Origin of the sequence: Streptomyces sp. NPDC049585 (genome assembly GCF_040675615.1) — a bacterium.
In the GTDB taxonomy this organism is placed as follows: Bacteria; Actinomycetota; Actinomycetes; order Streptomycetales; family Streptomycetaceae; genus Streptomyces; species Streptomyces luteosporeus.
The window spans coordinates 1-225,818 of the sequence record NZ_JBFAPE010000005.1 but is presented as its reverse complement, the minus strand read 5'-3'; the positions used below and the strand labels follow the sequence as shown (position 1 = coordinate 225,818).

The window sequence follows — 225,818 nt, the reverse complement described above, 5'->3', positions numbered from 1 at the left end:
TATCGCGTAGACCTTGAGTCCGAGATCGGGAGCCATCGCGTTGGTGTCCTGCGGCGGTGGCGGGACCAGGGCCCCCTTGACCAGTCCTGGCACGTACCAGCCGTTGTCCGACAGGAAGACGCCGTTCCACCACGATCGGCCCCCCAGGATGCGTTGGAGCGTCACGCAGGTGTGTTCCAGGTGCAGGCTCATGGGCATGGAGTCCGAGGCCGTCAGGTCGGCGACGGCCGTGGTGTCGTCCGGTGCATCCGCTGTCTGCTCCGGAGGGGTTTGGTCGGCTTCCGGCGCGGGGTCACCGGCCGGGGATGTCTCGGCGTTCGAGTCGCCGCGCAACTGCCACAGTGTCGTGTCGACCTTCGGCAGGGCATCGGCTGTTGTCGAGTCGGGGCTGGGGGCGGCGCTGTCCGGGCCGGGTTGCCCGTCCTCCTGCCCGGGTACTCCGTCCTCCTGGCCGGGCTCCCCGTCTTCCTGCCCGGTCGGGGAGACGGTCGAGTCGAAGACTGTCCAGTACTCGGTTCTCTCGGGCAGCGGCCAGTCGTCGGGCTGGCAGACGATCGGTTTGTCGCCGCCGGGCGGTCCGTAGGCGTCCTGAGCGGCGGAGATCTCACCGGCGATGCGTTGCCACGCATCGCTGTGCATCTGTGCCAGGGGCTTGGCCCACTGGACGACTTCTGCATAGATGTCCGAAGCGTTCCTGCTGCTCACCGAGTCGATCGTGGCCGTTGCGGGGCTGATGAGAAGCGGGTTGTCGAAGCCAGAGCGCAGCCAGGCGGCCAGCTGGGTGACGTTGACCTGCCCCTGCTGGACGATGCCCGAGGGGACGGGCAGGTCGCCCGGCAGGAAGGCCAGCGACGTACTGGATGTCGAACCGCCCCCGTAGCTGCCCACCAGCGTCGCCGTGAGCTGCTCGGCGATGGCGCCGAGCTGGTCGGAGTCGCTCATCTCGGTTCCTCATGGCGCCGGTGCCGCCGGCGGCTGCTGGGGCTGGGCGTCGGTCACCGGCGGTGCGTCGACTTTGGGGGATGCGGGCTGGATCTCGCCCACCCAGCCGACGATCTGCGAACCGGTCAGCGTGAGCGTGCCGCCGTTCCCGCTGCGCTTGAAGCTCCACCCGGTCCTGCTGGAACTGTCCGCGTCGGAGCCGCCACTGGCCTGCTGCTCGTCGTGCTGGAGGGAGGCGTTGGCGCACAGGTACGACACCGATGCCCCGAAGGAGTCGGAACTGCTCTGGCCGCCACCGCTCGCCTGGTCCTGGGCCTGGTCGAACGCGTCGGCAGCCGTGCCCCAGTCGTTCGCCTCGATGGTGACGTTGCGCATGATGACGAAGCCCTTGGGGAGCAGCGGCAGGATCTTGCTGTCGTCCTTGAGCTGGCCTTCGACGGTGCCGTCGCTGATGCTGTTCTTCGGGTGGCCGACCAGGTACCAGCCGTCCATGTGCAGAAGATCCCCGAGCAGCCAGGGGCGTTCGATGCTCGCGAGGAAGAATTCACAGTGGACCGTGGCGCTGGTCGCCATGTCCTGGTGGCAGTTCCACCCGGAACTGCCGCTCTGGGCAGAGAAGGCATTGCTCGCATCGCTGTGACTGGCCCCGGCGCTTCCGCCCCACAATCCCACGCTGACGCCCACGCTGCCGCTGGTCGACGACGACTGCTCGTTCCACCAGTTGTTCGAGTAGCTTGACGCGCCCGAACCACCGGCTGACGAATAGCGTTCAGTGCTCGCATCGATCTCCTGGATGCCGAAGGAGTCGTCCGTGTGGTCCCACCAGGAGATCGGGCTGATGTACGACCACGGGACGCCGACCGCGATCTGGCCCCCGAGCTGGATCTTGTAGGCGTCGTAGAGCTGATGGGCCTGGTCCACCAGAGCGGCGATGGCGTTCTCGCCGACCGTCGCGATCGTGTGCAGGGCGTCCTCGATCTCCCGCCGGCCACAGGTGTCGAAGTCGTTCTTCGCCTGTGTCACGTCGTTGGCGAGACTCGCCGACGCCACGGGCCACGCCTGCCCTTTGACCGGGTCGGCCATCGCCTCCGCGTTCTCTTTCGCATAATTGCCGACGGCGTCCTGCCACGCCTTCTGGTACTTGCGGTACTGCGCATAGAGCGGGGTGTAGCCCATCGGGTTTCCCTTGGCGTCCTGCAGGAACAGAATCTTCTGCGCAGCCGCGACCGCATCCAGGACCTTCTTGTCCGGCTGGCCCACCATCACCGGCTGCATTCCCTCCAGGATGGTGAAGTACTCGACACTGACGCGGTGCTCCGGCCACGCGGAGGCGACGCCGTTCTTGGTGATTTCCAGCATGTTGTCGACAAGATTCGCCGTAAACATGGCGTTCTGGATCGAGTTCTGCAGGACCGGATCCGGGCCCACCACCTTGGGCGGCGGATAGACCGCCCCGGTCGGAGCCGCCCCTCCGGCAGCAGGCGTGCCGCCGGCGGCCGGCGTGCCGACGAAATTTCCGTCGGCGTCGAACTGGGCGGAGGAATCGCCCCCGCCAGGGGTCCACGGGTTGGAGAACATCTTGGGGTCGACGGGGTAGCCCATGGGCATGTGCATATAGACCGCAGTGCTCGACGGGTTCCCGTCGGGCCCGACCTGGGAGGCAGCCACGTAGTTCTGGACCTGGTCCAGCGCATTGAGCAGTGCTTTGGTGATGCCGCCGACCGTGTCGAGGCTCTGTTGCATCGTCTCGGTCATCGTGCACCCCTTTCTCAACTTGTCTGGGATATCAATGTCACCGTCACGGTCTGCATGGGGGAAACCACCTCGTGCGCAGGCGGGTTCTGTGCGGCGATGACGCCTGTGTCCTGTGCATCCTGCGGCACCGACAGTGACAAGGAGGATGCACTCATGGTGCTCTTCGCCGCTGCCACGGTCATTCCCACCAGGTCGGGGACCGGGATCTGGGGTCCACCGTTCAAGGCGGTCAGAAGGTCCTTGCGAGCGGCTTCACTGTTACGTGAGGAGAAGTAGAAGGCGACAACGGCCGAGGCGAGTGTCGCAACCGCTCCCAGAAGCAGTGTCTGTCGCTCCGGATTCGCTCCGTCGAAGTGGACGACAGCCGCCAACAAGGCCAGTGAAGTGATCAGGACGAGTGCCAATGCGCTGCGGACGATGCCGCGATCGCTCCGGTTCAGCGCGTTCAGCGCTATCTTGGCACCCAGGGACACCGCCGACATGGCGATGGCGAACCAGAATATTGCCCAAATGAAACCGCTGGACGCTGCCGCCGCGTTCACCGTGGCATGCGCGTGGAGGAGGTCCGGCGGAACTTGAAGCGGGGTCAATTGAATGGAGGACATTCCCACACCTCCGCACCTCTTGGTCCATGTTATTCAGTGCTCGGGTCGTGCCGCAAACGCGGCCGCGTGCATCATGTTTGACGTGGGGTCGAGGAAGGGGCCGGCAAATCGGTCGGGATCGGCTCGTGCGCCGTAATGCTCGCGACTCTGGACCGTCTTCGGCTCGGGCACCGTATGGGACGACAAGAAGGAACCGGCGGGCGTATCTTGGGGAGAGTCACCGTTCCAAGAGACGGAGGTTCTCTTCCCCGAGGGAGGTTGCCGTGATGGCGCCGCCCGCGGGGTCGGCCACGATGCCGGATGCGGCGCGGGCCGGCAGGGTCCCGGTGACCACGCCGTTGGTGACCAAGCCGACGACCCGTCCGCGCCCGGCGGGAGGGGCCGGTGACGCCGCGAAGGCCACCAGCGTCTGCGCCGTCTGCGGTCCACCACGTTGCCCAGCGGTAGGAGGAAGAAGAGTCCGGGCTCATGGCGAGGTCGTGGCCCATGGTCACCGGGAGCGGCCGGAGGTGGACGTTTGCCACCACGGCCCCGCAGGCGACGGCGAAGAGGACGCCGGCGGGCGACGGCTGGACCCCGAGGACACCACCGTCCACACGGTGTCCACCCGGTGACCTGAGCCGGGCGCGTCCTGCACACGACTTTCGTTCAGACGTCCTTCGTGCGCGCCAGGAACAGGCTCGTCACCACCCGGAGGGTCACCGTACGGTCGCCCACCAGGCGGGACACGTCGTCCAGGAGAGGCTCCCGGCGGGCCTTGTCGATCAGCCGGTAGCCGGAGTTGGAGGCCAGCAGGCCCACGATGCCGGCCGCCGTGCGGGGGTGGTGGGTGGTGTAGAGGCGGTGGTCGATGGCGGTGAAGCCGCCGTTCGCCTCCATCTCGCGCCACTGCCGGGCCTCGGGGCCGTGGTGGGCCGGGCGGGGGCGGGGGTCGAGGAGGGTGTTCTCGGGGATGTCCAGGCCGTGCCGTTCGTGGGCCGCGGTCAGCTCGCCTGCCAGGTGCTCGTCCTGAAGGAACCAGTGGTTCCAGAAGAGGGCGACGGCGCCGTTCGGCCGCAGCGCGGCCCGTGCCCGGGCCCAGCGTGCGGCCGGGTCGACCCAGTGCCAGGCCTGGGCGCTGTACAGCAGGCCGTAGCGCCGGTTGCCCGGTCGCCAGGCCTCGAAGTCGGCCACCTCCACGGTGACCTGCGGCAATCCGGCGCAGCGCAGGCGCAGTACCTGCGCCATTCGCTCGTCCGGTTCGACGCACGTGACGGGCAGGCCCCGGCGTGCGAAGGCGAGTGTCGCCTTGCCGGTGCCGGCGCCGACCTCCAGGGCGGGGGCCGCGGCCGCAGCGCCCGCGAAGTCCAGGACGTCGTCGACGAGTTGTTCCGGATAGCCGAGCCGGCCGGCGTCGTACTGCTCGGCGTCGTCACCGAAGGCATGGCGGCGTTCCCGGGGCCCGTCGTCCGTCATGGGGCCCACGATACGCCGGTCCTCAGCCGGCCAGTGCGGTGACGACCTCCGCGTGCGGCAGCCGCGCCAGCAGGGCGCCGGGCAGGATCAGCTTGCTGCGGCGCAGGCCGCTGCCGATCAGGACGTACGGCGCGGCGGCCACGGCCGCGTCGACGAGCAGCGGCCAGCCCTGCGGCAGTCCGACGGGGGTGATCCCGCCGTACTCCATGCCGGTGTGCGCCACGGCCGCATCCATCGGCGCGAACGACGCCTTGCGGGCGCCGAGGCGTTTGCGCACCACGGAGTTGACGTCGACGCGGGTGGTCGCCAGGGCGACGCACGCCGCGTACGTCACGTCCTGGCCGCGCCTGGCGGCGATGACGACGCAGTTCGCCGAGACGTCCAGGGGCACGTCGTACGCCGCGCTGAAGTCCGCGGTGTCCGCGACCTCGGGATCGGTGTCGACGACGAGGACGGAGTCGGGCGTCGCGGCGTCGTCCCACTGCCGGAGTGCGGCGGCGACGGGCGCGGCGAGCAGGTCGGTACGGTCCGTGGCCGGCCAGGCCTTCTCGAAGCGGCCGAACGGCGTGGTCGGGGAAGGACGGATCACGCCGTCATCGTAGGGGGCGGCCGGCCGGCGCCCGCAAGGGTGGAGGGTGTTGTCCCGTGTGTCGCAGGGAATGCCGTAGGCACCGTCCGTGCGACGGGCCCGGCCCGTCCGCGGCCGTGCCGACCGTCCGAGGGGAGAGCCAGCATGACCGGTGGCCGGCCCGCCGACTTCGTCGGCTACGCGGAGGTCGTCCTCGGGGCGCTGGCGCGCAGCCCCGCCCGGCCCGTGCTGACCGCTGCCGACGGCCGCGGGATCACCGCGGGGGAGTTGTGCGACGGTACGTACCGGCTGGCCCGGGAGCTGGCCGCGCGCGGCATCGGCCCGGGGGCGACCGCCGGCCTGCTCACCGGCAACACCCCCGAGGCGCTGAGCGCCCGTTACGCCGCGCACCTCGCCGGTGCCCGCGTCGTCCACCTCTACGACGGGATGGCCCCGGAGGTGCTCGCCCGCATCGCGGCGAGCGTGGAGACGACGGTGCTGCTCGTGGACTCCACCCGGCACGCGGCGGCGAAGGAGCTGCTGCCCCTGGCCGGGCGCCCGGCCGTGCTGGGGCTGGGGCCCGGGCCGTTCGGCGAGGACGTCCTGGCCGCCGCCGCCCGTCGCCGCAGCGATCCGCTGCGCTCCCCGGCCGGGCCGGACGACGACCTGGCCATCCAGCACACGGGCGGGACCACCGGCATCCCCAAGGGCATCCGCACCACCCACGGCCCCTACCGCCGCGGCCTGGACTTCGCGCTCGCCGACGCCGGCGACCCGCCCCGCTACCTCGCCTGCACCCCGCTCGCCCGCCTCTCCGGCCCGCTCACCGACAAGACCTTGCTGCAGGGCGGCTCGGTCGTGCTCCAGCTCTCCTTCGACCCCGGTGCCGTCCTCGCCGCGATCGCCCGCGAGCGCATCACCCACCTCTGGCTCCTGCCGCCGCTGCTGCACCGGCTGCTCGACCACCCGGACCTGGACCGGACCGACCTGTCGAGCCTCACGCGCATCACCTACGGCGGCTGCCCCGCCTCCGCCGCGCGCCTGCGCCGGGCCGCCGAGGTCTTCGGGCCGGTCCTGTACGGCTGGTACGGGCAGTCGGAAGTGCCGGGGATCGCCGAGGTCCGCCCGCACGAGCACGGCATCACCGGGCCCGGCGGCCGGATCACCGCCGGCCGCCCGCTGCCCGGCGTCGAGGTCACCATCCGGGACGACGCCGGCCGGACCCTGCCGGCGGGGGAGGTGGGCGAGATCCGGGTACGGGCGCCGGGCACCATGGCCGGCTACTGGAGACGGCCCGATCTCACCGCCGAGGTGCTGCAGGACGGCTGGGTGCGCACGGGGGATGCCGGCTGCCTCGACGAGGACGGCTACCTCTTCGTCGTCGACCGCCTGAAAGACGTGATCATCGTGGTGGGCGGGCACGTCCACCCGACCGAAGTGGAGGAACTCCTCCTGACCCACCCGGCCGTCGCGCAGTGCGCCGTCTTCGGCACGCGCGACGCGGACGCGACCGAACACGTCCACGCGGCCGTCGTCCCCGCTCCCGGCCACCACCCGAACCGCGAGGAGATCGCCGCCTTCGTCACCGCCCGCAAGGGGGCCCTGTACGCGCCGGAGACGCTGCACCTGGTGCCGGAGCTGCCGCTGACCTCGGCGGGCAAGCCCGACAAGGCGCTGCTGCGCCGGACGCTGGGCGGCGGCGCGTAGGGATCAGGGCCGGACAGCCGCGAGGAGGGTGCCGGCCGCGGCCCGGGCGTGCCGGGCGGCGGACGGGTCGCCGCTGAGCGAGGCCGTCGTGATGGCGCCGTCCATCAGGAGCATCATCTGCGCGGTCAGCAGTTCCGGCTCGGCGGGGTGCAGCTCGCCGACGAGGCCGGCCATGTACGCCCGTACCGCGTCCTTGTGCTCGCGCGTCGTGACGGCCACCGCGTCGGAGGTGGCGCCCAGTTCGCCATAGGCGTTGATGAACGCGCAGCCCCGGAAGCCGGGTTCGGCGAACCACGCGTACAGCCAGTCGAAGAACGCCAGCAGCCTCTCGCGCGGGGTGGCCCCGTGCCGGGACGCGTAGTCGGCGAGGTCGGAGCGCCAGCGCTCGTCGCGGCGCCGCAAATACCCCTCCACGAGGTGCGACTTGGAGGGGAAGTACTGGTAGAGCCGCTTGAGCGGCACGGCGGAGGCGGTACGGATCTCGTCCATGCCCACGGCCTGGATGCCGCGCTCGTAGAACAGCCGCTCGGCGGCGTCGAGCAGCCGCGAGCGGGCCTCGTCGTGGTCCACGGAATCTCCCCCTGGCGTTGAGAACGATCGTTCTCTAGGGGAGCGGACAGCGGGAGAACGGCCGTTCTCCCGCTGTCTTCGAGCAGCGAGGAGCCACGCCATGGCCGCACGCCCTCCGTTCCCGCCCTTCGACGAGGAGAACGCACGATGCAAGGTCCAGGCGGCCGAGGACGCCTGGAACACCCGCGACCCCGAGCGCGTCGCGCTCGCCTACACCGAGGACTCGCTCTGGCGCAACCGCGACCGGTTCGTCACCGGCCGGGGCGAGATCGTGGCCTTCCTGCGCGAGAAGTGGTCCCGCGAACGCGACTACGCCCTGCGCAAGGAGCTGTGGTCCTTCACCGACGACCGCATCGCCGTGCGCTTCCAGTACGAGTGCCGCGACGCCACCGGCCAGTGGTGGCGCAGCTACGGCAACGAACTGTGGGAGTTCACCGAGGACGGCCTGATGCGCCGCCGCGAGGCGAGCATCGACGACGTCCCCATTACCGAAGCCGAGCGTCGTATCTTCGGCCCCCGCCCGGAGGCGGAGCGAGGCGTCCCCTTCCCGCTGCGCTGAGGCCCCGTTCCGCCCCGTGCCTCACCACACGGCGAGGCGCCGGGTGCTGTCGAGGGCGGCGGGGTGGTGGGGGCCCAGGACGCGGCGGCGGTCCTGGGCCACGATCGCCAGCAGGCGGGCGGCCCGGGCCCGTTCGCCGGCGTTGTGGAGAAGGCGGGCGTGGCCGTGCCGCAGGGCCAGGACCTCCGGGTGCAGGGGGCCGTACGCGCGGTCGGCCTCGGCGGCCTCGATCACCACGGCCATCTCGGCCGCCGCCTCGGCGGCCGGGCGGCTGCGGCGGACGGGTGCGGCCCCGTCGTGCGACGACTGCAGCGGTTCGAGGGTGACGCGCACGCTCGTGAGGGTGCGGTAGACCGCGAGGGCGTCGGCGGGGCGGTCGTCGGGGTGTTCGGCGAGCAGCTGCCTGATCAGCTCCTGCAGGGGCTCGGGCGTGGCTTTCAGGAGCGGATCCGCCCGCCTGCCGCGCCACCGCCGGCGGCCCGTCAGGAGCTCCTGCAGCAGGCAGCCCAGGGAGTACAGGTCGCTGCGGCCGTCCACGTCGTCGTTGTCCAGCTGCTCGGGGGAGGCGTACACGGGGGTGAGCGGCGGGTATTCGTGGGTCGTCACCACGGTCGGGGCGTGCGTGAGCGCGTCGCTCATGAAGCACGCGATGCCGAAGTCGACGACCTTCACCGCGGCGTCGGTGCCCTCGCCCACGAGCATGATGTTCGACGGCTTGATGTCGCGGTGCACGATGCCCTCGCGGTGCGTGTGGTGCAGGCCGGCGGCGATCTGCCGGCCCCAGTCCACGGCGAGCCGCGCCGGCACCGGCGAACCGCCGACGATCGCGTCGGCCAGCGTCCTGCCGATGCACAGCTCCATGACCAGCACGGGCACCGACACCCCGCCCACGACCTGGTGGCCGAAGTGGCGGGCCTCGACGACGTGCGGCGTGCCCGCCACCTTGACCAGGGCCCTGGCCTCCCGCACGAAGCGCGCGACGTTCTTGGGGTTCGCCGCGACCTTGCGATCCAGCAGCTTGATCGCCACGTCCTCGCCCGTCCTGGTGTCACGGCCGCGGTAGACCGCCCCGAACCCCCCACCGCCGAGCCGTACATCGCTCAGCTCGTACCGATTGCCCAACAGCACGACAGCTCCCCCGTATCCCCCGTACGCCGAGCCCGGCCCCCGAAACCCCCCGGACTGCTGGGCCCAATCCTTCCCGGAAACCCCGCGAAAACACACGGGGAGTCATGCCATGGCATGAATTGCGAGGAGATAATCCGGATTACCGAGAATTCTGAGGCGCCGGTGACGGGAGAGGCGACACGGCCCACAACGGGCCGCATACGGGCACCAGCCCTGCCGGCGTGATCAGCTGGGAGCAGCACGAGGCGCAAGGAGACGGCGTGACGGGCAGCGACCGACCCGACGACAGCGACCGACCCGACGAGAGGCCCGACAAAAGCCTCAACGAGAGCCCCGACGAGAGGCCCGGCGGCAGCGGCGACGGCAGCGGCGACATCGACCGGCAGGACATCCGGCTGGCCGTCGTGATGAACGGTGGCATCAGCCTCGCCGTGTGGATCGGCGGGGTCGCCGTCGAGCTGCACCGTCTCGCCACGGCCCGCGGCCGGGAGGGGGCGGCCCACGGCTACGGGCCGTTGCTCGACCTGCTGCAGGCCGATGCCCGCGTGGACGTCATCGCCGGGACCTCCGCCGGCGGCCTGAACGGCGCCTTCCTCGCCCTGGGCCTCGTCCGCGAACGGGACATCACCTCCCTGTCCGGTCTGTGGCGGGACAAGGGCGCCCTGTCGCAGCTGCTGCAGAACCCGCTGCGCCGCCGGCCGCCCTCCGTCCTCAAGGGCGACTACTTCCTCGACGAGCTCGGCAACGCCCTCCGCGATGTCCTCGCCTCCCCCTCCCGTCCCGGCGCCGCCGGGGAGCGGCCCGTGGAGCTCATCCTCACCGGCACCCTGTGGCGGGGCCGACAGAGCTCCTTCTGCGACGACGCAGGGGTCCACATCACAGAGGTCGACCACGACGCCCGCTTCCGCTTCGTCTCCCGCGACCTCCACGACGACACCGTGGTCGACAAGCTCGCCGTGGCCGCCCGCTGCAGCTCCTCCTTCCCCGCCGCCTTCGCGCCGCAGTGGGTGGAGGTGACCGCGGACACCGATGCGGCCGGCGACGTGTGGCCCTCGACGGCCGGGTGGGCGAACTTCCGTACCTCGCAGCACGTCGTCGACGGCGGCATCCTGCTCAACAAGCCCATCCGCCCCGCGCTGGAGGCCGTCTACCGGCAGACCGCGCAACTGCAGGTGCGCCGGCTGCTCACGTACGTCGTCCCCGACCCCTCCGAGGCCCCGCCGCCCCCCGCCCCGGTCCCGGCACCGGCAGGGACCCGGGCCGCCGAGCCCTCCCCGCGTGCCGCCGACGTCGTCCTCGGCGTCCTGACGCGGCTGCGCTCGACCGACTCCGTCTCCCGGGAACTCGCCGAGATCCAGGGCCGCAACGAGGACGTCCGGCAGCGGCGCCGGGCCCGGGCCCGCTTCGCGTCCGCCCTGACCGCCGCCGCGGAACGCCTCCCCGAGGCGGCCTGGCAGGGATACCTGGAGACGCGGACCGAGTACGCCGCCGGGACCATCGCCCGGTGGGCGGCCACCGGGCAGCTCCCCGCGGCCGTGGGCCGGTGGAGCGAACGCGAGATCGCCGACTGCCTGCGCACCCTGCTGCGCGACCGGCGCGCGCGCCCGGAGACGTTCATCCCCCGCGGGGACTCCGTCGCCGAGGCCGTCGCCCGCACCGGCGCCGCCTGGGACTGGGGACAGACCACCGTCCAACGGCTGCGTGACATCACCGTCGACGTCCTCAGACGCGCGGTCTGGCTGGCACCCGCGAGCTCGCCGCAACGCCGCGCCGTCATCGCCGCGCGCGAGCGCGCGAGCGCCGTCTTCGAGGAGATCCAGGCGGACGCGGAACTGCTGGAGGCCCACTGGTCGCGCACCGGCGCCGCCCTGCCGGCGGCCGAGTACGACGACCACGGCAGGGCCACGGGCGCCGCCGTGCGGCGCCTGGAGGAACGGCTGCGCGAAGCCCTCGCCCGGTGGGACGGCTCGGCCGATCCCGCCTCCGCGGGCTTCGCCGCACGCCGCCTGCGCCGCTACGGCCAGGCCACCGCCCTCGCCGGGTGCCTGGAGGGATGCGCGGACGCCCTGCGCGACCTCGCCGCCGGCACCGTACGCAGCGTCGTCGACCCCGACGGAAGCGAACGCGGGCAGCTCAAGGCGCTCACCGACCACCTGCTCGCCCCCGGGGCCGCCGTCCTGGAACGCATGCTGTGCCTGGAGGTCGTCCAGGAGTCGTACGGCGGCGTGCAGCGCGCCGTGGAACAGGAAGTCGAACTCGTCCAGGTCTCCTCCCGCAGCCCCCGCCTGCTCACCGGCAGGCAACTGCACCATTTCGGCGCCTTCTACCGGGCGTCCTGGCGCGTCAACGACTGGATCCACGGACGCATGGACGCCGCCGCCCACCTGACGCGCACCCTGCTGTCCGCCGAGCGGCTGCGGCAGGTCTGGGCGGGCGCCGACCCCGCACCCGCCGCCGACCGGCTCGCCGCGGCACTGCAGCGGTGCGCCGTCGACGCCCGCGACCCGGACGACCGGGCGTGGCTGGAGCAGATCTGGCAGGAGCAGTACGCCACCGCCTGCCGCGCCTTCCTGGCCGAACGGATCGTCCCCCTCGACCCCGTGCCGGCCGCGGACGGCCGCGGCCCGCACGACGACCCCCGGTGGGGCCTGTGCGCGCAGGCCATCACCCACGCCGTGCAGACCGGCATCCTCAGAGAAGAACTGCACCTCCTCGCTGACGCGGTCCGGGCGGAGGGCGACGACCGGCCCGAGGACAGCACCCGCTGGCTCGCCCAGTACGACGCGGCCACGGCGGCCGCCGCCGGACGAGCCGTCCCCGCGCCGACACTGTGGCGCCTGTGGACGGCGGCCGGCGCCATCGGCGGCCAGCACATCGCGCAGGAAGCCGGCGGCGACCTCTTCGCCGAGACCGCGGCCCGCACCGCCGCCGTCACGGCGAGCGCCGTCGACGTACCGCGCGTGAAGGCCGTCGGCGCGATCCTCGGCGCCCTGCGCGGCTACACCCTCGCCGTGTGGGCCATGGTCCACTTCCTCACCCGCCCCGGACGCTTCGGCACCAGGGCCGTGCAGCTCGTGGTGGCCACCGGAGCCGTCCTGCTGGCCGTCTCGCTCTTCGTGCCGGGCCTGCCCGTCGGCTTCACGCTCGCCGGCGTGCTCCTGCTGCTCGCCGGCTGGTCGGCCGCCGCGCTGCTCACCCCGGACGTACGCCGCCTCGGCGTCCGGCTGGCCGCCGTCACCCTGCTGGTGGCCGCGGCCGCCGCCTGGTACTTCTACGCCCACCGGCACGACCCCGACCTCAGCCGGACGCTGTGGGGCCTGGCCGTCAAGGCGGGCGCCGGCCTGCTCGTGGTCCTGCTGGGCCTCCTCCTCGCCCGCACCCGCGAACCGCGCACCCGCGAACCGCGCACCGGCGCACCACGTACCCGCCGCCGAGCCTGACAACCGATCTCTTCACCTGGACGACATTCTTCCGTCGCTCGTCCGTCCTTCCGCCCTGCTGACCTTGTTGATCGTCAAGTGGTCAAGCGGTCAAGTGGTCAACGGAAGGACCCGGGTTGATGTCCGACGGACGTTTCCGCAGAAAGCACCTGCGCCTCGCTCCGCTCGCCGCGCTGGCGGCGCTCTCGCTGCCGGCCGTGTCGCTGGGCGGCGCCGGCACGGCGCAGGCCGCCGGGGTGCCCGGCTACGGGACGTGGCAGGCGGATGTGCAGCAGGCCGTGGCGCCCGCCATACCGTGGCTGCGCGACCACGCCACCGCGTCCGCCGCGTCCGGCTCGTCCGCCACGTCCGGCTCGTCCGGGAAGGGGAAGCCGGCCATCGTGCTCGACATCGATAACACGGCACTGGAGACGTACTACCACGAGGGCCGCGCCAACAAGCCGGTCCTCGACGTGGCGCAGTGGGCGCACGCGCACCACATCGCCGTGCTGTTCGTCACGGCCCGCACCTCTTCCTCGTCCGCCCGGCAGCAGCTGCGCGACGCCGGCTACCCGGTGGACGCCCTGTGCACGCGCGAGCACGGCGAGGACAAGGGGGACGGCAAGGCCCGCTGCCGCGAGGACCTCACCGAGGACGGCTACTGGATCACCGCCAACATCGGCAACCGCTCCACCGACTTCGAGGGCGGCTTCTACGAGAAGGGCTTCAAGCTGCCCGACTACGGCGGCCGCCTCTCCTGAGCCCCCGCCACCGGCTGCGGTAGCGTGGCCGGATCCAGGGCGAGCGGAAGGGACGGCGGTGACGGGAACAGGACGGCATCCGGTCCCCGACGTCGTCGCGTACCTCGGCGGACGGTGGACCGTCACCCGCACCCTGGAAGACCTGACGACGGGGCAGACCGGCGTCTTCCGCGGCACGGCCCGGTTCCACGCCTCCGACGACGGCACCTGTGTGCTGCACACCGAGGACGGCGAGCTGACCTGGGGCGGTACGGCCAACCGCGCGGGCCGCACCCTGCGCCTGCTGCCGCGCCCGGACGGCACCGCCGAGGTGACCTTCGCCGACGGCCGTCCCTTCCACGACCTGGACCTGCGCACCGGCCGCTGGACGGTGCGCCACCCCTGCTCCCGCGACCGCTACGACGGCACCTTCACCGTCGTCTCGTCCGACGAGTGGCACGTCCTGTGGCGCACGACGGGGCCCACCAAGGATCATGTGCAGCGATCGGTGTATCAGCGCACGGACAACTGAACCGGAAGGGACGGCAGGCGTGGCGAACAGCGCTCTCCTCGTGATGGACATCCAGCGGTCCGTCGTCGAACTCGCCGACGACGGCTCCGGATACCTGACGCGGCTGCGCCGGGCGATCGGCGCCGCCCGGGCGGCCGGCATTCCCGTGGTGTACGTGGTCATGGGCCTGCGCCCGGACGACCGGGACGTCAGCCCCCGCAACAGGCTGGTCTCCGCCGTCGCGCGGACCGGAATCTTCACCGAGGGCACCCCGGCCGTCGAGATCCCGGCCGAGGTCGCGCCGCAGCCGGGCGACGTCGTGGTCACCAAGCGGCGCGGCAGCGCGTTCTCGGGCAGCGACCTCGACCTCGTCCTGCGGGCCCGCGACATCGACGGCCTCGTCCTCGCCGGCATCGCCACGAGCGGCGTCGTGCTGTCCACCGTCTGCCAGGCCACCGACCTGGACCTGCGCCTGACCGTCCTGGAGGACGCCTGCCTCGACCTCGATCCCGAGGTGCACCGCTTCCTCGTCGAGAAGCTCTTCCCGCGTCAGGCCGACGTCCTCTCCGTCGCCGACTGGTCCGCCGCCGTCGCCCCCTGAAAACGGCCCTCTGGCCGCCCTGAAGTCGGCCCTCTGGCCGCGGGCACGGTCGTACGTGAGGATGACGGGCGTCAGTTCGGATCTTTGCCCGCCTCCGCGCGGGACGGCCCGGGAGGTTCGTCGATCGTGACCCATAGACCGTTACGCACCCTGTTGTGCGGCCTGCTGGCGGCCGTCGCCCTCGCCGCCGGGGGAGTGGTGGCCGGCGGCGGGGAGGCGGCCCGGGCGGCGACCGCCTGCGCGGCCGACGCCGCCGCCCCGGGCCACCGCGGCCGGCCCTCGGGGGACCCGGTGCCCGTCCGGCGCGCCGACGGGCGCGTGGAGCAGTTCCAGCTCTTCTACGACGACCCGGGCCCCGGCTCGTACCTGCCGTTCGTCTGGCACCGGGCGCAGGAGGAACCCGGCGGCGCGTACGGGGAGTGGGAGCGCGTCAGCGCCACGCCCGTCGGCCCCAAGCTCTACCAGGTGACCGCGGTCGAGAACGCCCTCGGCCGGATGGAGGTCCTCTTCCCCTCGCTGGGCGTCTTCTGCCACACGGCCGAGAACGCGGGGACGGACGGCTGGGGCCCCACGGAGGGCTTCGGGCTCGCCCCGTCCCCCTACCACGGCGGCATCGTCCTGTTCCGGGAGGCCGACGGCCGGCTGGACGCCTTCGCGTCGGCGGGCGGCACCGACGCGATGCACACGCGCACCGAGGATCCGGCCACCGGGCGCTGGGGACCGGTCGCGGGCCTGGGCGCGCTGCCCGACCCCTTCGCCGGCCTGAGCCAGCCCTCCTCGGTCACCCAACTGCCCGACGGCCGCCTGCACCTCGTCGTCCGCGAATGGAACCGCGACCGCTTCTGGCAGGCCACCGAGCGCGCACACCTGGAGTCCTGGGAGCCCTGGCAGCTGTGCGCGGACTCCGGGTGCGCGTGAGGCCGATCAGGCTCCTCGGCGGGCGGCGCGTCGCCGCGCGGTGAACAGCAGCGCACCGCCGCCCAGCGCCAGCGCTCCCGCGCCGCCCGCCACCAGGGCGGTCGTGGCGCCGTCGCCCCCGGTCTCGGCGAGCGCGCCGCCCTGGGGCGCCGGCGCGTTGCCGGCCTTCGCCACCACCGCCTGCGCCCCGGGCGTCTCGCCGCCGTGCCCGCCGTGTTCGTCGCCGCCGTGTCCGCCGTGGGCCACGGTCGACCTGCCCGCCGCCTCGGCCAGTTGCTGCTCGCTGGGCGCGGACGCCGCCGGGGCGGCCTGTGCGGCCGCGGCGCCGGGTGCCCGGCCGAAGTCCACGTCGGAGCAGGTGTAGAACGCCTCCGGGCTGTCCGAGCGCTGCCAGATGCTGTAGACGAGGTGGCGCCCGGACCGCTTCGGCACCGTGCCGTCGAAGACGTAGCTGCCGTTGCGCAGCGGCGGGTCGGTGACCTTGGCGAACGGCTTCGCTTCGAGGTCGGACCACTTCAGCGGCTTCTTCGGGTCGTACCCGTCCTTGGTGAGGTACAGCTCGAAGGTGCCGCGGTGCGGGGCGGTCGTGCGGTAGCGGAAGGTGTGGGCCCCGGGGGCGAGCCGGGTGCCCGGCCAGTCGGCGCGCGGCAGGTCCAGGCCCTTGTACTTCGCGCGGCCGGCGCTGCACAGCTTGCCGTCGGGGATGATACGGCGGTGACGCCCGGCGGCGTCCCCGATGTTGACCTCGTTCCAGTCGTACAGCGGCTGCGTACCGCCGGCCGCGACCATGGCCTTGCAGGCGGCCGAACGGGGGTGCTCCGGGCCCTCTGCGAAACACGCGGACACCCGGCTGACCGGGTCGGTCAGGGAGCCGTGGGCGGCGGCGGGAGCGGTGGACAGCACCGCGAGCGAGAGCGTCAGCACGCCGGAGGCGGTCGTCGTCGCAGCGGTCGTCCTTAAGGCGGTACGGGGACGGATGCGCATGGGGTCTCTCCTGGTCGTACACCTGTGGGGGTGCCCCGCACGCACGGCGGTGATGTGGGGGGTGGGGTGCCGTGCGTGCGGGGCGGTGGGGGGTGGGGAAATGGTCCGGGGACCTCGGTACGTGCGGCACGCTAGCGGCCACGAACCGGACGAAACGGCCGATCGGGCTCCCGGGCCGGCTTCTTATGGTGGCGTTAAGGAACCCATCGGCGGCCGTTAATGCCGCACCCGGCCCCGCCCGGCCAGGCGCCGCACCCGGCGCCGCATCCGCCGGCGGCGGTCGCTGCGCCGGGTCCCGCCACCGGCCAGCGACAGCCACACGCGCACCTCCGCACCGCCCAGCACCGAGCGCCCGATGCGCACGTCGCCGCCGGTCGACTCCGCGACGCGCCGCACGATGTCCAGGCCCAGGCCGGTGGAGCCGGTGCCCCCCGCCCCGTGGCCGCGGCGCAGCGCACCGTCGGGGTCGGTGATGCCGGGCCCTGCGTCGGAGACGAGCACGATCAGGGCCTCCTCGCTGCGGTGCACGTCCACCGCGAACGCGGTGCCCTCGGGGGTGTGCCGGAAGACGTTGCCGAGCAGGGCGTCCAGGGCGGCGGCGAGTTCGGTGCGGGCGACGGGGACGCGCACGGTGGCCTCGACGCCCGCGAGCCGTACCGTGCGGCCCTCGTCCTCGGCGAGCGCGGACCAGAAGGCCATCCGCTCCCGGACCACCTCGCAGGCGTCGCAGCCGAGCACGGGCCGGTCCTTGTGCCGGCCGTCCTCGCGCGCGGTGCGGATCAGCTGGTCCACCTCGCGCTCCAGCTGGGCGACGGCCGCGCGGGTCTGCTCGGCGGCCGGCCCGTCGCCGAGCGAGGCGGCGTTCAGGCGCAGCACGGTCAGGGGCGTGCGCAGCCGGTGCGAGAGGTCGGCGGCCAGCTCGCGCTCGCCGGCCAGGAGGCGGACGATGTCGTCGGCCATCGAGTTGAACGCGACGGCCGCGGCCCGCAGTTCGGCCGGGCCGTCCTCGCGCACGCGCACGCCCAGCCTGCCCTCGCCCAGCTCGGCCGCCGCCCGGGCGAGCCGCTCGGCCGGGCGCACCAGGCGCTGCCCGAGCCGGTCGGCGGTGGCGACCGACCCGGCGACCAGGGCGAGACCCACCCCGGCGAGGATCAGCCAGGAGGTGGTGACGCCGTTGCCGACCGCGCGGTGCGGCACGTACACCTCGACCACCGCGAACTCGCCGGCGCCCAGGGCGGTCGGCTGGAGCAGCGCGTAGCCCCCGGGCACGGCGGTGATCAGGGAGCGGCCGCGGCGGGCGGTCTCCACCGCGCGCGGCCCGGTGCGGGCGCGCCCGATGACGTACGCCGTGCGGGCCCCGGTCCCCTCCCGGGCGCCGTCGGTGCGCGGCACGTGCACCGCCAGCCGGCCGACCTCGCCGGCCTGCGAGCTGGCCACCGCCCGCTCCAGCCGGTCGCGGTCGGTGGTGATGGCCAGCGCCGGGCGGATCTGGGCGGCCTGCCGCTCGGCGTCGGCGAAGGCGCGGTCGCGGGCGAGCTCACGGACGACCAGGGCGAGCGGCACGGCGAAGGCCAGCACGACCATCACGGTGACGGCCAGGCACACCTTGACCAGGGCCCACCTCACGCCTGCTCCGGCGCCCGCGGTGCCTGGAGGGTGACGCCGACGCCGCGCAGGGTGCGCAGGTAGCGCGGCCGGGCGGCACTCTCGCCCAGCTTGCGGCGCAGCCACGACAGATGCACGTCGATGGTCTGGTCGTCGCCGTACGCCTGCTGCCAGACCTCCGCCAAAAGCTCCTTGCGCGGCACCACGATGCCGGGACGGGCGGCCAGATAGGCCAGAAGGTCGAACTCGCGCCGGGTCAGGTCCAGGGGCACACCGTCGAGTTCGGCCTGCCGGCGCAGCGGGTCCACCGACAGCCCGCCCACCCGCAGCACCCGCTCCTGCGCCGGCTCCCCGGCCGGGACGGCGGTGCCCGCGCGGCGCAGCACCGCGGTGATACGGGCCGTCAGGTGCGCGGCGGAGAAGGGCTTGACGAGGTAGTCGTCGGCGCCGTCGGTGAGCAGCCGTACGATCTCCGCCTCGTCGTCCCGCGCGGTGGCCACGATCACGGGCACGTCCGTGATGCCGCGCAGCATCTTCAGCGCCTGTGCGCCGTCCAGATCCGGCAGGCCCAGGTCCAGGACCACCGCGTCGAAGCCGGTCTGGGCCACTTCGCGCAGCGCCTCCAGCGCGGTGCCGACGCTGCGGACGACGTGGGAGGCCTCGGACAGCTGCCGTATCAGGGCGGAGCGGACGAACGGATCGTCCTCGACGACGAGCAGTTTTGCCATGGGCCGCACCGTACGCCATACGGATGAGGCACCATGAGCCGGATGAGACGAGGCGTGATACAGGCCCTGGCCTGGGCGGCGGCGACCTGCGCCGCCACGGCGGTGTCCTGGTACGGGGTGCGTACGGTCCTGGCGGGCACGGCCTACGAGCCGCCGCGCGCCCTGCCCCTGACCCGTACCGACACCCGTACCGACACCCCGTCATCCGCCGCGCCGCCCCCGCTCGTTCCGGCCGTCCAGGCGCCGGACCCCGGCCCTTCCGTGCCGCCCACCCCACCCGGCACACCGTCGGCACGGCCCGCGGCACCGGAGCCGTCCGCGGCCGCCGGGGTTCGCAGCTTCCCCGTCAAGGGCGGCCGGGTCGTCTTCGACCTCGGCACGTCCTCGGCCACCCTCGTCTCGGCGACGCCCGACGAGGGCCGGCGGATGCGGGTGTGGACGCAGGACGCCTGGATCCGCGTCGACTTCGTCGCGGGCACGGCGACGACGTCGGTGTTCGTCACCTGGAACGGCCATCCCCCACAGGTACGGACCGTGGAGAACTGACCGGGCCGACCTGCCGCGACACGGTCGTACGTGCCCCGCCGGCACCCGTGCCGTGCGCGATGCTGGAGCCCCGGGTAGCCGGCCCGGGCCGAGGAAAGGCGCGCACCCCCATGACCAGCGGCCCCAGCGACCCGGGCACGGCCCCCGGCGCCGGCCTGTTGTGCCTGGTCACCGGCGCGACCGGGTACATCGGCGGCCGCCTCGTCCCCGAACTCCTCGCCGCCGGCCATCGCGTGCGCTGCCTGGCCCGCACCCCCGACAAGCTCCGCGACCACCCGTGGGCCGGCGAGGCCGAGGTGGTGCGGGGCGACGTCACCGACCCCGCATCGGTCGCCGCCGCCATGGAGGGGGTCGACGTCGCCTACTACCTCGTCCACGCCCTCGGCACCGGCCGCGACTTCGAGGCCACCGACCGGCGCGCCGCCCGGGTCTTCGCCGAGAGCGCCGAGGCCGCCGGGGTGCGCCGCCTGGTCTACCTCGGCGGCCTCCTCCCGGCCGGCGTGCCCGAGCGCGACCTCTCGCCCCACCTGCGCTCGCGCGCCGAGGTCGGCCGGATCCTGCTGGCCTCGCGCGTGCCCACCGCCGTCCTGCGTGCCGCGGTCGTCATCGGCTCCGGCTCGGCCTCCTTCGAGATGCTGCGCTACCTGACCGAACGCCTGCCGATCATGGTCACCCCCAGCTGGATCCGCACCCGCATCCAGCCGATCGCCGTCCGCGACGTGCTGCGCTACCTCGTCGGAGCGGCCGGCCTGCCGCCCGGCGTCGACCGGGTCTTCGACATCGGCGGCCCCGACGTCGTCACCTACCGCGACATGATGCGCTGCTACGCGCAGGTCGCCCGGCTGCCCAGGCGCCTGATCCTCTCGGTGCCCGTGCTCACCCCGCGGCTCTCCAGTTACTGGGTCGGCCTCGTCACCCCCGTCCCCGCCGGCATCGCCCGGCCGCTGACGGAGTCCCTGCGCCACGAGGTGGTCTGCCGCGACCACGACATCGCCCGCTACGTCCCCGACCCGCCCGGCCATCCCTACGGTCTGGCCGAGGCGATCGGGCTGGCCCTGCGCCGGGTCCAGGAGGCGCAGGTCGCCACGCGCTGGTCGTCCGCCGCCGTGCCCGGCGCCCCCAGCGACCCGCTGCCCACCGACCCCGGGTGGGCGGGCGGCAGCCTCTACACGGACGAGCGGCGCATCGCCGTGCCTGCCTCGCGCGCGGCGCTGTGGCAGGTCGTCGAGGGCATCGGCGGGGTCAACGGCTGGTACTCCATGCCGCTCGCCTGGGCCGCGCGCGGCTGGCTGGACCGCTTCGCCGGCGGCGTCGGGCTCGGCCGGGGCCGCCGCGACGACCGTTACCTGAGGGTCGGCGACTCCCTCGACTTCTGGCGCGTCGAGGCCCTCGAACGCGGCCGCCTGCTGCGGCTGCGCGCCGAGATGCGGATGCCCGGCCTCGGCTGGCTGGAAATGTACGCCGAGGACGCCCCGGAGGACAGCCCCGAGGACGACCCGCAGGACGCCCCCGGGGCCCGCTCCTGCTACCGCCAGCGCGCCGTGTACCACCCCCACGGGCTGCTCGGCCACCTCTACTGGTGGGCCGTCAGCCCCTTCCACGCCGCGGTCTTCGGCGGCATGGCCCGCAACATCGCCCGGGCCGCCGCCCGGCAGCCCGAGCCGGAGTCCGAGTCCGCTCCCGCGGCCCCGCGCGGGAGCGCCGCCCCATGACCGTCGCCGTCGTGCTGTTCACCCGTGACCTGCGGCTGCACGACAACCCCGCGCTGCGCGCCGCCCTCGCCTCCGCCGACGCCGTCGTCCCCCTCTTCGTACGGGACGACGCCATCGCCGCAACCGGGTACGCCGTGCCCAACCGGCAGGCCTTCCTCGCCGACTGCCTCACCGACCTCGACCGGCAGCTGCGGACACGCGGCGGACGCCTCGTCGTGCGCAGCGGCGACGTCGTCGAGCAGGTCGGCAGGGTGCTCCACGAGGCGGGCGCCACGGACGTGCACATGGCCGCCGACGTCAGCGCCTACGCCCAGGCCCGCGAGGACCGCCTGCGCCGGGCCCTCGAGGCCGGCCGGCGGCGCCTGCACGTGCACGACCGGTCCGTCACCGTCGTCGCCCCCGGCGACATCACGCCGGCGGGCAAGGACCACATGGCGGTGTTCACCCCCTACTTCCGCCGCTGGGTCACGGCCCCGCCGCGCGAGGTCCGCTCCGCGCCCCGCCGCGTCCGCGTCCCCGCCGCCGTACGGTCCGAGCCCGTGCCCTCCCGCGAGGACGTGCGCGGCGCCGCCCCCGGCGTCGCCCGGGGCGGGGAGAGCGCGGGCCGCGCACGTCTTGCCGCCTGGACGCGCAGCGGCATGGACGCCTACGCCGAGCGCCACGACGACCTCGCCGCCGACGCCACCTCGCGCCTGTCCGCCCACCTGCACTTCGGTACGCTCTCGCCCGTCGAACTCGTCGCGCGGGCCCGCCTGCGGGGCGGCCCCGGCGCCGAGGCGTTCGTCCGGCAGCTCGCCTGGCGGGACTTCCACCACCAGGTCCTCGCCGCCCGGCCCGCCGCCTCCCGCGCCGACTACCGCCCCCGGGGCGACCGCTGGCGCACCGAGGAGCAGGCCGGCGAGGAGATCGAGGCGTGGCAGCAGGGCCGCACCGGCTACCCGGTCGTCGACGCCGCGATGCGCCAGCTGCTGCACGAGGGCTGGATGCACAACCGCGGCCGGCTGCTGACCGCGAGCTTCCTGACCAAGACCTGCTACGTCGACTGGCGCATCGGCGCCCGCCACTTTTTGTCCCTGCTCGTCGACGGCGACGTCGCCAACAACCAGCTCAACTGGCAGTGGACGGCCGGCACCGGCACCGACACCCGCCCCAACCGCGTCCTCAACCCCCTCGCACAAGCCGCCAGGTACGACCCGGACGGCGCCTATGTGCGGCGCTGGGTGCCCGAGCTGGAGGGCATCGCGGGCCGCGCGGTCCACGCACCGTGGAAGCTCCACGGCACCGACCGCGCGACGCCCGGCTACCCCGCCCCCCTCGTCGGCCTCACCGACGGACTCACCCGCTTCCGCCGGGCCCGGGGCGGATGACGTCGCGGTGTCCCGCTGCCTTCAGTCCTTGAGGAAGCACTGGATGTAGGCGTCGCCGCTCGTGCCGTACGTGTACGCGGTGCTCTCGTACGCCACGTACGGGTGGCGCTCGACGCGGATGCGGCGGAAGTGCGGGGTGTACTGCCAGCGCAGCTCCGGCCTGGTGCTGAAGAAGGGGATGAACACCCCTCCCGGGCGCAGCACCCGCACCACCTCCGGCATGGTCCGCGCCCACAGCTCCTTGTCCGTCCACACCTCCATGTCCAGGGCCGGGTCGAAGAACATGCCGTCGACGCTCTGCGAGGGCAGCTCGAAGACCCGCCGGAAGAAGTCGCCGCGCTCGATGGCCAGGGTGTCCGGCAGGTCGGGGTGGCGGGCCCGGAAGAGGTCCTCGACCTCGCCGAAGAGTTCGAGGACGGTGTGGCTGCGGGTGGCGGGGTTGGCCGCGATGCGCAGGGCGGACAGGCCGAGGCCCAGGCCCACCTCGTAGAAGTCGTGGCCGTACTCGCACAGCATGTCGGCGCTCGCCCACATCAGGTCGCGCTCCCAGGCCTGCATGGCCTGTTCGCCGCCGATGCTCAGCGTCACCTCGCCGTCGTGTTCGACGAGCTCGATCTCGGGTGGGGGCTGGTTCTGCATGGCATCCGTCCTTACGTCGCGTCCGATCGGATGGTGAGGATGGTGAGGATGCTGCGGCTCGGTGTTCACCGGCGGCGCGGCACGACCCCGAAGTGCCGTCGGGCGGTGGAGACGGCGAGGTCCTGCACGGCGAAGACCGTGAAGTAGTACGCCTGCGGTGCCGTCCCGGGCGCGCAGCGCACCCGGAAGGCGACGTCGCGCGGCCGGGTGTCGCCGGCGCGCACCCTGACCGTGCGCGGCTCGACGACGGTGTCCTCGCGCAGGTACGTCGGGACGAACAGCCCGAGCCGCACGGGCCCGGGCCGCGCCGCGGTCAGCTCGGCGCGCACGACGAGCTCCCCGCCCTGCTCGACCCCGTCCGCGGCGTACGCCCACAGGGCGGGGGCGCCGGGCACCCGGAAGGTGACGTCGCCGCAGCGCAGGCACACGGCGCAGGTCGTGTCCAGGACGTGGGGGAGCAGGCCGCGCCGGGTGAACTCCTGGGCGGGGCGCCCGCAGTGGCAGGGCACCTCCCGCACCTGCGGATCCAGGCGGCTGCGGTCGCCGAAGTGCGCCGGGTAGTTCATCACCTCGTCCTCGGGGTTCTCCGCGATCCGCTCGGCGAGCGCGTGGTCGAGCGACTGCAGGTCGGCGGCGAGGGAGGAGCGGATCTCCTCGGGCGAGGCGTCGGCGAGGTGGGTGGGCCTGGCCACCCACTGGTCCACCTTGCGGGCGAGCCGGGTCAACCGGGGGCGCAGGCCATGCTGCGGTGCGAGCAGCCCGGAGGCCAGCAGTGCGGTGAGCCGGTGACCCACGGTCAGCAGCAGTGGATCCGGCCGGTGGTCGGCCGGCGCGGGCGCCGGCGGCGTCTGCTCGGGCGCGCCGGGCATGCCGAAGCGCAGGAACGCCGGGTACGGGTGGCAACCGGCGAGGCTGGCGTTGAGGGTGTCCACGGAGTCCGCGCCCGTGCGGGCGGCGTGCATCCACGCCACGTTCTCGGGACGGTCGGAGTCGTGCACGGACACCGCGGCCACCACCGTCCGGGCGGGGCCGTCCAGGGCGCTCAGCAGCAGCTGGTACTTCGGGTCGTACAGGGCGAGGTCCGCCAGCGGCCCGCTGTTGCAGGCGCTGAGCACCACCTCCACGGCGCCGACCCGGTGCAGGGGCACCAGCTTGTCCTCGGGCTTGTAGCAGGGCAGCCCGTAGGCGCAGCGCGGGCCCAGCAGGCCCGCTGCGGCGGGCACGGTCGCATTGCGGCCACAGATGGTGAACGCGCCGAGGTTGATGCTGTCGTCCTTGCCGTGGCCCTGGAAGACCACCCTGCGCCAATGGGTGCCCAGGATCTCGCCCTGGACGTCGGCGCGCTCGAAGTCGCGGTCGTCGAAGACGCGCACACCCGGTGCGTGCGGCGGCCGGTCGGTGTCGGTGAACAGGCCCAGCGCGCTCACGTCCGCCGCCGGCACCGCGTACTGCTTGGCCACCGTCCAGGCGACCGAGGCGTTGTCGCGCCCGCTGAGCAGGGTCAGCGCGCGCTGCGCGCCCCGGGGGCCGGCCAGCAGGATCTCCCGCACGGGGGAGAGGGTGAGCCGGTCGTAGCGGCCGACGACCAGGAGCGTGCCCGGGTGTCGCTCGCGCAGGCCGGCGGCGTCCTGGAGCTCCTTCTCGTCGATCCACCGGCGCGCCAGCGGCCGGGCCAGCTCCGCGACGGCGGGCGGCAGGTCACCGGCCCCCAGGACCACGCCCACGTCCAGCGGCGCGGGGGCGCGCACGTCCGCGTACAGGGCGTTCGCCGCGCTCACGCTCTGCGCGAGGTCGGCGCGGCCGGACACCGGTACGGGAACGGGCGACCGGGCTTCGCAGGCCAGGAACCGCGCGACGGCACCCGGATAGGCACCGAGCGCGACGGGAGCGAAGACGTCGCGGTCCGGCGCGGCGGTGGGCCGGTCGTGGCCCTGGTCGCTGACGGCAGGGTTCATGGAAGGGCACCTCGGTGGGGCGGGCAGGAAGGGACGGGGGAAGAGCGGGGCAAGGGGTGGGGGCCGGGCGGCGGCAGGGTGCGTCACGGTGTGCGTCACGGTGTGCGTCACGGCGTGTGCTCCGGCGACTGCGCCGGCTCCGCGGCGACGGCCGGGCGGCGGCCCAGCAGTCCCCGGCCCGCGAACGCCAGCCCCGCCCCCGCCGCGGCCACCACCGCCGCCACCGCGAACACCCCGTGCGGACCCACCGGGTCCATCAGCAGCCCGCCCGCCTGCTGGCCCGCCGCGTCGCCCACCACCGTCGCCAGCGAGGCCCACGTGAACGCCTCCGCCAGGAACCGGCCGTCGGCCACCTTGCTGACCAGCGTCATCTCACTGGCCGCCACCAGGGCGATGGGCACACTGCCCACCGCCAGCGCCACCCCCAGCGTCAGCTGGGAGACCGCCAGCAGCGGCAGGGCCGTCCCGGCCGCGTAGGCCGCCATCAGCCGGGGGAAGCGCCGGTGCACCGCCACCTGCGACTGCGCCCGCCCCAGCCACAGCGCCCCGACCGCGCTGCCCACGCCCCAGCAGGCGTACACCACGCCGGTGCCGCCCGGCGAGCCGTGCCGGGCGACGAACGCCGGGATGGCCAGCGTCATCAGCCCGATGGGCACCGAGCACACCGCCATGATCCCCGCGAGCATCAGCATCGCGGGCTCCTTCAGCGGCCCCAGCGGATGCCGCGGCCCCTCCTGCGGCGCACTGCCCGTGCCCTCTGCCGCGGGGGTCCGCGCCAGCGCCAGCCCCAGTGCCCCCGCGCCGCCGGCGGCCGCCACCGTCGTCAGCGCGAGCCCCGCGGAGCCCGGCAGCATCAACGCGGCCAGCAGCAGCGGCGCACCGATCACCAGGACCTCGGTCAGCAGCGCCTCCCACAGGTAGGCGACCTCGCGCTCGTCCTCCTGCAGCGGCAGCCGCGCCCACAGCGAGCGCATGCAGGCGTTGGCCGGCGGCAGGGCGATGCCGGCCACCACCGCCGTGACCGGCTGCGCCCAGCCGCCCGGCCGGGTCGCCCACACCAGCAGGGCCAGCGCCGCCGGGTGGACGAGCCCGGTGGCCAGCAGCACCGGCCGCCGGCCGTGCCGGTCCACCGTGCGCGCGACGAGCGGGCCGCCCACCGCCATGCCGGCGGTGTACAGGGCGGCCACCGTGCCGGCCCGCGCGTAACTGCCGCCCTGCTCGCGGACCACCAGCACCATGGCCAGCGACATCAGGTACACCGGCATCCTGGCCACCACGCTCCACCCGGCCGCCCCGGCCACGTGATGCCGCGTCAGCAGGTCCCGGAACCGCCGGGCCGCCCCGTTCCTCACGTCTGTCGCGTCTCCGTTCGCCGGCCCGCGGCGACGGGGCCGGGCAGGTGCGCCGCGGGCGCCACGTCGATGACGAAGACGTCCAGGACCTCGCGCATGCGCCGCTCCACCTCGCCGATCGTCGCGCCCGTCACATGGACGTACCCCGACGCGTTGTGCGAGGCGCGCCGGGCGGCCACCGGATCGCCGGGGGCCACCCTGAGAACGGCGTCGACGACCCCGGGGATGCGCAGCAGCTCCTCCCGGGGGGTGACGGAGCGCACCACCCCCGAGCCCGGCAGCGGCAGCAGCAGGTCCCCCGCGCAGCGGCGCCGGCCGTAGCGCAGGGCGGGGCGGCGGCCGAGGTAGACGTCCAGCGTGGCGCCGAAGACGTCGAAGCCGTAGGCGTGCCCGTGGTTGGCGGTGATCTCGCAGCCCGCCAGGCGCACGCCGATCTCGCCCGCGAACACCTCCCCGTCGATCAGGAAGAACTCCATGTGCAGATAGCCGTGGTCGATGCCCATGCCGGTGACGATCCGCTGCAGCAGTGCCTGCAGGTCCACCGGTGGGCCCTCGGCGGTGGCGACGGAGATGTTGGCGTTCATGGCACCGTCGACGATGTCCAGAGGGCGGCACGGCATGGCACTGGGCCAGGCGTCCAGGACCTGCCCGTCGTGCACGATGCCGCACACCTCCCACTCGGTGCCGCCCAGGTGCTCCTCCACCATCCACTCCCGCGCGCCGAAGCGGACCTGGGCCAGGGAGGGCGGCCCGGTCAGCCGGAAGGTGTCCACACAGGCGGAGGAGTCCACGGGCTTGAGCACCAGCGGCCAGCCGCACCGCGCCGCGAACCGCTCGACGTCGGCCGCGCAGGCGATGCGCGTATGGCGTGCGGTGCGCAGCCCCAGCTCGCGGAACTTCTCCTTCATGGCGTGCTTGTCCCGCACCCACGTCACCTGCTGCCGCGTCAGGTGCGGCAGTCCGGCGAGCTCGGCGAAGCGCTGGGCCACCGCCTGCCGCGGCTCGGAGGGGTTGCAGAAGCGGTCGGCAGGCGCGGGCAGCGCGGCCGCCGCCCACTCCTCGTAGCGCCGGACCTCCACCTCCAGCGGCACGCCCTCGCGCACCCAGAACGCCGGCAGGTGCGCGGTCTCGCGCAAGTACTTGTCGCACATTTCCCTGCGGACCGCGGCGAAGCGCAGCAGCGCCAGCCGTCCGGGCAGGGCCCGCACCGCGTACCGCGTGAAGGACGTGGGCCGGTCGTCCGCCAGCAGCAGCACCGGCCCGCCGCCGCTCGCACCGTCGCTGCTCGCACCGCCTCCGCTCACACCGCCTCCAGGACCTGCCGCAGGGCCTTGGCCGCCAGGACCTGCTCCTGCTCGCCCAACTCCGGTGACAGCGGTACGCACAAGGTGCGCTCCAGCAGGTCGCGGGTGCGGGCGAAGCCGTCGCGGCTGAGCATCAGCGGGCCGTCCGGCGCCAGGCTCCAGGGGAATCCGTCGGCGTACAGCGACCGCCGCCCGGTGAGCACCGGGTGCTGCGGCAACAAGTACTTGCCGAGGGTCCAGCTGGCGATGCCGCGCGCGGTCAGCGCGGCGACGGCGGCGTCCCGCAGCGCGCGGCTCTCCCAGCGCAAGCGCACGCTCGTCTTCACGTCGCCGGCGGCACGCGGCAGGACGCACAGGTCGCTGCGGGCCGGCAGGTTCTCCAGGGCGACGGCATAGTGCCGCTCCAGGCCGGCCAGCACCTCGTCGAGGTGACGGAACTGCTGGCACTGGACGGCCGCGACACCCTCGCTGGTGACGAAGTTCTCCCCGTAATGGGCGTCGGCGTTCCACGTCGGATAGCAGCCGGGCACCCGGGCGGAGCCGTGGTCGTGGTAGCAGCGCATGGTCGCCCACGCGGCCGCGTCCCGGGTGACGACGAGTCCGCCCTCGCCAGAGGAGAGCACCTTGTTGTGGTGGAAGCTGAACGTCCCGGCGTATCCGGCCGTCCCCGCGTGCCGCCCGTCGGGCAGCACCGCCCCCAGGGACTGGGCGCAGTCCTCGATGAGATACGGCACCCCCTGCGGCAGCGGGGCCACCGTGCCGTCCATGTGGGCGACGATCACCCGCTCGGCGCCGGACGGCAGCAACGTGGGGTCCAGCGAGAGGGACTCGTCCACGTCGACGAGCACCGGCACCAGCCCACTGGCCAGCACTGCGCCGGCCACCGCCACGAAGGTGACCGCCGGGATGTGCACCGGATCGCCGGTGCGCGGCCGCGTGGAGATCAGCGCCAGCCGCAGGGCCTCGGTGCCGTTGTGCACGGCCAGGACGTGCCGGGCGCCCAGGCGGTGGGCCACCGTGCGCTCCAGCCGGGAGGCGACGGACTCGCCCTCGGTCTGGTAGCGGAACAGCACGCCGTGTCCGATCGCCTCGCGCAACTCGTGCATGTCCGACCAGTCGAGGTAGTTGGCCCCGTAGGGCAGGAAGCGCTGTCCGAGGCGCTTGTCCATGCTCATGGTGCGTCAGCCTCCGGGGCCGGGTCCGTCAGGGGGTACGCGGCCGCGTCGACGACCAACTCCTCGCCGCGGTGGTTGCGCAGCAGCAGGCCCTCGTCGGTGGGCGTGACGTACGGCCGGGCGAGCGGGATCTTGCCGATCATCGTGGTCAGGACGTACTGCGGCACCGCGAACCCGGTGATGTGTCCCTGCAGGCCCTCCATGATCTCCCAGCCCTTCTCCACGGAGGTCATGAAGTGCGAGACGCCGGTGACGTTGTCGCAGTGGTACAGGTAATAGGGGCGCACCCGGATGCGCAGCAGCTCCGTCATCAGCGTGCGCATCGTGGCGACGTCGTCGTTGACCCCGCGCAGCAGCACGGTCTGGTTGCCGACCGGGATGCCGTGGCGCAGCAGGCGGTCCACGGCCGCCGCGGACTCCGCCGTGATCTCCTTGGGGTGGTTGAAGTGGGTGTTCAGCCACACCGGGTGGTAGCGCTGGAGCATCGCGCACAGGTCGTCGGTGATGCGCTGCGGCAGCAGCACCGGGAACCGGCTGCCGATGCGGATGATCTCCACGCCGGGAATCGCCCGCAGCCCGGACACCAGCTCCTCCAGCTTGCCGTCCGGGTACGACAGCGGGTCGCCGCCCGTCAGCAGCACGTCGCGGATCTCGGGGTGCTCGGCGATGTAGCGCAGGTCCTCCTCGAAGGAGCCGCCCTCGTCGTCCCGGAAGTAGGTGCCGGACAGGTCGGTGGTGTGGAACTTGCGGGTGCAGTGCCGGCAGTAGACCGGGCAGGCCTCGGTGACCAGCAGGATCACCCGGTCCGGGTACTTGTGCACCACACGGTTGGTGCGGCGGTAGTACATGTCCCCGACCGGGTCGACGTCCGAGCCGGGGAACTCCGTCAGCTCCGCCGGCGCGGGCACCGCCTGCAGCCGGACCGGGCAGGAGGGGTCGTCGGGATCCATCAGCGAGGCGTAGTAAGGGGTGACGCTCCAGCGGTACTTGCCCGCCGAGCCCGCAATGGCCCTCTCCTCCTCGGGCGTCAGACGGATCCAGCGCCGGGCCTTGTCGGTGGTGTTGATGCGTTTGCGCAGGTGCCAGCGCCAGTCGTTCCACTGCGCCGCGGGAATGCGGGGCCGGAAACCGGCGGGCTCTGCGGTCGCGTCGGGTGCGCCGGCTGTGCCGGACATGGCGGCTCCAGGGTCGACAGACGAGCGGGACGGCGGGCGGGACGACGGATGGGGCGACGGGCGGGACGACGGATGGGACGACGGGTGGGCCGACGGACGGGACGGCGCCGCGCGGCCGCCGGACGAGGACGGCCCGGTCACGGGGGTGCCAGGGCCAGCTGGCGGACGCTGCGGGCGACGCGCTGCGCCCCTCTGAGGTCCTCCACCGCCACCCCCGGCGCCCGCCACGGGTCCTCCTGCGGCGGCTGCCACACCCGCGCCCGGTCCGGGCCGCCGGCCACCGGGACGGGCACCACACGCCGTACGCGCGCTGCCAGGTCCTCCTGGGCCCCGCCCAGCGGGGGCAGGAAGACCAGCGGCGCCCGGCGCGCCTGGGCGAGCCCCAGCACGCCCAGCGTGGGCGAGGCCAGCAGCACCGCCCGGCCGGCGTGCAGGCCGTCGACGTCCACGGTGGCGGCGCGCAGCACCTGGACCGGCCCGCACCGCCCCGCCAGCGCGCCGCGCACCAGGCCGAGGCCGGTGTCGCACACCACCTCGCACCGGCCGGTGCGCTCGGCCGCCGCCCGCACCAGGGCCGGCAGGACCCCCTCGGCGAACGCCCGTGCCGTCGCCTCCGCCACGCCGTACAGCGACAGCAGGACCAGCGTCCCGCCGCGCAAGCGGTCCCCGGCCGTACGGGCCGGGGCGAGCAGACCCGTCGTACGGATCCCGGGCGGTTGCGGCCCCGGGCCGGGCAGCCAGGCCGGCCGGTGCTGCCGCAGCAGTGCCCCCGCCGCCGCCCCGGGCGCACCGGAAGCGGTGCGGTGCCCGGAGCACAGGTGCACCACCGGCACGCCCGCGGCCACCAGACGGCCTGTCGCCGCCTCGTCGTCGCAGACCAGGGCGGCGTCGGGCGGCGGCCCGGCGGTGCACGCGCCGCCGACCGCGGCGAGCCCGCCCAGGTGCGCGGCGATGCGGCGGCGCGCGAGCAGGGAGTCGAGCTCCTCGTCGCGGGAGACCAGGTGCACGCGCAGGCGCGGCGGCGCGCCCGCCCGGTTCAGTAGCGCCACGGCGGCACCGCCCCCAGCCGGGCGACGTCGTCGCTGTAGCCCGCGGCCGTCGTGGAACACCCCGCGCACAGCTGCGGACCCCGCTCGCGGAAGAAGTCGGCGTGCGCCCGGAAGACGGGCGTGTCCAGCACGACCGTGCCGTTCTCCCGCAGCGGGGCCCCGCCGGCCGGGCCGTCGCCGCCGTCGCGGTGGGGCAGGCAACTGCAGGCGTACACGCGCCCGAGGCGGCCGTCGACGTAGAGGACGTCGTCCACGACGTGGCACAGCGGCCGCGAGGCGCGCGGCGTCACGGACCGGGCGAAGTACCGCTCCTGCTCCTGCGGGGTGTCCCCGTAGAACCGCTTGCCCAGCGGTACGAGCAGCGAGCGCGGGTCGGCGTCGTAGACCGGGTCGCACACCTGCCGCACGTGGCCGGGGTCGGGGTAGGTGATGGACCGGTCCAGCTTCAGCGCGGACAGCTCCCACTGCTGCGCCCCCGCGTCGGTCAGAACCTGCTGCAGGCGGGGCACCTCCGCGTAGTTGTGCGGGCCCACCACCGTGTTGACCCTCGGCAGGACGCCCAGCTCGGCGGCCGCGCGCAGCCCCTGCAGACCGTTGTCGAACATGCCGGGGGAGCGGCGGTAGACGTCGTGGGTCGCCGCCGAGGCGCCGTCCAGGCTGACGATCACCTGGGCCAGGCCCGCCCCGGCGAGCCGCCCCACCAGGCGCGGCAGCAGCATCCCGTTCGTGATGAGGGACATCCTCATGCCCGCCGCCGCACCCGTGCGCACCAGCTCCACGACGTCCCGGTGCATCAGCGGCTCGCCGCCGGTGAAGCGCACGTATCGCACCCCGGCCGCACGGGCCTTCGGCAGCAGCTCCTCGAAGTCCTCGACGGAGAAGCGGTAGGTGTCACGCGAGAGCGCGAACTCGCACATGAAACAGTCGGCATTGCAGGCTTCCAGGATCCGGATGAAGAGATAGCGGTGACGCTCACGCATCGGGGCGCGACCTTTCGCATGGTTCAACTGACCTGACGGCAGGACTGGTTCAGCGCGCGGACCCGCGCCGCAGTATCTCCAGCAGCGCACCGGCGACCTGGGCCGCGCCACCGGTGCCGACGGCGGTGGCCAGGGCACCCCAGTCCACGACCTCGCCCGCCCGCTCCAGCGCCGCCCCGACGGCGCCGGCGAGTTCCGCCCGCAGTGGCGTGCCCGCGCGGGCCGCCGCGCCGGCGATCCCGCCGTAGATCAGTTCCAGGGCGTGCTCCTCGCCCTTCGCGCGCAGCGCCAGCGCCTCGTCCTCCTGGAAGACCTCCGCGGGCCACGGCGTGCGGACGTCCACGCCGACCGCGCGGCAGTGGAAGCGGGCGTTGAAGATCTGGCTGAGGTTCTGCGGCGGCAGGCACACCGCCGGCACCGCGAGCGTGCCGGCCTCCAGCAGGGTCGTCAGGCCCGGCGAGGCCAGGAGCACGTCGGCGGCGGCCAGTTCGGCGAGGAAGGCCTCGTGCGGCAGGGCCCCGGCCGTCACCCGCAGCGACGCCGGGGCGCCGGCGAGGAGCCGCACGAGGAGGTCGTCGGGAAGGTTGCCGGCCAGGTGGGCCTCGCGCACGCCGTGGGCGGCGAGCGCCCGCAGGGCCGCGGGCACCACCAGGTGCGGGTAGGCCGTCCAGTCGGCGAGCCCGGGCGCCCGCAGGCCGCCGAGGCTGACCAGTGCCCTGTGCCACGGCCGGGTGCCGTACCTGCCCGGGCGGGTGTCCGGCGCGGTGGCGACCACCGCCTCGACCCAGCGCAGCGAACGGACGGAGGCGAGGATCCCGGTGCACTCGGGCGGCAGTTCGATGCACTGCTGGGCGCAGTAGCAGCTCGCGTCCAGGGGCAGGGACGGGCGGTCGCCCTCGGTCCACAGGAAGGGCAGGCTGTCGACGAAGACGGTGGGGACGCCGGCCGCCTCCAGCGCCTTTGCCAGCCGTCCGTCCAGCACGACGAGCGCGGCCCGTACCCGCCGCACCCGGACGATCTCCGTGACGGCGGCGCGCAGGCCCTCGGCGGAGGCCGGCAGGTCGTACCAGGCGTCCACGGCGTGCTCCGCGAGCAGGGGCCGGCCGAGTCCGGAGCCCAGACCGACGAACTCCAGCGCGTCGCAGGGACCTTGTCGCAGGGCGGACAGGACGGCGCCGAGCTTGCCCGAACTGCCCCAGCCGAACTCCACCCCGGCGAGGGCGACGGTGACCGGCTCCCGGGTCGGGGCGCAGACGCGGCGCATCGGCATCGGTGTCCTTCTCGGCCGCAGGGCAGACAGGTGCGCCGGACAACGGTCATCGATGCGGCCCTCCCGGCACAAGGGCGGTATCGGAGGATTCCAGCCACGCCGGGATGTCACGTTCGATATCAGATAAATACGCTAAGTCAAGCTTTAGCAGGGCATGGGGGAACGGCCGGAAAACCCTGGGGCGTCAGCGGTCCACGGAGACCTGTGGAGCACCCGGCGGCCCGGCGTGCACGGGGCGCAGGGACCGGGCGCGCGGAACGGGCATTCCACCGGCCCAGATTTAATCAGTCCGAATCCGCACGCATCGTCGCTAGGCTCGCGGCATGGGTTATCTCGAAGCCGGCGCCCTGGCCCACACCCTGGCCGACGGGCGCGAGCTGTTCCGCGACGTGTCCTTCCGGCTGACCGGCGGCCAGACCGTCGCCCTCATCGGCGACAACGGCGCCGGCAAGTCCACCCTGCTGCGCATGCTCGCCGGCACGCTGCCCGTCCAGGAGGGCAGCGTGCGCCGCCAGGGGAGCATCGCCGTGATGCCCCAGTTCATCGGCAGCGTCCGCGACGACCGCACGGTGCGCGACCTGCTGCTGACGGTCGCCCCCGAGCCCGTGCGCCGGGCCGCGGCCGCCGTCGACGCGGCCGAGCTCGCCCTCATGGAGAACGACGAGGAGGCCGCCCAGCTGCGCTACGCCGGCGCCCTGACCGCCTGGGGCGAGGCCGGCGGCTACGAGTACGAGGTGCTCTGGGACACCGTCACCGTCGCGGCCCTCGCCCTGCCGTTCTCCACCGCCCAGTACCGCGACGTCTCCACCCTCTCCGGCGGGGAGCAAAAACGCCTGGTCCTGGAGGCCCTGCTGCGCGGCCCGGCCGACATGCTCCTGCTCGACGAGCCCGACAACTACCTCGACGTCCCCGGCAAGCGCTGGCTGGAGGAGCAGCTTCTGGCCACCCGCAAGGGCGTCCTGCTCATCACCCACGACCGCGAGGTGCTCAGCCGCACCGCCACCCAGGTCGTCACCCTCGAAGGGGGCTCGACCTGGACGCACGGAGGCGGCTTCGCCACCTGGCACGCCGCCCGCGAGGCCCGCTGGGAGCGCATCGCCGAGCTGCGGCGGCGCTGGAACGAGAAGCACGATCAGCTCAAGGAGCTGGTGCGCACCCTGCGCCAGCAGGCGTCGATCAGCGAGGACATGGCCTCCCGCTACCACGCCGCACAGACCCGCCTCGCGAAGTTCGAGGAGGCCGGCCCGCCGCCGGCCCCGCCGCGCACGCAGCGCGTCGCCCCCGCCCTGCGCGGCGGCCGCACCGGCCTGCGGGCGATCACCTGCCGCACGCTCGAACTGACCGGCTTGATGCGCCCCTTCGACCTGGAGGTGTTCTTCGGCGACCGCGTCTGCGTCCTGGGCTCCAACGGCTCGGGAAAGAGCCACTTCCTGCGCCTGCTGGACGAGTCCGGCGGCGAGGGGCCCTTCACCGTCGAGCACTCCGGCACCTGCCGCCTCGGGGCCCGCGTGCGGCCCGGGCTGTTCGCCCAGACCCACCGGCACCCGGAATGGACGGGCCGCACCCCGGCCGACATCCTCGGCCGCGGCGAGGGCGACCGGCCGGGCCTGGGCCTGCAGGACGCCATGTCCGCCCTCAGCCGCTACGGCCTGGCCGGCGCCGGCCGGCAGCCCTTCGAGACACTCTCCGGCGGGCAGCAGGCCCGCTTCCAGATCCTGCTGCTGGAACTGGCCGGCGCCACCCTGTTGCTGCTGGACGAGCCCACCGACAACCTCGACCTGATCTCCGCCGAGGCCCTGGAGGCGGCTCTTGCCGCCTTCACCGGCACGGTCGTGGCCGTCACCCACGACCGCTGGTTCGCCCGGGCCTTCACCCGCTACCTCGTCTTCCGCGAGGACGGGCGCGTCGTGGAGAGCGACGAGCCGGTCTGGGACGAGGGCCGCGTCGTACGGGCCCGGGGGTGAGGCGTTGTTGGCGCGGAAGGCACTGTCGGTGATCGGCACCGGTGCACTTGGCTGACTGCCGCCCGCCACCTCGCCGCGCGTCACCTCGCCGCAAGTCAGGAGCAGTCATGCACCCCATCGTCGTGGACACCGTCGAGTTCCCGCTGAACGACAGACGGGAGGCCTGGGCGGAGACCATGGCGCTGGCCCAGGTCACCCAGCGCGTGAAGTTCCTCGACACGGCACGGTTCGGGGCGCGCATCGAGGTGATGCCGCTGGGCGTGGGGCAGGTCTCCGTCCTGTCCTACGCCTCGCTCGTCGCCCAGCGCACCCCGAAGCTGGTGCGGCAGTCCGACCCGGAGATGTACCACGTGGCGGTGGCCACGGCCGGGGAGATCGGCATCGAGCAGAACCGGCAGTCCTCGCTGCTCGAGCGGGGCACCATGGGCTTCTTCGACAGTTCCCGCTCGTTCGACACCTTCGCCGGCGACACCCCGGGCCGCACGGTCCTCTTCCAGTTCCCCAAGCAGCTGCTGCGGCTGCCGCACGAGCACTTCACCCGGCTGTGCGGGCTGTCCCTGCCGTGGACGGACGGCGTCGCCCGGCTGTTCGCCCAGTTCCTGGTCTCCCTGGCCGAGGAGTACCCCCACTGCACGCCCCAGGACGCCACCCGCCTGGGCGGCACCGCCCTCGACCTGCTGACGACCGTGCTGGCCCACCACGCCGACCGGGCAACGGGCACCGCAGCGGGGACGTCCGGACAGCACGCGCTGTTCCTGCGGATCGGCGCCTTCGTCATCGAGCACCTGCGGGACCCCGACCTGGGCCCCGAGGCGATCGCCTGCGCCCACGGCATCTCCCTGCGCTACCTCCACCGCCTCTTCCAGCAGAACGGCACCACGCCCCGGGCGTTCATCCGGCAGCAGCGCCTGGACCGCTGCCGCAGGGACCTGGCCGACCCCGCCCTGGACCACCTCACCATCCACACCATCGCCGCCCGCTGGGGCTACCCCCAGCCGGACGGCTTCTCGCGCGCCTTCCGTACGGCCACGGGCATGTCCCCCAGCGAGTACCGCGCCTCGGTGCGGGCCGGCGGCGCCCCGTAAGGGGCGCCCAGGGCGTGTCCGGCGGATCAGACAGTGCCCCGTAAGGGGCGCGGGGCGTTGTCGATCTGCAGCTGCCGCCGCGTGGGCGCGATCGGCCGGCGACGGCCCGCAGTCGACGTGCCACCCTGGCACCCCCTCTGCGGGCGCATCGTGGCTTGTCGCGCCCCCGCGGCGGCAGCCGCAGATCGAACGCTGCCCCGCGCCCCTTACGGGGCGCCGTGGTCGCGCGGGCCGATCACCTCGCCGTCGGCCGTCACCGTGATGGCACCCACCGGGCAGGAGTCGGCGGCGTCGAGGACCGCCTCGTCGGGGGCGATGCGGCCGGCGCGCGGCCGGGAGTGCTCGTCGGCCATGGCGAAATGGCCCGCGGCCAGGGCCGTGCAGATGCCCGAGCCCAGGCAGCGGGCGCGGTCCACGCTCACCTCCCAGGCCATGCTCACCACCCCACCGGCAGCGCGCGCGGGCCGCGCACCAGCATCTGCGTCTTCCAGACGACGTCCCCGGCCACGTGCAGCCCCGGCAGGCGCAGCACCAGGGCCCGCAGGGCCTCCTGGAGCTCGACGCGGGCCAGCGGCGCGCCCAGGCAGTGGTGCACGCCGTGCCCGAAGCCCAGGTGCTGGTTGCCCTCCCGGCCCACGTCGAGCACGCCGGCGGCCGCGAAGCGCTCCTCGTCGCGGTTGGCGGCGCCCACCGACACCAGCACGGGCTCGCCCCTGCGCACCAGCGTGCCGCCCACCTCGACGTCCTCGGTGGCGTAGCGCGGCGAGGCGGCGGCCATGCCGAGGGGGACGAAGCGCAGCAGCTCCTCGACGGCCGCGGGGATCAGCGAGGGATCCTCGCGCAGGCGGGCCAGCTCGCCGGGGTGCTCCAGCAGCGTGCACACGAAGTTGGGGATCTGGGTGGCCGTCGTCTCGTGGCCCGCGACCAGGACGGCCACGCACAGGTCGATCAGCTCGGGCTCGGAGAGCCGGTCCTCCTTGTCGCGGGCCTCGATCAGGGCCGTCATCAGGTCGTCCGCCGGCCGGGCCCGGCGTGCGGCGACCAGCCCCGCCATGTAGGCGCGCAGCTCCTGGCGGCTGGTCTCCGCCTCCTCGGCCGTCAGCGAGCTGGTCGACAGCGCGTCGTCGCTCCACTTGCGGAACAGCGGGCGGTCCTCCTCCGGCACACCCAGCAGGCGGCAGATCACCGAGACCGGCAGCGGCAGCGCGAAGGCGTCGACGAGGTCGGCGGGCGGGCCGGCGGCCACCATCTCGTCCAGCAGGCTGTCGGCCAGGGCCCGGATGTCCGGGCGCAGTCGCTCCACCCGCTGCACGGTGAACGCCTTGGTCACCAGTCGGCGCAGGCGGGTGTGGTCCGGCGGGTCCATGGCCAGGATGCCGCTGGTGACCTGGCCGGGGGACTGCCGCGGCTCGTCGTGCACGGTGGCCTCGGCGCGGCTGAACCTGCGGTCGCCCAGCACGAGGCGGGCGTCCGCGTAGCGCGTGACGAGCCAGGCCGGCTCGCCGTAGGGCAGCCGCACCCGCCGCAGACCCTGCGCGTCGCGCACTTCCTCGTACTGCTCGGACAGGGCCAGGCCGACGGCTTCGTTGAAGGGGTAGGTCATGGGCTCGCCGTGGGTGGTGGACATCCGAAACCCTTGTTCCTTCGTGTAGGCAGTAAGGTCTCGCGCCGGTGCAGGAACGTGATGTAAGCACCTGCTTACAAAAACGGTAGGCCGGTGCACCGGGGGCGTCAACGGGCCCGCGGTCACCGGCGCTTGAGGAGGAACGGGATGAGCCAGGACAAGCAGGTGCGCCGACGCGACGCGGAGGCAACGCGCCGCTGCCTCGTCGAGGCGGCGGCCGAGCTGTTCGCCGAACGCGGCTACGACCGCACCACCGTGCGCGCCATTGCCGACCGCGCCGGCGTCAACCAGGCTCTGCTCTTCCGCTACTTCGGCTCGAAGACGGCGCTCTTCGGCGAGGTCGTGGCCAGGGACGGCCGCCGGAAGCTGCGCGAGAGCCCGCCCGAGCAGCTGCTGGAAGGGGCCCTGCGCGACCTGCTGACCCCGGCGGGGATCGAGCCCGGCGACCGCTCCCTGGAGGTGTTCTTGCGCTCGGTCGGCAGCGACGACGAGGCGGCCCGCACGAACCGGCGGCTGACACAGGAGTACACCGACGCCCTGGCCGCGCTCAGCGACGCCCCCGACGCCGAACTGCGCGCGGCCCTGGTCCTGGCCTGGCTGCTGGGTATAGGGCTCACCCGCGTCGTCGTACGCCAGGAACCGCTGGCCGGGGCGGACGCCGACCAGGTCTGTGCCCTGATGCTGGACGCGGCCCGCACGCTGCTGGAGAAGCTGCCCTAGGCCGTGTCCGGCGGATCGTGCAGCGCCCCTACGGGGCGCCCTGGTGCCGCATGACGTAGATCCGCCGATACGCCCTAGGAGGGCTGCTTCCATACCGTGAGCAGGCCGGAGTAGCCCGGAGGGCTGTAGGGCTGCCCCGTCGGGGTCACCTCCGTGATCTTGAGCATGGCCAGATTGCCCTTCGAGGTGACCGTGCACAGCACGTCGTCCTTGGCCAGGACACCCTGGTCGATCAGGGCGGCATCGCCGAGTTCGGCCGGCAGCGGGGCCGCGTCGACGGCCCGGCGGCACTCCTCGGGCGTGCTCCCGCTGCTCTTGGCGGTCGCCGTCTTGAAGTGCATCCACTGCGACATGTACGTCAGCTCGGCGTCGTGGTCCGAGACGTCGCCCTGCGGGGAGACCTTCGGAGCGTCGAGATCCACGGTGATGAGCGTGCCGGTGCCCGGCGGCGCGATGGCCAGGGGACGGTCGGTGAAGACCGCCTCGTACGTACGCGCGGGCGCCTTGGACGCACCGCCGCTCGGCCCGCCCGTGCCCTGCGACGCCTGCTTGCTGTCGGAGTGCGCCGGCGTGGCACTGGCCGACGCGTCGGCCGCCTTGGCGCCCGAGCCGCCGTCACCGCCGGACAGCGCCCACGCCGCACCGGCCACCACGGTCAGCGCGACGGCGACCCCCGCGGCCAGCGGCGCCCGGCGCCGCCACGGCGGGGTGGCGCCCGCCGGGGCGAGGGGGGCCGCCGGCGGGGCGGTCGCGGCCTGCGTCGGCGCGGCGTGCACGGAACCGCCGGGTGCCTGGGTGGGCACGTACGTCGCGGGGTGCGCCGGCGTCGCAGCGGCCGCCGCCGGCTGCGCGGCCTGCGGCGCTCCCGCCACCAACTGCCGTACGTGCTCGGCGCGGGCGGCGATCGCGGTCGCCACCGGAGCGGGGAGCCAGCCGTCGAAGGCCCGCGGCGCCCGGCCCGAGGCCTTCTCGCACAGCTCGGCCACCTCGGCCGCGGTGGGCCGGGCGGCCGGGTCCGCGGCGAGGCAGCGCTCCAGTACGGGGCGCAGACCCTCCGGGTAGCCGGACAGGTCCGGCGGCCGCTGCGCGGTGTTGGCGATCTGCGTGGCGACGGTCAGCGCGGCCCCGTCGCCGTACGGGTGGCGGCCGGTGGCCGCGACGGCCGCGATCAGGCCGAGCGAGAACACGTCGGAGGCGGTGGTCGGTTCGGCGCCCGTGCCCTGCTCCGGTGACATGAACTGCGGGGTGCCGACGAAGCCGCCCGTGCGCGTGAGCCGGGTCGCCTCGGCGGCGCGCGCGATGCCGAAGTCGATGACCCAGGGGCCGTCGGCACCCAGCAGGATGTTGCCCGGCTTGAGGTCCCGGTGCACCACCGCGGCGGCGTGCACGGCATCCAGGGCCCGGGCCACGCAGCCGGTCAGCTGCAGGGCGGCCGGCAGCGGCAGCGGGCCGTGCACGGCGAGCACCTCGTCCAGCGGCAGCCCCGGCACGTACGCCGTGGCCAGCCAGGGCTGCTCGCCCTCGGCGTCGTGGTCCACCACCGGGACGAGGTGGTAGCCGCGTACCTGCTTCGCGGCGCGGACCTCCTGCTGGAACCGGCGCCGGAACTCCGCGTCGCCCGCGTACTCCCGGCGGATCACCTTCAGGGCGACGGGCTGGTTCCCCCGGGTGCGGGAGAGGTAGACCGAGCCCATGCCGCCCTCGCCGATGCGGGCCAGCAGCCGGTAGCCGGCGATCTCGTGCAGTTCGTCCGCCCGCAGCGGGCGCAGCGCGCCGCCGTCGTCGTGCCCAGTGATGGATCCCACCCCCGTTGATCAGGACATGTCGAGGGCTGAATCTATGTCATGGAGCAGGGGTGCAGCACATCCACGGCCCCCGGTCGCCCATCGGGCCCGGGCGGCGACGACTGCCGAACGGTCACAAAAAGCACCAGGCCAGGACGCCGGGGAGGGCGAGCAGGCCGCAGATGGAGAAGTTGACCAGCTTGTGGTCGAGGAAGACGGCCACGAACTCGCGGATCGTCGCGCTCGGCCAGAAGTACGCGGCCGTCGGCGAGCCCACGACCTGCCCGTTGACGCCGGCCTTGCGCGCGGTCAGGGCCGCGCGGAAGGCGTGGAAGTTGTTGGTGACGATCACGCATGAGTAGCCGGGCCGGGCTTCCGACATGATCGCCGCGCTGTAGGTGAGGTTCTCCTCGGTGGTGCGCGAGGCGTCCTCGCGCAGGATGTGCTCCGCGGGCACGCCGCGCTCGACGAGGTGGTCGGCCATGGCGTGCGCCTCGGGCAGGTCCTCGTCCGGGCCCCGGCCGCCGGAGGTGACGATCATGGGCGCCCTGCCGCGGGCGGCCTGCGCCGCGTACAGCCGGCGCCCGCGCTCCAGCCGGCTCGCCAGGAGCGGCGGCACCCGGTTGCCGCCGACCAGACCGGAGCCGAGCACCACCACGAAGTCGACGCTGCGGCGCGGGCGCAGCCATCCGTAGACGAAGGCGTAGGTGATGAAGCAGAAGAAGAGGAACGCGATGTAGCCGGTTATCAGCAGCAGGGTGCCGGTGACGATGGTCAGTTCGCGGGAGCGGCTGACGGCGGAGGCGATCGTGAGGCCCATCAGGCCGACGATGGCCAGACCGGTGAGGAAGGACAGCAGGTTCCCCGGGCTCCGCCCCTCCTTGCGGATCATCTTGACGCCGTTGGTCAGCAGGAACACCGGCAGGACCAGCGCGCCGAGGAAGGGGATCAGCAGGACGGCCGCCGCGAACCACTCCAGGGCGTGATGGCCGTGGCCGCCGCTGCGACCGGCCACCCACACCAGGCCGAGCACCAGGCAGGTACAGGCGAGTCCGAGGTGGACGGCGTTGCTGAAGCGACGCCGGTCGCGCAGGACACCGATGCCGAAGAGCAGCAGAAAGAAGGCGGCGGGAGCATAGGCGAGCACGGCTGCATGGTACGTGAATTGACGGTACGTCGGGACGGGCCGGACTTGCGCCGACTTGGCCGGAATACTTCCCGTTCGGTCCTCCTGTTGTCGCCCCGCGGCATATGTGCCAGCCTGAAAGGAGGAAGATCGGCGGGGAGCAGTGCAGGCAAGTGCAGGCAGTGCAGACAAGTGCAGGGAGCAGCGCCATGACGTCTTCCTTCCACGATCTCCACGGGCCCGGGCTCCACGGGCCGGGGGAGCCCTACGGAAACCTCGTGGGCCTGGCGCACGCCGGCTGGCAGGCGCTGCTGGGCGCGGGCATCGCCTCGACGGCCGTGGGAGCCGCCGTCCTGGCCTGGCCCCAGGCCTCGCTCCAGGTCGTCGGGGTCCTCTTCGGCCTGTACCTGCTGCTGATCGGTGCCCTGCAGCTGGCGGGCGCCTTCGCCGCGCACATCCCCGGCGCCCTGCGCGTCCTGGGGTTCGTCAGCGGCGGGCTGTGCGTCCTGCTGGGGCTGGTGTGCTTCCGCGGGCCCGCGCAGTCGATCCTCCTGCTGGCCCTGTGGATCGGCTTCGGCTGGCTGCTGCGCGGGGTGATGCTGGCCGGAGTCGCCCTGTCGGTCAAGGAGTTGCCGGCCCGGGGCTGGCAGGTGTTCGTCGGCTTCCTCAACGTCGTCGCCGGCATCCTGATGATCGATCTGCCCTTCCACTCCATCGCCGTCCTGACGGTGGTGACGGGGATCTTCCTGGTGGTGATGGGCGTGTCCGAGGTGTTCCACGCCGTCCGGTTGCGCAGCCACGTCAGGAAGGCTGTGACCTGAGTAAGGCTGTGACCTGAGTCGGTCGTGGAGACACAGGGTAGGGCCTGGCTGAAAACATGCCCCCGGCATTCACTCGTTGGTGGCGGCCGGGTGGGGCGGCCTCCTGAGCGGGCAGGGTCGGACGGGGCCCGGGAGGCGGGGTCCGGCGAGGGGGGGGCAGGGCCATGAGCGATCCCGCGGTGCCGGCGGAGGTGCAGGACTTCGTGGAGTTCTGTGTGCCGCTCACCGGCTTCACCGCCTTCGATCTGTATGCGACCGACATGGCGGGGACGTATCTGGACACCGCGCGCCGGCAGGTGGGCCCGGAGCACTTCGAGGAATTCCGGACGGCGTGGAAACAGGCGGCCGCCGACGGCGGATCCCCGCAGGACCTGTCGCCCACGCACCGGGAGGTGGCCCGCGCGCTGGTCTACCTCTGGTACACCGGCGCCTGGCCCCGGCTGGCCCCCGCGGCCCATGCCGCCCTGCGGCGCGAGGTGGCGAACACGGAGTTCGTCGTGGCCCCCGAGGCCTACGTGGAGGGGCTGGTGTGGCGGACGTTCCACGGTCACCCCGCAGGCGCCAAACCGCCCGGCTTCGGCACCTGGTCGGTCCGCCCGCCCGCACCGCCCGGGCTGCCGGAGCTGCGCGCCGCACTCGGCCTGCGCACCGGTCCGGACGCCGGGGCGGCAGCCGAGGACGTCCCCGCCCACCTGCTGCCCGGCTTCCGCGCCGGGCGGCACGTCGCGCCGTCCGAGGTCCCTGCGGCCACCGCGCCCGGCACGGGCGAGGAGGCGCGGCCATGACGCAGCACGTGACCGCCCGCGACGCGGCCCGCCGCCGCTACGACGTCGTCATCGTCGGCGCAGGCTGGGCCGGCAGCGCGCTCGCCCGGCGGCTCGGCGACAGGGGCTGGGACGTCCTCGTCCTGGAGGCCGGCAACGGCGGCACCGACACCTGGCCCGGCTTCCTGGACACCCTGGACACCTTCCACTCCGCCGTCGCGAAGGTCCCCAACTCCGCCTACCGGCCCAACGCCGCCGCGCCCTCCCCGGACGTCCTGGACCTGGCACCGGTGCGCAATCCGCGCCCCGGTCGGCCGGAGTTCACCGCCGGCGGCTACTTCGTCCAGAACGGCCCGCTGCCGTACGGCACCGACTACCTGCGTGCCCTCGGCGGCACCGCCATGCACTGGCTGGGCGCCGTCCCCCGCATGCGCGACGAGGACTTCGAGACCCGCACGCGCTACGGGTACGGACGGAACTGGCCGCTCGGCGCCGCGGAGCTCCAGCCCTGGTACGCCGAGGCCGAACGGCTCCTGGGTGTCGCCGGGAACGGGCCGGAGCAGTACGACCTCGGCGTCGTCCACGATCCCGGCCACGAGTACCCGATGCAGGAGATCCCACGCAGCTACATCGACCACTACTGCAAGGGGGCGGTGGAGGGCGAGACCATCACCGACCCGGTGGCCGGGCAGGACTACAAGCTGACCCTCTACGGCCTGCCGCAGGCCCGCAACTCCACGCCCAACCCCCGCTACCGCCACGATCCGGCCTTCCGCGTCCAGGGCGCGGTCGGCCTGCCGAACTTCGGCGAGCGCTGCGTCGGCAACGCCAGCTGCGTGCCGATCTGCCCCGTCCAGGCCAAGTCCCTTCCGCTGCGCCTGCAGGCGGCCTTCCCGCCCTCCGTCACCGTGGCGAACCGCTGCGTGGTCACCCGCGTGCACCGGGCGGGCGAGCGCGGGGTGCGGGGAGTGGAGTACCGCACGTACACCGATCCGGCCTCGCCGGTCGGCCGGTCGTACGTCGTCGACGCCGACGTGGTGGTGCTCGCCGCCCACGCCATCGAGAACGCCCGGCTGCTGCTCTGCTCGGAGCTGGCCAACGGAAGCGACCAGGTGGGCCGGAACCTGATGGACCACCCCACCGTCCTCAGCTGGGCCCTCGGGGCGCAGAGCAGGGGGCCGGTCGGGCCGTTCCGCGGGCCCGGGCACACCTCCGGCTGGGAGGCGTTCCGTTTCGGTGCCGGACGCCGCCGTCGGGCCCCCTTCCGCATCGAGATCGGCAACTGGGGCTGGGGCTGGGCCACGGGAGCGCCCATGAGCAACGTCGCCACCGCCGTGGGGCTCGGCGGCGACGAGCAGGGCGAGGTGCGCCCGGGCGGCGTCTTCGGCCCGGAGCTGCGCCGGCTGCTGGGCTGCGCCATCGGCCGCCAGCTGCAACTGCAGGTCGCCGTGGAACAGTCCGCCGATCCCGGCAACCGGGTCACCATCGACGCACGCCACCGCGACGCCATGGGAAACCCGCGCCCCGTCCTCACCTACGACCTCGACCGGCACGTCCGTGACGGCGCACTGGCCGCCCGGGCGGTGGCCGGGGAGATCTTCCGCCGCATGGGAGCCGACGACTGCACCGACCACGCGCCGCGCAACGGTCTCCCGCCGCTCGGACACTTCGTCCACGAGGGCGTGCACCTGGCCTACAGCGGGGCCGGCCACGGCGCCGGCACCCACATCATGGGCGACGACCCGGCGACGTCCGTGGTCGACGTGGACCAGAAGACCCACGAGCTCGACAACCTCTACGCCGTGGGCTGCGGCAGCATGCCCTCCATCGGCACCAGCAACCCCACACTCACCATGATGGCCCTGGCGCTGCGCAGTGCCGAGCGGATCCACGACCGCCTGGTGGCCGGCCGGCGCCCGGTCGTCGTGCGCACCACCGGCACAGCGGGGGAGGCGACGACGTGATCACCGCGACGGCACTGCACGACCGGGGCTTCCACATCCCGCGGGACCTCGGCGAACTGCGCACCTTCCTGCAGGCCGCCATGGAGGTCGAGCACCTGACCATCCCGCTCTACATGACCGGGCTGTACACCATCCGCCCCGGCACCAACCGCACCGCGTACTTCGCCATCCGCAGCGTCCTGATGGAGGAGATGCTGCACATGACGCTGGCCGCCAACCTCCTCAACGCGGTCGGCGGCCGGCCCCGGGTGGGCCGCAAGGAGTTCGTCGGCAGGTACCCGGCCCGGCTCCCCTTCAGCGACGACGACGTGCCCCCGGTGTCCTTGCAGCACTTCTCGCCCGGGGCACTGAGGACGTTCCTGCGCATCGAGCAGCCCCGCTCGCTGACGCCCCCGCCGCAGGAGGGCGCCGGCTGGACGTCCATCGGCCAGTTCTACGACGCGCTGCGGCAGGGCCTGCTGCGGATCGTGGAGCGAGAAGGGGAGGCCGTGGTCTTCCCCCGCGGCCGCGAGCACCTCCAGGTCGGCCCGGACGACTTCTACAACTCCGGCGGCGAGGTCTTCGCCGTCCACGACACCGCCTCCGCCCTGCTGGCCCTGCGCGTCGTCGCCGAGCAGGGCGAAGGCGTGGGCGACACCATCTGGGACAGCAACGACCTGATCTTCCGGGAGGAGCGGACGCTCGCCCACTACTTCCGCTTCCACGAGATCTACTCCGGCCGCAGCTACGGCCCGCACGACCGGCCCAAGGACCCGCCCAGCGGACCGCTCGTCGACGTCGGCTGGCAGGACGCTCACCCCATCCACGGCGACTCGACGATCGCCGCCTACGAGCGCTTCGCCGCGACCAGCGAGGTCCACGCGCGGGCCGTGGAGTTCAACTCCCGGTACGCCGCCCTGCTCACCTGCCTGGACCGGGCGTTCAACGGAAGACCCCGCGTCATGGCCCTCGCCGTGCCCCTCATGCTGGAGCTGCGCGACCGGGCCGGACAGCTCCACCACAACCCCCATCCCGACCCGGCCCTGGCACGGCTCGGCATCTTCGCGAGTCCCACCTTCGAGCTCGGCGACCCCGAGTTCGCGGCCGCCGCCCAGGCGGTCGACAAGGACATCGCCCTGGCCGGCCTGCGGGCCGGCGAGCCCGTCGACCTGTCCGCCGTTTCCCCCGCCACCGGCGAGTCGTTCGCCTGAGAGCCAGGCCGGCCCCAGCCCGTCCCGAAGGCCCGGGATTTCCGGCCAATAGGGCCCTCGGCATTCTCAGGCCCGCGGACCGCGGCCAGACTCCCGGCATGAGAAGACTCGTGAGAGTGTGCGCCGCGGCAGCCCTCCTGGCCGGGGCGCTGCAGGCGGCTCCCGCTGCTGCGGCCGACACCACGACGATCGCTGCCGGCCCCAGCCTGCGCATGGGACGGCTCTACATGCACACGCCCAGGGGCCTGCAGGCCTGTACGGCCACCCTGGTGGCGAGCCCGCGGCACAACGTGGTCGTCACGGCGGGCCACTGTCTGCACTCGGGCCTCGGCGGTGCGTACTACACGGGCTTCCAGTTCATCCCCGGGTACCAGAAGGGCAAGCCGGCTCCGCTCGGGGTGTTCGACGGTGCGACGCCCCTGGTCAACGGTGGCTACGTGGGTAAGAAGGACGGGGACGGGGAGTACGACTACGGGTTCCTCGTCCTGAAGCCCAACAAGGAGGGGAAGCAGGCCGGGGAACTGGCCGGCGAGAACCCCATCGCCTTCGGGCAGCCCGTCATCGCGTCCCGGACGGTATGGGCCTACCTGCTCAACGACAGGACCGCCGAGTGCTTCGGGGAGACGCAGGCGTACCTCTTCCCCTACGACAGCCGGGTGAGGATCGACTGTAAGTTCGAGCCCTCCTCCAGTGGCGGCCCCTGGTACGCCGACTACAACGCCACCACGCAAAAGGGCACCGTCAACGGCGTCATCAGTGGCCCGATGCCCGGGCACGAGAGCGAGGCCGTCGTGCTCTCACCGTACTTCGGCATCTATGCCCAGGTGCTCTACCAGCAGGCGGAGGCCGAATCATGACCAGCGGCGCGGCCGGCGTTCACCTGCCCTGAGCCCACCTGCGCTCCTGGTGTTTCCCCGAAGGCAACCGCACAATCGAGCAGCGTGATGCGGCGCGGTGCGGGAACATGCCACGGGGGTGGAGTGTGATGGCGCGGACGGTGGGGGCCACGGTCGGCGAGGGGCCCGGCCAGGTACGGATCGGGCGCTCGCGTGCTCACCGAGCGGTTCCGGCGCTGTTCGCGGTGCCGTCGGCCGCTGCCCTGGCGGCGAGTTGCCGGCTCCTCGCCGTCACCGCCGACCACGGCCCCGCCCCGTGGCGGGCCTGCGCCACGGCGGCCGTGGCCGTGTGGGCGGTGGTCCTCGCGTGGCTGCTGTGGGAGGTGTGCGCCCCCGCGGCCCTGACGGTGGCCGCCGACGGCCTCGCACTGCGCGGCGGCCTGCGGCGCGTACACCTGACCTGGGGCGACATCGAGTGCGCGTTCCTGGCGCCCCTGCCGCGCATCACGCCGAACGCGTCCACATCGGCCTTCCAGGGGCTGCTCGTGCTCCGCCCGTACCACGGCTGCCCGCCGGGGGTCACGGACCGGGGCCGGCTGCGGTGGTCGGCGGCCTGGCAGGCCGTCGTGTTCGACCTGCGGCCTTTGGACGCACAGCACACGCGCCTGCACCAGATCGTCGCCCCCCGCGTGCAGGAGCGCTGGCACGGCGCCGCCGATCTGCCCACCGACCGTACGGGCGCGGTGAGCGTGCCGGGCGAGCTGCTGCCGGTGCACGCCCGCGCCGTGCTGCTCCTGCGGGCACCGCTCGCGCTGGCCGGCGTCCTGGGCCTGGGGGCCGCCTCGACCGGCCACGGGTTCGGCTTCTGGCCGGTGGCCGCCACCATGGGCGCCTGGGCGGTGGTGTGCTTCCTCGGCGGCTCCCGGCTCGCCGGACGACTGGCCCGGGAATGCCGCCTGCGCATCGACGCCCAGGGCCTGCGCATGGCCGTCGCCGGCGCCGAACGGCTCCTGCCGCGCGCCGCCGTGCACACCGCCGAGGTCACCACGGCACCGGCCGGCAGCACCGTCGTCGTCCGCCTCGCACCCGGTGCCCTACCGCCCGCCGCGTTGCCCCGCCACCGCTTCGCCCACCGCGAGGCGCAGCGGACCGCCGAGCTGTTTCCGCTGCTCTCGCGGCGCCACGGGCACCGGCACGGTCTCGCCGCCTTCCCCGAACAGCTCTCCCACGCGCTCGCATGCCTCGGATACGACGAGCCGCCCGCGCAGCCGGTGCCGGCCGAGCCGCTCGCGGTGGGGGAGCCGGTGACGCTGCGCGTGGCCCCCGGGCCCGGATCCGCCCATCCCACCATCGCCTCGGCCCTGCGGGCGGCGCCCACAGGACGGCCGTTACGCATACTGATCGGGCCCGGCCACTACGAGGAGGCCCTCGAGCTGTCCGGGACGGTCGAACTGCGCGCGGCCCAGGGGCAGGGCACGGTCGTCCTCGAGGCCGTGGCGGACGCGGTCGCCGACTGCACCGGCCACGTCACGCTCGACGCACTGCGGATCACCGGCCGCGGCCCGGCCGCCGTACGCGTCACCGGCCGGGGGCGCCTCACGGCGCGGCACTGCACGATCGAGGGGACGGGCGAGTACGCCGTCCAGGCACTGCGCGGCGCGGAGGTCGTGCTGGAGGAGTGCGAGGTGCGGGCGGGCCGCACGGAGCTGGCCGGGGCGCAGGGCACCCTGCGCGGCAGCCGCTTCCTCGCCGCCAAGGGCGAAGCGGTCCTCGTCACCGGCGGCGCCGACGCCCGTATCACCGGCTGCACCGTCGAGGACGCCCGCGGCCACGGCATCCAGATCTCCGGCGCGACGGCCCGCATCGAGGACTGCGAGCTGCGCGGCACCGGCCGGGCGTCCCTCGCCGTGGGCGACCACGCCCAGGCCGACATCGTGGGCTGCCGGGTGCACGAGGCGCACCGTACGGGCGTCTCCTACTACGACCACGCGCGCGGCACCCTGCGCGACACCACCGTCCACGGGGCCCAGGACGGCCTGTACATCGCCCGGGGCGCCGACCCCGCCGTCCACGGATGCCGGTTCGAGGACTGCCGCCGCACCGGGATCAGCGTGGAGGAACAGGGGCTCGGGCGCCTGGAGGACTGCACCGTGCGCACCGCGGGCGAGACCGGCATCGCCGTGCTCAGCGGTGGCGCTCCCCGGATCCACGGCTGCCGGGTCGCCGACGGCCGCAACGGAGTGGTGGTGCGCGAGGCCCGCGGCACCTTCACCGGTCTCCAGGTCCACGGCCAGACCGCCAACGCCGTGCTCGTGCGCGACGAAGCCTCCGTACAGCTGCGCGATGTGCGCCTGGAGTCGTGCGAGAGCGGTCTGTTCGCCAGGGGCGAGGGCGTCACCGTCGAGCTCGCCGACGCGACCGTCACCGACATGGCCAGCTCCGGCGTCGCCCTGCAGGACAGCGCGCGGGCGACCGTGGAGCGGGCCACGCTGCAGCGAACGTCCCTGTTCGGCTTCAACTGCCGCGGCGACAGCCACCTGACGGCCCGCCAGTGCACGGTCGACGAGCCCGGTGAGGCGGGCGTCCTTGCCGTCGGGTCCGCCACCGTCGTCGCCGACCTGCTGACGGTCACCCGCTCCCGCGACTGCGGCGTCCTGGCCCGCGACAACAGCCGACTGGACATCACGCGCGCCCGGCTGTGCGACGGCGCCGGCGACGGCATCCGCCTGGACCCCTCGGTGTTCGGGCGGTTCGCGGACTGCGAGGTCACCGGGTGCGCGGGCGAGGCCGTCGCGGGCAACGACCGGGTGGTGATGGACGACGTCCGCACCGGGGCCACGGCCGAGGACGCCCGGCAACCGGAGGCCGGTCCGCTCGCCGAACTGCAGGGCATGATCGGGCTGGCGGCGGCCAAGCGGCAGGTCGCCGTGCAGACCGATCTGATCCGGCTCGCCCGCTGGCGCGCCGACGCAGGCCTGCCGGACCCGCCCATGTCGCACCACCTGGTCTTCTCCGGCCCGCCCGGCACCGGCAAGACCACCGTCGCCCGGCTCTACGGGCAGATCCTCGCCGCCCTGGGAGCGCTGAAGAAGGGCCACCTCGTCGAGGTCGCGCGCGGTGACCTGGTGGGGGAGTACCTCGGGCACACCGCGCAGAAGACCCAGAGGGTCTTCGCCCGCGCCCGCGGAGGCGTGCTGTTCATCGACGAGGCCTACAGCCTGGCCCGCAGGTTCGGCGCCGGCACGGACCTGGGGCAGGAGGCCATCGACGTCCTGACCAAGCTGATGGAGGACCACCGCGACGAGGTCGTGGTGATCGCGGCGGGCTACACCGAGGAGATGCACACCTTCCTGGAGTCGAACCCGGGCCTGCGCTCGCGCTTCTCGCGCGTGCTGGAGTTCGGCGCCTACGAGCCCGCCGAACTGACCGAGATCGTCAGCCGGCAGGCCGGCAAACACGCCTTCCGCCTGGCACCCGACGTCGGCCCCCTGCTCACCGAGCGCTTCGAGCGCCGGCGCCTGCGCGGCGACGCCGCCAACGCCCGGGACGCGCGCACCCTCCTGGAGGCCATGGTCGAGCGCCAGGCCGCCCGCCTCGCCGGCCGGACGGCGCCCACCCGGGAGGAGCTCGTCCTGCTGCTGGCCAAGGACATCCCCGACGCCACGGGGACGTCCTACGGCGAAGGGACGATCCGGTGACCGCGGACGAGGCGGCGGAGCGCATCCTGCAGCAGGCACAGCGGGCCGAGGCCGACCCCGGCGCCCTGCCCTGGTTCCTCGGCCCGGAGGCCGCCGCCGCTGCCGCCGCCGTCCGCGCCGAAATCCTGCTGCCCGACGGCAGCTTCGACGCGAAAGGCTTTCACGCACTCGCCTTCGGCGAGTGGTTCCGCTACCTCGCCAGCGGCGGCACCGACCGGGCAGCCCTCGGCGCAGCCGTGCTCGCCTTCACCGACCTGACGGGCCACGGCCTCGTCCTGCCCCCCGTCCTGCAGACGCTCTGCGCCACGGTCACCGGCCTCCCCGAAGGAGCCGGCACCGAACCCGCCCACGCCTACGAGGCGGGCATCGGAGCCCTGGCGCTGTACCAGCAGGGCCACCACCCCGCCGCCCTGGCCGCCGCCGAGCGGCTGCTGCGGCACGCCCTCGCCGGCTTCCCGGCCGGCAGCGTGGAAGCAGGAACCTGCCTGTCCGACCTCGCCCTGGTGTTCCTCTACCGCCACGCGGCCGGTGCCGGACACCGGGCCCTCACAGAAGGGACCGAGCTCGCCCGCGCCGCGCTGGCGGCCGCCCCCGGCGACCGCGACGAACAGGCCCGCCGACACGGCAACCTGGGCTACGCCCTCAAACTCGGCGCCGAGGCGACCGGGGAGGCCGGCGCCCTGCACGAGAGCGCCGGCGAACTGCGGCAGGCCGTGCGGCTGAGCACACCGCAGGACCCCCACCGACCGGTGCACCTCGCCTCGCTCGGCGCGGTGCTCCGGCACACCGCCGCCGAGTGCGACGACCCCGCACTGCTGACCGAGGCCGTCGCCCTGCTGCGCGAAGCAGTCGCCGAAGCGGATCCGGCCCTGCCGCAGCGCGCGGCGCACCTGGCCGACCTGGGCATCGCACTGATCATGCAGGCCATGCAGGACGGCGACCGCGCGGAGCTCTACGACGAAGGCATCGCGACCTGCCGCCGGGCCGCCGAGAGCGCACCCAACGCGGTCGAACGCACCGGCTACCTCACCCAGCTCGCCCTCGCCCTCAAGGGCCGGGCCGTGCGCGCCGACGCCACCCGCCTCCTGGACGACGCACTCGCCGCCGGCCGCGACGCCGTCGAGGGCGCGCCCCCGGGACACCCGGTGCTCGCCCAGGCGCGCTTCGTCCTCGCCGGCGTCCTGCGCTCCCGGAACGTGGCGGGCGGCGACATCGCCGACATGGACGAGGCCGTCGCCCTCGCCCGCCAGGCCCTGGCGGACACCCCGGCGGAGGACCTGCGCCGGCGCGTGATGCGCGGCACGCAGTTCGCCGACCTGGCCCGGCTGCGCGCGCACATGACCGAGGCCCCCGCCGACCTCGCCGAGCCGATCGCCCTGCTGCGCGACCTCGCCCGGCAGGTGCCCGAGCGCTCCGAGCAGCGGGCCGAGGTCCTGCTCGAGCTGGCCGGCTGCCTGCTGGCCTCCGGCCGCAGCACCGGCGCCGTCGCGGCAGCAGGCGAGAGCGTCCCGGTCGGTGCCGACACCGACGAGGCGATCGCGTGCTTCCGCGCCTGCCTCGCCCTGCCGTCCCCCGGCCGCGCCTTCGAGGCCCGGGCACGCTTCGCCCTCGGCCGGGCCCTCGCCGAGAGCGCCGGCCCGGACGACGAGGCCGCCTGGCAGGAGGGGGAGCAGCAGATGCGCCGGGGGCTCTCCCTGCTCCCGGCGGACGACCTCCGCCGCTCCGAGTACCTCTCGGACCTCGCCAGCGTCCACTTGCGGCGTGGTGGTCTCACGGGCCGGCACGACCTGTACGGGGAGGCGGTCCGCCTCATGCGCCGGGCACTGGCCGCCGCGCCGCGCACCAGCCCCTCCGAGCGGGCCGCGCGCCACTCCAACCTCGGCGCCGCCCTCGCCACGTCCGGCCGGTACGCCGGGGACGCCGGCCTGCTGGCCGAGGCCGTGGACGAACACCGCCGGGCCGTCGCCCTGACCCCGCCGGACGACCACTTCCGCGTCCACCGGCTGGGCAATCTGGGCGACGCCCTGCAGAGCCTCGCCGAGAACCGCTCGGATGCGGCCCTGATCCGGGAAGCCGTCGGGGTGCTGCAGGAGGCGGCGGACACGGCCGGGCCGGGCACGCCCGCCCGGGCCGCCGCCCTCGGCCGCCTCGGCAAGGCCCTGCGCTCCCTCACCCGCTTCACCGGCGACCCCGAGCCCCTGCGGCAGGCCCTCCACCGGCATCGCGAGGAGATCGCCGCGCATCCCGGACCGCCCCCGCCGGGCGCGCTGCTCGGCCTGGCCAACGCGCTGATGGACCACTACCGCCAGGTGCGGGACGAACACGTGCGCGACGAAGCCCTGGAGCACTACCGCGCCGCCCTGGCCGCCACCTCCGCCTCGTCCGGCGAGCGGTTCGTCGTCCTCACCAGCTGGGGGCACGCCGAGTGGGACCGCGCCGCCGACACCGGCGACGAGACGCTCATGGACGCGGCCGTCGACAAGCTCCGCGAGGCCACCGCCACCGTGCCGAGGGGACACCTGGGCCACGGCAACGTCCTGACGAACCTGGGCGTCGCCCTGATGCAACGCGCCGGGACCAGCGGCGACCGCACCTGGCAGGCGGAGGCGATCGCCGTGCTGCGCCGCGCCCTGCAGGAGAGCGCCCCCCGGGCCTTCGACCGGGCCGGGCTGCTGAGCAACCTCGCGGAGGCGCTGCGCGGTTGGTACGAGTTCACCGGCGACGAGGCCGCCGCCGACGAGGCCGAGGCGCTGCTGCGCGAGGCGGCGGCCCACCACGACGGCGACCGGCGCGCCCGGGAGCTGGCCGTGATCAACCTCGGCGTGCTGCTGCACAGCCGGGCCCTCGCCGATGGCGCCGACGCCACCCGCGCGACCGGCGAGGCCCGGCGGGTCCTGGAGGAAGCCGTGGCCTCGCTGGGCGAGGACCACCCCATGCGCCCCTTCGCGCTGGCCAACCTCGCGGGCGTGTGCCTGATCTCCGGACAGCTCGCCGCGGACAGCCGGGAGTCAACGACCCGGCAGATGCTGCACCGCGCGGTCACCGCCGCCCGGGAATGCCTCGCCCACGTCCCCGACGGCCACCCCGACCAGGCCCGTTGCCAATGGCTCCTCGCCGCGGCCCAGGTGCGCCGGGCCGTCGCCGGCGAACGGGTGGACCTGGCCGAGGCGGCCCGCCTGGCACGGCAGTCCGCGCACCATGCGGCCTCGCCCCTGCTGACCCGCCTGCAGGCCGCCCGCACCTGGGGCGAGGCCGCCGCCAAGGCCGGCCGCAGCGCCGACGCGCTCGACGGCTACGCCTACGCCGTCGGCCTGCTGCCCCGCCTCGCGCCGCGCAGCCTCGCCCGCGCCGACCAGGAGGAGCGGCTGCGCGCCAGCACCGGCCTGGCCGGCGACGCCGCGGCACTCGCCCTGCGGGCCGGCGATCCCGGCCGCGCCCTGGCCCTGCTGGAGCAGGGCAGGGGCGTGCTGCTCGCCCAGGGCCTGGACAACCGCGCCGACACCTCACGGCTGCGCGAGACCGCCCCCGGCCTCGCGGCGGAGTTCGAGCGCCTGCGCGAACAGCTGAGCACGCCGTCCGAGCGCCCCCCGGCGCTGATCACCCCGACCGGCGCCCCGGAGCTGCCCGACGCCGCACAGCACGCCGCGGGCCTGGCCGCCGAGGCCCGGCACGCCCTGGCCCGGCGCTGGGACGAACTCCTCGACCGCATCCGGCAGCTGCCCGGCTTCGAGGACTTCCTGCGCCCGCCCGCGCTGCCGCAGCTGCTGGCCGCCGCCACCGGCGGCCCGGTGGTCGTCGTCAACGTCAGCCAGTACGGCTCGCACGCCGTTCTCCTCACCGCCGGGTCGGGCATCGAGGTGCTCCCGCTGCCGGGGCTCACCCCCCAGGACGCCATGATGCTCACCGCCGCGTTCATCGGTGCCGTCGAGGACGCCTACGGCAAGGAGGGGCCGCAGCGCGCGGTGGCCGCGACGCACATGCTGACGGGGATCCTGCGCCGGCTGTGGGACACGGTGGCCGCACCCGTGCTCCACCGGCTCGGCCTGCGCACCGTACCGGCCGACGGCGAGCCCTGGCCCCGGCTGTGGTGGTGCCCCACGGGCTGGCTGTCCTTCCTGCCGCTGCACGCGGCCGGGCACGGCGCGCCCGGCTCCGGCACCTGGGTCCTGGACCGCGCCGTCTCCTCGTACACGCCCACGCTGCGCGCCCTGGCCCGGGCGCGCGGCCGCGCCGGCGGCGGGGGCCGGACGCGCCCGGCCCCGCTGGTCGTCGCCCTCGCCGAGACCCCCGGCGCGGCGCCGCTGCCGGGTGCCTCCCGCGAAGCGCAGCTGCTGGGCGCGCTGTTCCCCGAAGCCCGCCTGCTGGAAGGCCCGGCCGCCACGGTGCGGGCGGTGGGCCGGGCGCTGCCCGCCCACCCGTGGGTCCACTTCAGCTGTCACGGCATCAGCGAGCTGCTGAGCCCGTCGGAGAGCGGCCTGATCCTGCACGACGGCAGGCTCACCGTGGCCGCCGCGGCCGCCCAGCGGCCGCGGAGCCCCGAGCTGGCCGTGCTGTCGGCGTGCTCCACCTCCCGGGGCGGCATCGACCTGGCCGACGAAGCGGTGCAGCTGGCCTCCGCCTTCCAACTGGCCGGCTACCGGCACGTGATCGGCACCCTGTGGCCCGTCTCCGACGCCCTGTCGACCCGGCTGACCGGCGAGTTCTACACCGCCCTCGCCGAGGACGCCGCCGCGGGCCGTGCCCTGGACGCAGCCCTCGCCCTGCACCATCCGGTGCGGCGCCTGCGGGACCGCTACCCGCGGGCGCCGCACCTGTGGGCGGCACACATCCACACCGGCGCCTGACACCGACGCGCGTCCGTCAGCACGCGTCCGTCAGCACGCGTCCGTCAGCGCGTGTCCCTCAGCGCGCGTCCGTCTCCCCGTCGCCCGGGTCCTGCCCGGCACCCGCGCCGGAGGCCGTGGTCTGCGCCGTGGTCGTGCCCGAGGGCGCCTGCGGCACGGCACCGGGTTCCGCCACGCCGTCCGTGGGCCGGTAGGTCCTGGTGTCGGAGAACTCCGCAAGGAGCTCCTCCAACGCGCTGTCCTCGTCGCGCTCATGTCGTTCCGTCATCACGTTCGCCTTCCCTCGCTTCCGCAACCGGCGGGTGCAGAAGTTCCAGCACGTCCACGTCGGCCGCCCGTACGTACACCCCCGCCGTCCCCGGCACCCGTTCCAGGAAGCGGCCGTCCGGCCCCATCCGGTACTGCGCCTGCAGGTACAGGTCGCCCTGCTGCGGGTAGGCCGAGACCGCCGACCGTGAGCCGAGCCAGCCGCCCACCCACAGCCCGTTCTTGAGCCGCACGCGCACGAAGCACGAGCCGCGGTCGTGGAAGAGGGCGTCCCAGGCGGTCGGCGTGGGTTCGTAGCGGGCCCGCGCCCGGCGCCGGCGCCAGGCGGCCTCGGCCCAGGCGGCGGCGGACGGCACGGCGACGACCAGCACCAACGCGGCCAGTCCCGCCCGGCGCGGGTGGCGCAGCGCCCCGGCCAGCGGCCCGTCGCCGTTCCCCGACAACAGCTCCACCAGCCAGGGACCGGCGGCCACCGCGTACAGGGCGTCGAGCAGGGCGCCGGCGGCGAGGGCGCGCAGCAGCCGGTTCTGCGGCTCCTGCTCGGAGGCGATGGTGCCGCGCAGCCGCTCCCGTACGGCCTGGTGGAAGACGCCGGGCAGGACCAGGACCAGCAGGATGGCCAGTTGCGCCACCGTTCCCGGAACCATCGAGCCCCCGCCCCGTGTTCGGCCCCGCCGGCCGCACCCCTGGCCCCAGCATGACGCAGGCCCGCCGTCCGCGCGACGGCCTTCTCACAACGCGTCGATGCGGGGGAACGCGGCCTCCTCCAGCACGATGCCGATGCCGGCCGCCACGGGCAGGGCGATGAGCGCGCCCACCACGCCCAGCAGGGCGCCGCCGATCACGACCGCGACGACCGTGACGAGCGGGGGCAGGGCCAGGGCGTAGCTCATCGCCTTCGGCATGATCAGGTAGTCCTCGGCCAGCCGGAAACCGATGTAGAAGCCGGCCGTGCCGAGCGCGACGGGGAAGGACACCGACAGCGCCACCAGGCTGACCACCACGCCCCCGACGGTGGAGCCGACCACCGGCACCATGTCCAGCAGCGCGACCAGGACGCCGAGCGCCGCCGCGTACGGCACGTCCAGCACGATGCACCACAGGAAGGTGGCCAGGCCCGCGATGGCGGAGGTGACGACGTTTCCGAGCATGTAGCGCCCCACCCGCCACAGGATTTCCTCCGTCAGACCGACCACGGTGGCCCTCCGGGTCTGTGGCACGAAGCGGTAGGCGAAGCGCTTCAACTGCGCCATGCCCGCCATGAAGTAGACGGTCAGGACGACGACCAGCACCGTCCCGGTCAGCGCGCTCAGCACGACGTGCCCGGCGCCGAGCAGCCCACCGAGGACCGCCGCGCCGCCGCCGAGCTGTTCGCGCGTCCTGGTGATCAGGTGGTAGCGGTCCTCCAGGCGGCCGAGGGTGGAGTGGTGGTCGTGGAGCTCCTGCAGCCACTTGGGCACGGCGTCGACGAGGGCGGCGACCTCGCGGGAGACCGGGGGGATGACCAGGGCGAGGAAGCCCGCGACCACGGCCAGCAGGCCCAGGACGACCACGGCCACCGCCCGGCCCCGGCCGAGCCGGCGGCCGGCCAGCCACGCCACCACCGGCTCCAGGCTGATCGCCACGAACAGGGCGAGCAGCAGGAGGGTGAGCAGGCCGCTGATGTGCAGGACGGTCTGCAGCGCGGTGGAGGCGAGGGTGAGGCCCAGACCGACGCCGAAGCCGGCGCTGAACCACGACGCGGTGGGGCGTACGCGGATGCCGGGCTCTGCGTGCGGCACCCGCGGGCCGTCCCCGGGCCCGGGGTCGCCGTACGCCCCGCCGCCCGGCTCGCCACCGCCCGCGCCACCGTGTCCTGCTGTCAGCGTCCGCCACCTCTCCAGCGTCCGGGTCCGGTGCACCGATACCCCCGCCGCGGCGACACGCCCCGGTGCGACGGTCAAGACCACCTGCAGGGACGAACGTTTGGTTGTACGATTGAAATCGTTACAGAAATACAACTACCCAGGGGCGTACACCCGCCCGCTCCCCGCTCCCACCCCGGAGGGGTTCTCGTGCCCGAGCTTTCGCGCCGCCGCCGGTTGCTGGTGCTGGCCATCTGCTGCATCAGCCTGCTGATGGTCAGCCTCGACAACACCATCCTCAACGTCGCGCTGCCGTCCATGCAGCGGGAACTGCACGCCTCCGTCTCCGGCCTGCAGTGGACCATCGACGCCTACACCCTGGTCCTGGCCTCGCTGCTGATGCTCGCCGGCTCCACCGCCGACCGGTTCGGCCGGCGGCGCGTCTTCAAGACCGGTCTCGTCCTGTTCACCGCCGGCTCCGTGCTGTGCAGCCTCGCACCCGGCCTGGGCTGGCTGGTCGCCTTCCGCATGGTGCAGGCCGTCGGCGGCTCCATGCTCAACCCGGTCGCCATGTCCATCATCACCAACACCTTCACCGACCCCCGCGAGCGCGCCCGCGCCATAGGCGTGTGGGGCGGCGTCGTCGGCATCAGCATGGCGGCCGGACCCGTCATCGGCGGCACGCTCGTCGAGACGACCGGCTGGCGCGCCATCTTCTGGATCAACCTCCCCGTCGGCCTCGCGGCCCTCGCCCTGACCGCCCGCTACGTACCCGAGTCCCGCGCCCCGCGGCCGCGCCGCCCCGACCCCGCCGGCCAGCTGCTGGTCATCGCCCTGCTCGGCAGCCTCACCTACGGCATCATCGAGGGCCCCGCCGCCGGCTGGACCTCCGCGCCCATCCTCGGCTGCTTCGCCCTCGCGGCCGGCGCGCTCGCCGCGCTCGTCCCGTACGAGCGGCGGCGTGCCGACGCCCTCATCGAGCCGCAGCTCTTCCGCAGCGCGCCCTTCAGCGGAGCCGTCGCCATCGCGGTGTGCGCCTTCGCCGCCCTCAGCGGTTTCCTCTTCCTCAACACCCTCTACCTGCAGAACCAGCGCGGCCTGCCCGCCCTCCAGGCCGGCCTGTACATGCTGCCCATGGCCGTGATGTGCCTGGTCTTCGCCCCGCTGTCCGGCCGCCTGGTGGGCGCCCGCGGCCCCCGCCTGCCGCTGGTCCTCGCCGGCATCGCGATGACCGCGAGCGGCGTGATGTTCGCAGCCCTCGACGCGGGCTCCTCCGACGCCCTGCTCCTGCCCGCCTTCGTCGTCTTCGGCATCGGCTTCGGGCTCGTCAACGCGCCCATCACCAACACCGCCGTCTCCGGCATGCCACGCGCCCGGGCCGGGGTCGCCGCCGCCGTCGCCTCGACCAGCCGGCAGGTCGGCGCCTCCCTCGGCGTCGCCGTCATCGGCGCGGCCGCCGCCACGGGCGCGCAGCGCACCGGCTGGTGGATCATCGCCGGGTGCGGGCTCGCCGTCCTCGTCGTCGGTACGATCACCACCGGCCGCTGGGCCGCCGGGACGGCCGAGCGCTCCGCGGCCCGCCTCGCATCATCCGAACGGAACAGGATCCCGGTGAACACGTCATGACGACCGTCCACGCGCACGAGGCGAACGACGCCCACGAGGCCGCTGCAGCCCACGAGGCCGAGGCCCAGCAGGCCTGGAGCAACCTGCGCGCGATCGTCCTGGGCGGCAACGAACGCCGCAAGGAGGTCGTCGACGCGCTCGGCATGAGCTTCTTCCGCATCAAGGCGCTGCGCCGCATCGCCAAGGGCCCCCTCACCCTGCGCCGGCTGGCCGAGGAACTGCTGACCGACCGGCCCTACACCACGCTCGTCGTCGACGACCTCGCCGGGCGCGGCCTCGTCGAACGCTCCCCGAACCCCGCCGACCGCCGCTCCAAGATCGTCTCCGTCACCCCGGCCGGCCGTGACGCGGCCCTGCACGCCGAACGGATCCTCGGCACGCCGCCCCCCGCCCTGCTCGGCCTCCCCCCGGAGGACCTGCGGACCCTCGCGCGCATCACCGCCCGGCTGGCCGCCGGCCCGGTCGGCGGGAACCGCCCGGAAGAGGACCACCCGGAACCGGACGCCGGCTGACCCCGCGGCGTCCGCTGCGGGGCCCGAGGGCACACTGGGGCGCACGAGAACCCTGCGATCACCAAGGAGCGAAGATGTCCTTCCACGACGTCGAGATCGGCGCCCTCACCGGCGGCCCCGCCGACCTGTCCCAGTACCGCGGCAAGGCCGTCCTGGTCGTCAACGTCGCCTCCCGCTGCGGGCTGACCCCCCAGTACGCGGCGCTGGAGAAACTGCACGCGCACTACGCCCCGCGCGGCTTCACCGTCCTCGGTGTGCCGTGCAACCAGTTCATGGGCCAGGAGCCCGGCACCGCCGAGGAGATCGCCGCCTTCTGCTCGGCGACGTACGGCGTCACCTTCCCCTTGACGGAGAAGACCGACGTCAACGGCGAGCACCGGCACCCCCTGTACGCGGGGCTCGTCGGCACCGCCGACGCCGAGGGCCACACCGGCGACATCCGCTGGAACTTCGAGAAGTTCCTCATCGCCCCCGACGGCACGGTCACCGCCCGCTTCAGCCCCCGCACCGAGCCCGACGCCCCCGAGGTCACCGCCGCCATCGAGGCGGTCCTGCCCTCCTGACCCCGCGCCGGCCGGGGGCGCGGTGCGCGCCCCCGGCCGAAGCGGATGCGTCCTACCAGCTGCCGCCCCACACGGCCCGCGTGCCGGCCGGGCAGGTCAGCCGGAAGTCCCACTGCCCGGAGAAGACCTGCGGGAACAGGTGGCGGCCGTCCGTGCAGTCCACGTACACGTGGTACGAGGTGCCGTTGCACGTCATGAAGAAGTTGCGGCCCCCGTCCGTGCGGCCGTTCCAGCACGTCGCGGCCAGCTCGCGCTCGGTGGAGCTCGATGCGCGCTGAACCGCGGTGTTCGGCGAGATGGGCGATACCGCGGCGGTGTCGGTCTTGCTCTGCCCGTCCGTGCTGGTCGCCTGGGCTTCGGCGGTGTCGGGCGCCGGGGCGGCACTGGCCGGTCCGGCAAGGCCGGCGAACGCCGTCAGGGCGATCGCAGCGGCAGCTGCGGCGTTCCTCAGGAACGTCACGTTTCCTCCGAGTGATGGATGTCGGGATACGGACGGGGTGTTTCCCGTCCTTTCGGCGCCATCCTGGACGATTTCGGACTTCCCATGGGGTTGGCGACACTCCGGGGGAGCGCGGGAAGAAACGTCCCCAACAGGACGTGCGGGACGGTGACATGACGATGCGCTCCCGCGAACGAGTGGTCAGCGCAGGCACGTTGCCCATCCACGTGGGTGTACGGCCCGGCCCGTGCGGGACCGTTGGCGGGTGCACGTAAGGTCGGTGGGGACCACGTCGTCCCACCCTCGGGAGGAAAACGCAATGAAGAAGCTCTTCTTCGTCGCCATGACCACCGCGCTCGCCGTCCTCGGAACCGCCCTGGTCGTCCTGGCGTTCCAGCTGCGGTCACAGGGCTACGAGCAGTACGTCGAGCAAGTGACCTTCCTGGCGGGCACGGTGTACTTCACCGCGGGCATGACCGTGGTGACCTGGTTCCGCGCCCGCCGGACGCCCCTGAGCTGAGGCCCGGCCCCCGGTTGCCCCCGGCCACCCGGCCGGGGGCAACCGTGCGCTCCACGCCAACAAGTGTGCGCCGGGCGCCAACGACGCCAGGGCGGTGACTCCGACACCATCTGTGCCGCACGACCACCGGTGATCACACCGGTGCCCGCCGGCAGGGGGAGGAGCGAGATGGTGTCGACCCGTGGGCGCGCCCGGGCGAGGGCCCTGGGGGCGCTCGTCCTGGTGCTGGGGGTGCTGCTCGGCGCGGCACAGCCCGGCATGGCCGCCGGTTCCGGAGCGTCCTGGCCGGCGGCGCGGGCCGGGGATCCGCGAGGGGACAAGATCGAGGACTGGCTCCACAGCGCCGTCGGCCGACTCTCGTACCAGGAGCGGAAACGACTCGGTGTCGAGCGCGACGCCAACCGGAACCTCGCCATGGGCTTCGTGGACATCACCGGGTTGTCGGGCCTGAAACTCGAACCGCACCAAGCCGTGCTCGTGCCGGACGAGCTCAAGAAGAGCAACCCCGCGCTCTACGACGAGCTGGGCCTCAAGGACCGTCCGCATATCAAGAAGTTCGTCGTCGCCACCGCCGCCAACCGCCAGTCGAGCACGACCACCGGAGCCCACTCCGAAATCGTCGTGCTCACCAGCGAGTTGACCTACATGGGGGTCACGGACGAGTCGAAGGTCTTCGTCATGTACTCGGACCGCTCGCCCTGCGAGGACAGGCCGAATTACTGCGCCTTCACGATTCCCCGCAGCACCGACGTGTTGTACGCGGTGAAGTACAACAGCCGGGCGAAGGCGGCGCTGGAGAAGCTTCTCACCTCCGCCGCAGCTGCCGAAAGCGACGCCAAGAGATCGCCCGAAGACGTCAAACGCAGCCAGGAGAAGGCCGAGGCCGCCCGCAAGAAGGCAGCCGAGAAGAAGGCCCGGGAGAAGGAACGGAGCATGAACCTGTTCCAGAGCCCGAAGAAGACGCAGAAGGAGAAGGAGAAAGCGGCGAGCCAAGGGCCGGAGATCTGCAAGAACCAGGCCCTTGCCGCAGGCCCCGTAGCGGTCGCCGGCACTCTCCCCGCGCGGCGGACCGCGCTGCTGGCCGCGCCCTGCGGCGAGCAGGAGGACGACGGCGCCCGTCCGGGCGGTCTGGCGCAGGCCCTGACCGAGGACCCGGGTGGCATCGACTTCTCCTCGCTCCAGCTGAGGTACCTTTCCGACCCCGGGGACGGCAGCGGACTGCAGTACTCCTTCCGGGCCCCGGACACCACGGGCGGCGACCAGAACCCCCGTACCGGCGAGAGCGCCGCCGTGCAGACCTCCGACGCCTTCTTCGTCTGGCTCGCCCTCAACCCCTCCGCGTTCTGGGTGAACCTCAACCCCAACGAGCCCCACCGCATCGTGGACGCCAAGCTGGGGCGCACGGACGCCGGCCGCATCATGCTCGAAGCCGATCTGCAGATGAAGAAGAGCGTCGGGAAGCTCCTTCACCCCGACACGGAACTCGGCCGTAAGTTCTGGGACAGCATCTCCGGCTCCTGCATGTCGCAGCGCGTGTGGATCCTTCCCGCTCCCGCCACCGTGCGGCAGGACGGGGACAAGCTGTACATCATCGACGCGCCCCTCGACGTCCGCATGGAGACGCAGTACCTCGCCCAGAAGGGGCGGGCCGCCGCGGTGTCCTGCGCGCAGCAGGACAAGGCGGCCGAGAAGCACAACGAGGAGCTGTTCCGCAGCCTGATCCTGCCCAAGCTGAAAGAGGCGATCAACACCGGGCCCGAGTACGCCGACGTGCGGCGCGTCTATCTCGCGCGGGTCGCCGCCGAGTGGTACCGGGATCTCAGCCGCACCAAGCACACCACCTACGGCGACCTCATCGGCAAGGGGGACATCGACAACTGGCGGACGAAGACGGACTGGAAACCCACCGACACCTTCGAGAAGTTCGTCGACTCCTACACCAAGGGCGAGTTCAAGGTCACCCACAACACCACCAGCGGTGACACCACCTACGTCCACACCTACACCTACGGCGGCGTCGACCTCACGCGGATCCCGTTCACGAAGGTCTCGGACGACCGTTTCCGCAAGGAACACGCGTCCCTGTCCAAGGACATCGACAAGTCGCTGACGTCGCCCGCCGCGGGCGCGGGGGACCGGGCCGTCTGGCTCGGCGCGCCCACACCGCTGCAGGCGTCCGGGGGCGTTCCCGACGAGGGACCGTCGGCCCGGCAGATGGCGCTGCGCCTGCTGCCCGCCCTGCTGGTGCCCATCGCCGCCCTGCTGTGGTGGCGCCGCCGTCGCCTGAGCACCTCGGCCACCGCCAGCCCCTTGCGCCGAGCAGCCGCACCGCACCGCCAGAACCAGCAGAAGCATCAGGACCAGCAGAACCAGCAGAACAAGTAGGACCAGCAGAACCAGCAGAACAAGTAGGACCAGCAGGACCAGCAGGACCAGCAGAGCCACCAGAACCGACACGACTTCCGGAGCCCGTCATGACCTCCCCCGCACAGCCGCCCGGCAGCGGCGCACCGCTGCCGCCGCCTCCCCCGGAACCGGGGGAGGCCCCGCCGCGGCCCCGGCCCTACGTGCGGCTGATGACCGCGACCGGCGGGCTCGGTGTGATTGCTGCGCTGATCGCCACGGTCGTCGGCCTCACGACCGATCCGGCCTTCCCGCTGCCGAAGACGATGCCGACCATGCCTTCGCTGCCGGGCATGCCCAGCGGCTACCCCACGGGCCTGCCGACGGACATGCCGACCGACGTGCCCACCGAGCTCCCGACCGCCTTTCCGACGGACCTGCCGACCAGCTGGCCGACCAACCTCCCCACGAGCTTCCCCACGCACTTCCCCACGGCCTGGCCCACGCTTCCGTCGTCCCGGCCGATGCCGTCGCTTCCGCCCCTGCCGCCGGTGCCCCGGCCCGGAGCCACGCCATGACGACCGCCCACGAACCGCTCGGACCGCCCCCGCCCCTCCCCCCGGGACCGCCCCCGCTGCCGCGGACCCCGCGGCGCGCGATGCCCGCCGCGATCGGTGTGGTGCTCGTGCTGCCGGCGGCCTTCGTCGTCGGTCAGGTCCTCTTCTGGACGGCGCCCGAGATCACCTCGCCCCTGCCGTGGATGCGGGTGTTCCTGCTGCCGGAACCGGACGCCTTCAAGCTGACGCGGACGCTCCTGTACGCCGGCTGGGCCCTCGCCGCCCTCCTCGGCGCACTGCTCCTGGCCGGTCGCCGCACGGCTCCCGCCCGGGTCGTCCGTGCCCTGCAGGCCGGCATCCTGGCCGCCCTGCTGCTGCCGTTCGCCGTCATGTCGCTGGACGTCCTGCGCCGTGCCCCGCTCACGCTGCTGCTGTGCCTGCCCACCACGGGCGCCGCCCTGCTGTGCGTGCACCGGATGCAGCTCTTCCGCCGGATGCCGGGCCGGCTGCTGCTGTCCGGCTTCGCGTGGGGCATGGTCTTCGGCGCCGGCTTCGGCACCGTCATGATCACCTGGTTCACCCGGTACGCGCCGGGCTACCTGCTCGACTGGCAGCACCCCCGGGACGCGATCCGCACGCTCTACACGCTCTTCGCCCTCAACGCGGGGATCGTCGCGGAGCTCGGCAAGGCCGCCGGTGTCGCCGTGCTCTTCCTCCTCTTCCGGCGGCACATCGACGGGGTGGTCTCCGGCGTCGTCCTCGGCGCCGCCGTGGGCCTCGGCTTCAACCTCACCGAGACCGTCGGCTTCATGAGCACGATCGAACACGGCCAGCAGTCCGCGCAGTTCTGGATACGGCAGGTGGTCGCTCTGATGGCGGCCCACGTGGCGTTCACCGCGGTCGCCGGCGCCGGGTTCGGCGCCGCACGCCGGCTGCCCGAGCTGCGCGACCGGCTGCTGGTCGTGGGCGGCGGCGTACTGGCCGCCGCCGGCGGGCACTTCGCCACCGACTCGGTGATGCCGCAGCTCGGCAAGGTGCGGGAGGAACTGTTCGACCACGACCAGACGCTCGGCCTGCTCCTGGGCATGCCGCTCATCACGGCCGTCACGTCCGGGCCGTTCGTCGTCCTGTACGTGCTCGTCCTGCGGCGCGGACTGAAGGCCCAGGCCGCCGGCCTGGCCGAGGCCCTGCGGGCGGAAGTCGCCTCGGGCGCCGGCGCGGTCACCGCACCGGAGGCGGACCTGCTGCTCGCCCCGCGCCGCCGCCTCCTGCTGGAGCTGCGGGTCTGGCGCCGCGACGGCACCGCCGGCCTGCGCCACCTGCTGCGCCTGCACCAGGCGCAGCTCGACCTGGCCACCCAGCGCTGGCACCGCACCGGCCCCGGCGCGGACTCCTGCATCCCCGACGAGGGGCCCCTGCGCGAGCGCGTGCTGGCGCTCAAGCACCTCCCGGCGGCCCCCGCCGGCCCCGCTCTCCCCACGGCACAGGAGGCGCTGTCATGACACCTTCCCGATGGGCCCGGACGTCCGCGCTGGCCGTCGCCACCGCCCTGCTGGTCCTCGGCGCGCCGGCGTCCGCCTCGGCGCAGTGCGCGGACCCCAACTACCGCGGCACGCGCACCTTTCCGGGCGGCAGCTGCCCCACGACGGTGGCGCAGACGGCGTCGGCGGGCGTGTGGGCCGTCCTCGTCCTGGCCGCCGCCCTCGGGCTCGCCCACCTGCTGAGCCGCTCCCGCTCCACGACGGATGCCGATCTGGCGATGCTCGACGCCGTCTTCAGCCCCTCCGAGGAGCCCGGAGCCCCCGGGCAGCAGGCGCCGGTCAGCCGCCCCGAGTAGGCCGTCCGGCGCGGGTCCCGTCCACACCTGACGTACGCCTCGCGGTCGTTCCCGGCGGCCGCGGGTCGTGCGGTGGTGTGATTGTCGGCCTGACGGCTTTCTTCCGCACAGGTCCCGATGAGAGCCTCGATGGGCAATCGAGCGCTTTTGCGGTGACTTGGGGGACGCGAAGGCGCCGACGGGGGAAAGCGAGTCGTACGGTGTCCGAGCCGACCGGTGCCACCACCGAGCCACGCACGGACGGGCAGGGGTGCCCCCTGCTGTCGTCCGCATCCATCGCCGCGACCTTCCTCGCGCACGGGTCGCCGCAGCTGTATCCCGTGCTGAAGGGCATGCGCGACAGCGCGCCGGTGTTCTTCAGCGAGGACCTGGGACTGTGGATCGTCACGCGGTACGCGGACGTGTCCACCGCCTTGAAGGACGCCCGGCGCTTCCCGGCGTCCACACGCTCCGTCATCATGGCCAGTTACCCGCCCGACGTCCGCGACGTGCTGCGGCGGACCGCCACGTTCACGGCGGCCAACATGGGCTTCGACGGGCCGCCGGACCACGACCGGCTGCGCAGGCCCGTCGCCCAGTACTTCTCCGTCCGCGGGGCGCAGCGACTCGAGCCGCGCATACGGCGCACGGTGCGCCGCGTCGTCGCCGGCCTGCCGGACCGGCCGCCCACCGACCTGGCCCGGGACTTCGCCCGCCCCGTCGCCGAGCACGTCGTCGCCGAGCTCACCGGTCTGCCCGCCGAGGACCACGACCTCGTCGTCCGCCACCACCGGGCGGTCGACGCGTTCTTCTTCGGCCGCCCGCCCGCCGAGCTCCAGCTGTCCTACGCACACGACGTGCTCGAGTGGGAGGAGTACCTGGCCGGCATCGTCGCCCGGCGCCGCGCCCGGCCCCGGGACGACCTGATCAGCCTGCTCACCCGCAAGACGGCCGAGGGCCACGCGCGCTACTCCGACCCGGAGCTGATCAGCCTCCTCAGCTTCGACGTGGTCACCGCCGGCTTCCGGCCGACCGGCTTCGCCCTCGTGGCACTGCTGCATGCGCTGCTGGCCGAGCCCGGGCGCTGGGACGGGCTGCGGGCGGACTTCGCCTCCTTCGACGCCGTCTTCCACGAGATCCTGCGGCACTCCGGACCCGCCCTCGGCGTCTTCCGCACGACGGCCGAGGACACCGAGCTGGGCGGTGTGCGCCTCCCCGCCGGCGCGTCCCTGTGGCTGATGACGGCCTCCGCCAACCGCGACGAGCGCCGCTTCGCCGAGCCGGACGTCCACGACCCCGGCCGCGCCCACCTGACGAGCAGTCTGCACTTCTCCCAGGGCCTGCACCGCTGCCTGGGCGCCAACCTGGCGCGCACGGTGGCGCGGGAGGCCCTCGCGGCCCTCCTGCGGCACCGCCCGGGCCTGCGGCTGGTCCCCGGCCAGAGGTGGGAGTACGAGCCGAGCATCAACGTCGTCGCGCCGACCCGCCTGCTCGCCACCTGGTGACCGACCGCCATCCGCACGGGGGAGAGACCATGACCACGCACACGAGCGTCCTGGGTCTGGGCCGCACCGGAGAGGCCGTGGCCCGCGGCCTGCTGGCCGCGGGCCACCGCGTGACCGTCTGGAACCGCACACCCGCCAAGGCCGCCGCCCTCGTCCGCGACGGCGCGGCGCAGGCGGCGACGGCCGGCGAGGCCGTCCGGGCGGGCGACCCGGTGGTGGTGTGCCTGTCCGGGTACGAGGTCGTGAATGCCGTCCTCGAACCGGTGACCGGCGACCTCGCCGGCCGTACCCTGCTCAACCTCACCCCCGGATCGCCCCGGCAGGCACCGGCGACGGCCCGGTGGGCGCACGGACGCGGGGCCCGCTACCTCGACGGCGTCGCCCTGCCGGACCCGACCGGCACCGGCCCCGGCCTGCTGGTGTGCGCCGGGCCCCGGGACGCCTTCGAGGCGCACGAGGCGGTGCTGGCCGCCATCGGCCGCCCCTGTCACGTCGGCGAGGACCCCGCCCTGCCCTCCGTCTACGACTGCGCCCTGCTGGCGCTGACGTGGGCCACGCTGGCGGGCTGGCTGCACGGGGTGGCCCTGACCGGAGCCGAGGGCCCCGGGGGCGACGTCACGGCGAGCGCGTACACGGAGGTCGCCGAGCAGTGGCTCGCCACCGTCCGCGCCTGCCTGGCCGGTTACGCCCGGCAGATCGACACCGGCAGCCACCCGGGCGGGGCCTGGCCCCTGCACCGCAGCATCGAACCCCTGGACATCCTCGTCCACGCCGGCGAACTGCGGGGCGTGCGCCCCGCGCTGCCGGAACTGCTGCGCGACCTGACCCGCAACGCCGTCGCCGCCGGTCACGGCGACGACAGCTGCGCGAGCCTTCTCGCTTTCCTGCGCACCGGGCCTCGGAAGTCGGCCGAGATGCCGAAGGACTAGAGAATTTCTATGGAATTCACCTTCGGCGGACGGTTCGGGAAGGTGATGACGTGCCACCGCTCGATTTTCACGGAATCGCCGTTGGCGTCGTAGTAGATGAGGTCGTTGTTCCCCGTGGAGATCTTGTCGACCCACCACCCGCCGAAGTTGGTCCTGCCGCGGTTGGCGTAGCAGTCCACGCTCTGCCGTCCGCCGTTGTGCGACCAGATCTTCAGGAAGTCCTCCCCGCCCCGGCATTCGACGTGGTCGATGGCGTAGGCGTTGCCGGTCGGCATGGTCACGGTGAACGCGGCAGCCGTGGCCAATGCCACTGCCGCGGACCGCACGACTTTCTTCGTTTTCGAGATCACGAGTTCTCCTTTATTCGATGTCGAATCCGGAGCTCACTTTCGACGACAACGATCCAACGAGGTTGCTGTACCTAGCAACTGTTGAACGGTCTACGGCTGGAACGCGGTGCCTGGATGTCCGGATCGACCGCGACGAGGGGAGGGGGAACCGGCCAGGGCGGCGCGGATCCCCACGGGCGCAGTGCGCCGGGCGGGAGCCGAACGGCGTGATTCGGTGCGGACAGCAGCGGCCGGTGTGGGGCAACGTGAGGGCCGTCGTGTCCGGCGTTCTACGGAGGTTGCATGACCGCGCGATCCGTACTCCTGCGTGCCCTGACGGTTCTGCCGCTCGCCGCCGCCCTGGCCCTCGCCCCGGTGGCCGCCACCCCGGCCGGCGCGGCCGGCCACGGCCCCGCGGCCCACCGGCAGCTGTCCCTGCCCCAGCTCATCGAGCGGGCCACGGCCAAGGTCCGCTCCATGTACCCGCAAGCGGTGCTGATGGTGGCCGAGGGGGACGCGCCCGACGGGCCCACCCGGGACATGGCGAAGGTCTCCCACTGGAGGTTCGTCCTCAACAACAGCGACAACTCCTCCGCCGAGATCAGCGGCAACCTCGACGGCACGCTGGGCCCGGTGCTGCGGCACGGCTCCCGCTGGGTCGGCGTGCTCGCCATCGACGAGCCCCTGACCATGACCCCGGCCGCGGCCTACGAGCGGCTCGCGGCCGCGGGCCACGGGACCGCCTACCGCTACGTGTCCCTGGTCAAGCCGCTGGGCACGCCGCCGTGGCGGCTGCAGTACCACTTCTCCGGGCACCCGGGCGGCTGCGACGGCTACGCCGTCTTCGTCGCCTCCGGGGGCGTCGCGCCCATCTGCGGTCCGTCGCTCAGCGCTTGATCCTGCCCCGGACGGAGAGCACCGCCAGCCCGAGCAGGACGGGCTCGGTCATGCGGGAGGCGATGTCGATGTAGTTGCCGGTGACGGTGAGGTCCTGGCCGGGCGCGCGGAAGACCGCCGCGTTCAGGGCGACGGGCACCGACCGCGCCAGCCGGCGGGCCGTCAGCCGGTCGCGCAGGGGGCCCGTGGGGTCGGCCGGGGGAGCGGAGGTCAGGGTGAAGTTGCCCGGCACCCCGCCGCCCCGGGCCACGGCGGTGGGGGCCGTGCCGGGAAGCCCCCACAGGGCCGTGGTGAGGACGGTCGCGGTCATGGCCAGGACCAGCCACAGCAGGGTGCGCCGTAGGCGCAGCGCGTACCCGCTGACCGCCCAGTACGCCATCAGCAGGGCGCGGTCCTTCAGGGGCCGGGTCGCATCGCGGCGCCGCATCTCCATCTCGCCGTAGCGGAAGTCGGCCGCGTCGGGATGGTTCCTGCCGTCCTCCAGCGACTTGCGCAGGGCCAGGTAGAGCGGGGAGATGACGGCGGGGGGCTGCACGGCCACCCCGGCCGGCGCCGGGCTCCAGCCCCGCTCGCCCTGTTGCGCGCGCCAGTGGTGCTCCTCGGCCAGCACCTGGCGCCCGGAGCGGCGGCCGCGCGCGCGGGCGAAGGAGGGCCGGCCCTCCAGGCCGAGCCGGTCCAGATGCAGGGCACCGGTGAACAGGCAGCCCGACAGGTCCGTCCCGGTCAGGGCGAGGTGGGCGGCGTCGGCGCCGTGCATCGAGCGGATGCGCACGCCCGGGTCCGCCCCGCCCAGGACGGACTCGTCGCGGCGCCGGTCCTCCTTGCGGCGCTCTTCGTCCGGGGGCAGCAGCGGGACCGGATGCGCGCCGATGCTCAGCGGGCGCTCGGCGACGACGTCGGAGAGGTCGACGGTGGCGTAGCGCAGCCGCAGCGTGGCGGCAGAGGCCCAGTACGTCTTCGCCAGCACGAGCTCGCGCGCGGCGATCTCCAGGGCGACGGGGGCGAGGAAGCGGGCTGCGGTGAGGTCCACGCTCCCGGCGGCGACCAGGGGGCCGAGCGCGGGCGCCGCGTGGAAGACGGCGCCGGCGAAGACGGCCGGGCCGCCGAGGACCGCCGCGCCGAAGAGGGTGTCGCCCCGGAAGGCGGCCTCGCGGAAGCACGCCTCACCGGAGAACCAGGCGGCCCCGAAGTGGGCGCTCGCCGCGAACGCCGCCTCCGTGAACCCGGCGCTGCCGTGGAAGTCCGTACGGCTGAAACCGGCGTCCTTGGCGAACTGCGCGGAACCGAAGACGGCTCCGTCGGCGAAGACCGCGTCGGGGAACGAGGCGTCGGCGAGGAAGACCGCTCTGTGGAACGAGCAGCTGCCCCGGAACGTGGCGTGGGTGAAGTCGGCCAACCCCATGAACGTCGCCCCGGTGAAGCGGGCGCCGCCGCGGAAGACCGCGTGCGCGAAGCGTGCGTCGGCGGTGAAGCAGCACTCCTGGAAGTCCGCGTTCCCCAGGCGCGGGTGCCCGGTGCGCGGATCGGTCAGGCGGGCGAGGAGCCGCTCCAGCAGGGCCCCGGAGAACCGGGTGCCCTGGTGGTCCACCGCGGCCCCGGGGGCGAGGGAGGCCAGGTGGGCGGCAAGAGCGGCCTCGTCCAGGTGGGCCAGGCACCGTCCCTCGGCGGTGCCGGGCACGGCGCAACCGCGGCAGCCGACCGGGTCGCGCGGTCCGGCGCCGAGCCCGCAGTGCGGCCACGACGGAGGCACAAGAGAGGAGGTCATGTCGGGCCGGACGCCGGGCGCAGTACGGCGGTTGCGGTCGGTGCACGGGCCAACGGGAGCACACGAAAGTCGGTCGCAACCGATCGATTGCGCACCTTCACGAAGCGGAACGCACCCGGCGCCCTAGCGTCGTTTGCATGACACGGACACACAACGGCACCGGCGGCGAGGGCACACGTCTGCTCGTGGTCATGGGGGTCTCCGGGGCCGGCAAGACCACCGTGGGCCGGCTGCTCGCCGCGCGGCTCGGCCTGCCGTACGCCGACGCCGACGCCTTCCACCCGGTGGCGAACAAGGAGCGCCTGTCCAAGGGCATCCCGCTGGACGACGCCGCCCGCGCCCCGTGGCTCACGGCCATCGGCGCCTGGCTGGCGCAGCACGCGGACACCGGTGGGGTGGTGAGCTGTTCGGCCCTCAAACGCCGCTACCGCGACGGGTTGCTGCGCGACGCGCCGGGCGCCTTTTTCGTCCACCTCGACGGGTCGCGGGAGCTGATCCACGGGCGCCTGGCCCACCGCACCGGGCACTTCATGCCGGCGTGCATGCTGGGCTCCCAGCTCGCCGACCTCGAACCCCTGGAGCCGGACGAGCCCGGCATCGTGGTGTCCGTCGAGGGGTCGCCGGAGCAGGTCGTGGAGCTGATCCTCCAGCGGCTGCCCGGCTGAGGCCGGCCCGGACCTCAGTCCCGCTCGAAGCCGGGCCGGCCCGCCTCGGTGACGAAGCTCGCCGCGGTGCCGATGGGCGCACCGGGCCGGGTGACGTAGGGCAGGGTCCGGTAGTCGGCGCGGGCCTGCTCCTCCTCCAGCGTGACGACGACGTAGCCGCGGCGGTCGGCGAAGTACTTCATGTGCGGGTTGGCCGCCAGTACGGCGTCCCGGTTGGCGGGCCGCTCCACGCCGTCGAAGCCGCTGGAGAGCGACGTGCTCGCGATCTCCACGCCGGCCGTGGGCGACCGGGGATCGTCGAAGTCCTCCTTGATGTCCATGGCGTAGTGCACGTGGGCGTCGCCCGAGAGCACCATCAGGTTCTCCACGCCCGCGTGCCGGGCGCCCTTCAGCAGGCGGCGGCGGGAGGCCGGATAGCCGTCCCAGGCGTCCATGGACAACCGCGAGCGCCCGGCGGTGGTGCGGCGCCGCGAGAAGATCACCTGCTGCGGCACGACGTTCCACACCACCGAGGAGCGGTGGAAGCCGTCGATCAGCCACTGCTCCTGGGCGTCCCCGGTGATGCTGCGGGCGGGGTCCTCGGACTTCGGCCCCGGGTACTGCCAGCCGTCGCCGTAGGCCTGGTCGTCGCGGTACTGCCGGGTGTCGAGGATGTCGAACTGCGCCAGGCGCCCGTACGAGAAGCGGCGGTACAGTCGCATGTCCGGTCCGCTGGGCCGCTGCCGGCTGCGCAGCGGCATGTTCTCCCAGTACGCGCGGTAGGCGGCGGCGCGGCGCCGCAGGAAGGCGTCCACGGGGTCGTTGTGCTGGGAGACCTCGGCGGCGTAGTTGTTCTCCACCTCGTGGTCGTCCCAGGTGACGTACCACGGGTGCGCGGCGTGCGCGGCCTGCAGGTCGGGGTCGGCCTTGCCGAGGGCGTAGCGCATGCGGTAGTCGGTGAGCGTCTGGAGCGTGTGGTTGCAGGAGGCCGGCAGCTCCCGGTCGCGCGGGTAGCGCCGGGCGCCGGCCTTGGCGTTGATGGCGTTCTCGTAGATGTAGTCGCCGACGAAGAACACGGCGTCGAGGTCCTCGTCCGCGAGGTGCCGCAGCGCGGTGTAGTAGCCCTCGTCGTACTGCTGGCAGGAGGCCAGGCCCAGCCGCATCTCGCGCACCGGGTCGCCCTGCTCGGGCGTGGTGCGGGTGCGGCCGGTCGGGCTGATCCAGGAGCCGGTGCGGAAGCGGTACCAGTAGACGCGGTCCGGCTTCAGTCCGCGCACGTCGATGTGGACGCTGTAGCCGTCCTCGGCCTCGGCGAGGGTGCTGCCGCGCTGCTCGACGGTGCGGAAGTGCTCGTCGCGGGAGATCTCCCACTGCACGGTCGCCTCGCCCTCCTCCGGCAGGCCGGCCGAGGGCTCGTACGGGCGCGGTGCGAGCCGGGTCCACAGCACCACCGCGTTCGGCAGCGCGTCGCCCGAGGCGACGCCCAGGGTGAAGGGGTCGTCGCGCAGGTCGAGGGAGCGCGAGGGCGCCGCGTACGCCCGGGGGAGGCGGGGGGTCAGGGCGAGGACGGCGGCACCGGCGGTCAGGGTCAGGAACCGCCGTCTGAACGGGCCGGTGGCCGCGGGGGACGGCTGCTGCTGCGACGACTGCTGTGACGACTGCTGCGGGGGTGGCTGCTGCGGCATGCCGTGAGGCCTCCCGGAAGTGATGATCAGTCAGTACTAAAGGCTGATGCTAGGGAGGGGCCCGGCAGGTGATCCCGAGGGCGGCCAGCGTGTTGTGATCCGTACGTGCAGGAGTGAACGCATGCCCCCGAACGCGCGGGGGGACCGCCCTGTCATCACCGTCCGTCGCGGGCCGTCACAGCTGGTCGCGCCTCCGTTGGACAGCTCGGCGGAGCCTGATCACCATGGAGGGACATGCGTGAGCCGAATGCCGGAATGCTTCCCTCCAGCGAATTGAGGCCGGTCATGTCTCCCACCAGCACACGTCACCACACCACCTCGCGGGCCGTGGCCGGCGGCCTGACCTACTTCGCCGCCGTCATGCTGCTGATCGCCGGGCTCCTGGACTTCTTCCGGGGCGTCATGGCCATCGACCACGACGACGTCTTCGTCTCGACCCCCAACTACGTCTTCAAGTTCGACCTGACCGGCTGGGGCTGGATCCATCTGATCCTCGGTATCGTCGCGGTCGCGGTGGCCGTGGGCCTGTTCATGGCCTCTCCCTGGGCGCACGTGCTCGCCGTGGTGTGGGCCGGACTGCTGCTGATCGCCAATTTCCTCTCGCTGCCGTACCACCCGCTGTGGTCGCTCGTGGTGATGGCGCTGTGCGCGTTCGTCATCTGGGGCCTGTGCACGTCGGGGCCGGCCGGCGCGGGGAAATGAACGACGAAGTGAACGGGGAAATGAACGACTGACGGCAGGGCAGCCGCTCCGGTGCACGTCGCCATCGGCCCGTACCGACGTGACGACCCGTACCGACGCAGACCCGAGGAGCGACCATGCCCGACCACCCCGACGGCCCCGGCGCGGACGAGCTGGCCGCGCTCGACGCCCACTGGCGCGCGGCCAACTACCTCTCCGCCGGCCAGATCTACCTCCTGGACAACCCGCTGCTGACCGAGCCGCTGCGCCCCGAGCACATCAAGCCGCGGCTGCTGGGGCACTGGGGCACCTCACCCGGGCTCAACCTGGTGCACACCCACCTCAACCGGGTCGTCCGGGCCCGCGACCTGGACGTGGTGTGCGTGTGGGGGCCGGGGCACGGCGGGCCCGCCGTCCTCGCCAACTCCTGGCTGGACGGCAGCTACGGCGAGGTGTACCCGGACGTCGGCCGGGACGCGGCGGGCATGGCGCGGCTCTTCCGCCAGTTCTCCTTCCCCGGCGGGGTCCCCAGCCACGTGGCGCCCGAGACGCCGGGCTCGATCCATGAGGGGGGTGAGCTCGGCTACAGCCTCGCCCACGCCTACGGGGCCGCGTTCGACCACCCCGACCTGGTGGTGGCCTGTGTGATCGGTGACGGGGAGGCGGAGACCGGGCCGCTGGCCGCGTCCTGGCACTCCAACAAGTTCCTCGACCCCGTCCACGACGGGGCCGTGCTGCCCATCCTCCACCTCAACGGCTACAAGATCGCCAACCCCACCGTCCTCGCCCGCCTGCCGGAGCCCGAGCTCGACGAGCTCCTGCGCGGCTACGGCCACCTGCCCATCCACGTCAGCGGCGACGACCCCCTGCAGGTGCACCACGACATGGCCGTGGCGATGGACACCGCCCTGGAGCGCATCGCCCTGCTGCAGCACGCCGCCCGCCGGGAGGGCGTTGCCGAACGCCCGCGCTGGCCCGTGATCGTCCTGCGCACCCCCAAGGGCTGGACCGGGCCCAAGGACGTCGACGGCGTGCCCGTCGAGGGCACCTGGCGCGCCCACCAGGTCCCCCTCTCCGGGGTGCGGGACGACCCCGGGCACCTGCGCCGTCTGGAGGAATGGCTGCGCTCCTACCGCCCCGCCGAACTCTTCGACGACCACGGCCGGCCCCGGCCGGAGGTCCTCGCCTGCGTGCCCGAAGGCCCCCGCCGGCTCGGCGCCAGCCCGTACGCCAACGGCGGGCTGCTGCTGCGCGAGCTGCCCCTGCGGCCCCTGGAGGACTACGCCGTTGCCGTCAAGGCGCCCGGCAGCACCCGCCACGAGCCCACCCGCGTCCTGGGCGGACTCCTGCGCGATGTCATGACCGACACCGCCGACCGGCGCGACTTCCGTCTCGTCGGCCCCGACGAGACCGCCTCCAACCGCCTGGAGGCCGTCCTGGAGAGCACGGCCAAGGCGTGGCAGGAGGACGTCGTGGCCACCGACGAGCACCTGGGCCGCCACGGACGGGTGATGGAGGTCCTCTCCGAACACCTCTGCCAGGGCTGGCTGGAGGGCTACCTGCTCACCGGCCGGCACGGGCTCTTCTCCTCCTACGAGGCGTTCGTGCACATCGTGGACTCGATGGTCAACCAGCACATCAAGTGGCTGCGCACCTCCCGTGCCCTGCCCTGGCGACGCCCCATCGCCTCCCTCAACTACCTCCTCACCTCCCACGTCTGGCGCCAGGACCACAACGGCTTCTCCCATCAGGACCCCGGCTTCGTCGACCACGTCCTCAACAAGAGCCCCGAAGCCGTCCGCGTGTACCTGCCGCCGGACGCCAACACCCTCCTGGCCGTCGCCGACCACGTCCTGCGCAGCCGCGACTACGTCAATGTCGTCGTCGCCGGCAAACAGCCCTGCTTCGACTGGCTCGGCCTCGACGACGCCCGCGTCCACTGCGCCCGCGGCGCCGGCATCTGGGAGTGGGCCGGTACCGAGAACGGCGCCGGCCCCGACGTCGTCCTCGCCGCCGCCGGCGACATCCCCACCCAGGAGGTCCTCGCGGCGGCCGGCCTGCTGCGCCGTCACCTGCCGCAGCTGGCCGTCCGCGTCGTCAACGTCGTCGACATCGCCCGCCTGATGCCCCGGGAGGAGCACCCGCACGGCATGCCCGACCACGAGTACGACGCGCTGTTCACCCCCGACAAGCCGGTGATCTTCGCCTACCACGGCTACCCGTGGCTCATCCACCGCCTGGCCTACCGCCGCACCGGCCACCGCAACCTGCACGTGCGCGGCTACAAGGAGTCCGGCACCACGACCACGCCCTTCGACATGGTCGTGCGCAACGACCTCGACCGCTACCGCCTCGTCATGGACGTCGTCGACCGCGTCCCCGGCCTCACGGTCCCCGCCGCCCCCGTCCGCCAGGCCATGGCCGACGCCCGCGCCCGCCACCACACCTGGGTACGGGCCCACGGCACCGACATGCCGGAGGTGGCGGAGTGGACGTGGGAGCCGTCCTGAGGGCCGGTCAGGGCGTCCCGGCGGCCGCGGCGACCAGCTTCGCACCGGCCCTGGCCAGGGCCTTGCGGAAGGCCGTCGTACCGCGGTCGCCGGTGTCCGAGTAGTTGTTCCACAGCGTCGTCACGGCGCCGTGGCTGCGGATGGTGTCCAGGTCGAAGTCCATCTGCGTGGTGCCGCCCTGCACGATCCGGACGGTGTAGCCGAGGGACTCGTCACCGTACGCCGGCAGTCCGGCGGCCTTCTTCACCGTCAGCACGGCCTTCTTGCCGCCCATGGTGCCGGTGAAGGTGCCGCACTGCTCCACGGCCGTGCGCAAGGCCGCCACGGCCTTCTCCGCCTGGGCCCGGGAGTACCCGCTGACGTCCTGCACCACGGCCGTCGTGTCGCCCTTCTTGGTGAACACCTCCTGGGCGTCGGCCTTGCGGTCCTCCTCCAGCCGGCCGGTGTTGAGGACCGCGGTGATCGGCGCGCACACGGGCTTCACCCCCGAGATGATCTCCTCCTGGGCTCCCTGGGACTTGTCCAGGCCGGTGTCCGGCTGCAGCTGCCATCCCGCCGGCAGGTCCTCGACCGTGACGAGGGCCTGCTGCGCCTGGGCGGCGGTGATGGCCTCCGGGGGAGCGGAGGGCGTGCTGCGGGCCTTCGTCCCGGCGCCGGCCGGGGCGGTGTCCCCGTCGCAGGCGGACAGCAGCAGGAGCGACGAGGCGGCCAGGGCCGCGAGGGCGGCGCGGCGGGGGCGGACGTGCAGCACGGGGGTGTTTCCTTACGCGGGACGGAATGCCGGGCGCAAGTATGCAGGCCCCCTCGCCGGCCCCTCACACCGGCCAGGCGTACGGCGTCGAGGTGCGCGGCTCCGGGGCCGCGCCGTGGGCCTCCACGTCCTTCTCGGCCGCCTCCAGAAGACGGTTGCCCAGGTCGCGCAGGGCGCGGCCGGCGGCGAACTCGTCGCCTATCGCCGGGACGTCCGCGTCGTCCGGGGCGCACTGCGCCGTTCCGCGGCCGGTGAGGTGGGCGTCACCGGTCTTCGCGCCGCCGCCGGTCTCCAGGTCGGCCCGGGCCGTCGTGCGCCCGTTCTCCTCCCGGAGCTCTACGCTGACCTTCCACTGTGCTGCGTGCGACATCGCCGCCTCCTTGCCGTGGGCTTTTCAGTGCGTGAGGTGGGCGTCCTCGTGCATGACCTCCCGGATGTCCTCGCCCGCCTTGTCCAGCAGTTGCTCGGCCAGGCCGGTCAGCGCGCGGGCGGCCGCGACCTCCTCGCCGACGCGCTGCTGGCCGCGGTCGTCGGGGTTGCGGTTGGCGACGCCCTGCGAGCTGAACCGCTGGCCGTCGTTCATCCGCAGCCGTACGTCGGCCTGCGTGGTGGCGTCGATCTCGCGGAACTGCATCTCGATGGTGCAGTCGACGATCTTCTCCATGGTGATCACCCACTACTGGCTGTCACTGCTCGCTGTCACTGCTCGGTGTCAGGGGTCAGGTGTCCGGTGAACCACGCGCACGCCAGGTCCGCCACGGCCTCCAGCGTCCCCGGCTCCTCGAACAGGTGGGTGGCGCCCGGGACGACGGCGAGCCGGTTCTCGCAGGTCAGCTGCTCGGCGGCACGCCGGTTCAGGTCCAGCACCGTCTCGTCCCGGCCGCCGACGACGAGCAGGGTCGGTGCGGTGACCTCGGCCAGCCGGGGGCCCGCGAGGTCGGGCCGGCCGCCGCGGGAGACCACGGCGGCGATGCCCGCGCCGCCGGCGCGGGCGGCGTCGGCCGCGGCCCACAGGGCGGCCGCCGCGCCGGTACTCGCGCCGAAGTAGCAGACGGGCACGCCGGTGTGACGGTGCAGCCAGTCCGTCACCTCGCCGAGCCGGCGCGCGAGCGGCTCGACGGCGAAGACATTGGCCCGGTCGCCCTCCTCGGCCGGGGTCAGCAGGTCGAACAGCAAAGTGCCCAGGCCGGCCGCGTTCAGCGCCGTCGCCACCGCGCGGTTGCGCGGGCTGAGCCGGCTGCTGCCACTGCCGTGCGCGAAGACCACCAGCCCCGGGGCCCCGGCGGGCACGTCCAGATCACCGTCGAGGGTGAGGCGCCCGTCGTCCACCGGCAGCTTCACCGGGCCCGAGCGGGCCGGGCAGCCGCAGTCCTTGTCCGTGCCGCCGCCCGCGGTCTCGCCGGCATTGCGCCGCAGCAGCTCGACGACCTCCTCGTCGGCGGTCTGGGAGAAGTCGTGGTACCACTCGCCGACCGCCGAGAACGCCGCCGGCGTGCTCAGGCAGACGAATTCGTCGCATTCGTGGCGCAGGGCCGCCGCCGCGTCGGGCGGGGCGACCGGCACGGCCAGCACGACGCGGGCGGCGCCGTGGGCGCGCGCCACCCGGCACGCCGCCGACGCCGAGGCGCCGGTGGCGATGCCGTCGTCGACGAGCACCGCGGTGCGGCCCTCCAGCGGAACGCGGGGGCGCCCGCCGCGGAAGCGCTCGGCCTGCCGGGACATCTCGGCCTGCTCGCCGCGTTCGACCTCGGCCAGGTCGTCCTCGTCGACGCGGCTCAGCCGCATGATGTCCTCGCTGACCACCCGCACCCCGCCCTCGCCGATGGCGCCGAAGCCCAGCTCGCGGTGGTACGGCACGCCCAGCTTGCGCACCAGGATCACGTCCAGCGGGGCGCCCAGCTCCCGGGCCACCTGGTAGGCCACGGGCACACCGCCGCGCGGCAGGCCGAGGACCACCGGGTCCTCGGCGCGCAGGTGCTCCAGCCGGCCGGCCAGGCGCCGGCCGGCGTCCACTCGGTCGGTGAACCGCATCCTCCACCTCCGGCCCCGGGGCCCGGGCTCCGGAAGGCTCCGGAAAAGGGGACTTTCGGTCGGCTGTCGACGGCAAGAGGAGCCGTAATTCCAATATGACCGGATCGGGGCCCGCAGTCCACGCGAGCAGGCCCGGCGCGCCCGTCAGGGGCCGTCAAGCGCCGCCCGTACCCGCGCCGCGACCGCGGCCGCCTCCTGATCGGACGCGTACCGGCCGCGCGGCCAGAAGAAGCCCCGCAGCCCGTCCTTGCGGTTGCGCGGCACCACGTGCACGTGGAAGTGCGGCACCGACTGGCTGACCCGGTTGTTCGCGGCGACGAACGACCCGGCGGCCCCCATGCCCCGCTCGACGGCCCCGGCGATCCGCTGCACCCGCAGGAAGAACGGTCCCACCTGCTCCGGCGGCAGGTCCGTGAGCGTCTCGGCGTGCCGCCGCGGCACGACCAGCACATGGCCCGGGAACAGCGGCCGGGCGTCCAGGAAGGCCACCACCGCCTCGTCCTCGAACACCCGGTGACCGTCCGCCTCACCCGCCGCGATCGCACAGAAGACGCACTCCACGGGACCAGTGAAGCAGCACCCATGCAGCAGCACCCGTGCAGCAGCACCGCCGCCGGGGCGGTGCGACCCTGGGCACATGCCCCTGCTCGTCGGCACCTCCGGATGGCAGTACAAGGACTGGCGCGGCCGGCTCTACCCGCCGGACGTGCCGCAGCGGCTGTGGCTGGAGGAGTACGCCCGGCACTTCACCACGGTCGAGAACAACAACGCCTTCTACCGCCTGCCCACCCCCGAGACCTTCGCCGCCTGGCGCGAGCGCACCCCCGAGGACTTCGTCATGGCCGTCAAGGCCAGCCGCTTCCTGACCCACATCAAGCGGCTGCGCGACCCGCAGGAGCCCGTGGAGCGCCTCCTGCGGCACGCCGCCGGCCTCGGCCCGCGCCTGGGTCCCGTCCTGCTCCAGCTCCCGCCCACCCTCAAGGCCGACCCCGGCGTCCTCGAGGCCGCCCTGGACTGCTTCCCGGGCACCGTGCGCGTGGCCGTCGAACCCCGCCACGAGACCTGGTGGACGCACGAGGTGCGCACCGTGCTGGAGCGGCACGGCGCGGCCCTGTGCTGGGCCGACCACGACTCCCGGCCCGTCACGCCGCTGTGGCGCACCGCGGAGTGGGGGTACGTGCGCTTCCACAGCGGCGCCGCCACGCCCTGGCCCCGCTACGGGCACCAGGCCCTGGTCTCCTGGGCCGGCCGCATCGCCGAGGCATGGCCCGATCGCGACGAGGTATACGTCTACTTCAACAACGACCCCGGAGGCGCCGCCGTGCACGACGCGGCCGCCTTCGCCCGCGCCGCGGCCCGCCTGGGCCGCACGGTCACCCGCACCCCGGACCCGCGCGGCTGAGCCGCCCCGATCGGCGGCCCTCGCCCTGCGCGGCGCCGGGGCCCGTGCCAGGGTGACGCTGAGCGGCCCGGTCGCGGGACGCGCCAGCCGATGAAGGAGCGTCAGATGCCCAGGGGATCCAGCCCGAAGCGCGAGCGGCAGTACGAGCACATCAAGGACAGCGCACGCAGCCGCGGCGAGAGCGAGAACCGCGCCAAGGAGATCGCCGGCCGCACCGTCAACAAGGAACGCGCCCGCAGCGGCGAGTCGAAGACCCCCAGCCGCTCCTCGCTGCGCGACAAGTCCTCCTCCCAGCGCGGCGGCCAGCGCTCCCACTCCGGCGCCCAGGGCCCGACGAAGGAGCAGCTGTACAACGAGGCGAAGAAGCGCAACATCCACGGCCGCTCCGACATGACCAAGGACGAGCTGAAGAAGGCCCTGGGCCGCTGACCGGCACCCTGCGCAACCGCGATGCGCATTGTAGGAACCGCACAGCCGCCCGCCGCCGGAGCTGACACCGGCCCCCGGTCCGCCGCACCGCCGCCGTCGGCAAGGATGTGCGGGTGCCCGAAACCCTCGACCCCGCCGACCCCGGCTTCGCCCGCGACCCGTACCCGTACTACGCGGAACTCCGCTCGCGCGGGCCCGCGGCCCGGGTGGCGCTCGCCAACGGCACCCACGCCTGGCTCGTCACCGGCTACGACAGGGCCCGCGCGGTGCTGGCCGACGCGCGCTTCTCCAACGTGCCCCCGCAGCGCGCCGGCCGCCCGCGCCCCGACACACCCGCCCGGCGCGCCCAGGGGTGTCTGGCCCGGCACATGCTCAACTCCGACGCCCCCGACCACCTGCGGCTGCGCCGGCTGACCACGGCCGCGTTCACCCCGCGCAGGGTCGATGCCCTGCGCCCGCGCATCGAGCAGCTCACCGACGGGCTCCTGGCCGCCCTCGCGGACACCCTGGACCACGCGGGCGGCGCCGACCTGGTGGACGCCTTCGCCTTCCCGCTGCCCGTCCTGGTGATCGGCGAGGTGCTCGGCGTGCCCGAGGCCGACCGGGCCGACCTGCGCGAGTGGACCTACCGCGTCGGCTCGCCCGCCGACGCCCTGGCCCCGGGCGCCGCCGACGAGGCGTGGGCCGCCCTGCACGCCTACTTCTCCTCGCTCATCGCGCACAAGCGCCGCACGCCCGGCGCGGACCTGTTCAGCTCGCTGGTCCACGACGCGGGGGAGGGCGGGCTGAGCGACGAGGAGCTGCTGGCCATGGCCTTCCTGCTGCTCTTCGCCGGCTACGAGACCACCATGAACCTCCTCGCCTCCGCCGCGCTGCTGCTGCTCACCCACCCCGCCGAGCTCGCCGCCGCCCGCGCCGGCGGCGAGGCCCACTGGGCGGCCGTCGTCGAGGAGACCCTGCGGCACGCCAGCCCCCTGGAGGGCACCACCTGGAGGCGCACCACCGAGGCCGTCGTCCTGCAGGACGCAGGTGGCCGGGCGGAGATACCCGCCGGCGAGTCGGTCCTGGTCGTCCTCGCCGCCGCCAACCGCGATCCCCGGCACTTCCCGGCGCCCGACGCCTTCCGCCCCGCCCGCCACCTGCCCGGCCCCGGAGGCCGGCGCCCCGCACCGCACCTGGCCTTCGGCCACGGACCGCACTTCTGCCTGGGCGCCCGCCTGGCCCGCCTGGAGGCGGCGATCGCCCTGCCCCGCCTGTTCGCCGCCCTGCCGCACCTGCGCCCCGCCGCCGACCCCGCCACCCTGCCGTACCGGCCCGGGCTGCTGGTGCGCGGACCGCGCAGGCTGCCCGTGCGCACCGCCCTGCCCGCCCCTCCGAACGGGTGAGGTGAATCGCGCCCGGGCAGCGGCTGCCGGAAGGTGGAGGATGTGAACGCCACGCACCCGCCCCCCGGCGACCCGGACGGCCACCCCGTGCCCGACGACCACGTCGTCGTGCTCTTCGGTGCCACCGGCGACCTCGCCCGGCGCAAGCTGCTGCCCGGCCTGTACCGGCTCGCCCGGGCCGGGCTGATGCCGCGCTCCTACCGCATCGTCGGCTCCGCACCCGCCGCCGACGCCCTGACGGACGAGGAGTTCCGCGCCCGGGCGAAGGAGGCCGTCGCCACCTTCGGGTCCGAGCCGCCCGCAGGCGAGCACTGGCAGGCGTTCGAGAGCACCCTGACCTTCGGCGCCGCCGACCCCCACGACCCCGAGCCGCTGATCGGCGCCGTACGGGACGCCGAGCGGGCCATCGGCGGCAGCCCCCGCCGGCTGTGCCACCTGGCCGTGCCCCCGCAGGCGTTCGCCTCCGTCGTCGAGATGCTCGGCAGCACCGGTCTGGCCCAGGGCGCCCGGGTCGTCGTCGAGAAGCCCTTCGGCACCGACCTCGACTCCGCCAAGGCCCTGGACGCCACCGTCCACGCCGTCTTCGACGAGGACCGCGTCTTCCGCATCGACCACTTCCTCGGCAAGGAGTCCGTCGACAACATCCTCGCCCTGCGCTTCGCCAACGGCCTGTTCGAACCCATCTGGAACCGCGACCACATCAGCCACGTCGAGATCGACGTGCCCGAGACCCTCGGTATCGAGGGACGGGCCGCCTTCTTCGAGGAGACCGGCACCTTCCGGGACATGATCGTCACCCACCTCTTCCAGGTGCTCGGCTTCGTGGCCATGGAACCGCCCGCCGCCCTCGACGCGAAGTCGCTGCGCGACGAGAAGGCCAAGGTCTTCCAGGCCCTGCGGCCCGTGGACCCCGACCTCGTCGTCCGCGGCCAGTACGAGGGCTACCGCGCCGAACCCGGCGTCGACCCCCACTCCGACACCGAGACCTTCGTCGCCCTGCGCGCCGAGATCGACAACTGGCGCTGGACCGGCGTCCCCTTCTACCTGCGCTCCGGCAAGCGCCTGGCCGAACGCCGCCAGGTCGTCACCCTCCACTTCACCGAGCCGCCGCTGCGCATGTTCCCCCTCGCCCCGGGCCGCGGGCACGGCACGCGGGGCGGGCGCCGCGGCAACACCCTCGTCGTCGACTTCGACGACCCCGGATGGATCGCCGCCGGCTTCCTGGTCAAGGAACCCGGCCCCGCCATGCGCCTGACCGACGCCCGCATGAGCTTCCGGTACGCCGACTCCGTCCAGCGCCGCTACGGCCTGGAGGGCTACGAACGCCTCCTCCACGACGCCATGCTGGGCGACCAGTCCCTGTTCACCCGCTCCGACGGCATCGAACGCCTGTGGGAGGTGGCGGCGCCCCTGCTGCGCGCCCCGCGCCCCGTCGAGCCGTACGCCCCCGGCACCTGGGGCCCGACCGCGGCCGAAGAGCTCATCGCCCCCCACCGCTGGTTCCTGCCGGACGAACGGGGTAGCGGATCACCATGACGACGACACTCGGACTCCCCGGCACCATCGGCGCCTGCCTGTTCGACATGGACGGCGTCCTGACCAGGACGGCCACCGTGCACGCCGCGGCCTGGAAGGAGACCTTCGACGCCTTCCTGCGCCGCCGCGAGGGCCCCGCCTTCCGCCCCTTCGACGCCGTGGCCGACTACGACGAGTACGTCGACGGCATGCCCCGGGCCGACGGCGTACGCTCCTTCCTCGCCTCGCGCGGCATCACCCTGCCCGAGGGCGACCCCGGCGACCCGCCCGAGAAGGACACCGTCCAGGGCCTGGGCAACCGCAAGAACGCCCTCGTCCTGCAGAAGATCAAGGAGATGGGCGTCGAGGCGTACCCCGGCTCCGTCCGCTACGTCGAGGCCGTCCGCGCCGCCGGGCTGCGCACCGCCGTCGTCTCCTCCAGCGCCAACTGCCACGACGTGCTCGTCGCCGCCGGCATCGACGGCCTGTTCGACGTGCGCATCGACGGCATCGTCGCCGCCGAGCGCCAACTGCCCGGCAAACCCCACCCCGACACCTTCCTCGCCGCCGCCCGGGCCCTGGGGGCCACGCCGGAGCAGGCCGTCGTCTACGAGGACGCACTGGCCGGCATGGAGGCCGGCCGCGCCGGCGGCTTCGGCTACGTCGTCGGGGTCGACCGGGCCGGCCAGGCCGAGGCCCTGCGCCGGCACGGCGCCGACGTCGTCGTCACCGACCTCGCCGACCTGCTCGACGAGACCGGGCCCGACACCACCGACGGAGGTGCCGCGTGATCACCCATCCGGCATACATGGTCGAACCCTGGTGCCTGCGCGAGACCGAGCTCAACCTGGACGTGCTCTCCCAGAGCGAGTCGGTCTTCGCCCTGTCCAACGGGCACGTCGGCTGGCGCGGCAACCTCGACGAGGGCGAACCGCACGGCATGCCCGGCACCTACCTCAACGGCGTCTACGAGTACCGGCCGCTGCCCTATGCCGAGGCCGGCTACGGCTATCCCGAGTCCGGGCAGACCGTCATCAACGTCACCAACGGCAAGGTGATCCGGCTCCTGGTCGACGACGAACCCTTCGACCTGCGCTACGGCAAACTCCACAAGCACCAGCGCTTCCTCGACCTGCGTACCGGACTGCTGCACCGCATCGCCGAGTGGACCTCGCCCAGCGGCCGCAGCATCCGCGTCCGCTCCGCCCGGCTGGTCTCCTTCACCCAGCGCGCCATCGCCGCCGTCGCCTACGAGGTCGAACCGCTGGACGACGAGATGCGCATCGTCATCCAGTCCGAACTCGTCGCCAACGAACAGCTGCCCCGCGCCAACGGCGACCCGCGGGCCGCCGCCGTCCTCGAAACCCCGCTCGTGCCCGAGCAGCACGCCGCCAACGGCTCCAGCATCCGGCTGCTGCACCGCACCGCGCGCAGCGGCCTGCGCGTCGGCGCGGCCGCCCACCACGTCGTCAGCGGCGGCCTGAAGACCGAGACGACCTCCGAGAGCAGCGAGGACCTCGCCCGCCTGACCGTCACCTCCGTGCTGCGTCCCGGCCAGCGGCTGCGCACCGAGAAGATCGTCGCCCACGGCTGGTCCGCGGTGCGCTCCGCACCCGCCGTCCACGACCAGGTCGACGCCGCCCTCGCCGCCGCCACCAGCGCCGGCTGGGAGGGTCTGGTCGCCGACCAGCGCGGCTACCTCGACGACTTCTGGTCCCGCTCCGACGTCGAGGTCGACGGCGACGCCGAGATCCAGCAGGCGGTGCGCTTCGCCCTCTTCCACGTCCTGCAGGCCGGTGCCCGCGGCGAGGCCCGGGCCCTGCCCGCCAAGGGCCTGACCGGGCCCGGCTACGACGGGCACTGCTTCTGGGACACCGAGACCTTCGTCCTGCCCGTGCTGACCTACACCGCCCCCCAGGCCGTCGAGCAGGCCCTGCGCTGGCGGCACACCACCCTGCCGCAGGCGCAGGAACGCGCCCGCCAGCTGGGCCTGCAGGGTGCGGCCTTCCCCTGGCGGACCATCAACGGCAGCGAGTGCTCGGGCTACTGGCCGGCCGGGACGGCCGCCTTCCACATCAACGCCGACATCGCCGACGCCGTGGTCCGCTACATCCGCGCCACCTGCGACGAGACCTTCGAACGGGAGGTCGGGCTGCCGCTGCTCGTCGAAACGGCCCGGCTGTGGCGCTCGCTGGGCCACCACGACCACCACGGCGCCTTCCACATCGACGGGGTGACCGGCCCCGACGAGTACAGCGCCATCTCGGACGACAACGTCTACACGAACCTGATGGCCCAGCACAATCTGCGCGCCGCGGCCGTGGCCGCCGAGCGCCACCCGGACGTCGCCGCCTCCCTGGGCGTCGACGACGAGGAGACCGCCGCCTGGCGCGACGCCGCCACGCGCATGACCCTGCCCTACAACGAGGACCTGGGCGTCCACGAGCAGTCCCAGGGCTTCACCGGGCACCAGGTGTGGGACTTCGCCCGCACCGGCGAGAACCAGTACCCGCTGATGCTGCACTTCCCCTACTTCGACCTCTACCGCAAGCAGGTCGTCAAACAGGCCGACCTGGTCCTCGCGATGTGCCTGCGCGGCGAGGCGTTCACCCCCGAGGAGAAGGCCCGCAACTTCGCCTACTACGAGCAGCTGACGGTCCGCGACTCCTCCCTGTCCGCCTGCGGACAGGCCGTCATGGCGGCCGAGGTCGGCCACATGCGGCTCGCCTACGACTACCTGGGCGAGGCGGCGATGATGGACCTGTTCGACCTGGAGGGCAACACCCGCGACGGCCTGCACATCGCCTCCCTCGCCGGCACCTGGTTCGCCCTGGTCATCGGCTTCGGCGGGATGCGCGAGGTCGACGGCCTGGTCGCCTTCAGCCCCCGGCTGCCCGAACAGCTCGGCCGCCTGGCCTTCACCGTCCAGTTCCGCGGCCACCGCCTACGGGTGGAGATCGCCCGCAGCCAGGCGACGTACACCCTGCTGGACGGCGAGAGCCAGGACATCCTGCACTGCGGCGAACGCCTCACCCTGCTGACCGACGCACCGGAGTCCCGCCCCATCCCACCCATCCCCACCGGCCCCGCCCCCGACCAACCCGCCGGCCGCGCCCCGGCCCGCCGCGGCCGCGCGGTGGGCCACATCGAGGGCTGAGCGCACCGGAAGGCCGGCCGGCCGAAGAAGCGGCCTCAGTCGCGGTTGGCGAACCAGCCGCGGCGCCAGCCGTAGCCGCTGCTGCGCAGGCGGCGCTGGACGCGGTGCATCAGCGGGTAGCGCTCGCGCTGTTCGCGGGTGGCGCGGTCGAGCTCCTCGGCCAGGCGCTCGGTGCGCTTCTCCACGTCCAGCTCGTCGAGGATGCGGTCGATCTCGGCCAGCAGCGCGCCGTGCAGCTGCCACTGCCGCGGGTGGCGCTGCACGCCCTCCAGGAGCAGGTGCGCGGCGCGGTCGCGGCCGGCCCGGCCGGCGGCGAGCTCCTCCATCAGCCGGTCCTCGGCCTTCTCGGCGTTGCGGCTGACCTGGGTGGTGATGAGCACGGCGAAGCTCTCCACCGCCCGGGCGAGGTGGTGGCACACCTCCCGCAGCGCCTCGGCCACCTCGGGGGTGAACATCGGCTCGCCGGTGCGCTCCTTGGCCAGGTCGGTCAGCGTGCGGCACAGCACCCGCAGCACCACTGCGGCGATCTCCAGGGCGTCCAGGCCGGTGCGCAGCACCACGCGGAACAGCAGCCCCTCGCGGACGCGGGGGTTGAGCCGCAGGCTGTCCTCGGCCTGCCGCAGGGAGGCGTCCACCTGGACGATGTCGTGGTCCAGCCGGCGGGCCTCGTGCAGCCGGGCCGCCGCCTCGGCGACCGGCGTGTGCCCGCTGACCTCCTCGCCGACGCGCCGCAGCAACTGCCCCATGCGGCGCGAGAGCTGCTCGATGGCCTCGCTCGCCGGCTGCACCCACACCGGGGGCACGAACAGGACGTCGAAGAGCAGGCCCACCACGGCGCCGATCAGGGTCTCCAGCACCCGGTCCCAGGCGGTGGCGGCCACTCTCGTCACGCCGAGCACCAGCATGGCGCTGATCGCCACCTCCGGCACGAATTCACCCGCGCGGACGAACCGCCCGATGATCAGGGAGGCGAGGATGATCAGGCCCAGGCTCCACCAGGTCAGGCCCACCAGGACACTGAAGCCGATGGCGATCAGGACGCCGGCCACCACGGAGTTGACCCTGCGGATGCCGGTCGTCAGTGTCGAGTACAGCGTGACCTGGACGACGAGCAGCGCGGTCAGCGGTGCCGTCAGCGGCAGGGGCTCGTTGCTCAGCTGCAGGGCGACCACGTAGGAGATCACCGCGGCCAGCGTCGAGCGGACCGCCTGCACGACGGCGGGTTCGCGGTGGCGCCGTACCAGGGTCGTCAGGGGGTCGGTGAGTTCAGGCACCTTGTGCCTCTTCCCGCCCAGAAGCATCCCATGACACTTCTGCCTCACCCGTACGGCGCAGTCGGCGGCGCCGGGTCCCTCACTCCGGCAGGTCGCGCACCACCCGCGCCGGATTGCCCACGGCCAGCACGCCTGCCGGCAGGTCGCGGGTGACCACCGAGCCGGCTCCGACGACCGTGTTCGCGCCGATGCTCACGCCGGGGCAGACGATCACTCCGCCGCCCAGCCAGACGTTGTCGCCGATAGAGATCGGCAGCGCCCGCTCCCAGCCGGCCCGCCGCCGCTCGGCGGCCATCTCGTGCAGCGGTGTCAGCAGCTGCACGTACGGCCCGATCTGCACGTCCGCGCCGACGGTGATCGGCGCCGCGTCGAGGAAGACCGCCCCGAAGTTGACGAACGTCCCCGAGCCGAGGCTGATGTGGTAGCCGAAGTCGCAGTGGAAGGGCGGCCGGACGTTCACCCCCTCGCCCACCGAGCCCAGCAGCCGCGCGAGCAGGGCGCGGCGCTCCGGCGCCGTGGCCGTGGACGCCGCGTTGAACGCCGCGCACAGTTCCGCCCGCCGCCGGGTGTCCACGGCCAGTTCCGGATCGTCGGGCACGTACCACTCGCCCGCCAGCATGCGCCGTTTGTTCTCGCCCACCACTGCTCCTCACGCCGATTGAAGCCGAGCGAAGCTGATTGAATCAGCTCATGGTTGATCATGCGGTGGTAAGGGTGTTCACCGGCCCGGACGGAACGGGCGGCAATCCCCTCGGAGTCGTCATGGACGGAGCGGCCGTCCCCGGCACGCGCGAACGGCAGCACCTCGCCGCCGAACTCGGCTACAGCGAGACCGTCTTCGTCGACGACGCCCGGGCCGGACGCGTCGACATCCGCACCCCCAGCACGCCGCTGCCCTTCGCCGGACACCCGCTCATCGGCGTGGCGTCCTGGTTGCGCAGCCGCGGCGAGCCGGTGGACGTCCTGCGCCCACCGGCGGGCGAGGTGCCCACCTGGGAGGAGGACGGACTCACCTGGATCCGGGGACGGGCCGCCTGGGTACCCGGCCGGCGGACGCAAGCCTTCGCCACCGTCGCCGAGGTCGACGAGCTGCCCGCCCCGCCGCCGGGGGAGGGCTGGCTGTACGCCTGGGCCTGGGAGGACGAGGCCGCCGGGCGCGTCCGGGCGCGGGGCTTCCCGCGGCGCGGCGACGGGGTGACCGAGGACGAGGCCACCGGCGCGGCCGCCCTCGTCCTGACCGCCGAGCTGGGCCGCTCCCTGACGGTACGGCAGGGAGCGGGATCGCAGATCCTCACGCGCTTCCTCGGCGACGGGGTCGTGGAACTGGGCGGCCGGGTGACCGCCGCCGGGTGACGGCACGCAGCGCTCGGCAATGCGCCCTCAGCGGCGGCAGTGCCGCGTCGTCGCGCCGCGCTGCGTGGCCAGTGCGCGGTCGAGATTGGTGGCCGCGCTGATCAGTGCCAGGTGGGTGAAGGCCTGCGGGAAGTTGCCCAGGGCCTCGCCCGCCGGGCCGATCTCCTCGGCGTACAGGCCCAGGTGGTTGGCGTGGGTGGTCATCTTCTCGAAGATGTACCGCGCCTCGCCGACCCGGCCGGCGCGGGCCAGGGCCTCGACGTACCAGAAGGAACACAGGTTGAAGGTGCCCTCCCGGTCGGTGAACCCGTCGGCGCCGTCGGCCTGGTAGCGGTGCACGAGACTGTCGCTGACGAGCCGTTCCTCCAGGCGCCGCACGGTGGACAGGAAGCGCGGGTCGGCCGGGCCCACGAACTTCACCAGCGGCATCACCAGCAGCGAGGCGTCCAGCACGTCGCTGTCCGCGTACTGCACGTACGCCCCCAGCTCGTGGGAGTAGCAGCTGTCCTGCACGTACCGGTACGCCGCGGCGGCCGCATCGCGCCAGCGCTCGACGGGGGCGGGCATGCCGCGGTGGCGGGCGATGCGCATGGCCCGCTCGAAGGCCACCCACGTCATCAGCGCCGAGTACGTGAAGCGGCGCCGGCCCCCGCGGGTCTCCCAGATGCCGTCGTCCGGCTCCTCCCAGTGCTTCTCCAGCCACTCCAGCTGCCGGCTCAGCGCCTCCCACAACTCGTAGGAGATCGGCTCGCCGTATTTGTTGTACAGGTAGACGGAGTCCATCAGCTCGCCGTGGATGTCCAGCTGCAGTTGCAGGGACGCGGCGTTGCCGATGCGCACCGGACGGGCCCCGCGGTAGCCGGCCAGGTGGGTCAGCTCGGTCTCCGGCAGCCCGGCGCGGCCGTCGATGCCGTAGAGCACCTGCAGCCCCGTGTCCGGCGGCGCCTCCACACACCGGTCGTGCAGCCAGTCGACGAACCCCGCCGCCTCCTCGGTGAAGCCCAGCCGCATCAGCGCGTACAGCGTGAACGCGGCGTCGCGCACCCAGGTGTAGCGGTAGTCCCAGTTGCGCGAGCCGCCCGGCGACTCCGGCAGTGACGTGGTGGGAGCGGCGATCAGGGCGCCGGTCGGCTGGTGCACCAGCAGCTTCAGGGCCAGGGCCGAGCGTTCCACCGCCTCGCGGTAGCGGCCCTGGTAGCGCGACTGGCGCAGCCAGCCGTCCCAGTAGCGCAGGGTGTCGTCCAGAAGGCGGTCGACCTCCGTGCAGTCCACCGGCCGCGGCTCGCCCTCCCACTGGGCCGTGAGCGAGAGCGCCTGCCCGGCGGACAGCTCCACCGTGGCCAGCGCCGCGTCCCCGTCGGCGCGCAGCGGCACGGAGGAGCGCAGCACCAAGTGGCCGGCCGGACTCGTGAACACCGCGCCGACCCCCTCGACCAGCGCCACCTCGTGCGGGGCGCGGGCGTAGTCGAACGCCGGGCGGCACTCGACGTCCACCCTGGCGCTGCCGCGCACCACCCGCAGCTGGCGGACGATCTGCCGGATGCCACCCGCGGAGCAGGCGGGGTGGTCGGGGACCATGAAGTCGTACAGCTCCGCCACCGCGTCCTCGGCGAGGAAGCGCGTCAGCAGCACGTTGGAATCGGGCAGGTACATCTGCTTGGTGCGCTCGACCTCCGGCACCCGCACCGAGAAGAACCCGCCGCGCTCAGCGTCCAGCAACGAGGCGAAGACCGAGGGCGAGTCGAAGCGGGGCAGACAGCACCAGTCGATCGTGCCTTCCGCCCCCACCAGGGCCACGGTGTGGAGATCACCGATGATCCCGTGGTCCTCGATGGGTAGATAGGGCGCGTCGTGCAGTCCCGCATGGTGCGCGTGCGTCATGGCCTGTCCCTCCTTGCCTCAGGGCGGGACGCGGCGCTGTGCGGCCGCCGGCCGCGGCCGGCCGTCAGGCGCCCGGGCGCGGCGCCAGGCGCAGCCTGACCTCCAGCTCGTGCTCTCCCGGGACCGTGCCCTGGTGCTCGACGTCGAAGACGGCCGCCAGCTCTTCTTCGACCTGGCGCACCGGATCGGCGGCGCCGAACAGGTCGGCCACCACGCCGCCGGTCAGCGGGGCCGCCGAGGGCGCCCCGCGGGGCGTACGCGTCCGGGCGTCGACCACCGTGCACCACATGGTGGCGGCGCCCTCCCCGGTCTTCTGGGCGGCGGCGCTCCGGCTCGCGTCGGGCTCCGTGCCGCCGGGGAACGCCGCCTCCAGGGCGCCGAAGACGACGCCCGCGTCGGCCGTGCCGCATCCGCTCAGATGCACGCTGACATGGTCCGCAGTCTCCAGGCCGCTCATCACCCACTGCTCCTTCGCCGTCGGCGTGCGCCACTGCGCGCAGGTCCCCCGTCCGAGGGTACGGGAGCGCGGGCCGCGCGGCGCGGTGGAGAGGCCGTTCGTGCGTACCCAAAGATTCTCTTTGAGATCTAAGAGGAATCAGTTATTCGACTTATGAGTCGATTCTCTGTAGCTTCGGCAACATCGTCGAAACGTTCGACGCATACCGAGTCGACAGGCGGTGTTTTTCCGTTGACCCCGTGGAAGTTCATGGCCGCGACCGCGGTCCTGTGGGGCTCGGCCTTCCCTGCCATCCGCATGGCCCTGGAGGGCTACGCCCCCGAGTCCATCGCCGTCCTGCGCCTGGTCACCGCCGTCGCCCTGCTGCTGCCGTGCCTGCTGACCGGCCGCATCAGCCGGCTGCGCCGCGGCGACACCCTGCGCATGGCCGGCTTCGGCCTGACCGGCATGACCGCCTATCAGCTCCTGCTCTACGCGGGCGAACGCCACGTCGAGGGCGGCACCGCCGCCATGCTCGTGGCCACCTCGCCGGTCTTCGCCACCGCGCTGGGCATGCTCGTCCTGCGCGAACGGCCCGGCCCGTGGGGCATCGCCGGCCTCCTCGTCGCCCTCGGCGGCGCCCTTCTCGTCGCCCTCGCCGGCGGCAGCGGCGGCACCCGCTCCGGCATGGCCATGATCGTGCTCGCGGCGGCCGCCCAGGCGACCTCCTTCGTCCTGCAGAAGCCGCTGCTGCAGCGGTACTCCGGCATGGACTGCATCTTCTACGGCAGCCTCTTCGGACTGCTGCCCCTGCTCTTCTTCGCCCCCGCCGCCGTCACGCAGGCCGCGGCCGCCGGATGGCAGCAGCACGCGGCGGTCCTGTGGCTCGGACTGGGCTGCACGGTACTGGCGTTCTGCACCTGGTCGCGCGTCCTGCAGGCCGCGACGGCGTCGGTCAGCTCCCTGGTCCTGTACGCGGTACCGGTGGCGGCCCTCGCACTGGACGCGCTGCTCCTCGGCTCGGTGCCGAGCCCGATGGCCGGGCTGGGCGGCCTGGTCGTCCTCGCGGGCGTCGGCCTGGCGGCGATCCGCCGCGGGCCCTCGGGCGGGCGCTCACGAACGGTGGCGTCCTCGCGCCCGGCGCGCCACGACGAGCCGGTGGGCACCCGGCACTGAGCCACGGCGCCCCGTGCCCCTGACGGGGCGCTGCACCATCCGGGCGATGTCAGACCCCGGTGCGAAACTCACCCCATGAAGTGGTTGGTGGCCGACGCACGCGACGGGGCCGTGCAGCTGTGCCCCGTCGACGACGCAGGGCACCCCGCCGGCCCCACCCTCCGCGAGCCCTCCCTCGTTCACGCCGTCGGGTCCCGGCCCACCGTGGACCGGTGGATCTGGCGGTCCACCGCCGAGTCCTACGGCACGCTGCTCGCCGCCGGCCTGCACGTCGAGCGGTGCTACGACGTGGAGGCCGCCGAGGCCCTGCTCATCGGCCACGAGGAGGGGCAGTCCGGGCAGCCGCGCTCGCTGGCGGCCGCCTGGGCGCGGCTGCACCGCCTGCCCGTGCCGGAGGATGCGCCCGTGCGGACGGCGACGGCCGGCGGGCAGCCGTCGTTGTTCGAGCCGGGCCCGGTGCCGCTGCCGCCCGGTACGGACGAGCTGACCGCCCTGCGCGAGGTGTACGCCGACCAGCTGGCCCGTACCGCCCGGACCGCGCATCCCGAGCGCATGCGCCTGCTGGCGGCCGCCGAGTCCGCGGGCACGCTGGTGGCGGCCGAGATGGGCCGGGCCGGGGTGCCCTGGCGGGCCGACGTGCACCACGGGTTGCTGACGTCGCTGCTGGGCGAGCGCTATCCCGGTGGCCAGGAGACCCGGCGCCTGGCGGAGCTGGCCGAGGAGGTCTCGCGGGCGTTCGGCCCGGGGGCGCGGGTGCGCCCCGACCGGCCCGCCGACATCGTGCGGGCCTTCGCCCGGGAGGGCATCGCCCTGTCCTCGACGCGCGCCTGGGAGCTGCAGGACATCGACCACCCGGCCGTGCCGGCCCTGCTGGAGTACAAGAAGCTCTACCGCCTGCACACGGCCCACGGCTGGGCCTGGCTGCAGGCGTGGGTGCACGAGGGCCGCTTCCGGCCCGAGTACTTGCCGGGCGGCACCGTCACCGGCCGGTGGACGACGCGCGGCGGCGGGGCGCTGCAGATCCCGCGCGTGGTGCGGCGCGCGGTGGTCGCCGATCCGGGCTGGTGCCTGGTCGTCGCGGACGCCGACCAGATCGAGCCCCGCGTCCTGGCCGCGATCTCCCGCGATCCGGGCCTGATGGAGGTGGCGGGCACCGGGCACGACCTGTACGCGGGCCTGTCGCAGCGGCTGTTCGCCGGTGACCGGGACCGCGCCAAGCTGGCCGTTCTGGGGGCGATCTACGGGCAGACGTCCGGTGACGGCCTGCGGCACCTGGCCGAGCTGCGCCGCCGTTTCCCGCGGGCCGTGGCGTACGTCGACGACGCCGCGCGGGCGGGGGAGGAGGGCCGCCTGGTGCGTACCTGGCTGGGCCGCACCTGCCCGCCGTCCTCGACCGCGCTCGCCGAGGAGGCGGGCCTGCCGCAGGACGAGGAGCTGGCCGCCCCCGGCGGCACGGCGGGCGCCCGCAGGCGCGGCAGGTTCACCCGCAACTTCGTCGTCCAGGGCAGTGCCGCCGAGTGGGCGCTGATCGTGCTCGCCCTGGTGCGGCAGGCCACGGCCGGCCTGAAGGCGGAGCTGGTCTTCTTCCAGCACGACGAACTGATCGTGCACTGCCCCCGCGAGGAGGCCCCCGCCGTGGTCGAGGCCATCCGCTCCGCCGGCGACCACGCCGGCCGCCTCGCCTTCGGCGCGACGCCGACGCGCTTTCCGTTCACCACCGCGGTGGTGGAGTGCTACGCGGACGCCAAGGAGTAAAAGGAGTAAGGAGTAGGGGCTGAGCGGCTCTGAATGATCGTCGGGAGAGATTCGGGAGACCTCCGGCCACTTAGATGCTCCGCAGCCCGCAGAGCTCGCATGTCCAGGCCCGGCATGACGGGTTCCCACGCTTCCTTGACGGCCGTTCCCGGCGCTTCCGAGCGCGCCGGACCAACGGCCGGACAAGCAGTCCCTCCCCGTCACAGACGCCTCAACTGCCTCACGTATAACAGCGTGCATGACACACATGACCTTACGCCGTGCCGCCGTCCTCACCGTCGCCCTCGCCTCCCTCCTCGGGCCGGCCATCCCCGCCGCCACGGCCGTGAGCCCGGCGGCGCCGGCCGCCGCGCGGGCCGGGCAGGGCCCCGACCGGGGCGTCGTGGCCGGGCTGGAGCGGTCCGCGCACCCGTTGCGCAGCACCGCACCGGGCGGGTCCGACGCGGACCTGGCCGCGTTCGGCGCGGCGACCCGGGGGGCGAGGATCGTCGGGCTGGGCGAGGCGTCGCACGGCTCGAAGGAGATCTTCACCGTCAAGGACCGGCTGCTGCGGCGCCTGGTGACGCACGAGGGCTTCTCCGCCTTCGCCATGGAGATCAGCTGGTCCGCGGGCGTCCGGCTGGACACGTACGTGCGCACCGGCGAGGGCGACCTGCGCGGGATCATGCGCGAGGAGTTCCAGGACGGCTACGGCCTGCTGAACACCGAGGAGTTGCGGCAGCTGTTCGCCGGAGTGCGCGAGCACAACCGCACCGCCGCCCGGCCGGTGCGGATCGTGGGCCTGGACTTCTCCGACGCCGACCCCGAGCAGTACGAACGCATCCTCGCCTGGGCCGGGAAGCACACGCCCGCCCTCGTGCCGGAGCTTGACCGGCGCTACGCCGCGCTGCGGGCCCTGCCCGGCGGGGTCGGCGCGCGGCTGGCGGCGTACAGTGCCCTGCCGCTGGCCGAGCGCACGGCGATGGCCGACGACGCCCGGGCCGCGTACCGACTGCTGGAGGAAGCGGCCGAGCGGGATGCGTGGGTTCTTCAGGAGGCGAGGATCCTCGCGCAGATGGCCGAGTCCTTCGCCGTCGACTTCGACGATCCCGCCCAGGTCGCGGCCGCCAACCGGCAGCGGGACCGGATCATGGCGGAGACAGCCGTGTGGTGGCAGCGCACGATGGGCGACCGTCTGGTGCTCTCCGCGCACGACGGGCACATCTCCTACGACTCCGCCTTCCCCGGCGTCTACCCCGTGACGATGGGCGCGGACCTGCGGGAGCTGATCGGCAGCGGCTACCTGGCCGTCGGCACCACCGTGTACAGCGGCGACTACCGGGCACGGACGGCATCGGGGGAGGCGGGGACGTTCAGCGTGTCCCCGGCCGCGCCCGGCAGCAACGAGGAGACCCTCGACGCGGTGCGCCACCGCGACTTCGTCGTCGACCTGCGCGCCGCACGCCGCGATCCGGCGGTGGCCGCCTGGCTGGGCACCGCCCGGCCGACGTATGTCATCCCCGGGCGTCATCCCTACAACCCGGTCTCCTCGCTGGCCCTGGGCAGCGCCTACGACGTCGTCGTGCACCTGCACCAGGTCCACGCGTCCGTGCCGGTGCCGGTGCCGGGGCAGCGCTGAGGCGAACGCCCGGCACTCCGCCACGGGGGCGAGCGGAGTGCCGGGCGTCTCGGAGGGGCTGACGCAGAGTCAGCCCACCGGAAGCTGCTCGGCCAGGGCCCGCAGCTTGTTCTTGTCCGGCTTGCCGGCCTCGGTCAGCGGCAGCGTCTCGGCGAAGGCGACGCGCGCCGGTTCGTACATGGCGCCGCGCTGCTCGCGCACGTAGGCCCGCAGCTGCTTCTCGTCCGGCTCCGCGCCGGGCCGGGGCACGATCACGGCGTGGACCTGCTCCATGCGGTCCGCGTCGCGGACGCCGAAGACGGCGCTGTGCAGGACGTCGGGGTGGCGGTTGAGCAGGTCCTCGAGCTCCGAGGTGTACACGTGCCCGCCCACCACGATGATCATGTCCTTGAGCCGGTCGACGACCGTGAGGTAGCCCTCCTCGTCGACGAAGCCCACGTCACCGGTGTGCAGCCAGCCGTCGCGCAGCACCTCGGCGGTCAGTTCGGGCTGCTTCCAGTAGCCCTGCATGACGTGCGGCGAGCGGACGCATATCTCGCCGTGCCGCCCGGTGGGCAGGTCGTTGCCCGCCTCGTCGCGGATGGCGACCTCCACGTCGGGCAGGATCCTGCCGGCCGAGCGCAGCACCTCGGGGCGGTCCGGGTCGTGCTGATCGGGCATCAGCATGCTGATGCCGCCCACCTCGCTCTGCCCGTAGAACTGCATGAGCACCGGGCCCAGGCGCCGGACGGCGTCCGCGATGCGGGTGGGGGAGGCCTGGCAGCCGCCGTAGGTCAGGGACCGCAGGCTGGAGGTGTCGGTACGGTCGGCGTCCGGGTGGTCCAGGAGGCGGTAGAGCAGCGGCGGCAGCAGGAACAGGTCGGTGATGCGCTCCCGTTCGACCGTCGCCAGCACCGCGGCCGGGTCGAAGTCCTCGTGCAGCACGACGACGCCGCCGCCCCGGATCGTGATGTCCGTGAACAGGCCGCCGATGTGGGCGAGCGTGGTGCACACCAGCTGCCGGCGCTCGTACGGTTCGGGTTCCGGCCGGTAGCCGGCCACCTGGCCGAAGGTGGTGCAGATGCCCTTCGGGTGGCCGGTGGTGCCGCCGGTGTGCCGGATGCTGCAGATGTCCTCGGGTCGCGCCGCACCGGCCAGCGGCTCGGCGGACTCCCCGGCGGCCAGCGCCAGCAGGTCCTCGCCCGTGGCCGCGGGGCCGAGGGTGAGCACGTGCTCCACCGGAGCCAGCGCGGTCACCTCGGCGGTCCGCTCGGCCCAGCGGGGGTCGGCTATGAAAGCGTACGTCTCCACGTCCTGCACGATGAGGGCCTGGGCTTCCGCCGACAGCCGGTTGTACAGGTGGTTGACCCGGCTGCCCAGCAGGTTCGCGGCGTAGCGGGCGGCGACGATCTCCGGGAGGTTGCCGCCGAGCAGCGTGACGGTGTGTCCGCGGCCGATGCCCCTGCGGTGCAGGGCGCGGGCGGTGCGGTACACCAGGTCGCGCAGCTCGCCGGCGGTCATCCACCGGTTCTCATGCAGTAAAACGTTGCGCTCGGGGCGGTCGTTCAGGGCATCGAGGTTCTCCTCCACGTAGCTGCGGAAAGCCTCTTGGGTGGCGGTCATGCGGTGTGCTCTTTCCTTCGGTCGTGATGCGCGGCGCGCTCCATATAGTTTCCTGGGGCAATTATATGGACGGCCCGGCCTGCCGATCAATCAGCCGACGTTGACCGCGGTCCAGGCGGCCCCGACCGCCGTGTGCTGCGGGCTGCCGGCGCCATAGAGGTCCGCGGCCGCTTTCAGCGTCAGGTCGCGCGCACCGTGATAAGTGGTGTTCGCGCGCATGTAGTTGGTCAGCGCGTGGTACCAGATCCGCGCCGCCGCCTCCCGCCCGATGCCGGCGACCGGCTTCCCGTCGTACGTGGGGCTGTCGTAGGCGACGCCATTGATCACCTTGCGCCCGCTGCCCTCGGCCAGCAGGTAGAAGAAGTGGTCGGCGGGCCCGCTCGCGCTGTGCACGTCGAGCCGCTCGATGCCGGGGTACCAGTAGTCCTTGGACCGTCCGTCCCAGGAGGGCCGGTCCATGCGGCGGTCGACGTGGTCGCCGGTGATGTCGGTGCGTTCGCCGAAGAGGTAGTCGCCCGGGTCCGCCGGGTTGTTCGCCGCGAACTCCACGGCCGCGGCGAAGATGTCGCTCGTCGCCTCGTTCAGCGCGCCGCTCTCGCCGCTGTAGGTCAGGTTCGCGGTCGCGGCCGTGACGCCGTGGGTCATCTCGTGCGCGCCCACCTCGATACGGAAGAGGTCGTTCGGTCGGCTCGCTCCCGAGCCCCAGACCATGCAGCCGCGATCGTCCGCCCAGAAGGCGTTGAGGTAGGCGTTGCCGTAGTGGACCTGGCTGCAGCCGCCCGTACCGTCGCCGCGCACGCCGCGGCGGCCGTGGGAGGTCAGGAAGTAGTCCCACACCACGGCGTTGATGTAGTGCGCGGCCACGGCGTCGGCCTGCGCGGCCGTGTCGCACCAGCTGTTGTCGTCGTCCGTCACCAGCACGCCCGGCCCGCCGGTCGCACCGCGCAGGTCGTACGTGCGGTGGTGGCCGCGCACCGGGTCGTCGAGCCGCCAGCGGCCGGTGGCGGGGTCCTGCGTGGTCTCCAGCGGCACCCGGCCCACGCCGGTGCCGCAGCCGGTGGCGGCCGTACGCGCGACGCCCGCCGCGGACCGGGCCTCGGCGGGCGCGCTCACGGCGCTCGCCACCAGCGCGGCGGCGGCAGCCGTCAACGCGGCCGCACGGACTCGACGGCGTCTGGAGCGCGGGCGGGACGAACGGAACGAAGCCATGGGAACTCCCCCTTCGGCAGCGATGGTCGCGGCACCGCCGAGCCTGCCACCACAACCGACGGGTTGTCATGAGCGGTGCAGGATTCAAGAGTTCGCGCAGGCGCGGTGCAAGGTAGAAGCGTTCGGCAGGCGTGGTGCAAGGTAGAAGCGTTCGGCAGGCGTGGTGCAGGGTCGAAGCGTTCAGCATGCGTGGTGCACGGTTCAAGCGTTGAGCACGCCCGCCGCGACCCGCAGGTCCGCCACCAGCCCCGCGTACGCCGCGGCCCGCGCCTCGGCGTCGGCGCGCAGCACCGCCGAGGGGTGGATCGTCGCCACCAGCACGCCCGCCCCCTCCCCGCCCTCCTCGCCGTCGAGCGCCGGCATGGGCAGCACGATGCCGCGCTGTTCCATCACCCGGAACGACGGGCCGAACAGCGACTTGCCGGCCGTCGCGCCCAGCGCCACCACCACCTCCGGGTCGATCAGCTGCAGCTCCGCCCTGAGCCAGGGCCGGCACGCGCCGATCTCCCGCAGGCCGGGCGTCTTGTGGATGCGCCGCTTGCCCCGTTCCGCCTGCTGGAACTTGAAGTGCTTGACGGCGTTGGTGACGTACGCCTCCGCGGGGTCGATCCCCGCCTCCTGCACCGCCCGCCCGAGCACCCCGCCGGCCGGTCCCACGAAGGGCCTGCCCTGCCGGTCCTCCTGGTCCCCGGGCTGCTCGCCGACCAGGACCAGCCGGGCCGAGGGCTCGCCCTCGCCGAAGACCGTGCCCGTCGCGTCCCGGTAGAGCGGACAGCCCCGGCAGCCGCCCGCGGCCTTGCGCAGGGCGCCCAGGTCGGCGCCCTCGGGGACGAACGGCGAGGCGTCGTACGCCTCCCCGTCCTGCGCACCGCTGCGTCGCGCCATGGGCACCTCCCGCCCCCAGTGTCCCCCCACCGCGCCCCGGCGGCACGGCGGAGCCGCCCGACGGCCCCGCGGGCCTACTGTCCCGGGCGCGTGCCCAGGATCCTGGCGAACGTGGCCGGGTCGGCGTCGAAGCCGCGCACCCCCGGCCGGAACACCCAGTTGCCCGCCGCGTCCCGGGCGAACTCCGCGACGACCGCCGCCGTCGCACCGGCCACCGTGGACAGGTCGTCGGAGGCGAGCTGCGCATACCCCTCGCGCACCCGCACCCCGGTGCCCGCCACCTCCCCGAACGTCAGCCGCCCGGCGCTCTGCTGGATCATCACGCCCACCACCACGCGCACGTACCGCGGCGCCAGCCGGTCCAGCTCCAGCGTCATCACCTCGTCGTCGCCCAGGCCCCGGCCGTCCGTGCTGTCCCGGTCGAGCGCGATGGTGCCGTCGGGCGAACGGCTGTCGAAGTGCACCAGATAGGCCGGATCGCCGTACGGATCGTCCGCGGTGAACGTTCCCGCGATCAGGTCCAGATCGTGCGCCGCAGTGCCCAGCGGGCTCGGGTCCCACCGCAGCGCCACCTCCACGCGCGCGATGCCCTTGCTCAGACCGCTCACCACAACTCCCCTCCCGTGTAACGCCGTCGGGCCCATGGTGCCATGCGCTGTGTACGGCGGCGCCCCGTCCGGTTTCGACGACGGACGAACACCGGTGACCGCCGGCGCCCGCACCCCGCACGATCCGAACACCGTCCGAGCACCATCCCGGCCGGCGCCTTCGCCGCACCCCACGTCGCAAGGAGAGCGCAGTGCCCAACCGCTTCCCACCCGCCCGCCCGGTGGCGCCGGGGGTACCGGCCGGGACCACCGTGGCCGTCGCCGTCCTCGACCGGCGCACCGGGACGTTCACCGAACTGCTCCACGCCCGCACCCCGTTCCGCTCCGCCTCCGTGGTCAAGCTCCTCATCGCCCTGGACCTGCTGTGGGAGCGCGGCCCCGCGTACACCGTGGACGAGGAGGACCGCGCCCGCCTGGAGGTCATGCTGCGCAGCAGCGACGACGGCGCCGCCGGCCACTTCTGGGACCTCTGCGGCCAGGGCCGCATCGTGCGGCGCATGGCCGACCGGCTCGGCCTCGCCGACACCGCGCCCCCGCCCGACAGCCACCCCGGCTTCTGGGGCTACACCGCCCTGTCCGCGCAGGACACCGTCCGCATCTACCGGTACCTGCTCGACGAGGCACCCGCCCCCGTCCGCACCGTGGTCATGGGCGCCCTGCGCCGGGCCACGCGCTGCGGCACCGACGGCTACGACCAGAACTTCGGCCTGGCCGCCGTCTTCGACCGCCCCTGGGCCGTCAAGCAGGGCTGGTCCGGCTTCCCCGCACCCCCGCGGCCCCGCCGCCCGCCCACCGGCCCGACCGCCGGCCTCGACCTGCACCGCCCCGCCCTGCACACCACCGGCACCGTCGGCCCCGGCGACCGCGCCGTCGCCGCCGTGCTCACCCTCCACCCGCCGGGCACGCCCTACGGCGCCGCCTGCACCGCCCTCGGCCGCATCACCCGCGGCCTGCACCTGCCCGGCGCCACCCGTCTCGCCGGCACCTGGCTGGGCACCCGCGGCCCGCGCGCGCCCGTGCGCACCGGCCCGACCGCCCGCTCCGCCGTCCTCGCCGCCCTGCCCGCAGGGGCCGAGGTCCTGGTCGGCTGCCAGCGGCGCGAACAGCCGCCGGGCACGACGGCGGCCACCTGGTGGGCCTACCTGCCGGCCTACGGCGGCTACCTCGCGGCCGAGGCCCTCCACGCGGGCGGCGGCCCGCTGCCGGCCGTGCCCACCTGCTGAGCGGCAGGCGCCGGCCCGCGCCGGGCGCCGCCTCGGCTAGCCTGAGGGCACGATGAACCGTTTGACCACGTCACAGGGCCAGTACGAGCTCGCCCGCTTCCCCGAGGACCCCCGCGACACCCTGCGCGCCTGGGACGCGGCCGACGAGTACCTGCTCGGCCACCTGCAGGGAGCCGGCGACGGCGAGCCGGTGGACCTGTCGGGCACCGTCGTGGTGCTGGGCGACCGCTGGGGCGCCCTGGCCACCGCGCTGGCCGCCCACCGGCCCGTCCAGATCAGCGACTCCCACCTCGGCCAGCAGGCCACCCGCCGCAACCTCGCCCGCAACGGCGTCGACGCCGGCGCGGTGCGCCTGCTGTCCACCCGGGACGTCCCGCCCGACCGGATCGACGTGCTGCTCGTCCGGGTGCCCAAGAGCCTGGCCCTCCTGGAGGACCAGCTGCACCGCCTCGCCCCCGCCCTGCACGCCGGCAGCGTCGTCGTCGGCACCGGCCGGGTCACCGAGATCCACACCTCGACGCTGCAGCTGTTCGAACGGCTCGTCGGCCCGACCCGCACCTCGCTCGCCGTCAAGAAATCCCGGCTGATCTTCGCCACGCCCGACCCGGAGCGGGTGCGCCCGGCCAACCCCTGGCCGCACCGCTACACCCTGCCCGGCGGTCTCGGCGCGGCCTCCGGCATGGCGGTCACCAACCACGCGGGCGTCTTCTGCGCCGAGCACCTGGACATCGGCACCCGCTTCCTGCTGGAGCACCTGCCGCGGCGCACCGGCGCCGAGCGCGTGGTCGACCTCGGCTGCGGCAACGGCGTGGTCGGCACCGCCGCGGCCCTGGCCAACCCCGCCTCCCACGTCGTCTTCCTCGACGAGTCGCACCAGGCGGTGGCCTCGGCCGAGGCCACCTTCCGCGCCAACGCCCCCGCATCGGCCACCGGCGAGTTCCACGTCGCCGACGGCATGGCGGACGTGCCGGCCGGCTCGGTGGACCTCGTGCTGAACAACCCGCCCTTCCACTCCCACCAGGCCACCACCGACACCACCGCACGGCGCATGTTCGCCGGCGCCCGCAGCGCGCTGCGCCCGGGCGGCGAGCTGTGGGTCGTCGGCAACCGGCACCTGGGCTACCACGTGCGGCTGCGCCGGCTCTTCGGCAATTGCGAGGTCGTCGCGAGCAACCCGAAGTTCGTCGTCCTGCGGGCCGTCAAGGGCTGACCCGCCGCGCGCGGGTGCCGGCCCCGGGCACTGGCCCGGGGCCGGCACACCGCCTGGCTCAGCTGTTCTGCACCTGGTCGTAGAGGTTCTTGATCTCGTCGCCGAAGTACGGGCCGAACATCCGGTTCGGCCAGAAGGTGTAGCCGAAGCTGTTGACCGACGCCTGCAGGCCGGTCCCGGTGGACTCGTCGAACGACGCGAACCACGGGCCGCCGCTGGAGCCGCCGGTCATGTTGCAGCCCAGGCCGTGGTCCTTGGTGAGCAGGAAGTCCTTCGAGGACGTCCCGCTGCAGTAGATGAGCTTCGTGCCGTCGTACGGGGACGCCGCGGGGAACCCGAAGGCGTACATGGTGGTGTTGTAGGCGCCGTTGAACTGCACGCCCTGGGCGCCGACGACGTCGGTGAGCCGCTTGCCGTCGAGCGGTGCGACGACGGCCGTGCCGACGTCGTAGTTCATCTCCTCGCTCGCCACCCACTGCGGGGTGGAGGCGGTCCTGGTCGCCGCCCACTTGCCGTAGGGTGCCTGCCCGTCGTGGTAGCCGGGCACGAAGACCCAGTCGGTGTGCCAGGCGCCCTGGTACTTCACGCAGTGCCCGGCGGTGATCACGGTGCTGCCGTTCCCACTGGTGATGGCGTCGCCGGAGCAGGAGGCGGTGCGGTTCTGGAAGGTGAAGAACACCCGGCCCGAGGTCTTCGTCACGGCGCCGCCGCCGGTCCACGGACCGCCGGCCTGGGGGTTGGTCCGTATCTGCGCGACCGTGCGCACGGCCGGCGCGGTGGCCGGGATGCTCGTCACGGGGCTCGTGGACGTGGGCAGCGCCGGTGCGGTGCGCGCGGTGCCCGTCACGTCGAGGGGGGTGGCCGAGCGCATCCGCTCGGCGGTCCAGAAGTCGGCGACCCGCTGCTGGGCGGCCGTCGTGGCCGCCGCGGGGTGCACGGTGGCCGGTGCGCTGCCGGCGGCGGCGCCGGCCGGGGTGGCCTGGACGCCGGCGGTGAGCAGGACGCCCGCGGCCAGCAGGGTGCCGGCGCAGGTGGCGTAGGGACGTCTCACGCGTACTCCTTCTGCCGAGGGGCCGCGCACGCCGCGCGGCGCGGCCGTGGGGGGCCGGACCGCCGGCAAGGGGGTCCGGGCAGACGAGTGGTGCGGATTCGACGGTGCGTCAGGAAGGGTGCCACGGAAGGGAGTGGATTGACAGGGGCGCGTCAAAATTGTGGCGGGGATGGCGGCGCCCCGGCGCGCTGCGCTCCCCGCGTGAGCGGATTCGTCTGTTCGGCCGCCGATGCGATCAACTGATGGGCCACTTGTCGGAGCGTCCCCGTGGCCCGGGCGGAAGGTCGCCTACCGTGTGCGCTCATGGAGACCTGGGTGCTGGTCGCTGACGGCACGTTCGACACCGGGCTCGCCTCGGTCCTCGACGTCCTGCACACCGCGAACGACCTGCGGCACGAGCTGCCGCAGCCCCCGCCCCCGTGGCGGGTGACCCGCGTCGGGCCCGGCGGCCCGGCCCGCACCGCCGCGGGCCACCTCGTCGAGACCGTCGCCCCCGGCGACGCCGATCCCCCCGGCGTCGTCGTCGTGCCCGGCATCGGCCACCGCCGGGCCGACCCCCTGCTCCAGTGGCTGCAATCACCCGAGCGCGAACCCGCGTACACCCTCCTGCGCGAGGCGCACGCCCGCGGCGTTCCCCTGGCCGCGGCCTGCACCGGCACCTTCCTGGCCGCCGAGAGCGGCGTGCTCACCGGCCTGCCCGCCACCACCAGCTGGTGGCTCGCCCCCTGGTTCCGCCGCCGTTACCCGCTCGTGGCCCTGGACGACGACCGCCTGCTCGTCCACGCCCCCGGCGTCACCACCGCCGGCGCCGGCACCGCCCACCTCGACCTCGCCCTGGCCCTCGTCCGCCAGGTGTGCCCGGCCCTCGCCGCCCTGACGGCCCGCTACCTCCTCGCCGACCACCGCTCCACCCAGGCCGGCTACGCCCTGCCCGGCCACCTCGCCCGCAGCGACCCCACGGTGGCCGCCTTCGCCCACTGGGTGCGCGAGCACCTCCAGCAACCCGTGCGCATCGCCGACGCCGCCCGGGCCCTGGGCACCAGCGAACGCTCCCTGCAGCGCGCCGTCGACCGCACCCTGGGCGTCGCCCCCCTGCGCCTGACCCAGCGCATCCGCCTGGACGAGGCCGCCCACCTGCTGCGCACCACCCGCCTGCCCGTGGAGGAGGTGGCCCGCCGGGTGGGCTACGAGAACGCCACCACCCTCACCACGCTGCTGCGCGAACGCCTGGACACCACCCCCGGCCGGCTGCGCCGCCAGGCGCGGGCCGTGGGGCCGGGCGCCTGCTGAAACGGCGGTCGTCGTACGGTCGTACGACTGTCGTGCGGCTGTCGTACGGCCAGGATCCGTGACCCGAGGAGTGCCCCGATGCCCCGCAGTGGCCCCCGCCCTGCCGAGACCACCGACACGCTCGTCATCGGAGCGGGAGCGGCCGGGCTGTCCGCGGCCCGGGAACTGCGGCGCGCGGGGCGGGCGGTGACCGTCCTCGAAGCGCGCACGCGCACCGGTGGACGGCTGTGGACGCAGGAGTGGCAGGGCCTGCGCATCGACCTGGGAGCCTCCTGGATCCACGGCGTGAGCGGCAACCCGGTCACGGCCCTGGCCGCCGAGGCCGGTGCCGCGACGGTCGTCTACGACGTCGGCACCCTGGACTACGCCACCGGCGAGGGCACCGTCGTCTACACGGCCGCCGGCCACCGCGCCGCCGGTGACGAGGCCCGGCGGCTGCAGGACGACGTGCGCCGCGCCGGCCGGGCCCTGTACGCCCTCGCCGGGAAGGCGCCCGCCGACCGGTCGCTGGCCGACGGGCTGGAGGAGGTCCTGCCCGCCCTCGGTCTCGCCGGAGCGCGCGCCGCGGCGGTGCGCGAGGCCTTCGGCCGCATGGCCGAGGACGACTGGGGAGCGGGCGCCGACGAACTGGCCCTCGCCGCCCTCGCCCTCGGCGAGGACCACGAGGGCGCCGAAGTGGTCTTCCCCCGCGGCTACGGGCAGCTGACGGACCACCTGGCCGAGGGCCTGGACGTACGGCTCGGCCACGTCGTCACCCACGTCGACCACGGCGGCGCGGACGGCGTGGTCGTCCGCACCCGCGACCACGGCGCCTTCCGTGCCCGCCGGGTGCTGCTCACCCTGCCGCTCGGCGTGCTGAAGGCGGGCGACGTCACCTTCGCGCCCGCCCTGCCCGAGGCCAAGCAGCAGGCCGTGCGGCGCCTGGGCATGGGCACGTACGACAAGGTCTACCTCCGCTTCCCGCACGTCTTCTGGGACGACGCGGACCTCATCCGCCGGCAGGGCGGCGGCGCGCAGGGGGCGTTCGCCAACTGGTTCAACCTCCACCGCGTGCTGGGCGCGCCGGTGCTGGTGGCGCTGGCCGGCGGGCCGGTGGCGCGCCGGCTGGAGGCGCACGGCGACGCGGCGGTGGTGCGCGAGGCGCTCGCGGCCCTGCGCGGCCTGTACGGAGCGGCCGTGCCCGAGCCGGTCGCGCACCGCGTCACCCGCTGGGCCGCCGACCCCTACGCCCGGGGCGCGTACTCCTTCCCGGCCGCCGGGTTCCGGCCCGGGGACCACGAGGCGCTGGCGGCGCCGGTCGGCGACCGGCTGTACTTCGCGGGCGAGGCGACCAGCGCCGAGCACAGCAGCACCGTCCACGGGGCCCTGCTCTCCGGGCTCCGGGCCGCCCGGCACCTCCTGGGTGCCGGCTGACGGGGCGTCGGGGGCGTCGCCTTCAGGCGGTTCTGTCGTCCCAGGCGAGCTGGATCGACTCCAGGATCCGCGCGTTGCAGCGCGTGGGGTCGTCGGCGAAGCCGTCCAGCCCGGCGGTCCGCTCGCGGATGTCGGCGAGGCCGACGGCCAGCGGCCTCGCCTGCGGGTGCTTCTCGGCCAGTCCGGCCGCGATCTTCTCGATGTCGGTCCACAGCATGGGCCGAGTCTGGCCGGGCCCGTGCGGGAGGTCCAGCGCACGGCGCCCCTGACGGGGCACTGCACCAGCCCACGGCGCCCCGTAAGGGGCGCGGGGCGGTGTCGATCTGCGGCTGCCGCCGCGCGGGCGCGACGAGCCACGACGCGCCCGCAGGCAGGGTGCCGTGGTGCCCCGCGACGAAGATCCGCCGGACGGGCTAGACGTACGTGCGTACCAGCCGGGCGAGGTGACGGCCCGCCGACAGCAGCGGCTCCTCGCTCCTGAGCACCTGCGCCGTCAGCTCCGCGCCTTCGAGCGTGCTGATGACGGCGCCCGCCAGCTCGTGCGCGGGGTCCCGGTCGAGCCCGCCGTCGCACAGCTTGGCCGCGACCAGGTCCGTCCAGTGCCCGATGGCCTCGGCACAGGCCCGCTGGATGGCCGGGGCCCGCCCGACGGTCTCCAGTGCCGTGGCGGCGACGGGGCAGCCCTCGGTCCAGTCGGACGCGCGCAGGGCGGTGGCCAGCAGCCGGGTGCAGTCCTCGATCGCGGCGGCGGGGTCCTCGGTGCCGGACAGCGCGGTGGTGAGCATGTCGGCGAACTCGCCCTCGCCGTGCCGGATGGCGGCGACCGCCAGCTCCTGCTTGCCCCCGGGGAAGAAGTGGTAGACCGAGCCGAGGGTCGCCCCGGCCTCGCCGGCGATCTGCTTGATGCCGGTGCCCTCGTAGCCCTGACGCTGCAGCAGCCGGGCCGCCGCCCTCACGATCCGCTCGCGCGTGCCGACGGCGGCGTCCGCCGTGCCCGTCGCCTGCTGTGCCGCCTTGGTGGTGTGCATGGCCGAACTCTATCGGATAGAGCGTTCGTTCCAGTTTCTGTGCTACGTTGATCACTAAGTAGAGCGTTCGTTCTAGGGCGGCCTGTGCGGCCGTTCCTGTTGCCCGAGGAGAGACGTTGAGCAAGCAGGCTGTGACCGTCGTCGGACTGGGACCGATGGGCCGGGCGATGGTGGGCGCCTTCCTGGACGCCGGCCACCGTGTGACCCTGTGGAACCGCACGCCCGGCAAGGCGGGCGACCTCGTGGCCAAGGGGGCTGAGGAAGCCGCCACGGTGGAGGCGGCCCTCGCCGCCAACGAGCTGGTGATCCTGAGCCTGACCGACTACGACGCGGTCGACGCCGTCCTCGCGCAGGCGCCCGCCGCGCTCGCGGGCCGGGTCCTGGCCAACCTCAGCTCCGACACCCCCGACCGGGCCCGCGCCGCGGCGGAGTGGGCCGCCTCCCACGGCGCCGTCCACCTCACCGGCGGCGTGCAGGTGCCGCCGCCCATGATCGGCAAGGAGGGTGCGGTCACCCACTACAGCGGCCCGCGCGAGGTGTTCGAGAAGCACCGCGCGACCCTCGAAGTGCTCACCGCCGCCGACTACCACGGCGAGGACCCGGGCCTGGCCGCCCTGTACTACCAGGCCCAGATGACCGTGTTCTGGACCACGATGCTGAGCTTCTACCAGGCGCTCGCCGTCGGCTCCGCCAATGGCGTCAAGGCCGCCGAACTGCTGCCGCACCTGTCCGGCATGGCGACGATGATGCCGCACTTCTTCCAGCTGTACGCCATGCACGCGGACGCCGCCGACTACCCCGGCGACGTCGACCGGCTGGCCATGGGCGCCGCCAGCGTCGACCACGTCCTGCACACCGCCGAGGACGCCGGCGTCGACGTCACCCTCCTCAAGGGCGTCCAGGACGTCTTCCGCCGCGGCATGGCCGCGGGCTTCGCCGACAACAGCTTCTCCAGCCTGATGGAGGTCCTCAAGAAGCAGGTCTGACCCGAACAGAAGCAGGCCCGACCCGAAGAATGCAGGCCCGTCGCCGGCCACGGCCGGGCGGCACGGGGGCTCACACCTGCGGGTGCAATCCGGGGGTATTCGCGATTGTGGTGAATGCTCCCGCAATGAGCGGGAACAGCACCCTTGCAGGGGATCCCCACCCGTGCTGCCCCGGCCGGCTGGCCGGGCGCACGGGAGTGCCAGACGAGGGAGCGACGGCATGACCACTTCTCTTCCCGACCCGTCCTCCACCGGGGGCACCTGCCCCGCCCGGCAGCCCGGCGCCGTCGTCCACGACTGGGCCGTGGACCCCCTGCCCGGCCTGCAGTTCGACCCCTTCCTGCACCGCCTGCTGCGCGAGGAGCCCATCGCGCGGGTGCGGATGCGCTTCGGCGAGGGGGACGCCTGGCTGGTCACCCGGTACGAGGACGTCAAGACCGTCGCCTCCGCGCCCTCGCTCAGCCGGGCTCTGACGGTCGACCGCCCCGTCACCAGCATGACCCCGCACGTCGTGGCGCCCGCCGGCGGCATCGGGCGCACCGACCCGCCCGACCACACCCGCCTGCGCCGGCTGGTGGCCCAGACCTTCGGCCGCAAGCGCGTCGCCGGCCTGCGGCCGCGGGCCCAGGAGCTCGCCGACCGGATGATCGACCGCATGGAGCAGCACGGGCCCCCGGCCGACCTCACCGAGTGCCTCACCGGGCCGCTGCCCGCCCAGCTGATCGGCGACCTGCTCGGCGTGCCCACCCGCGACATCGACCGGCTCCAGGGCTGGCGCTCGGTCATCCTCTCCAGCAACCACTCGCAGGAGCAGAGCGACGCGGTCAAACGCGAGATCGCCGGCTACTTCCGCGACCTCGCCCGGCACCGGGCCGAGCACGGCGGCGACGACCTGTTCAGCGCGCTGGTCGAGGCCCACGAGCAGGGCGAGCTCAGCCAGCCCGAGCTGATCTCCCTGGCCGTCATGCTCGTGCTCAACGGCATGGACGCCGTGCGCAACCAGGTCTCCAACATGGTCTACGCCCTGCTCACCCACCCCGAGCAGCTGGCCCGGCTACGGGCCGAACCCGACCTGCTCCCGCAGGCCGTGGAGGAGTTGCTGCGCTACATCCCCCACCGCAACGGCGTCGGACTGCCGCGCATCGCCACCGAGGACCTCCAGGTCGCCGGCACCACCATCCGCGGCGGCGAGGTCGTCTACGTCTCCTACCTGGCGGCCAACCGGGACTCCTCGGTCTTCACCGAGCCCGACCGGCTCGACCTCGGCCGCGACGAGGCCCCCAACCTCTCCTTCGGCCACGGCGCCCACTACTGCGTCGGCGCGCTGCTGACCCGGATGGAGGCGGAGGTGATGCTCTCCACCCTGCTGGCCCGCTTCCCCCGGCTGCGGCTGGCGGTGGAGGAGAAGGACATGCGCTGGCGGCAGGGCTCCATCAACCGCGGCCCCGAGGCGCTGCCCGTCGCCTGGTGAGGCGTCAGGCCGGCTCCTCGCCTTCCTCCAGCCGGGCCAGCGCCATCAGCTGCTCGGCCGTGACGCCCTCGGGCACCGGCACCGGCGGGGGAGTGCGCAGCGGCGGCTGCCAGCCGTTGTGTGCGTCCCAGGTGCGCACCACGCGCGCCGGGGCCCCGGCCACCACCGCATGGTCGGGCACCGTGCCCCGGACGACCGAGCCCGCGGCGACCACCACGTTGCGGCCGAGCCGGGCGCCGGGCAGGATCACCGCTCCCGTGCCGATCCAGCTGCCCGGGCCGATCTCCACCGCCTCCCGGCGGGGCCACTGCTTGCCCACCGGCACCTCGGGATCGTCGTAACTGTGGTTGGTGGTGGTGACGTACACGCCCGGGCCGAAGAAGCAGTCGTCGCCGATCGTCAGCGGCGCATCGGCTATCACATGGCTGCCGCGCCCCAGGACGACCCCGTTGCCCAGGCGCACCAGGGTGTCCGGGCCGAGGTCCAGGCCGGGCATCATGCCGGCGGTCAAGGTCACGTCCTGGGCGATGATGCAGTGCTCGCCCACCTCGATCCAGCCCTCGCCGAAGACGGTGCCCTGCGGGAACGCCAGCCGGGTGCCGGCCCCCAGACGGCGGAAGCGGTACGGGCCGGGGCGCGCGGCGGTCACCGCCCCGGCCTCGCGGATCCACCGCGCGGCGCGGTGGACGGCCGCGGAGGCCGTCCGGCGCCGCCAGGCGGCCAGGGAGGTGGCAAGGGTCTGCTTGGGCACGGGCTCACCGTACTCAGCGCCGCGGCCCGCACAGCGCCCAGGGCCTGTGATCTTCGCCCCAGGGACGGGCCCACGATCGGGTGACCGGGGCCGGGGCAATCCGGCCGGGCGGCGACGGCGTTGCTAGCCTCGGCCGCATCGCCATGTTCCGTATCGCACCCAGTCCGGGCCGCCGCGCCGCCGTCGCCTGTGCCGCCCTCGCCCTGTTCGCCCTCGGGCCCGCCGGGCGGGCGGAGCCCGCCCCGGCCGGCTCCGACTTCCTGCGGTTCACCAAGGACACCCCGGACGACTCGCGCCTCGCCGTCGTCCGCCACGGGCGGGAGGTCGCCGTCTTCCGCGCCGGCTCCGGCGTCGTCCCCGACGACTGCGCCCGCGGCCAGGGATGGCTGCCCGACGGCACGTACGTCCTGGGCGCGCACCACACCGCCTACGACGGCAGCCTCGTCAAGGGCTACGCCATCGAGCTCGGCAGCAAGCGCTGCCACGACGGCACCGTGCGCAGCCAGCTGTTCGTCCACAGCGAGATGACCCGCACCGGCGGCCGGGGCCGCGCGGAGAACCAGCGCTGGGACGGGCCGGCCGACTACACCTCCCACGGCTGCGTGAAACTGAGCCCGGCCGACATCAAGGAGCTCTACCGCATCCTCGACCGCGACGGCTGGCCGGGCACCCTGCGGGTGGAGCGCCCATGACGGCCGGCGTGGAGTTCGACCTCGGGCCCGCGGCCCGCCGGACGGCCGGCCTGCTCACGGCCGTCACCGACGACCTGCTGACGGCGGCCACCCCCTGCGCCGGCTACCGGCTCGGGGACCTGATCGAGCACATCGGCGGCCTCGCCGCCGGCTTCACCGCCGCCGCCACCAAGGAGGCGCTCCGGCAGGACGCCTCCCCGCCCCCCGCCGGCGACGCCTCCCGCCTCGGCGAGGACTGGCGCACCCGGATCCCCGCCCGGCTGGCGGACCTCGCGCAGGCCTGGCGTACACCCGCCGCCTGGCAGGGCACCACGCGCGCCGGCGGCGTCGACCTGCCCGCCCCGCTGGCCGCCCGGGTGGCGCTGGACGAACTGGTCGTCCACGGCTGGGACGTCGCCCGCAGTATCGGAGCGCCGTACGCGTGCGAGCCCTGGGAGATCGAGGCCTGCATGCAATTCGCCCTCGCGGTCGCCTCCCGCCCCGCACCGGGCCTGTTCGCACCGCCCGTCGAGGTGCCCGCCGACGCCCCGCCGCTGGACCGGCTCCTCGCCCTGACGGGCCGTGGCCCCTCCTGGGCGCCGCCGCGCTGAGGAGCCCTCACCCCCTCCCGGCAGCTGGCGCGGAACGTACTTTGCCGCACATTCATTCTGGCCGCCCGCCGCTTGTCGCTCCTACGATTGACGTAACCGGGGGAGAGGCTGGGGCACATGGCGCGCGGAGGCGCAAACCTGGGGCGCGGCATCGAGCATGCCGTCGCCTGGACCATCAGGAATCTCGACGGCGTCGTGGCACTGGCCGCGGCCGTGACCATCGGCACGCTGGACATCTTCGGCAACAACTTCGACGACAACGTCACCTCGGGCGCCACCTTGCTGGTGCTGGCGGCACTCGTGCTCGGCACGCTGACCGAGCGGCGCCGCCGGGTCGCCGACATCCGCTCCGCCATGGACGGCACGCGGCACGCGCTCGAGGACCTCACCATGGTGCGCTCGCTCTCCGGCGCCGAGCTGGAGTCGGCCCTGGACCGGGCGCGCCGCAGCACCGACCGCTGGGTCTTCAAGGGCGGCACGGGCACCTACCTGCGGGCCGTGACGCTGCCGGAGTGCGTGGAGATCGCCCGCCCGCAGCGGCGTTCCTTCACCGTGAAGATCGACATCGTCAACCCCGCCGACGAGCAGGCGTGCGCGGCCTACGCCCGCTTCCGGCAGACCTTCTCCCACCGCCTGCACACCGTGCCCGGCGGGTCCTGGACCACCGAGCGCACCCGCAAGGAGTCCTACGCCACCGTGCTGGCCGCCTGCTGGCACCGCCAGCGCCTGGACACCCTGGAGATCGAGGTCTACCTCTCCTCCACCGTGCCCACCCTGCGCTTCGACCTGTCCTCCACCTGCCTGATCATCACGCAGGACGACCCGCGACGCGTCAACCTGCTGGTCGAGCGGGACCGGCCGCTGTACGACTACTACGTCACCGAGCTCCACCAGAGCCGCGAACAGGCCCACATGCTCCAGCTCAACCGCACGCTGCCGCTGAGCGACGAGCCGACGGTCGACGAGACCGTGCGGCTCTTCGAGCAGTTGGGCCTGCCGCTCCCGTCCGCCTTCACCGACCGCGACGTCGGCGACATCATCGACAAAGCACTGCACGCGGAGAATCCCTACCGGAGGTGAGCTCCCCCGTGCGCAGCCCCGTGGACTACCGGCGGATCGCCCATGCCATGGCCGCCGGCCCGGCCGCCGCCGGCGAGCTGTACGAGGCCGCGGCCCTCGCCCTGACCGAGATAGCCGCCGGGCGGCGCACCCTGCGCGCCGTGCGGCACCCGCTCGGCTTCCTGTGCCTGCCCGTCGAGCGGGAGGCGGACCGCGGCGTGTGCGTGCACGTCTTCGACGACGACGCCCGCCGCGCGGCCCCGGCCCTGACCACCTCGCCCGTCCACGCGCACAGCTGGGACCTGGCCAGCTGCGTGCTCTACGGCGAGGTGGGCAACGTACGGGCCCTGGTGCGCGAGGACGCGCACGATCCCACCCACCGCCTGTACGAGGTGCACAGCACCGCCCCCGCCGCCGTCGGGGCACCGGCGTGGAACGACACCCCGGCCGTGGACGAGATCCGGCCGACCACGCGCCTGGTGCGGTGCACGAGCGACCCGCAGGAGACCAGCACCGCCGGCGAGGTCTACCGGCTGGCGGCGGGCCAGTTCCACGCGACCGTCGTGCCCGACGGCACCCGCGCGGCCACCCTCCTGCTCGGGCGCACCCGCCCGGGCGGAGCCGACCTGACCGTCGGTCCGGTGCATGGCACGACCCACCGGGTGGTACGACAGACATGCGACGCCGCCACGACCGCCCGGACGGCCCGCACCGTCCTGAGGAGGATCCATGGACACCACGGCGGATGACCCGACACCGCCCGGAGCCGGGGGGCGGTTCGCGGCCGAGCACGAGGTGGCCGTCTCCGCGGCCCACGAGGCCGGGGCGCTGCTGCGCTCGCGCTTCCACAGCCACTACGGCGTCCGGGCCAAGGGCGCGGACGGCGACGTGGTCACCGACCTCGACCTGCTCGCGGAGCGCCTGGTCGTGCGCCGCATCAAGGAGCGCTTCCCCGCCGACCGGATCCTGGCGGAGGAGGCCGGTGTCGTCCCCGCCCAGGGTGCCGGGGCACCGGCCGGCGGCGCGCGCACCTGGCTGGTGGACCCGCTGGACGGCAGCAACAACGTCGTCATCGGCCTGCCCGCCTACGCTGTGGGCATCGCCCTGTGCGTCGGCGGCTCGCCGGTCGTCGGCGTGGTGCACGACCCGGTGACCGACCGGACGTGGACGGCCTCGGCCGGCGGCGGCGCCTTCGGCCCGCAGGGCCGGCTCACCGGCCCTTGCCGACCGCTGTCGCCCGTCGGGCCGCTGCTCGCCTGGACCCAGGGGCACGCCGTGGGCCGCTGCGACCCGGTGGCCGGGGCGCTCAAGGAGACGCTGGAGGCGCGCTGCCGGCGCGTACTGCAGCTGTGGGCGCCCCTGCTGGCGTGGGCCATGCTGGCCCGCGGGGACATCGACGGCTTCGTCGGCTACCGCGCCGAGGCCATCGACCTGCCGGCGGGCGCGCTGCTGGCGACCGAGGCCGGGCTGGTCATCCGGTCCCTGGACGGGGGCGCGTTCCGCGGCGGGATGAACGGCCCCGACACCGACCGCAGCTTCGTCGCCGGCCGCTCCGAGGACATCCCCTACCTGCTGGAGCTGGTGGCACACGCCAGGACGGCGAACACCCGCTCGTGACGTGAGCAGCGCCCCCTCAAGGGACGCGGGGCAGTGCCGATCTGCGGCTGCCGCCGCGCGGGCGCGACCGGCCACCGACGGCCCGCAGCCGACGCGCCACCGCGGGGCCCGGGCGAAGCGCCGCACTCCGACTGCGGACGCGTCGTGGCTTGTCGCGCAGTTCCTCGCGCCCTTACAGGGCGCCCCCTATGCGGCGCCGGTCGCGACCAGAGCCGCCACGGACGCCGCCAGCGCCCCCGCGGCCAGCACCGCGCCCGTCGCCATGAACCGCCCCAGGGACACGCGGACGCCCTGCGCGTGACAGCGCTCGAACCACAGCAGGGTCGCCAGCGACGCCCACGGCGTGATCACCGAGCCCACGTTCGTGCCGATCAGCAGCGCCAGCAGCTGCTGATGGTTGCCCAGCGGAACCGCCGCCTCACCGGCCAGGTACACCGGCAGGTTGTTCAGCACGTTGGCCAGCCCGCCCCCGACCGCCGCGGCCCGGAACGCCCCCGCCGTCCCGCCGTCCGTCCCCACCGCACGCGCCAGCAGCTCGTGCAGACCGTGCACGTTGACCGTCTCCACCACCAGGAACAGCCCCGGCACCAGCACCAGCAGCCGCCAGGGCACCAGCGACAGCCGCAGCACCGACCGCCGCCGCACCGCGAACGCCACCACGGCCAGCGCGGTCGCGGCCGCCGAGGCCACCCACAGCGCGACCGCGTCGACGAGGATCGCCAGCAGGAACCCCGTACACGCCAGGGCGCACACCCGGAACAGCACCGGATCCCGTGGCCGGGGCGCCACGGGCGGTACGTAGACGTCGGCGCCGCGCCGGCCGCGCCGCCAGTAGAACAGCCACAGGCACCCCATCGTCACCAGCACCGAGGCCAGTTGGGACGCCCACATCCGCGCCGCCAGGCCCGTGGGCGAGAGCGCCACGCGGTCGGCGGCCAGCAGGTTCGTCAGGTTGGACACCGGCAGCAACAGGCTCGCCGTGTTCGCCAGCCACACCGTCGTCATCGCCAGCGGCACCGCGGCGATCCCCACCCGTACCGCCAGGGCCAGCATCACCGGCGTCAGCAGCACGGCCGTCGTGTCCAGGTTCAGCGTGATGGTCGTGACCGAGGCGAAAACCACGCACAAGACGAACAACCGGGCGTAACTGCCCCGCCCGGCCCGTGCCACCCGCGCCGCCACCACGTCGAACACCTCGGCGGCGGTCGTCAGCTCCGCCAGCACGATCACCGTGCCCAGGAACGCCAGCAGCGGAGCTATGCGCTGCATCGCGCTGCCGGCCGCGTGCGCCGGCAGCAGCCCGCAGGCCAACAGCAGCAGTCCCAGCGCCAGCACCCCGCCGGCCAGCCAGTCCAGCACATGCAGACGCCGACGAATCCGGCCGGTCAACAGACATATGGAACGCACGCGCATGAGCATGGCACAACACGATTCCTGCGAACACAGTGACCGCGCGGGAGCCGCTTCCTAGGATGGGACCATGGTCGCACCCCAGGAAATCGACGGGCAGCACCGGCCTTTGGACTTCTTCGTCAGCTACTCGCCCGCCGACGAGCACTGGGCGTCGTGGATAGCGTGGACGTTGGAGGAGGCCGGCTACCGCACGGTGCTGCAGGCCTGGGACTTCGTCCCCGGCACCAACTTCGTCGACTTCATGGACCGCGGGGTCAGCGAGTCCGCCGCCGTCATCGCCGTCCTCTCCCGCAACTACGAACGCTCCCGTTACGGCCGCATGGAGTGGCAGGCCGCCCTGCGGGCCGACCCCGACGCCCCCGAACGCCGGCTGATCACCGTGCGCGTGCAGGACATCCCCGTCGAGGGGCTGCTGGCCACCATCACCTATGTCGACCTCGTCGGCGTCCAGGACGCCACCGTCGCCCGCGACCTGCTCCTGACCCGCGTCGGCCACGCCCTCGAAGGCCGCGCCCGCCCCACCCGCCACCCCGCCTTCCCCGGGCTGCCCGGCGGCGACGCCCGCCCCGCCGGCGCCCCGGCCCTGCCGCCGCCCCGGGACGGGCACGCCCCCGGCACCCCGGGCTGGGCCGGCCGCCGCCGGCCGGCCACCGCGCCCGGCTACCCGCGCGCCGCCGCCGATGCCCGCACTCGGCAGTCCGTCAGCGTCCTGCACCTGGCCGGGCCCTGTTTCGGCCGCGGCGCCGACCCCGCCGACCTGCAGGCCACCGTCTGGAGCGACCTCGTCGAGCTCACCGACGCCGGCGCCCCCGCCCCCGACCTGCTCCTGGTCACCGGCGACCTCACCGCCTCCGGCAGCCCCCGCGAGAGCGACCAGGCGCTGACCTTCCTGACCGGGCTGCGCTCCCGGCTGGCACTGGCCGCCGACCGGCTCGTCGTCGTCCCCGGCGGCCAGGACGTCAACCTCGCCGCCTGCCGGGCGTACTTCAACTACTGCGAGGCCGACGAGCTGCAGCCCCGCCCCCCGTACTGGCCCAAGTGGCGCCAGTACGCCCGGCTGTTCCGCGAGCTCTACCAGGGGCTCGACGTCGTCTTCGACAGCGACCAGCCCTGGACGCTCTTCCCCGTGCCCGCCCTGCGCACGGTCGTGGCCGGTCTCAACTCCTCGATGGCCTACAGCCACCGCCCCGACGACCAGTACGGCTGGCTCGGCCACGAGCAGGCCGCCTGGTTCGCCCAGGCCCTGCGCCCCTACGAGGCCGAGGGCTGGCTGCGCCTGGGCGCCCTCAGACACCCGCCCGAGGGCCGCCATCCGCTCGACGCCCGGCCCGAGTCCCACCCGGGCGCCACCGACCGCACCGGCACCCCCACGGGTACCGGACGGCGCACCGAGGTCGGCCCCCTGCGCGACACCGACGTCCTCACCCGTCTCACCGCGCCCCGCCTGCACCTGCTGCTGCACGGCCCCGCCACCGGCCCCCGGCCCGGCGCGAGCCCGGACGCCGCCGGCGCCCTGCCGCTGGCCGCCCGCGAGCTGCCGGTGCTCGGCACCGCCGCCCCCGGCCGCCACCGGCTGCTGGAGATCACCCGGGAAGGGTTCACCCGCTGGCCGGAGAACCCCGGCGGCACCCCCCGCCGCTACGCCGTCGCCTGGCCCGGCACCCGCGGCGTCTTCGGTCCGCAGCAGCCCGCCGCGCCGGCGCCCGGCACGGAGGACGCCACCGGAGACGGCGGCGCACCGGCGGACGGCACGCAGGCGCCCCCGACGGCCGACGCGGAGGCCCGCGCCGTCGAGGGCCCGCTGGAGTCCCTCGTCTCCCGCGTCGCCGAGGTCTGCCGGATCCGCCACGAGGGCGTCCAACTGCGGCGCATCCCCGGCAGCCCACCCTCCCTGCTGGTCACCTGGAGCGAGTCCGGCTTCGTGCGCCAGCAGCGCGTCGGCGTGTGCAGCGGCACCCCTCAGGCCGAGGACGTCGACGCCTTCATCGACCACGTCCACGCCTCCGGCGGCGACGTCGACGCCGAGCTCGTCCACGACGGCCCGCCGCCCGAGCGGGCCCTGCGCGAACACGCCCGCCGCCGCGGCGTGCTGGTGCGCAGCTTCACCGAGTTCCAGGGCCTGCTCGACCTGCGCGCCTACGTCGCCGCCCAGACCGAGCGGCTGAGCAGCGACCCCCAGTACCTGCCCGGCCTCTACCTCCCCCAGCGCTACCGCGAACTCGAGCGCCCCGGCGGCGCCGAGCGCGACGGCCTGGTCGACGACCTCGTGCAGCTCCTCGGCGCCGACCACGGCCGGTTCGTGCTGCTGCTCGGCGACTTCGGGCACGGCAAGACCTTCGCCATGCGCGAGCTCGCCCGCCGCCTGCCCGCCGAACTGCCCCATCTCGCGCCCCTGCTGATCCAGCTCAACGCCCTCGACAAGGCCCACTCCCTCGACGGCCTGGTCGCCGCCCACCTCGCCGGCCACGGCGTCGACACCATCGACCTGCGCGCCTTTCGCTACATGCTCCGCCAGGGCCGCGTCGTCCTGCTCTTCGACGGCTTCGACGAACTGGTCAACCAGGTCAGCTACGACCGCGCCGCCGACCACCTGCAGGTGCTCCTCGACGCGGCCGTCGACAACGCCAAGATCGTCGTCAGCAGCCGCACCCAGCACTTCCGCTCCCAGGCCCAGGTGCTCACCGCCCTCGGCGAGCGCGTCGGCCTGCTGCCGCAGCGCCGCCTGCTGGCCGTCCAGGAGTTCAGCCCCCAGCAGATCCGCTCCTACCTCGTCAACCGCTACGGCGACGTCCAGGCCGCCGACCGCCGGGTGCGGCTGCTGGAGGGCATCCCCGACCTGCTCGCCCTGTGCCGCAACCCCCGCCTGCTCAGCTTCGTCGCCGACCTCGACCAGGAGCGGCTGCGCGCCGTCGCCGGCGCCGGCCGCGCCCTGAGCCCGGCCGGGCTGTACGAGGAGGTGTTCACCTCCTGGCTGCGCCACGAGGAGCACCGCGGCCAGGGCGCCCCCGGCGCCACCCCCGGCCTGAGCCTGGCGCAGCTGTGGCGGGCCGTGACCACCCTCGCCCTGCGGCTGTGGGAGAGCGGCCAGAGCGCCCTGCGCCTGGACGAGCTCCACGACGTGGCCGAGGCGCTCGCCGAACTGGCCGACAGCAGGCTCTCCGTGCCGCACGCCGCCCACGCCGTCGGCTCCGGCAGCCTGCTGGTGCGCACCGACGACGGCCTCTTCCGCTTCATCCACGGCTCCGTCGTCGAGTGGCTCGTCGCCCGTGAGGCCGCGGCCCGCCTGGAGGACCCGGGCCAGGGCGAGGCCGACCTGCTCGCCCGCCGCCCGCTCAGCCAGCTCGCCGTCGAGTTCCTGTGCGACATCGCCGACCACCGCACCTGCCAGCAGTGGGCCGAACGCGCCCTGGCCGGCGAGGGCGAGGACGCCGAGGGCAGCACCGGCGAGACCGCCCGCGCCAACGCCGTCAAGATCCTCAGCCGGCTGCGGGTGCCCGCCCACACCGACCTGCGCGGCGCCGTCCTGGCCGGCGAGGACCTGTCCTACCGCGACTTCTCCGGCGTCGACCTCACCCGCGCCGACCTCTCCGGCGCCAGCCTCGTCGGCGCCGACTTCTCCGGCGCCGTCCTGCGCGAGGCCCGCCTCGCCGGCGCCCGCCTGGACGACGCCGACCTCTCCGGCGCCGACCTGCGCGGCGCCGACCTGCGCCGGGCCCGCCTGGTCCGTACCGACCTGCGGGGGGTGCGCGTGGCGGACAGCAGCTGGCAGCGTGCCGCCCTCATCAACTCCCTCACCGAGCCGGAGGCCCTGCGCACCCCCGAGCTGCGCGTCGCCGCCGTCACCCCCGGACTGCCCGCCGAACCGGGCCTGCGCCCGGCGGCCGTCGGCGTCCCCTACGGCTTCGACATGCGCACCAGCCGCCTGCCCGAGCCCGTCTCCTTCAGCCCCGGCGGCGAACTGCTCGCCCTGGGCAGCGAGGACGGCGGCGTCCTGGTGTGCGACGCGGCCACCGGCACCGCCCTGCGCACCTTGCACGGGCACACGGGCCGGGTGTACGCGGTGAAGTTCCGCGGCGACGTCCTGGCCACCGGCGGCGCCGACGGCACCGTACGCCTGTGGGACCCGGTCTCCGGCGCCTGCCGGCACCGCCTGAGCGTCCACCCCGACGGCGTCTGGCCCGTCTCCCTCGACCCCGGCGGCACCCGCCTGGCCACCGGCGACGCCGAGGGCCAGGTCACCCTCTGGGACACCGCCTCCGGTGCCGCCGGCCACCGCCTGACCGGCCACCGGGCCCCGGTCTACACGGCCGTCTTCAGCCCCGACGGCTCCCTGCTGGCCACCGGCGACGCCGCGGCCTGCGTACGGCTGTGGGACACCGCCTCCGGCCGGCTCCTGGGCGAGTTGCCCGGCCACCACGGCGCGGTCTTCCGCGTCCGCTTCAGCCCCGACGGCACCCTGCTGGCCACCGGCGACATGGGGGAGAGGGGCCGCGGCACCGTCCGCATCTGGGACGTGGCCGGGCGCCGGCTGCGCCACACCTGCGCCGGGCACCCCGGGCGCGTCTACACCCTCGACTTCCACCCCGGCGGGCACCTGCTGGCCAGCGGCGACACCGAGGGCCGCGTCCTGCTGTGGGACCCGCTGACCGGCCGCGCCCAGGGAACGCCGCTGGTCGTCGGCGGCGCCGTCTACCAGGTGGTGTTCGACCCCGAGGGCTCCCTGCTGGCCGCCGGCGGCAGCGACGGGTCGGTACGCATCTGGCGCGTCGTCCCGCCCGGCGCGCCGGCCCCCGCCGGGGCCGAGCCCGCCGGCGCGCCGGCGGTGGCGCTGCGTCAGCAGCCCGCGGACCACCAGGGATCGGTGTGGGCCTGCCGCTTCCGGCCCCGGGCGGGCGCGGGCCCCTCCGAGGGCGGCCCGCTGCTGGTCTCCGCGGGCAACGACGGCGTCGTACGGCTGTGGGAGACCGGCACCGGCCGCGGCCGCAGCATCCTGCGCGGCCACGGGCGCAAGGTCTCGCAGCTCGCCTTCAGCGCCGACGGCGCCCAGCTCGCCGCCTGCGGCAACGACGGCGTGGTGCGGCTGTGGGAGCCCGTCACCGGCCGCTGCCTGCGCGAGGTCACCGGCCACAACGACCGCCTGGTCTCCGCGGTCTTCGCCCCCGGCGCCCCGGTGCTGGCCACCTCCAGCAGCGACGGCGACGTGTACCTGTGGAACGCGGCCAGCGGCGAGTACCAGCGGGAGATCGACGCCGAGACCGACCACGTCTGGGCCGAGGCCTTCAGCGCCGACGGCGAGATCCTCGCCACCGCGAACGACGACGACACCGTACGGCTGTGGTATCGCAGCACCGGCGCCCACGTCACCACGCTCTCCCAGCACCGCGGCCGGGTGCGCTCGATCTCCTTCACCTCCGACGGCACCCGGCTCGCCACCGGCTGCGACGACCGCTTCGTGCGCGTGTGGGACCTCGCCGACAGCACGCTCACCGCCGAACTCGCCGGCCACGAGGACCGCGTCTACGCCGTGGTGCACGGACCGGGGGACGCCTGGCTGGCCAGCGCCTCCTGGGACGGCACGGCCATCGTCTGGCGCGGCAACCTGCCCTGGAGGCACCTGCGCGGCCACACCGGCCGCATCTGGACGGCCGCCGCCCACCCCACCCGGACGCTGCTGGCCACCGCCGGCGACGACCGCACCGTACGCCTGTGGGACCCGCTCAGCGGCGAGGAGACCGCCCGGCTGACCGGCCACACCGGCCGCGTCCTCGCCCTGGCCTTCAGCCCCGACGGCACCCTGCTGGCCAGCGGCGGCGAGGACGGCACCGTACGGCTGTGGACCGTGCCGCAGGAGGGGCCCCCGACCGCCCGGGCCACCTTCGTCGGGGTGCCGGGCGGCTGGGCCGCCCTGAACCCCGCCGGCGGCTACAAGTTCGACGGTGACGTCGGCGGCGAGTTCTGGCACGTGGTGGGCATGTGCCGGTTCGAACCGGGCGAACTGGACGAGCACCTGCCGGGGGTGACGCGCCTGGCGGCCGACGCCCCGCTGTGACGGCCGGTGCCGGGCTCAGCCCAGCCGGACGCGCACGAAGCGCGGCCGGTAGACGGCCGCCCGCGCCATGACGTCCCGCGGGTCGAGGCTGTTGACGTTGTACGACACCACCAGCTCGCCCGGCCGCTCCAGGTCCGGGTGCTCGTGCGGGTTGTAGGCGATGACGTCCGCGTCGCCGTAGGTGCCCCGCGGGCCCGCCTCCGGCGCGGTGTACACCGTCACGGGCCGGGTGAACGGCCCGCCCGGGGAGCGCGCCCACGCCAGCTGGATCCGCGGGCTCAGCGCCTCGTCGGCCTGCTGCGTCACCAGCGCGTACCACCCGCCGTGCGCCACGACGCTGAGTTCCTGCGAGACGCGCAGCGGCGCCCCGCCCGGGCCGCGCAGCGGCGCCGCGCGCGTCTCGGCGTCCGACCATCCGCCGCCGGCCGTCCGGTAGCGCCACGGCCCGCGCAGGTCCCGGCCGCAAGTCCGCGCCAGGTACAGCCGGCTGCCGCCGCCGGGCCCCGCCCGGGTGCCGTAGACGTACGTCCGGCCGCCCTCGCGCAGCAGCCACGCGCCCCAGGCCGTACCGGTCGTGGACGGCAGCGGGGTGAGCGTCCGGGGCCGCGTCAGGTCGCCGGCGCCGAAGCGAGCGAGGACGTTGCCGCGCCAGGCGACGTCGAGCGGCCCCGGGCCGGTGCGGGCGTAGCGCGCGTAGACCACCGCGGCCCCGCCGCCGTCGGGCAGCCCCGCCCGCGCCCAGTACCAGGGGCCGTCCGGCCGGTCGCCGCCCGCCTCGCGCACCAGCGACACGGGCCGGCCCGCCCGGTCGTGCCCGGTCAGGGTGTGCGGGCCGCGGGCGTCCCACAGCACGAAGCTGTTGTGCACGAAACCGCTGCTCTTCGGCCCCGGGCGGCCGTCGTCGCCGACGGGCGGCCGGGAGCCGTCCGGGCGGACGGTGCCGAGGAAGGTGTCGGAGAACACCCACAGCCGCCCCGCCCGCACCGGCACCGAGTACGTGCTGTCGCCGCCGGTCCAGCGCCCGTCCGGCCGTCCCCGCTCCGCGTACGCGGCGAACGCGTCCGTCAGCGCCGGCAGCGGGCGCACGGCCAGCACCCGCGGCGGCGCACCGGACGGTGCCGACGGCGGCAGGAAGGCGCAGGTCGCCGCGAGGGCGGCGAGCAGCAGCCGGTGCGCCGCCCGGCGGCGCGAAGGACAGGAGTGCGCGCGGCTCATGACACCTCGCCAACGAGCCGTGGGCGGCGGGGTTGCGACGGGCGGTCGGCGGGCGGCGCGCACCGCTCGGCCGACCGGGTGATAAATGCCAGCGCGCTCACGCTGAACGGCTGCACCCGCGGGCCCGGGGCGCGACGATTCCGGATGCCGGGATCGTGCACCTGAACCCGGCGACCCCCGTCCCGTCCGTGGAGGTGTCCATGTACGCAACCGAGCTGGCAGTCAAGGCGCTGGAGCCGACCCCCGAGGAGGAGCGCCTGGCCGAGGACTTCGTCACCATCCTCGGGTCGCTCTCCGCGATGGAGCAGGCCCTGCGGGACGGCGCCTGGCACCGTCTGCGCGAGGAGGCCGACGAGCTGATGAGCGCCGCCGAGGAGATGTGGTCCGGCCTGCCCGAGCCGGGCACCGCCGGAGGCGCCCGGCTGCCGTCCCAGGCCGACAGCGCCAAGGTGCGCCAGCTGATCGCCGTCTACGCCGGGGCGTACGCCGCAGGGCGCGCCCTGTACCCCAGCAGCCTGATCGAGGACGAGCAACTGCGCCGGGCGGTGGAGGAGGAGCGCCAGGAGGCGATGGTTCCGCAGGCGGCGGCCGCGGCGGGCTGAGGGGCCGGCACGGCGGCGGTGCGGCGGCCCGGCCGGCCGGGCGCGCGGGCCCCGGACGGCCGGACGCACCGGCCTCACCACCCGCACCGACCGGCACATCCCGGCCAACTCGTACGCCTGTGCCCGTGCCGCATCAGGCCTCACACCAGCAACGGAACCGTGCCGGGAGCGGCCGGGCGTGGCCGGTGTCGTTCGGGCGGTGCTGTCGTACGGCATGCGCGTGTCTACTCTCCTCGGCCATGCGCTCTCACAGCCTCAGACGCTTCGGTCTGTCCGCCGTCCTCGCCCTCGCCGCCGGCCTGTCCGGGATGGTCCAGCCCGCCTCGGCGGCGCCCGCGCCCATGACGCTCACCGTCGACAAGGCCAGCGCCACGCCCGGATCCACGGTGACCATCACCCTCACCTTCACCAACGACCAGACGACGAACACCCAGTTCGTCTACCAGTCGTTGCAGCCGACGTGGAACACCTCGCAGGACCCGGGCCTGAAGTACGCCCTGAAGACCTGCGCCGGCGACACCGTCCAGTGCGACGTCACGCCGACGACCGGCACCCTGCGCTACAACGTTCCCGTCGTCCCCGGCGCCAGCCGCACCGCCAAGATCACCTACCAGATCGCCCCCGACTCCGCCTGCGGCCCCAGCCGCCGCATCGAGTTCTACTCGTACCTCTACTACGAGTACCAGGGCGGTCAGGCCAAGAAGGACGGCATCTACCAGACCGGCACCGACATCGCCTGCCCGGCGACCCCGCACGTCGCCTCGCACAAGTAACGAGCAGCGCACGCCGAAGCACGGCCCCGGCCCTTGGCCGGGGCCGTCGCCGTATCTCGCCCAAACCCGGGCTGACCAGGGTCGATTGTCAGTGCCCCGCAGTAAAATGGACCGTAAGAAAGAGGGTTGCACGACCGCCTCTGGAGGACGCCCCATGGCCGCTGCCCCGACCCCGCTGCCCAACCTGCCGACCCTGCCCACGCTGCCGCCCAAGCGCCTGCCCGCCGGGCATCCGCGCGCCTGGTACGAGTCCCACAACCGCCAGCTGAAGGCCATGCGCCTGACGATCGCCCTGCTGCACTCCGGCGTCTACACCGCGGACCGGGCCACCGACCGCCGCATACGCGTCGCCGCCGAGCAGATCGGGGTGCACCGCCCCTCCGACACCACCTGCAAGGCCGTGCGCTCGCTCATCCGCCGCTGCCACCGCGACTGACCCGCCCCGCCCGACCGGGAACACCCGGGGCACCCCGCCTCGTTGGGCACGTGAGGGCCCGGCATCCGCACGGCCCACGAGGCGGACAGCAGGAGGGCATGTGACCGGCGCGGTCGAGCACAGGGACGTAGAGGTCAACGGCATCAGGCTGCACATCGCCGAACAGGGGCAGGGGCCACTGGTCCTGCTCCTGCACGGCTTCCCGGAGAGCTGGTACTCCTGGCGGCACCAGTTCGCCCCACTGGCCGCCGCCGGCTACCGCGTGGTCGCCCCCGACCAGCGCGGCTACGCCCGCAGCGAGCAGCCCGACGACATCGGCGCCTACACCATGGCGCACCTGACCGGCGACGTCGTCGCCCTGATCCACGCGCTGGGGGAGGAGCGCGCCGTGGTCGTCGGACACGACTGGGGCGCGCCGGTCGCCTGGACGACCGCCCTGCTGCGCCCGGACGTCGTCCGGGGCGTGGCAGGGCTGAGCGTCCCGCCCGTCCCGCGGGGCACCCAGCCCCCGCTGCCGGCCCTGCGCGCCCTCCTCGGGGACGGCTTCTACCAGATCTACTTCCAGGAGCCCGGCCGCGCCGACGCCGAGCTCGTGCAGGATCCCGCACGCACCTTCCGCAGCCTGCTGGCGGGTGCCTCGGGCCAGAGCCCGGCCACCGACCCGCCACGCCCCTGGGTGGTTCCCCAGGGGCAGACCCTCCTGGACACCATGCCGGAGCCCAAGGAACTCCCCGCGTGGCTCACCGAGGAGGACATCGACACCTTCGTGCGGGAGTACGCCACGCACGGCGAGCGGGCCTTCACCGGCGGCCTCAACTGGTACCGCAACATCGACCGCAACTTCGAGCTGCTCGCCCCCTTCGCCGGCCGCCGCATCGAGGTGCCCGCCCTCTACGTCGCGGGCGACCGCGACCTGGTGCACTCCTTCCCCGGCATGGACGTCGTCCTCGCCTCCCTGGACCAGCAGCTGCCCCGACTGCACCGCAGCCTGACCCTCCCCGGATGCGGCCACTGGACCCAGCAGGAGCGCCCCCAGGAGGTCAACGAGGCCCTGCTGGACTTCCTCGAACACCTGCCCACCGAGGACTGACGCCCTCAGCAGCAGACGAGAGGGGCGGCCATCCCCACCGGAGCCGATTCAGCCGCCGTGACCGGCGTGGTGGGGGTGGCTCTCCGCGCCCCCGTGGTGGAACCGCATCACCTCCGGCGGCATCACCACGAACGGCCGCATCATCCCCATGTCCTCGTGCTCCAGCAGGTGGCAGTGGTACATGAAGCGGCCCTTGGCGCCGTGGAAGCGGCCCAGGACGCTCACCATCTGCCCGGCCGGTACGAGGACGGTGTCCTTCCAGCCCGCCTCGGTCGGTGCCACGGGCACCGTGCCGGTGTGCTGCAGCGGGGTGCGGGTGCCGCCCAGCGCCGGGTCGAAGGCGGTGCCCGCCGGATACAGGTCGCGGCGCAGGATCTGGAAGTCCACCAGGTGGATGTGCATCGGGTGGTCCGGGCCGCCCAGGTTCACGAAGCTCCACTGCTCCCAGCCGTCGTGCTCGACCATGTAGCCGAGCGCGTCGTCGAAGGCCCGGGCGCCCCTGACGTACGTGTGCAGGGTGCCGTCGGCGCCCTGCAGCTGGATCACGCCCGTGCCGGGCGCCGTCACCGAGCCGTCGGTCACCGGGTGCATCTCCCACAGCTCCGGGTGGGCACTGCCGTCCGTACCGGGCGGGGTGATGACGACCAGCCGGTGGCCGTGTCCGGGAGCGTCGTCGTGGGTGATCCGCCGGAAGGACGGCGAGAGCACCTGCGGCAGGACGAAGGAGTCGTGCACTGCTGCGGCTCCCACGCGGAACTGCATCACCTGCGGGTGACGCACGCCCGCGGTGTCGTCCACCAGTCGCAGCCTGCGGCCCCGCAGGGCGCGGAAGTCGGCCAGCAGGTCGATCCGCTCGGCGGGCGCCACCGGCAGCGGCGCGTCCAGCGCGAGCGGGCGGGGCAGCAGCCCGCCGTCCGTGCCGATCTGCCACAGCACGCCCTGCACCGGCTGCCCGCTCTCGTCGTCCACCAGCCGCAGCCGGTAGCCGCGCGCGTTCGCGGCGTTGAGCAGGCGGAAGCGGTACCAGCGGGCACCGACGTCCAGGTGCGGCCAGATGACGCCGTTGACCAGGGTGTACGGGCCGGTGAACGCCCGGGTGACGTTCCGCCCGTGCGCGTCCTGCCCGAGCACCACCGTCTTGTGCAGCAGGGCGCCGGTCAGCCGGCCGTGCCCGTCCTGGTCGAGGTTGCGGTCCTGCAGGATCAGCGGGATCTCCCGCTCGCCGCGGGGCAGCCGCAGCGCGTCCTCCTCCTCGTCGCGCACCAGGTACATCCCGGCCAGGCCCGCGAAGACGTTCCAGCGGGTGATGTCCATGGCGTGGTCGTGGTACCACCAGGCCACCGCCGGATGGTCGTTGGGGTACTCGGACAGCTGGCTGTCGCCGGGCGAGACCGCGTTCTCCGCCCAGCCGTCGTTGCCGCCGCCGGTGCGCGCGCCGTGCACATGGGTGACCGCCCACGGCGGCAGTGCGGCCACGCCCGCCAGCGGCTCGGCGCCGCCGCGGCCGGGCACGTCGGCCGGGTCGGGCGCGCCCGGCACGGGCGGGACCTCCACGGCCACGACCGGGTGCGGCCCGGTCAGCCGGTTGGTCCAGGCCACACGCAGCCGCCGGCCGCGGCGCACCTCGATCGTCGGCCCCGGGAAGTGGCCCTCGTAGGTCCACATGCGGGTGGGCGGCAGCTGGGAGTGCAGGCGCACCCAGGTGGTGGTCAGTTCGATCTCGATGCCGCGCAGCGCCTCGGTCCGGCCGGGCCGCAAAACCGGCGGCACGCGCAGCGCGTCGAGGAAGGGTACGAGCTCGGCAACGGCTTCCTGTTCGGTGACAGCAGTGGACATGCCACGACCCCCGTGGATTCCCCCGTACCGCCGGCCGTCTCCGGCGGCAGCTCTCGTCCCACAGGACGCCGTCAGGGGTGCGACGGTTGCCCGATCACGCGTCAGGACCGGGTGCGCCGCAGCCCGCGCAGCACCTTGCCCTCGGTGCTGAGGTAGCCGGTGCGGTAGTCGAAGCGCGGGGTGCCGGAGAACAGCAGGTAGAGCCACTTGAAGTTCTCGGCGAAGACGTACGCGGGGCAGTGGTCGCCCTTGGTCATGGGGCGGCGGGTGAGGTCGGTCACCACGGCGTAGCCGCCGTCGACGCGGTGGTGTTCGCGCAGGTTCTCGAAGTACTGCCAGGCGGTCCGGCGGTAGGAGGGGTCACCGGTCTGCCAGTACAGCTCGAAGGCGCAGTTGGCGTACTCCGGGCGCAGCAGGTTGCGCCGGTCCAGCGCGGCGAGCCGGCCGTAGTCGATCAGCTCGGGGATCACCTCGTACTTCTCCAGTACGGCCGTCCACGAGCGGTAGTAGTCCGCGGCCAGGGAGTTGGCGCCGCCCACCGGCAGGATCGCCACGGCCAGTGAGGACTGGCGGCGGCCGAGCGCCTCCCCGGTGCGGAAGTCGACGTGGCGGAACCACAGCCGGCCGTCCACCCGCTCGGCCTGGTACCGCTCCAGGGAGGCGGCGAACAGGCGGAACCAGTCACGGCAGTCCCGGTCGCCGAACATCTCCCAGGCGCCCCACAGGTATTCGTAGAAGGAGTCCACGGGCGGGTCGACGCCGATGCCCTCGCGGTCGGTCCACTCGCCGGTCTCCACGTTCATGGCGGTGGCGATCAGGTCCAGGGAGGAGCGCCGCTCCACCACCGCGCCCAGCGCCCGCTTGGCGGCCCGCCGGTAGCGCGCGTCGCCGGTCAGCTCCGAGAGGACCCCGAACTCCAGGATGTTGGAGCCGATCTCCGCCACCGGAAGGACGGCGCCCGAGACACGGCCGGTGCGCAGGTTGACGAAGCGGTAGGGCATGCCCGTCGGCGAGCGGGTGAAAGCCGGCAGCATCCGGTCGGCGAGGTCCGCGGCCAGCTCCAGCAGGGTGCGCGCCCCGGTGGCGGCGTACCCCGCCAGCAGCCCGCCCACCAGCCGGATCGTGGCCTCGAAGACCTGGAAGTCGGCGTCGAGGTCGAAGTCCAGCCGGTCCTCGATCCACCCCACGCACTCCTCGACCTCGGCGTCCAGCCCCATCACGTACAGGGTGTCGAGCGCCTCGACGATGGACAGGCCCACCGGCCGGCCGCGGGCGAAGAACTCCTGGTGCCCGCCGGAGAGCGGCAGCAGCTCGTCGTGGCCCCAGGCGTGGCGCTTGTAGCCCTGCCAGGCGTGCACGAACTCCGCGCGGATCTCGCGCGCGCGGTCCGGATCGGGTTCCACGGCCCGGGTGCTCATGTGCCCCCGGGGGCCGCCCGCCGGCGGGCCCGGCTCCGCCGTGGCACGCGCCACCGGACCGCCGACCGTTCCCAGACCGCCGGCGGCCGCAAGCGCACGGAGCAGCCGGCGGCGGGTCGGTCGTGCCGCGAGTGAAGTGCTGATCATGACACGCAGGCCCTCCTGAGCACCGGCCCCGGACCGCGGGCCGTGATCGCAGTATGCGGCCGGGCGACGGCCGTCCCCGGCAGGCGCGGCGGATGTCACCCCGTGCAGGCGCGCATCCCGGTGCCGTTCAGCGCACGGGCGTCCGCCCGGGCGCGGGCACCGGGCACGCGCCCGCCTCCGCGACGGGGGCGCCCGGGCCCGTACGGCTGCGTGCGGCAGGCCACCAGTTGGCGCGGCCGGCCAAGGACATCACGGCGGGCACCAGCAGCGCCCGCACCAGCGTGCAGTCCAGCAGGACGGCCACGGCCAGCCCGAAGCCCATCAGCTGCAGCATCACCAGGTCGCAGGCGGCCAGGGAGGCCATGACGACGGCGAAGACCAGCGCGGCGGAGGTGAACAGGCGCGCGGTGCGCTGCAGTCCGACGGCGACCGCCGTCCCCGTGGGCGTGCCGCGCCGGTGCTCCTCCAGAATGCGGGAGAGGAGGAACACCTCGTAGTCCATGGACAGTCCGAAGGCCGTGCAGAACATCACCGCCGGGATGATCACGTCGGTGGTGGGCGGCCCGTGCAGGGGGCCCAGCAGCGCCTCCAGCCGGCCCTGCTGGAAGACCGCGACGACGACGCCGAACGTCGCCGCCAGGCTCAGCCCGTTGAGCAGCACGGCCTTCAGGGGCACCAGCACGCTGCGGGTGTAGGCGAACAGCAGCACGAGCGTGGCGGCCACCGTCAGGGCCACCGCGGCCGGCAGCCGGGTGCCCAGCGCGTCCTCGGTGTCGGTCAGCCGCGCTCCCGGGCCGCCGACCAGGGCCGCCCGCGTCGGGGCCGGCTCCTCGCGCAGTCGCTGGGTCAGCAGCCGGCCGTCCGGGGACAAGGCGGAGGAGGCGCTCGGCGTCACGCTCAGCCAGGTGCCGGCCGGGCCGGTGAACCCCGCCGCCCACGGCCCGCCCGCTCCGACGTGCCGGCCGCCGCGGTAGACCCCGGTCGCGGTGCTCACCTGGCGCACGCCCGGCAGCCGGGACAGCCGCCTGGCGTAGGCGTCCACCGCCGCGGTCGCCCTGGCCGGCGCCGGCCGGGCCGCCCGCGTGGCCCGCTCCTGCACCGGGGAAGCCGGGGAAGGCGGGTAAGGCGGGGAGGCCAGGGAAGCCGGGGAAGGCGCCCCCGGTCCCGCCACCCGCACGCCCGGCAGGACGACGCTCGCGGCGTTGCCGCCGTCCCCGGCGAAGCCGGTGCGCAGCCGCTGCGAGGCCCGGGCCACCGGAGAAGAGGGCGGCAGGATCCGGTCGTCGTACATCCCGAACCGGGCCTGGGCACCGGGTGCCGCCAGCAGCCCGAGCAGCAGCAGGGCGCCCACGGCGACCGCGGCGGGCCGCCGGGCGACCCACATCGCCAGCCGGTACCAGCGGCCCTCGGCCACCTCCCGGCCCGCCCCGCGGCGCCAGCGGGCGAACAGGTCGTAGCGGTTGACCCGCTCGCCCAGCAGCACCAGCAGCACCGGCAGCAGCACCAGGGCGCCGGCGGCCGAGCACAGCGCCACCGCCGCCCCGCCCAGGGCCAGCGACCGCGTCAGCGGCAGCGGGAAGACCAGCAGGGCGCCCAGGGCCGCGGCCACGGTGATCGCCGAACAGGCCACCGCGCGCCCCGCGGTGGCGAGCACCCGCTCGGCGGCCCGCACCGGGCTCGCACCGGCGGCGAGCTCCTCCCGGTAGCGGCTGACCATCAGCAGGCAGTAGTCGACGGCCAGGCCGAAGCCCAGGGCGGTGGCGATGTTCAGGACGAACACCGAGACGGTCGTCACCTCGCTCAGCAGCCGCAGCAGCGCGGTGGTGGTGACGACGGCGAACGCGCCGACCGCGACCGGCAGCAGGGCCGCCACCAGACTGCCGAAGATCCACAGCATGATGAGCAGGACCAGCGGGGCGATGACGATCTCGGCGATCATGGCCCCGCGGGTGCTCAGGCGCTCCATCTCGGCGGAGAGCGCCGCCTCGCCGGCGACCGAGACCCGCAGCGGTCCCGCGCGCCCGCTCTCGCGGGCGGTGATCGCCTTGGCCGCCGCCAGCACGGCCTTCTCGTCCCCGCGGAAGCGGATCGCCACCGTGGCGCTGCGCCCGTCGCGGCTGCGCAGCTCCGCGAGGGAGCGCGGCCAGTAGCCGTGCACCCAGGCGGTGCGCGGGTCGCGGGCGAGGCGGTCGCTGAGCGCCCGGCCCTCGCGGGTGGCGGCGGGCGCGTCGACGCCCTGCGGCGCGGTGGCCAGCAGCACCAGGTGCGGCTGGCCGGCGCCGAAGCGGGTGGCGAGGAAGGCGTCGGCGCGGGTGGAGGGCGCGTCGGCCGGTGTCCAGCCGCCGGGGGCCAGGCGCTCGCCGACGCCGTGGCCGCCGACGGCGGCCGCGAGGGCCACCAGGCACAGCGCGAGGAGGAGGCCCACGGCGCGGCGCGGAGTGCGCAGGGCGCGGGAGAGGGGGAACCGCTGGGTCCGGTGGAGGAGCATCGCGGGGCGTCCTTCGCGGATTCGGGCGGGGTGAGGGAGGCGGCAGGGCCGAGGGAGGCAAGCGTAGTAATAAATGCTCATCAGGCCGACATTTGCGGCATTGCGGGCGCGGCGTAGGCGGATCCGCCCTTTGGCCTGGGCGGACGGGCTTAGGCCGAAGGTCCGATGTGAGGGGTCGTCAACCCGCGTAGTGTCATGGGTGCAGACAAGGAACGGCCCTTACAACAGGGATGACACACCCAACGAGGAGCAGCCGTGAACGTCCATCTCGACCACACCGTCGTCAACAGCACCCACCGCTTCACCGGAGCCCGTTTCCTCACCGAGCTGCTCGGCGCTCCCGACCCGGAGGTCAACGGCCCGTTCGCGGCCGTGCGCCTGGAGGGCGGCGTGACCATCGACTACGCCGACCACATCGTCCCGGCCGGCGAGATCGTGCCCCAGCACTTCTGCTACCGGGTCACCGACGAGCACTTCGACGAGATCTTCGCCCGGGTCCAGGAGCGCGGGCTGGAGTACTGGGCCGACCCGTACCACCGCACGCCCGGCGAGATCAACCACCTCGCCGGCGGCCGCGGCTTCTACGTCCTCGACCCCGACGGCCACAACGTGGAGTTCCTTACGCGCACCCACTGACGACGGTGACGTTCCGTTGTCGCACCCGGTCGGGCAGGCCCGGGTGATCAGCGGAAACGGCTCCGGCAACCGCGGATGATCAATCGCGTAGCGTAACTGAACGGATAAATCAAGTTCCGGTTAACTCTTGACGCCGTGCTTATGCGCCTCTCACCATTCACGGCATGAACGTGTCCGACAACCGGTGCAGTGCCGCACGCCCGACGCCCTCGCGTCGCCGCGTGGGCGCTGCGGTTGTCGCGCGGTTAGCGCACCCGGCCTGAACCGGCTGCTCCGCGTACGTTCCAGCTCCCCGCGAGCGGCATCGCCTGCCGCCTCGCGGGTTCCGGGCGCACGAATGATCACCCCCACGATCGCCGCTTCGTGCCGCCCGGTCCTGCCCCCCTCCAAAGAAGGCGAAGCACTACATGAGTGACCGCACCCTCACTGCGGCCGACCCCCAGCTCGACGCGCCCGCTGCCGCGGCGTCCGCGCATGTCGACGCCGGCGACGCGGGCTACAGCAAGGACCTCAAGTCCCGCCACGTCAACATGATCGCCATCGGTGGCGCCATAGGCACCGGCCTCTTCCTCGGTGCCGGTGGCCGCCTCGCCAGCGCGGGCCCCTCCCTCTTCATCGCGTACGCCGTCTGCGGCCTCTTCGCCTTCTTCGTCGTGCGGGCACTGGGCGAGCTCGTGCTCTACCGCCCGTCCTCCGGCGCCTTCGTCTCCTACGCCCGTGAGTTCATGGGCGAGAAGGGCGCCTTCACCGCCGGCTGGCTCTACTTCCTGAACTGGGCCACCACCGGCATCGCCGACATCACGGCCGTCGCCACGTACACGCACTACTGGCACATGTTCAGCAGCATTCCGCAGTGGGTGCTCGCGCTGATCGCCCTGGCCGTCGTGCTCACGGTGAACCTCATCTCGGTGAAGTACTTCGGCGAGATGGAATTCTGGTTCGCGATCATCAAGGTCGCGGCGATCACCATCTTCATGGTCGTCGGCATCTTCCTGCTGGCCAGCCAGCACAAGGTCGGCGAGACCACCCCGGGCCTGGCCAACATCCTGGACCACGGCGGCATCTTCCCGACCGGCATCATGCCGATGCTGATGGTCGTCCAGGGCGTCGTCTTCGCCTACGCCTCCGTCGAGCTGTGCGGCGTCGCCGCCGGTGAGACGAAGAACCCCGAGAAGATCATGCCGAAGGCGATCAACTCGATCATGTGGCGCGTGGGCCTGTTCTACGTCGGCTCGGTCATCCTGCTCGCGGTGCTGCTGCCGTACACCGCCTACCACGCCGGCGAGAGCCCCTTCGTCACCGTCCTGTCCAAGATCGGCGTGCCGTACGCGGCCGGCGTGATGAACCTCGTCGTCCTGACCGCGGCCCTCTCCAGCCTGAACTCCGGCCTGTACTCCACTGGCCGCATCCTGCGCTCGATGGCCATGTCCGGCTCCGCGCCGAAGTTCACCGGCCTGATGAACAAGGGCCAGGTGCCCTACGGCGGCATCCTGCTCACCGCGTTCTTCTGCGTGCTGGGTGTGGGCCTGAACTTCGTGGTCCCGGCGGACGCCTTCGAGATCGTGCTGAACTTCGCCGCGATCGGCATCATCGGCACCTGGGGCATGATCATGGTCTGCTCCCTGCTGTTCTGGCGCCGCTCCAAGGACGGCCGGGTCACCCGCCCCGGGTACAAGCTGCCCTGGGCGCCCTACACCCAGATCGTCACGCTGGTCTTCCTGGCCGGTGTGCTGGGCCTGATGGCCTCCGAGCCGGGCGCGGGTCGCACCACGGTGCTGTGCCTGCCGCTGATCCTCGCGGCCCTTGTCGGCGGCTGGTTCCTCGTCCGCGGCCGTGTCGAGCGCACCAAGCGCGAGGCCGAGCCGCAGGCCGTGGAGGCCGGCTGAGCCCTCCCGAGCGGGCGGCGCCGAGCGCGCCGCCCGCAGGCCGCCCCCGGCGGCGTCCCCCGGCGGTCGCCGGGGGACGCCGCCGGGGGCTTTTTCGTTCGCCGGGGCAACCGAGTTTTTCCGCAGAATGTGACATTCGCAATTCCGTAAGCACCGGCAAGCGGCTTCAATTCTAAGATCGGAATTCCCCGAATTCCCGCTCCGACCTGGGAGGCTTGACCTTCCGGCCGGATAATGCTGAGGTTAAGGAGCGCCTAAACAAAGGCGTCCCATCTCGTCGAGAAAGACCTTGCCCTTTGCAGGTTGTTTGGAGCAATCACGTGGCCGCTCTGCCGTCGGAATCGTCCCTGACCGTCGTTCCCCCGCTGCGGGCGCCCCGTGCGCTCCGTCCCACCACCGCCCCCGTCGGCCGGCACGCCCGGCCCAGGCTCGGCCTGTACGACTCCTGGCGGACGGTCGGCGCCGCCGGCGCGGCCGTCTGCGTCGCCTGGGCCGCAGCCGTGTGGGTCGCCATGCACCTGCAGGCCGACGCCTCGCTGCACTCCGTGGCCCTCTTCGTCCACCTGTCGACCCTCGTGCTCGGCTTCGGTGCCGTCCTGGTGGCCGACTACTGGGGCCTGCTGTGGATGACCGGACGCTGCACCCTCACCGAGGCCCTCGGCAGCACCAGCCGCCTGCACGTGCCCATCTGGGCCGGCCTGGTGGGCCTGGTCTTCAGCGGCCTCTTCCTGCACCCGAACCCCTTCGCGACGCCCACCCTGATCAAGATGGTGCTGGTCCTCGTGCTCACGCTGAACGGCCTGCAGGCGGGCCTGCTGGACCGCCGCATGGCCGAGCAGGCCGAGCGGCGCGCCGGCGGCCCGACCAACGCCCTGCTGGCCTGGGGCGGCGCCACGGCCGTCATCTCCCAGATCTGCTGGTGGGGCGCCGTGATCATCGGCTTCCGCAACAGCACCCGCTGAGCGGCCCCCGACCCCGCATCGAAGGGCAGGCAGGCGCACCCGCGCCCGCCTGCCCTTCGCGCATGCCTGCCTCACGCATCCGCGCGCGGCGCGGTCCGGACCAAGGGCGCGTCCCCGCCCTTGCCGCGCGCCGCTGACCTGGCTGTTCGCCCCGCGTACCGTGTCGCGTCACACGGCTGATACCAGGTCTTCCCCGGCTCCGGATCCCCTTGGAACACTTCGCTGGCTTCCCTCCCTCTCACCCAAGAGGTCATCCGGACATGGCAGAACTCAACCGGCGGCGCTTCCTGCAGATAGCCGGGGCGACCGCCGCCTTCTCGGCGCTCTCGGGCAGCATCGACCGCGCCGCGGCCATCCCCGCCAGACGGCGGACGGGCGGCATCCAGGACGTCGAGCACATCGTCGTCCTCATGCAGGAGAACCGTTCCTTCGATCACTACTTCGGCTCGCTCGCCGGAGTGCGCGGCTTCGGTGACCCCCGGCCCATGGTGCTCTCCGGCGGCAAGGACGTCTGGCACCAGAACTCCGGCGGCAAGGACGTGCTGCCCTATCGGCCGGACGCCGAGGACCTCGGCATGCAGTTCATCGAGGGCCTCAACCACGACTGGGCCGGCGGCCACAAGGCGTGGAACCAGGGGAAGTACGACCAGTGGATCCCCGCGAAGTCCGCCGGCACCATGGCCCACCTCACGCGCGAGGACATCCCCTTCCACTACGCCCTCGCCGACGCCTTCACCGTCTGCGACGCCTACCACTGCTCCTTCATCGGCGCCACCGACCCCAACCGCTACTACATGTGGACGGGTCACACCGGCAACGACGGCAAGGGCAAGGGCCCCGTCCTCGGCAACGAGGAGGCCGGCTACGCCTGGACCACCTACCCCGAGCGCCTGGAGAAGGCCGGCGTCTCCTGGAAGATCTACCAGGACGTCGGCAACGGCCTGGACGCCGCCGGCTCCTGGGGCTGGATCCAGGACGCCTACCGCGGCAACTACGGCGACAACTCGCTGCTGTACTTCGACCGCTTCCGTGACGCCAAGCCGGGCGAGGCGCTGTACGAGAAGGCCCGCCGGGGCACCGACGTCGGCAAGGGCGACGGCTACTTCGACGTCCTCAAGGCCGACGTCGAGGCCGGCCGGCTCCCGCAGGTCTCCTGGATCGTCGCCCCCGAGGCCTTCTCCGAGCACCCGAACTGGCCGGCCAACTACGGCGCCTGGTACGTCTCCCAGGTCCTCGACGCCCTGACCGCCGATCCCGAGGTGTGGAGCAAAACCGCCCTGTTCCTCACCTACGACGAGAACGACGGCTACTTCGACCACGTCGCCCCGCCCTTCCCGCCCGCCTCCGCCGCCCAGGGCCGCTCCACCGTGGACGTCTCCCTCGACGTCTTCCGCGGCAACGCCCACTACGCGGCCGGCCCCTACGGCCTCGGCCAGCGCGTGCCCATGCTCGTCGTCTCGCCCTGGAGCACCGGCGGCTTCGTCTGCTCCGAGACCTTCGACCACACCTCGATCATCCGCTTCATGGAGCAGCGCTTCGGCGTGCAGGAGCCCAACATCTCGCCCTGGCGCCGGGCCGTGTGCGGCGACCTGACCTCCGCCTTCGACTTCCGCCTCACGCAGACCCGGCCCGCCTCGCTGCCGGACACCGCCGCGTACGCGCCCAAGGACCACCAGCGGCACGACAGCTACGTGCCCAAGCCGCCGGCCACGCCGAGCCTGCCGGTGCAGGAGCGCGGCACCCGTCCCACCCGCCCGCTGCCGTACGCCCCGCTGGTCGACGGCGCGGCGACGCCCTCCACCGGGCGTTTCACGCTCACCTTCAGCGGGGGAGAGGCGGCCGGCGCCTGCTTCACCGTCGCCGCCGGCAACCGCACCGACGGCCCGTGGACGTACACCGCGGAGGCGGGCAAGAAGATCTCCGACACCTGGAACACCGCCTACTCCCACGGCGTCTACGACCTGACCGCCTACGGTCCCAACGGCTTCCTGCGCACCTTCCGCGGCTCCGGCACCACGGCCGGACCGGAGATCACCGCCCGGCACGACGCCCGCACCGGCGGCCTGGAGCTGACCGTGACCAACGTGGGCAGCGGCACCTGCCGCCTGACCGTCACCGACGCCTACGGCGGCGCCCGCCGGGCCCTCGCGGTGCGCGCGGGTCGGCGCGTCGTGCACCACCTCGACCTGCACCACGGCAAGCGCTGGTACGACGTGACGGTCACCTGCGAGGGGGACGCCACGTACCTGCGCCGCTTCGCCGGACACGTGGAGAACGGCGAGAACGGGGTGAGCGACCCGGCCATCGCCACGCACTGACCCGCGGCCGCCCGGGCCGTCCCGCCGCACCCGCGGCGGGACGGCCCGATGTGCTTTTTGACCATTGTGTGACGGCAGGAACCCCTGCCGTCACACGTGACATCACCACTTCCGGAAACACGTTCATGGCGCCCCGGACGGGCGCAGCAAGACCCCTGGAGTGTCGTGATGCCCCTCTCGCGCCGCAGGCGCCGGCTCTGGCTGGTGGCCCCTCTGGTCGTTCTGGCTCTGGTGGCCTGGCCGGTGCTGAATTTCTTCGACGTCTTCTCCGACAAGGGCGACCCCGTCGACTTCGGCAAGGGCGGCGGCAAGGGCGCCGCCGGGACGCTCATGCCCACCGGTCCGCAGGCCGACTTCCGTGTGGAGAACACGCTGGGGGACGGCACCAAGATCGCCCGTACCACGCTGCACGGCAAGAAGTCCGGCTTCACCGGCGACGTATGGGTCTGGGCGCCCGAGCAGTACAAGGACGCCAAGTACGCCAACAGCGGCTTCCCGGTGCTCATCGCGCTGCCGGGCGGCGCGGGCTACCCCAGGAACTACTGGATGGGCACCAACCTCAAGCTGCAGTCCTCCATCGCCCAGTGGTCCAAGGAGGGCAAGTCCCTGCCCTTCATCGTGGTCATGCCCGTGCTCAACCCCGAGAACCACGACGAGGACCCCAAGGACCCCAAGCTCGGCCGGTACTGGGACGGCAGTGACATCCCCGGCCAGCCGAAAATGGGCACCTGGCTCACCGAGGACGTCCCCGACCTCGTCAAGGCCAACTTCCGGACGCTGACCTCGCGCGACGGCTGGGCGTTCATGGGCTCGTCCACCGGCGGCTTCGCGGGCCTGAAGTCCGTGCTGAAGAACCCCGACAAGTTCAAGGCCGTCATCGCCTCCGGCCCCGACATCGTCCCCGACTCCCTGCTGTGGAACGGGCACGAGAAGGAGAAGCAGGAGAACAACCCGGAGAAGCTCGCCCCGCAGCTCGTCGCCCGCAAGGGCCCGGACGTCTACCTCGCCTTCCAGGTCGGCACCAAGGAGAAGAAGGCGATGGCCGCGGCCAAGAAGTTCATCGCCTCCTACGGGAACAAGGGCCCCGTCCACACCATGCTGCGGGAGATACCGGACGGCGAGCACAACGCCGCCACCTACGTCCCGAGCATGGGCGAGGGCCCCATCCAGTGGATCAGCCAGCACATGCAGGGCCCCACACCGGCCCCGTGACGGACGGTCCGCCGGCGCTCCCGCCCACACCCGCAGACAAATGTTTCTTTCTGCGTGCAACCGTCCAAGCGCACAGATCATCTGTAGAGGTGTGGTGGGGGCGCCGCCGGACTGTTCGGACATCGTGCGGCGGTTCGACTGTGGACGTGTCCGCCGCGCAGCTCACGACACTGACAGACAGCTAGAAAGGTCGACACACGTGCACGTCGCATCGGGCCGTCGCACCGCCCTGGTGGCATCCGCTCTTCTGGGCTCCATCGCCCTCACCGCCTGCTCCGGGGGCTCCGGCAGTGCGGATGCCGGGCCCGAGGCCAAGGTGACCGTCACTCCCGGCGGCGGCCAGGACGTGAAACTCGGCTCGCCGATATCCGTCAAGGCCGACGGCGGCCGGCTCACCGGCGTCGAGGTCAAGGACGACAAGGGCAACCAGGTCACGGGCAGGCTGGCCGGTGACGGCTCGGCGTGGACCTCCGACAGCAAGGTCGCCCCGAAGACCAGGTACACCGTGCACACCAAGGCCAAGGGCGGCAACGACGGCAAGGGCAAGGAGTCGCAGTCCACCGCCACCTTCACCACCCAGCAGGCGCCGAAGGTCAACAAGCTCACCAACACCCCCGGCAACGGCGAGACCGTCGGCACGGGCATGCCGGTCTCCATCCTCTTCGACCACCCCGTCGACGAGAGCAGGCGCGCCGAGATCGAGAAGTCCCTGACGGTCACCACCCAGCCGAAGGTGGAGGGCGCCTGGGGCTGGGTGAAGGACTGGTCCGGTCAGGACCGCATCGACTGGCGGCCCAAGGACTACTGGCCCACCGGCACCAAGGTCTCCGTCAACGGCAACCTCGCCGGCATCGACTCCGGTGAGGGCGGCTGGTTCGCCCGCAACTACGCCTTCGCCTTCTCCATAGGCGCCGACCGCAAGGCCGTCATCGACGTACCGGCCCACAAGCTGACGATGTACGAGAACGGCAAGGAGGTCGGCCACATCATGGGCTCCGCGGGCTCCCCGACCGACCCCACCCGCGGCGGCGTCCACACCGTACGCAGCAAGAACGCCGCGGAGACGATGGACTCGGCCACCATCGGCCACGGCAACGAGTGGATGCTGGACTCGAAGTGGGTCACCCACCTGACCGCCTCCGGCACCTTCCTGCACTCCGCCCCGTGGAACCAGTCCATCGGCGTGGAGAACAACAGCCACGGCTGCTTCGGCATGACCACGAGCGACGCCAAGAAGATCTACGACTTCCTGCTGATCGGCTCCACCGTCGAGGTGAAGAACACCACCAGCACCAAGAAGACGGACGTCGGCAACGGCCTGGAGGTCTGGCAGGAGACCTGGGAGCAGTGGCAGAAGCGCAGCGCGCTGAAGAAGTGACGCTGAAGAAGTGAAGCAGAAGAAGTGACGCACGAACCGGGCGGGTCAGCCGTCGGCATTGGCCTCCAGGCACGTCAGTTCTATGTCGTCGATGAGTGCCTCGTGCGTCTTGCTGGTCAGGTGGGCGATGTTCTCGATGCCGACCGCCGTCCACCCGGCCAGGCTCATCACCAGCACCCGCAGCCCGTCGGTGCCGTGCCGGGCCAGGACGTCGTCGGCGACCGCCAGCGCCTCCTGGGGCACCCGCTCCGCGGGCTCGAGCCCCACGGTCCTGCGCATCAGGCCGATGGTGACGTAGGAGATCTCCGGCGCGATCGCCCGTAACCGCCGGTCCTCGTCCTCGTCCATGCGTCGCTCTCCCTCCGCCGGCAGCCGCCGGTCGTCGCGGAGCACAGTAGGGCAGCCGGGCGGCCGGCGGGAGAGGGCCACCGCCGCGCCGGCCGGCGGTCAGCGGATCGTGGCACAGGCACGGCCGTGGGGCAGGGTCTTCTCCTCCACGTGCTCCACGCCCTCGACGCAGATCCGGTCGGGGGCGGGCAGCCGCCGGCCCGGCGCCAGGGTGTAGCGCTGGCCGTGCCGCCAGTGCCGCACGGCGCTGGTGGTGTTCAGCCCGGCCCCGTAGAGGTGGAAGTGCCCGAAGAAGTCGCCGTCGGGGGCTGGGGAGGCGGAGATCTTGGCGACGTACAGTCCGCTCCCCTCGACGATGACGCACGTCCCGCCGTCGCACACCGACGCGTCGGCCCCGGCCGGCGCGGCCGTGAGGAACAGCAGGAGGGCCGCGCCCGCGACGGCCGGCGCCGACCGCACCCGGCGGCGTCGCCCGGCCGTACGGCGGACTGCCGTACGGCGGAGTACGGCGTGAGGGCGTGCGGCGTGGCGAAGTGCTGCGGCGATGCGTCCCATTTCTCGCGTCCCTCGGCTCGGCGGTCGGTGCTCGGTCGTGATCAGCACACGCTCGCGGGGCGGCACCGGTCGCCGCAACCGGCTCCGCCGACCTTCACCCGGTCGCAGTAACCCCCGCCCCGGCCGTCACACGCCATCGGCCTCGCTGCCGCTGCGGCGCCAGTCCTGGCGCCGGCCCTCCTCCCGGACCACGATCCCCATCGCGCCCAGATCCGCGCGCAGTTGCTCGGCGTCGTCGCGACGGCTCTTGCCGAGCGTATGGGCGCGGGCCCGCAACAGGGCGTGGGCGGCGGGGGAGAGGGCCGGGTCGCCCTCGATCCAGCGCCGGAAGGAGTCCCGGTGCGGATCCCCGTCCGCCTGCCAGGGCCAGCCGTGCCGCGTGAACGCCGCCTCGAACGCCTCGACCGAGAACTCGCCGGATATCCGGGCCACTTCCTGCGTGCCGTGTCCCAGCAGCACGATCTGCTTGCCGTCCCGGAACACCGCGGCCACGGCGTCGCGCGGCACGGTGCGCGTGTGCCCGTCCCGGGTGAAGGAGAGCTGCTTGCCGTCCATGACGGCGGTGACGTACTCGCGCTCGGTGAGCAGCGCCAGGCCCGCCCCCGCGGCCAGCCCGAGGACGACCGCCCCGATCGTGGCATGCGGCTCGGGCAGGGAGGGCACGAGCTTGAACGGGCCCTGCATCGGAGCCCAGGGCAGCGACGCCACCCAGCCGGCCGACGCCTTGAGCAGCCACACGACCGCGGCCCCCAGGAGCGGGAAGGCACCCCAGAGGAAGACGCGGTCCCCGGGCGTGGGGCCGAGCGGACTGCGGCCGTCGGCCGGTGGGTTGTGCGAAGCCATGGCGGTACATCGCCTTTCGTCGTCGTGGTCTCGTCGTGGTCGTGCCGTTGCTCGTGCCGTTGGTCGCGTCGTGATGTGCGCTGCTGCTCTAGGACGGTGCGCAGCCCGTCAGCCAGGCGACGATCCGGCGCAGCTCGGCCGTGTGCGCCACCGGATCGAAGCCGGGCTCACCGGCGCCGAGATAGCCGGAGTCGACGAGCGTGTGGATCCACCCGGCCACCCGCGCGGGGGCGAAGACCGGCACCCGGCCCGCCTCGGCCAGCCGCTGCACGAGCGTGGTGAGCGCGGCGCGCGTACGGGCCTCGTCCCCGGCGACCAGCCGGGCGAACTCCTCGTCCCGGTTCACCTCGAACAACACCGCCGCCGCCAGGCCCGGCACCAGCGGGTCGCCGAGATCGGCCAGCAGATGATCCAGCAGTGCCTCCAGCCCCGCGGCCGGATCCTCCAGGTCCAGGGCCTGCCGGCAGGCGACGGCGTTCTTCTCGAAGTCGTCGCCGAAGAGCGCGTGGAAGATCGCGCGCTTGGTGGCGAAGTAGTGGAAGAGCGTGCCCGAGCCGATGCCGGCCCGGCGGCAGATCCGGGCGGTGGAGGTGCCGTCCACCCCGTGGGTGGCGAACTCCACCGCGGCGGCGTACAGGATCGCCGCCCGCTTGCGGGCGTGCTGTTCGGGATCGACCGTGCGCATCGGCCCAATAATAGAGCAGCTGCTCCACTAATGGCGGCCGTGACGCGCGTCATGGGAGCCCGGCGCGCCGGCCGGTACCGTTACGGGTTCTCCCGCACCCGAGCCGAATGGTTTCTGGTTCCTCGTGTCCGCAGACCTCACCCCGCTCATCGCCGCCACCACCCAGTGGCTCACCCGCGCCTACGCGCCCACCGGCGGGGCCCTGAGCGCCGCCCTCGCGCACACCCAGGCCCGCCAGGCCGTCACCGCCGCCGCCTGGCTGCGCTACCCCACCGAGCTCGACGCCGCCCTGGTCGTCGTCGCCGGACCCGGCGGCTCCGCCCGCCTCGACTGGATCAGCGGCGCGGACTGCGCCGACCTGGACACGAACGGTGACCACGCGTGGCGGACCTGGGTCGACGAGGTCGTCGCGAGCTGGGCGGCATGCCTGCTCACCGACCCCGCCCTGGCCCGCACCGCGGCCGCCGCGGCCGCCGGCACCGACCACGCGGGCGGCCTGCCCGTCGACTTCCGCCGCCTGACCGACCCCGACGACGGCGACCGGCGCGCGGCCGCCCTGCTGCGCCACCCCGACCTCGTCGCACCCCTGGCCGACCTGCACCGCCCCGCACTCCTGCAGCACCTCGACCCCGCCGCAGGCCCCCTCGCCGCCTGAAGGCGGCGACGGAGCCCCGACCGCGCCACGCCCGCCGCCGGACGCCGTATCCCACTCCGCCAGGCGAATGAAAAGCCGCCCCCGCTGCTGCTGCGACCGGACCACAGCGGGTACCCGGTATCGGCGTATCCGCCGTCCGATCCGACAGGGAGTGGTCATGGCACAAAGGGCCCACGAGGGCGCCGCAGGCGCGGAGGACGACGTGGTGACGCTGCTCAAGCAGCAGCACCAGCAGATCCGCGAACTCTTCCGGGAGGTCGAGGCCAGCGGCGGTACCTCGCGCAAGGACGCCCTCAACCGCCTGGTGCGGCTGCTGGCCGTCCACGAGACGGCCGAGGAGGAGATCGTCCACCCGGCGGCCCGGCGCGCCTTCCCCAGCGGCGACAAAGTCGTCGACGACCGGCTGCGCGAGGAACGCGAAGCCAAGCAGGTCCTCTCCGAACTCGAGGACATGGACCCCGAGGGCCCCGACTTCATCCCCACCCTCAACGCGCTGCGCGACGACATCGAGGCCCACGCCGACGCCGAGGAACGACTGGAGTTCGACCGGCTGCGCGAGGCCAACGACCCCCGCCGGCTCGCCACCATGGCCAGGGCCGTACGCGCCGCGGAGGCCGTGGCCCCCACCCGCCCCCACCCCGGCGTCGAGAGCGCGACGAAGAACATCCTCCTCGGACCCTTCGCCGCCATCGCCGACCGCACCCGCGACGCCGTGCGGAAGGCCATGGGCGACGGCAAGTGACCCGGCGCCGCCCCGCGGCGGCGCAGCCGGCCTCCCCGTGCTCACCACCCTCGACGCGGTGGCCACCCTCGTCGAACGCACCGGCGAGCCCCTGTACGTGCGGTGGTCCCGCGGGCCCGAGCCGGACCTCGCCCACGACGCGGGCGCCTCCAGCACCGACGACCTCACCGGCACCAGCCTGCCCGGGCTGTCGGCCAACCCCCTCGGCGTCGAACCCTGGTGGTCCGGCCGCCCCGTCCGCCTGTGGGTGGCCAGACGCCTGCACGACTACAGCCACCTGCGCCACGACAAGGCACCCGGGGTACGCCCCTGGGTCCTGACCGGCCGCGAGGCCGGCCGCGGACCCGACAACGAACCCCTCGTCCGCGATGTGCGCCCCATGGCCTGGATCGACCCCCGCGTGATCGACGAGGCGGAACACGAGGTCCGCCGCCAACGCGGCCCCTGGGGCCCCCTGCGCCGCGCCCCCTGACGCCCCGAGATGTGCCCGGCCCGGTTGTATGCCAGCCTGCTGCTGAACCGGGCCCTCCGCGGCCCCGCCGCCCCCGCGGAAGGGAGCACCCATGCGGCCCACACCCCTGGCCACTTTGCCGCCGCCCCTCTGCGGCGCGCCGCCCCTGCGGAGGGCGGTGCGCCGGCCCCGTTGCGGCCCGTTTGAAGCGGGCCGCCGAGCGGCTGCCGCCGCGGGGGCGCGACACGGCATCCCGTCTGCGGGCCGTCGGTGGCCGATCGCGCAGTTCCCCGCGCCCCTGCGGGGCGCTGCATGATCCGCCGGACAGGCCCTGCCGGTGGGGCCGCGGGACAGGCGCGGCCGGCCGCCCCCCTGGCCGTCAAGGACCGGCCCGGGGGGCGGTCGGAGGAGGCTGCGCCCGGAGGGCGGCGGCCCGGGCCCGGGCGGCCCGCGGCGCCGGGGCGGCGGGGACGGGGGGACGAGGGCGGTAATCCGGCGCGGCGGGGGCCCTCGTGACGTCCTGTCACCCTACGGCGGTGGTGCTGCGCGCCGGGCCGGAGCGGCCCCGGCTGCTGGTACTCCGCGCGCTCGGGCTGGGCGACCTGCTCGCCGGGGTGCCCGCGCTGCGGGCCCTGCGCCGGGCGCACCCCGGCCACGAGATCGTGCTCGCCGCCCCGCCCGGCCTCGCCGCGGCGGCCGCCGCGTGCGGTGCCGTGGACACCCTGCTGCCGGCCGCGGCGCCCGGGCGGGCCGTACCGCGCAGCATCCCGTGGGACGCGCCGCCCCCCGCCGTCGCGGTCGACCTGCATGGCAACGGGCCGCCCAGCCACCGCGTGCTGGCCGCCCTCGCCCCGGGCCGTCTGCTGGGCTTCGCCCGTGCCGGGGTGCCCGGCATCGACGGCCCCCGCTGGTCACCGGGCGAGCACGAGCGCGAGCGCTGGTGCCGGCTGCTGCGCTTCTACGGCATCCCCGCCGACCCGGCCGACCTGGCCCTCGACCCGCCCCCGGGGCCCCCGCCCGCGCCCGACGCCGTCGTCCTGCATCCCGGCGCGGGTTCCGCCGCCCGGTGCTGGCCCGCCGAGCGGTACGCGCAAGTGGCCCGCGGCCTGCTGGCCCGGGGCCGGCGCGTGGTGGTCACCGGCGGGCCCGGCGAGGACGACCTGGTCGCCCGGGTGGCCGTGCCCGGCGCCGAAGTCCTGGGCGGCGGGCTTCCCTTCCCCGTCCTGTCCGCCCTGATCGCCGGCGCCCGGGCCGTCGTCAGCGGCGACACCGGCATAGCCCACCTCGCCGTCGCCCACGCCACCCCCAGCGTCACCCTCTTCGGCCCGGTGGCACCCACCCTGTGGGGACCCCCGCCGCTGCCGCGGCATCGCGCCCTGTGGCACCCCGGCCCCCCGGGCGATCCGCACGCCTCGCGCCCCGACGCGCGGCTGCTGCGCATCACCCCCGACGAGGTCCTGGGCGCGCTGGCCGGGCTCGAAGCGGTGACCGCGTGACACCCGGCGTCGGCGTCGTCGTCGCCACCCGCGACCGCAGGGCCTCCCTGGCCCGCACCCTGGAGCGGCTGACCGGCCTCCCGGAGCGGCCGGAGATCCTCGTGGTCGACAACGGGTCCACCGACGGCACCGCCGCCATGGTCCGGGAGCGCTTCCCGTACATCCGGGTGCTGCGCCTTCCCCGCAACCGCGGCGCCCTCGCGCGTACGCACGGCGTGCGTCACGCCCGGGCGCCGTACGTCGCGTTCTGCGACGACGACTCCTGGTGGGCGCCCGGCTCCCTGACCCGGGCCGCCGCTCTGATGCGCGATCATCCGCGGCTGGGCCTGCTCGCGGGGGCCGCCCTGATCGGCGACGACGAGCGGCCGGACCCGATGAACGCGGCCCTGGCGGCGTCCCCGCTGGGCCGCGCCCCCGACCTGCCCGGCACCAGCGTGCTGGGCTTCCTGTGCTGTGCCGCCGTCGTCCGCCGCGAGGCGTACCTGCAGGCGGGAGGCTTCCACCCGGTCCTGTTCTTCGGGGGCGAGGAGAGCCTGCTGGCCTACGACCTGGCGGCCCGCGGCTGGGGCGTTGTCCACCGTCCCGATGTCGTCGCCCACCACCACCCCGAGCCCCTGCACCGCGCCGGCCGCGACGTGCGCTGGCGGCGCAACGAGCTGCTGACCTGCTGGTTGCGCCGCCCGCTGCCGCGCGTCCTCGGGCACACCGTTCAGGCAGCCGCCGAGGCCCGCCACGACGGTGCCGTGCGGCGCGCCCTGTACGAGGCGCTGGCCCGGCTGCCGGTGGTCGTGGCGCACCGACGGCGGCTGCCGGCGACCGTCGAGGCCGACATCCGCCTGCTGGAGAAGGCCGGCGGGCACGGCCCCCACGGGTGACGCGCCCGCCCGCCGCGCCACCGGCACGGGCCGCGCCTACGCTGGTGGCAAGGGGCGGGTTTTCGCCGGCGGCGACCGGCAAGGCGCATCGACAGCAGGCGCAACAGCAAGCGCAACGACACGTACATACGCGTGGAGGACGCGATGGGCAAGAACCCCCAGCAGAGCGCTGTGCACCGGAGCAAGAAGGGCGCCAAGGGAGGCGGCCGCGGTGGCGCGGTGCCGCCCGAGCAGCACTCCGACCAGCCCTGAACCCTGACCGAACCCGCCGGACCCACCGGACCCACCGGACACCCGGACCCGAAAAGGAGCGGCACTGCCATGGAGCGCCAGAGCGACAAGCACGGGCCGAAGAAGGACGACGAGCTGAAGCGGGAGATGCGCACGGCGCAGACCCGCGACGGCCGCCCCACGCGGACCGAGGAGTGGCGCGAGCCCGAGGCGCTGACCCCGGAGGAGGCCGAGCCCCTCGACGAGCACCGCCCGCGCAAGCCGAGCTGAGACCGGCGCTGCGCCACACCGGCGCACTGCGTGCCCCGCCACGAGCGGGCTGCGTGATCCGCGGGGCGTGCCGCACTAGTGTGCCGCCATGGACAAGCAAGAGCCCCCGGTCGTCGTCCACCCGCTCGTGGAGGGCACCCGCATGGTGAAGATCCACGGCGATTCGGTGGGCAAGGCCCACTCCCTGCGGGACCTGCAGGAGTTCATGCGCCGCTACGGGCTGGACACCGTCGACCTCGACAACTCCGCGCTCGTCGAGTGGCGCGGCGGCGGCAGCAGCGTCTGGCCGGAGACGACTCTGTGACTCAGCCCCTGCGACGCGCGTGACCTGGGGCCGGTCCGGCGGATCGTGCGCGCAGTTCCCCGCGCCCCTAGGGGGCGTCGTGGCGCCGCATGACGGGGATCGTGCAGCGCCCCGTCAGGGGCGCGGGGAATTGCGCGACAAGCCACATCGCACCCGTGGGCGAAGTGCCGTGCTGCGGCAGCAGGCCGCCGGTGGCCTTAGCGGTCCCGGCGCCGTGCGGCCGCGGTCTCGCGGGCGTTGGCCTTGCGGATCGCGTCGACGAGCTCGGCCCTGGCCATGGTGGAGCGGCCCTCGATGCCCAGTTCGCGGGCCACTTGACGCAGGTGTTCCTTGCTCGCTTGCGTGTCGACGCCCTCGGCCGAGGCGCCGGAGGTGCCGCGGGGGCGGCGCGAGCGCTCGTCGGAGGGGCCCTTGCGGCCGTGTTCCTTGGGCTGCCAGTGGTCGCCGACCTTCTCATGGGTGTGCTTGAGCGCCCCGAAGGCGACGCGGTGGGCGCGTTCTCCCTCGCCGTACTGCTCGACGGCCGAGTCGTGGGCCTTGATCCAGGTGCGGCGGGCCTTCGCGTCCGAGCGCCGGATGGTGTCGGGCAGTTCCTCACGTCCGGGCATGGCGGGCGGGCCCCCTTCCCGTGTTCTGTGTTCGTGGCGACCGGCTCTCAGGCGGCCCTCCGGCGGGCCCGCTGGTTGAAGCGGGCGGCCGCCCGGTCGTTGAGCAGGGTGAGCCGGTGCAGGAGGGACGAGGAGACGCCCGCCGCCGCCTCGTACCCCGGAACGAGGTGTTCCGGCCGGGCGCCGGCGTCCGGGAGCAGCCGGCAGGCGAGCGACAGCGCCCGGGTCGTGGTGGCCGGTGCCAGGCCGTGCGTCCGCACCGCGGCCTTCGCCCAGGCGGTCAGGACGAGTTCCGGCCGGCGCCGCTCGGCGGCGCGCACGATGGCGCGGGCGGCCCGTTCGGCGTCCATGGACAGCCCCGGCAGCCCCGCCGCCGCGGCGAACCAGCCGTACTCCCGCGCCGCCTGCCCGCTGAAGCGGGCCGCGGTGTGCGAGCCGGTGCGCATCAGCCCCGGCAGCACCGTGGTGACGCTGATGCCCTCGCCGGCGAGCTCGGCCCGCAGGCCCTCGGACAGGCCCGCGGTCGCGAACTTCGCCGCGTCATAGGGCAGCAGGTGCGGGGCGGCGATGCGGCCGCCGATGGACGACACGTTCACGATGCGGCCCTCCCCGCGCTCCCGCATGCCCTCCAGCGCGGCCAGCGTGAGCCGCAGCGGTCCGAAGAACATGGTCTCCATCGCGGAGCGGAAGTCCTCCTCCCGCATCGCCCGCAGCGGCCCGACCTGGATCACTCCGGCGTTGTTCACCAGGACGTCCACACTGCCGAACGCCTCGGTGGTACGGGCCACCAGGCGCTCGGCAGCGGAGGGTTCGCTCACGTCGGCCGCGATCGAGGCGACCTCGGCCCCGTCCTCGCGCAGCATGCGCTCGGCGCGGCGCAGCCCGGCCTCGTCACGGGCGCAGAGCATCACCGCGCAGCCACGCCGGCCCAGCTCGCGGGCGACCAGCAGACCCAGGCCCCGCGAGGAGCCCGTCACCAGGGCGGCTCTGCCCTGCAAGTGATCATGGTGCCCCAGCGCCATCGCATCACCTCCGCAGCGGCCCACGGGCCGCCTCGGGTTCTACCAGCGGTACCAGCGGCCTCCGCCGGAGCGCATCAGGAAGCCCAGCAGCCACAGGATGAGAACGGCCAGGGCGATCCACCACAGGATCTTGATCGCGAATCCGGCGCCGAAGAGGATCACGACGAGGATCAGGACCAACAGCAGTGGCACCACAATGATCACCTCCGCAAGGGGACCTTTCACCTTCCAGTGTCCTCCCGGTGGGCCCGTTGCGCTCACCGGGCGCTCGCCGCGGCCCGGCTCACGGGCACTGGGCCGTCGGGGTGAATCGCCGGCGATCCGCTCATGCCGGGCACCGGGCCGGTTACCCCGGGGGCCATGACAGTGAACCCCATCCAGCTCCAGAAGTCCCTCGGCGGCGTGGACTACCCCGCCTCCAAGGAGACCCTCGTGGAACACGCCAAGAGCCACGGTGCCGACAAGAAGACCGTCGACGCCCTGAGCGCCATGCCCAAGAAGAGCTACGGCTCCCCGGCGGAGGTCACCAAGGAGGCGACGAAGAAGGGATGAGCTGACCCGACGCACCGCGGAGCACTCCTGTCCGCCGCCGGAACGCCGGTCCACCGGGGCCGGCGGCCGGCGGCGGCGCTGCGCGCGCCGGGCCGCCGCGGCGGGCTCACGGCACCCGCCAGGAGTCGTCCGGCAGGTGGGAGCCGGCCTGCGGCCCCATGCGCAGCATGCCGCCGTCCACGCTCCACGAGGCCCCGGTGACGTAACCGGCCTCCGGCCCGGCGAGGAAGGCGATGACGGCGGCCACCTCCCGCGCGTCCCCCGGCCGGCCCAGGGGCACGCCCGGCCTGCGCACGCCGTGGACGTCGACGTCCTCCTGCCCGGTCATGGGCGTGGCGATCTCGCCGGGGGCGACCGCGTTGACGGTGATGCCGTGCTCGGCCAGTTCCAGGGCCATCACCTGGGTGAGCAGGCCGAGCCCGCCCTTGGCGGCGCAGTAGGGGGCCGCTCCCACCCGCGGCTGGTGCTCGTGGACGCTGGTGACGTTGACGATCCGGCCGCCGCCGCCCTGGCGGATCATGCGCCGTGCCGCCCGCTGCGCGCACAGCAGCGGGCCGACGAGGTCCACGTCGAGCACCTCGCGGACCGTCTCCAGCGGCACCTCGACGAAGGGGGCGCGTACGCCCGTCCCGGCGTTGTTGACCAGGACGTCGAGGCGCCCGAGTTCCTCGGCCAGGTCGTCGACGGCATCGGCGGCCGCGGGCAGGTCGGTGAGGTCCATGCGCGCGAGCGCCGCGCGCCGCCCCAGGGCCCGTACCTCGGCGGCGGTGCCCCGGGCACCGCCGAGGTCGTGGTGGTAGGTGATGCCGACGTCCAGGCCGGCGCGGGCCAGCCGGACGGCCGTGGCCCGGCCGATGCCGGAGTCGGCGCCGGTCACCACGGCCACGCGCCCGGTGGCACTGCTGTGCTGCTCGTCCATGAGGTCCCTTCCCGTGTTCCCGTGTTCTCGTGGCGGTCGTCCGGGGCGGATGCGTTCCCGTCCCGGCATCCTTGCCACGGTCGCCGCCGTGCCTCACGGCGGCCCGGGCGGGACGGGCCCGCGCGGGCCGCCGCGGTGAGGCGTCCTCAGGCGGCGTGCCGGCCGCGGGAACGGTGCCGGGGCCCGTCCTCGGCGGGCGGTGCCGGCAGGGCCCGCAGCCTCCTCACGGGTGCCTGCTGCCCGTCCGGTGCGGCGGGCTCCTGCACACGGGTGGCGGAACCATTCTTCAGAAGACGTTCCTCGTACTGGCCCAGGGCGAGCACCATCCCGAGCAGCAGGGGCGGCAGGAGAAGGGCGACGACGACCACGGGGGGCTCCTTCCGGCGTCGGCTTGGGGCACGGGCGCGTACCAGGAGGCGGCTTGCCCCGGCGAGCCGGACCAAACACGAAGAACCGGCCGGTACCGGCATGCAGGCCCCGCACGGACAGCCGGCAGCGCGCCACGGCGCGCTCGCCGCGCGGCACGCTGCGCAGGGCGTCGTAGTACGGCCGCCGGGCCGCGGGCGACGCCGTACCACCGCTCCTACGCGCGCCGACCTGCCCGGACCCGCGCAGATGCGCGGCCCCTCCTGCGCCCGCCGCCGGGATACCTCAGCGCCCGTGCTCAGCTGTCGGTGAGCATGTGTTCGCGCAGTCGCGCGAGTGTACGGCTCAGCAGCCGCGAGACGTGCATCTGGGAGATGCCCAGCTGTGCCCCGATCTGGGACTGCGTCATCTCCTGGCCGAAGCGCATCGCCAGGATCCGCCGCTCGCGCTCGTCCAGGCACGGCAGCAGGCGCTCCAGGACGTGCAGGTTCTCGATCTTCTCCAGGTTCTCGTCGGTGGTGCCGATCCGCTCCGACCACGGCCGGGCACTGCCGTGGCCGCGCTGCGGCGCCTCGTCGGCGGGCACGTCGAGGGAGTTGGCCCGGTAGCCGTTGCTGGCGATCCTGGCCTCGATGACCTCCTCCTCCGACAGGTTCATCACCTCGGCCAGCTCCCGGACGCTGGGGGAGCGGCCGAGCCGGCTGGAGAGCTCGTCGGTGGCCTTGGCAAGCTCCACCCGCAACTCCTGCAGCCGCCGCGGCACATGCACGGCCCAACCGGTGTCACGGAAGAAGCGCTTGATCTCACCGGTGACATAAGGAATGGCGAACGTGGTGAACTCGACCTCGCGCGTCAGGTCGAAGCGGTCGATCGCCTTGATCAGACCGATCGTGCCGACCTGGACGATGTCCTCCATCTGCTCGGCGCGGCCGCGGAACCGCCCGGCGACGAAGCGCACGAGCGAGAGGTTCATCTCTATCAGGGTGTTGCGCACGTACTGGTAGTCGTGCGTGCCCTCCTCCAGCACGGCCAGGCGGTCGAGGAAAACCTTCGTCAAAGCCCGGGCGTCGCGCGGATCCACGCTGCCCGCGTCGTCCACCCGCGGCAGCGGATCCGCCGCGGGCTCCGGCGCGGCGGCATCCGTCCGCCGGGTCGTCACCGACCGCGTCGCGCTGGTGCCGGTCATGTCACAGCCTCCTTTGCGTCTGCAGTCCCACAGAGCAGCTCCTGCCCGCAGCACGCCGGATCATCCGTCCCCGGCGCATTTCTTCCGCACTTCTTTCGGACGCGCGTCGGTGGACGACGTGCGCCGCAGGACGGTGAACGACCAGGGGCCGCCGGGTGGATTCCCGGCGGCCCCTGCGCGTTGGGTGTGCGACGTCCACGCGGGAAAGCGATTCACACCCTCACCATCGGTACCAGCGACCCCGGCCACCTCCCGTCCCCGCGGAGCGCATGACGAAGCCGAGGAGCCAGATCACCAGGACCGCGACGGCGAACCACCACAGGACCTTGATGGCGAATCCCGCGCCGAAGAGGATCAGGGCGAGGAGCAGAACAAGGAGCAGAGGAACCATAGTTATCAACCTCCGACGGTTCGTGTTCCCGGAATTACCCCGGTTACTCCACGGCCCGCTCCACGAACGGGCGCACGGATGTTTTTCTCCTTCCCGTGTTTGAGCGGCCCACACCACGGTATCCGCAGCAGCAGGCCCGTCGACCGAAACCGAGAGGGGCCCATGACCGACTCCGAGAAGACATCCGGTACACCCGACGAACGCGGAACCGAACGCTCCGCCCCGTCGGCCGTACACCTGCTCCGCGCCGCCCGCGAACAGTTCGCCGAACTCACCGGACTGCGCCCCGAGGGCCTGGCCCGGTTCGAGCGGACGCAGGACGGAGGGTGGGTGCTGGAGGCCGAAGTGGTCGAGCTCTCCCGCATTCCCGACACGATGAGCGTGATGGCGCTCTACGAAGTCACCCTCGATTCCGACGGCATGCTCACCGGCTACCGCCGGCTGCGCCGCTACGAACGGGGAAGGACCGATTCCCGTTAGTCCCGGGGAAGGGCGGGAGCGAGGAAAACGCGTCCAGGAGGTACCGGAGGGAATTCCCGGCCGGGAAAGCCCAGGGGCACGTCCCACGGCAAGTCCCCACAGGAAGTCCCATGGAAGGACGAGAGGAAGTCTTTCGATGAGCGTTGTCCCCGCACCACAGGGCGGCGGGGGTGCAGGCGGTACCAGCGGTCTGTACGACGTCCTGGAGCTGGTGCTCGACCGCGGCCTGGTGATCGACGCCTTCGTGCGCGTCTCCCTGGTCGGCATCGAGATCCTGAAGATCGACGTGCGTGTCGTCGTCGCGAGCGTCGACACCTACCTGCGCTTCGCCGAGGCCTGCAACCGCCTCGACCTGGAAGCCGGCCCGCACCGCAGCGCCGGCCTGCCCGACCTCGTCGGCAATGTCACCGAGGGCGTCACCGAAGGCGGTGCCCGGGGCAAGACCAAGGGCGCCATCTCCGGGGCCGCGCAGAGCATCGCGGACGCGGTGCAGCAGGTGCGCGGCGACTCCCAGGGCTCCCGCCGCAGCACCTCCCGCAAGAAGGAGGAGAGCGAGTGAGCACCTACGTCTACGGCATCGCACGCGCCGCCGACGCGGGCCTGCCGGCCGGCCTCACCGGCATCGGCGACCCCGCGCTGCCGGTGCGCCTGGTGACGGCCGCCGACCTGGCCGCGGTCGTCAGCGACTGCCCCAACGAACTGCGGCCCAAGCGGCGCGACCTGCTCGCCCACCAGCGCGTCCTGGCCGAGGTCGGCCTGCACACCACCGTGCTGCCCATGCGCTTCGGCAGCGTCTCCGACGACGACGAGAAGGTGCGCGAGGTCCTCGACGAGCACAGCGACCGCTACCGCGACCGCCTCGACCGCCTCGCCGGCCGCGTCGAGTACAACCTCAAGGCGGTCCACCACGAGGACGCCGTCCTGCACCTCGTCCTCGCCGAGGACGCCGGCCTGCGCACCCTGGCCGAGGCCAACCGCGCCGACGGCGGCGGCTCCTACGAGCAGCGGCTGCAGTTCGGCGAGAAGGTGGCCGCAGCCGTGCGCGAGCGCGAGATGCGCGACGCCCGGCTGCTGCGCGAGGCCCTCGCCCCACGGGCGGAGGACGAACGACCCGGCCCCGACAGCGGCGGATGGTTCCTCAACGTCTCCTACCTGGTGCCCGAGTCCGGCGCCGGAGCACTGCTGGAGGAGGTGGAGCGGCTGCGCCGCGCCCACCCCCACATCGACCTGACGATCCACGGACCGCTGCCGGTCTACAGCTTCGTCGAATGATCGGCTTCGTCGGCTGGGTGCTGCGCCGGGTCGTCGACGAGGCCGAGCGCCTCTACTACGACCCGGCGGTCGTCCAGGCCGAACTGAAGGCACTGGAGGAACAACTGATGCGCGGGGAGATCGACGAGGAGGAATTCGACCGGCGCGAGGACGCGCTGCTCGAACGGCTGGAAGAGGTCCGCCTGCACACCGGGGGGAGGAGCTGACCGCATGACCCCCGACCGACCCGGGCCGCCGGCCACCACCGCCGCCGGCGCCAACCTGGCCGACATCCTGGAGCGGGTGCTCGACAAGGGCGTGGTCATCGCGGGCGACATCCGCGTGAACCTCCTCGACATCGAACTGCTCACCATCAAGCTCCGCCTCGTCGTCGCCTCCGTCGACAAGGCCAAGGAGATGGGCATCGACTGGTGGGAGAGCGACCCGGCCCTCTCCTCCGGCGCCCGCCGCCGGGAACTGGGCGCCGAGAACGAGCGGCTGCGGGCCCGCGTCGCCGAACTCGAGCAGCACAGGGAGGAACACCGGTGAACCACCCCGACACCGGGCGGCTGCTGTACGCCTACGCCGTCGCCCGCGACACCCCCGCCCTCGGCGCCGTCGCCCTGCGCACGGTCACCGGCGTCGCCGGCGAGCCCGTACGCACCGTACGCCACCAGGGCCTCACCGCCCTCGTCGGGGCCGTGGACGCCGCGGACTTCGGCGAGCGGGCCCTGCGCGCCCACCTGGAGGAACTCTCCTGGCTGGAGAGCACCGCCCGCGCCCACCAGCGGGTCGTCGACGCGGCCGGCGCCACCGGCACCTGCGTCCTGCCACTGCGCCTGGCGACGGTCTACCGCGACGAGGCCTCGGTACGCGCGATGCTCCAGGAGCGCAGCACCCACCTGGCCGCCACCCTCAGGCGCCTCGACGGCCGCGTCGAGTGGGGTGTCAAGGTCCACGCCAGGGCGCCCGAGGCCGCCCCGTCCGCCCCGCGCGCCCCCACCAGCGGCCGCGACTACCTGCGCCGCCGCATCTCGGCGCGCCGGGCGCACGAGGAGGACGCCCGGCGCGCCGAGGAGACCGCGCACGCCATCCACACCGCACTCACCGCCCTCGCCGAGGAGACCCGCCTGTACCCGCCGCAGCACACCGGCCTCTCCGGCCGCCCCGGGCGCAACCTGCTCAACGCCGCCTACCTCGTGCCCCGCACCGCCGGCGACCGCTTCACCGCAGCCGTCGCCCGCCTGACCGGCTCCGCCCCGGCGGACGGCGCGGAGGTGGAGCTGACCGGGCCCTGGGCGCCGTACTCCTTCGCCGGGACCGGCGATGCGGTGACGACGCAGGACACCGCACGGGAACCGTCGTGACACCCGGCGACGAGCTCGCCGGACGGCGGATCGCGCTGGTGGACCTGCTCGACCGGCTGCTCGCCGGCGGCGTGGTGCTGGCCGGCGACCTCACCCTGCGGATCGCCGACGTCGACCTCGTCCGCATCGACCTGCACGCGCTGATCAGCTCCGTCGGCGAGCGCGTCCCCGCACCCTGGGAGGAGGCACACGCACCGTGACCCGCCGTGTGGAGCTGGACCGGGACACCGTCGAACGCGACCTGGTCCGGCTGGTGCTCACCGTCATCGAACTCCTGCGCCAACTGATGGAACGCCAGGCACTGCGCCGGGTCGAGGCCGGCGACCTCACCGAGGAGCAGGAGGAACGCATCGGCACGACGTTGATGCTGCTGGCCGAGCGCATGGAGGAGCTCGCCGGCCGCTACGACCTCACCCCGGAGGACCTCAACCTCGACCTCGGCCCCCTGGGCACCCTGCTGTGATCAGAGCATCGGGCCGGCGGCTCGGGCCGCCCCGCCCTCGACCAGCTTCAGCGCCAGCTGTCGTGTCGCCTCGTCCGCCTTCTGCGGGCTCCCGCAGTCGAACGGCGGCTGCGGGTCGTACTCGATGGCGAGCTGCATCGCCTTGGCGGTCGCCTCGTCGCAGAGGCGGGCGGCCAGGTGCAGGCCCATGTCGAGGCCGGCGGAGACGCCCGCGGCGGTGATGATCCTCCCGGTCTCCACGAAGCGGCCCGGGGCCGGGACGGCCCCCAGCTTCTGCAGGTACGGCCGTGCGGCCCAGTACGTCGTGGCCGGCAGGCCCTTGAGGAGGCCGGCCGAGGCGAGGAGCAGGGAGCCGGTGCACACGGACGTGGTCCAGGTCGTGTTCCGGTGGATGCGGCGTATCCACTCCAGAAGGACGGTGTCGTCCAAGGCCGCGACCATGCCGTGGTTGCCCCCGCCGGGGACGACGAGGACGTCCGCGGCGTGGACGTCGGCCAGGGACCGCTCGGCGGTGAGCGCGAGTTGCCCGGTGTCGGTGCGCACGGCGCCGGCGCGCCGTGCCACGGTGACGACACGGACGCCGGGCAGGCGGCACAGGGTCTCGTACGGCCCGACCGCGTCCAGCGCGGTGAAGCCGTCGTAGAGCAGGACGGCGACCCGCACACTCCTCCCCTCGGCGCGTGCCGGCGCACCGGCCCCGAAGCCGAGGGCCAGTGCACCGGATGCGGCGGTGCCCAGCAGGGCGCGACGGCTGGTTCTCATGGCACAACCCCCTCATGTGGAATGCGACGTCAAGGGAGTCGTGCCGTACGGCGGATCAGTTCCCGGCCACCGCCGGATCCCCGGTTTCCGTCAGCGCGCCCGCGGACAGGTCGAGCCACCGGTTCACCCCGATCTCCTGCAGGAACCGCTCGTCGTGGCTGACCACGACGAAGGCCCCGCGGTAGGAGTTCAGGGCGCCGGCCAGCCGGGCCACGCCGACCAGGTCGAGGTTGTTCGTCGGCTCGTCCAGGAGCAGCAGGTGGGGGGCCGGTTCGGCGCACAGGACGCAGGCCAGCGTGGCGCGCAGGCGTTCACCGCCGGAGAGGACGCCGACCGGCAGGTGCGCCCGGGCGCCGCGGAAGAGGAAGCGGGCCAGGAGGTTCATCCGTTCCGCCTCCGGCCGGTCCGGGGCGGACGCGGCGAAGTTGTCGGCGACGGTGGCCTGCGGATCCAGCAGGTCGAGCCGCTGGGAGAGGTGGGCGATCCGGCCCTGGGCCCGCTTGATGCTTCCGCTGTCGGGCTCGAGATCGCCGCTGATCAGACGCAGCAGCGTGGTCTTGCCGGCGCCGTTGGGGCCGGTGAGCGCGATCCGCTCCGGGCCGCGGATGTTCAGCTCCAGGCCGTTCCTGGCGAAGACGGCCCGGCCGTCGCGGCGGACCTGCATCCCCTCGCCGAGGAAGAGGGTGCGCCCGGCGGGCACCTCGGTGTCGGGCAGGTCGAGGGTGAGCCGCTGCTCCTCGCGCAGCGAGCGCTCGGCCTCCTCCAGGCGCGCCCGGGCCTCGGTGATCCGCGTCGCGTGCATCTGACCCGCCCGGCCCGCGGACTCCTGGGCCCCCCGCTTCATGGTGCCGGCGAAGATGCGGGGCAGGCCGGCGTTCTTGAGGTTGCGGGCGGCGTTGCTCGCACGGCGCTCGGCGCGTTCGCGGGCCTGTTGCATCTCCCGCTTCTCGCGCTTGAGCTCCTGCTCGGCGTTGCGGACGTTCTTCTCGGCGGCCTCCTGCTCGGCTCGCACGGCCTCCTCGTACGCGGTGAAGTTGCCTCCGTAGAGGCGCAGTTCACCGCCGTCCAGCTCGGCGATGCGTTCCATGCGGTCGAGCAGGGCCCGGTCGTGGCTGACGACGAGCAGGGTTCCGGAGAAGTCCGTCAGCACGTCGTAGAGCTGATGACGGGCCTTCAGGTCGAGGTTGTTCGTGGGCTCGTCGAGCAGCAGCACGTGCGGTCGCCTCAGCAGCTGGGCCGCGAGCCCGAGCGAGACGACCTGGCCGCCGCTGAGCGTGGCCAGGCTCCGGTCGAAGGACAGGTCGGCCAGGCCCAGGCGCTGCAGTTGGGCGCGGGTGCGTTCCTCGATGTCCCAGTCGTCGCCGATCGTCGCGAAGTGCTTCTCGTCGACGTCGCCCGACTCGACGGCATCCAGGGCGCGGATCACCTCGGCCACGCCGAGCACCTGCGCGACGGTCATGTCGCGCCGGAGGGGGAGGGTCTGGGGGAGATAGCCCACCGTGCCGGGCACGGACACCGATCCGGCGTCGGGCGTGAGTTCGCCGGCGATGAGCTTCAACAGTGTGCTCTTGCCCGAGCCGTTGGGGGCGACCAGCCCGGTTCGGCCGGAACCCATCGCGAAGGACAGGTCCTGGAAGACGGGGGTCGCGTCGGGCCAGGAGAAGGACAGGTGGGAGCAGACGACGGAAACGTCGGACATGGAACGACCTCGAACGAAGCGCGGGCACGCACACGGGTGCCACAGGCGGACAAGGGAAAAGGAGACGACGAAGAGGCCACGGCGGCGCTTCGGGGCGCGGCCGACAGCCGAACAGCTCGGGTATCACCCGGAGATGTCGTCGTCACTCACCATGTCTGCGGCTCCTCGTTAATCGAGAACGTCTCCCGCACTGTAACAGCCGGAACCAAGGCGTGTCCGGCGGATTGTGCAGTGCCCCTACGGGGCGCCGTGGTGCCACAGGGCAAAGTCGCCGGACACGGCCCTAGAACGCTCCCATGTCCGCCGAGAGCCAGTGCTCCGGGCGCATGTAAATGGCCACGTGTTCGCCCAGATGCGTCTGTTCGTACTCCACGAAGGCCGCGACCCGTTCCGGCGGCAGGTAGCGTGCGGCCATCTGCCAGGACAGGTCCCGGTTGCCGGGGGCGATCCGGGTGACCGGTCCCTCCACGGACACGTAGCGCACGGTGGGGTCCGTCCGCTGCGCCATCAGGCTGAATCTGCCCGCCGCCTCGATGGCCTGCGCCTTCCGCGAGTGCGGGCCCGTGTGGATCCACAGCTCGCCGCCGGGCGTGTAGTGGTACCAGATCGGGACGGTCAGCGGCCCTCGACCGGACTGCCCGGTCACCGCCAGCGCACCGATGTGGGGCTCGGCCAGGAATTGCTCTCGTTCGTGAACGGACAACGCCATGTGTTCGAAGGTAGCACCGGCTACCGGTCATCGGCGCGGGGTGCGGCCCCTGACCACCTGCCCTCCGGCCGGCGGCACCGGCCGCGCCGGATGATGATCCTCCGTTTATCGTGACGGCATGGGTGGCAAGGACGACCCCGCGACGGAGCGGCGAGGGTGGAGGGCCTTTCGGCATTCGCCGTTCTTCCCCGCGGTCGTGGTCTGCCTCATCACGGCCGCGGGCGCGGGCCTGTTCGCCGGCTCGTACACGTACGCCATGGCCAACCCCACGCCCCACAACATCCCCACCGCCGTCACCGGGGTGCCCCCGCCCGAGGTCACCCGCGCCGCCTTCGTCCAGGGCATGGAGAAGGCGCTCGGAGCCGAACTCAGGCTCCGGCACTACGGAACCTACGCCGACGCCCGGCGGGCGGTCGACGAGCAGAAGGTCTACGCGATCCTGCGCGAGCGCCCCGACTCCGCCGAACTGGACGTCTCCGGGGCCTCCGGCGCCACCGTCGCCCAACTGCTCGCCCAGACCGCCCCGCAGGTCGGCCGGGCGATCGGCACCCCCGTCACGGTCAAGGACATCAACCCCCTGCAGAAGGGCGACCCGCGCGGCCTGGCGCTGTTCTACATCACCCTCGCCGCCGTCGTCGTCGGCTTCGTCGGCGCCATCCAGCTCAGCGTCAACGCCGCCGCCCTCAACCCGGGCGAACGCATCGCCTTCACGGCCGCCTACGCCCTGCTCGGCGGGTTCGCCATCGCCGCCATCGTGGACTGGGGCCTGGGCGCCCTGCATCTGCCCTTCGTGGAGTCCTGGCTGATCCTGGCGCTGACGATGTTCACCTCCGGCATGGTCTTCTCCATGTTCAACGCCCTGATGGGGCGCTGGGCCATGCTGCCCACCTGGGGCCTGATGGTGCTGCTGGGCAACCCCTCCTCCGGCGGCGCCGTCTCCTGGCCGCTGCTGCCCTCCCTCCTGGGCGCGATCGGCCGCTGGCTGCCGCCCGGCGCCTCCGTCAACGCCCAGCACACGGCGGTCTACTTCCACCGGCACCAGCACTTCTTCCCCTTCGCCGTGCTCATGGTGTGGGCGGCCGTGGCCTGCGCGGTCTTCTGGACCTGGCGCCACCGTCACCCCGGCGGCCGGCCGACCATGCGTCCGGCCCGCTGACGTCCGAAGGCCGGGGCGGCGCCGGGAACAGGCCACGTGCCGCGCATAACCGCGCCGTCCCCGGTTAGCCGCTACCAGGAACGCCGCAACGGCGGTCACGAAAGCCACCGGCGACAGGGAGGAAGCACGCGCAATGAACTGGCGGCAATACGCCAAGTGCCGGCACGAGGACCCGGATCTGTTCTTCCCCATCGGCAGGAGCGGCCCCGCCCTCGCCCAGGCGGAGGACGCCAAGTCGGTCTGCCGCACCTGCCCCGTGCAGGAGCAGTGCCTGCGGTGGGCGATGGAGACCGGGCAGGAGTACGGCGTGTGGGGCGGCACCAGCGAAGACGACCGGCGGGCCCTGCGCCGCGCCCGGCAGCGACGGCAGCGCGCCGCGGCGGGCGAGCAAGCGGCCTGAAAAGCAAGCGGCCTGAAAAGCAGGCAGCCTGAGAAGCATGCGGCCTGAAAAGCACGCGGTGTGACAAAGCACGTGGCGTGAAACGGCGCCGTCCCGCCTCACTCCCGGAACGGCGGCCCCTCGCGCACCTGGTCCAGGGCCTGCTGGGAGGCCGTGCGGACCTCGTGCAGCTGCCGGCGACCCCACCACGCCAGGCCGGCACCGCACACCGCGTACCCGGCGCCCAGCACCGTGGTGGCGCACCGTCGCGGCATCGACCGCTCCAGGGCGGCCAGGGCCGCCTCGTGCGCCGAGAGCACGGCGAGCGCGCCGCACACCGTCGCGGCCGTCAGGGCGAGCGTGCCCATCCCGGCCCGGCGCAGCGACGCCACGGCTTCCGGGCGCGCCCGCTCCAGCTCGCGCCGCACCAGCTCCAGGACGTCGCGCGAGAGCCGTTCGGCGGCCGCGGCGAGGGTCGCCTCGTCCTCGGGCGGGTGGGCCTGCCCGGACCGCCGCGGGCGGGATCGTCCATGCGCCATGCCGCCTCCCCGCGCCTACCGCTGCCGGTCCCCGCCGGCGATGCCGCGCAGGGAGCGCGTCGTGCCGGGCGGCGGGGCGGAGAGCACCCCGGCGTGCCGCAGGGAGACGTCCAGCAGCAGATCCCATTTGTCGTCGACGGCCGCGGCCGTCGCCCGTTCGTCGGCCAGGTGCCGCGCGGCGACCTCGGCGGTCGCCGTGTCCCCGGCGCGCTGCGCCAGGTGCCGCAGCAGCTCGTAGCCGGCGACGGCGGCGTGGACGAGGGTGTACGCGTCGCGGGCGTGCTTGCCGGCGTGGTCGGCCCGCACCCGGGCCAGCAGCCCCTCGGCGAGGGCCGCGGCGGCCAGGCCCGAGTCCTTGGGCGCCGAGGGATGCTGTTCGTGGGCGGCGAGCCGGTCCTCCAGGGCGGCCAGGTGGGCGCGCGTCAGTTCGCGGTGATGCTGCAGCAGATCGCGCAGCTCGGGGGCCCCGGCGGTGGAGATCAGCGCGCCCAGCGCGGTGTCCACGAGCTTCTCCAGGGCGTGGGCGTCCTGCAGGTGCGTGAGGAACACGTCCTCGATCGTCGGATGGCTCATGGTCGCGGGTCCGTCCTCACATGCTCTCCATCTTGATGTAGCGCACCGCGTCGGGCGTGCTGAAGGCGATGGCCGCGAGCGCGGCCGCGGCGAGCGCGCCCACCGCGATGCGCACCACGACCGCCGGGATGAAAATGCCGTTCCGCATGTCGAGTCACCTCCTCGCCGCGTCCGCAGTCAGCGCGCCGCGCGGGTCGCGCAGCAGCTCCTCCGTCAGCGACGGCAGCCACGCCGCGGCCTCGCCGACCGCGGCCCGTACCGGTGGGCTGAGCCCGACCTCCACGTCCGCCTCGTCGCCGCGCATCCGCAGCAGCGGCTCGCAGCCGAGCATGACGACGCGCGGCAGCGCCAGGCCCTCCTGGCGGGCCAGTTCGCGGGCCAGGGCGAGCACCTTGACCGGGTCCATGCCGTGCGCCCCGGGCGCGTCCGTCAGGGCGCCGACGTCGTCCGGGCCGACGTCGAGGAGGTAGAGGGTGCCGGGGCTGCCGCCGCGCGGGGCCGCGTCCACGAGCACGGCCGCGTCGTAGCCCTCCAGCAGCCGGTAGGCCAGGTCCATGCCGCGGATGCCGAAGTCGGCGGCGTGCACGCCCTGCGGCAGCGACCGGCCCAGCAGGGCGGTGATCACCTCGGGACCGAAGCCGTCGTCGGCCAGGAAGAGGTTGCCGATCCCCGCGACCAGCACGCGCCGGCCGTCCTCCGGCGGCCGCGCCGCGGCGTCGGGTCCCACCGGACCGGTGGCGGCGTACGGCTCGACCTCCTCCGGCGCGAAGAAGAAGCGGTGCCCCAGGCCCGTGGCGAAGTCCCGGCCGGCGTCCCCGTGCAGGCTCACCACGAGGTGGACACGGCCCTCCATGTCCTCCTCCACGGCCTCGACCTCGGCGGTGCGCCCGGTCAGTGCCAGGTCGAGCACGTCGGTGCGGCGCAGCGGCCGCAGCCGTACGGTGCTGCCGCGGCCGAGCCGTACGCCGGCGACGACCACCGTCCGGGCGTTCACACCGCCTCCCGCGAGGGGGCCGGTGCGGTGGGCGCGACGCCGCGGAGGGTGCCGTGCAGTGCCATCAGCTCGCGCGGGGACAGCGCGGCGCAGCGGTCGAGGATCTCCCGGGCCCTGGGATCGCTCGCCCGGGCCTCCTGCTGTTCCTCGGGGGTCAGGGCGAGCACGTTGAGGACCAGCAACTGGTCGATCTCGCCCCCGTCGAACATCGCTCCCGGGCTCTCGGGCGCGACCGAGGGGAAGTCCTCCAGCGTGACGGGCGAGGCCAGCACGGTACGGCAGCGGTGCCGGTCGCCGTCCGCGGGCCCGTCGGGGCCGGCCACCAGGGCCGGCCACACGCCCTCGTTGCGGCACTCCCGCGCCGCCTGCGTAAGGGGGCCCGCGGGCGGCGCGGCGAGCGAGACGAACGCGCCCTCTCCGGCGCACTCCAGCACGGCGTGGGTGGAGAGGAAGGCGTGCTTGGCCAGCTCGTCGCGGGCCGTGCGCCGGCCCGGCTCCACCGGCGGGCACGGCGAGGTGTTGTGCAGGGTGACGCCGACCCGCCAGGCCCCGCCGCCCAGCGGCACGGCCGCCACCTCCAGCTCTGCGGTCAGCGGCTGCCAGCTGCGGACCAGGGCGCCTTCCGGCCGCCCGTCCGCGCCTGCCAGCACCTCCTCGCAGCGGCCGCCCGGCACCTCGACGGGCACCCGCAGCGGGCCGTCGCCCGGGGACCACGGCGGCAGCGGCCACTCGCGTTCGGTGGCCTCCTGCCACGTCAGGTGCCGGGTGCCGGCGACGGTGAGGGCGTCGACCGGCTCCCGGCCGCCGTCCGGCAGCCGCCGGTGCACCTGCCGGTCGACGGCGTGCAGGAACCGCACCCGCCCCCGTACGCGCACCGGCCCGGCCGCCTCCAGCAGCACCTCCGTGCGCATCCGGTCCCGCTCGCCCAGGGCCGGCGCGCACGCGGTGGGGAAGACGGCGCCGAACGTCCAGCGCCGGGTGTTCTTCAGCGCCGAACGACGGTAGGGCCACAGCAGGTAGCCCTCGTACAGGCAGGTGCGGGTGATCTCCTCGACGGCCCGGGCGACCGTTCGGGCGGCGGGAGCCTGCGCAGTCATCCGGCACTCCCCTCGACGAGGTCGCGGACGGTCTCGTCCCAGCCGGCCAGCGCCCGGCGGTCGCGGTGGGCGGCGAGGAGGTCGTGGGTCTCCCGGGAGACGCGCAGCCAGCTCTGCCCCCCGAAGTAGCGGCTGGTGAGCTCGTGCCACTGCCGGGCGGGCAGCCGGTGCACCGCCTCGCCGTTCCAGGAGATCTGCGAGGTGCGCAGCCTCCCGTCGTCCCCGGTGTGGAAGACCGTGCCGCTGAAGTGGAACTCCAGCGGCACCTCCCCGTCCCGCACCGCCTCGAAGTAGGCGGTCACGGCCAGCTCGCACTCGCGGGTGCAGGGCACCGGCAGCTCCAGGACCGTGCGTGCATCGAAGGGCGGGACGAACGTGGTCAGCCGCGCCCAGGACAGGGGCCGCATGCTGGTGGCCCACTGCTCGGGCCGGCCGAACAGGCGGGCCAGGGCGAGCCGTTCGCCGTCCGCCGGGCGCCGGCGCGCCGGCGCGATGCGTACGTCCGTGGTCAGCGCCACCGAGCGCACGGGTCCGCCGCCGGTACGGGTGAGGGACAGCCGGAAGGACAGCGTGGGCACGGCGGCGTGCTCGAGCGCGCGGCAGCCGGTGACGGCGAACGACAGCTCGGCGATGTCCTCGCGCCGCGCCGGCCCGGGCGCGCACCCGCCGGGGGCGGTGGGCGCGCTCATGCGGGGGAGAGGTTGGGCATGCCGGGCAGGATCGGGTTCTTCGGGCCCGGGTTGACGCCGGTCGACCGGCGGGAGGAGGACCGCTGGTCCTTCTGGTGGCCGGGCTGGCGTTTGTAGTGTCCGGTGTGGTTGCCCTGCCGTACGCCGGGGACGTGCGAGGGCTTGTCGAGGTGCACGTGGGGCTTGCCGACGGTGATGGCGGCCATGCCGTCCGACGCTTGCGTGCGGTCCATCTCGCCTCCTACAGCTCTCCCTGGGCCGGCGCGTCCGTCGCCAGCTCCCTGAAGAAATCCGTGATCCGGGCCCGGGCCGCGGGTCCTCCGGTCAGGCCCTTCCAGTGTGCGCGGAGCACGGCCACCAGGCGACGGCAGTCGTCCACCGGGACGATCCAGTGCTCGTCCGCCTGCCGGTCCACCAGCAGCGCCTCCACCCCGGCGGCCGGCCGTGCCTGCTCGGGCAGGCCGGCGGCGAGCTCCTGCCACAGCTCGGCGTCCACGGCGGCGCACGGCGCCCCGAGCGGGCCGGGATAGCCCGCCGTGGCCGTCCCGTCCCCCTCGTCGGGGACGAAGAACGCCAGGTGCACCGGTACGCCGAGCGCCGCCCACAGCAGGTCGTCGATCCGGTGGCCGGCGAGGCGGATCCGGCGCCGGGGCACCAGCCGGTAGCGCCCGGCCGCCTGGTGGCCGAAGAGCAGCGCGCATGCGCCGCAGGCGCACGCCAGCGCCGTGCCGTCGGCGGCGTCGAGCAGGTGCCGGTGGCCGGCGGGCAGCGGGCCGGCGCACAGGTCGCAGCGTTGCGGCGGCGCCGCGGGCGGTGGCCGCCGGGCCAGGGCACGCAGGCGTACGGCGGTGCTCACGGCACCTTCTCCCCGCCGGCACCGGCCCGGAAGAGCGCCTCCACCGGGATCAGCGCCTGCGCGGCCGCCGGGGCGCTCTCCTGCAGCTCCACGTGCTCGATCTCGGGCGCCGCCCACGTCACCGCGTCGCGCACCTGCTGCCGTGCCCGGTCGGCCGAGCAGCCGCAGCCGGCGGCATCGAGCCGGACGCGGGCCACCGTGCCCTCCAGGGAGGTCAGCTCGGCGGCTTGGGCCGGGCGCAGGGTGGCCAGGGCGCGCCGCACCCGGTCGGCGGTCGGCCGGGGGTGCAGGTCGTGCACCAGCAGCAGGTGGCCGACCAGCTCGTCGGCGGCCAGCTCCGCCGCCGTCGCCTCGTCCACCTGGGCGAGGATGCGGGTCAGGCACTCGCCGTACAGGGCGACGACGGCGTGCAGGGCGTCGGCGGCCACCTCGCGCGCGGCCGGGCCGGGCAGCTCCTCCAGCCCGGCCAGCAACGCCTCGGTGCGGGCGACCCGGGCGCGGGCCTCGTCACGGCTCCAGGGCATGGCTGCGTCTCCCGCCTACGCCAGGGCGCCGAAGGTCGGCGAGTGGCTCTGCCGCACCGTGCGCCCGCCGCCGAGGTACATGTGCACGCCGCACGGCAGGCACGGATCGAAGCTGCGGACGGTGCGCATGATGTCGATGCCCTTGAAGTCGTCGGGCCCGTTCTCCTCGAACAGCTGCAGGCCCTGCACGGCGTCCTCGTACGGGCCGGGCGTGCCGTAGGGGTCGCGCGGGCTGGCGTTCCACGGGGTGGGCGGGTACGGGTGGTAGTTGGCGATCTTGTGGTCGCGGATGACGAGGTGGTGGGAGAGCACGCCGCGCACGGCCTCGTGGAAGCCGACGCCGATGGCCTCCTTGGGCACGTCGAAGTCCTCGAAGACCTTGGTGCGCCCGGCCCGTACCTCCTCCAGGGCCCGTTCGACGAAGTACAGGGCCATGCCGGCGGCGTAGGCGACGAAGTACATGCGCGCCCGGTCGCGTTCGATGGTGTTGGGGAAGGGCGGCGGCTTCCACTGCAGGCGCATCTCCGGGGTCGAGGGCGTCTTCGGCAGGTCGATCTCGATGCCCTGCCCGGTGGAGCGCACGTACGGGGTACGGACCTTGCCGGCGAGGGCGGTCACCCACAGCCGGGCCAGCGGGCCGCCGCCGGTGTCGAGCGCGAGGTGGTCGCCGGTGCGGGCGTCGTACCACCGAGGGCTCATCACCCAGCTGTAGTTGCCGCCGTCCAGGTCGCGTTTCTGGGGCCGGGGCAGGGTGGTCTGGTTCCAGGGGTGGCGCTGGTCGATCGGGTTGCCGAGGGGGTCCTTCTCGACGTACGTCTCCTCGCCCGCCCAGTCGTCGTAGTAGGAGCTGCCCAGCAGCACGCGCAGGCCGAGGTTGATGTCGACGAGGTCGGTGGTCACCAGCTCGTTGTCGACGATGATGCCGGGGGTGACGAACATGGCGTTGCCCCAGGTGTTCATGTGCCGGTAGTCGTAGTCGACGACCTCCGGGTCCTGGAAGCAGCCCCAGCAGCCCAGCAGCGTGCGCCGCCGGCCCACCTCCTCGTAGCCGGGCAGGGCCTCGTAGAAGAAGTCGAAGACGTCGTCGTTGAGGGCCACGCCGCGCTTGACGAAGTCCAGGCAGCGCATCAGGCGCACCAGGTAGTCGGTGAAGACCTGGGGGGTGGCCACCGTGCCGACGCCGCCGGGGTAGAGCGTCGAGGGGTGCACGTGGCGCCCCTCCATCAGGCAGCACATCTCGCGCGTGATCCGGCTCATGCGCAGCGCTTCCTTGTAGATCTCGCCCTCGAAGGGGTTGAAGGCGCGCATGATGTCGGCGATCGTGCGGAAGCCGTGGACGTCACCGCGCGGGGCGGGGGTGCGTTCGGCGCGTTCGAGGACCGAGGGGTTGGTCTCCTTGACCATGCGTTCGCAGAAGTCGACGAAGACCAGGTTGTCCTGGAAGATCGTGTGGTCGAACATGAACTCGGCGGCCTCGCCGAGGTTGATGATCCACTCGGCGAGCGGCGGCGGCTTGACGCCGTAGGCCATGTTCTGGGCGTACACCGAGCAGGTGGCGTGGTTGTCGCCGCAGATCCCGCAGATGCGGCTGGTGATGAAGTGCGCGTCGCGGGGGTCCTTGCCCTTCATGAAGACGCTGTAGCCGCGGAAGATGGACGAGGTGCTGCGGCACTCGACGACCCGCCGCGCCGGGAAGTCGATCTTCGTGTAGATGCCCAGATTGCCCACGATCCGGGTGATGGGGTCGAAGGCGACCTCGGTGAGGTCGCGCTGTGCCGCGTCGATGTCCTGGGCGCTCGCCACTGGCGGTTCCTCTCCTGGTGCCTGGGTGTCTGGGGTGCCTGGGGTGCGTCGGGCCTTCGGCCGGCTAGTGGCCGCCCGACCAGCGCGGCTCGTAGCCGCTGGTCAGTGCCGGTTCGTTGTGGCGCCACTTCGGCTCGCGGTTGGCGCTGATGTTCGTCATCGAGCGCAGGGTGCGGATGACCGGTCCGTAGACGGCCATCGCGGCGGTGGACAGGGAGCCTCCGGGCGGCTCGTCCATGAACGGCATGAACTTGTCGGGGAAGCCCGGCATGGTGCAGCCGATGCAGATCCCGCCGACGTTCGGGCAGCCGCCGACGCCGTCCATCCAGCCGCGCTTGGTGACGTTGCAGTTGACCACCGGCCCCCAGCAGCCCACCTTCACCTGGCACTTGGGGGAGTTGTAGTCCTTGGCGAAGTCGCCCTGCTCGTAGTACGCGGCCCGGTCGCAGCCCTCGTGCACCGTCTTGCCGAACAGCCAGGTCGGCCGCAGCTGTTCGTCCAGCGGGATCACGGGCGCCAGCCCCGCCGCCTGGTGCAGCACCCACAGCAGGGTCTCCATGAAGTTGTCCGGTTGCACGGGACAGCCGGGCACGTTGACCACCGGCAGCCCGCCGGCCGAGCGGAAGTCCTCGCCCAGGTAGTCCACCAGGCCCATGGAGCCGGTGGGATTGCCGGCCATGGCGTGGATGCCGCCGTACGCGGCGCAGGTGCCCACGGCCACCACCGCCCAGGCCCGGGGGGCCAGCCGGTCGAGCCAGGTATTGAGGGTGATCGGCTCGCCGGTGTCCGGGTCGTTGCCCATCGAGGTCCAGTAGCCCTCGCCGTTGATCTTCTCGTTGGGGATGGACCCCTCGACCACCAGGATGAACGGCTTCAGCTCGCCGCGCGCCGCCCGGTGGAAGGCGGCCGTGAAGTCGTCCCCGCTCTCGTAGGCGAGCACCTTGTTGTGCAGGTGCACCTTCGGCAGACCGGGGATCGCCCCCAGGAGCACGTCCTCCAGGCTCGGCAGCGAGGCGGCGGTCACCGAGACGGTGTCGCCGTCGCAGCTCATGCCCTCCGAGGTCCACAGGACGTGCACCTCGTCGAAGCCGGGTGTCATGGGCTCGAAACCCATTCGCTCGCTTCCCTTCGGCTTCCGGCGGCGCGGCACGCGGATGCGGTCCGCGGCACCGGGATACGGCCCCGGGGCTAAAGCTGACATACCTCATCTTTCCCGGCAATACGCCTGCTCGGGGCGTACAGGCGCGACAACGCCTCCAGCCGCTCCTGCGCACCCGGTGCCGGCAGCCCCCGCACGAACGCCGACCGCAGCGCGTGGTACGGCGCGTCCGGCGCGAAGAACGCCTCCTGCATGCGCTCCAGCTCCTGCGCCCGGTACGCCGCAAGCGGCCGCAGCCCCTCGTCCCGCTCCCGCGTCGCCTTCTTCACCGCGATCCGCACCGGCACGTCCGATTCACCGATCAGGTCCGCGGCCATCCGGGTGACCGCACCGGCGAACTCCTGCGCGGGCCCCGCAACGATCCGGTCCACCAGCCCCAGCGACCGCGCCCGGGCCGCGCTCACCGGCGCCGCCTGCTCCATCAGCGCCTGCGCCTGCCGCGCCCCCACCCGCCGCGGCAGGGTGTACGTCCAGTACTCCGAGCCGTACAGCCCCATCAGCCGGTAGTGCGGGTTGAACACCGAGCCCGCCCTGCACCACACCTCGTCCGCCGCCAGCGCCAGCATCGCCCCGCCCGCCGCCGCATTGCCCGCCACGGCCGCCACCACCAGCCGGTCGGTGGTCGTCAGCACCGCCTCCACCAGGTCGTCGATCGCGTTGATGTTCGCCCACGACTCCGCCGCCGGGTCCGTATCCGCCTCGATGACGTTCAGATGGATGCCGTTGGAGAAGAAGTCCCGCTCCCCGCCCAGCACGACCACCGACGTCGGCCGCCGGCAGGCGAAGCGGTAGGCGGTGAGCAACCGCCGGCACTGCTCCGTGCTCATCGCCCCGCCCGGGAAGCGGAACCGGACGAAACCCACCTCGCCCTGCTCCGTGTAGCGGATGTCGCTCCACGTGCAACGGTGCGCCGGCAGCTCCAGCGGCGCCGGCACCTCCGGCACGTCCGGCAGTGCGTCACCCAGCGCCAGGACGGCCGGCAGCTTCACCCCCGCCGGCGCGTCCGGCGTCCGGCAGCGACGCAGCTGCGCGATCCACACCGCACCGTCCACCGTCGCCCGGCAGATCGCGCCCGCCCGCGTCGCCAGCACCTCACCGGGCCGGCCCCGCAACCGGTCCTCCGGATGCCCGCCGTACAGGAACCACTCCGCTCCCAAGAACTCGTCACGCACCCCGGGCCGCGAATCGGCCGCGCGCAACGCCCGCAGCACCGCCTCCGTCGGCTGCGCCTCCCAGTCGATCCGCCGCTGCGCCTGCCGCAGCGCCGGCCGCGTACGCACCCGCAGCCCCTCCTGCGCCCGCGGACGCCAGGAGCCCGACGCGAACCGCTGCACCGCCAGCAGCACCGCCTCCACCGCCGCGTCCGCCACCTCCCCCCGGTACAACTCGCTCTTGGTCACCCCCGGCGGCACCGCGAACTCCGCACTCGCCCACACCGGGCCCGCGTCCATCTCCTCCTGCGCCTGCAGCACCGTCACCCCCCAGCGCTGCTCGCCCTCGTGCAGCGCCCAGTCCAGCGCCGCGGGCCCCCGGTCGCCCGGCGGCCCCGGATGCACCACCAGACACGGTCGGCGCGACCACACGTCGCGCGGGATCGCCGACGTCAGCATCGGCGCGAGGACCAGCTCCGGACAGTGCCGGCGCACCGCGGCCCGCAGGGAGTCGTCCCCGTCCACGACGGACACGGCCACTGCGTGGCCCCGGTCGCCGAGCTCGGCGAACACACGCTGGGTCAGGCTGTTGAACGCGCTGGCGATGAGCAGGATCTGCACGGGATCGACCTCCTGGCGCGGCTGTGCGGCCCCGGCCCGGACGCGGGCCGCCGGCACCACCGATCGTCACCACGGGCGGCCCCCGGCCCGCGCAGCGCCGCGCGGACGGCACCGTGATTGCGCTACGCGGGCGAATACCCCGCCCCCGTCACACCGGTGCCGCCGTGGCGCTGCGCCGTCCACGGCGGCGCTGGGCGCACTGTGGTCGCACAAGCACCTTTTCCGACGGCGGCGATCTGAGCAGGAGGGCGCGTGCACGAGCTGTCCATCGCCACCGCGATCGTCGAACGCGCGGCCGCCCTGGCCCGGCCGCACGGCCCCGCCGCCGTGGCCGCGGTGCGCGTACGCGTCGGCGAACTCGCCGGCGTCGTCCCCGACGCCCTGCGCTTCTCCTTCGCCGTCGCCCGCCAGGACACCGAGCTCGCCGCCGCCCGGCTCGACGTCGAGGAGATCCCCGCACGCGCCCACTGCGCCGCGTGCGCCCACGACTTCGCCGTCGGCACCCCGCCCTTCCTGTGGTGCCCGCGCTGCGAGGGCTCCACGACGCACCTGCTGAGCGGCCGGGAGCTGGAGATCACCGGAATCGAACTTCAGGAGGCGAGCGCGTGATGTGCCGCGCCATCGACGTGCGCCAGGCGGTCCTGGCCGAGAACGACATGCTGGCCGGCGCCCTGCGCGAGGAACTCGCCGCGCACGGCACCACGGCGGTCAACCTGCTCTCCAGCCCCGGCAGCGGCAAGACCGCCCTGCTGGAACCCGTCCTGACCGCCACTGCCGCCCGCGGCGTGCCGGCCGCCGCCCTGACCGCCGACCTCGCCACCGACAACGACGCCGTCCGCCTGGCCCGCTCCGGCGCCCCCGTCAAACAGGTCCTCACCGGCGGCCTGTGCCACCTGGAGGCCTCCCACCTGCGCTCCCACCTCGACGGCTGGCCCCCGCCCGGCACCCGCGTGCTGTACGTCGAGAACGTCGGCAACCTCGTCTGCCCGGCCGCCTTCGACCTGGGCGAGAGGCTGCGCGTGACGCTGATGTCGGTGACGGAGGGCGAGGACAAACCCCTGAAGTACCCCCTGGCCTTCGGCCTCGCCCACCTGGTCGTCCTGACCAAGACCGACCTGGAGGAGGCCGCCGCCTTCGACCGCGCCGCCTTCACCGCCCACGTCCACCGCGTCAACCCCGGCGTCCCCATCCTGACCACCTCCGCCCGCACGGGCGAGGGCGTGGGCACCCTCGTCGACCACGTCCTGGCCGCGTCCGACGGCGCCCCCCTGCACCGGCCGGCGCTGCAGACCACCCCCGCCCCGGCCGACCCCCCGCCCTCCCGCACCCCCGGCCCGGGCCGCCACCGCCGCCCGGACACCGACGACGCGACCGCACCCCGGCCGTGACGCCGCCCACCGACGAGGGGCGGTCCGCGCCCGGCACACCTGCCGCCTCCGCGACGGCCGGCGAGGTCCCGCCTGCGCCGGCGTCCGCGACGGCGACCGGCACGGCGGGGAGCCCGGGCCACGGCGCGGCCGGCGGCGGGACGCCGTCCCCCGCCGCAGAACCGCTGCCCCCGCACAGGCCGGTGGCCGCACCGGTGGCCGACCACGGCACGGGCCCCGGCTCCGGGCGACCGGCAGCACCTCGGGGCCGGGCCGCCGGCGGCGGGACACGCTCCGCCCGGGGCGAGGGGGTGACGCCGTGCGCATCCGCCGCCCCGGCGGCCGGTCGTCAGGGGCCGCCGCACGTGGAGGGAGCCGGCACCCGGCAGGACCGGGCCGTCGCCGCCTCCGGCGGCTCCGTGCGCGAGCGGGTCGTCGTGCGGGGGGCCGTGCAGGGAGTGGGCTTCCGGCCGTTCGTGCACGGGCTCGCGCGGGAGCTCGGGCTGTCCGGGTTCGTCCTCAACGACGCCGGCGGGCTCGTCGCCGAGGTCGAGGGCGACCCGCACCGCCTGCGCGCCTTCCACGAGCGCCTGACCGGCCACGCCCCGCCCCTCGCCGTCGTCTCCTCCATCGAGCGGCACCCCCTGCCCGCCCTCGGCGGGACCGGTTTCGTCATCCGGCCCTCCGTGCACGGCCCCGGCCACACCCGGGTACCCCCCGACGCCGCCCTGTGCCCGCAGTGCCACGCCGAGCTCGCCGACCCCGCCGACCGGCGCCACCGGCACCCCTTCATCACCTGCACCCACTGCGGCCCGCGCTTCACCATCGTCACCCGCCTGCCCTACGACCGCGCCACCACCACCATGGCGCCGTTCGCGCTGTGCGAGCGCTGCGCCGCGGAGTACGCCGACCCCGCCGACCGCCGCTTCCACACCCAGCCCGTGGCCTGCCCCGACTGCGGGCCCCGGCTCCACCTGGACGACGGCGGCACGCGGCTCACCGGCGAGCAGGCGCTCGCCCGGGCCCGCGACCTGCTCGCCGGCGGCCGCATCGTCGCCGTCAAGGGCATCGGCGGCCACCACCTGGCCTGCGACGCCACCGACCCCGCCGCCGTCGGCCGGTTGCGTGCCCTGAAGGAACGCGGCGACAAACCCTTCGCCGTCATGGCCGCCGACCTCGCCGCCGTACGCGCCCTCGCCGCCGTCACCGACGCCGAACGCGACCTGCTGTGCGGGCCGCGCGCCCCCGTCGTCCTGTTGCGCCGCCGCACGGCCGGCATGCTTGCCGACGCCGTGTGCCCCGGCGCCCCCGACATCGGCGTCATGCTGCCCTACAGCCCCCTGCACCGGCTGCTGTTCGGGCTGCCCGGCGACCCGCCCGGACCCCGGGTGCTCGTGATGACCAGCGCCAACCGCTCGGGCGAGCCGCTGGTCACCGACGACGCCGACGCCCGGCTGCCCGCCCTGTGCGACGCCCGCCTGGGGCACGACCGCGCCATCCGCACCCCGTGCGACGACTCCGTCGTGCGCGTGCGTCCCGACGGCAGCCACCTGCCGCTGCGCCGCTCCCGCGGCTACGTGCCCGAACCCCTCGACCTGCCCTTCGACGTCATCCCCGCCCTCGCCGCCGGCGGCGACCTGAAGAACACCTTCTGCCTCGCCCGCGGCCGCACCGCCTGGCTCTCGCAGCACATCGGCGACCTCGACCGCCTGGAGAACGTCGCCGTCCTCGACGCGGCCGTACGCCACCTGTCCGCACTCACCGGCGTACGCCCCCGCCTGCTGGCCGCCGACCGGCACCCCCACTACCGCTCCACCGCCTGGGCCCGCGACCGCGCCGCCGGCCGCCCCCTGCACCTGGTGCAGCACCACCACGCCCACGTCGCCTCCGCCATGGCCGACGCCGGCCTCGACGGCAGCGCACCGGTCATCGGCGTCGCCTTCGACGGCACCGGCTACGGCGACGACGGCGCCGTGTGGGGCGGCGAGGTGCTGCTCGCCGACTACGACGGCTACCGGCGCCTGGCCCACCTCGCCTACGTGCCGCTGCCCGGCGGCGACGCCGCCGTGCGCAACCCCTGCCGCATGGCGCTCGCCCACCTGCACGCCGCGGGGGAGCCCTGGCACGCGGACCTGCCCTGCGTACGCGCCTGCGACGACCGCGAACGCACCCTGCTCGCCCGCCAGATGGAGCGCGGCGTCGCCTGCACACCCACCTCCAGCATGGGCCGGCTCTTCGACGCCCTGGCCTCCCTCGCCGGCATCCGCCACCGCACCGGTCACGAGGCCCAGGCCGCCGTGGAGCTTCAGGCCCACGCCACGTCCGCCATGGACCGCTGCGGAACCCCCTACGCCTTCGCGCTGCGCGGCGAGGCCGGGCGGCCGCACGTCATCGACCCGGCCCCCGTGCTGCGCGCCGCGGCCGCCGACGTACGGGCGCGCACGCCCCCCGAGGTCGTCGCGGCCCGCTTCCACCATGCCGTCGCCGCAGCCGTCACGGCCGCCTGCGAGGCGGCCCGGCAGCGCACCGGGACCACCACCGTCGCCCTGACCGGCGGCGTCTTCGCCAACGCCGTGCTCGACGAGGCCTGCACGGCGGCCCTGAGCGCACGGCACTTCACCGTGCTCCGGCACCGCGCCGTGCCCTGCGGCGACGGCGGACTGGCCCTCGGCCAGCTGCTGGTGGCCGCCCGGTCCCACGGGAGAGGAGGAACCCATGTGCCTGGCCGTACCCGGCAAGGTCGTCCGCATTGAGGAACGCGACGGAACCCGCATGGCGCAGGTCGACTTCGGCGGCGCGGTCAAGGACGTCTGCCTGGCCTACCTGCCCGACATCGAGGTCGGCGACTACGCCATCGTGCACGTCGGCTTCGCCCTGCAGCGCCTGGACGAGCAGGCCGCCCGGGCGACGCTCGACCTCTTCCGGCGCATCGGCGCCCTGGAGGAGGAGTTCGGCGACGCCTGGGGCCGCGCCGCGGCCGAGGCGGGCGCCCCCGCCCCCGACACCCCGGAGAGGGACGCGCGGTGAAGTACCTCGAAGAGTTCCAGGACCCCGCCCTCGCCCGGCGGCTGCTGGAGGACGTCCACGCCACCGTCACCCGCCCCTGGGCGCTGATGGAGGTCTGCGGCGGCCAGACCCACTCCATCATCCGGCACGGCATCGACCAGCTGCTCCCCGAGGCCGTCGAGCTCATCCACGGCCCCGGCTGCCCGGTGTGCGTCACCCCGCTGGAGACCATCGACAAGGCGCTGGCCATCGCGGCCCTGCCGGACGTCGTCTTCTGCTCCTTCGGCGACATGCTGCGCGTCCCCGGCACCGGCCGCGACCTGTTCCGCGTCAAGAGCGACGGCGGCGACGTACGGGTGGTCTACTCCCCGCTGGACGCGCTCGACATCGCCCGCCGCACCCCGGACAAGCAGGTCGTCTTCTTCGGCATCGGCTTCGAGACCACGGCGCCCGCCAACGCCATGACGGTGCACCAGGCCCGCCGGCTGGGCGTGCGCAACTTCAGCATGCTCGTCTCGCACGTGCGCGTACCGCCCGCCATCGAGGCGATCATGAGCTCGCCGCACTGCCGCGTCCAGGCCTTCCTGGCCGCCGGGCACGTGTGCAGCGTGATGGGCACCGCCGAGTACCCCGCCCTCGCCGAGCGGTTCGGTGTGCCGATCGTCGTCACCGGCTTCGAGCCCCTCGACATCCTCGAAGGCGTCCGCCGCGCCGTCCACCAGCTCGAACGCGGCGAGCACCGCGTGGAGAACGCCTACCCGCGCGCCGTCCCCGACCACGGCAACCCCGCCGCGCTCGCGATGCTCGCCGACGTCTTCGAGGTCACCGACCGCCCCTGGCGCGGCATCGGCACCATCCCCGGCAGCGGCTGGCGACTGGCCCCCGCCTGGCGGGAGTACGACGCCGAGCACCGCTTCGGCGTCACCGGCACCGGCACCCGCGAACCGGAGGCCTGCCGCAGCGGCGAGGTGCTCCAGGGCCACATCAAGCCGCACGAGTGCGCCGCCTTCGGCACCACCTGCACCCCGCGCACCCCCCTCGGCGCCACCATGGTCTCCAACGAGGGGGCCTGCGCCGCGTACTACCTCTACCGCCGCCTGGGCACCGGCCCGGCGGCCGCGACCGGCAAGGAGGCCACCCCCGTTGGCTGACGCCACCACCACCCGAGAGACCACCGCCCTGCCCGACCCGAGCGCCTGGTCCTGCCCGGCGCCCCTGCGCGACGCCCCCGTCGTCGTCCTGGGCCACGGCGGGGGAGGGGCCCTGTCGGCCGAGCTGATCACCGGCCTGTTCACGCCCGCCTACGGCAACGACGTCCTCGACGCCCTCGGCGACTGCGCCCAGGTGCGCCTGGGCGGCACCCGCCTGGCCTTCTCCACCGACTCCTACGTGGTGCGGCCGCTGTTCTTCCCCGGCGGCTGCATCGGCGACCTCGCCGTCAACGGCACCGTCAACGACCTGGCGATGAGCGGCGCCCGACCCGCGTACCTCTCCTGCGCGTTCGTCCTGGAGGAGGGCACCGCCCTCGGCGTCGTCGAACGCGTCGCCCGCGCGATCGGCGCCGCGGCGCACACCGCCGGCGTCACCGTGGCGACCGGGGACACCAAGGTGGTCGACGCCGGTCACGGCGACGGCGTGTACGTGACGACCTCCGGCATCGGGGTGATCCCCGACGGCGTGGACATCCGCCCCCAGCGGGCCCGGCCCGGCGACGTCGTGCTCGTCAGCGGCCCCGTAGGCCTGCACGGGGTGGCCGTGCTCAGCGTCCGCGAGGGCCTGGAGTTCGGCGTGGAGATCGCCAGCGACACCGCCCCGCTGGCCTCCCTCGTCGCCGCCATGCTCGCCGTCACCCCCGACCTGCACGCCCTGCGCGACCCCACCCGCGGCGGTCTCGCCACGGCCCTGAACGAGATCGCCGCGGCGTCCGGCACCGGCGTCGTGCTGAGCGAGGACGCGGTGCCGGTCCCCGAGGCCGTCGCCGGCGCCTGCGGCTTCCTCGGCCTGGACCCGCTCTACGTCGCCAACGAGGGCCGGCTCGTGGCCTTCGTCCCGCGGGAGCACGCCGACGCCGTCCTGGCCGCGATGCGCGCGCACCCCCAGGGGTCCGGTGCCGCCGTCGTCGGCGAGTGCGTCGCCGAGCACCCCGGCACGGTCGTCGCCCGCACCCGGTTCGGCGGCACACGCGTGGTCGCCCTGCCCGACGGGGAGCAGCTGCCGCGCATCTGCTGACCGCGCCTCACGTCTCCTCCTCCATGCGGATCGCGTCGCGCAGCTCGTCGAACGCCTCCTCGTCGCCTTCCTCGTGCTGCGCCAGCAGCGCCCGGGCGATCGCGTCCAGCTTGCGCTGGATGGCGTGCTCGGCGCGCTGCTCGGAGTTCTTCAGCAGGGCGAGCAGCAGCAGGGTGACCGCCGTCATCAGACCGGCCGCCAGCAGCTCCAGCTCGACGGACGGCTGCAGCACGTGCATCGCCACGAAGTTGGCGACCAGCAGGAAGCAGACAGCGAAGAACGACCGCGAGCTGGTGAAGTGCGAGGCGTTCTCGGCCAGGTGCTCGAAGGCCCCGGGTCGCCCGCCGCCGCGGTGGGAAGGGTGCCGGACTCTCACCTGGCGCCGGTACCCCGCATCGCGGCCCGCCAACGCGCCATGACGCCGAAAGGCGGAACGGCGCGGCGCGAACGGGTGCCTTCCCGCGCGGTTCGCCGCCGGGCGGGCAGGCGCCTTCAGGGGGACGGACCCGCACCGAGAATGGGTATGGCATGAGCGAATACGAGCGGTCCCGTACGATGCCCGCGCTGGCCGACCACGTCTTCCAGGAGGCCTCCGACGTGACCCGGCTCGGCAGCTGGCTCCCGGACGACCTGCACGTACAGGCCGAGGAGCTGCCGGCGGTCACCGTCCACGAGGACCGCACCGGCCAGGACGAGCCCGGGCTCTTCCGCGCGCAGGCCGAGCAGATGCGCGTGGAGTGGGGCACGCGCGAGGGCGGGAGCTACGCGGGCTGGCTGCAGGTGGCGGGCATGGACGGCGGCGCCAGCGAGGTGACGGTCCACCTGTCGTTCTTCGACGAGCGGCACGACCCCGGAGCGGACGTCGTCACCACCGCGCTGGAGCGCAGCCTGGACCGCCTGGAGGAGCAGGTGCGCCTGCGGGCCGCGGGCCCGGAGGGCCCCGGCTGAGCCGGTCGCCTGCCCGCGGGGAGCGACACCGCCCCGCGGGCAGGCGCGCCGCTCAGCTCGTGACGACGTTGTGCGCGGGCGTGATCTCGGGCCGCAGGTGGCCGTAGCCGAGCTCGGCGAGCACGGGGGCGAGTATCTTGCCGAAGGCCTCGAGGGCCTCCGCCGACTCCCACACGTCGGTGACCCGCCAGCCGCCGTCGACCGGCCCGGCGACGTGCGCGAGCAGTCCGCCGACGGGCATGTCGGAGAGCGAGGTGAAGGGCCCGCCGATGAGGCGCTCGATGCACGCGTCGTAGAGCTCCTGACCGGCGCCCTCGGCGTGGAACGTGACGATGATGGCCACTGCTGGCACTCCTGTCCTGGGGTTCGTCCTGGCGGCGGCCCGGCGGGTCGGGGGTGGGGGCCGCACCCACCGGTCTCCCCCTCGGCCCCGGGCGGAACCCCCGGGCCCGCCCGGCTCGTCGGAGCGCCCGTCCGCGTGCGGCGGTGGACGCCACGCCGGTGGTACGGCGCGCTCACGAGCCGGGCGGCAGGGCGCCTGCGGCGTGCTCCGGGGCGATGCGCAGCCCGTCGGCGTCGACGACGTCGCTGGTGATCAGGGCCTGCCGGGCGCGCACGTCGGTCATGAAGACGAACGGCGGCACCACCGGCGGCACGGGCAGGGCGTCCGCGCTGAAGGACAGGCACAGCAGCCCCTGGAGGCAGCCGCTGAAGTCGGTGAGGTACAGCGTGACGTCCCCGCGCAGCCTCAGGTCGCGCACGTCCAGGGCCAGTTCGGGGCCGCCGTCGTGGGTGAACAGGCGGTAGTCGCGCAGGGACGCGGCCCGCATCCTGAGCACCATCACCGTGCGCGGCCCGGCCGCGGTCGGCAGGCGCTCGACGGAGGCGAGGGTGAACCCGCTGGGGGCGAAGCGGGTGGTGGTCACCGTCGGCGGGACTGCGCCGGCCGTGACGGGCCCGGTCCGCTGCGCATCCCGCGCCGGCAGGGCGGTCGCCAGCAGGACCAGGGGCAGCGCCACCGCCAGCGCCTTGGACGGCGACCCGCCCGGCGCCGGCCCGGGCCCCGGCGGGCGGGACGCAGCCGCCCGCACCGGGCGCCATGCGAACGCCATGGCGCCGCCGGCGATGCCCAGCAGCATCCCGATCCCGAACCCGCCGAGGTTGCTGGCCGCGAAGGAGACCACCGAAAGGATCACCGCGTGGAGGCCCACGTAGTGCCGCGTCTGCGGCCGCAGCAGCAGGAACACCCCGGCGACCACCAGGGCCGCGCCGATGCCGAGGGCGGCGATGCCGCCCAGCCCGAGCCCGAGGAGCACGCTCCACGGTGCGAGGGGCACCAGGGCCAGCTCGGTGCCGGCCAGGACGAGCAGCACCGCCGCCCAGAACGGCCGGGTGCGCCGCCAGCGCCTGCTCAGAAGCACGCCGGCCCGTTCAGGGCCACGTCCAGCCGCAGCCCCGTCAGGCGGAAGTCGCCGCCGGTGACCGACCAGGCGTGGGAGCGCACGCCGGTCACCGACACCTCGCGGGCCTGCAGGCCGAACTGCCCGGGCGCGCCGTGCACACCGGGCACCTGGTCCAGCGTCGAGGCGTCCCGGCCGATCTGCGCCTGACCGAAGCGGGCGTCGCCCACCAGGTCGTCGCCGTGCAGCACCAGATCGTGCACGGTCACCGGCCCGGCGCTGCCGCCGGCCCGCAGCCGGAAGACCACTTCACCCACCGGGGTGGGCACGCGCGCCGCCTGGCAGATGTCCGACAGCCGGGCGTCGCCGATGCCCAGCAGGGCGCCGGGGCGGCCACCGTCACCGGTGGTCGGGGCCGTGTCGACGTACGCGGCCAGACCCTTGCTGCGCAGCTGCTGCGCGGAGATCTGGAAGGCCGTGCCGGACACCGCGAAGGACGAGGCGAGGACGCCGTCCGCCATCGCCACGGCCATGCCCGCGACGGCCAGCAGGGCGGGCAGCGCGACGAGGGCCGCCCGGGGCCAGGACGTCCTGCCCTCGTGCGGGTCGCCTTCCAACTCGGCAGAAGTCACGGGAGGTTGACTTCCCGGGCGCAGCGAAAGCATCCCTCGCGGGAGGTCACCCACATGAATGAGCAACGACGGAATTGATCATTCCGGACATCGGTGGCCAATCACACAGACTTTTGCCGGGGTCCTGCGAAGGGGGTGTTGTCCGTTTATGCCCGGCCCGCGAGGTCATCGATATTCGCGACGGGTTCCTGGGGAAAGGTGGGGAGACCCATGGGAGTTGACGGCAACGGAAAGGGTGCGGCGGACAGGATCGTGGCGGTGGTGGGGGCGGCCTGCCGCCTGCCCGGCGGCATCGCCGACCTCGACGCACTGTGGCGGGCCCTGCGCGAAGGACGCGACCTGATCACCGAGGCCCCCGCCGACCGCTTCGACAGCTCCCGCTTCGTCGATGCGGCCATGCCCCGGCCCGGCAAGAGCTACACCGCCGCCGGCGGATTCCTCGACGACATCGGCGGCTTCGACGCCTCCTACTTCGGCATCTCGCCCCGCGAGGCCGCCCAGATGGACCCCCAGCAAAGACTCCTGCTGGAACTGGCCGCCGAGGCGTGCGACGACGCCGCCGTCGCCCCCGCCGCCCTCGCCGGCACCGACACCGCCGTGTACGTCGGCGTCTGCGACAACTCCTACGGCGCCCTGCAGTTCATGAACCGCAGCGTCAACGCCTACACCATGTCCGGCGCCGCCTCCTCCATCGCCGCCAACCGCATCTCCCACGTGATGGACCTGCACGGCCCCAGCCTCGTCGTGGACACCGCCTGCTCCTCCTCGCTGGTCGCCCTCGTCCAGGCCTGCCGCGACCTGCAGGCCGGCACCAGCCGCACCGCCCTCGCCGGCGGCGCCAACGTCCTGCTCAACCCCTACCACTACGTCGGCTTCAGCCAGGCCTCCATGCTCTCCCCGACCGGCCGCTGCCGTTCCTTCTCCGCCGGCGCCGACGGCTACGTACGCGCCGAGGGCGGCGGCATGGTCCTCCTCAAACGCCTGCCCGATGCGCTCGCCGACGGCGACCGCATCCACGCCCTGATCCTCGCCGGCGCCGTCAACAGCGACGGCCGCACCCCCGGCATCTCGCTGCCCCGCATGCAACTGCAGGAACGCCTCCTGCGCGAGGTCTACGAACACGCCGGCGTCGCCCCCGACGACATCGCCTACCTGGAGGCGCACGGCACCGGCACCCCCGCCGGCGACCCCGTCGAGGCCGAGGCCATCGGCCGCGCCCTGGGCAGCCGCCGCACCCACGGCGAACTGCCCATCGGTTCGGTGAAGTCCAACCTCGGCCACCTCGAACCCGCCTCCGGCATGGCCGGCCTCATGAAGGCCCTGCTCGTCCTGCGCGAGGGCGAGATCCCGCCCACCCTGCACGCCGACGAACCCACTTCCCACGTCGACTTCGCCGCCCTGCGCCTGGCCCTCGCAGTACGCCCCCGGCCCGCCGCCCTCGGCGAGCACTCCGTGGTGGGCGTCAACTCCTTCGGCTTCGGCGGCACGAACGCCCACGTGATCCTCGCCCCACCACCCGCCCCGCCCGCGTGGCCGGCGCCCCCGCCACCGGCCGAACGCCCCGTCCTGGTCACGGCGCGCACCCGCCGCGCCCTGGCCGACGCCCTGCACCGCACGGCCGCCCACCTGGCTCAGGCACCGGACGAGGACTTCTACGACCTGGCGTACACGGCCACAATGCGCCGGGGCCAACACCCCCACCGCGCGGCAGTCCTGGCCCCCGACCCGAGCACGGCAGCCGAACGCCTCGAAGCCCTTGCGCAGTCGCTCGCACCGGAGCCCCGCCAGGGGCGCGGGGAACTGCGCGACCAGCCACAACGGACCCGCAGCGAGGACGACCGGGCGGGCGGGGGTGCGAGGGGGCCGCAGGCCCCGCTCGGAGACGGGGAGAGGGCGGGGCAGGGGCACCCCACCGCCCCGGCGGACGGCTGGCAGCAGCGCGTCTCCTCCCTCCTCCAGCAGCCGGAACCGTTCACCGCAGCCGGCACCCCCGGCGACGCCGAAGGGAGCGACCCCGACCGCCCCGCCCCCGCCACGCGCCTCGCGGCGCTCGGCACCGGGACCGCTCACGGCCGCACCGTCTTCGTCTTCGCCGGCAACGGCGGCCAGTGGCGCGGTATGGGCGAGGCCCTCATGGCCGCCGACCCCGGCTTCCGGGAGACCGTCGAGACGCTCGACGCCCTGCTGGCCCCCCGCCTGGGCTGGTCGATCGCCCGGGCGATGGCCGATCCCGGCAGCGGCCCCGACCTGTCCGCCACCGAGTACGCCCAGCCCCTGCTGTTCGCCCTGCAGGTGGGCCTCGTCGGCATGCTGCGGCGGCAGGGCGTCACCCCCGCCGCGGTCGTCGGCCACAGCGTCGGCGAGGTCGCGGCCGCGCACACCGCCGGCGCCCTGGACCTCGCGCAGGCAGCCGCCGTCATCGCGGCCCGCGTCCGGGCCCAGGCCCCCACGGCCGGCAGCGGTGGCATGACGGCGGTGTCGCTGCCGCGCCACGAGGCCGAGAACGTCCTCGCCGGCCACCCCGGCCTCGGCATCGCCTGCGACAACACCGACGGCGACGTGACCGTCTCCGGCCCCACCGCCCAACTGGCCGCCCTGGAAGCGGAGCTGACGTGCAAGGGCGTGGCCTACAGCCGCCTGGACGTCGACTACGCCTTCCACAGCCCCGCGATGGACGCCGCCCGCGACCTGATCGGCACCGACCTCGCGCAGCTGCGCCCGGCGCCCGTGACGGTCCCCATGGTCTCCACCGTCACCGGCGCCCCCGTGACGGGCACCGAGCTGGACGCCGACCACTGGTGGCGCAACGTGCGCGAACCGGTGCTCTTCACCCCCGCCGTGCAGCACCTCCTCGCCACCGGCCACGACGTCTTCGTCGAAATCGGCCCCCACCCCGTGGTGCGCCCCTACCTGCGCCGGCTGACCCGCAAGCACCCCACGCCGGTGGCCGTCGTGCCCACTCTCGCCAAGGACGACGCCGGGCCGCACGCCGTGCGCACCGCCGTGGCGGCCCTCGCCGCCGCCGGCGCGGATCTCGACTGGCGGCACCACTACCCCGTACCCGGCCGGGTTGCGGACCTGCCCGCCTACCCCTGGCAGCGGGAGCGGCACTGGAACGGTTCACCGGGCATCTGGTCCGGCGTCCCCGGGGACGGCGGGGTGGACCACCCGCTGCTCGGCGACCGGCTCGTCCCCCTGCACCAGCCGACCTGGCGCGGGCCCGTCGAACCCGCCCTCGCGCCGTGGCTGGCCGACCACCGCGTCGGCGGGGCGGTGGTCTGGCCCGCCACCGGGTACGTGGAGATGGCCCTGGCCGCCGGCCGCCGCGTCCTGGACGCCCCCGCCGAGGTCGAGCACCTGGAGATCACCCGCGCCCTCGTCGTGCCGTGGGACGACCCCGGGAGCACCGTCCTCCACCTCACCGTCTCGCCCGACGACGGAGCCGTCACGATCACCAGTGTCACCGGCGACCGCAGCGCGCCCACCCGGCACGCCCGGGCCCGCGTCCGCCGCCTGCTGCGCCCGCGCCCCGGGCCCCTCGACATCACCGCCGTACGCCGCCGCTGCACCGCCTCCTGCGACCCCGCCGAGCTGTACCGCACCGCCACGACCGCCGGCCTCGACTACGGTCCGACCTTCCGTACCCTGCGCCGCCTGTACACCGGCGACGGCGAAGTCCTCGCCGCCTACGAGATCCAGGAACCCTGCGACGCCTACGAGGCGCACCCGGCCCTGCTGGACGGCGCCCTGCAGGCAGGACTGCCGCTCATGGCCGGTGCCCTGGCCCGCGGCGAGGCCTACCTGCCGTCCGGGATCGAGGCCGTACGCGTCTGGCAGGCCCCGCCCGCCCGAGGGCTCGTCCACCTGCGCGAACGACCGCGCACCGCCACCGAGGTCTGCTGGGACATCACCGTCACCGCCCCCGACGGCACCGTCGCAGCCGAACTGCAGGGCTGCCGGCTGCGGCGCTTCGACGGCGCACGGGCCGCACCGCTGATCCGCTCCGTCAGCGTGCTGCGCGCCGCCCCCCGCACCGAACTGCCCTGCCCGCCCTCGCCCCTGCCCTCCTGCACCGACCTGGTCTCCCGGGCGCGCCCGCGCATCGAGGCCGCCCGGGACGCCCTGCGCGCCAGCGGCTACGAACGGGGCCGCCGCATGAACCTGCTGATCAGCGCCATCCTCTTCTTGGAAGGGCTGCGCGGGCTGCTGCCGGCAGGGGAGCGGATCCTCGCGCTCGACGGCGAGAGCGCGCCGCCGCTGCGACCGCACCACCGGCAGCTGTGCACCTGGGTCCTGCCCGTGCTGGCCCGCCGGGGCCTGGCCGAGCGACTGCCGGACGGCCGCTGGGCCCTGCAGCCGTCCGCGGTGGGCGTCGACGACGTCCTGCGCCGGGTGGTGCACGAACTGCCGGCCTTCTCCACCGAGGTGGCACTGGCCGCTTTCCACCGCGGGGCCCTGACCAAGGTGCTGCTGGGCGAGAAGCAGGAGCTGGAGTTCCTGGCCGAGGGCGGCATCGAGCTGATGGACCAGTTCTTCGACCTCGCCCCGTTCACCCGTTGTCAGAACCGCATGCTCAGGGCCCTGATGGAGGAGATCGTGCGGCAGTGGCCCGCCGACCGGCCGCTGCGCATCCTCGAAGTGGGCGGTGGCACCGGTGGTGCCACCGCCGGTCTGCTGGCCGTCCTGCCGCCCGAGCGCACCCGCTACACCTTCACCGACGTGTCGCGGTACTTCATCGGCCGGGCCGAGAAGCGCTTCGCCCGCCACGACTTCGTCGAGTACCGCCCCTTCGACCTGGACGCCGATCCGGCCGAGCAGGGCCTCACCCCCGGCGGCTTCGACGTGGTCGTCGCGGCCAACGCCCTGCACACGGCCAAGGACCTGGTCCCTGCCCTGCGCCGCGTCGCCGGCCTCCTGGCCCCCGGAGGCCGTCTGCTGGCCTCCGAGCAGCACAACGTCGAGGCGATGGCACCGTACTTCGCCACCCTGGAGAGCTTCTGGCACCACACCGACCGCGATCTGCGCCCCGAGGTGCTGCCGCTGCCCGCCCACCGGTGGCCGTCACTGCTGCGGCAGTGCGGATTCACCGACGTCGTCGGCCTCGGCGAGGGCCGCCGGCGCACCGCCGGCGCCGACGGATCCGTCCTGCTGGCCACCGCCGCGGGCACCGCCGTCCCGCCGGCCGCCCCATCCCCGTCCGGCACGGCCGGCGCGTGGATCCTGGCGGCCGAGGGGGCCGGCGAGAACGAGCCGCGGGCCCTGGCCGATGCCCTGCGGCAGTGCACGGACTCGCCCGTACGGATCACCGGGGCCCCGGACGACACCACGACGTGGGACCGGCTCCTCGCGCGTGACACCGGCGACGTGACGGTCGTCCTCCTCCTCGATCCCGCCGCCCCGGACCCCGGCCCCGGCGAGGTGGTCGGCCTCACGGCACGGCGGATCGCCGTGCTGGCCGCCCTCGCCTCCGCCGGGGAACGGCTCCCCGCCGGCACCGGCCTGACCGTGTGGCTCGTCACCAAACCCAGTGGCGCCCTGCCGGCCCCCGAACGCCCCGAGGCCCCCCACGACGCCGCCATCTGGGGTGCCGCCCGGACGATGGCCAACGAGCACCCCCGCATCACCGTGCGGCGCCTGTCCTTCGAACGCACCGTGGACCCCGGCGCGGACGCCCACCGCCTTGCCCGGGAGCTGCTGACCGACACCGAGGAGGACGAGATCGCCCTGACCGCCGGCGGACGCTTCGTCCCTCGTGTGGTCGACCTCGCGGAGCGTCCGCAGCTCACCGCCGACAGCCGTACGGTCGCCGCCTTCGCCCTGGAGGTCCGCGACCCCGGCCTGGCCTACCGCCTCGCCTGGACCGAGACCGCGGCCCCCGCCGCACCCGGCTTCGGCCAGGTTCTCGTGGCCGTCCGCGCCGCCGCCCTGAACTACCGCGACATCATGCACGCCATCGGCGTCCTGCCGCAGGCCGAGGTGCTGCGCGAGCTGCCCCGGCAGCCCGGCCCCGGCATGGAGTGCGCCGGCGTCGTGGAGGCCGTCGGCCCCGGCGTGAACACCGTGGCCGTGGGCGACCGTGTCTTCGGCCTGGCCCCCGGCGCACTGGCCTCCCACACGCTCACCACCGAGCACGCCCTCGCGCCCATTCCGGCCCGCATGTCCTTCACCGAGGCAGCCACGCTGCCCGTGGTCTTCCTGACCGTCCACTACGGGCTCGGGCACCTGGCCCGGCTGCGGCGCGGCGAGACCGTCCTGGTGCACGGCGCCGCCGGCGGCGTGGGCCTGGCCGCCCTGCAGTACGCCCGGCGCTGCGGCGCCCGCGTCATCGCCACGGCGGGCAGCACCGCCAAGCGCCACCTGCTGCACGCCCTCGGCGTCGAACACGTCCTGGACTCGCGCGACCTGACCTTCGCCGAACAGGTCCGGCGGATCACCGGCGGCGAGGGCGTCGACGTCGTCCTCAACTCCCTCGCCGGCGAGGCCATCGCCAGGGGACTGGACGTACTGCGCCCCGGCGGCCGGTTCGTGGAACTCGGCAAGCGCGACATCCTGGAGGACAAGCCACTGCGGCTGCGCCCCTTCAGCAAGAACATCGCCTTCTTCGGCGTGGATCTCGTCCGGCTGCTGCACGACCCCGAGCTCGCCATGCGGCAGTTCGCCGAGGTCGCCGCGCTCGTGCGATGCGGCCGCTACCGCCCCCTGCTGCACACCGTCCACCCGGCGGCCAGGGCCGAGGAGGCCTTCCGGTTGCTGCAGCACTCCCGGCACATCGGCAAGGTCGTCGTCGCCTTCGACCCGCTCGACGAGCCCCTGTACGTCGAGCGTGCACCGGCCCCGCCCCCGATCGACCCCAAGGGCACCTACCTCGTCGCCGGTGGCCTCGGCGGCTTCGGTGCCGCCACCGCCCGCTGGCTCGCCGGTCACGGCGCCCGCCACCTGGACCTGGTCGGCCGCCGCGGCCCCGACAGCCCGGAGGCGGCGCAGCTGCTGGCCGACCTCGCCGCCCGCGGTGCCGAGGCGCGCGCCCACGCAGCGGACGTCGGCGACGCCGACGCCATCGAGGCCATCGCCGCGCAGGCCGACGCCGAGGGCCGCCCCCTTCGCGGCGTCGTCCACTCGGCGATGCACATCGACGACGCCTTCCTGGCCCGTGTCACCGACGAACAGGTGCGTGCCGTCCTGAGGCCGAAGATGGCCGGCGGGGCCGTCCTCGACGCCGTCACCCGCGGCCGGGACCTCGGCCTGTTCCTCGCGCACTCCTCCGTCACCGCCACCTTCGGGCACCTCTTCCAGGCCACCTACGGGGCCGGAAACCTCTACCTGGAGGCCCTCGCCCGCCGGCGCCGATGGCAGGGCCTGCCCGCCACCGCCATCGCCTGGGGTGCCATCGGCGGCACGGGCTACGTGGTCCGCAACGACATGCTCACGCTGCTGAAGCAGGCGGGCATCGAGCCCGTCATGCCGCAGGAGGCCCTCGAAGCGGCTGCGCAGCTCCTCGCCGCCGGCGCCGACGTGGCAGGCGTCGGACGCTACAACTGGGGACGGATCCACACGCTGCTGCAGTGCGTCGGCGCCCCCCGGCTGGGCGCTCTCCTGCCGGCGAGCACCACCGGGGGCTTCCTGACCCGGGAGGACCTCCGGCGCAAGCTGGCCTGCATGGCGCCCGACGAGGCCCACCAGTACATTTCCGGCTCACTCGCCCGCGTGCTCGCCGAGGTCCTGCAGATCCCCGTCGAGGAGATCGACCACCACCGCAGGATCGACTCCTTCGGCGTGGACTCCCTCATGGCCACCGAGGCCCTGGCCATGCTCCGCCGGCAGTACGACGTGGAGATCCCGCCCATGGAGCTCCTGCGCAGCGAGGGCACCATCGCCGACATCGCCCGCATCATCCAGCTGCGCCTGGGCCTGGCCGCCGGGCAGCAGCCGCCGGCGGCGCTGCCCGGTGCCCGGCAGGAGCAGGTCACGGACGCAGCGGCGGATAGGTGAACGGCCGCCACAGCGCCCGGGCGTCGGGGACGCGCGGGGCCACCGGCCCGCCGTCGTCCACCGACCAGGTCCGTACGGGCCCGCCGGCCGGGCCCAGCGGCGGCCAGCCCGGGTCTCCGGTGGCCGCGAAGGAGGCCCACGCGGCCACCATCCGCTCCGACAGCCGCCGGTCGGCGGCGGTGGGCGGGCCGCCGATCAGGAACTCCAGATGGGGGGAGGCGAGGGTGCCGAACGCGAAGGGGACGTCCGCGCAGTGCCACGGCCGCACCACGCCGCCGGGGCCCGTGCGCTGCCGGTCGAAGCGGGAGAGGAACGCCCGCCCACCGGCCCGCGCGTGGGCCTCGGCGAGCCGTCTGCCGTACTCGGCGAACAGCAGGTCGCTGGAGACGGCAAGGTACACCTCCAGCACGGATGCGCCCGGCATGAGGGCCCGGTATCCGGCCGTCATGCCCGGCGGCAGCCCGAAGTCGGCGGCAAACGTGCGCAGTTGCTCCTCGGTGGTCACCTTCGCGCTGCTGCCGACGGCGTCCAGCAGCCAGTACTCCTGCGTGGTGTGGCACACCAGCAGCTCCACGTCGCCGGCACCCCCGGCGGCCACGGCGGACAGCGGTTCGGCGGGCAGGACGGGCCCGCCGACCACGGGACCGTAGAGCACCGGGTCGTAGTGGCGGTGGCCGGACGCCGGGTCGCGCCGGTAGGCGTCCACGACCCGGTCGGAGGCCTCGACCAGGACGCCGGGCGGGGCGGCCAGGAGGGCCTCGGCGGTCGCGGGCAGCCCGGCGGCCGCCGCCACCCGCCGGGTGGTCTCCGCCGCGAGTGCGGGGGAGAGGCAGGGGCTCGCCGGGCTGTGCGCGACGGCCCGCCGGAAGAGCCCGCGGGCGCCCTCCATCACCGCCAGGCAGGCCACCGAACCGGCACCCGCGGACTGCCCGGCCACCGTGACCCGCCCCGGATCGCCGCCGAACGCGGCGATGTTCTCCCGGACCCAGCGCAGCGCCGCGACCTGGTCGAGCAGGCCGCGGTTGTCCGGGTACCGGGAGCCGTCGGCTCCGGGCGGGACGTGGCCGAAACCCTCGAAGCCCAGGCGGTAGTTGACGGTGACCACGACCAGGCCCGCACGGGCGAGCGCGGTGCCGTCGAAGTCGGGCTGCGCCGACGACCCGAAGGTGTAGGCACCCCCGTGCAGCCACACCAGCACCGGAGCCGACCGCGCGTCGGTCGGCGTCCAGATGTTCAGTGTCAGGACGTCCTCGTCGCCCGGTGACCAGAAGGGTGCACCCGGCAGGCGCGCCGACTGCGGGGCGACGGGCCCGAAACGCGTGCAGTCCCTGACCGCCGTCCACGGGCCCGCGGGCTGTGGCTCGCGGAACCGTGCCGCGCCGAACGGCGCTGCGGCGTAGGGGATTCCGGACACGGCGAGCACGGTGCCGTCGCGCAGGTGTCCCCGTACCGGGCCGGAGGTCGTGGGGAAGACGGTCACGTTCGGCGCTCCTCAAGGTCTGTAAGCAACAGGCGAATTATGTGTGTCGCCGACGTAAAACGTGACAGTGATTTCCACCAACAGGTGTCCCAACTTGCCGTGTTTCCATGTGGTTTGCATTTACGCAGGAGCGTTGCGTATGTCACACCTCGCTTCAGGTGTTGATCTGCCCGCGTCAAAGCTGACAGGGTTTCGGGTCATCCGGAGCCGATCACTTCGGTTCCGGGGTGTCGCATGCCGACACGCACGTCCCCCCCACAACCTCACGAAGAGGAACCTTCGTCATGGCAGACCACAAGCGCGCCGGCAAGCGGCGGATCATACTTGCGATATCCGCCGCAGCGGCCGTCACGGCCGGCGCAACCCTCTTAACCCTTCCCGCCCAGGCCACCTCCCCCGCGGAGGGCACGGTCTACGGGACCGACGCGAAGGGTGCCGTTGAGGGCAGCTACATCGTCCTGCTCAAGGACGGCAAGGCGGCGGCGCACGACGGCGCCTTCTCCGCCCAGGGCAAGGACCTCGCCGAGCGGTACGGCGGCAAGCTGGAGCGCACGTACTCCTCCGCCGTGCACGGCTTCTCGGCCAGCGGCCTGGACCGCACCGAGGCCAAGCGGCTCGCCGCGGACCCCTCGGTCGCCAAGGTCGTCCAGAACCACCGCTTCACCATCAACGCCGCCCAGGAGGCCCCACCCTCCTGGGGGCTCGACCGCATCGACCAGGCCGAGACCAAGGGCGACGGCAAGTACACCTACCCGGACGGCGCCGGCGAGGGCGTCACCGCGTACGTCATCGACACCGGCGTGCGCATCAGCCACAAGGACTTCGGCGGCCGGGCGGCATACGGCTTCAACGCCGTCGACAACAACGACAAGGCCGACGACGGCAACGGTCACGGCACCCACGTGGCCGGCACCATCGCCGGCACCGCGCACGGCGTCGCCAAGAAGGCGAAGATCGTGGCCGTGCGCGTGCTCGACGCCCAGGGCTCCGGCACCACCGAGCAGGTCGTGGCGGGCATCGACTGGGTCACCAAGAACCACAAGGGCCCCTCGGTCGCCAACATGAGCCTCGGTGGCGGTGCGGACGAGGCCCTCGACGCGGCCGTGCAGAAGGCGATCGCCTCCGGCGTGACCTTCGCCGTCGCCGCGGGCAACGAGTCCACCGACGCGGGCAAGGGCTCCCCGGCCCGGGTCAAGGAGGCCATCACCGTGGCCTCCAGCACCAAGGACGACCAGCAGTCCGACTTCTCCAACTTCGGCAGTGTCGTCGACCTCTACGCTCCGGGCACGGACATCACGTCCGACTGGAACGACAGCGACTCCGGCACCAAGACCATCTCCGGCACCTCGATGGCCACCCCGCACGTCACCGGCGCGGCGGCCGTCTACCTGAGCGGTCACAAGGACGCCAAGCCGGAGCAGGTCGCCCAGGCCCTGACGGCCGGGGCCACGCCGGACAAGATCAGCAACCCCGGCCAGGGAACGCCCAACAAGCTGCTCAAGATCGTCGAGTAGCCCCCGGCGCCTGCTCGGTGCCCCCCGGCGTTGCGCGTACGAGTGCACGCGTCGCGTAGCGGCGGGGAGTGCGGGGCGTGAGGACGCCCATAGGGCGTGGATCACATACGAAAGAGGGCCGTTGACGTCGGTGGACGTCACGGCCCTTCGCCGTCGGCGGGTACGGCGTCGGATCGTAGGTCACATCGTTGCGTGGGGTTTTCGCCGCCGCTAACAATTGCGGGGTCGCTGGGCGCCGTTTGACCGAGAACGGCGCTTTTGTGTGGCCGCCGAGCGGCTGCGGGCGACGAAGGCGATTGGAAGAGGTTCGGCTCAGTTATGCGCTCCACCCACTCCGGCTATACCCGTCTGACCAAGACCCACAAGTTCATGGCTGCCGGCCTGACCGCCGCCGGTGCGGCCGGTGTCGTGCTGGGTGTCGTCCCCGCCGCCACCGCTGCCACGCACGCTCCGGTGAAGCCGGTGGCGTGGAACGCGGAGGCCTTCGGTCGGACGCAGGACGCGGAGCTGGCGAAGGCTGCTGACGCCGCTGCCACCCAGGCCAAGGCCGACGCGTCGGTGAAGGCCAAGGCCGCCGCCGACCGCGGTGCCCAGGCCGCCTCCCGTTCCGAGGCCCGCACCGCTCTGAAGCCTGCTGCTCCGGCGCCGAAGGCCTACGCGGACAATCTGGACGGCTGGATCACCCAGGCCCTGGACATCATGAAGGCCAAGGGCATCCCGGGTTCCTACGAGGGCATCAAGCGCAACGTGATGCGCGAGTCCACCGGTAACCCGCACGCGATCAACGACTGGGACGTCAACGCCGTCAACGGTGTCCCCTCGAAGGGTCTGCTGCAGATCATCGACCCGACGTTCAAGGCGTATCACGTCGACGGCACGTCCTGGGACATCTACGACCCGGTCGCCAACATCGTCGCGTCCTGCAACTACGCCGCCGACAAGTACGGCTCCATGGACAACGTCAACTCCGCCTACTGATCAAGCGGGGACGCACCGGCTTTCCGGGGCGGCGGCACCTCACGGTGCCGCCGCCCCTTTCTCATGTCGTTGCGACACGTGGATGATTAGTTCGTTTTGTATTTGATTAAGGATCGCCGTGCCTGCACAGTTTCGGGTAAGCGGAAACGTATTTGTTCCGTCGTACCCCGGTTCACGACAGTCAGGGGAGTGATCGTGAAGGGCAGACACAAGAGGTTCCAGGAAAGGCGGCGTGGGAGCGCTCCCCGCCGGCACCCTCTCGCCGACCAGGTGTATGACGCGCTGACCATCGTGATCGTGGTGGTCGTCGTCGCGGTGTGCGCGCCGGGCATGAAACCCGAAGCGCTGGGACTGGTCGGACTCGTGGCAACGGTTGTCGGATCGCGATCGCGTATGGGCGTGCATCGCTAGAAAGGAAAATCCCGGACCCCGCGCCTGTTCGTCCTATCGCCATACCGGGTGACCTCATCGCGTAGTGGACGTTGAACCCCACGTGACGAAGTTGCCAACAGCCGCGGTGCCGTCACCCCGCCCGGCCGGTCAGGCCGGGCGGAAGGCGGTGGAGAACCCGCCCATCTTCCAGGCCCTGGCGGAGCGATGGCGCGAGGCCGGCCGGCTCGTGCCGGGCGACCACGACCCCGACTGGGCCCGGCTGACCGGGGAGCCCCCGGTCTTCGACCCCTGGCGGCGCCACCCGCGTCCCCAGGGTTGAGCCAGGTCTTGTCAGCTTTCTACCGTCGGAGGTATATAAGAAAGCGACGCATCCGCTTGTCTCACGCAGTCGCAAGGAGGGATCGCCGATGCTGATGCGTACCGACCCGTTCCGTGAGCTCGACCGCCTCACCCAGCAGCTGCTCGGGACGCCCGCCCACCCGGCCGCCATGCCCATGGACGCCTTCCGGGAGGGCGAGTCCTTCGTCGTCCAGCTCGACCTGCCGGGCGTGGACCCCGAGAGCATCGACCTGGACGTCGAGCGCAACGTCGTCACGGTGAGGGCCGAGCGCCGTCCCGCCGCGGGCGAGGGCGTCGAGATGGTGGTGGCCGAGCGGCCCGTGGGCACCTTCAGCCGCCAGGTGTTCCTCGGTGACACCCTGGACACGGAGCGCATCGAGGCGCACTACGACGCCGGTGTGCTGACGCTGCGCATCCCGGTGGCCGAGCACGCCAAGCCGCGCAAGATCGCCATCAGTGGCGGCAGCAAGCCGCGCCAGATCAGCAGCTGATCGCGTCAGCAGCTGATCGCGCACCCGGCCCCGGGCGGTGCACCGCCCGGGGCCCCGGCGTCCTCGCGCGGGGGCGCGGCCTTCAGGACGCCGGCGCCGTGGTGACCTTGCGGCCCTTGTCGTCCACGGCGAACCACAGCCCCTGCTTGCCCTGGCCGTTGACGTCCCCCGGCGCGTTGTCGCCGGTGAACCAGTACACCGGCCAGCAGTCGATGGCCAGTTGCTGCGTGCCGTCCGGCCGGGTCACCGTGCTGACCAGCTTCTCCGGCACGTCCTTGACCTTCGCCTTGTCCGCCGGCTTCGCCGGCTTCCACGTCTCCAGGCAGGCGCCCGTGCAGGCGAACTTCATCGGCCAGGGGTTGTCCTTGGCGAAGCGGTAGAGGGTGCGGCCCTGGCCGTCGACCAGGATCCTGCCCAGCTTGGGGTTGTCCGAGACGGACAGTCCCGCGGCGCCGTCCTTGCCGTCCTGGCCCCCCTTGTCGTCCTTGTCGTCCTTGCCGGTGCCCGCCTTGCCCGCCTTGCCGCCGTCGGGGGCCAGGGCGTTCCAGGTGCCGCCCACCCCCTGGCCCTTGGCGTCACCGGGCGAGGCGTCCTTGGCGTACCGGTACACCGGCCAGCCGGCCAGCGTCAGCTGGCGCGAGCCATCGGCGCGCACGACCGCGCCCAGGTCACCGGTCCTGACACCGGCCGCCGCCGAGGCGTCGCCCGCGGGAACGGGCGGCCACGCCTTCGCGCAGTCCCCGTCGCAGTGCGACGCCGGGGGTTTGGCGGTGTCCTTGTCGAAGCGGTAGAGCGTGAAGCCCTTGCTGTCGGTGACCACCGGCCCCAGGTCGGCCGTCTGCCGGACGGCCAGCATGCCCGCGGTCGCGTCCGGCGCCGTGCCCGCCGCACCGCCGCCCGACCCCTTGCCGCCGTACCCCGACCCGTACCCGCCGGCCTGCGAACTGTCCGCCGCCGGCTGGGCGTCGGTGCGTCCCTGCGCCGCCGGGCTGCCGCCGCAGCCCGCCGTCAGGGCCACGATCGCCACTGCTGCTGCCACCAGAGAGGCGTGGTGCCGCTTGTCCATGTCCGTCTCTTCCTTCCTGGGATTCTGCTCCGAGGCCCGGCGGCAGCGCCGCCGCCGGTCAGTACGGGGACGAGCCCCGCAAGTACTCAAGGGGCGAGGGAAGTCGTGCGCGTGGCGCCGCCCGGCTCAGCCCGTCTCCAAGCGCAGGGCCAGGGCGGGACAGCGGCGCACCGCGCGCAGCGCCCGCTGGCGCATCCGGGCCGGCACGGCGATGGCCGCCCGCTCGGGGTAGCCGTCCGCGCCCAGCCGCAGCAGGCCCGGCAGCAGGTCCGCGCACAGGCCGTGCCCGCGGCACAACGTCCAGTCGACCAGCAGCCGTTCACCGGGGGCGGGCCGCGCGGCGCCCTCCTGCGCCGCCCCGGCGGACCGCGGCCCCGCGGGCAGCGGCAGCGAGCCCAGTACCGGGCGCCCGCAGCCGGCGCCGGCCGCGTGCGCCTCGAACTCGTCGGCGAAGACCTCCAGCGAGGAGGCCACGAAGCGGGCGGTGCCGTCGGGGTGCCCGCAGGCCCCGCGCCGCTCCACCGCCCGCAGCCCGGTCCGTACCGCCTCCAGCGCACCCCGTCCGCCGCCGTGCACCGCCTCGTACAGGCCCTCGGCGAGCGACGGCAGGCCCCGGAAGCAGGGCCCGCACTGCCCGGCGGTCTCCGCCGCCAGCCAGCGGGCTACGCGGGCGGTCTCCCCGGCCGGGCAGGTGGCCTCGGGCAGCGGCATCAGTGCCCCCGCCCCGAAGACGGCGCCGGCCGCGGCCAGCGACGCCCGGGAGACCGTCGCCGCGCGGGCACCGGCCGCCGGCAGCCAGGAGCCGTGGTACCCGCCCGCGAGCACCCCTTGACCGGGTTCCGTGCCGCACAACTGCAGGGCGTACGGCAGCGGGAGACCGGTCGGGGTCTCCACCACGTGCGTCCCCGCGACCGTCAGCAGCACCGTGCCCGGCTCCTCCGGCAGCCCCAGCTCGCGAAAGCCCGTGGCGCCGAGCCGGGCGGCGACGGCCAGCTGCGCGAACGTCTCGGTGTTCGACAGCAGTGTCGGCACCCCGCCCAGGCCCGCGTCGCTGGCCCGCACCCGCCGCCCGGACGGCAGCGCCGGTCCGCCGCCCACCCCGCGCAGCAGCGCGCTGCTCTCACCCGTGACGAACCGCTCCGGCAGTCGCACCACGCGCACCTCCTGCCCCTCAAAGGCGCGTTCGCCCGCGGCACGGCGCACGGACGCCTCCACGTCCTCGCGGGCCACACCGACCACCACCTCCCGCGCGCCGAGGGCACCGGCGGCCAGCAGGGCGCCGTCGAGGACCAGATGGGGTACGTGCAGCAGCAGTGCCGTGTCCTTCAGGCAGCCCGGTTCCCCCTCGCTGCCGTTGACCACGACCGCGGCGCCGCCCTGCGTACGCCGCAGGGAGTCGCGCACCGCCCGCAGCTTGCGGGCGAAGGGGAACCCCGCCCCGCCGCGACCGCGCAGGTCGATCTCCTGCGCCAGCACGGCCAGTTCCTCGGCCGGCAGGGCGGGCGGCGGCCCGTGCAGGGCCAGGTGCGCCGCCCGGTCCACCCACATCTGCCGGTCCAGGCCGGCCAGCAGCCGGGGCGGCCCCACCGCGCACAGCGCCGGCACCGGCCCGTTCATGCGCCGCCACCCCGCTCGCGCCGGGCCCGGCGCAGCCGCAGCACCAGTGCCGCCGCGGCCCCCGCCACGCACAGCGCGTACGAGGCGGTCACCCAGCCGCGCGCCGCACGCCCCGAGTACAGGCCGTGCACCAGCGCCGCGCCCCAGGCCACGTACGCGCCCATGTGCAGCGCCCGCCAGGCCCGCGAACGGCCCACCGAGGCGAAGGCGCTGCGCACCGCACCGGTGACGGCCACGACGACGAACAGGTAGCCGGCCAGCGTCCCCAGCCCGATCAGCAGCGGCCTGCCGGCGTCGGCGAACGGCACCGCCACGGCCGTCCCGCTGGTGTGCCCCTCGGCCACCTTCACCCACAGGTGCAGCCCCAGGAAACCGAAGCCGGCCACCGCCAGCCCGCGGTGCACGCCCTGGGCCAGCAGCCGGTGGGCCGAACCCAGCAGCATCCGGTCGGTGGCCGCCAGCCCCCACATCACCGTGGCGGTCAGCGAGACCAGCGCCAGCACCCCGGCACCGAAGTCCAGGAACTCCCGCGTCCGCTGCGCCACTCCCGCCCGGGCCGCCACCGCGAGCAGCAACAGGATCGCCGCCGGCAGTGCGGGCCGGGCCGAGGGCCTGCTCGCCGGCCGCGAGCGCGGGCGCGACCCGATCGGCGCGAGGCGCCGGCGGGGGAGCGGCCCGGGGGGCACCCCGCCGGGCGGCGGGCCCGCCGGAGGTACCGCGAACAGGTCGGGCACCGGGGAGGACGGAGGGGACACGGACATAGGGGCCTCCGGCGGGGCAGCCCGCGACGAGCCGGGCGGGCGCCCGCGTAGCTTGAGAAATCCGGAAAATCCCGCGCATCGGCAGCAGCTGCCGGGCGGTCGAATGCACAGCAGGATCCTTGAATTCCGCAAGTCCTTCATAAGCTTTATCGCGCTGTGACAAATTCGCGCATGGGCACCCCGAGACGGCGGAGGGCTGTCGATGATGCCCACTCAGGCGAGCGGATCCGAACCCCTCTTCGGATCGCTCGTCCGTGCAAAAGTCCGGAGGTAGACGATGTGCGACATGCTCACCCGCATCTGGTCACGACCACGCCGCGAATGGACCCGCATCTTGCGCAGGGAACTCCCCTCCGTCGCGGCCCGCACGGTCGACGAACTGCTGCGCAATACACCGGGTTTCGCGCCGGCCGTGGAGAGGCTCGGAAGGGACGTGGCACAGGCGGCGGTCGAGCAGGCCCTGCTCCTGGCCCTCGGCCTGCGGGTCGGTGCCGCCGCCCGCCAGGCCCTGCCCGCCCCCGCGCGCCCCGCCGGCCGGGTGGTCACCACCATGCCCGTCGCCCGGGCCCGCCAGGTGCTCTTCGCCGCCCTCGCCGAGGAGCGCTGCCTGCCCGCCAAGGCCCTGAACGAGCTGGCCCGGGCGGCCGGCTGGCCGCTGCCCGGCCGGGCCCGGGCGGTGATCCTGGCGAATCCTTCCGCCACCGAGACCCCCCACCTGACCGCCCAGCTCGACGCCGCCCTCGGACCGGGCCTGCTCGGCATCCTCGACACCGACGTCTGCCTGCTCGTCCCCGACCCCGGCCCCGAGACCCGCGCCGCCCTCGCCACCGTCCTCGGCAGCCGCACGGCCGCCGTCGGGCACGCCGTGCCCGTCGCCGACGCCGCCTCCTCCCTGCGCTGGGCCCGCCGCCTGCTCGCGCTCACCCCCGCGAGCCCGGCCGGCGAGGGCCGGCGCCCCGTCTTCGTCGACGACCACCTCTCGGACCTGCTGCTCCTCCAGGACGAGTCCCTCGCCCGCGCGCTGTCCGACCGCTGGCTCGGCCCCCTCGACGGGCTCACCCCGCGGCAGAGCGAACGCCTGGAGGACACCCTGCTGGCCTGGCTGGAGAGCGGCGCCGCCCCCGAGGCCGCCCGGACCCTGCAGGTCCACCCCCAGACCGTGCGCTACCGCCTGCGCCAGATCGAGAAGCTCTTCGGCCCCGCCCTGCGCGAGCCGCGCACCCGCTTCGAGCTGGAACTCGCCCTGCGCAGCCGCCGGCTGCTGGCCCAGTCCCGCCGGCCGCGCGCCCGTGGTGCGGCCGGGCGCGCACGCGCCGCCGGCACCGGCGTCCCTCCGCTCGGCCCGGGCCGCCAGGCCCGCGTCAACGGCCTGTGAGGGCCTGCGGGCACCCACGGCGCACTGCGGCGGCCCGGTCCTCCTGGTGGGAGGACCGGGCCGCCTTGTACCCCGGCACCGGGCGGCTGGGGCGATGGGGAGCACCCGGCGCCGGGAGTCGTCGGCGCGCGCCTCAGCAGCGGCGCCCGCCGTTGATGCAGCCCACCGCCTTCGCCATCAGCGCGTCCGGCATGACGTTGATGAAGTCGCCGTGGTCGGTGACCGGCTTGTGCAGCTGCTCGGGGAAGCTGTCGACCGCGAACGCGGCGCGCGCCGGCACGTCGTAGGTCAGGCGCTGCACCAGCTGCGGCACCGCCGTGAAGCCGCGCGGGCAGGAACCGTCCTGCCGGGCGAAGGCCACATGCGTGCGGTGGTTGGCGCTGTCGGTGGACCGCCCGTCCCAGCAGCTCTGGAAGGCCAGGGTGCGCACCACGCTCGACCCGGGCGGGCAGAGGGGGTACTTGTCCTTCAGCTGCCGCTCCTCGAAGCCCGTGCAGCTCCAGGACGCGTTGGCGTTGCGCGGACCGCTGGTGAACGCCTTGGCGTCACCGGTGATGATGCGCAGGAACCGCGGCATCGCCGCCACCTTCGTCACCGGGCTCCCACGGAAGGTGAGCGTCACCGACGAGGGGCGCAGGATCCGGCCCATGTTCCCGTCGTGCCCGCCGCCCGGGGCGTTCGCATCGGGCGCCGCCTTGCCGTCCAGGACGCGCAGCACCGGCCAGTAGTGCGTCGAGAGGTCGCCGTTCGTGCACGTGGTGCCGGCGGCCGCCAGGGAGGCGTCGGTGGAGAACGCGTTCGTTGACACGTTGCCGACGTAGTCGTGCGTGTGGTGCGCCCCGTTGCTCACGCCCGGGGTGACGATGACGTTGTCGGAGTTGAAGTGGCCGTTCTCGTTGCGCCCGCAGCGGGAGACGAACGTCCCCGTGGAGCCGCCGCCGCGCGCCGCCGGCTGCCGGCTCACCGGAGCGCTGCGGATGTCGGCGAAGTCCCCCGGGGCCGGGCCGCCGGGCATCGGCGCCTTGAGCACACCGGGCTGACCGGAAGCGGCCTGCGTACGCACCGTACGGGCGCTGCACGCGCTCAGCCCCATCAGGTCCGACGGCCTGGTGGAACCCTCCCCGATGGCGTCGGCCATCCGCCCGATGGTCGCCGAGCGCTGCTGCTCCAGCTCGCCGAGCACCCCGGCCCCGGCCGACCCCGAGGCCATGGTGCGCTCGTACGCCCGCGCCACCTGGGCGTCGAGGTCGGCCAGGCTCTGCGAGACGCGCTGCCGGGCCGCGGCGGGCACCTGCGGCAACCGGTCGCCGACGTCGGGACAGGCGATGGTGCTCGCCACCGCCGCGGCCGGGGCCGCGTCGTGGGCCCCGTCCCCGGCGTGCCCGGGCTGCCGGTGCGTGCCGCCGGCCGAGGCGTTGGCCGCGATCACCGCCGTCCCGCCGCCGCCCAGCAGCAGCGCGGCGGCCGCGGCCAGCGCCCGCACCTTCAGCGGTGTACGGCGCTTGTGGCCCTGTCGTGTGGTGGTGGGGGTCATGCGATCACTTCATCTCCTGGTCGCTGTGCGGCGGCATCCCGGCGAGGGGCGGGACCGGGTCCGGCGGAGGGGACTGGGCCGGGGCGTTGGCGATGCCCGACACGCCCGTGCCCTCCAGGACGGTGATGTGGTCGAGCACCACGGTGTTCGCGCGCGTCGCCAGCTCGCGGACCAGCGCGTTGCCCGTGCGGTCCCGCACGAGCGCCACCAGGCCGAAGACCTTGCCGTGCGCGGCGCGCACCAGCTGGGCGAAGACGCGGTCGAAGTCGGCGCCCTGCGCCGCCCGGATCTGCTCCAGCCACCCCTGCTGCTGGTCCGTGGGCCGGTCCGGCAGCGCGATGCCCAGCATCCGCGCCGTGTCGACCGACCGCCGGTCCAGCTCCGCGTGCCCGCCGATCAGGTGCTCGCCCGCGGCCCGTACGGCGGTGGTGGTGCCCCGCTCGCGGGCCAGCCGGCCCGCCGGCTGCTCCCACAGCCCCGCCAGCCGCACCTTGCGCACGAAGTCGCGGTCCAGTGCCGTCAGCGGGCCGTAGGCGCTCTCGCGCACCCCCTGGCCGTCGTCGCTCCACACCGGAGCCACCGCGGCGTCCGCGGCCGCCGGCCGCGTCGCCGGGAACAACGTCACCGGCACGATCAGCGCCACCAGGGTGGCGGCCAGCGCCCCCACCACGAGCCAGGTGCCCAAGCCCCGGCCCGCACCCGCCCCGCCCACCGCGGCCTCGGGGCCGGCGCGCCGGCCCCGCAGACCGGCCAGGCGCGCGGTGATGGCAGGGGCCGGACGCATACGCCGCATGGCGCCGCCTCCCTCGTTCCTCGGTGCCGTCTCATCGGACGATCGGCGACGCTAGCCGCCGGGCGGGGAGGCGGAACGAGGTTCCTCGGCATGTGACAAATCCGCGGGCACCCCCACCGGCGGCTGTTACCGTGCGCCCGCCCGGCCGAAGGTCCGGACCACAGGCCCCGATCGGCCGGAATCCGCCTCGCGCCCGCCGGGCGCGGCCACAAAAATACCCACCGGCAAAGCAAGGCCCTCACGTGTCCGTCGTGTCCACCGAGGAAGGACGAGCATGAAGCTCCGCACTTTGCCCACGACCCTGGCCCTCTCCGGCATCGTGCTGGCCGGTACGGCCCTGGCCGTTCCCGCCCAGGCGGCCGTCACCGGCACGCCGACGGCGGTCAGCGCCGTACCGGGCCCGTACGGCTGCAACTACTCCGACGGCAAGGAGCCCCAGCTCTCCCGGGGCAGCTCGGGCCGCTACGTGAAGCAGGCCCAGTGCCTGCTGCTGCACTGGGGCGAGAAGCTGCCGAAGTACGGCATCGACGGTGACTTCGGCAGCGAGACGGAGAACGCCGTCATCGACTTCCAGAAGACCTACTGCGGGCTCGACCCGGACGGCATCATCGGCCCCAAGACGTGGTTCGCCCTGAAGCACGACGGCTGTTCCTGACGGTCCCACCGGCTCCCCGCCCCGCACCGCCCGGCAGCGTCCGCGCCGCCGGGCGGTGCCCTTTTCCGGTGTCCCGGGCGGGGCCTCAGGCCAGCAGGAGCGGCAGCTCCTTGAGCGCGTGCGACCGGAAGGAGGAGCGCCGACGCAGCTCCTGCGGCGCCGCGGCCACCTCGATGCGGGCGAACCGCCGCAGCAGCGTCTCTAGCCCGATCCGCGTCTCCAGGCGGGCCAGCGGCGCGCCGAGGCAGTAGTGCAGCCCGTGCCCCAGGGTGAGGTGCTGCTTGTCGGCGCGGTGGATGTCGAAGACGTCCGGCTCCGGATAGCGCTCGGGGTCGCGGTGGGCGGCGGCGATGCCCAGCATCACGGTGTCGCCCGCCGGGATGCGCACGCCCGCGATCTCCACGTCCTCGGTGGGGAAGCGGCGAATCGCCCACTGGTTGGGCGGGGCGTGGCGCAGGATCTCCTCCACCGCCGCCTCCAGCAGGCCCGGGTCGGCGCGCACCTCGGCCAGCTGCCGCGGGTGGCGCAGCAGGGTCAGCAGGCCGCCTGCGATCACGTGCTGGGTGTTCTCGCTGCCGGCGAAGAGAATGAGGAACGCCAGCGACACCAGCTCGTCCTCGCTCAGCCGGTCGCCCTCGTCCCGAGCCGCGATCATCGCCGACAGCAGGTCGGGCCCCGGGGCGGCCCGCCGCGCGGCGACGAGGTCCAGCAGGAAGCGGTGGATGTGCCCGACGCACTCCGCGACCTGCCCCGGATACGCCGGGTCGAACATCGCCCCCACCCAGGAGGAGAACGCACTGCGGCTCTCCTCCGGCACATCCAGCAGGTCCCCGATCACGGTGAGCGGCAGGGGATTGGCGTACGCCGCGACGAGGTCCACGGCCCCGCCGGCGGCGGCCTGCTGCGCCAGGCCCTCGGCCAGCTGCCCGGCGGCCCGGCGTATGCGCGGGCGCAGCTCCTCGACGCGGCGCGGGGTGAACGCCTGGGACACCAGGCGGCGCAGCCGCAGATGGTCGGCGGGATCGATGTTGAGCAGATTGGCGTCCAGGGCCGGCGGCAGGGCGAAGCCCCGGTAGCCGTTGCGGGAGCGGGCCTTGTTCACCGACAGCCGCTCGTCGGTCAGCCCCGCGCGGACGTCCGCCTCGCGCAGGACCAGCCACACCGGCGAACCGTCGGGCGTCGCCACCCGGTGCACGGGACCGGCCGCGCGCAGCCGCGCGTACACGGGGTAGGGGTCGGCGAAGAACGCCTCGTCGAAGGGCATGGGCAACGGGGACGCGGGGCCGGTCATGCGGTTTCCTCGGCACGGGGGCGGGAGGTGGTGGTCAGGGCTTCCTCGACGACGGGGCAGGAGTGCAGCGCCCGGGCCAGCCGGCGCTGGAAGTCCAGCTCGGCCACCAGGTCCGCGGGTTCGGCCACGCGGGGGGTGTCCGCGTGCCGTTCCGGCCGCAGCCCCGCGGCCTTCGCCCGCAGTGCGTCGCGCAGCAGGGCCGCCTCCACGGCGGCGGCCGCGTCCTGCTCCGCCAGGCCGGCCGCGGCCGCCCCCTCGCGCGCCGCGTGCCCGACGGCCGGGTCCATCCAGGTGCGCAGCGCCCACTGGGCGTCCCGTATCTCGACGACCGTGCGGTACAGCCGCGTGCGCACGTCGGCGCGGGTGTCCAGCGGGATCACCGGTTCGGGCACCAACGCCGTCACCTCGCGGTGCAGCCCGGACAGCTGCCGCAGGGCCCGCCGGTCCCGCCACCGCTCGGCCAGCGTGCTCAGGTGCCGGCCCCAGTCGGGGATCGTCCAGCCCGCCGTCTTGGTGATCGTGGCGATCGTCACGGCCACCTGGGCGACCGGCTCCCAGGCGCGCCCGCTCGTGCCGAACTGCCCCGCCACGACGTCCGCCGCCCGGCAGGCGCTGTAGACCAGGGCGAACGGCAGCGTGAGCGCGATCAGGTACAGCCCGCGCCGCAGCCACGGCGCGGCGGCGATCCTCGCATAGCGCCAGCCCAGCAGGCCGACGTCGATCTGGTTCGCCGAATAGGCCAGCAAGTAGACGACGATGTAGGCCGGGTAGTACTGCGCGTGCGAGAGCGCGAAGTCGTTCGGCGCCTCCCGCTCGACGGTCGCCGCCGAGAACAGCGTCACCATCGCCACCAGGGCCAGCGCCAGCCCCAGCAGCCGCGGCACGGCCTTGCGCCGGGCCACCTCGCGCTCGTACGTCAGGTGCAGCAGCACCAGTTGCTGGCAGGCGGACATCAGCACCACACAGCTCTGCGTGAGCAGACCCGAGAAGTTCACGATGCCCACGGCTTTGCTGGTGGCCACCCAGACGGCCGGCGTGGAAACGGTGTACGTGACGAACAGGAGCACGAAGTTGCCCGTCAGGGCGAGCTGCGTGGGTGATCTGTCGGTGCGCAGCACGCGCACCTTGTACAGCAGTGCCAGCAACGCGACGACGGCGCAGACCGGATACAGGACGCTATTCATTTCTCCCTCGGTGGGTCGGGGACTGCAGGGCGGCGAGCCGGGCGGCGAGTTCCTGCGCCTCCGGCGGGACGGACCACGGCCGCTGCGCGGTCCAGCTACTGATGTGGCGCCCGATGAGCGAACCCACCAGCTCCGCCTCCATCTCCACGTCCGAGTGCTCGTGCTCGCGGCCCAGCGTCCGGCGCACCATCTCCGGGTCCAGCGAGGGCAGCAGCAGCCGTGAGGAGTCCGCCGAGAGCACCGGCGCCGCCTCGTGGTCGCACACCAGATGACCGATCTCGTGCAGGATCACCTGCTGCTGGTGGACCGGCGCCAGCCGGCGCTCGAAAACGACGTAGTCCGCGTTCTCCGCGGAGACCCACAACCCGTCCGGACTGCCCACCGGCAGCTCCAGGGCCATGAGATGAATCGGCCGGCCGTGCAGGCTGCTGATGTGCTCGCAGACGTCGTCGACCGTCAAAGCCCCCGCACGCGGCAGCCCCAGTGCCCGTACCCGCTGCTCGCACCGCTCCCGCAACCCCGGCGGGCGCCCCGCCCCGCGCCCCTCACCGGACCTCAGCCGCCACCGCACCACCATCACGACGAACCGTCACCACACGGCCGAGCCACGCCCGCCCGGCCTCCGTCTTCTTCACGCTCCGTCACGGATCATCCACCTTCCATCGCGGCATGGTGCACCGGGAAGGCGACCGGACGCAAGAAAGATCGATTCCGCGGGGCCGGCGCGTGCGCGACCATGGAACCCATGACCACCCTCACCCTCGCCCGGGGCGACATCACCCGCCAGCACGTCGACGCGGTCGTCAACGCCGCCAACTCCTCCCTCCTCGGCGGAGGCGGCGTCGACGGCGCCATCCACCGCGCTGGCGGCCCCGACATCCTCGCCGCCTGCCGCGCCCTGCGCGCCTCCCACTACGGCAAGGGGCTCCCCACGGGCCACGCGGTGTCCACCCCCGCCGGCCGCCTTCCGGCCCGCTGGGTCATTCACACCGTGGGCCCGGTGTGGTCGGCGCAGGAGGACCGCTCGGAGCTCCTCGCCTCGTGCTACCGCGAGTCGCTGCGGGTGGCCGACGAACTGGGTGCGCGAACGGTCGCCTTTCCCGCGATCTCCACGGGCATCTACGGCTGGCCGATGCAGGACGGCGCACGCATTGCGGTGGAGACGGTGCGGGCGACGGAGACGTCAGTGGAGGAGGTCCGCTTCGTGCTGTTCGACGAGCGGGCGTACGAGGCCTTCGCGGCACAGATGCATTGATGGCGGCACGGTCCGCAGCAGCCGCATCAATGCTGATCGGCATCCCCGACTCGTCGGGCACGCTGTACGCCCGGCCATGGCCACCACCAGTTCCATCGGCTGGCCAGACTCATGAGCGCGGGCAGAAGGGCGATGCGTACGACGGTGGCGTCGAGGAGCACGGCGAGCATCGTGCCGAATCCCACCATCTTCAGTTGTGACATGTGGGAGGTGGCCATGGCGGCGAAGACGCAGGCGATGGTCAGTGCCGAAGCGGTCACGAGGCGGCCACTGCGGGCCACTCCCCACGCAACGGCCTCGTTGTTGTCACCGGTCACTTCGTATCGTTCTTTGATACGGGCAAGGATGAACAGTTCGTAGTCAGTGGCCAGACCGAAGACGACGCACAGCAACAGGACAGGCAGGTTGGAATCGATCGACCCGGTGACCGGGAAGTCGCCGAGCAGCCAGTGCAGATGTCCGAACTGAAAGATCCACACCATGGATCCGAAGGAGGCGGTGAGGCTGAGTCCGGCGAGCATCACCGCCTTGAACGGGGCGAGGACACTGCGCACGAACGGCAGCATCATGGCGAACACGCTGCCGACGAGGATGGCCAACGCCCAGGGCAGGCGATCGGTGATACTCGCTTTCGTGTCCGAGAGCGTCGCGTGCGGCCCTCCCACCCAGGCCTGCCGGCCGATCGGTACAGCTCGCAGTTTCGCCATCAGCAGTTGCGGATCGCTTCCTTTCGCCCCCGGGCCTGCGATGACCCGCAGCCAGCTGCCGGACGGCCCGGTGTACATGCGCGGCTGAAGGACATCCGCTCGGTGTCTCCCCGCCCGGTAGCTGCCTGTCGCCGTCTCGATGCCGGTGACGCCGGGGATACGCGAGAGCCTGCGGGCGTAGTCGTCGAGGACGCGGGCCCCGGCCGGTCCTGCAGTGATGTGGGGGAGCGCGATGCTGATCGGGTCGGCTGTCTGCGGGGGGAACTGCGCCCGCAGCTGGGTGCCGGCCTGCCGCGCCCGGGCGGTTGGTGGCAGGAGCCTGTCGTCGAAGCGCCCGAAATGTGCCTGGGCGAAAGGGAGTGCCAGGGTCAGCAGCAGGACGGTGGTGGTGGCGACGACGACGAAGGGGCGCTTCATCGCGGCGTGGGCCATGCGGTACCAACGCTCCTCCTGCTTCGCCGGGCTGCGACGCAGGTAACGACCGGTCCGTGTCAGGCGGTCGCCTGCTACTGCCAGCAGAGCGGGCATCGCCAGCAGTGTGAAGGCAGTCGCGCAGGCGACAACGGCGATCGAGGCGAAACCGAGGGAGCGCAGGAAGTACATGGGGAAGACCAGCAGGCCGCAGGCACTGAGCATGACCGTCGTGGCGGACACGAGCACGGTGTGCCCAGCGGTGACAAGGGTGGTGGTGAGTGCGCGCCGCGGATCGGCGCCGGTCGCCGTCTCCTCGCGGTAGCGGGACAGCAGGAAGAGGCTGTAGTCGACGGCGAGTCCGAAGCCGAGGGCCGTGGTGATGTTCTGCGCGAAGACCGAGACGGGGGTGACGAGTGCCAGGAGCCGCAGCGCCGCGGTGGCCACGGCGACGGATGCGGCACCGATCGCGACCGGCAGGAGGGCCGCAAGGGCGGAACGGTAGACGACGAGCAGCAGGACCATGACGACAGGAGCGGCAAGCAGCTCGGAGCGCACCAGATCGGCCTTGGTGATCTGCTCGGCATCACGTTCGGTTGGCACGGTTCCTGTTGCCGCCAGGCGCAGCGGTCCGGCCACCGCGTCGAGAGCCGGTAGGACGGTCTCGGCTGTGTCGTGGATGCGCTTGGAGCCCCCGGAGAGGTGAAGCAGGAGAAGTCCGGTGCGGCCGTCGTGGGAGCGAAGGGCCGGATCGGCGGTGGTCCAGTAGGACTGCACCGCCGAGACTCCGGGGAGGCCGGCCGCAGTGCGGGTGAGCCGCAGACCGGCTTGCCGTGTGGTGGGGGTGTCGACCCGTGCCATTGACGTGGCCAGGATCGCCACGTCGGGCGTTCCATTGTGAAAGTGGCGGTCGAGATAGGCGTCGGCACGTACCGAGTCGGCGCCTGCGGGATCGTAACCGCCGGGGGAAAATCCCGTACCGACGACGGCGCCGAGCAAGGAAAGCAGGAGCGAGGCGGTCGTGAGGGCGACCAGCAGTCGTCGGGGCCGGTGACAGGCCAGCCGTGCACACTGGCGCAGGGCGGAGCCGGCCCTCCGGGTGCCGGCGAAACCCTCGGTCTCTGGCAGAACATGCAGCTCACGTGGCATCGTCCACGCCGCCTCACCTGGTCGAGGCGTTGCGGACGCGAGCGGCGGTGGTGCGGAAGCCGATTGCGGCGGCGCGCATGGTCCGGGTCGTCAAGGAGCCGCCCATTCGGTCGAGTTGCACCAGTGTGCGGAATCGGGTCGAGCGACAGCCCATTCTGCCCAAGGTAGTGGCCGGCGAGGCACGAGCCTGCGCGGTCATCACTTGAAGGTGTGACAAGCACAGATCCGGAACGTTCCTGCATGGCCCGGACCGGCAGGATGGCCGGCGTTGGTCCGAAGCCTCGACGGGTGTCGAGTGGTGCTCGCAAATCCGCACGCCACGAGGAGCCATGCCCTTGTCCCCGCTTCCACTGTCCAGCGGTGCCGAGTTCTGCAACAGCGACAGGGGTGACTTCGCCACGCGCATCGACCGGTTCGTCTCGCCCCTGACGAGAATGTTGCTCAGCAGTGAGGGCCTGACCACCACGCTGCTGCGGGCCTTGCTCGGTCAGCCGGTGTCGGTCCGGTGTGCGCGAATCAGGCGGCTGCCGATCGCAGCGGCACCCGTCGACGCTGCCGGACTGCTGGGCGTCGTCGACGGTGACGTGCTGGTGCGGCGTTCGATGCTGGTCGACTCGGACGGGGTGGTGTCGGTCAACGACGTTGTTGCGCGTGTGGACGTCTCGGCTCGGGCGGAGCAGTGTGTGGTGGATGTGACCACGCCGCTCGGTGAGGCGTTGCATGCTGCGGGAACCGGCTACCGTCGCACCTTGGTGGAGGCCGGATGCCAGGCCTGGCTGATGCCCCCCGGTGGTCAAGCCGCCTTCAAGACCTATGTGTTGTGGCACCGTGACCAACCGCTGATGGCTGTACACGAGGTGTTCAGCCCCCGGGTTGCGCCGGCGGCCGTTGCGACCGTCCGGTGCGCCGCAGTCGGGAAGGACATGTGACCTGCGTACTGCGCACCCAGGTTGCCGTCGTCGGCGCCGGGCCGGCCGGGCTGGTGCTCGCCAACGTGCTGCACCAGGTGGGCATCGGTGTGTGTCTGTTGGAGTGCAAGTCCCGTAAGTGGATCGAGCAGCGAACCCGTGCCGGTCTGTTGGAACACCGGGTCGTGGCATACCTGCGCGAGCAGGGACTGGCGGATCGTCTCCTGGCAGAGGCTCGTCGGCACGGGCGATGTGACTTCACGTGTCTGGGAGAACGCGTACCCGTGCACTACGCCGACTTCGCCGGCGGGGCTCACCACTGGGTCTATCCGCAGCAGGAGCTCGTTCGTGACCTGATCGGCAGGCTCGTCGAAGCAGGCTGTCCGCCACGGTTCGAGCAGGGCGTGACCGCTGTCGAGCCGGGTGGCGGTGGCCGACCGAGGGTACGCACTGCGGGCCTCGATGTGGAGTGCGACTACGTCGTCGGATGTGACGGTGCCAATGGCCCCGTGGCGCAATCAATTCCCGAGGATCCCGGAAATGCCACGCGTGTCCTGTACCGCCGCTACCCGTACGACTGGCTGACGGTGCTTGCCGATGTGGCACGGCCGGTTGATGAGGTGCTGTACTGCATCAACGAGGCAGGATTCGCGGGGATCATGCCGCGTTCCGGCACCATGGCGCGCCTGTACCTGCAAGTGGACCCCGGCGACGATCTCGGGCGGTGGCCGCACCAGCGCATCGTACGGGAGCTGGTCGCGCGGTTGGAACCGGGTGCGTGCCGGCCCCGGGCCGTCCGCGTGGTGGAGAGCAGGATGCTGCGCATGCGCAGCCGAGTCTGCGGACGCCTGCGCTACGGACGTGTCCTTCTCGCCGGTGACAGCGCACACCTTTTGACGCCGTCCGGGGCAAAGGGTATGAACCTTGCCATCGCGGACGCCGCTGACCTGGGGCAGGCATTGATCGCCGCCCTCGGCGGCGGCGATACCGCCGACCTCGACGGCTACAGCGCGCGACGCATCGATGCCGTGTGGCAGGCGCAGTCCTTCTCCGAGGAACTCCTCCACCTTCTTCACCTTCCGGAGGGGAGTGCGCAGGAGCGTCAGTTCGCTCTGCGCCTGCGGTTGACCCGCATCCGGCGCATCGCCGAACCCGGCCCCGAGGCAATCGCCTTCGCCCACGCCTACGCCGGCTCCGGCTCACTGCCCGCTCGCCCTACGGCCACACGGCCGCGCCACAGCCGTGAACCCTCCTGTCACACCCGGAGTCGTGCGTGAGACTGATGACCGAACGCCTCCGGGCGCTGTACGGCTTCTCCCGTGGGACGCAGGCAGGCCTGAGTGTGGCCCAGCCGCTGATCGGCGCGCTGATCGTGACCGACCACCCCTCTCTGCCTCGGCTGTCCACGATGACGCTGGCAGCGCTCGCCGGCTACGTCGCGGTCTTCGCCGCCAACGATCTGATGGACGCACGCCTGGACCGGCGACGCTTCGCTCACGAGCGTGCCTATGACGGGTTCGATCTCGACAGTACCGGCGCACGTCACCCACTGGCTCGCGGGCAGCTCTCGACGGTCGCTGCGGTGGTGTGGGTGGGGGGCCTGGCGGTGCTCGCCGCGACGCTGTGCGCCGCACTCGAGCCGATGTGCCTGGCGCTGTTCGCCGCTGCTGTCGCGTTGCAGATCGGCTATTGCCTCCTCGCAACGGTCAGTCACTACAAGTTCGTGCTGTCCGGCTTGATGGTCGGGGCGGGGGCGCTTGCGGGTGCCTTCGCCATGCCGGTCCGGCGACCGGTGATACCGCTGCTCCTGCTGGCAGTGTGGATGATCGCCTGGGAGGTCGGTGGGCGCAACATCGTCAACGACATGGCGGACGTCGACGAGGATGTGCACCTCGGCATCCGTACCGTGCCCGTCGTCTACGGTTTGCGCACCGCGAGCATCCTCGCCTGCGGCTGCTCGCTGCTCGCCGCGGCGGCCTCGGTCGGGCTGGCACTGCATCGATGGTCCTCCTTCGGACCGGTGGGACTGGCAGGCGCGGTGCTCGCCACCGCCGGCACCGTGCTGGCACCTGCTGTGCGCCTGATGCGCGATCCGGGACCACGCATGGCGATGAAAATGTTCAACCGTGCCTCGTTGCAGCCGGTCTGTCTCCTGGTTGCCTTCGTCGTCGCCGTACTGCTCCGGCGCTGAACGGTCGTCTGCTCCTCACCTGTGCCACATCTGCGTCCATCACGTCGACAGAAAGCGATCCTCGATGAGCTCGACCAGGCGCACCTTCCTCCGCGTGGCTTCGGCCGCTTCCCTGGGCGCTGCAGTGGCGGCGGCGCATCCTGCTGTGGCCACCGCGTCCGAACACGGTCTGAACAGGGCCTTCGAGCGGTTGCGCCGACTGTTGGACGGTCGGTTGGTCCTGCCGGGCGCCCCCGACTATCTCAGGCTCGAACACGCAAACACCAAGGAGTTCGACCACATCCGTCCCCGCGCCCTGTTGCTGGCCGCGACAGCCGCCGACGTGCAACGTGGCGTGCTGTTCGCACAGGATCACACGCTGCCGCTGTCGGTCCGCAGCGGCGGGCACCACCTGCGTGGTTGGTCCACCGGTACCGGACTCGTCCTGGACCTGTCCGGTCTTCACCCCGAGACGGCTGTGACCGACCCGCACACCGTTCACATGGGGCCTGCCAACACTTCGGCTCACACACTGGAGAAGCTCGCGCCCCATGGACTGGCCATGCCCACCGGCTTGTGCGCCACCGTCTGTCCGGGCGGCTTCCTCCTCGGCGGGGGAATGGGCCTGCTGACCCCCTATGCCGGTCTGGCGGCCGACCGGCTGGTGAGCGCCGAGGTGGTCCTCGCCGACGGCCGGGTGGTGACCGCCTCCGAGCACGAGCACCCCGATCTGCTGTGGGCACTGCGCGGCGGCGGAGGCGGCGACTTCGGTGTGGTGACGCGCCTGACCGTCGACCCGGTTCCGCTGAGCCAAGTGGTCAACTACCTGGTGGCATGGCCGTACGACGCTGCGGACCGTGTGGTCGCAGCCTGGCAGCACTGGCAGGCCGATCGCCCCGACGCGCTCGGCAGCTCCGTGGTGTTGCTCCGCGCCGACGAGGCACCGAATGCGGTGCCATTTGTCGTTGTCAACGGTGTGTGGGCCGGACCGCCGGCCCCGCTGGAGCGCCACCTCGCCGAGCTGCTCGATCTCGTCCCCGTGCGCCCCCTGGTCAACGCTGCCGTCCCGCAGTCGTACCGGGAGGCCATGTCGACCTGGTGGGCGCTGGCCGCCACGATGCCCCCACGCCCGGCGGCGGAGGATCTGCTGCGCTCCTTCACCCACGCCTCGGATCCCATCAAGGGTCGGGTGCCGCGCTCCGCCTTGCGGGTGGCCCGGGGCCGGTATTTCGACGGGCCGATGCCGCTGACGGGAATCGACCGCCTGCTGAACGCATTCGACGCCGATCGTCGCCCCGGCCAGTCGCGGGTCGCCAGCACGATGCGTGTCGCCGGACGCGCTGGCCAGGTGCCTCGTACCAGCACGGCGTACGTTCACCGGACCGCGACCATCCACCTCGACTTCGGAGCCCAGCAGAGGGTGAGTGCCGACATTGCCGCCGACGCGGCGGCCGGCCGGGCGTGGGCCGACAATGCCGTCTGCGCGATCGCACCGTTCTCGAACGGCGAAGCGTACGTCAACTTCCCCGAGCCCGAGGACTCCGACTGGGCGCACGCCTACTGGGCGGAGAACCTTGCCCGGCTGCGCGAGATCAAGCGACGCTACGATCCGCACCGCGTCTTCCGTCAGCCACAGAGTGTGGTCGGACCCTGACGCCGAGGAAAAAAAGCGGGGGATTCACGCCTGGCATCCCGTGACTCGGTGGCTTTCGAAACCGTTGTTGAGGTATGAACATCACACGTGCCGTTCGCCCGTCCCGACGCCGCCGCACCGCACTTGTCTTCGCCCTCGGATCCGTCTTTGCGCTCTCCCTCTGCGCCACGCCCGCCCAGGGTGCGGCACAGGCGGGCAAGGGTGCTGCCGCGGAAAAGTGCACCGTGCGCAGTGACGGAGAGCAGGCCGGCGAGGAACTGAAGAAGTGCAGCCGCGCAGCGTTCGACACGCTCTTCGCGCAGGCTCCCGCGGGCCGGATGCCCCACGGGCCCATGCGCAGCGAGCTGCTGAGGTGTACCCCGTGCGGGCAGCCGGTTGCCGACCGGGCGTTCGGCCTGCTGGCCGGCACGGTGTACCACGGCAAGATCTTCCACACCGATGAGCGCCGGGGACAGGTCAATGCGCTCATGGGCCCGGACCTGCGCGTGTTTCACGGCGAGGTCGACTATGCCGCCTACCCGGAGGATGGCCGCAGGGCCATCCGTATCGTCTACCGGCGCGACACGGGCGGGCTCGTCACGGACTGGATCCGTGAGGTGCGGCCCGGCGTGTACGCGGGAGTGGCGACGCTGACCGAAGAGGGACTCCAGTCCTGGCGTTTCATGGATTTCGTGCTCTACCGCTGACCCGGCGCGAGGAGTGCGCGGTCATCCTTTCCGGGCGATGATGTCGGTAATGCAGCGTTCTGCGAGAGCGGTGATGGTGAACGATGGATTGGCGCCACCTACATTACCGGGGATGAGTGAACCGTCCACTGCGTAGAGTCCGCGATAGCCTTTCAAGCGTCCGTAGAGGTCCGTAGCTTTTCCTACCTGGCAACCGCCCAATGGGTGAGGTGTGAACGGGCACGGCCATCTGATCGCGGCCGGAACAACGTTGCTGTTGGCGTTCATTACCTTGTCGATGAGGCTGGATGCTGCTTGCGCAGCGGCGTCACTCTTTCCCGACCAGTCGGAGAGGGTGACCCGACCGGTCGACGCATCGTAGGAAAAGCTTGCTCTGTTGACGGGATCCGGATCGGCTGTCATCGCCAAGGTGATGATTCCGGGTGATTGACCGAGCTGCATGAGATGCCAGTTCTCTGCACGGACAGGCAGTACGAAGTCTTCCGTGAAGATGGTGGACGCGCTGGGTGCCGCTTGGGACGGGCCGCCTTCACCGACGTAGCCGTAGCCGATGAACTGGTCGCCGTTGTCCCCGAACCCGACACCGACCGAATCGTTGAGGGCCGGCAGCTTGCCTGAGTCCCGGGCGGCGACGAGCAGACGATTCGTATTGAGGGTTCCGGCGCATACGAAGAGCCATGTGCAACTGTAGTGAATCTTTTCCAGAAGTGAACCGTTGGCATCGATGTGCCGGACCGTGACCGTGTATTTCCCCGGGCGGCCCAGCCCGATGGATTCGACCTCGCAGAGGGTCTGCACGGTCACGTGGCCAGTGGCTCGCGCCGCTGGCAGGTAGTTGACGGTGAGACTGTTTTTGGCGCCGTTGCTGCATCCGAAGTCGCTCTCGCCCGCACTCGCCGAGGCGCGGACCGTGCCGAGAAGTTCCTGTCTGACGACTTCCCAGTTGAACGTCGACGGCATTTTGACCGGTTCATAGCCGGCTCGGCCCACATGCTCGTCCCAGACGCGAGAATGAGTGAATGGCGCTGACGCATAGATGTCCTGCGGCATGACGCTCGGCCTGAGCATGGCAGCTGCTTTGGGATACCAGATGGAGGTCATTTCTCGATAGGTGATTCCAGCGGGGAAGATCCGCTCGAAGTGTTTCTGCGGCGGCGTCACCGTAGCGCAGGTGTAGACCAGCGATCCGCCGCCCAACCCGGCTGCGCATGCGACATCGATGCCGCGTTCGTTGGAAACCTCCATCACGCCTGCGTAGGGGGCCATGGGAAAGGGCAGGACCATGGGCCATTGCGCAACCGGCCGGAACCAGAACATCTTCCTGCTGTAGTTCACCTGCGAACCGAAGACCACCCGATGGGGGTCGGTTGCCCATTCCTGGCCGCGTTCCAGCACGAGAGTGTCCACCCTCGCCTGCCCCAAACGGAGTGCGCATACGGCCCCTCCGAAACCCGACCCGATGACGATTGCCGGGTACTCGGTGCGGCCGGAAGCAGCTTCTTCACGAGTGCGGGCCCGAGCGCTGGAGGTCTCGGTGCTCGGGCGCAGACCAAGTCCTGCCCCCAGCCCCAGACCCATTCCCAGGAATGAGCGGCGAGGTACTCCACTTTCCATCTTCACGCAATCTTTCGTGCCGGGCCCGCCCGCCCGTCCGTAGCGGCCATCAAGGGTGGGACGGGTGTTTGTGATGTTGCGACCGCACCCCGGACTCTGCATCATCGCGGCTGCTGAGTCCGAGGCGTACTTGGAGGATCCGGGCGAATCCGGAGATGGTTCCACCGCTGCCGAGAACCTCCATCGGCGGAATCTCGACGCCATATTGATGGTGCAAGGCCGCCATAAGCTGGGTGCTCATGAGGGAGTCCATGCCGAGGGCGTCGAGCCGTTGATGGGCTTCGAGATCATCGGGGTTCATATGGAGCGTGTCGGCGATCATCCGGGTCAGCTCTTCGACGAGGTGAGCGAACGCGGCCTCCATGGGCATTCCCCGGAGGTTCTGCAGAACCTCTTCCCGACTGGGGGCGCCCTCGCGGGTGGGTGCCGGAATCAGGCTGCGCAACCGGGGCCGGGCAGTCTGTGGCAATACCCCAGTGGTGCGGGACCATCGGTAACGCCCTGCACCAGCGACTGCGTAGTCCCGGGTCAACAGTCGCTCGGCCGTGGCGAACGCGTCGCACGGCGCCAGCAGGTCGATCCCGAGGCCGGCCAGGGCTTCGGTCATCCCGGTGCGCGCGACATAGCCGGTGTCCGCCACCGCACCCCATGCCAGGGCGAGCCCGGGCAAGCCGTCCTGGCGGCGCATCCGGGCCAGGGCTTCCAGGTAGAGGTTGCCGCCACAGTAGGGGGCCTGCTTGATGTTGCCGAGCATGGCGGAGCCGGAGGAGTAGAGCAGGAAAAGGTCGCACTCCCGGCCGCGAGTGAGGACGTCCAGGATCGAGGCCCCGGTCATCTTGGGGGCCAGTACCGCGGCGATCCGTTCCTGGTCGAGTTCGGCGAGCGGAGCGTCATCGAGGTCCATGGCCGCGTGGACCACGCCGCGTAGCGGGAAGCCGCTGCGGTCGATCTCGGCCACCAGGGCGTGCATCGACTGTGCGTCGGTGACGTCGACGGCATGTGCGGTGGCATGGACGCCACGTTCGGCGAGGGAAGCGAGCAGCGGGGCCGCTTCAGGGGCGTCCGGCCCGCGACGGCTGACCAGGGCCAGGTGCCGCGCGCCGCAGTGGGCGAGCCAGGAAGCGGTGGTGGCGCCGAATCCACCGGTCCCGCCGGTGATGAGATAGGTGCCTGTGGCGTCCAGGCGGAGCCCGTTTGGGGCGGGTTCCACCAGCGGTGGCTCGTCGAGCGGGTCGAAGGTGACAACGACCTTGCCGATGTGGCGAGAATGCTGCAGAAGCTGGAACGCTTCGTGGACCCGGGCGGCGGGGAACACCGTGTGCGGCAACCCGCGGTAGTCGCCCTGCACCTGCTGGACCACCTCGGTGGAGAGCTGCCTGCAGAAACCCGGGTCATTGAGCAGGGGGGAGATGTCCATCCCGAAGAAGGCGATGTTGTTGTTGAACGGGTGCAGAGGCAGCGGCTTGTTCTCGTAGATGTCACGCTTGCCCAGCTCGATGAACCGCCCGCCGGTTCGCAGCAACTCCAGGCTACGGGCGATGGCCTCCCCGGCAAGGGAGTTGACCACTACGTCGACGCCGCGGCCGTCGCTGATCCCCCGCACCTGCTCGGCGAATTCCAAGGTGCGGGAGTCCAGGACGTGTTCGACACCGATCGCGCGGAGGAACGCACGTTTGACAGCACTGCCGGCCGTAGCGATGACTCGGGCGCCGCGCTGTTCTGCGTAGCGGAGCACGGCCAGCCCGACGGCTCCGGCTGCGCCGTGAACGAGTACGGTCTCCCCGGGGCGCAGCCGCGCGAGATGCCCCAGTCCATAGTGTGCGGTGATGAAGGCCACCGGCACCGTCGCGGCTTCGCAAAAGCCCATATGGTCCGGGAGCGGCATCAGACTGTGCGTCTTGGCGACAGTGTGCGAGGCGAGCGAGGCGGACGCCACGCCGAGGACCCGGTCGCCCGGGGCGAAGGCCGTCACACCAGGTCCGCAGGCAGTCACGATTCCCGCGCACTCGATGCCGGGTCCCTTCTCGGAGGGCGTGCCCTCGATCATCTCGGTCGGTAGCAGCCCGGTGCACTGCATGACATCGCGGAAGTTGAGACCGACCGCGTGCACCTCCAGGGCTACTTCACCCGGTCCGGGCCGGGGAGGGGTGATCTGCTGCCAGGAGAGCCTGTAGGACAGCCCAGGGGTGTGCACGCGCAGACCGAAGGGGAAGGACCCAGACCGGAGCCGGAATTCGTCGACCGCTTGCCGCTCACGGGGGACGAAGCGATCCCGGGCGGTGAGGACGACCTCGTCCTCGTCGTCCGGCTCGAACAGTTCGTGGACCAGCCGGCCGGCATCGGCCGCAGGATCTGCGGTGCGGTGCAGCATGATCCGGCGGACATCCAGATCGGGATGTTCGTTGGCCAGGGTCCGGGCTGCTCCCCAACTGGCGGCGGAGTAGGAATCGGCTACCGGTTCGAGCGAGGGAACGCCGCAGTGCGGATGAGTGACCAGTCGCAGGCGTACGGAACAGGTGTCGCCGAGCCGTCGGCAGGCTGTGGCCAAGGAGCTCAAGGCCGCGGTCTGCCGGGCCGTATGGGACGTTCGAGCGGCCGGTGCGGAGTCGTCGGCAGCGGCGAGCAGCAGCACCACGGTGAGCGGCCAAGATGCCGTTCGGGAGAGCAGGCGCTCCCATTCGTCGGCGGAGGTAGTGATGCCATCGGAGCGAGGACTCGGGCAACCGCGCTCGGTCAGGGAGGTCCTGAGGGCCTGCTCCAAAGGCTCCTCATGCCGCCCGTCAGTCAGTACCAGGAAGGAAGAATCCGGGTTGGTGGACCGTTCGGCAGGCTTGGCGATGTCGTGGGCGGGAAGCCCGGCCAGGAACAAGGAGTGCCACTCGCGACATGGGTCCTGCGCGTCGCCGGTCTGGACGATCTCCGTGAAGCCGCACCGGCGCAGCAGACCGGGCCACTGATCCCGGGCCGGCAGGTCGGCGAAATCGGTGGGAGCATGCAGGAGCGCCAGAAGCTCCGTGTCGTGCGGGGTACAGCCCAGGACCTGCCCGCCCGGCCCCAGCAGCGTGACCAGGTGGCGCAGCGACAACTCGGGGTCGTTGCTCGCGAAGAGACCGTCACCGGCCACGATCAGGTCGAAGCTGTGCGGGGTGAAGCCCTGCTCGGTCGGATCGGCGCCTGGGGCGAGGGTTCGGTAGTCCAGGAAGTCGTAAGCCGCGAACCGTGCCTGGGCCGCGGGGAGGCTGGACGCGGTGAAGTCCGTGAAGCAGTACCGGGTCCGCTCGGGAGGCAGCACCGCAAGCAGTGCTGCGGTCAGGCTTCCGCTGCCTCCGCCGGCTTCGAGTACCCGCAGGCTCCGGTCGACGGGCCACGCAGCCACCATCCGGGCCAGCAGAGCGCGGGCGATGCGGTGCCGCAACCTGTGCGGGGGAAGTGCCTCGGCGAGCTGCTCGACCGCGTACGCACTGCCGTCCGCTTGGTCGAGCTCATCCCGCGAGCGAGTCCAGTAGCGCGATGCCTGGGCAGCCAAGGCGAGCGCGGTGCTGCAGGTGGGTTCGGCAGCCAGGCATCGGCGGGCCGCGTCGGTGGCACCGAAGGTAGTGGCGGCGAGTTCCCAGGCGCCGTCGTCGAGCGTTTTCACCGCATGATGCCGCTGGAGGAGCGGGAGCAGGTGAGTGGCCCAGCGGCGGTGGGCGCGGGGCAATCCGTGTGCCTCGAGGTCGTCGATGGTGAAGGGACTGGTCGGGCGCGGAAGCAATGCCGCAAGAGCGTTGGCGTGGTGGAAGGAGGCGAATTCCTTGAGCGCGGCGACAGCCTGGGGCATGCGGGCATTGCGCTGGTCACTGCGGGCCCGGTCGATCTCCGGCTGGGCAGCAGCGAGCAGGGCACGGGGGGAGGGCAGGGGGGAGACGGCGCAATGCCGGGTGAGCCGGGGAGCGGCGCGCAGCACCGTGTGGTGGACAGTGATGTCGGTGCCGCGCGTGCCGGCCAGACGGCGCAGGCGGCACCCGTCGATCCGAGCCGTGACAGTGCCCTGGTCATCGGTGAGGGTGAGGTCCCAGCACACCTCGCTGTCGGTACGGGAGCGTTCCAGGACATGGATGGTTCCGGTGCACGCTGCCGGGCCCCACGAGCGGACCCTGCCGATGCTTGCGGGCAGGTAGAGCTGGCCGGCGTCCAGGCGTTCGGCGAGGAGTTGCACCCCTGCTTGCAGGGCACCGTCGAGCAGGGCGGGGTGGATGACGTAGGGATCGGCCGGGGCCGGGTGGTGGTAGGTGGCCAGGACCTCGGCGTCGCCGATGTGGAGTTCGTCGAGTACACGGAAGGCGGGGCCGTACTCCAGACCAATGGCCGCCCGCTCCTTGTAGTAGTCGTCGGCGGCCAGTGAACGGGGGCAGCGCAGCTTCAAAGCTTCCAGGTCGAGGGGCGCCGGGCGCGGGCTGGTGAGGGAGCGCACACAGGCGGTGGCGTGGGTGCGCGAGGCACTGCCGTGCTCGTCGGTACTGGCGATGGTGACCGTGCCGTCCTCGGGGCGCAGCGCGAGCTGAAGCCGGACCGCCGTCGGGTCCTGCCAGTCGACGGCCAGTCCACTGCTGATCCGGACGTGGTCGACCTGGACCGGTGCACCCAGCGCGATGCGCCCCGCAGCCAGCGCCATCTCCACATAGCCGGTGGCGGGCATCAGGGCGGATCCCTGGATGCGGTGATCGGTCAGCCAAGGGACCAGGACGGGTTCGATGGCGCCGAGCCAGACGGGATGCGGGGCTGGTAGACGTTCGCCGAGCAGGGGGTGTTCGAAGAGTCCGCTGCCGCTGCTCTGGATCCAGGACCGCGGGGTCCCCACCCAGTGGCGGCGGCGCTGCCACGGGTAGGCGGGCAGGTCGCGGACGAGGCCCGGACGCGCAAAGAAGTGTTCCGTCCCCACCGGGGCTCCGGCGGCCAGCAGGCCGGCAAGGGCGTGGCGCAGTGCACCCGGCCCGTCTCCGTCCCGCCGCAAGGTGGCCAGCACCGCGACCGGGCCCTGGCGGTCGGCGGAGGCGGCCCGGCGCAGGTACGTGCGCAGCACCGGGTGGGGACCGATTTCGAGGAAGACATCGGCCCCGTCGGCGCGGGCGAGCTCGACGGCTGCGGCGAAGCGGACCGGACGGCGGACGTTCTGCCACCAGTAGGAGGCGTCGAGTTCGCTCCCGAGCAACAGGGTGCCGGTGACGGTCGAGTAGAACGGGGTGGAGGCGTGGACGGGTGTCAGGCCGGTCAGCGCCCGGCGGATCGGCTGCTCAGCGGGATCCATCGCGGCGCTGTGGAATGCATGGTCCAAGTCCAGTTCTCGGAAGAACGCCCCGCGCTGCTGCACTTCCCGGCCGAGGGCGGCCATCTGATCGGCAGGCCCGGCCACTGTGACGTCCTGGGCACTGTTGATCCCCGCGATCTCCAGCCCCGTCCCGCAGGCAGCCAGGATGCTTTCGGCCTCCAGTGGGCCCAGGCCGACTGCGGCCATGCGGCCGGTGCCGGCCAAGGAGGCCTGGGCTGCGGAACGCTCGGCGATCACTCGGGCGGCTTGGTCCAGGGGCAGGGCACCACTGGTGCAGGCTGCCGCGACTTCACCGACGCTGTGCCCGAGCACCACGGCAGGCGCCACTCCGAGCGAGCGCAGGGCGGCCACGATGCCCACCTGCACGGTGAACAGCAGAGGCTGGGCGACCTCGGTCGCAGCCAACCGCCACTGCGCGGGCGGAAGAGCCAGTGTGCGGGCCACGGACCAGCCCAAGTGCGGGATGAGCGCGGCGTCGACCTCGTCGACCGCGCGACGGAAGGCCGGGACATGGGCGTACAGATCGGCTCCCATGCCCGCCCACGGGGACCCGTTCCCCGAGAAGACGAAGGCCACCCGCCCGTGAGCAACCGCCTGCGCGCTTGCCCCGGTCGCCGGCTCGTGCCGATCCTGGAGTGCATCGCCCTCCGACGCGGCGTCGGAGACCAGTGCGGACAGCTGCCGGGCCGCCTCCTGGGCATCATGGGCGAGAACCACGGCACGGTGCTCGTGCCGACCGCGCCGCCAAGCGGTGTAGGCGAGGTCGTAGAAGTCCTGTGCGGGCGACGCGGCAAGATGCTCGGCAAAGCTGGCCGTGGCCTCACGTAGTGCCTGCGCCGAGCGGGCCGAGACCAGCACGGGCAACGGGCGATCGCAAGAGGCGGGTGGAGCCGAGTGTCCCGACTCGGCCGGTGCGGGGGCACTGGTGAGGATGACATGAGCATTGGCTCCGCCGAAGCCGAAGGAGTTCACCCCCACCACCGGCCGCGCGCAGCTCGGCAGCGTTCGCCTTCGCTGTACGGGCACCAGGCCCAGACTCGCGAAGTCGATCTCCGGGTTGACCGGCTCACCGTGCAGTGATGCCGGCACCGCACCATGCTTGAGCACGAGAAGCGCTTTGTACAGCCCCGCCATGCCGGAGGCAGGTTCGAGGTGGCCGACATTGGTCTTCACGGAACCGATCGGCAGCTCGCCGGTGATGCGACGCACCCCCAGGGCGCGGCCGATTGCTGTCGCCTCCGCCGGATCGCCTGCCAGGGTGCCGGTGCCGTGTGCCTCGAAGTAGACCAGCTCGTCGGGGTCGACCCCCGCTTCGGCATAGGCTCGACGCAGCAGCTCCTCCTGAGCCCGAGCATTGGGCAGGGCCAGTCCGGTTGTGTGCCCGTCGCAGTTGGTTGCACTGCCCAGGACGACCGCATGGATGCGGTCGCCGTCCGCGAGAGCGTCGGGCAAGGGCTTGAGCAGTACCATGCCACCGCCTTCGGCTCGCACGAACCCGTCGGCGTCCGCCGAGAAGGCCGCGCACCGCCCTCGCCGGGACAGCATCGATGCCTGCGAGAAGCCGATGTAGTGCAAGGGGTTGATGAGGAGGTTGGCTCCACCGCACAGCACGGCGCGGCTGGAGCCCGCCCACAGCGTCCGGCAGGCCCGGTCTAGCGCCACCAGAGCCGACGAGCACGCGGTGTCGATCACCATGCTTGGGCCACGCAGGTCGAATACGTGGGAGATCCGGTTGGCCGCGATCGAGGAGGCCGCCCCGGACATGCTGTAGGCGCCTACCTTGCGTGGATCCTGCAGCGCGAGGTAGGAGGCATCGGAGACTCCGACGTACACCGCTGTGTCGGAGCCGGCAAGGGCTGCCGGACGGATGGCTGCATCGTCCAGTGCCTCGGCAGCCAGTTCCAGCAGCAGCCTGTGCTGTGGGTCGATGTAATCAGCCTCTTTGGGCGAGATACCAAAGTAACCGGCGTCGAACCCGGCGATGTCCTTGAGGAAGCCCCCTGCCGCGGTATAGCTCTTGCCCGTTCGCGGTCCTGCGGTGTCGACGAAGCGTTCGGAGTCGAACCTGTCCGGCGGCACTTGCGAGACCAGATCGCGGCCTTCGTCGAGTGCTTCCCACAGCTGGTGGAGGTTGTCGATACCACCCGGCAGGCGACAGGCAACTCCCACGATCGCAACGGCTCGCCCGGTCGCGGACTCCTCGGTCTGATGCATGCACACGGCCTTCCGGTCGCCGGGGCAACCCGTCGCATCCGGGCCCGTACTTTGTCATCGGGCCCGCTCACGCTGTCGAGCAGTGTTTCCTCGTACGTTTCCTCGCAAAGAAGCTTGTAAGGCCATTACAGCTCATCTCATTTGGTTTGATTGCTAGTCTGCCCACCGTGTTGACGATGGTGAATCACCTGGTCCCGGACGACCTGTGGGAGCTGTTCGAGCAGGTGGTGCCGCCTGCCCCGGTCCGCCGGCAGGGCGGAGGTCGCCGGCGGTACGGCAACCGCGAGGTGCTGGCGGCGATCGTGTTCGTCGCGACGACCGGCTGCGCCTGGCAGCAGTTGCCTCTTGTTTTCGGACCTTCCGGCCCGACCGCGCATCGGCGCTTCATCGAGTGGAGCGAAGCCCGAGTGTGGGCGGAGCTGCGCCGCCTCGTCCTGGATGAGCCCGGCGCCCGGGCCGGCCTCGACTGGTCGCGGTGCGCGATCGAATCGGTGCACAAGTGCGCGAGGAGAAGGGCGGGCGCACGGGCTTGAAGCTCGTTTCCAGGCAGCCAAATGAGATGAGATCTCGGTGGGGAGCTCGATGGGGTTCACCCAAATGGTTGATCCGGGTGCCGGGGGACGCCTCTGTCCACGTACGGTTGCGGAAGCGCTCCAACTGCTGTGGTGCGAGCCGTTCCCGTTCGTCCTCGTGAAGGTGTCCACCGTGTCCGTGCTGCTCACCGGTGCTACGGGTTTTACTGGCAGTCGTATTTTACGCAGGCTTCTCACGGCGGAGAGCGATGATCCGATCATCGTTCTGGGGAGGGATGTTCCGACCCGGTTGTGCCAGCGCATCGAAGCCGCGGTCACCTGGCTCGATTCGGGAAAGTTGCCGGCACCGAATACGTTTTCTCGATTGCGTTGCCTGCAGGCGGACCTCACCCGTCCCGGCCTGGGTTTGAGCCCACAGCAACGTGCCGGGATCACCGACGGCCTGACCGCGGTTTGGCACTGCGCGGCTGCATTGTCCCTCCACCGCGGCCCTGCCCCGCTCTACCAGACCAATGTCATGGGCACGCGTCGGATCCTTCAACTGGCCGATCTGGCACCCGAAGCGCATCTGATTCACGTGAGCACTGCGTACGTGGCCGGCGGTCGGCGCACTGGGCGCATCCTCGAAAGCGACTTGAGCGAAGCATCTGGATTCCAGACCCCGTACGAGGAAAGCAAATACACGGCTGAGCGAATGGTCCACCAATGGGCAAGCAGCAGAGACCGGCGGGTGACCGTCATGCGGCCCGCCCTGCTGATTGACGACCGGGTCGTGCCTGCCGGACTGCCGGACCAGCCCATCGGTGTGCTGGCCCGTGTCCTCGAGACGTTGCTGCGGCAACGGAATCCACCTCGTAGCCACGCCGGCATCCCGGCGTCCGACATGAAACCTGTGCACTGTTCCTCCGGCGCGCTGTGGCTACGAGTGGCCGGTGATGCCGAGGGAAGACTGAACCTGCTCCAAGTCGACTATGCGGTCGAGGCGATGATCCGAGCCGCGAAGGTGCCCGGCGGCTCCGGTGTGCGAACGGTGCACGTCACCCATCCACACGACACAACCTTCGAGGTCGTTGCCCAAGGCCTGGAGGTCGGTTGTCCAGGGTTGAGGATCCGCTACGTCCCTGAGCTCGCGGATCCGACGTCTTTGGAGTCCTACGTGGCAGAGGAGTTCGGCCACCTGCTGGGATTCGGTGCCCATCGACGTGTCTACGACCGTACGAACTTCCTGAGCCTGGTCGAAGGGCTACCGGACCCGCAGCCAATCGACGCGGCCTATCTGGCGCGTGCGCTCCCCGATTTCGGCGATCTTCTCGTTCCGTAGAGAGCGTCTCCGCCGAGAACATCCGGCCGCGCCCCCGCCCCCGATACAGCCGCTGGGATGCCGTCCCGCCGTCAGGCTGCGGCACCCCAGGGCATCTGTCTTAGACCGTGTCCTATGTGGTGAGGCGGACGAGCCGTTTGTAGCTGCAGATCGCTGCTGCGAGACCGAGAAATGCCAGGTAGTTGCGGGGATCGCGC

Annotated in this window: 201 protein-coding genes and 3 pseudogenes (1 of these 204 running past the window's edge); 108 read left to right on the top strand and 96 right to left on the bottom strand. The window is 73.4% G+C overall.

What is annotated here, in order from left to right; translation table 11 throughout:
• The 4 genes and pseudogenes from AB0K17_RS08550 to AB0K17_RS08535 form a co-directional block, all read right to left on the bottom strand.
• Window positions 1–942, bottom strand: the 5' portion of a protein-coding gene (locus AB0K17_RS08550) for a hypothetical protein (RefSeq protein WP_365982552.1). It extends 243 nt beyond the left edge of the window; the window shows 942 of its 1,185 coding nt (coding positions 1–942); its start codon is at window positions 940–942; the stop codon falls past the left edge of the window.
• A 9-nt stretch (window positions 943–951) separates the two neighbouring features.
• Window positions 952–2,697, bottom strand: coding sequence for a hypothetical protein (locus AB0K17_RS08545; protein ID WP_365982551.1), 1,746 nt, complete (start codon window positions 2,695–2,697; stop codon window positions 952–954).
• A 14-nt stretch (window positions 2,698–2,711) separates the two neighbouring features.
• Entirely contained in the window at window positions 2,712–3,302 is a 591-nt protein-coding gene (locus AB0K17_RS08540) for a PASTA domain-containing protein (RefSeq protein ID WP_365982550.1), read from the bottom strand.
• 274 nt (window positions 3,303–3,576) lie between these two features.
• Window positions 3,577–3,829: pseudogene (locus AB0K17_RS08535) on the bottom strand (MFS transporter); the annotation flags it as partial.
• Here AB0K17_RS08535 and AB0K17_RS08530 point away from each other — a divergent pair.
• A complete protein-coding gene (locus tag AB0K17_RS08530; RefSeq protein ID WP_365982613.1) occupies window positions 3,782–3,916 on the top strand; it encodes a hypothetical protein in 135 nt (44 codons plus the stop codon). The pseudogene AB0K17_RS08535 and the gene AB0K17_RS08530 sit on opposite strands and share 48 nt — an antisense overlap.
• A gap of 34 nt (window positions 3,917–3,950) precedes the next feature.
• Here the strand turns inward: AB0K17_RS08530 and AB0K17_RS08525 are convergent, their stop codons facing one another.
• Entirely contained in the window at window positions 3,951–4,757 is an 807-nt protein-coding gene (locus AB0K17_RS08525) for a class I SAM-dependent methyltransferase (protein WP_365982549.1), read from the bottom strand.
• 22 nt (window positions 4,758–4,779) lie between these two features.
• Entirely contained in the window at window positions 4,780–5,343 is a 564-nt protein-coding gene (locus AB0K17_RS08520; RefSeq protein WP_365982611.1) for a YbaK/EbsC family protein, read from the bottom strand.
• Window positions 5,344–5,490: 147 nt separating this feature from the next.
• Between AB0K17_RS08520 and AB0K17_RS08515 the strand changes: the two genes are divergently transcribed.
• Window positions 5,491–7,032, top strand: a complete 1,542-nt coding sequence (locus tag AB0K17_RS08515) for an AMP-binding protein (RefSeq protein ID WP_365982548.1) — start codon at window positions 5,491–5,493, stop codon at window positions 7,030–7,032.
• A 3-nt stretch (window positions 7,033–7,035) separates the two neighbouring features.
• Here AB0K17_RS08515 and AB0K17_RS08510 read toward each other — a convergent pair whose 3' ends face one another.
• Window positions 7,036–7,602: a TetR/AcrR family transcriptional regulator gene (locus AB0K17_RS08510; RefSeq protein ID WP_365982547.1), complete on the bottom strand. Its 567-nt coding sequence runs from the start codon at window positions 7,600–7,602 to the stop codon at window positions 7,036–7,038.
• Window positions 7,603–7,702: 100 nt separating this feature from the next.
• Here AB0K17_RS08510 and AB0K17_RS08505 point away from each other — a divergent pair, with 100 nt between their 5' ends.
• Window positions 7,703–8,161: a nuclear transport factor 2 family protein gene (locus tag AB0K17_RS08505; RefSeq protein ID WP_365982546.1), complete on the top strand. Its 459-nt coding sequence runs from the start codon at window positions 7,703–7,705 to the stop codon at window positions 8,159–8,161.
• A 21-nt stretch (window positions 8,162–8,182) separates the two neighbouring features.
• On the opposite strand, the gene AB0K17_RS08500 is transcribed toward AB0K17_RS08505, so the two are convergent.
• The gene (locus AB0K17_RS08500) at window positions 8,183–9,289 is read right to left on the bottom strand and encodes a serine/threonine-protein kinase (protein WP_365982545.1); all 1,107 of its coding nucleotides are present in this window, start codon (window positions 9,287–9,289) and stop codon (window positions 8,183–8,185) included.
• 260 nt (window positions 9,290–9,549) lie between these two features.
• Here AB0K17_RS08500 and AB0K17_RS08495 point away from each other — a divergent pair, with 260 nt between their 5' ends.
• From AB0K17_RS08495 to AB0K17_RS08475, 5 genes are all read left to right on the top strand, one after another.
• Window positions 9,550–12,729, top strand: a complete 3,180-nt coding sequence (locus AB0K17_RS08495) for a patatin-like protein (RefSeq protein WP_365982544.1) — start codon at window positions 9,550–9,552, stop codon at window positions 12,727–12,729.
• Window positions 12,730–12,848: 119 nt separating this feature from the next.
• A complete protein-coding gene (locus tag AB0K17_RS08490; RefSeq protein WP_365982543.1) occupies window positions 12,849–13,469 on the top strand; it encodes an HAD family acid phosphatase in 621 nt (206 codons plus the stop codon).
• A 58-nt stretch (window positions 13,470–13,527) separates the two neighbouring features.
• Window positions 13,528–13,980, top strand: coding sequence for a DUF6314 family protein (locus tag AB0K17_RS08485; RefSeq protein ID WP_365967916.1), 453 nt, complete (start codon window positions 13,528–13,530; stop codon window positions 13,978–13,980).
• A gap of 19 nt (window positions 13,981–13,999) precedes the next feature.
• Entirely contained in the window at window positions 14,000–14,560 is a 561-nt protein-coding gene (locus AB0K17_RS08480) for a cysteine hydrolase (protein ID WP_365967917.1), read from the top strand.
• 126 nt (window positions 14,561–14,686) lie between these two features.
• Window positions 14,687–15,478, top strand: coding sequence for a hypothetical protein (locus tag AB0K17_RS08475; RefSeq protein ID WP_365982542.1), 792 nt, complete (start codon window positions 14,687–14,689; stop codon window positions 15,476–15,478).
• Window positions 15,479–15,484: 6 nt separating this feature from the next.
• Here AB0K17_RS08475 and AB0K17_RS08470 read toward each other — a convergent pair whose 3' ends face one another.
• The 3 genes from AB0K17_RS08470 to AB0K17_RS08460 all read right to left on the bottom strand — a co-directional run bounded on the left by AB0K17_RS08470 (window position 15,485) and on the right by AB0K17_RS08460 (window position 18,795).
• The gene (locus AB0K17_RS08470; RefSeq protein ID WP_365982541.1) at window positions 15,485–16,462 is read right to left on the bottom strand and encodes a lytic polysaccharide monooxygenase; all 978 of its coding nucleotides are present in this window, start codon (window positions 16,460–16,462) and stop codon (window positions 15,485–15,487) included.
• Window positions 16,463–16,678: 216 nt separating this feature from the next.
• Window positions 16,679–18,088: a HAMP domain-containing sensor histidine kinase gene (locus tag AB0K17_RS08465; RefSeq protein ID WP_365982540.1), complete on the bottom strand. Its 1,410-nt coding sequence runs from the start codon at window positions 18,086–18,088 to the stop codon at window positions 16,679–16,681.
• Window positions 18,085–18,795: a response regulator transcription factor gene (locus AB0K17_RS08460; RefSeq protein ID WP_365967921.1), complete on the bottom strand. Its 711-nt coding sequence runs from the start codon at window positions 18,793–18,795 to the stop codon at window positions 18,085–18,087. Before AB0K17_RS08460 ends, AB0K17_RS08465 begins: the two co-directional genes overlap by 4 nt.
• A gap of 42 nt (window positions 18,796–18,837) precedes the next feature.
• Between AB0K17_RS08460 and AB0K17_RS08455 the strand changes: the two genes are divergently transcribed.
• The 3 genes from AB0K17_RS08455 to AB0K17_RS08445 all read left to right on the top strand — a co-directional run bounded on the left by AB0K17_RS08455 (window position 18,838) and on the right by AB0K17_RS08445 (window position 22,420).
• Window positions 18,838–19,341 (top strand): hypothetical protein, encoded by a 504-nt coding sequence (locus tag AB0K17_RS08455; RefSeq protein ID WP_365982539.1) that lies wholly within the window; start codon window positions 18,838–18,840, stop codon window positions 19,339–19,341.
• Between the two features lie 110 nt (window positions 19,342–19,451).
• Window positions 19,452–21,053 (top strand): SDR family oxidoreductase, encoded by a 1,602-nt coding sequence (locus AB0K17_RS08450; RefSeq protein WP_365982538.1) that lies wholly within the window; start codon window positions 19,452–19,454, stop codon window positions 21,051–21,053.
• Window positions 21,050–22,420, top strand: coding sequence for a deoxyribodipyrimidine photo-lyase (locus tag AB0K17_RS08445; RefSeq protein WP_365967924.1), 1,371 nt, complete (start codon window positions 21,050–21,052; stop codon window positions 22,418–22,420). Before AB0K17_RS08450 ends, AB0K17_RS08445 begins: the two co-directional genes overlap by 4 nt.
• Window positions 22,421–22,441: 21 nt before the next feature.
• Here AB0K17_RS08445 and AB0K17_RS08440 read toward each other — a convergent pair whose 3' ends face one another.
• From AB0K17_RS08440 to AB0K17_RS08400, 9 genes are all read right to left on the bottom strand, one after another.
• Window positions 22,442–23,059, bottom strand: a complete 618-nt coding sequence (locus tag AB0K17_RS08440) for a class I SAM-dependent methyltransferase (protein ID WP_365967925.1) — start codon at window positions 23,057–23,059, stop codon at window positions 22,442–22,444.
• Between the two features lie 65 nt (window positions 23,060–23,124).
• Complete coding sequence (locus AB0K17_RS08435; RefSeq protein WP_365982537.1) at window positions 23,125–25,014, bottom strand: hypothetical protein; 1,890 nt, start codon at window positions 25,012–25,014, stop codon at window positions 23,125–23,127.
• A 107-nt stretch (window positions 25,015–25,121) separates the two neighbouring features.
• Window positions 25,122–26,366, bottom strand: a complete 1,245-nt coding sequence (locus AB0K17_RS08430) for an MFS transporter (protein WP_365967927.1) — start codon at window positions 26,364–26,366, stop codon at window positions 25,122–25,124.
• Complete coding sequence (locus AB0K17_RS08425) at window positions 26,363–27,670, bottom strand: ATP-dependent carboxylate-amine ligase (protein WP_365967928.1); 1,308 nt, start codon at window positions 27,668–27,670, stop codon at window positions 26,363–26,365. The genes AB0K17_RS08430 and AB0K17_RS08425 overlap by 4 nt, the downstream gene beginning before the upstream one ends.
• Window positions 27,667–28,845, bottom strand: coding sequence for a DegT/DnrJ/EryC1/StrS family aminotransferase (locus AB0K17_RS08420; RefSeq protein ID WP_365967929.1), 1,179 nt, complete (start codon window positions 28,843–28,845; stop codon window positions 27,667–27,669). Before AB0K17_RS08420 ends, AB0K17_RS08425 begins: the two co-directional genes overlap by 4 nt.
• Window positions 28,842–30,020 (bottom strand): arginine 2,3-aminomutase, encoded by a 1,179-nt coding sequence (blsG, locus tag AB0K17_RS08415; protein ID WP_365967930.1) that lies wholly within the window; start codon window positions 30,018–30,020, stop codon window positions 28,842–28,844. The genes AB0K17_RS08420 and blsG overlap by 4 nt, the downstream gene beginning before the upstream one ends.
• A gap of 137 nt (window positions 30,021–30,157) precedes the next feature.
• On the bottom strand, window positions 30,158–31,069 hold the full coding sequence (gene blsF / locus AB0K17_RS08410) for a CGA synthase-related protein (RefSeq protein WP_365982536.1): 912 nt from the start codon (window positions 31,067–31,069) through the stop codon (window positions 30,158–30,160).
• Complete coding sequence (blsE, locus tag AB0K17_RS08405) at window positions 31,057–32,049, bottom strand: cytosylglucuronate decarboxylase (protein WP_365982535.1); 993 nt, start codon at window positions 32,047–32,049, stop codon at window positions 31,057–31,059. The genes blsF and blsE overlap by 13 nt, the downstream gene beginning before the upstream one ends.
• Before the next feature lie 49 nt (window positions 32,050–32,098).
• The gene (locus AB0K17_RS08400; protein ID WP_365982534.1) at window positions 32,099–33,319 is read right to left on the bottom strand and encodes a hydroxymethylcytosylglucuronate/cytosylglucuronate synthase; all 1,221 of its coding nucleotides are present in this window, start codon (window positions 33,317–33,319) and stop codon (window positions 32,099–32,101) included.
• A gap of 323 nt (window positions 33,320–33,642) precedes the next feature.
• On the opposite strand from AB0K17_RS08400, the gene AB0K17_RS08395 reads away from it, so the two are divergent.
• Window positions 33,643–35,283: an ATP-binding cassette domain-containing protein gene (locus AB0K17_RS08395; RefSeq protein ID WP_365982533.1), complete on the top strand. Its 1,641-nt coding sequence runs from the start codon at window positions 33,643–33,645 to the stop codon at window positions 35,281–35,283.
• Between the two features lie 107 nt (window positions 35,284–35,390).
• The gene (locus tag AB0K17_RS08390) at window positions 35,391–36,368 is read left to right on the top strand and encodes a helix-turn-helix domain-containing protein (protein ID WP_365982532.1); all 978 of its coding nucleotides are present in this window, start codon (window positions 35,391–35,393) and stop codon (window positions 36,366–36,368) included.
• A 206-nt stretch (window positions 36,369–36,574) separates the two neighbouring features.
• Here AB0K17_RS08390 and AB0K17_RS08385 read toward each other — a convergent pair whose 3' ends face one another.
• Both AB0K17_RS08385 and AB0K17_RS08380 read right to left on the bottom strand, forming a co-directional pair.
• Complete coding sequence (locus AB0K17_RS08385; RefSeq protein ID WP_365964795.1) at window positions 36,575–36,802, bottom strand: ferredoxin; 228 nt, start codon at window positions 36,800–36,802, stop codon at window positions 36,575–36,577.
• A gap of 2 nt (window positions 36,803–36,804) precedes the next feature.
• Window positions 36,805–37,995, bottom strand: coding sequence for a cytochrome P450 (locus AB0K17_RS08380; protein WP_365964794.1), 1,191 nt, complete (start codon window positions 37,993–37,995; stop codon window positions 36,805–36,807).
• Window positions 37,996–38,139: 144 nt separating this feature from the next.
• Here AB0K17_RS08380 and AB0K17_RS08375 point away from each other — a divergent pair, with 144 nt between their 5' ends.
• Window positions 38,140–38,712, top strand: coding sequence for a TetR family transcriptional regulator (locus AB0K17_RS08375; RefSeq protein ID WP_365964793.1), 573 nt, complete (start codon window positions 38,140–38,142; stop codon window positions 38,710–38,712).
• A 74-nt stretch (window positions 38,713–38,786) separates the two neighbouring features.
• Here AB0K17_RS08375 and AB0K17_RS08370 read toward each other — a convergent pair whose 3' ends face one another.
• Complete coding sequence (locus tag AB0K17_RS08370; protein WP_365982531.1) at window positions 38,787–40,517, bottom strand: serine/threonine-protein kinase; 1,731 nt, start codon at window positions 40,515–40,517, stop codon at window positions 38,787–38,789.
• Window positions 40,518–40,629: 112 nt separating this feature from the next.
• Window positions 40,630–41,643 (bottom strand): YdcF family protein, encoded by a 1,014-nt coding sequence (locus tag AB0K17_RS08365; RefSeq protein WP_365964791.1) that lies wholly within the window; start codon window positions 41,641–41,643, stop codon window positions 40,630–40,632.
• 188 nt (window positions 41,644–41,831) lie between these two features.
• On the opposite strand from AB0K17_RS08365, the gene AB0K17_RS08360 reads away from it, so the two are divergent.
• The 7 genes from AB0K17_RS08360 to AB0K17_RS08330 all read left to right on the top strand — a co-directional run bounded on the left by AB0K17_RS08360 (window position 41,832) and on the right by AB0K17_RS08330 (window position 55,739).
• Window positions 41,832–42,443: a DUF308 domain-containing protein gene (locus AB0K17_RS08360; protein ID WP_365964790.1), complete on the top strand. Its 612-nt coding sequence runs from the start codon at window positions 41,832–41,834 to the stop codon at window positions 42,441–42,443.
• Between the two features lie 164 nt (window positions 42,444–42,607).
• Window positions 42,608–43,228 (top strand): hypothetical protein, encoded by a 621-nt coding sequence (locus AB0K17_RS08355; RefSeq protein WP_365964789.1) that lies wholly within the window; start codon window positions 42,608–42,610, stop codon window positions 43,226–43,228.
• Complete coding sequence (locus AB0K17_RS08350) at window positions 43,225–45,171, top strand: GMC family oxidoreductase (RefSeq protein ID WP_365964788.1); 1,947 nt, start codon at window positions 43,225–43,227, stop codon at window positions 45,169–45,171. The genes AB0K17_RS08355 and AB0K17_RS08350 overlap by 4 nt, the downstream gene beginning before the upstream one ends.
• Window positions 45,168–46,361, top strand: a complete 1,194-nt coding sequence (locus AB0K17_RS08345; RefSeq protein WP_365964787.1) for a ferritin-like protein — start codon at window positions 45,168–45,170, stop codon at window positions 46,359–46,361. The genes AB0K17_RS08350 and AB0K17_RS08345 overlap by 4 nt, the downstream gene beginning before the upstream one ends.
• A 98-nt stretch (window positions 46,362–46,459) precedes the next feature.
• Window positions 46,460–47,218, top strand: coding sequence for a hypothetical protein (locus AB0K17_RS08340; protein WP_365964786.1), 759 nt, complete (start codon window positions 46,460–46,462; stop codon window positions 47,216–47,218).
• Window positions 47,219–47,346: 128 nt separating this feature from the next.
• Entirely contained in the window at window positions 47,347–50,895 is a 3,549-nt protein-coding gene (locus tag AB0K17_RS08335; RefSeq protein ID WP_365964785.1) for a right-handed parallel beta-helix repeat-containing protein, read from the top strand.
• Window positions 50,892–55,739, top strand: a complete 4,848-nt coding sequence (locus AB0K17_RS08330; protein WP_365964784.1) for a CHAT domain-containing protein — start codon at window positions 50,892–50,894, stop codon at window positions 55,737–55,739. The genes AB0K17_RS08335 and AB0K17_RS08330 overlap by 4 nt, the downstream gene beginning before the upstream one ends.
• A 58-nt stretch (window positions 55,740–55,797) precedes the next feature.
• Here AB0K17_RS08330 and AB0K17_RS08325 read toward each other — a convergent pair whose 3' ends face one another.
• The 4 genes from AB0K17_RS08325 to AB0K17_RS08310 form a co-directional block, all read right to left on the bottom strand.
• Window positions 55,798–56,007 (bottom strand): hypothetical protein, encoded by a 210-nt coding sequence (locus AB0K17_RS08325; RefSeq protein WP_365964783.1) that lies wholly within the window; start codon window positions 56,005–56,007, stop codon window positions 55,798–55,800.
• Entirely contained in the window at window positions 55,991–56,638 is a 648-nt protein-coding gene (locus AB0K17_RS08320; RefSeq protein ID WP_365964782.1) for a DUF6338 family protein, read from the bottom strand. The genes AB0K17_RS08325 and AB0K17_RS08320 overlap by 17 nt, the downstream gene beginning before the upstream one ends.
• Window positions 56,639–56,737: 99 nt before the next feature.
• Complete coding sequence (locus AB0K17_RS08315) at window positions 56,738–57,787, bottom strand: AI-2E family transporter (protein WP_365964781.1); 1,050 nt, start codon at window positions 57,785–57,787, stop codon at window positions 56,738–56,740.
• Window positions 57,788–57,945: 158 nt separating this feature from the next.
• Entirely contained in the window at window positions 57,946–58,104 is a 159-nt protein-coding gene (locus AB0K17_RS08310) for a hypothetical protein (protein WP_365964780.1), read from the bottom strand.
• Here AB0K17_RS08310 and AB0K17_RS08305 point away from each other — a divergent pair.
• From AB0K17_RS08305 to AB0K17_RS08295, 3 genes are all read left to right on the top strand, one after another.
• Entirely contained in the window at window positions 58,061–59,476 is a 1,416-nt protein-coding gene (locus AB0K17_RS08305) for an MFS transporter (RefSeq protein WP_365982530.1), read from the top strand. The genes AB0K17_RS08310 and AB0K17_RS08305 overlap by 44 nt on opposite strands.
• Complete coding sequence (locus tag AB0K17_RS08300) at window positions 59,473–59,988, top strand: MarR family transcriptional regulator (RefSeq protein WP_365982529.1); 516 nt, start codon at window positions 59,473–59,475, stop codon at window positions 59,986–59,988. Before AB0K17_RS08305 ends, AB0K17_RS08300 begins: the two co-directional genes overlap by 4 nt.
• A gap of 74 nt (window positions 59,989–60,062) precedes the next feature.
• On the top strand, window positions 60,063–60,551 hold the full coding sequence (locus tag AB0K17_RS08295) for a glutathione peroxidase (protein WP_365964777.1): 489 nt from the start codon (window positions 60,063–60,065) through the stop codon (window positions 60,549–60,551).
• 52 nt (window positions 60,552–60,603) lie between these two features.
• Here AB0K17_RS08295 and AB0K17_RS08290 read toward each other — a convergent pair whose 3' ends face one another.
• Window positions 60,604–61,011: a hypothetical protein gene (locus AB0K17_RS08290; protein WP_365982528.1), complete on the bottom strand. Its 408-nt coding sequence runs from the start codon at window positions 61,009–61,011 to the stop codon at window positions 60,604–60,606.
• 298 nt (window positions 61,012–61,309) lie between these two features.
• Here AB0K17_RS08290 and AB0K17_RS08285 point away from each other — a divergent pair, with 298 nt between their 5' ends.
• The 7 genes from AB0K17_RS08285 (at window position 61,310) to AB0K17_RS08255 (ending at window position 68,660) form a co-directional block, all read left to right on the top strand.
• A complete protein-coding gene (locus tag AB0K17_RS08285; protein ID WP_365964775.1) occupies window positions 61,310–61,510 on the top strand; it encodes an SCO3870 family protein in 201 nt (66 codons plus the stop codon).
• A 168-nt stretch (window positions 61,511–61,678) separates the two neighbouring features.
• Entirely contained in the window at window positions 61,679–63,895 is a 2,217-nt protein-coding gene (locus AB0K17_RS08280; protein WP_365982527.1) for a hypothetical protein, read from the top strand.
• A gap of 89 nt (window positions 63,896–63,984) precedes the next feature.
• Window positions 63,985–64,431, top strand: coding sequence for a hypothetical protein (locus AB0K17_RS08275; protein WP_365982526.1), 447 nt, complete (start codon window positions 63,985–63,987; stop codon window positions 64,429–64,431).
• On the top strand, window positions 64,428–65,912 hold the full coding sequence (locus tag AB0K17_RS08270) for a PrsW family glutamic-type intramembrane protease (RefSeq protein WP_365982525.1): 1,485 nt from the start codon (window positions 64,428–64,430) through the stop codon (window positions 65,910–65,912). The genes AB0K17_RS08275 and AB0K17_RS08270 overlap by 4 nt, the downstream gene beginning before the upstream one ends.
• Window positions 65,909–66,247 carry a hypothetical protein gene (locus AB0K17_RS08265; RefSeq protein ID WP_365982524.1) on the top strand — a complete coding sequence of 113 codons (339 nt, stop codon included), beginning with the start codon at window positions 65,909–65,911 and terminating at the stop codon, window positions 66,245–66,247. The genes AB0K17_RS08270 and AB0K17_RS08265 overlap by 4 nt, the downstream gene beginning before the upstream one ends.
• A 200-nt stretch (window positions 66,248–66,447) precedes the next feature.
• Window positions 66,448–67,731 (top strand): cytochrome P450, encoded by a 1,284-nt coding sequence (locus AB0K17_RS08260; protein ID WP_365982523.1) that lies wholly within the window; start codon window positions 66,448–66,450, stop codon window positions 67,729–67,731.
• Window positions 67,732–67,760: 29 nt separating this feature from the next.
• Window positions 67,761–68,660 carry an NAD(P)-binding domain-containing protein gene (locus AB0K17_RS08255; protein WP_365982522.1) on the top strand — a complete coding sequence of 300 codons (900 nt, stop codon included), beginning with the start codon at window positions 67,761–67,763 and terminating at the stop codon, window positions 68,658–68,660.
• On the opposite strand, the gene AB0K17_RS08250 is transcribed toward AB0K17_RS08255, so the two are convergent.
• Window positions 68,657–69,010: a beta/gamma crystallin domain-containing protein gene (locus tag AB0K17_RS08250; RefSeq protein ID WP_365964768.1), complete on the bottom strand. Its 354-nt coding sequence runs from the start codon at window positions 69,008–69,010 to the stop codon at window positions 68,657–68,659. The genes AB0K17_RS08255 and AB0K17_RS08250 overlap by 4 nt on opposite strands.
• Window positions 69,011–69,292: 282 nt before the next feature.
• Between AB0K17_RS08250 and AB0K17_RS08245 the strand changes: the two genes are divergently transcribed.
• Window positions 69,293–69,886 carry a hypothetical protein gene (locus tag AB0K17_RS08245; RefSeq protein ID WP_365982521.1) on the top strand — a complete coding sequence of 198 codons (594 nt, stop codon included), beginning with the start codon at window positions 69,293–69,295 and terminating at the stop codon, window positions 69,884–69,886.
• Here the strand turns inward: AB0K17_RS08245 and AB0K17_RS08240 are convergent.
• Entirely contained in the window at window positions 69,876–71,564 is a 1,689-nt protein-coding gene (locus AB0K17_RS08240) for a pentapeptide repeat-containing protein (RefSeq protein WP_365982520.1), read from the bottom strand. The genes AB0K17_RS08245 and AB0K17_RS08240 overlap by 11 nt on opposite strands.
• Window positions 71,565–71,788: 224 nt before the next feature.
• On the opposite strand from AB0K17_RS08240, the gene AB0K17_RS08235 reads away from it, so the two are divergent.
• Window positions 71,789–72,316, top strand: a complete 528-nt coding sequence (locus AB0K17_RS08235; protein WP_365982519.1) for a gluconokinase — start codon at window positions 71,789–71,791, stop codon at window positions 72,314–72,316.
• Window positions 72,317–72,330: 14 nt separating this feature from the next.
• On the opposite strand, the gene AB0K17_RS08230 is transcribed toward AB0K17_RS08235, so the two are convergent.
• The gene (locus AB0K17_RS08230; RefSeq protein WP_365982518.1) at window positions 72,331–73,980 is read right to left on the bottom strand and encodes an alkaline phosphatase D family protein; all 1,650 of its coding nucleotides are present in this window, start codon (window positions 73,978–73,980) and stop codon (window positions 72,331–72,333) included.
• Between the two features lie 285 nt (window positions 73,981–74,265).
• On the opposite strand from AB0K17_RS08230, the gene AB0K17_RS08225 reads away from it, so the two are divergent.
• A complete protein-coding gene (locus AB0K17_RS08225; RefSeq protein ID WP_365982517.1) occupies window positions 74,266–74,682 on the top strand; it encodes a hypothetical protein in 417 nt (138 codons plus the stop codon).
• 116 nt (window positions 74,683–74,798) lie between these two features.
• Window positions 74,799–77,171, top strand: a complete 2,373-nt coding sequence (locus tag AB0K17_RS08220) for a phosphoketolase family protein (protein WP_365982516.1) — start codon at window positions 74,799–74,801, stop codon at window positions 77,169–77,171.
• Between the two features lie 7 nt (window positions 77,172–77,178).
• Here AB0K17_RS08220 and AB0K17_RS08215 read toward each other — a convergent pair whose 3' ends face one another.
• The 5 genes from AB0K17_RS08215 to AB0K17_RS08195 form a co-directional block, all read right to left on the bottom strand.
• A complete protein-coding gene (locus AB0K17_RS08215) occupies window positions 77,179–77,922 on the bottom strand; it encodes a hypothetical protein (RefSeq protein WP_365982515.1) in 744 nt (247 codons plus the stop codon).
• Window positions 77,923–77,986: 64 nt separating this feature from the next.
• Window positions 77,987–78,292 carry a dsRBD fold-containing protein gene (locus AB0K17_RS08210; protein WP_365982514.1) on the bottom strand — a complete coding sequence of 102 codons (306 nt, stop codon included), beginning with the start codon at window positions 78,290–78,292 and terminating at the stop codon, window positions 77,987–77,989.
• A gap of 24 nt (window positions 78,293–78,316) precedes the next feature.
• Complete coding sequence (locus AB0K17_RS08205) at window positions 78,317–78,586, bottom strand: DUF1876 domain-containing protein (protein ID WP_365964932.1); 270 nt, start codon at window positions 78,584–78,586, stop codon at window positions 78,317–78,319.
• A gap of 35 nt (window positions 78,587–78,621) precedes the next feature.
• Window positions 78,622–79,953 carry an alpha/beta family hydrolase gene (locus AB0K17_RS08200; protein ID WP_365982513.1) on the bottom strand — a complete coding sequence of 444 codons (1,332 nt, stop codon included), beginning with the start codon at window positions 79,951–79,953 and terminating at the stop codon, window positions 78,622–78,624.
• Between the two features lie 144 nt (window positions 79,954–80,097).
• Entirely contained in the window at window positions 80,098–80,514 is a 417-nt protein-coding gene (locus AB0K17_RS08195; protein WP_365964758.1) for an HIT domain-containing protein, read from the bottom strand.
• Window positions 80,515–80,590: 76 nt separating this feature from the next.
• Here AB0K17_RS08195 and AB0K17_RS08190 point away from each other — a divergent pair, with 76 nt between their 5' ends.
• The 6 genes from AB0K17_RS08190 to AB0K17_RS08165 all read left to right on the top strand — a co-directional run bounded on the left by AB0K17_RS08190 (window position 80,591) and on the right by AB0K17_RS08165 (window position 87,841).
• A complete protein-coding gene (locus tag AB0K17_RS08190; RefSeq protein ID WP_365982512.1) occupies window positions 80,591–81,355 on the top strand; it encodes a DUF72 domain-containing protein in 765 nt (254 codons plus the stop codon).
• 105 nt (window positions 81,356–81,460) lie between these two features.
• The gene (locus tag AB0K17_RS08185) at window positions 81,461–81,784 is read left to right on the top strand and encodes a plasmid stabilization protein (protein ID WP_365982511.1); all 324 of its coding nucleotides are present in this window, start codon (window positions 81,461–81,463) and stop codon (window positions 81,782–81,784) included.
• A gap of 113 nt (window positions 81,785–81,897) precedes the next feature.
• Window positions 81,898–83,169 carry a cytochrome P450 gene (locus AB0K17_RS08180; RefSeq protein ID WP_365982510.1) on the top strand — a complete coding sequence of 424 codons (1,272 nt, stop codon included), beginning with the start codon at window positions 81,898–81,900 and terminating at the stop codon, window positions 83,167–83,169.
• Window positions 83,170–83,211: 42 nt separating this feature from the next.
• Window positions 83,212–84,705 carry a glucose-6-phosphate dehydrogenase gene (zwf, locus tag AB0K17_RS08175; protein ID WP_365964754.1) on the top strand — a complete coding sequence of 498 codons (1,494 nt, stop codon included), beginning with the start codon at window positions 83,212–83,214 and terminating at the stop codon, window positions 84,703–84,705.
• Complete coding sequence (locus AB0K17_RS08170; RefSeq protein ID WP_365964753.1) at window positions 84,702–85,475, top strand: beta-phosphoglucomutase family hydrolase; 774 nt, start codon at window positions 84,702–84,704, stop codon at window positions 85,473–85,475. The genes zwf and AB0K17_RS08170 overlap by 4 nt, the downstream gene beginning before the upstream one ends.
• Window positions 85,472–87,841 carry a glycosyl hydrolase family 65 protein gene (locus AB0K17_RS08165; RefSeq protein WP_365964752.1) on the top strand — a complete coding sequence of 790 codons (2,370 nt, stop codon included), beginning with the start codon at window positions 85,472–85,474 and terminating at the stop codon, window positions 87,839–87,841. Before AB0K17_RS08170 ends, AB0K17_RS08165 begins: the two co-directional genes overlap by 4 nt.
• A 35-nt stretch (window positions 87,842–87,876) precedes the next feature.
• Here AB0K17_RS08165 and AB0K17_RS08160 read toward each other — a convergent pair whose 3' ends face one another.
• Together AB0K17_RS08160 and AB0K17_RS08155 are read right to left on the bottom strand one after the other, a co-directional pair.
• Window positions 87,877–89,115, bottom strand: coding sequence for an FUSC family protein (locus AB0K17_RS08160; RefSeq protein ID WP_365964751.1), 1,239 nt, complete (start codon window positions 89,113–89,115; stop codon window positions 87,877–87,879).
• A gap of 79 nt (window positions 89,116–89,194) precedes the next feature.
• Complete coding sequence (locus AB0K17_RS08155; protein ID WP_365964750.1) at window positions 89,195–89,755, bottom strand: sugar O-acetyltransferase; 561 nt, start codon at window positions 89,753–89,755, stop codon at window positions 89,195–89,197.
• 50 nt (window positions 89,756–89,805) lie between these two features.
• Between AB0K17_RS08155 and AB0K17_RS08150 the strand changes: the two genes are divergently transcribed.
• Entirely contained in the window at window positions 89,806–90,468 is a 663-nt protein-coding gene (locus AB0K17_RS08150) for a PhzF family phenazine biosynthesis protein (RefSeq protein ID WP_365982509.1), read from the top strand.
• A 27-nt stretch (window positions 90,469–90,495) separates the two neighbouring features.
• On the opposite strand, the gene AB0K17_RS08145 is transcribed toward AB0K17_RS08150, so the two are convergent.
• Window positions 90,496–92,349, bottom strand: a complete 1,854-nt coding sequence (locus AB0K17_RS08145; protein ID WP_365982508.1) for a glycoside hydrolase family 15 protein — start codon at window positions 92,347–92,349, stop codon at window positions 90,496–90,498.
• 64 nt (window positions 92,350–92,413) lie between these two features.
• The gene (locus tag AB0K17_RS08140) at window positions 92,414–92,806 is read right to left on the bottom strand and encodes a hypothetical protein (RefSeq protein WP_365982507.1); all 393 of its coding nucleotides are present in this window, start codon (window positions 92,804–92,806) and stop codon (window positions 92,414–92,416) included.
• A 249-nt stretch (window positions 92,807–93,055) separates the two neighbouring features.
• Here AB0K17_RS08140 and AB0K17_RS08135 point away from each other — a divergent pair, with 249 nt between their 5' ends.
• From AB0K17_RS08135 to AB0K17_RS08125, 3 genes are all read left to right on the top strand, one after another.
• Complete coding sequence (locus AB0K17_RS08135) at window positions 93,056–93,961, top strand: DMT family transporter (RefSeq protein ID WP_365982506.1); 906 nt, start codon at window positions 93,056–93,058, stop codon at window positions 93,959–93,961.
• A gap of 75 nt (window positions 93,962–94,036) precedes the next feature.
• Entirely contained in the window at window positions 94,037–95,716 is a 1,680-nt protein-coding gene (locus AB0K17_RS08130; protein WP_365982505.1) for a bifunctional 3'-5' exonuclease/DNA polymerase, read from the top strand.
• 238 nt (window positions 95,717–95,954) lie between these two features.
• Complete coding sequence (locus tag AB0K17_RS08125) at window positions 95,955–97,334, top strand: erythromycin esterase family protein (protein WP_365982504.1); 1,380 nt, start codon at window positions 95,955–95,957, stop codon at window positions 97,332–97,334.
• A 69-nt stretch (window positions 97,335–97,403) separates the two neighbouring features.
• Here the strand turns inward: AB0K17_RS08125 and AB0K17_RS08120 are convergent, their stop codons facing one another.
• From AB0K17_RS08120 to AB0K17_RS08105, 4 genes are all read right to left on the bottom strand, one after another.
• Window positions 97,404–98,936 (bottom strand): AMP-binding protein, encoded by a 1,533-nt coding sequence (locus tag AB0K17_RS08120; protein ID WP_365982503.1) that lies wholly within the window; start codon window positions 98,934–98,936, stop codon window positions 97,404–97,406.
• Window positions 98,937–99,026: 90 nt separating this feature from the next.
• Window positions 99,027–100,085, bottom strand: coding sequence for a M4 family metallopeptidase (locus AB0K17_RS08115; RefSeq protein ID WP_365982502.1), 1,059 nt, complete (start codon window positions 100,083–100,085; stop codon window positions 99,027–99,029).
• Between the two features lie 261 nt (window positions 100,086–100,346).
• Window positions 100,347–101,030, bottom strand: a complete 684-nt coding sequence (locus AB0K17_RS08110; RefSeq protein ID WP_365982501.1) for a UdgX family uracil-DNA binding protein — start codon at window positions 101,028–101,030, stop codon at window positions 100,347–100,349.
• Between the two features lie 74 nt (window positions 101,031–101,104).
• Window positions 101,105–101,638: a TerD family protein gene (locus AB0K17_RS08105; protein ID WP_365982500.1), complete on the bottom strand. Its 534-nt coding sequence runs from the start codon at window positions 101,636–101,638 to the stop codon at window positions 101,105–101,107.
• Between the two features lie 191 nt (window positions 101,639–101,829).
• Between AB0K17_RS08105 and AB0K17_RS08100 the strand changes: the two genes are divergently transcribed.
• Together AB0K17_RS08100 and AB0K17_RS08095 are read left to right on the top strand one after the other, a co-directional pair.
• Window positions 101,830–102,861, top strand: coding sequence for a hypothetical protein (locus tag AB0K17_RS08100; protein WP_365982499.1), 1,032 nt, complete (start codon window positions 101,830–101,832; stop codon window positions 102,859–102,861).
• A gap of 52 nt (window positions 102,862–102,913) precedes the next feature.
• The gene (locus AB0K17_RS08095; RefSeq protein ID WP_365982498.1) at window positions 102,914–104,071 is read left to right on the top strand and encodes a methyltransferase; all 1,158 of its coding nucleotides are present in this window, start codon (window positions 102,914–102,916) and stop codon (window positions 104,069–104,071) included.
• 58 nt (window positions 104,072–104,129) lie between these two features.
• On the opposite strand, the gene AB0K17_RS08090 is transcribed toward AB0K17_RS08095, so the two are convergent.
• Entirely contained in the window at window positions 104,130–105,122 is a 993-nt protein-coding gene (locus AB0K17_RS08090) for a peptidase (RefSeq protein ID WP_365982497.1), read from the bottom strand.
• A gap of 303 nt (window positions 105,123–105,425) precedes the next feature.
• Here AB0K17_RS08090 and AB0K17_RS08085 point away from each other — a divergent pair, with 303 nt between their 5' ends.
• Together AB0K17_RS08085 and AB0K17_RS08080 are read left to right on the top strand one after the other, a co-directional pair.
• Entirely contained in the window at window positions 105,426–106,412 is a 987-nt protein-coding gene (locus tag AB0K17_RS08085; protein WP_365964736.1) for a helix-turn-helix domain-containing protein, read from the top strand.
• Between the two features lie 78 nt (window positions 106,413–106,490).
• Entirely contained in the window at window positions 106,491–107,825 is a 1,335-nt protein-coding gene (locus AB0K17_RS08080; protein WP_365982496.1) for an FAD-dependent oxidoreductase, read from the top strand.
• 22 nt (window positions 107,826–107,847) lie between these two features.
• Here AB0K17_RS08080 and iscX read toward each other — a convergent pair whose 3' ends face one another.
• Together iscX and AB0K17_RS08070 are read right to left on the bottom strand one after the other, a co-directional pair.
• Window positions 107,848–108,042 (bottom strand): Fe-S cluster assembly protein IscX, encoded by a 195-nt coding sequence (gene iscX, locus AB0K17_RS08075; RefSeq protein WP_365964734.1) that lies wholly within the window; start codon window positions 108,040–108,042, stop codon window positions 107,848–107,850.
• A 196-nt stretch (window positions 108,043–108,238) separates the two neighbouring features.
• Window positions 108,239–108,853, bottom strand: a complete 615-nt coding sequence (locus AB0K17_RS08070; protein ID WP_365982495.1) for a TetR/AcrR family transcriptional regulator — start codon at window positions 108,851–108,853, stop codon at window positions 108,239–108,241.
• A 116-nt stretch (window positions 108,854–108,969) separates the two neighbouring features.
• Between AB0K17_RS08070 and AB0K17_RS08065 the strand changes: the two genes are divergently transcribed.
• Both AB0K17_RS08065 and AB0K17_RS08060 read left to right on the top strand, forming a co-directional pair.
• Window positions 108,970–109,839, top strand: coding sequence for an NAD(P)-binding domain-containing protein (locus tag AB0K17_RS08065; protein ID WP_365982494.1), 870 nt, complete (start codon window positions 108,970–108,972; stop codon window positions 109,837–109,839).
• Window positions 109,840–110,059: 220 nt separating this feature from the next.
• Window positions 110,060–111,310 carry a cytochrome P450 gene (locus AB0K17_RS08060; protein WP_365964731.1) on the top strand — a complete coding sequence of 417 codons (1,251 nt, stop codon included), beginning with the start codon at window positions 110,060–110,062 and terminating at the stop codon, window positions 111,308–111,310.
• Window positions 111,311–111,314: 4 nt separating this feature from the next.
• Here AB0K17_RS08060 and AB0K17_RS08055 read toward each other — a convergent pair whose 3' ends face one another.
• On the bottom strand, window positions 111,315–112,061 hold the full coding sequence (locus AB0K17_RS08055; protein WP_365982493.1) for an acyltransferase: 747 nt from the start codon (window positions 112,059–112,061) through the stop codon (window positions 111,315–111,317).
• 143 nt (window positions 112,062–112,204) lie between these two features.
• Between AB0K17_RS08055 and AB0K17_RS08050 the strand changes: the two genes are divergently transcribed.
• The 5 genes from AB0K17_RS08050 (at window position 112,205) to AB0K17_RS08030 (ending at window position 116,019) form a co-directional block, all read left to right on the top strand.
• Window positions 112,205–112,753: a L,D-transpeptidase gene (locus AB0K17_RS08050; protein ID WP_365982492.1), complete on the top strand. Its 549-nt coding sequence runs from the start codon at window positions 112,205–112,207 to the stop codon at window positions 112,751–112,753.
• Window positions 112,750–113,343, top strand: coding sequence for a TIGR03086 family metal-binding protein (locus AB0K17_RS08045; protein ID WP_365964728.1), 594 nt, complete (start codon window positions 112,750–112,752; stop codon window positions 113,341–113,343). Before AB0K17_RS08050 ends, AB0K17_RS08045 begins: the two co-directional genes overlap by 4 nt.
• A gap of 117 nt (window positions 113,344–113,460) precedes the next feature.
• Window positions 113,461–114,423: a hypothetical protein gene (locus tag AB0K17_RS08040; protein WP_365964727.1), complete on the top strand. Its 963-nt coding sequence runs from the start codon at window positions 113,461–113,463 to the stop codon at window positions 114,421–114,423.
• A gap of 8 nt (window positions 114,424–114,431) precedes the next feature.
• Window positions 114,432–115,151: a hypothetical protein gene (locus AB0K17_RS08035; RefSeq protein ID WP_365982491.1), complete on the top strand. Its 720-nt coding sequence runs from the start codon at window positions 114,432–114,434 to the stop codon at window positions 115,149–115,151.
• A complete protein-coding gene (locus AB0K17_RS08030; RefSeq protein WP_365982490.1) occupies window positions 115,132–116,019 on the top strand; it encodes an inositol monophosphatase in 888 nt (295 codons plus the stop codon). Before AB0K17_RS08035 ends, AB0K17_RS08030 begins: the two co-directional genes overlap by 20 nt.
• 186 nt (window positions 116,020–116,205) lie before the next feature.
• Here AB0K17_RS08030 and AB0K17_RS08025 read toward each other — a convergent pair whose 3' ends face one another.
• Window positions 116,206–117,432 (bottom strand): SLC13 family permease, encoded by a 1,227-nt coding sequence (locus AB0K17_RS08025; protein WP_365982610.1) that lies wholly within the window; start codon window positions 117,430–117,432, stop codon window positions 116,206–116,208.
• Window positions 117,433–117,499: 67 nt separating this feature from the next.
• On the opposite strand from AB0K17_RS08025, the gene AB0K17_RS08020 reads away from it, so the two are divergent.
• Entirely contained in the window at window positions 117,500–123,481 is a 5,982-nt protein-coding gene (locus tag AB0K17_RS08020; RefSeq protein WP_365982489.1) for a TIR domain-containing protein, read from the top strand.
• A gap of 15 nt (window positions 123,482–123,496) precedes the next feature.
• Here the strand turns inward: AB0K17_RS08020 and AB0K17_RS08015 are convergent, their stop codons facing one another.
• On the bottom strand, window positions 123,497–124,696 hold the full coding sequence (locus tag AB0K17_RS08015; RefSeq protein WP_365982488.1) for a hypothetical protein: 1,200 nt from the start codon (window positions 124,694–124,696) through the stop codon (window positions 123,497–123,499).
• A gap of 200 nt (window positions 124,697–124,896) precedes the next feature.
• Between AB0K17_RS08015 and AB0K17_RS08010 the strand changes: the two genes are divergently transcribed.
• From AB0K17_RS08010 to AB0K17_RS07995, 4 genes are all read left to right on the top strand, one after another.
• Window positions 124,897–125,298, top strand: a complete 402-nt coding sequence (locus tag AB0K17_RS08010) for a hypothetical protein (protein WP_365964722.1) — start codon at window positions 124,897–124,899, stop codon at window positions 125,296–125,298.
• Between the two features lie 239 nt (window positions 125,299–125,537).
• Window positions 125,538–126,071, top strand: coding sequence for a hypothetical protein (locus tag AB0K17_RS08005; RefSeq protein ID WP_365964721.1), 534 nt, complete (start codon window positions 125,538–125,540; stop codon window positions 126,069–126,071).
• A 154-nt stretch (window positions 126,072–126,225) separates the two neighbouring features.
• Entirely contained in the window at window positions 126,226–126,507 is a 282-nt protein-coding gene (locus AB0K17_RS08000; protein ID WP_365964720.1) for a hypothetical protein, read from the top strand.
• Between the two features lie 100 nt (window positions 126,508–126,607).
• Window positions 126,608–127,597, top strand: coding sequence for an alpha/beta hydrolase (locus AB0K17_RS07995; RefSeq protein WP_365964719.1), 990 nt, complete (start codon window positions 126,608–126,610; stop codon window positions 127,595–127,597).
• A gap of 48 nt (window positions 127,598–127,645) precedes the next feature.
• Here the strand turns inward: AB0K17_RS07995 and phsA are convergent, their stop codons facing one another.
• The 3 genes from phsA to AB0K17_RS07980 form a co-directional block, all read right to left on the bottom strand.
• Window positions 127,646–129,433: an O-aminophenol oxidase PhsA gene (gene phsA, locus AB0K17_RS07990; protein WP_365964718.1), complete on the bottom strand. Its 1,788-nt coding sequence runs from the start codon at window positions 129,431–129,433 to the stop codon at window positions 127,646–127,648.
• A gap of 101 nt (window positions 129,434–129,534) precedes the next feature.
• Entirely contained in the window at window positions 129,535–130,998 is a 1,464-nt protein-coding gene (locus tag AB0K17_RS07985; protein ID WP_365964717.1) for a glycoside hydrolase family 47 protein, read from the bottom strand.
• A 127-nt stretch (window positions 130,999–131,125) separates the two neighbouring features.
• Window positions 131,126–133,486 carry an MMPL family transporter gene (locus AB0K17_RS07980; protein ID WP_365964716.1) on the bottom strand — a complete coding sequence of 787 codons (2,361 nt, stop codon included), beginning with the start codon at window positions 133,484–133,486 and terminating at the stop codon, window positions 131,126–131,128.
• Between the two features lie 255 nt (window positions 133,487–133,741).
• On the opposite strand from AB0K17_RS07980, the gene AB0K17_RS07975 reads away from it, so the two are divergent.
• From AB0K17_RS07975 to AB0K17_RS07950, 6 genes are all read left to right on the top strand, one after another.
• Window positions 133,742–134,122 carry a VOC family protein gene (locus AB0K17_RS07975; protein ID WP_365964715.1) on the top strand — a complete coding sequence of 127 codons (381 nt, stop codon included), beginning with the start codon at window positions 133,742–133,744 and terminating at the stop codon, window positions 134,120–134,122.
• A 407-nt stretch (window positions 134,123–134,529) separates the two neighbouring features.
• Window positions 134,530–136,008: an amino acid permease gene (locus AB0K17_RS07970; protein WP_365964714.1), complete on the top strand. Its 1,479-nt coding sequence runs from the start codon at window positions 134,530–134,532 to the stop codon at window positions 136,006–136,008.
• A 320-nt stretch (window positions 136,009–136,328) separates the two neighbouring features.
• Window positions 136,329–136,970 carry a hypothetical protein gene (locus AB0K17_RS07965; RefSeq protein WP_365964713.1) on the top strand — a complete coding sequence of 214 codons (642 nt, stop codon included), beginning with the start codon at window positions 136,329–136,331 and terminating at the stop codon, window positions 136,968–136,970.
• Window positions 136,971–137,230: 260 nt separating this feature from the next.
• Window positions 137,231–139,288: a phosphocholine-specific phospholipase C gene (locus tag AB0K17_RS07960; RefSeq protein WP_365982487.1), complete on the top strand. Its 2,058-nt coding sequence runs from the start codon at window positions 137,231–137,233 to the stop codon at window positions 139,286–139,288.
• Window positions 139,289–139,456: 168 nt separating this feature from the next.
• A complete protein-coding gene (locus AB0K17_RS07955; RefSeq protein WP_365982486.1) occupies window positions 139,457–140,500 on the top strand; it encodes an alpha/beta hydrolase-fold protein in 1,044 nt (347 codons plus the stop codon).
• Between the two features lie 199 nt (window positions 140,501–140,699).
• Window positions 140,700–141,878: an Ig-like domain-containing protein gene (locus tag AB0K17_RS07950; RefSeq protein ID WP_365982485.1), complete on the top strand. Its 1,179-nt coding sequence runs from the start codon at window positions 140,700–140,702 to the stop codon at window positions 141,876–141,878.
• Window positions 141,879–141,923: 45 nt separating this feature from the next.
• Here AB0K17_RS07950 and AB0K17_RS07945 read toward each other — a convergent pair whose 3' ends face one another.
• The 4 genes from AB0K17_RS07945 to AB0K17_RS07930 form a co-directional block, all read right to left on the bottom strand.
• On the bottom strand, window positions 141,924–142,226 hold the full coding sequence (locus AB0K17_RS07945) for a hypothetical protein (RefSeq protein WP_365967696.1): 303 nt from the start codon (window positions 142,224–142,226) through the stop codon (window positions 141,924–141,926).
• A gap of 99 nt (window positions 142,227–142,325) precedes the next feature.
• The gene (locus tag AB0K17_RS07940; protein ID WP_365982484.1) at window positions 142,326–142,781 is read right to left on the bottom strand and encodes a hypothetical protein; all 456 of its coding nucleotides are present in this window, start codon (window positions 142,779–142,781) and stop codon (window positions 142,326–142,328) included.
• Window positions 142,782–142,907: 126 nt separating this feature from the next.
• Window positions 142,908–143,624, bottom strand: coding sequence for a hypothetical protein (locus tag AB0K17_RS07935; protein ID WP_365982483.1), 717 nt, complete (start codon window positions 143,622–143,624; stop codon window positions 142,908–142,910).
• Between the two features lie 88 nt (window positions 143,625–143,712).
• On the bottom strand, window positions 143,713–144,309 hold the full coding sequence (locus AB0K17_RS07930; protein WP_365982482.1) for a TetR/AcrR family transcriptional regulator: 597 nt from the start codon (window positions 144,307–144,309) through the stop codon (window positions 143,713–143,715).
• 124 nt (window positions 144,310–144,433) lie between these two features.
• On the opposite strand from AB0K17_RS07930, the gene AB0K17_RS07925 reads away from it, so the two are divergent.
• The 7 genes from AB0K17_RS07925 to AB0K17_RS07895 all read left to right on the top strand — a co-directional run bounded on the left by AB0K17_RS07925 (window position 144,434) and on the right by AB0K17_RS07895 (window position 149,333).
• The gene (locus tag AB0K17_RS07925) at window positions 144,434–144,964 is read left to right on the top strand and encodes a hypothetical protein (RefSeq protein ID WP_365967700.1); all 531 of its coding nucleotides are present in this window, start codon (window positions 144,434–144,436) and stop codon (window positions 144,962–144,964) included.
• 157 nt (window positions 144,965–145,121) lie between these two features.
• A complete protein-coding gene (locus AB0K17_RS07920) occupies window positions 145,122–145,706 on the top strand; it encodes a hemerythrin domain-containing protein (protein WP_365967701.1) in 585 nt (194 codons plus the stop codon).
• A gap of 37 nt (window positions 145,707–145,743) precedes the next feature.
• Window positions 145,744–146,178: a DUF6098 family protein gene (locus AB0K17_RS07915; protein WP_365967702.1), complete on the top strand. Its 435-nt coding sequence runs from the start codon at window positions 145,744–145,746 to the stop codon at window positions 146,176–146,178.
• Window positions 146,179–146,699: 521 nt separating this feature from the next.
• Complete coding sequence (locus AB0K17_RS07910) at window positions 146,700–147,653, top strand: glycosyltransferase family 9 protein (protein ID WP_365982609.1); 954 nt, start codon at window positions 146,700–146,702, stop codon at window positions 147,651–147,653.
• Window positions 147,650–148,528 carry a glycosyltransferase family 2 protein gene (locus AB0K17_RS07905; RefSeq protein WP_365982481.1) on the top strand — a complete coding sequence of 293 codons (879 nt, stop codon included), beginning with the start codon at window positions 147,650–147,652 and terminating at the stop codon, window positions 148,526–148,528. The genes AB0K17_RS07910 and AB0K17_RS07905 overlap by 4 nt, the downstream gene beginning before the upstream one ends.
• 321 nt (window positions 148,529–148,849) lie before the next feature.
• Window positions 148,850–149,029, top strand: a complete 180-nt coding sequence (locus AB0K17_RS07900) for a hypothetical protein (RefSeq protein WP_344437504.1) — start codon at window positions 148,850–148,852, stop codon at window positions 149,027–149,029.
• A gap of 88 nt (window positions 149,030–149,117) precedes the next feature.
• On the top strand, window positions 149,118–149,333 hold the full coding sequence (locus tag AB0K17_RS07895; protein WP_365982480.1) for a hypothetical protein: 216 nt from the start codon (window positions 149,118–149,120) through the stop codon (window positions 149,331–149,333).
• Window positions 149,334–149,530: 197 nt separating this feature from the next.
• Here the strand turns inward: AB0K17_RS07895 and AB0K17_RS07890 are convergent, their stop codons facing one another.
• From AB0K17_RS07890 to AB0K17_RS07880, 3 genes are all read right to left on the bottom strand, one after another.
• Entirely contained in the window at window positions 149,531–149,941 is a 411-nt protein-coding gene (locus tag AB0K17_RS07890; protein ID WP_365982479.1) for a ChaB family protein, read from the bottom strand.
• Window positions 149,942–149,988: 47 nt separating this feature from the next.
• Window positions 149,989–150,939: an SDR family NAD(P)-dependent oxidoreductase gene (locus AB0K17_RS07885; protein WP_365982478.1), complete on the bottom strand. Its 951-nt coding sequence runs from the start codon at window positions 150,937–150,939 to the stop codon at window positions 149,989–149,991.
• 63 nt (window positions 150,940–151,002) lie between these two features.
• Window positions 151,003–151,158, bottom strand: coding sequence for a hydrophobic protein (locus AB0K17_RS07880; protein WP_365967776.1), 156 nt, complete (start codon window positions 151,156–151,158; stop codon window positions 151,003–151,005).
• Between the two features lie 165 nt (window positions 151,159–151,323).
• On the opposite strand from AB0K17_RS07880, the gene AB0K17_RS07875 reads away from it, so the two are divergent.
• Window positions 151,324–151,515: a DUF2795 domain-containing protein gene (locus AB0K17_RS07875; protein WP_344437514.1), complete on the top strand. Its 192-nt coding sequence runs from the start codon at window positions 151,324–151,326 to the stop codon at window positions 151,513–151,515.
• Window positions 151,516–151,621: 106 nt separating this feature from the next.
• On the opposite strand, the gene AB0K17_RS07870 is transcribed toward AB0K17_RS07875, so the two are convergent.
• From AB0K17_RS07870 to AB0K17_RS07855, 4 genes are all read right to left on the bottom strand, one after another.
• Complete coding sequence (locus AB0K17_RS07870) at window positions 151,622–152,434, bottom strand: SDR family oxidoreductase (RefSeq protein ID WP_365982477.1); 813 nt, start codon at window positions 152,432–152,434, stop codon at window positions 151,622–151,624.
• A 146-nt stretch (window positions 152,435–152,580) separates the two neighbouring features.
• The gene (locus tag AB0K17_RS07865) at window positions 152,581–152,802 is read right to left on the bottom strand and encodes a hypothetical protein (RefSeq protein ID WP_365982476.1); all 222 of its coding nucleotides are present in this window, start codon (window positions 152,800–152,802) and stop codon (window positions 152,581–152,583) included.
• 296 nt (window positions 152,803–153,098) lie between these two features.
• Window positions 153,099–153,986, bottom strand: a complete 888-nt coding sequence (locus tag AB0K17_RS07860; protein WP_365967709.1) for an RNA polymerase sigma factor SigF — start codon at window positions 153,984–153,986, stop codon at window positions 153,099–153,101.
• Window positions 153,987–154,206: 220 nt separating this feature from the next.
• Window positions 154,207–154,377, bottom strand: coding sequence for a hydrophobic protein (locus AB0K17_RS07855; protein ID WP_344437522.1), 171 nt, complete (start codon window positions 154,375–154,377; stop codon window positions 154,207–154,209).
• Window positions 154,378–154,539: 162 nt separating this feature from the next.
• Here AB0K17_RS07855 and gvpO point away from each other — a divergent pair, with 162 nt between their 5' ends.
• From gvpO to AB0K17_RS07815, 8 genes and pseudogenes are all read left to right on the top strand, one after another.
• Entirely contained in the window at window positions 154,540–154,857 is a 318-nt protein-coding gene (gvpO, locus tag AB0K17_RS07850; protein ID WP_365967710.1) for a gas vesicle protein GvpO, read from the top strand.
• Between the two features lie 136 nt (window positions 154,858–154,993).
• On the top strand, window positions 154,994–155,416 hold the full coding sequence (gvpJ, locus tag AB0K17_RS07845; RefSeq protein WP_365967711.1) for a gas vesicle protein GvpJ: 423 nt from the start codon (window positions 154,994–154,996) through the stop codon (window positions 155,414–155,416).
• Window positions 155,413–156,129: a GvpL/GvpF family gas vesicle protein gene (locus AB0K17_RS07840; RefSeq protein ID WP_365982475.1), complete on the top strand. Its 717-nt coding sequence runs from the start codon at window positions 155,413–155,415 to the stop codon at window positions 156,127–156,129. The genes gvpJ and AB0K17_RS07840 overlap by 4 nt, the downstream gene beginning before the upstream one ends.
• The gene (locus tag AB0K17_RS07835) at window positions 156,126–156,335 is read left to right on the top strand and encodes a gas vesicle protein GvpG (protein WP_365967713.1); all 210 of its coding nucleotides are present in this window, start codon (window positions 156,126–156,128) and stop codon (window positions 156,333–156,335) included. Before AB0K17_RS07840 ends, AB0K17_RS07835 begins: the two co-directional genes overlap by 4 nt.
• 4 nt (window positions 156,336–156,339) lie before the next feature.
• Window positions 156,340–156,657 carry a gas vesicle protein gene (locus AB0K17_RS07830; protein ID WP_365967714.1) on the top strand — a complete coding sequence of 106 codons (318 nt, stop codon included), beginning with the start codon at window positions 156,340–156,342 and terminating at the stop codon, window positions 156,655–156,657.
• Window positions 156,654–157,475 carry a GvpL/GvpF family gas vesicle protein gene (locus tag AB0K17_RS07825; RefSeq protein WP_365982474.1) on the top strand — a complete coding sequence of 274 codons (822 nt, stop codon included), beginning with the start codon at window positions 156,654–156,656 and terminating at the stop codon, window positions 157,473–157,475. Before AB0K17_RS07830 ends, AB0K17_RS07825 begins: the two co-directional genes overlap by 4 nt.
• The gene (locus AB0K17_RS07820; RefSeq protein ID WP_365967716.1) at window positions 157,472–157,675 is read left to right on the top strand and encodes a gas vesicle protein; all 204 of its coding nucleotides are present in this window, start codon (window positions 157,472–157,474) and stop codon (window positions 157,673–157,675) included. The genes AB0K17_RS07825 and AB0K17_RS07820 overlap by 4 nt, the downstream gene beginning before the upstream one ends.
• Before the next feature lie 2 nt (window positions 157,676–157,677).
• Window positions 157,678–157,938 (top strand): annotated as a pseudogene (locus tag AB0K17_RS07815) (gas vesicle protein K); the annotation flags it as partial.
• Here the strand turns inward: AB0K17_RS07815 and AB0K17_RS07810 are convergent.
• The 3 genes from AB0K17_RS07810 to AB0K17_RS07800 all read right to left on the bottom strand — a co-directional run bounded on the left by AB0K17_RS07810 (window position 157,939) and on the right by AB0K17_RS07800 (window position 161,108).
• The gene (locus AB0K17_RS07810; protein ID WP_365982473.1) at window positions 157,939–158,700 is read right to left on the bottom strand and encodes a DJ-1/PfpI family protein; all 762 of its coding nucleotides are present in this window, start codon (window positions 158,698–158,700) and stop codon (window positions 157,939–157,941) included.
• Window positions 158,701–158,755: 55 nt separating this feature from the next.
• Window positions 158,756–160,399 carry a ribosomal protection-like ABC-F family protein gene (abc-f, locus tag AB0K17_RS07805; RefSeq protein ID WP_365982472.1) on the bottom strand — a complete coding sequence of 548 codons (1,644 nt, stop codon included), beginning with the start codon at window positions 160,397–160,399 and terminating at the stop codon, window positions 158,756–158,758.
• A gap of 283 nt (window positions 160,400–160,682) precedes the next feature.
• The gene (locus AB0K17_RS07800; RefSeq protein ID WP_365967721.1) at window positions 160,683–161,108 is read right to left on the bottom strand and encodes a pyridoxamine 5'-phosphate oxidase family protein; all 426 of its coding nucleotides are present in this window, start codon (window positions 161,106–161,108) and stop codon (window positions 160,683–160,685) included.
• A 118-nt stretch (window positions 161,109–161,226) separates the two neighbouring features.
• On the opposite strand from AB0K17_RS07800, the gene AB0K17_RS07795 reads away from it, so the two are divergent.
• Window positions 161,227–162,264, top strand: a complete 1,038-nt coding sequence (locus tag AB0K17_RS07795; RefSeq protein ID WP_365982471.1) for an ABC transporter permease — start codon at window positions 161,227–161,229, stop codon at window positions 162,262–162,264.
• A 133-nt stretch (window positions 162,265–162,397) separates the two neighbouring features.
• On the top strand, window positions 162,398–162,664 hold the full coding sequence (locus AB0K17_RS07790; RefSeq protein WP_365967723.1) for a WhiB family transcriptional regulator: 267 nt from the start codon (window positions 162,398–162,400) through the stop codon (window positions 162,662–162,664).
• A 98-nt stretch (window positions 162,665–162,762) separates the two neighbouring features.
• Here the strand turns inward: AB0K17_RS07790 and AB0K17_RS07785 are convergent, their stop codons facing one another.
• From AB0K17_RS07785 to AB0K17_RS07730, 12 genes are all read right to left on the bottom strand, one after another.
• Window positions 162,763–163,182: a phage holin family protein gene (locus AB0K17_RS07785; protein ID WP_365982470.1), complete on the bottom strand. Its 420-nt coding sequence runs from the start codon at window positions 163,180–163,182 to the stop codon at window positions 162,763–162,765.
• Window positions 163,183–163,197: 15 nt separating this feature from the next.
• Complete coding sequence (locus tag AB0K17_RS07780; RefSeq protein ID WP_365982469.1) at window positions 163,198–163,755, bottom strand: DUF892 family protein; 558 nt, start codon at window positions 163,753–163,755, stop codon at window positions 163,198–163,200.
• A gap of 16 nt (window positions 163,756–163,771) precedes the next feature.
• Window positions 163,772–163,903, bottom strand: a complete 132-nt coding sequence (locus AB0K17_RS07775) for a hypothetical protein (RefSeq protein WP_344437552.1) — start codon at window positions 163,901–163,903, stop codon at window positions 163,772–163,774.
• 6 nt (window positions 163,904–163,909) lie between these two features.
• A complete protein-coding gene (locus tag AB0K17_RS07770) occupies window positions 163,910–164,749 on the bottom strand; it encodes a hydrogenase maturation protease (protein WP_365982468.1) in 840 nt (279 codons plus the stop codon).
• Window positions 164,746–165,846, bottom strand: a complete 1,101-nt coding sequence (locus AB0K17_RS07765; protein WP_365967727.1) for a hypothetical protein — start codon at window positions 165,844–165,846, stop codon at window positions 164,746–164,748. The genes AB0K17_RS07770 and AB0K17_RS07765 overlap by 4 nt, the downstream gene beginning before the upstream one ends.
• Window positions 165,843–166,535: a DUF6084 family protein gene (locus tag AB0K17_RS07760; protein ID WP_365967728.1), complete on the bottom strand. Its 693-nt coding sequence runs from the start codon at window positions 166,533–166,535 to the stop codon at window positions 165,843–165,845. The genes AB0K17_RS07765 and AB0K17_RS07760 overlap by 4 nt, the downstream gene beginning before the upstream one ends.
• Window positions 166,532–166,768: a hypothetical protein gene (locus tag AB0K17_RS07755; protein WP_365967729.1), complete on the bottom strand. Its 237-nt coding sequence runs from the start codon at window positions 166,766–166,768 to the stop codon at window positions 166,532–166,534. The genes AB0K17_RS07760 and AB0K17_RS07755 overlap by 4 nt, the downstream gene beginning before the upstream one ends.
• A gap of 8 nt (window positions 166,769–166,776) precedes the next feature.
• Window positions 166,777–167,391, bottom strand: coding sequence for a DUF5947 family protein (locus AB0K17_RS07750; RefSeq protein ID WP_365967730.1), 615 nt, complete (start codon window positions 167,389–167,391; stop codon window positions 166,777–166,779).
• Complete coding sequence (locus tag AB0K17_RS07745; RefSeq protein ID WP_365982467.1) at window positions 167,388–167,915, bottom strand: NifU family protein; 528 nt, start codon at window positions 167,913–167,915, stop codon at window positions 167,388–167,390. The genes AB0K17_RS07750 and AB0K17_RS07745 overlap by 4 nt, the downstream gene beginning before the upstream one ends.
• Before the next feature lie 15 nt (window positions 167,916–167,930).
• On the bottom strand, window positions 167,931–169,718 hold the full coding sequence (locus tag AB0K17_RS07740; protein WP_365982466.1) for a nickel-dependent hydrogenase large subunit: 1,788 nt from the start codon (window positions 169,716–169,718) through the stop codon (window positions 167,931–167,933).
• A 64-nt stretch (window positions 169,719–169,782) separates the two neighbouring features.
• Complete coding sequence (locus AB0K17_RS07735; RefSeq protein ID WP_365967733.1) at window positions 169,783–170,832, bottom strand: hydrogenase expression protein HypE; 1,050 nt, start codon at window positions 170,830–170,832, stop codon at window positions 169,783–169,785.
• A 74-nt stretch (window positions 170,833–170,906) separates the two neighbouring features.
• Window positions 170,907–172,649: a hydrogenase maturation protein gene (locus tag AB0K17_RS07730; protein ID WP_365982465.1), complete on the bottom strand. Its 1,743-nt coding sequence runs from the start codon at window positions 172,647–172,649 to the stop codon at window positions 170,907–170,909.
• A 252-nt stretch (window positions 172,650–172,901) separates the two neighbouring features.
• Here AB0K17_RS07730 and hypA point away from each other — a divergent pair, with 252 nt between their 5' ends.
• From hypA to hypE, 6 genes are all read left to right on the top strand, one after another.
• Complete coding sequence (gene hypA, locus AB0K17_RS07725) at window positions 172,902–173,258, top strand: hydrogenase maturation nickel metallochaperone HypA (protein WP_365967735.1); 357 nt, start codon at window positions 172,902–172,904, stop codon at window positions 173,256–173,258.
• Window positions 173,258–174,037 carry a hydrogenase nickel incorporation protein HypB gene (gene hypB, locus AB0K17_RS07720; RefSeq protein WP_365967736.1) on the top strand — a complete coding sequence of 260 codons (780 nt, stop codon included), beginning with the start codon at window positions 173,258–173,260 and terminating at the stop codon, window positions 174,035–174,037. The genes hypA and hypB overlap by 1 nt, the downstream gene beginning before the upstream one ends.
• Before the next feature lie 344 nt (window positions 174,038–174,381).
• On the top strand, window positions 174,382–176,769 hold the full coding sequence (hypF, locus tag AB0K17_RS07715; protein ID WP_365982464.1) for a carbamoyltransferase HypF: 2,388 nt from the start codon (window positions 174,382–174,384) through the stop codon (window positions 176,767–176,769).
• Window positions 176,732–177,043 carry a HypC/HybG/HupF family hydrogenase formation chaperone gene (locus AB0K17_RS07710; RefSeq protein ID WP_365967738.1) on the top strand — a complete coding sequence of 104 codons (312 nt, stop codon included), beginning with the start codon at window positions 176,732–176,734 and terminating at the stop codon, window positions 177,041–177,043. The genes hypF and AB0K17_RS07710 overlap by 38 nt, the downstream gene beginning before the upstream one ends.
• Window positions 177,040–178,173 (top strand): hydrogenase formation protein HypD, encoded by a 1,134-nt coding sequence (gene hypD / locus AB0K17_RS07705; protein ID WP_365982463.1) that lies wholly within the window; start codon window positions 177,040–177,042, stop codon window positions 178,171–178,173. The genes AB0K17_RS07710 and hypD overlap by 4 nt, the downstream gene beginning before the upstream one ends.
• A complete protein-coding gene (gene hypE, locus AB0K17_RS07700; RefSeq protein WP_365967740.1) occupies window positions 178,166–179,251 on the top strand; it encodes a hydrogenase expression/formation protein HypE in 1,086 nt (361 codons plus the stop codon). The genes hypD and hypE overlap by 8 nt, the downstream gene beginning before the upstream one ends.
• Window positions 179,252–179,258: 7 nt before the next feature.
• Here the strand turns inward: hypE and AB0K17_RS07695 are convergent, their stop codons facing one another.
• Entirely contained in the window at window positions 179,259–179,627 is a 369-nt protein-coding gene (locus AB0K17_RS07695; protein WP_365967742.1) for a hypothetical protein, read from the bottom strand.
• A gap of 152 nt (window positions 179,628–179,779) precedes the next feature.
• On the opposite strand from AB0K17_RS07695, the gene AB0K17_RS07690 reads away from it, so the two are divergent.
• Window positions 179,780–180,199 carry an SRPBCC family protein gene (locus AB0K17_RS07690; RefSeq protein ID WP_365967743.1) on the top strand — a complete coding sequence of 140 codons (420 nt, stop codon included), beginning with the start codon at window positions 179,780–179,782 and terminating at the stop codon, window positions 180,197–180,199.
• A gap of 52 nt (window positions 180,200–180,251) precedes the next feature.
• On the opposite strand, the gene AB0K17_RS07685 is transcribed toward AB0K17_RS07690, so the two are convergent.
• The 3 genes from AB0K17_RS07685 to AB0K17_RS07675 all read right to left on the bottom strand — a co-directional run bounded on the left by AB0K17_RS07685 (window position 180,252) and on the right by AB0K17_RS07675 (window position 182,231).
• Window positions 180,252–180,542, bottom strand: a complete 291-nt coding sequence (locus AB0K17_RS07685) for a hypothetical protein (protein WP_365967744.1) — start codon at window positions 180,540–180,542, stop codon at window positions 180,252–180,254.
• 172 nt (window positions 180,543–180,714) lie between these two features.
• On the bottom strand, window positions 180,715–181,620 hold the full coding sequence (locus tag AB0K17_RS07680; protein ID WP_365967745.1) for a DUF6114 domain-containing protein: 906 nt from the start codon (window positions 181,618–181,620) through the stop codon (window positions 180,715–180,717).
• Complete coding sequence (locus AB0K17_RS07675; RefSeq protein ID WP_365967746.1) at window positions 181,611–182,231, bottom strand: DUF6230 family protein; 621 nt, start codon at window positions 182,229–182,231, stop codon at window positions 181,611–181,613. The genes AB0K17_RS07680 and AB0K17_RS07675 overlap by 10 nt, the downstream gene beginning before the upstream one ends.
• A gap of 210 nt (window positions 182,232–182,441) precedes the next feature.
• On the opposite strand from AB0K17_RS07675, the gene AB0K17_RS07670 reads away from it, so the two are divergent.
• Entirely contained in the window at window positions 182,442–190,220 is a 7,779-nt protein-coding gene (locus AB0K17_RS07670) for an SDR family NAD(P)-dependent oxidoreductase (RefSeq protein ID WP_365967747.1), read from the top strand.
• Here AB0K17_RS07670 and AB0K17_RS07665 read toward each other — a convergent pair.
• Complete coding sequence (locus AB0K17_RS07665; protein WP_365967748.1) at window positions 190,195–191,700, bottom strand: carboxylesterase family protein; 1,506 nt, start codon at window positions 191,698–191,700, stop codon at window positions 190,195–190,197. The genes AB0K17_RS07670 and AB0K17_RS07665 overlap by 26 nt on opposite strands.
• Before the next feature lie 284 nt (window positions 191,701–191,984).
• Between AB0K17_RS07665 and AB0K17_RS07660 the strand changes: the two genes are divergently transcribed.
• The 5 genes from AB0K17_RS07660 (at window position 191,985) to AB0K17_RS07640 (ending at window position 195,415) form a co-directional block, all read left to right on the top strand.
• Entirely contained in the window at window positions 191,985–193,214 is a 1,230-nt protein-coding gene (locus AB0K17_RS07660; RefSeq protein WP_365967749.1) for a S8 family peptidase, read from the top strand.
• A 318-nt stretch (window positions 193,215–193,532) separates the two neighbouring features.
• Complete coding sequence (locus AB0K17_RS07655; RefSeq protein ID WP_365967750.1) at window positions 193,533–194,192, top strand: transglycosylase SLT domain-containing protein; 660 nt, start codon at window positions 193,533–193,535, stop codon at window positions 194,190–194,192.
• 270 nt (window positions 194,193–194,462) lie between these two features.
• Entirely contained in the window at window positions 194,463–194,603 is a 141-nt protein-coding gene (locus AB0K17_RS07650) for a hypothetical protein (protein ID WP_365967751.1), read from the top strand.
• A 148-nt stretch (window positions 194,604–194,751) separates the two neighbouring features.
• Complete coding sequence (locus AB0K17_RS07645; RefSeq protein ID WP_365967752.1) at window positions 194,752–194,904, top strand: hypothetical protein; 153 nt, start codon at window positions 194,752–194,754, stop codon at window positions 194,902–194,904.
• Between the two features lie 88 nt (window positions 194,905–194,992).
• On the top strand, window positions 194,993–195,415 hold the full coding sequence (locus AB0K17_RS07640; protein ID WP_365967753.1) for an Hsp20/alpha crystallin family protein: 423 nt from the start codon (window positions 194,993–194,995) through the stop codon (window positions 195,413–195,415).
• 82 nt (window positions 195,416–195,497) lie between these two features.
• Here AB0K17_RS07640 and AB0K17_RS07635 read toward each other — a convergent pair whose 3' ends face one another.
• From AB0K17_RS07635 to AB0K17_RS07625, 3 genes are all read right to left on the bottom strand, one after another.
• On the bottom strand, window positions 195,498–196,481 hold the full coding sequence (locus tag AB0K17_RS07635; RefSeq protein WP_365967754.1) for an SCO0930 family lipoprotein: 984 nt from the start codon (window positions 196,479–196,481) through the stop codon (window positions 195,498–195,500).
• A gap of 126 nt (window positions 196,482–196,607) precedes the next feature.
• Entirely contained in the window at window positions 196,608–198,098 is a 1,491-nt protein-coding gene (locus AB0K17_RS07630) for an NADH-ubiquinone oxidoreductase-F iron-sulfur binding region domain-containing protein (protein ID WP_365967755.1), read from the bottom strand.
• Window positions 198,095–198,859, bottom strand: a complete 765-nt coding sequence (locus tag AB0K17_RS07625) for a hypothetical protein (RefSeq protein ID WP_365982462.1) — start codon at window positions 198,857–198,859, stop codon at window positions 198,095–198,097. The genes AB0K17_RS07630 and AB0K17_RS07625 overlap by 4 nt, the downstream gene beginning before the upstream one ends.
• A 334-nt stretch (window positions 198,860–199,193) precedes the next feature.
• On the opposite strand from AB0K17_RS07625, the gene AB0K17_RS07620 reads away from it, so the two are divergent.
• Window positions 199,194–200,234, top strand: a complete 1,041-nt coding sequence (locus AB0K17_RS07620; protein WP_365982461.1) for a helix-turn-helix domain-containing protein — start codon at window positions 199,194–199,196, stop codon at window positions 200,232–200,234.
• A 133-nt stretch (window positions 200,235–200,367) separates the two neighbouring features.
• Here the strand turns inward: AB0K17_RS07620 and AB0K17_RS07615 are convergent, their stop codons facing one another.
• On the bottom strand, window positions 200,368–201,768 hold the full coding sequence (locus AB0K17_RS07615) for a DUF1996 domain-containing protein (protein ID WP_365967758.1): 1,401 nt from the start codon (window positions 201,766–201,768) through the stop codon (window positions 200,368–200,370).
• A gap of 4 nt (window positions 201,769–201,772) precedes the next feature.
• Window positions 201,773–202,561 carry a DUF4142 domain-containing protein gene (locus AB0K17_RS07610; protein ID WP_365967759.1) on the bottom strand — a complete coding sequence of 263 codons (789 nt, stop codon included), beginning with the start codon at window positions 202,559–202,561 and terminating at the stop codon, window positions 201,773–201,775.
• 274 nt (window positions 202,562–202,835) lie between these two features.
• Here AB0K17_RS07610 and AB0K17_RS07605 point away from each other — a divergent pair, with 274 nt between their 5' ends.
• Window positions 202,836–203,216, top strand: coding sequence for a peptidoglycan-binding protein (locus AB0K17_RS07605; RefSeq protein ID WP_365967760.1), 381 nt, complete (start codon window positions 202,836–202,838; stop codon window positions 203,214–203,216).
• A gap of 85 nt (window positions 203,217–203,301) precedes the next feature.
• Here the strand turns inward: AB0K17_RS07605 and AB0K17_RS07600 are convergent, their stop codons facing one another.
• Genes AB0K17_RS07600 through AB0K17_RS07590 form a run of 3 tightly spaced genes read right to left on the bottom strand, consistent with a single transcriptional unit; the run spans window position 203,302 to window position 206,268 of the window.
• A complete protein-coding gene (locus AB0K17_RS07600; protein ID WP_365967761.1) occupies window positions 203,302–204,507 on the bottom strand; it encodes a cytochrome P450 in 1,206 nt (401 codons plus the stop codon).
• Complete coding sequence (locus tag AB0K17_RS07595) at window positions 204,504–205,691, bottom strand: MAB_1171c family putative transporter (RefSeq protein ID WP_365967762.1); 1,188 nt, start codon at window positions 205,689–205,691, stop codon at window positions 204,504–204,506. Before AB0K17_RS07595 ends, AB0K17_RS07600 begins: the two co-directional genes overlap by 4 nt.
• Window positions 205,684–206,268 carry a regulator component gene (locus AB0K17_RS07590; RefSeq protein WP_365967763.1) on the bottom strand — a complete coding sequence of 195 codons (585 nt, stop codon included), beginning with the start codon at window positions 206,266–206,268 and terminating at the stop codon, window positions 205,684–205,686. The genes AB0K17_RS07595 and AB0K17_RS07590 overlap by 8 nt, the downstream gene beginning before the upstream one ends.
• A 168-nt stretch (window positions 206,269–206,436) precedes the next feature.
• Between AB0K17_RS07590 and AB0K17_RS07585 the strand changes: the two genes are divergently transcribed.
• Complete coding sequence (locus tag AB0K17_RS07585) at window positions 206,437–206,946, top strand: O-acetyl-ADP-ribose deacetylase (RefSeq protein ID WP_365982460.1); 510 nt, start codon at window positions 206,437–206,439, stop codon at window positions 206,944–206,946.
• A 26-nt stretch (window positions 206,947–206,972) separates the two neighbouring features.
• On the opposite strand, the gene AB0K17_RS07580 is transcribed toward AB0K17_RS07585, so the two are convergent.
• Window positions 206,973–209,213: an MMPL family transporter gene (locus AB0K17_RS07580; protein WP_365967765.1), complete on the bottom strand. Its 2,241-nt coding sequence runs from the start codon at window positions 209,211–209,213 to the stop codon at window positions 206,973–206,975.
• Between the two features lie 329 nt (window positions 209,214–209,542).
• Here AB0K17_RS07580 and AB0K17_RS07575 point away from each other — a divergent pair, with 329 nt between their 5' ends.
• The 5 genes from AB0K17_RS07575 (at window position 209,543) to AB0K17_RS07555 (ending at window position 214,631) form a co-directional block, all read left to right on the top strand.
• Window positions 209,543–210,142, top strand: a complete 600-nt coding sequence (locus tag AB0K17_RS07575; protein WP_365967766.1) for a hypothetical protein — start codon at window positions 209,543–209,545, stop codon at window positions 210,140–210,142.
• Window positions 210,139–211,398, top strand: coding sequence for an FAD-dependent monooxygenase (locus AB0K17_RS07570; protein WP_365967767.1), 1,260 nt, complete (start codon window positions 210,139–210,141; stop codon window positions 211,396–211,398). Before AB0K17_RS07575 ends, AB0K17_RS07570 begins: the two co-directional genes overlap by 4 nt.
• Window positions 211,399–211,403: 5 nt before the next feature.
• Window positions 211,404–212,312, top strand: a complete 909-nt coding sequence (locus AB0K17_RS07565; protein WP_365967768.1) for a UbiA family prenyltransferase — start codon at window positions 211,404–211,406, stop codon at window positions 212,310–212,312.
• Between the two features lie 64 nt (window positions 212,313–212,376).
• The gene (locus AB0K17_RS07560; protein WP_365967769.1) at window positions 212,377–213,945 is read left to right on the top strand and encodes an FAD-binding protein; all 1,569 of its coding nucleotides are present in this window, start codon (window positions 212,377–212,379) and stop codon (window positions 213,943–213,945) included.
• A 74-nt stretch (window positions 213,946–214,019) separates the two neighbouring features.
• Window positions 214,020–214,631 carry a hypothetical protein gene (locus tag AB0K17_RS07555; RefSeq protein ID WP_365967770.1) on the top strand — a complete coding sequence of 204 codons (612 nt, stop codon included), beginning with the start codon at window positions 214,020–214,022 and terminating at the stop codon, window positions 214,629–214,631.
• A 21-nt stretch (window positions 214,632–214,652) separates the two neighbouring features.
• Here the strand turns inward: AB0K17_RS07555 and AB0K17_RS07550 are convergent, their stop codons facing one another.
• Together AB0K17_RS07550 and AB0K17_RS07545 are read right to left on the bottom strand one after the other, a co-directional pair.
• Entirely contained in the window at window positions 214,653–216,026 is a 1,374-nt protein-coding gene (locus AB0K17_RS07550; RefSeq protein ID WP_365982459.1) for a GMC oxidoreductase, read from the bottom strand.
• Window positions 216,027–216,294: 268 nt separating this feature from the next.
• Complete coding sequence (locus tag AB0K17_RS07545; RefSeq protein ID WP_365967772.1) at window positions 216,295–223,767, bottom strand: SDR family NAD(P)-dependent oxidoreductase; 7,473 nt, start codon at window positions 223,765–223,767, stop codon at window positions 216,295–216,297.
• Between the two features lie 176 nt (window positions 223,768–223,943).
• Between AB0K17_RS07545 and AB0K17_RS07540 the strand changes: the two are divergent.
• A pseudogene (locus AB0K17_RS07540) lies at window positions 223,944–224,261 on the top strand (transposase); the annotation flags it as partial.
• 211 nt (window positions 224,262–224,472) lie between these two features.
• Complete coding sequence (locus AB0K17_RS07535) at window positions 224,473–225,621, top strand: SDR family oxidoreductase (RefSeq protein WP_365967773.1); 1,149 nt, start codon at window positions 224,473–224,475, stop codon at window positions 225,619–225,621.
• The last annotated feature ends 197 nt before the right edge of the window (window positions 225,622–225,818 follow it).

What these genes read in the sequence shown, in the direction of transcription:
- AB0K17_RS08095 (WP_365982498.1), top strand. Translation starts at nt 102,914, where the DNA reads ATGAACCGTTTGACCACGTCACAGGGCCAGTACGAGCTCGCCCGCTTC.
- AB0K17_RS08280 (WP_365982527.1), top strand. Translation starts at nt 61,679, where the DNA reads ATGGTGTCGACCCGTGGGCGCGCCCGGGCGAGGGCCCTGGGGGCGCTC.
- AB0K17_RS08355 (WP_365964789.1), top strand. Translation starts at nt 42,608, where the DNA reads ATGAGCGATCCCGCGGTGCCGGCGGAGGTGCAGGACTTCGTGGAGTTC.
- AB0K17_RS07790 (WP_365967723.1), top strand. Translation starts at nt 162,398, where the DNA reads ATGAACTGGCGGCAATACGCCAAGTGCCGGCACGAGGACCCGGATCTG.
- AB0K17_RS08310 (WP_365964780.1), bottom strand. Translation starts at nt 58,104, where the DNA reads ATGGCCAGCACCAGCAACCGGCGGCGGCGCGAAAGCTCGGGCACGAGA.
- AB0K17_RS08205 (WP_365964932.1), bottom strand. Translation starts at nt 78,586, where the DNA reads ATGGAGAAGATCGTCGACTGCACCATCGAGATGCAGTTCCGCGAGATC.
- AB0K17_RS08025 (WP_365982610.1), bottom strand. Translation starts at nt 117,432, where the DNA reads ATGCGCGTGCGTTCCATATGTCTGTTGACCGGCCGGATTCGTCGGCGT.
- AB0K17_RS07615 (WP_365967758.1), bottom strand. Translation starts at nt 201,768, where the DNA reads ATGACCCCCACCACCACACGACAGGGCCACAAGCGCCGTACACCGCTG.
- AB0K17_RS07625 (WP_365982462.1), bottom strand. Translation starts at nt 198,859, where the DNA reads ATGTCCGTGTCCCCTCCGTCCTCCCCGGTGCCCGACCTGTTCGCGGTA.
- AB0K17_RS07795 (WP_365982471.1), top strand. Translation starts at nt 161,227, where the DNA reads ATGGGTGGCAAGGACGACCCCGCGACGGAGCGGCGAGGGTGGAGGGCC.
- AB0K17_RS08300 (WP_365982529.1), top strand. Translation starts at nt 59,473, where the DNA reads ATGACGACCGTCCACGCGCACGAGGCGAACGACGCCCACGAGGCCGCT.
- AB0K17_RS08455 (WP_365982539.1), top strand. Translation starts at nt 18,838, where the DNA reads ATGAGACGAGGCGTGATACAGGCCCTGGCCTGGGCGGCGGCGACCTGC.
- AB0K17_RS08030 (WP_365982490.1), top strand. Translation starts at nt 115,132, where the DNA reads ATGGACACCACGGCGGATGACCCGACACCGCCCGGAGCCGGGGGGCGG.
- AB0K17_RS08460 (WP_365967921.1), bottom strand. Translation starts at nt 18,795, where the DNA reads ATGGCAAAACTGCTCGTCGTCGAGGACGATCCGTTCGTCCGCTCCGCC.
- AB0K17_RS08015 (WP_365982488.1), bottom strand. Translation starts at nt 124,696, where the DNA reads ATGAGCCGCGCGCACTCCTGTCCTTCGCGCCGCCGGGCGGCGCACCGG.
- AB0K17_RS08400 (WP_365982534.1), bottom strand. Translation starts at nt 33,319, where the DNA reads ATGCCGATGCGCCGCGTCTGCGCCCCGACCCGGGAGCCGGTCACCGTC.
- AB0K17_RS07605 (WP_365967760.1), top strand. Translation starts at nt 202,836, where the DNA reads ATGAAGCTCCGCACTTTGCCCACGACCCTGGCCCTCTCCGGCATCGTG.
- AB0K17_RS08200 (WP_365982513.1), bottom strand. Translation starts at nt 79,953, where the DNA reads ATGCGGTTCACCGACCGAGTGGACGCCGGCCGGCGCCTGGCCGGCCGG.
- AB0K17_RS07670 (WP_365967747.1), top strand. Translation starts at nt 182,442, where the DNA reads ATGGGAGTTGACGGCAACGGAAAGGGTGCGGCGGACAGGATCGTGGCG.
- AB0K17_RS08020 (WP_365982489.1), top strand. Translation starts at nt 117,500, where the DNA reads ATGGTCGCACCCCAGGAAATCGACGGGCAGCACCGGCCTTTGGACTTC.
- AB0K17_RS07810 (WP_365982473.1), bottom strand. Translation starts at nt 158,700, where the DNA reads ATGAGAACCAGCCGTCGCGCCCTGCTGGGCACCGCCGCATCCGGTGCA.
- AB0K17_RS07800 (WP_365967721.1), bottom strand. Translation starts at nt 161,108, where the DNA reads ATGGCGTTGTCCGTTCACGAACGAGAGCAATTCCTGGCCGAGCCCCAC.
- AB0K17_RS07830 (WP_365967714.1), top strand. Translation starts at nt 156,340, where the DNA reads ATGACCCCCGACCGACCCGGGCCGCCGGCCACCACCGCCGCCGGCGCC.
- AB0K17_RS07860 (WP_365967709.1), bottom strand. Translation starts at nt 153,986, where the DNA reads ATGACCGGCACCAGCGCGACGCGGTCGGTGACGACCCGGCGGACGGAT.
- AB0K17_RS07545 (WP_365967772.1), bottom strand. Translation starts at nt 223,767, where the DNA reads ATGCATCAGACCGAGGAGTCCGCGACCGGGCGAGCCGTTGCGATCGTG.
- AB0K17_RS08450 (WP_365982538.1), top strand. Translation starts at nt 19,452, where the DNA reads ATGACCAGCGGCCCCAGCGACCCGGGCACGGCCCCCGGCGCCGGCCTG.
- AB0K17_RS07630 (WP_365967755.1), bottom strand. Translation starts at nt 198,098, where the DNA reads ATGAACGGGCCGGTGCCGGCGCTGTGCGCGGTGGGGCCGCCCCGGCTG.
- AB0K17_RS08265 (WP_365982524.1), top strand. Translation starts at nt 65,909, where the DNA reads ATGACACCTTCCCGATGGGCCCGGACGTCCGCGCTGGCCGTCGCCACC.
- AB0K17_RS07935 (WP_365982483.1), bottom strand. Translation starts at nt 143,624, where the DNA reads ATGGCTTCGCACAACCCACCGGCCGACGGCCGCAGTCCGCTCGGCCCC.
- AB0K17_RS08050 (WP_365982492.1), top strand. Translation starts at nt 112,205, where the DNA reads ATGTTCCGTATCGCACCCAGTCCGGGCCGCCGCGCCGCCGTCGCCTGT.
- AB0K17_RS08140 (WP_365982507.1), bottom strand. Translation starts at nt 92,806, where the DNA reads ATGAGCGGCCTGGAGACTGCGGACCATGTCAGCGTGCATCTGAGCGGA.
- AB0K17_RS08275 (WP_365982526.1), top strand. Translation starts at nt 63,985, where the DNA reads ATGACCTCCCCCGCACAGCCGCCCGGCAGCGGCGCACCGCTGCCGCCG.
- AB0K17_RS08420 (WP_365967929.1), bottom strand. Translation starts at nt 28,845, where the DNA reads ATGAGCATGGACAAGCGCCTCGGACAGCGCTTCCTGCCCTACGGGGCC.
- AB0K17_RS08540 (WP_365982550.1), bottom strand. Translation starts at nt 3,302, where the DNA reads ATGTCCTCCATTCAATTGACCCCGCTTCAAGTTCCGCCGGACCTCCTC.
- AB0K17_RS07745 (WP_365982467.1), bottom strand. Translation starts at nt 167,915, where the DNA reads ATGCCCTGGAGCCGTGACGAGGCCCGCGCCCGGGTCGCCCGCACCGAG.
- AB0K17_RS08360 (WP_365964790.1), top strand. Translation starts at nt 41,832, where the DNA reads ATGACGTCTTCCTTCCACGATCTCCACGGGCCCGGGCTCCACGGGCCG.
- AB0K17_RS08385 (WP_365964795.1), bottom strand. Translation starts at nt 36,802, where the DNA reads ATGGCCTGGGAGGTGAGCGTGGACCGCGCCCGCTGCCTGGGCTCGGGC.
- AB0K17_RS08525 (WP_365982549.1), bottom strand. Translation starts at nt 4,757, where the DNA reads ATGACGGACGACGGGCCCCGGGAACGCCGCCATGCCTTCGGTGACGAC.
- AB0K17_RS08225 (WP_365982517.1), top strand. Translation starts at nt 74,266, where the DNA reads ATGTCTCCCACCAGCACACGTCACCACACCACCTCGCGGGCCGTGGCC.
- gvpO (WP_365967710.1), top strand. Translation starts at nt 154,540, where the DNA reads ATGACCGACTCCGAGAAGACATCCGGTACACCCGACGAACGCGGAACC.
- AB0K17_RS08350 (WP_365964788.1), top strand. Translation starts at nt 43,225, where the DNA reads ATGACGCAGCACGTGACCGCCCGCGACGCGGCCCGCCGCCGCTACGAC.
- AB0K17_RS08070 (WP_365982495.1), bottom strand. Translation starts at nt 108,853, where the DNA reads ATGCACACCACCAAGGCGGCACAGCAGGCGACGGGCACGGCGGACGCC.
- AB0K17_RS08060 (WP_365964731.1), top strand. Translation starts at nt 110,060, where the DNA reads ATGACCACTTCTCTTCCCGACCCGTCCTCCACCGGGGGCACCTGCCCC.
- AB0K17_RS08080 (WP_365982496.1), top strand. Translation starts at nt 106,491, where the DNA reads ATGCCCCGCAGTGGCCCCCGCCCTGCCGAGACCACCGACACGCTCGTC.
- AB0K17_RS08170 (WP_365964753.1), top strand. Translation starts at nt 84,702, where the DNA reads ATGACGACGACACTCGGACTCCCCGGCACCATCGGCGCCTGCCTGTTC.
- AB0K17_RS07780 (WP_365982469.1), bottom strand. Translation starts at nt 163,755, where the DNA reads ATGAGCCATCCGACGATCGAGGACGTGTTCCTCACGCACCTGCAGGAC.
- AB0K17_RS07900 (WP_344437504.1), top strand. Translation starts at nt 148,850, where the DNA reads ATGGAGCGCCAGAGCGACAAGCACGGGCCGAAGAAGGACGACGAGCTG.
- AB0K17_RS08040 (WP_365964727.1), top strand. Translation starts at nt 113,461, where the DNA reads ATGGCGCGCGGAGGCGCAAACCTGGGGCGCGGCATCGAGCATGCCGTC.
- AB0K17_RS08285 (WP_365964775.1), top strand. Translation starts at nt 61,310, where the DNA reads ATGAAGAAGCTCTTCTTCGTCGCCATGACCACCGCGCTCGCCGTCCTC.
- AB0K17_RS07835 (WP_365967713.1), top strand. Translation starts at nt 156,126, where the DNA reads ATGATCGGCTTCGTCGGCTGGGTGCTGCGCCGGGTCGTCGACGAGGCC.
- AB0K17_RS08185 (WP_365982511.1), top strand. Translation starts at nt 81,461, where the DNA reads ATGCCCAGGGGATCCAGCCCGAAGCGCGAGCGGCAGTACGAGCACATC.
- blsE (WP_365982535.1), bottom strand. Translation starts at nt 32,049, where the DNA reads ATGCGTGAGCGTCACCGCTATCTCTTCATCCGGATCCTGGAAGCCTGC.
- AB0K17_RS08110 (WP_365982501.1), bottom strand. Translation starts at nt 101,030, where the DNA reads ATGGCGCGACGCAGCGGTGCGCAGGACGGGGAGGCGTACGACGCCTCG.
- AB0K17_RS08515 (WP_365982548.1), top strand. Translation starts at nt 5,491, where the DNA reads ATGACCGGTGGCCGGCCCGCCGACTTCGTCGGCTACGCGGAGGTCGTC.
- AB0K17_RS07580 (WP_365967765.1), bottom strand. Translation starts at nt 209,213, where the DNA reads ATGCCACGTGAGCTGCATGTTCTGCCAGAGACCGAGGGTTTCGCCGGC.
- AB0K17_RS07775 (WP_344437552.1), bottom strand. Translation starts at nt 163,903, where the DNA reads ATGCGGAACGGCATTTTCATCCCGGCGGTCGTGGTGCGCATCGCGGTG.
- AB0K17_RS07610 (WP_365967759.1), bottom strand. Translation starts at nt 202,561, where the DNA reads ATGCGGCGTATGCGTCCGGCCCCTGCCATCACCGCGCGCCTGGCCGGT.
- AB0K17_RS08120 (WP_365982503.1), bottom strand. Translation starts at nt 98,936, where the DNA reads ATGACCGCCACCCAAGAGGCTTTCCGCAGCTACGTGGAGGAGAACCTC.
- gvpJ (WP_365967711.1), top strand. Translation starts at nt 154,994, where the DNA reads ATGAGCGTTGTCCCCGCACCACAGGGCGGCGGGGGTGCAGGCGGTACC.
- AB0K17_RS08085 (WP_365964736.1), top strand. Translation starts at nt 105,426, where the DNA reads ATGGAGACCTGGGTGCTGGTCGCTGACGGCACGTTCGACACCGGGCTC.
- AB0K17_RS08190 (WP_365982512.1), top strand. Translation starts at nt 80,591, where the DNA reads ATGCCCCTGCTCGTCGGCACCTCCGGATGGCAGTACAAGGACTGGCGC.
- AB0K17_RS07895 (WP_365982480.1), top strand. Translation starts at nt 149,118, where the DNA reads ATGGACAAGCAAGAGCCCCCGGTCGTCGTCCACCCGCTCGTGGAGGGC.
- AB0K17_RS07980 (WP_365964716.1), bottom strand. Translation starts at nt 133,486, where the DNA reads ATGCTCCTCCACCGGACCCAGCGGTTCCCCCTCTCCCGCGCCCTGCGC.
- AB0K17_RS07655 (WP_365967750.1), top strand. Translation starts at nt 193,533, where the DNA reads ATGCGCTCCACCCACTCCGGCTATACCCGTCTGACCAAGACCCACAAG.
- AB0K17_RS08470 (WP_365982541.1), bottom strand. Translation starts at nt 16,462, where the DNA reads ATGCGCATCCGTCCCCGTACCGCCTTAAGGACGACCGCTGCGACGACG.
- AB0K17_RS07855 (WP_344437522.1), bottom strand. Translation starts at nt 154,377, where the DNA reads ATGGTTCCTCTGCTCCTTGTTCTGCTCCTCGCCCTGATCCTCTTCGGC.
- AB0K17_RS08150 (WP_365982509.1), top strand. Translation starts at nt 89,806, where the DNA reads ATGGTTGATCATGCGGTGGTAAGGGTGTTCACCGGCCCGGACGGAACG.
- AB0K17_RS08440 (WP_365967925.1), bottom strand. Translation starts at nt 23,059, where the DNA reads ATGCAGAACCAGCCCCCACCCGAGATCGAGCTCGTCGAACACGACGGC.
- abc-f (WP_365982472.1), bottom strand. Translation starts at nt 160,399, where the DNA reads ATGTCCGACGTTTCCGTCGTCTGCTCCCACCTGTCCTTCTCCTGGCCC.
- AB0K17_RS07600 (WP_365967761.1), bottom strand. Translation starts at nt 204,507, where the DNA reads ATGACCGGCCCCGCGTCCCCGTTGCCCATGCCCTTCGACGAGGCGTTC.
- AB0K17_RS08445 (WP_365967924.1), top strand. Translation starts at nt 21,050, where the DNA reads ATGACCGTCGCCGTCGTGCTGTTCACCCGTGACCTGCGGCTGCACGAC.
- AB0K17_RS07765 (WP_365967727.1), bottom strand. Translation starts at nt 165,846, where the DNA reads ATGACTGCGCAGGCTCCCGCCGCCCGAACGGTCGCCCGGGCCGTCGAG.
- AB0K17_RS07690 (WP_365967743.1), top strand. Translation starts at nt 179,780, where the DNA reads ATGAGCGAATACGAGCGGTCCCGTACGATGCCCGCGCTGGCCGACCAC.
- AB0K17_RS08270 (WP_365982525.1), top strand. Translation starts at nt 64,428, where the DNA reads ATGACGACCGCCCACGAACCGCTCGGACCGCCCCCGCCCCTCCCCCCG.
- AB0K17_RS08235 (WP_365982519.1), top strand. Translation starts at nt 71,789, where the DNA reads ATGACACGGACACACAACGGCACCGGCGGCGAGGGCACACGTCTGCTC.
- AB0K17_RS08145 (WP_365982508.1), bottom strand. Translation starts at nt 92,349, where the DNA reads ATGACGCACGCGCACCATGCGGGACTGCACGACGCGCCCTATCTACCC.
- AB0K17_RS08545 (WP_365982551.1), bottom strand. Translation starts at nt 2,697, where the DNA reads ATGACCGAGACGATGCAACAGAGCCTCGACACGGTCGGCGGCATCACC.
- iscX (WP_365964734.1), bottom strand. Translation starts at nt 108,042, where the DNA reads ATGCTGTGGACCGACATCGAGAAGATCGCGGCCGGACTGGCCGAGAAG.
- AB0K17_RS08130 (WP_365982505.1), top strand. Translation starts at nt 94,037, where the DNA reads ATGAAGTGGTTGGTGGCCGACGCACGCGACGGGGCCGTGCAGCTGTGC.
- AB0K17_RS07755 (WP_365967729.1), bottom strand. Translation starts at nt 166,768, where the DNA reads ATGGACCGCACGCAAGCGTCGGACGGCATGGCCGCCATCACCGTCGGC.
- AB0K17_RS07735 (WP_365967733.1), bottom strand. Translation starts at nt 170,832, where the DNA reads ATGGGTTTCGAGCCCATGACACCCGGCTTCGACGAGGTGCACGTCCTG.
- AB0K17_RS08505 (WP_365982546.1), top strand. Translation starts at nt 7,703, where the DNA reads ATGGCCGCACGCCCTCCGTTCCCGCCCTTCGACGAGGAGAACGCACGA.
- AB0K17_RS08395 (WP_365982533.1), top strand. Translation starts at nt 33,643, where the DNA reads ATGGGTTATCTCGAAGCCGGCGCCCTGGCCCACACCCTGGCCGACGGG.
- AB0K17_RS07920 (WP_365967701.1), top strand. Translation starts at nt 145,122, where the DNA reads ATGGCACAAAGGGCCCACGAGGGCGCCGCAGGCGCGGAGGACGACGTG.
- AB0K17_RS07890 (WP_365982479.1), bottom strand. Translation starts at nt 149,941, where the DNA reads ATGCCCGGACGTGAGGAACTGCCCGACACCATCCGGCGCTCGGACGCG.
- AB0K17_RS08210 (WP_365982514.1), bottom strand. Translation starts at nt 78,292, where the DNA reads ATGTCGCACGCAGCACAGTGGAAGGTCAGCGTAGAGCTCCGGGAGGAG.
- AB0K17_RS07565 (WP_365967768.1), top strand. Translation starts at nt 211,404, where the DNA reads ATGACCGAACGCCTCCGGGCGCTGTACGGCTTCTCCCGTGGGACGCAG.
- AB0K17_RS07945 (WP_365967696.1), bottom strand. Translation starts at nt 142,226, where the DNA reads ATGGACGAGGACGAGGACCGGCGGTTACGGGCGATCGCGCCGGAGATC.
- AB0K17_RS07875 (WP_344437514.1), top strand. Translation starts at nt 151,324, where the DNA reads ATGACAGTGAACCCCATCCAGCTCCAGAAGTCCCTCGGCGGCGTGGAC.
- AB0K17_RS07575 (WP_365967766.1), top strand. Translation starts at nt 209,543, where the DNA reads ATGCCCTTGTCCCCGCTTCCACTGTCCAGCGGTGCCGAGTTCTGCAAC.
- AB0K17_RS08435 (WP_365982537.1), bottom strand. Translation starts at nt 25,014, where the DNA reads ATGAACCCTGCCGTCAGCGACCAGGGCCACGACCGGCCCACCGCCGCG.
- AB0K17_RS07560 (WP_365967769.1), top strand. Translation starts at nt 212,377, where the DNA reads ATGAGCTCGACCAGGCGCACCTTCCTCCGCGTGGCTTCGGCCGCTTCC.
- AB0K17_RS08005 (WP_365964721.1), top strand. Translation starts at nt 125,538, where the DNA reads ATGCGCTCTCACAGCCTCAGACGCTTCGGTCTGTCCGCCGTCCTCGCC.
- AB0K17_RS08245 (WP_365982521.1), top strand. Translation starts at nt 69,293, where the DNA reads ATGACCGCGCGATCCGTACTCCTGCGTGCCCTGACGGTTCTGCCGCTC.
- AB0K17_RS08000 (WP_365964720.1), top strand. Translation starts at nt 126,226, where the DNA reads ATGGCCGCTGCCCCGACCCCGCTGCCCAACCTGCCGACCCTGCCCACG.
- AB0K17_RS08380 (WP_365964794.1), bottom strand. Translation starts at nt 37,995, where the DNA reads ATGTCCACCACCCACGGCGAGCCCATGACCTACCCCTTCAACGAAGCC.
- AB0K17_RS08010 (WP_365964722.1), top strand. Translation starts at nt 124,897, where the DNA reads ATGTACGCAACCGAGCTGGCAGTCAAGGCGCTGGAGCCGACCCCCGAG.
- AB0K17_RS07985 (WP_365964717.1), bottom strand. Translation starts at nt 130,998, where the DNA reads ATGATCAGCACTTCACTCGCGGCACGACCGACCCGCCGCCGGCTGCTC.
- AB0K17_RS07555 (WP_365967770.1), top strand. Translation starts at nt 214,020, where the DNA reads ATGAACATCACACGTGCCGTTCGCCCGTCCCGACGCCGCCGCACCGCA.
- AB0K17_RS08045 (WP_365964728.1), top strand. Translation starts at nt 112,750, where the DNA reads ATGACGGCCGGCGTGGAGTTCGACCTCGGGCCCGCGGCCCGCCGGACG.
- AB0K17_RS08340 (WP_365964786.1), top strand. Translation starts at nt 46,460, where the DNA reads ATGAGAAGACTCGTGAGAGTGTGCGCCGCGGCAGCCCTCCTGGCCGGG.
- AB0K17_RS07590 (WP_365967763.1), bottom strand. Translation starts at nt 206,268, where the DNA reads ATGGTGGTGCGGTGGCGGCTGAGGTCCGGTGAGGGGCGCGGGGCGGGG.
- blsG (WP_365967930.1), bottom strand. Translation starts at nt 30,020, where the DNA reads ATGTCCGGCACAGCCGGCGCACCCGACGCGACCGCAGAGCCCGCCGGT.
- AB0K17_RS07955 (WP_365982486.1), top strand. Translation starts at nt 139,457, where the DNA reads ATGCCCCTCTCGCGCCGCAGGCGCCGGCTCTGGCTGGTGGCCCCTCTG.
- AB0K17_RS07710 (WP_365967738.1), top strand. Translation starts at nt 176,732, where the DNA reads ATGTGCCTGGCCGTACCCGGCAAGGTCGTCCGCATTGAGGAACGCGAC.
- AB0K17_RS08125 (WP_365982504.1), top strand. Translation starts at nt 95,955, where the DNA reads ATGACACACATGACCTTACGCCGTGCCGCCGTCCTCACCGTCGCCCTC.
- AB0K17_RS08490 (WP_365982543.1), top strand. Translation starts at nt 12,849, where the DNA reads ATGTCCGACGGACGTTTCCGCAGAAAGCACCTGCGCCTCGCTCCGCTC.
- AB0K17_RS08255 (WP_365982522.1), top strand. Translation starts at nt 67,761, where the DNA reads ATGACCACGCACACGAGCGTCCTGGGTCTGGGCCGCACCGGAGAGGCC.
- AB0K17_RS08135 (WP_365982506.1), top strand. Translation starts at nt 93,056, where the DNA reads ATGGCCGCGACCGCGGTCCTGTGGGGCTCGGCCTTCCCTGCCATCCGC.
- AB0K17_RS07660 (WP_365967749.1), top strand. Translation starts at nt 191,985, where the DNA reads ATGGCAGACCACAAGCGCGCCGGCAAGCGGCGGATCATACTTGCGATA.
- AB0K17_RS07635 (WP_365967754.1), bottom strand. Translation starts at nt 196,481, where the DNA reads ATGGACAAGCGGCACCACGCCTCTCTGGTGGCAGCAGCAGTGGCGATC.
- AB0K17_RS07640 (WP_365967753.1), top strand. Translation starts at nt 194,993, where the DNA reads ATGCTGATGCGTACCGACCCGTTCCGTGAGCTCGACCGCCTCACCCAG.
- AB0K17_RS08295 (WP_365964777.1), top strand. Translation starts at nt 60,063, where the DNA reads ATGTCCTTCCACGACGTCGAGATCGGCGCCCTCACCGGCGGCCCCGCC.
- AB0K17_RS08220 (WP_365982516.1), top strand. Translation starts at nt 74,799, where the DNA reads ATGCCCGACCACCCCGACGGCCCCGGCGCGGACGAGCTGGCCGCGCTC.
- AB0K17_RS07585 (WP_365982460.1), top strand. Translation starts at nt 206,437, where the DNA reads ATGACCACCCTCACCCTCGCCCGGGGCGACATCACCCGCCAGCACGTC.
- AB0K17_RS07930 (WP_365982482.1), bottom strand. Translation starts at nt 144,309, where the DNA reads ATGCGCACGGTCGATCCCGAACAGCACGCCCGCAAGCGGGCGGCGATC.
- AB0K17_RS08375 (WP_365964793.1), top strand. Translation starts at nt 38,140, where the DNA reads ATGAGCCAGGACAAGCAGGTGCGCCGACGCGACGCGGAGGCAACGCGC.
- AB0K17_RS07960 (WP_365982487.1), top strand. Translation starts at nt 137,231, where the DNA reads ATGGCAGAACTCAACCGGCGGCGCTTCCTGCAGATAGCCGGGGCGACC.
- AB0K17_RS07970 (WP_365964714.1), top strand. Translation starts at nt 134,530, where the DNA reads ATGAGTGACCGCACCCTCACTGCGGCCGACCCCCAGCTCGACGCGCCC.
- AB0K17_RS08335 (WP_365964785.1), top strand. Translation starts at nt 47,347, where the DNA reads ATGGCGCGGACGGTGGGGGCCACGGTCGGCGAGGGGCCCGGCCAGGTA.
- hypB (WP_365967736.1), top strand. Translation starts at nt 173,258, where the DNA reads ATGTGCCGCGCCATCGACGTGCGCCAGGCGGTCCTGGCCGAGAACGAC.
- AB0K17_RS07940 (WP_365982484.1), bottom strand. Translation starts at nt 142,781, where the DNA reads ATGGGACGCATCGCCGCAGCACTTCGCCACGCCGCACGCCCTCACGCC.
- AB0K17_RS07760 (WP_365967728.1), bottom strand. Translation starts at nt 166,535, where the DNA reads ATGAGCGCGCCCACCGCCCCCGGCGGGTGCGCGCCCGGGCCGGCGCGG.
- AB0K17_RS08390 (WP_365982532.1), top strand. Translation starts at nt 35,391, where the DNA reads ATGCACCCCATCGTCGTGGACACCGTCGAGTTCCCGCTGAACGACAGA.
- AB0K17_RS07870 (WP_365982477.1), bottom strand. Translation starts at nt 152,434, where the DNA reads ATGGACGAGCAGCACAGCAGTGCCACCGGGCGCGTGGCCGTGGTGACC.
- AB0K17_RS08325 (WP_365964783.1), bottom strand. Translation starts at nt 56,007, where the DNA reads ATGACGGAACGACATGAGCGCGACGAGGACAGCGCGTTGGAGGAGCTC.
- AB0K17_RS07785 (WP_365982470.1), bottom strand. Translation starts at nt 163,182, where the DNA reads ATGGCGCATGGACGATCCCGCCCGCGGCGGTCCGGGCAGGCCCACCCG.
- phsA (WP_365964718.1), bottom strand. Translation starts at nt 129,433, where the DNA reads ATGTCCACTGCTGTCACCGAACAGGAAGCCGTTGCCGAGCTCGTACCC.
- AB0K17_RS07595 (WP_365967762.1), bottom strand. Translation starts at nt 205,691, where the DNA reads ATGAATAGCGTCCTGTATCCGGTCTGCGCCGTCGTCGCGTTGCTGGCA.
- AB0K17_RS08230 (WP_365982518.1), bottom strand. Translation starts at nt 73,980, where the DNA reads ATGCCGCAGCAGCCACCCCCGCAGCAGTCGTCACAGCAGTCGTCGCAG.